The sequence below is a fragment of the Vibrio sp. RE88 genome, from assembly GCF_013113835.1.
Lineage (GTDB): Bacteria > Pseudomonadota > Gammaproteobacteria > Enterobacterales > Vibrionaceae > Vibrio.
Genome location: NZ_VTYQ01000004.1, coordinates 115343 through 346028, shown reverse-complemented (window position 1 = coordinate 346028; position 230686 = coordinate 115343). Strand labels below are relative to the sequence as shown.

Below are 230686 nucleotides of genomic sequence, written 5' to 3'. Positions count from 1 at the left end.
AGATGGCCACGGATACTGCCATCAGGGTTCATGTTTGGCACAACATAAAGTACCGCTTTATCCAGTAACGCACGTGCACCTGTGTCTTCATCATCAATCAGGCGCTGAATCATCCCTTCCATAAACCATTCGGCCATGGTTTCACCTGGGTGCTGCCTGGCGATAACCCAGATTTTCTTCTTACCTTCTTCCGGTTCACCAAACGTCAGTAGGCTCATGTCATTACCATCAAGGGTATGCCCTAGAGTTTCCAGTTTGCAGTGATGAGCGCTTTGCGCTGCATGCAACAGATCTTGGTGTCGGTCATAGCTATAAGGCGCGAAATAGGCAAAGTAAACTGAGCCATGTTCTGGAATGACGGTAAAACTGAGCGTATCTCCGTCAAATTCGGCAGGAATTCGGAACCACTCTTCTCGGTCATAAGAGGCCACCACGTCATAATCCTTCCAACCCTCTGGGTACGCAGAGTTTTTCAGGTCAACTATCTGAATAGAATGTGACTGCTCGGCTTCTGTCTCCAGTCGAAAGTGGAACCACTGATAAAATTCAGATTGGTTGTCATTAGGAATCTTAAGTTGAATTGCATCTTTGTCATCTGCATTGACGACTTCAATACTGCCACTTTCGAAATTGCTGAAGATCTTCATTGAATTACTTTCCTTATCAATAAGAGCGAGATTGCCAGACAGGCTAACACAAAGGTTAGTGCACCAAAATGAAAATGCAGACTCCTGACAAAAGGTTTGCAAGTGATATTTATCCAACGCAAACGTTTTGGATCAACTTCATTATAAAAAGTTATGCGAGATTTAGAAAAACTCGTGCATCGAATGCGTTTTCTGCGATAATTGTTTCAATTTATAACATGCCACAGATGATATTATTATCAGATGTTAATTCTGTGTTATACCAACTATATGAGACTATTATGTGGAATAAACTCAACAAATCAATGATGTTCTGCCAAGCGATGTTTGGCTTATCATTCTACGGTGTGATGGTTATCCTGACCCGCTTCTTCTTAGAAGATCTGGGGTATAGTGAAGCGGACACCATGATGGTTGTCGGAGCTTTCTCTTCTATCGGTCCACTGTTCGCTATCGCGGGTGGCTTTATAGCAGATAAATTCCTTGGAGCCTACCGTTCACTTACCATTGCTTACGGCACTTTTGCAACTGGTTACACGCTACTCGTGCTAGGTGCATCAACAACGAACGTGCCAATGAGCCTTGTCGGTATCGCACTGGCGAGTTACGCGCGTGGTTTGATGTCTCCTTCTTATCCAAGTCTATACAAACGCACTTTTTCTACTGAAGAAGACTTCGAAAACGGCTATCCCGTCAACTACTCGGTCAACAATGTCGGTGCACTTCTCGGTCAGTACCTGTTCCCAATGTTTGTTCTGGCAATCGGGTTCCATGGCAGCTTTATGCTATCTGCGGTAATGGCTGGTTTCGCTTTTGTTACTCTGGTCATCTTCAACAAACAGTTGGTTGGTGTTGGCGCAGATATCGACAAGAACTCAGTGAGCATGAAAAACTGGCTATCGTTCTTTGCCCTTTCGGCAGCAATGGTTGGCTTAGTGTTCTTCATGTTCTCAAACATGGATATTGGCCAGAACATTGTCTACGCCATCGGTGCTGCAGCTATCCTGTATTTCATCACCTTAATGATCAAGTCAGGTAAGTCAGACGCGTTGAAAATGGGCACAATCCTTATCATGACTGTACTCACGACCTGCTTCTTCGTGTACTACGGACAAATGATGACCTCGATGACCATGGTGACCATCAACACCATGCGTGGTGATCTGTTCAACATCATCCCTATCGCTCCGGAAGCATCAATGGCAATGAACCCACTTTGGTGTATTGTTGCGGGCCCTGTGATTGCGATGACGTTTTCTTCTCTGGAGAAAAAAGGCATTAACTTCTCCACTGCAACAAAGATCGGCTTTGCATTTATCTTCACTGCCATTGCCTTTGGCATTCTGACAATGGCTGTAATGAACGTTGGTGAAGATGTTGTGATTCGTCCTGAAGTCTTCTTAGCGATTCACTTCTTCCAAGCATTTGCCGAAGTTATCGTTGGTAGCTTGGTAGTAGCCTTTATCCTTTCAGTCGCTCCAAAACACATTGAAGGCTTCTCCGTGTCGCTCTTCTCAGTAGCGATGGCACTGAGTGGTATCGTAGGCGCGGTATTCTCAACCTCAATCGCACTCGAAAAAGGCCAGGAAATCACGCAAGAGATCGTACAAAACGTTTACGGCGATTACTTCCAATTGCTGACTGTACTCGCCGTAGTCATGGTCGCAATTGCTCTGATTTCTTCTGTCATCATTCGTAAGATGCTAGATGCAGCTCGTGCAGATGAACAGCCTGAGTTAGTTGAAGCAGAAAGCTAATAGACTCAAGGAACAGAAAGCCCCGGTTTAAGTCCGGGGCTTTTTATTAGGTGCTAGCGAAAACCAAAAAATATTCAAAAAGAGGTGTTAGAAACGATTTCCATCTCTATCAAATGAGCGGTAGTTGTAATCAACGTGAACAACTGGTTGATAAGTAATCTGACCATCCGCACCCATTTTTTCTGTCAAAGTGACTGTTGAATCTTTGATTTCAAGTGAGCGTGTTACTTCTGGCTGCCAAAGACCAATGCTTAAATGCCCTGTAAGCTCTTCTGCGGACATAGAATCAATCTTGTTGATGATATCTCGGCCTTGGGCATACGCCGCTTCTTTCGAAGTTGCTGCCTCACCGTTAACCACTTTTGTATCTGAATACATACGGTAGCCACCAGCGGTTGCTGCAGTTGAGGCGATCATTAAGATGGTTGCAATACTTACTACTTTAATCATAACTGACTCCTTAGTTACCTTAAAATCGAGCCTTGTGCTTCGCTCGAATACCTAAATGGTACGTAAAAGAAGACCGATAGGGATTAGAAAATCTTGCACTTGTTATTCAACAAATTCGACGATCGCCTAGATATCGTTCTTGTATAAAAATTAGGGATTTAGTGGTCTAAGATATGCTAGTAATAAAAATTTATGTGACTTCAATCACTTATTATTTCGAGTCTAGAACGAAGAAAGCTGATGTTTTTTAACCTTTATAATTATTTCTCATAAAATAAGTAATAAATGTCATAATAAAAGCTGACAGATTTACTCAACTATTGAGAACAAACCACCCAATACATGAGTTGTAGCCCGTCAAAGCACGGTCAAAACTAAGCCACCTAAGATCAACATCGTTCCTGTTAGGCGGGTAACTAAAAACTTTTCAGATAGCCAAATAATTCCAAATATCATCCCAAACACAATGCTAAGCTGACGCAACGCGACCACATAACTCACATTTTCCGTCATCGTCATTGCGTAAAGCACCAACCCATAAGTGGTTGACATCATTGTACCAGCGATAGCGGAAGGCTTCTTGATAGCCCAAGCTTCTTTAAAGTCATCAAATCGCTTAGCAAAAACTAAATAACTCGCGATACACAACGCAATTGACCAAAACTGTATCCCTAGATAGAAAACCGCAGAGGCTTTATCGCTCACTACTTGTTGAAAGGCAATACCCAAAATCAATAAGGCTTCTTTATCAAGAATCGAATAGCCCGTGGTTCCAAGTGCAGCGATAAACGCACATAACACACCTGCATTGAGGTAACCCTGCAAGTTGAACTGCCTGAACGATTCTAAAGGAACAAAAAGACAACCGAGCGTGATCAGCGTGAAGCCAACCCAACTAAGCGTTGCTAACTCGTAACCAAGAGCAACCGTACCTGCGCCGACCATCAAAACAGGTAGTGCCCGCGCAATAGGATAAATCACGCCAATATCCGCCTGCTTATAAGCGAACCCGAGCCCCAACATGTAAACCATCTGGGCAATACCACTAACCAGAAGAATCCACCAGAAAGCCTGAGGGAACGCACTAACGCCAACTTGATTGATGTACCAGATGATATAGGGAGTGAGCAACAACGCCGCTGCTGAGCTACTGGCGAGAAAAAACGCAGGTCCCGAAGCTTTATTGCTTTTGCTGAGCAAGTTCCATCCTGCATGGAGAAAAGCAGAAATAACAACCAGAAACATAGCCCAAACAGACATAGAAAATCCTTGTAAAAAAGGGCTTCCACAAACGGAAGCCCAGCAAATTAAGAGAAGAGATTAGTGGTTTAGTGCAGCGATAGATTCGATACTGATCGCATCGTGGCGCCAATACTCGATATCACAATCGATAAGTTCACCATGCTGGTTGTAGTTAATACGCTCGACGACCATAGCTGGAGTGCCAGAGGTGGCTCTTAACGCCTGAGCGGTGTCTCCGAGCAAACTACTGGTGCTGATGCGATACCGAATTTTCTGATACACCATGCCGAAGTGGTCACGATAGATATCGGTAAGCGATTTAGATAAATCGAAGTCCAAAAGATTAGGAAACAGTTCCGGACGAATATAGTTAGTGACAAACACCACAGGGCGATCTTCCAGATACCTCACCCTATCCACTTTATACACATCTGAGAATGGTTGAAGCCCAAGCAGGCTAGCAGCCTGCTTATTGGCGAGAATGCCCTTCGCTGCAATCAGTTCAGTCTGTGGAGAACGGTTTTGTGCCAGCGCCATATTGGTAAAGTTCAGCGTTTGCGTAGGGTCATACTTCAAAGGCTCTGGAGAAATGAACCAGCCACGGCGGTCTTCACGATAGATACGACCTTCCGCTTCCAACAATGACAAGGCTTCACGTAATGTCACACGAGTGGTATCAAACGATTCTGCCAGTTTACGCTCCGCTGGCAATTTTTGCCGCGGTGAAAGTAACCCTGATTCAATCTGCTCGACAATAGAATCTTTAATTTTTACGTACTGCACCCGTTGTCCTTATCTTTTACGCCACGCCTGTGTTCTGTTTTCCAACCATTTCCCTAGCGTCATGTGCACCAGCTTTGCGACTGCTGCTGAAATCATGATCATCACCGCCATCGCGGCTGCAGCGCCCGTTTGACCTGCATCGTCCATATTCAATACAGAAACAGAAGCCGGAATGGTTTCAGTTGAATAGATGAATACTACCGCAGAAGTGGTGGTTAATGCATTAATAAACAGATACGTAGCGATATCCAATGTCGCAGGGACACAGACGGGCAAAGTCACTTTAAAGAACAGCTTATATTGAGGTAGCTTAACGGAAGCCGCTGTTGCCTCGATTTCTGCTGGAATCTGCTTCAGCGCCGTCACCGCTGTCATATGACCGACGGTGTAATAGTGAACCACCGTATTGATTACCAGAAAGGCCATCGTGCCATAGAGGAAGCTCAGCGGGTTATTGGCATCGTTAAAGTAGAAAATATAGCCCAAGCCTAGCACCATGCCCGGCACGGCCATGGGTACCACACTCAGCATTTGCATTGCCTGCCTTACAGGAGCAAAAGCGCGCCCTTTCTCGATGCAGTATGCTCCGACAAAAATTAGTGCGGTACCAATAATGGCAGTCCATGTCGCCAGCGATAATGAGTTGAAGTAAGGTTGCCAACCATAAGTGCTCATCTCGGCAAAATTATAGTTGTTCAGCGTTAGTGCTTTATTCCAAGGCCAGAAGGTCACCAGAGAACCATAAACTGCCATACCCAATACCGTAATGACCGCTAATGAGATCAATGAACAATACAGGAAACACGCGCCATCTCGAACTTTGTTCGGTTCAGGTTGATAAGGTACGGAACGCGTATCAAACAAGCTCTTTTGCTTTTTCTGCACCCAGCGGTCTGCCACAAATGCTAACAACGCGGGAATCAACAGCAGAATACTGGTCACAGCGCCCATAGAGAAGTTTTGCTGCCCTACGACCTGCTTGAAGATATCCGTGGCAAGAACGTTGTAGCTGCCACCGATAACTTTTGGCACACCAAAATCACACACAACCAGAGTGAAGACAACGATCAACGTACTGATCAAACCGTACTTCGCCGCAGGCAAAGTCACCATAAAGAACGTTTTCAGTGGAGATGTTTTCAACGCACGAGCGGCTTCATACAAACGCGCGTCAGATGTGCGAAGCGAGGTAGTCAATATCATCAACGCATGGGGGAAGGTCCAGAAGATCAAGCCTAACGAAATACCAATTAAACCATACACCGAATGGCCACCCAGCACTTCTTTCGCTATACCCTGATTACCAAACAAAAAAATCAGGCTAATTGCTGGTAGCAGCGAAGGTGCAAGAATAGGCGCAGCGCCCAAGACATGAAACAAGCCCTTCATCGGCATACAAGAGCGAGTCAGTGCGTAAGCATAGCCAAACGCCAATACACCAACCACAGCGGTTACCAACAAACCCACTGTCAATGTATTACCGAGAGACTGCCATAGGCTCGCCTGTGAAAAGTAGCTGGCAAAATTGGCTAAACCAACAAATTCACCTTCCGCGCCTTGCACGCTCTTCGCTAACATCGCCCATAGAGGCATGACTATAAAAATCACTAGCAACGAAAATAGAAGCGCAAGTAAGCCAAACAAGACGATGTTATCGCGGCTGATACGTTTTAAGTGGCTGGTAGAGTGATTCTTCAGAGCAATCAGCGTCGAATTATTCATTGTATTACTGTCCATTGCATTCATCCTAAGCCGCAATCGCTTTGTCGCCATTTGCACTTAACACTGGGTAGGCTCTGGCTCCGCGCTCAGCAAACTGAATGTAGCGAATGTCGCCAACACGCAGCTTCATGTTTTGCACTTGTTCACCGGAAACGTCAACAAAGATAGGAGCGGCGAGCTTGTCGTGCTGTAACTCACATTCATATCGGCAGAAGGACCCTAGAAACTCATAGGTACGAATACGGACTGGCAACGCATCTTTTATTTCTTCGGAAAAGCGAATGTTCTCTGGACGGATTGCTAAGTCAAAACGATCACCACGGACCAGATTTCTGTTTTCCAACACCGGGGCTTGAATGAGGGATTCTGCAATGCGTAGCTGACTGTCAGTTGCCACCGAAGCACCAATAAAATTCATGCTGCCGACAAATTCCGCCACAAATCGAGTAGCAGGCTGTTGATAGATTTCCTGCGGCGTGCCAACTTGCTCAATTACGCCGTGATTCATCACCACAATGCGATCTGCCATTGACAGCGCTTCATCCTGATCATGAGTCACCATAATGGTGGTAATACCCAGCTTACGTTGTAGTTTACAAATCTCATCACGCAAGTGAACGCGTACTTTGGCGTCCAGCGCAGATAAAGGCTCATCAAGCAGTAACAAACCAGGCGAGAGCGCCAATGCGCGAGCAAGTGCAACACGCTGCTGCTGGCCACCAGATAACTGATTTGGATACTTTTGCCCAGATGTCGGCAACCCAATCATCTCCAGCCAGTAATCGACTTTCTCCAGTGCTTCTTGATTCGACATGCCTTGGTTCTTCAGGCCAATAGCAATGTTTTCCTGCACAGTCAGATTGGGGAACAGAGCATACGATTGGAATACAATGCCAAAATCGCGCTTTTCAGGTGGTAGGAAAGTAGTCTCTTCACCGTGTTGTGAAATTGAACCTGAAGTTGGAAGATCGAGCCCAGCAATGGCTCTCAGTAGCGTCGTTTTACCGCAGCCAGATGGCCCAAGGAAACAAACAAACTCGCCTTTTTCAATAGCAAGCGAGATATTCTTAAGCGCTGTAAATTGTCCGAATTGCTTCACAACGTTTTCAATCTGTAGATAAGGTTGGTTAGTTGGCATGACACACTCTCCAAATGGTATATACCAACTCTAAATCTGGTTTATTTCAGACGCATTACAAATTTATAGACCAAAGATGACAAAAGCATGAAGGCAGGGTGATTTGACCACCAAGACTGACTCAGATTAATCCCAAGCGACAGACATTTTGTAATATGGGATATCCCCCTTGTAAAAGCGCTCACCCTGTTCTGTCATACCAAATCTTTTATACAGCGATAATGCGCTTTCACGAGCATCACACCAAAAAACGATAACGCCCATATTTTGCAATTCACTAATTATAACCTTGAGTACGTTTGAACCTATCCCCTGCCCTTGATACTCCGGAGAGGTAGCAAACTTTCTCAATCGAGCGACATTGTCAGAGACGAATACAGAAGCGACACAGACTAACTCTCCAGCGGCAAACGCACCAAAATGTAAACCCACGTCATCTTCTTCCACACGGCAAAAATCGATACTCTTTTCTGGCCAGAGTACCCGATGCCGTAAAGCAAGCGTATCTTCTGCTGATATTTTTATAACGTCCATGACTTCTTCTACCTCGAATAACCTTTGAACAAATTTGCCTGTGATGAAGCCAAAATGCAAAAGGGAGAGCCTATGCTCTCCCTCAAATACTCAGTCGTAAGAAACCAGTAAGGTTATCTAGACCTTATGATTTTGGCTCTGATTTAGCGTCAAATTTCGCCGACCAGGTTGCAAGAATATCTGCGCGCTTGCTACCCATTTGAGCAAAATCCATCTCTGCCATGTTCTCTTGTACATTAGGGAAGTTAGAGACGCTTGCTTTGACATCTTTATGCGCAACAACCGGGTACATTTCTACATACAGCTCGTTCGCTGCTTTAGAAATAGACCAATCAACAACACGTTTCGCCGCTTCGGACTCTTTGACCAGACCTACAGCTTCTGACTCCCAACCAATGCCCTTAGGTGTGATCACAGCCAGAGGTGCGCCCTGAGTCTTCAGCTTAGCACCACGGCTAGCCATAGAAATACCAATCGCTACTTCGCCCATACCCGCTTGTACACATGGCTTAGAACCTGAGTGCGTATAATGTGCGATGTTTTTATCCAGCGCCTTCATATAGTTCCAACCTTTGTCTTCACCCATGTTTTGTAGCCATGCAGAAACCTGCATGTAACCTGTACCTGAAGACGCAGGGTTCGGCATCGCAATGTGACCTTTGTAAACCGGATCTGTCAGGTCTTCCCATGATGTAGGTTTAGGTAGGTTCAACTGCTTCGCCACAGCTTCATTGAAACAAACAGCATTGAAATACGCGTCATTACCAAACCAAGCTTGATTCGATTGCGGGTCGTTAAGATTCGCATGTAGAGACTCCGCACCTTTTGGCGTGTAAGGCTTAAGTAACCCTTGCTCCTTCAACAGCGCCATTGAAGAACCTGCTAGACCCCAAACAACTTCTGCACGTGGATTGTTTTTCTCTGCCAATAACTTTGCAGTCATGATACCCGTAGAATCGCGAACCCACTTGATCTTGATGTCTGGGTTTTCTTTCTCAAACGCAGACTTGTACTTTGCAAGAATGTCCGTTTCGAAAGCGGTGTAAACCGTTACTTCCTGAGACGCCATTGCATTCGTTGCTAGCAGAGAGACAAGTGCAGCCAGCGATCCTTCCATCAAACGGTTTTTCATCATTTTCTCCAATTAAGACTATTTGTTTGAGACCGATTGACATTGCATCCTCTTTGCAAAAATCGATTGGTCTGTACCAGTTGACGATATACACCCTAAAATGGCTTTGTGACGATTCTATGAATAAAAAATGGCACTTTTTAGAAACCTATCCAAAAATTTGACCAAGTTAAAATCCCACAACAACGCGATATGAAAGTTTTATGAATTTGAGTTTTTGTCTATTTACTCATCGTTTTCTGCCCTGTTAGAGTGAGCTCTAATTCTGGTGTATACCAAAACAAACAATCATGGATATTGGAATGAAAAACGAATACTTACTGCTAACTCCTGGGCCACTCTCAACATCAGAAACGGTCCGTGAAGCTATGTTAAAAGACTGGTGTACTTGGGATGATGAATACAACAAAGACATCGTAGAAGTAATTCGTACTAAATTGACAAAGCTGGCGACTCAACACCAAGGCTATACGAGTGTACTTATGCAAGGCAGTGGAACAGCGTCAGTTGAAGCAACCATTGGCAGTGCGATAGCAAAAGAAGGCAAACTCCTTGTTGTTGACAACGGTGCCTACGGCGCTCGAATTGCACAAATCGCGCAATACCTGAATATCCCTTGCCATGTAGTTTCCCCGGGCGAAACATCACAGCCACACTTGAACGAGGTGGAAACTGCATTGGCAACGGATCCAAGTATTACTCACGTTGCCATTGTTCATTGCGAAACAACCACTGGCATGCTGAATCCAATTGAGGCTATTACTCAATTGGCAAAACAGCACGGTAAAGTTGTCATCCTAGATGCGATGTCTAGCTTTGGCGGTATTCCGATGGACATTGGCGAAATGGGCGTCGATTTTATGATCAGCTCTGCCAACAAATGTATTCAAGGTGTACCAGGGTTTGGTTTTGTCATAGCAAAGCAAAGCGAGCTGGAAAGATGCCAAGGACAAGCCCGTTCATTGAGCCTAGATCTGTATGATCAGTGGAAGTGTATGGAAGTGAACCATGGCAAATGGCGTTTCACGTCTCCAACGCACACTGTACGCGCTTTCTACCAAGCTCTATTAGAACTTGAACAGGAAGGTGGGGTTCAGGCACGTCACACTCGTTATCAGGCTAACCAGACAACCTTAGTCGCAGGCATGCGTTCATTAGGCTTCGAACCATTGTTAAGCGATGACCTTCACTCACCAATTATTACTTCTTTCTACTCCCCGACTCATCCGGACTACCAATTTAAGGCGTTTTATGACCGCCTCAAAGAGCAAGGGTTTGTCATCTATCCGGGCAAGGTATCCAACGCAGATTGTTTCCGAATTGGCAATATTGGCGAAGTATACCCGCAGGATATTGAGCGTTTGATCGGTGCAATCAAGAACGCCATGTACTGGAAAGAAGCGCAAACGGTAGCTTAATCATGACTCAGTCGATAAAACTAACCCACTTTCGCAGTGAAGGAGACGTGAATACCACGCCTGCTCGACAAGCTTGGAACGCATCCTTAAACGACGAACGAACGCAAGAACTGCTACAACGCGATAGCGACGTCTTTCTGCATCAGGCCATGTCTACACCGTGTCTGGACGCACTTGAAGCAGCCGAAGGAATCTATATTCAAGATGCCACAGGCAAAAAGTACATGGATTTTCATGGCAACAACGTTCACCAGCTTGGCTACAGTCATCCACATGTGATTAAGCGAGTCACTGAACAGATTGCGAATCTACCATTTTCGCCTCGCCGTTTCACCAACGATACCGCGATTCAATGTGCTGAAAAACTCACGCAGATCTGTGGTGGAGAGCTCAACAGGGTCTTGTTTGCCCCGGGCGGCACATCGGCAATAGGCATGGCACTCAAGTTAGCTCGCCATGTCACTGGCAACTTTAAAGTGGTCTCTTTGTGGGATTCTTTTCACGGTGCCTCTCTGGACGCGATCTCTGTCGGCGGTGAAGCCTGTTTCCGTGAAGGTATGGGCCCTTTAATGGCAGGAGTAGAACGTATTCCGCCAGCTGTATCCTACCGCGGTGCTTTCCAAAATGTCTCTTCTGAAGGTAGCGATGTTCACTATGCCGATTATTTGGAATATGTGATTGAAAAAGAAGGTGGCATTGGCGCTTTTATTGCCGAAGCTGTGCGTAATACCGATGTACAAGTCCCCAGCAAAGCCTACTGGAAACGTATTCGTGAGATATGCGATAAGCACAATGTCATGCTCATTATTGACGACATTCCTAACGGCATGGGGCGCAGCGGAGAATGGTTCACGTATCAAGCCTATGACATCGAGCCTGATATATTGTGTATTGGTAAAGGTTTTGGTGGTGGATTAGTTCCCATTGCCGCGATGGTAACCAAAGACAAATACAACACTGCAGAGCAAATTTCTATGGGTCATTACACCCATGAGAAGAGTCCAATAGGTTGCGCCGCTGCACTCGCAACTATGGAAGCCATTGAGCAAGAAGGTTTACTGGAAAAAGTAAAAGACGATAGCGAATTTGTACGTGAAAAATTGCTTGAAATGAAAGAGAAATACCCAGTAATCGGAGACGTTCGCGGCATCGGTTTACTTTGGGGCGTAGAACTCGTGACAGACAGGCAAACCAAACAAAGAGCGTTTGATGAAGCGGAAGCCGTGCTTTATCAATGTCTGAATAATGGCCTGAGCTTTAAAGTTTCTCAAGGCAATGTTATTCAGCTCAGCCCACCATTAATTATTTCACGTCAACAACTTACCGAAGCATTGGCTATCTTTGAAGAAGCGATTGCCAATGTATGTAATGAACACAACTACTGATAACAGGATATCAATTATGACTCACTCTCACTCACCGATTCAGGCTGTCATCTTTGACTGGGCTGGCACCATTGTAGATTTTGGTTCATTCGCACCAACCAGCATCTTTGTTGAAGCGTTCAAACAAGGTTTCGACTTTGATATCAACTTAGCAGAAGCACGCGAGCCAATGGGCCTTGGAAAATGGGACCACATTCAGGCGGTAGGTCGTCTTCCTGCTGTAGACAAGCGTTGGAATGAGCAGTTTGGTCGTTCCATGAATAGCGATGACATTGACCGCATTTACGCGACCTTTATGCCCCTGCAAAAAGCAAAAGTCGCTGACCACGCAGAACCCATCCTGAACGCGATTCAAGTCGTCGATGATTTAAAAGCTCAAGGCATCAAGATTGGTTCTTGCTCTGGTTACCCTCGTGAAGTCATGGATGTGTTAATCCCTGTCGCTGCTGACTATGGTTATAAACCTGATTACGTGGTTGCTACTGACGACCTCCCTCAAGGCGGTCGCCCTGCACCTTATATGGCGCTAAAAAACGTCATCGAGCTGAACGTAACGGATGTAAAGGCATGCATTAAAGTGGATGACGCGGCACCGGGCATCGACGAAGGACACAATGCAGGTATGTGGACGGTAGGTTTGCTTCTGTCTGGCAATGAAGCTGGTTTAACGTATGAAGAATATCAGAAAGCTGATGAAGCAACATTGAATGCTGCTCGAGAAAAAGCGAAAGTAAAACTGATGAAGAGCGCGCCACATTACTTGATTGACACAATCTCTGAGCTACCTGACGTGGTTAAAGATATTGAACGTCGTCTGGAAGCGGGTGAGCGTCCTTAACCCAGCAGATCGTTCATAGCAGAAAAGCCAGTAGTCCTTTGCTACTGGCTTTTGTTTTTAAAAAGACAACAGTCGTTGCATTTCAGCAAGGAATTCAACCATCACAACAGTACCTTCCTCGGTGAGTGTCCAGCAAAACAGGCCAAAGTTGGCAAACAGCGTTAACCAGAACAAACTCTTAAAGCCAATGTCATTGTACTTATGGTGCAATACAGATTGAGCAAGCAGAGCGCCCGGCCAGCCTCCGACAATATTCAAAACGTGAAAAGTCAACGAAGGAACACGCCACCCACCAGTATGAAGTGCATGTTTGTCCAGTGCATAAACCATATAAGCAATTGTACTTAACGCGATGTAAAGGACAAACGAGAGCGGTGGGTAATCGAGAAGAAACACACTCGCTACTAAGGTGGTAAAAAACCAGATCGCAATGGACAAAGAAAAATTAAACACAACCTGTCTTTCAATGTTCACAGCACGAATACCGCCTTGGGCATCTTTCGCCAATCGAAACTGAACTCGCTCACTGATTCTTGGGGGATGACCGTATGCTTCTAGGTCACAAAGATGAAACTTGATTTGTGCTTCCTGATCATCAACCGAAATATACCCGTAGCCCTTAGTATCGTGCCACTCACTAATGGTTCCTTGAATCGCCATTATGGTCCCTCACTCTCTCAGGCTCCCTGCCTAAGATTCCTTAGCCAAACACAACGTATTCTCGTTTTACTTCTTAGTTCTAGTTTAGTTGCATAATCAACAAGTCACCTAATAAAATACTCGATAATACATATCCCACTTAATATTCAGATCAAAAATCAATACTGACAGGTTCTGACACTCCCCTGCCATAAACTCAGTTTCGAACTCAACACTAATAGAAAAGGAGTAATACAATGGAAAACGTTATTGAAATGGTTAGCTTTACGCTACTGGCAGGAACAACATCTGAAGACTTTATCGAAGCGGCTAATCAAAGCCAAAAATTCGTTGCGACATTAAAAGGCTTCCAATATCGTTCTTTAAGCCATGATGCAGAAAACGATACATGGACCGATGTGGTTTACTGGGACTCAATGGAAGACGCTAAGTCGGCGGGCGAACAGTTTGTAAACTGTGCAGAGTGTCAGCCGTTAATGGCATTGATTGATTCTGAATCGGTCAACATGCAACATCAAGTTCTACGTATGAGCGATCTGGCCGCTAAGTACCAGTAGGATTGACTTAACGCTAGCTTAAGGAGGGTGCATAATGTGCCCTCCTGTAAGGAGAAAGGAACAAGATGAGTAAATCTGAACGACTGTTTGAGCTGCTGACTTTGCTACGCTCAAAACGTTATGCAGTCACTGCTTCTGAGCTAGCCCAAACTATGGAAGTGAGCGAACGAACTATCTACCGAGATATTCAATCACTCATGAATTCCGGGGTTCCAATTCAGGGCGAAGCAGGCGTTGGTTATATCTTGCAGGCAGGCGCGCATTTGCCACCATTGATGTTCTCAGAACGAGAAATGATGGCTCTGGAACTCGGAATGAGGATGGTTCGGGCTTGGTCAGACAGTGATCTAGCTGATGCGTCCATCAGCGCTTCAAACAAAATCCTCTCCGTATTGCCAGACAAACTCAAACAGCAGGTTGAGAGCTTTCCGATATTGGTGCCTGACTTTTATACGCAGACAGAATCTGCTCGCCACGGGCAAATGCTCAGGCATGCGATTGATGCAAAGTTGAAAATAGACATTGATTACGTCGCAGAAAGTGGGTCTAGAACGCACCGTACTCTGCAACCTCTCGGACAAATGTTCTGGGGAAAAGTCTGGACGCTAGTCGCATGGTGCGAACTAAGAGACGATTATCGTCATTTCAGATTGGATCGAATTGAAAAGCTGAGCATCCTAGACCAGCAGTTTGAGACCAATAAAACTAAGTCTCTAGAGCACTTTATTACGCTTTACTCACCAAAAGATTAACCAGCAAGCTTAAATATTACAGGAGTTATATTTACCGCCATCATACACCCGTTAAAGTCATTAACCACGTCAAACTCAACGTATTCCATTATGTACGGGGGCCCGTTCTCTCTACTCATATCTCTGACGTGAAAGAAGACCGTCTGATGTGAGTTTCTCTTGAAAGAGATTAAACCGTAGCCACGTTTGGCATCATACTTTACGATTATTCCCTGCATATTCGTGCTACATATCTGCCGCCTATATTGACAATAGATACTCACTGCAGGGAATAATGGATCACACAGTAATTAAGCGCGTAGAATACTCTTCAGTTCAAGTAGTGATTCAACCGTGTAGTTTGGTTCAATCCCTTCCACTTCATCTTCTTGGGTTGTATTTAACCAGCACGTCTCAATCCCAAAGTTAATTCCACCTAAGATGTCAGAATGAGGGTTATCTCCAACCATCAACACTTTACTCTTACAAGGGTTACCCATCTTTTCTAGTGCGTGAGAAAAAATCCCCGCATCAGGCTTAGCAATACCGACTTCTTCAGAAATGATCACGTGCTCGAAGTAATCTGTCATTCCTGTTCGTTCTAATCGAATCGCCTGAAGTTCGGTAAAGCCATTGGTAATGATCCCTAGCTTGGCTTTGCCTTGTAATGCCTCCATGAGCTCTTTCGCTCCAGGTAGCAAGGTACAAATGTCAGCCATTGCATCAAGGAAAGCACTGTTCAGTTCAGAGGTCGTTGTCTCAAGCTTCTCAGCCCAGCCTTTAAATCGGGTGTGCTTTAATTCATGTGCAGTGATGGTGCCATTCTGGTAATCGACCCAAAGTGGTTTGTTTACTGTTTGGTAATGGCTGTAGTCTTCTTGGGTAAATTCAATCCCTTTGCGAGAGAACATCAGCTGCATCCCTTTAAAGGCATCAAAATGGAACAGGGTTTCGTCAGCATCGAATAAGATCCAATCGTATTTCATTTTTCTCTCCTCAATTTTCGTCGCTAGTGTAGATTGTTTTCCTCAAGATGATAATCTACTAATCAAGAAACTGATTGTTTACTATTACTCAACCAATGCAAGCCTATTCATCGATACCTGTTTTTGTCGCCGTGGTAGAAAGTGGCAGCTTCTCCACTGCAGCTGAGAAGCTTCATATCACCAAGTCTGCGATCAGTAAGCGCATTAACCAACTAGAAGATGAGCTGGGTATTCGCCTTCTCAATCGTACCACTCGCAAATTAAGCCTCACCGAAGCCGGACAACGCTATTACGATTACGTCGCTCAATCACTTAGCCTTGCACAACAAGGTATTGATGCCGTTACTGAGCTGCAAGGAAAGCCAAGGGGTAAGCTCAAGATTACGGCACCGATGTCCTTCGGTGTTCTACACGTTGCACCTTTGGTCGCAGAGTTTCTGACTCTATACCAAGATCTAGAAATTGACCTGCAACTGGAAGATCAAATGGTAGACTTGGTCCAAGACGGATTTGATTTAGGCATTCGCATTGGTCATCTACCACTTTCTAACCTGGTTGCTAAGAGGCTAGCCACTTGTCGTAGTATTCTGTGCGCCTCTCAATCTTACTTAGACGAGCATGGAGAGCCAGAAAAACCCAGCGATCTGAGCCTTCACAATTGTCTACGTTACGCCTATTTTCGTGGCGGTAGCGAATGGACTTTTGAAAGCCCTACAGGACCATTTAGTGTGGTGCCTAAAGGTAAACTGGTCGTAAACAACAGTGAAGCAATCCGCAGAGCTCTGTTGGAAGGCTTGGGGATTGGTCAATTGCCCACATTCATCGTGGCAAAAGATATTGTCGCAGGTAAGCTCAAACCCATTATGACGGCATACGCACTTCCTTCTCACTCTGTTTATGCTGTTTTTCCAGAAAGAAAACACCTACCACTAAAAGTCCGCGTGTTTGTGGATTTTATCGCCGAGAAATTTGGGTCAGATGTCCCCTATTGGGATTTGACTCCACCAGTACATAAACCTTGAACAATGAGTCAATCAAGATGTGACTCTGTCCTCATATAGCTGTGAATTACTCGACTCTAACTCGATTTCATGACCTAAAACAAAGGCGAGAACACCATAAAGGCACACAATTGAGCGACTCATTGTTCCGCTGTATCCGAGGTCTTTATGAAACGATTTTTTCCTTCCAGTGTGATGCTCACCCCATTCGTGGTAAAACATTATTCTCAGCCAGAACAAGACGATATAGATATTGAACCCAGTGATGACTTTGACGAATGCAGCGAATCGGAAGAGAAAGAATGAGACCCACTTCCGGTCCAAGTAGCATATTTTCATCTAACCTATTGGCGTCAGTTCGATAAGGAAACAATAATGAAAAAAATTGCAGTTATCCTCAGCGGCTCAGGCGTATTTGATGGCGCTGAAATTCATGAATCCGTACTTGCGCTACATGCCATCGAAAAACAAGGAGCAAGCTGGCATTGCTTCGCGCCAAACATTGAGCAGCTTCATGTGATAAACCATATTACTGGGGAAGAAATGGCGGAGACACGCAATGTCTTGACTGAAGCTGCTCGTATAGCACGGGGCAACATTGAAGATGTGGCGAAACTCAATACTGAAGAATTTGACGCACTCCTTCTGCCTGGTGGATTTGGGGCGGCAAAAAACCTAACTGATTTTGCAGTCAATGGAGCCGAGTGCAGCATCAATACTCACGTCGCTTCTGCTTGTCGAGCTTTCGCCCAAGCCAGAAAACCAGCCGGCTATCTGTGCATTGCACCGGCTATCATTCCGATGATTTACGACAATGGCGTCAAAGGGACGATCGGCAATGATGAGGTCACTGCTTCTGCATTCAATGCATTGGGAGGCGAACACATCACTTGCGAGGTGGACGACATCGTCTTCGATGAAGAACACAAAGTGCTTTCAACACCTGCATATATGTTAGCGGGCAATATTTCTCAGGCAGCCAGTGGCATCGAAAAACTAGTAAGCAAACTTGTAGAAGTTGCTTAATTTCTCCATTCAACACTACAGCCCTCTGCTCAATCAGAGGGCTTTTTTTCATTTTTCATACAAAGCCATCACTGAAAAACATTACGACAATCACGGTTCCTGTTGAACAAACGGTTGCGGTAACCCACTAATATTTAACATTTTTATCATTATCGGAATGCTCATCTGACCAAGCTCACAAATCCAGAGCATACCTACCACTTTTGGGTAGGCAAATTGTTTGAGATCAAAATTGCTACGACCTTGGATATGCCAATCTATCTGCAGTTTTTATTCTAAATATATTCGGAGCAAGTCGATGACAAGTGCATTTTTTATCCCTACTGTAAACTTAATGGGTGCTGGCTGTTTAAAGGACGCAGCAGACAGCGTGCAGTCTCAGGGCTTCAAAAAAGGTCTGATCGTTACAGACAAGATTCTTAACCAAATCGGTGTAGTAAAACAGGTTCAAGATCTACTGACAGAACGTGACGTCCAAACTGTAGTTTTTGACGGGAGTCAGCCTAATCCAACCATCAGCAATGTAAACGACGGCCTGGCTTTATTGGCAGACAATGACTGTGATTTCGTTATCTCTCTAGGTGGTGGTTCACCGCATGATTGCGCTAAAGGAATTGCATTAGTGGCTTCAAACGGTGGCAAGATCGGTGACTATGAAGGTGTTGATCAATCTGCAAAACCAATGCTGCCACTCATTGCCATCAACACAACTGCTGGTACTGCGTCTGAAATGACTCGCTTCTGCATCATTACTGATGAAGAACGTCACATTAAGATGGCCATTGTTGATAAGCACACAACCCCACTGATTTCAGTGAATGATCCAGAGCTGATGCTGGCGAAACCTGCTTCATTAACAGCAGCAACAGGTATGGATGCCCTAACCCACGCCATTGAAGCGTATGTTTCTATCGCTGCAACACCAATCACTGACGCCGTCGCCATCAAAGCAATAGAACTTATTCAGGCGCATCTACGCGCCGCTGTAGAAAATGGTGAAGATATCGAAGCTCGCGAACAAATGGCTTACGCGCAATTCATGGCGGGTATGGCATTCAATAATGCGTCTCTTGGCTACGTTCACGCAATGGCTCACCAGTTAGGGGGCTTTTACGATCTGCCACACGGCGTATGTAATGCGATTCTTCTACCACATGTGCAGCGCTACAACGCGCAAGTGTGTCCTGAGCGTCTATGTGATGTGGCTAAAGCAATGGGTGTTGATGTTGAAAGCATGACAGCAGAGCAAGGGGCTGAAGCGGCAATCGATGCGATCGTAGCGCTTGCGAAAGACGTGGGCATTCCAGCAGGCATCAAGGAACTGGGTGCGAAATCTGAAGACATCCCAACGCTAGCAGACAATGCGCTAAAAGACGCGTGTGGCTTCACTAACCCGAAACAGGCGACCCACGAAGAAATCTCATCAATCTTCGAAGCCGCCATGTAATACCATTTTCTTTTCCTAACTCAAGCCTCCTTCGGGAGGCTTTTTTGGTCAGCGAAAAGCTCAGTATGCGCGGGTGAGAAGCCCCAGTATTGAAGCGTCAGTTTCACCAAAATACAAAGTCACCGACTTGGTCTCGCCTTGTGCAAAACTGCCATCTTGATCGATACGCGTTGGCGACACATAGTGCTCGTTACCAAAATACGCTTTGATTTGTTTAGGCTTTAAAGTGATCCCGCCACCAGAGTTATTGGTCACCATAGCTTGTACCATACGCTTCCCACCCTGACTGCTATAGATGTCGTAAGATTCTAAACTGAAGTAGCTGTGTGCAGGTTTATCGCGATTGTGTTTCGGTTCAGGAACATAAACCGAGCCATCTATTGTTCGAACGTAGTGCATCGTGTCCTGAGACTTTTCGATGCTGTTTTTAATATCTCCCAGACCAATATCATCACTATTATCTGTAGCGTATGCAGAAAAAGAGCCTATTGAGACGATTACCATGAGTAAATAGCGAGCTAGCATTACGTATCCTAATTGCGTTGTTGAAGTTCAACGGCGCACAAGTTTAAGAAACACCTAGTCGCATTTGTCAATCAGACGTTAAATTGCCTTCATTAACAAGTTAAGATCTCATAAAAGCAACCCAAAGCAATTCATCGAAAAATACGCCAAATATATAAGATAGAAACACATCAAAGAACGTAATCATTTCACGCAATTATTGATAATTATTTCATTAAAACCAAGCTGTTACCAAAAACTCTTAAGCGATGTAGAATGTTGTTATCCATTCAATCAAGGAGTGTGGCACGATGAAAGTGAGTATTATTGGTTTAGGCAGTCTTGGAGGGTTTCTCGCCGCTCGATTGTCTTCTTTTCCCGATATTCAAATCCAATGGGTCTATAGAGAGAGTTCCATCAGGCAAGACGAACAGGTGTTGCTTACCTATCCGGAAACCGATGAGCCACTGATTGGTCAAGCACACGCCACCAGCCACGGGGTAGAACAGGTGACAGGTGATGTCGTCTTTATCACCACCAAAGCACACGATAACAGCGCCTTATTCGAGCAAGCCAAAGCCTGGACAAACAAAACTATCGTTTTACTCCAAAATGGCATCGGGGAAGATGACAAACTCGCTCAAGCCCTAGACTCGAGTAACGCTATCATCAGCGCGATCACTCATTTAAAAGCCAGTTACACTACCGCACCTTATCAGGTCACTTTGCATAATCAGTTACTGGATTGTGTTTACGCTGTCCATCAAGGCCAAGCGAACCCGTATCTGGATTCCATATTGAGTCACGCCTTTGACGAGGTAAAACGCGAAACAAGCACTTACCATGCGAGGCTGCCAAAACTTATGATTAGCTTCGCTGCTAACGCTGCGTCGTTTATCTTTGATTCGGACATGTATGGCCTAGCCAATAACGCCAAGTGTCGTGAGTTAATGCTAGATATTGAACAAGAGTTCTTGGCACTGTTTGATGCGTTGTCTGTTCCGCATCCCAAACTCACTATTTCTGAGCTGCTCTCTTTGTTAGATGCCCCCAGCTACCAGAATGCCTATTTCAGCATGAAAGAAGATTTCGACAATGGAAAACAAGTCGAGTTTGAGACCATTTTTGACGCGAGCATCCAATTAGCAAACAAGTACCAATTACCTTTCAAATACTGCTCGGACGTACGTGACAGAGTAAAAGCGCTGCTTGAGACTCAACGTCAGCACATAACAACATAATGCTAGATGAGCTGGATAAAGAAGCCACACTTATTCATTGCGAAACGCCCCTGTGCCCCCACATGGCGATAAGCAGTACCAGCAAGTGTGGCTTCCTATCCGCTCATATGCATACGTGCTCAAGGCACCCTAAACAAATATAGAGTGCCAGTGCTGCAGCAAAACAATTATGTCTAAGCGTTAACTAGAAGGATTGACGCCTAAAGGTTAGATACTCAAATCTTCCAGTAGATCAGACTTGGTACGTAATTTGGCGGGAAGTTCGATATTCGGCTCTTTAAGCACTTCTTGGTTGGTGACCTTGAAAACAAAATGAGCAACCCGCTGTGCTATCCCCTCTAAGTCCTGAGCCGATGTAGCAATAAAAGATTTCGACGTTTGCAGCGCTTCCAATGCAGGGTCGGTTCCGTCTATTCCCACCACTTTGATGCGGCCAGAGTAGCCCAGTTCGTCTATCGCCTTGGCAGCAACCAATGCCGGCCTATCCCACGCTGACCAAACTCCTCGGATTTTTCCTTCACTATCAGCGGTAAGAACTTTCGCCAGTTTCTGTTTGAAAGCTTGATAATCAGATTTAGCAACATCTGGCTCTATAGTGCTGTGCACACGAATTTGGTAATGGTTTTCAAACTCTTGCTTTGCTGCTAATTCGCGCTCGTAAACAGGTGGGTAGGCTCGATAACTCACCATCACTACCTCCCCTTGAAAATTCATATCCTTCGCAAGGTAGGCTGCCGTTTCACGTGCCATCGCGGTATTGTCACTGGTGACGTTCGCCACAAAATGTCGTGAATGTAACGAATCCATACCGACGACAGGAACGCCTTGCTCTTTAGCGATCATTAAATACTCTTCAATAGAGCTAGGGTCTGCATTAACGACAATGGCCGATGGTTTGGACTTAGCATAAAGACTTTCGCCCAGTTCAACGGGATCAGAGACCAGATTGATGTTCCAGTGTTTATCCCATGAGACTTCCTTAAGCTTGTCTACCATGATTCTAGTACCAGGCTCCTCAAGCCATGGGGTATAAAGAAGGATATCTTTGGTATCACTAGCATACGCGATATTGCTCAGTTGCAGCATAGGTGCGAGCAAGGCAGATAACTTGAGTAGCTTCATTTTCTTCCATTCAATTTTAATGACTAAGGTTTAGAACATATCAAGCCCACCACTCGGTTCAATAAACTCAAGTTTAATCAAGTCATTTAAACTTAATTAATCTTATGTAAATTGTCTTAACTGTCTAAAACTAAAACAATATCCACCCAATCTAAGATAAGGAGTAGTCATGATTTTTTGGGTGTTGTACTTGGTGGCAATTTACGCAGGAGTGTCTTTATTTGTTCCCGAGGTTCGAGAGCTGGTGCTAACCGCAGCAATCCTTTTCAGCCCGTTGTGCTTGGGGTTGCTTCTGCTGTTTAGCAGAGAAAATGAATATCGCTTTATGGTAGTGATATCCTTATTAGGTTCTATCATTCTACTAGCCCTGATTCTCGCTCAGCAGCATCTATCGCCGTCAACTCGTGGGGTCGCCTTCTTAGCCTTTGTGATGCCGATTGCGTTCTTTGCCGACAGGATCATCATTGGTTTGAAAAATAAGTACACAAAGCGAACTCAGGAATTCTAAAGGGCGGCCATCATTACGACAGCGTAACTGATAGTCGAATTGAATTTGGTTCAGAAGGAGTGAAACGGAAAGGATAAGCTCTCATCAATTTACGCAGCGCGCTCTGGGCATAGTGCCCAGAGCCTAGTCTTTAATCTACTTTTTTGTAGAGATACGCGGCTCTTTCAGTAAAGAGTACAAACCCGCTGTTTGCTCTTTTAATCGGTACAACCATCATATCTTCTCTTCCCATGGTTCCTGGGCCAATGATCACCTTTTCTGTAAATGGAATGTCTCTATCCGAAGGCTGGAACGAGACATGCTCCTGCTCATATAGGGACAGTCGATAGTCATCGTAGACATAGACGCCTTTAGTAAAGGAGCCGCTCTTTCTTCGAGTATATAAGTTGAGCTCATACACATTTTTTGAGTTGAGCTCCAATTCAGTGCGTAGACTGAGGAACAAAGCCCCGTTCGAGTTCTTCGTTTCAACATGAGACTGAGTATCGGAGTAATAGACACCCGAAGAAAGACCATAATTTTCTGAATGGTAATACCAACCCGTCATGAACGGCAAAGTCGACACTAAGACAAACCCCGTTTTATTCACAGATGACCTCTGCGATCTTCGACGGAAAGCTCAGTGATTCTAACTGTTCATTGATGATAATAGAGATACCATCATTGGTAATTACAGCTGACCGGCCGAAATCTTTCCTGTTTCCGCTGGACTTTGACACATACGAGCAAGACTCATAAATGCGATAGGAATAGTCCTTAGCAGCATCTGGGCCAGTAAAACCCTTAAACACAACACTGGAGTATATACCTGCAGCAAAAAACAACGTGGCAGAAGACAAGTAGAACACAGCCTTCTTAGTGCTCCACTTCTCCAGCAACTTATGCTTTTTGGCTTCTACGTGTTCGCCAGCATCTTCGACAAGCGCTGATGCTTCCTGAGCACTGTTGATTTCGCCGACGAAACGATAGCCTCTGCCCCGCTCGGTCTTAATCACTTTGCCATATTTATCGTCAAAAGCCTTTCTGCAATAAGACAATGCATTCATTAAACTGCTTTCTTCCACAAAAATGCCTTTGCGTGTCCATACGTGGTCCAACAAATCCTTTTTGGACAGCAAAGTATTAGAGTTATCTATAAAGTAAGTTAACAGTTCAATTTCGTTAACACCTAAACTAATGATGTAATTAGTCTTTGTGTTTTTGACGATTCCTTTTTCAAGATCAACCTCGAAAGATCCATTAATTGTAATCATTATCCTTGCCAGTTTTATATCTATATTTTATTTATAATTTCGAAACTAATTGTAAATTTCGATAAAGGGCAATTTATATATAATGCCTCTACTACTGTACTCAGGAGGGGATAAAAACTTTGTTTCTACTACCTATTCTACACTTTAAACGTTTATTGATGCCGACAGCATGGCAATCGCAACAAAGAGTACAGCAACTGAACAGAATACTAAAAATGTGACCAAAATCCGACAGTTAATAATCTAATTAAGGTTTATATATCTTTAATACTCGTAAATTCTTCTGATATCCGCATAAAAATACATCAAACATACATAAAAAACATGCAAGATAAATAAATATCAAAACAACCAATAGGCATGACCACATTAGAATTAATGTTAATCTGAGAGCTAAGCATTCAACATTTGGACGATAAATATTCTGTTCTATTAGGTTTTGAATAACGCCTTCTGACCTCAAAATAGACACCAGATATATGGTTAATTTTAATCCCTACTTCTTTATGGTTATTATTGGCTCCCAATATTGATAGATTAGAAATTACAAAAAGTAGGTTAAGTACTACACTCTCTAAACCAACGGAGGTGGTTATGAAAATACAATTGACCGTTATTCTCGCGCTTGTTAGCGTATTTGCTACAGCTGGCGAAAATAAAATTTACAATGTAAATGGTAATGAATATGAAGGGTATTGGGCAAAAGTCAGCGATGACGCCCCACTCATATTACTGGTTCATGATTGGGACGGGTTAACCGATTATGAAATGAAACGCGCGCAAATGCTTAACGACCTAGGTTACAACGTTTTTGCCGCCGATTTATTTGGTAAAGGCGTTCGACCAACTGAAGTAAAGGATAAAAAGCAACACACTGGCGAACTGTATAAAGACAGAGATAAGCTTAGAGCTTTAATGCAAGGGAGTTTAGATTACGCTGCCACTCTTGGTGGTAATGCGAGTAATACCGTTGTTATGGGTTATTGCTTCGGTGGAGCTGCAGTATTGGAATCCGCACGAGCTGGAATGAAGGCCAAAGGCTTTGTTACCTTCCATGGCGGATTGCAGACACCTCAAGGCCAATCTTACCAAGAGACCACAGCTCCCATACTGGTTTTGCATGGCACAGCTGACAGTGCGATCCCAATGGAACAGTTCGCAGCATTAGCAAGCGAGTTAGAAGCACAGAACGTAGCCCATGAGATGATCACCTACAGCGGTGCCCCTCATGCCTTTACTGTATTTGGCAGCGAGCGCTATCGAAAGGAAGCCGATGAAAAATCCTGGCAGCGTTTTACGGAGTTCCTCGCCTCTTCGACAAACTAGCATCGATTAAACCAGAGCCTCAACACCTCGAATCCATCTAGGTAGATTCGCATTGAACCAATCTAGATACTTTTGAAGTTGAGGCTTTTGTCGTTCATATAGCAAATTAGTGACCTCTACCACTATCCAAGCTTTAGCAATCATCACATGGCGGAACAATTCCTCTCTTGGCATCGCTTTATGTACATCCATGTAGCTATCTACAATGCGCAGCATGGCTTCTTCATCCCCTAACCCTTTGATTAAGGGAACAAGATCAATCGCCGGGCTACCTGTGCTAAAACGTTCCCAGTCAAACAATACCAATTCCCCATTCTCTCTGCGCCCCCAGTTACCATCGTTGGTATCACCAGACAAGAGCGTTGGGTAATCAAAAATGATATGACTTTGCGACTGCAACTTTTTCAGCACGCTCTGTTCTTGAGAGTTGAGAGATAGGAGCTGAAAGGCTGTACGTAGAGCATCGTCACTCCAGCAATGCTGTTTGAACTTCCAGTCAGGATCTATTGGTGTTTGGTGTATAGCCGCGATCTGGCTAAACACTTGGCTTGAACGGGTTAGCTCCTCGAGTGTCACCGAATGAGGGATATACTCGATAACGATGGAATCAGCGTCAGCTTGGATAAAACGAGGTGACTGCACTCCTCGTTCCTTCAACGCTTTAGCAGCAGTGAGATAGAAATCCCGCTCTATCTCATTCACGCCTTGCTTCTGAATGTACCTCTGCCCTTGCCTTTCAATCAAACGTACTTTCGCGCTGCCCATTTGTGACAATTCGTTGTCTGTACCCATACTCTCAATCGCCGAGAACGTTATTAATCTATGTTCATACACTACCTGACTTTCAGTAGTGACCAAACAAAAACGCCCCATAACTTTGTTACAGGGCGTGTAAGTTTCACTTTAACGAATGTTAAGGCGCTGAATCCACTTCGACTGGAAGGTAATGCTTAGGTTCCAGCTTAAGCCACTCTGGCAGTACGGTACCAATGGAGATAGAAGACCAAGTGCCCGACAGAATGCCAATAAACATCGCGATCGCAAACCCTTCAAGAGCATTACCTCCCATAATCCACAAAGCGGAAACCGTTAGCAAGGTTGTGCCTGACGTCACCATGGTTCGAGAGAACGTCGCGATTACCGCTTGGTCGTTAATTTCGTCTATAGGCGTCTTCTGTTTGGCTACCAGTAACTCTCGAATTCGGTCTGCGATAATGATGGAGTCATTCAGCGAGTAGCCCAGTATCGCCAAAATCGCGGCAAACACGGTCAAATTGAATTCCATTTGTGTCGCAGCAAAGAAACCTAACACCAATACGACATCATGCAGTAGCGCAAGCAATGAGCCACTCGCTAGTCTCCATTCAAATCGGAAACACAAATAGCCCAGAATACACAACATCGAAATCAGCAAAGCCAGTCCGCCTTGGTCAACCAAGTCCTGTCCGACTTGCGAGCCCACCATGCTATTGCTGACTACATCAACCTGATGAGAGACCCCAGCTAGTACAGAGGTGATGTCTGGTGCCGTCGCTTCATCTTCTGGAATTGGGTAGCGTATGATCCAACGACCATCCTGATCAGAATGCGTCACTGAAGTAAACTCACCTAATGAAGGCTGAAGTGCTTCAAGTAAATCGTTGTTATTCAGGTTTTTGTCCACCTGCACTTCTGTCACCATGCCTCCGGTAAAGTCCAACCCCATATTGAGGCCTTTTACCGCGAATGCACCAAGAGAGATAACCATGAGTGCAACCGAAACAAAGCTGGTGATGTAACGGATACGACGGATATTTTGTTTTAGATATTCAACCATAATTAAACCCTTACATCACGACGGCTATCGCGTCCCCAAACTAAATTGATAATTGCACGAGAGGCAAACACGCCACTGAACATACTGGTTAGCAATCCAAGCCCTAACGTCAGAGCGAAGCCTTGAATTGGGCCGTTACCGATTGAATACAGAACAACCGCGGTGATCATAGTTGTGATGTTGGCATCGAGAATGGTGCTCAGCGCACTCCCAAAGCCCAAATCGATGGATTGAGCAAAGGTTCTCCCCTCCGCCAATTTGTCTTTGATCCGTTCGAATATCAGAACGTTAGTATCCACCGCCATACCCACGGTTAACACCAAACCAGCGATACCCGGTAGTGTTAATACCGCGCCCGGCAGTAAAGCAATTAAACCCAGCAGACTGACCATATTGACTACAAGTGCAACATTAGCCACCCAGCCCAAACGTCGGTACCACAACGCCATGAACGTCAGTGTCATCGCCATGCCCAAGGCTAACGCAGCAAAACCATTTTCAATGTTTTCTGCACCAAGTGATGCGCCGATGGTGCGCTCCTCAACGATCGTGACAGGCGCAGTTAGTGAACCTGCACGAAGCAGCAATGCTAAGTTCTGTGCTTCATCCAGAGAGCCGGCTCCTGTGATTCGGAACTGACTACCCAACTGGGATTGAATGGTTGCAACACTGATGACCTTCTCGCTACGTTCTGTCTCGCCATTAGCATTGGTGGTGTACTCACGGTACACGGTCGCCATTGGCTTACCAATATGCTTGCCGGAGAAGTCACTCATGGTTTTACCACCCGAGTGATCCAGCGAAATGTTAACTTCTGAGAAGCCCATTTTGTCCACGCCAGCACGTGCATTCACGATGTGTTCACCGGTTAACACAGGGCGTTTTGACAGCACTACATCACGGCCATCATTATCCTTAAGCACAATGTCCCCATAAGACACGCCTTCGGATGGCGATTTCGCTTCATGGAAGGCCAACGTCGCCGTTGCGCCAATGACGTTCTTCGCCTGAGAAGGATCTTGCACACCCGGCAGTTCAATGCGAATACTGTGCTCGCCCTGGCGTTGTACCAAAGCTTCCGTGATCCCAAGCTCTTCAATACGATCACGCATAATTTTCAGGTTTTGCTTGATGGTGACAGTTTGAAACTCAGATTTGTTCTGCACTGTCGGCTTAACCGCTAGGTAATCTGAATGACGTTTAATGTCCCAACCCGGATAGTTTTGACGAATATAGTTCGCAGACTTAGTTAAAGCCTCGCCTGAATTACTTTTCAGATCAAAACCATCCACGCCGACTTGGGCAAACTTAACGCCTCGAATGTGCTCTTGACGCAGCATGTCACGCATTTCATCGACGATAGTGTTGCGTTGCTCTTCAAACGCTTTATCCACGTCCACATTCAATAAGAATTGCACACCACCACGTAAATCCAAACCAAGCTTGATTGGGCTGAAACCCATATCACTTAGCCATTTTGGTGCGACAGACACGTAAGAGAAGCTAATGGCGTCTTGCTTACCCAATAAACCATTCAGTGCTTCGCGTGCATGGGTTTGATCGGTTTCGTTATCGAACACCAATGTGGTTGAGTTCTCTTGCTGAGTAATCTCGTTAGCGTGAATGTTTCGTTGTTCCAAGTAGCGGTTTAGTTCCACTGGATTGTCGATAACTTTATTTTTTTGTGACGCTGTCACCTGAATGGATGGTTGCTCACCGTACCATGTGGGGATCGCACTGAGTGCAAGCACAATAACTGTCACGATCAGCACTGCGTATTTCCATGCCGAGTAGCGGTTCATCACTCTCGCATGTTTCGTTTTAGGCGTATTTTTCTTCATAGTTATATCTTTACATGCAGTACCCAATCAAAGTCTTAGCTGAGATAGGTACAGAAAGTCATCTGACTCTTAAGTTTGGTCAGTCGTAAAACAATGGATTGAATCTGCAAGAGGGTGACGACTTTGTGCCAATGCGTAAGATGGCTACACATCAGAGGTGATAAGTGAGGAGCCAAAGGGCTTAAAGCGAGCCGATAAAACTAACCACACCTGTCTTACAGATTTGATAGAAGTAGTTAGACGAATTGAGCGTTCAGGGCTACATACAGCGCGTTGGATTCTTTCCAACCCGAGATGCGATGATTTGAAGTGAACGAATTAGCGACCCAGTAGTCGTTGTGAACCAGTGGGTAAAAGTAAAGATAATTTAGAGGCAGAGACGCCTGACTGGAATAATGGCCATCGCTGGTTCCCGGTGCTTCTCCTTCCTCTGAATGACGATCAGATAAGCTCCAGCGGTTAAACTGAACAATGGCCAAAACATCGGTGTCAATTTCAGACTGTGACACCGGGCTCTGAGATGTTTCTTCTTGTTGTGACTCTTCAAATAGAGTCTGATAATCCGCTTGGGATTGAGGTAAAGCATGGGCCGTATGGCGATTTAAGCGTGCGCTGGCTTCATTTTCGGCTTGCGCAAAATACGCCAATGCTTGCGTTGGTAACACCATCGTAAGCAAAGTAAGCCAGAAAAATTTGATTAAACGTTGAGCCATTCACGACACCAATACTAGAAGACAACTGGATGGTAAGTCCAAGTCTGTCTATAAACAACTAAAATGTTCTAAAACCTAATATTGCACATTTAACCGCTAAACCAAATTGATTAAAATCCGTAAAACACCTGAGTTGTCTGTCGCTAGCGATAGAATATCTCTCCGGTTTGCACGTCCAGATAGATCTTGTTTGCCTGCTTAAGCCCACCGCAGTATACAAAGTAGACATCTCTTTCTTCAAACGTCAAAGAGCGAACCCAACCACTGGTTTCTTCAAAGTCTTCTGGTTCACACGTTTTTTCTTTGAGCAGTTGATCCGTCTTTTTCACAAACATCTCAAAGTACTGTTTGAAATCATCAGACTTTTCTATGTAACTGCTGACAGTCTCAACCCGCTCCTCTTTGGTAATGGTTGGCGCGACTTCCAACAGTGCTTCCATTGGCACCCATTCTGCGACTTCTTCCCCACCCTCTTCGTAGACATAGTAGGGAGAAATTCTTCCCCAGCCGTCTTTTTTCTCAAGAATATGCAGTTTGTCTCCGCGATAGGCCACACTTTCGACGAACGCGTCATACCTCGGGTATTCTCTAATCCCGAGTTTAGGTGGGCTAACGTAAAAATCTGTCACTTCAGGTTTCGGTGGTGGCGGCGCTTCTTCTTTCATCGGCGCTGGCGGTGGTTCTTTGTTTTCTTCCATCAACGCAGCCGCAGCGGCCGCATCTTGTTGCGGTTTTAAGTAGAAGATGTAATAACCACCACCCGCACACGCAATGCCGAGCAACAGAAGAACAACCATGAGTATCTTTTTCATATTGAGTTAGCGTCTTATCTATACTTAAGCCATCTTTCATGAACAATATAGCTAATATGAAATGGCACGGGCTATATCTCACTGTAGCGGCATTCTGGCTGATCACTTTACCAATAAAAAGTTTTGGTGAGCATTGTCGTGAAGATACGTGGAATCAAGCCCTCAAATCTCAGGCGGAAGTCGAACATTGGTATAATAAAAAAGCACTGAGTTTCAATCAATTACTCGAGGCTCATCGCCAGCAGGTATTTTTGCATCAGGAATTTTCTGAACAAGAGATTGCAAGTTTCTGGCAACCGGGCAAACAAGCCCTCCACGACAAAATGAATCGCCAGATAGAAGCCGCGAACATCGTAATTCAAACGCTGAACCAGGAGATAAACACGCTCAACAGTGAATCTGCCATCATAGATAATGCCATCATGATGTGGGAGAGCATTCATCACCACTGCAAAATCGCAGGACATAAACTTAATAGCTCTTCTAGCCTGACCTACATACAGCTTAATCAGGCGTTAATGCACGACTCTAATACATTACTAAGAAAGGTTGATTTGATTCGAAGCATCTACCAACAAGAGATCGTTACTTTGGCAGATGCTAAAGAGCACAGCCGTCATTGACTTGGATTCAAGCACAACTCACCAACTTATTGTAGTGGGCAGCACGGCCATGCTTAAGTTGAGGTTTTACAAACTCCCTGAGTTGATTAATCGAGAAAGGTTTATCCAGACACTCTAAACCAAAGACCTCTCCTAGTTTCCTGTCGTTACCCAGCAGTACCAGTCGCCCACCCTTTTCGAATAAAGAGCCCGTATGAAGCTGAGAGCAAAGCATTTCGATATCGCGTTCTGAACTAAGTTTGCTATCAGTATCCAACAATATTAAGTCTGGCGCTCCTTGGCTCCAAAAATGCTTTATTTGATGGCGCCTGTGAAGTTTCAATGCTTGAGGGTGGGAACATGCCAAGATCTTTGGATCTTCGCAAATCGATACTATCGTGTTTCGTATCGTCGTACATATCAGTGGGTATTCACTGATGATTAATACATCCAACGCTCGTTGCCTCTACTTCCTACCAATTAAAATGCCACAGTTAGCGTGGCAAGGGCGACGAGATTCCACAAACTTCAATAGGAATGCAAATGATTAATTAACATAGAATATCAACAACAAGCCAAAAACCAATAAACTATATACATATCAATATATTATTATAATTTATAATGATAATTCCTGAGCATTATGAAGTTTTCTGAACACAGGTTTTAAGGAAAGTCATACCTGCTTATTGATTTGTAATTGGCCAGCACTGTTGACTCCATTTCTTTAACCACAACCTTTGTTCAGGCATTAAAGGCATCAGCACTATACTTCTCTATGTTTTCATAAACTTACTCAGCCAAATTACAGACTTGATATGAAAGTAATAGGTGTTGGAAGGTACTTGAGTCGATAAGCATTACCGGATCAATGAACTTCAATTACTACCTCTTTTGTAAAACGCCACTATCATCACCAACAATAGGAACAACACCTGAGTGTTCAGTAAGGTCAATCCGCGTCTTACCCCACTTCAAACACAACACTTAGCACCGTTCAACAAACAACACCTCATCAGTGACGCTCTGGTAACAGGCCTTTTATAATGCAAGCTATAATTCACACTCATACACAAAGAACTCACTGTTGATCATGGTAGGGGTTGTCACCGCCTCTCTATTACACATAAACACGATCACTGAGCCAGTAGTTCAAATCACTGCCGTCATCCTAATTACGTATTTGATGGGGAACACGCTAAAGCGCAGCCTAGCTAGAAATATGCGTTTATCTATCCAGCGAGCAATAAAACGAAATGAGTTTCTCCCTTATTATCAGCCAGTGATGGATGTATCCACACATCGTGTCGTCGATATGGAAGTCCTTCTTCGCTGGAAGAAATCTCAGGAGATTGTCCCGCCGTCTGAATTCATTCCGTTTTTGGAGCAATCAAAGTTGCTCCACACGGTGACATTGCAACTTATCCATCAGGTCCTGCAGGATATCGATTGCAAACAGGTGGCGTCAGTTAGTATCAACCTGCCACCTATGTTGCTTGAAGACGTCAGCTTTACCAGCCAGTTGATTGAAAGGTTAAAGCAAGAGCCCTTGCCCCCAAAGTGGCTCAATCTAGAAATAACGGAAAGACAGCCCATTGCCGATCTGTCGGTTGCCAAAAGGCATATGGAAGCGCTAAAGGCTGTTGGAGTCGGTTTTAAACTCGATGATGCTGGAACCGGATACGGAGGCTTCAGCTATCTGCAAGAACTTCCGTTTGATGTGATGAAAATCGATCGGCTATTTGTCGCGAATATCGGCAAAAACAAAGCGAATCGTTGCGTCATTGACGAAATTATTCGCTTCGGAACCAATATTGGTATGACTCTCATAGCGGAAGGTGTCGAAACTGCCGAACAATCGGCGTACTTGCTGTCGAAAAATGTACATCAACAGCAAGGTTTTCTGTTTGCTAAACCTATGCCCTATGAACAACTCACGGATTGGCTTAACCAATACAAACATTCTTCATGTTAAACGTCTCTAGAAGTATGACTGGCAGGCTCTGAACAAGCCGAATGACGGCCTCAACCTATCGTGCAATTAACAATGAAGTTGTTGTTCCACTGCAACTGCTAATGCAACGGTTGCTCCCACCATAGGGTTATTACCCATTCCGATAAAACCCATCATCGCGACGTGGGCAGGTACTGAAGAACTGCCAGCGAACTGGGCGTCTGCGTGCATTTTACCCATGGTGTCTGTCATACCATATGACGCAGGGCCTGCTGCAACGTTGTCTGGGTGAAGGGTTCGACCTGTGCCACCACCTGACGCAACTGAAAAATAGTGCCGACCTAGTGCATTGCATTCCGATTTATAGATACCAGCGACGGGATGCTGGAAGCGTGTCGGGTTGGTTGAATTACCAGTGATACTGACATCTACCGATTCTCGATGCATGATGGCAACGCCTTCACGTACCTCGTCGGCACCGTAACACAAGATATCCCCTCGTGTGCCTTCAGAGAATCGCTTGCGTTCAACTTCGATGAGTTGATTAGTTTGGTAATCAAACTCTGTTCGAACATAGGTAAATCCGTTGATGCGGGAGATAAGATAAGCGGCATCTTTGCCTAAACCGTTCAGGATAACCTTAAGTGGCGTTTGTCGAGATTTATTGGCATTGAGCGCAATTTTAATAGCCCCTTCTGCAGCAGCAAATGACTCATGCCCTGCCAAAAATGCAAAGCACTGGGTTTCTTCACTGAGCAGGCGAGCAGCTAACGCTCCATGCCCTAGCCCAACTTCTCGCTGCGCCGCAACACTGCCCGGTTTGCAATATGCCTGCAAACCTTCTCCTATGATATTTGCTGCGTCTACCGCTGTCTGGGCTTTTCGGCTAATAGCGAGTGCGGAACCTAGTGTATAAGCGTCGCATGCATTATCAAAGGCTATGGGCTGGGTCTCCAGCACGACTTTTTTAGGGTCAATACCAAAGCTCATACAGTAATCATGAGCTTGCTCGATGGAAGATAAGTTCATCTCTTGAAGTAATTGAGTCATTGAAACGTTCATAACGACAGGCTCCTATTAAGCGGTACGTGGATTGATGACTTTGCTGGCTTCGTCAAATCGGCCATAACTGCCCGTCGCCAGTATCATGGCTTCTTGCGCATCCACACCCTGTTCAATGTCTGCCATCATCTTGCCCAAATTTAGATACTGGTACCCAATTACCTCATTTCCTTCATCTAGTGCCAGTTTAGTGACATAACCTTCCGCCAGTTCCATGTAACGCACTCCCTTAGCAATCGTTGAGTAACTAGTGCCTACTTGGCTGCACTGTGATTTACCTAAGTCTTCAAGAGCCGCCCCGACTTCTAACCCGCCTTCAGAAAAAGCCGACTGTGTTCGCCCATAAACAAACTGAAGAAAAATTTCTCGCATTGCAACGTTAATGGCATCGCACACCAAGTCAGTATTCAGTGCTTCCAGAATGGTTTTACCTGTGAGAATTTCCGCCGCCATAGAAGCAGAATGCGTCATGCCTGAACAGCCGATCGTTTCGATTAACGCTTCTTCAATAATGCCTTGCTTCACATTAAGCGTCAGCTTTGCAGCCCCTTGTTGCGGGGCGCAAGTACCGACGCCGTGGCTTAAGCCCGAGATGGCTATGACTTCTTTTGGACGAATCATTCGCCCTTCTATCGGAATAGGAGCAGACGGATGTAATTCCCCGCGTTGAATCGGGCACATGGATTGAATTTCAGAAGAGTATTGCATGGCGTTTTCCTTTGATTTCGGAAAACAAGCGAAAATTGGCTGCGTATTTAACTGCTACAGAACCGACGACCTGTGTATAAACAGAGTGTCTATCGACGAATCACTTGTTTTCGTATTCTGTAGGAGTCATCAGCCAGATTGGCGGTTAAGTAGGTGGAACCCCATCACCTTGCGTAATTAGAATAGATCTCTATGACATTTGATGACAAGCGCTCTCTTAGAACGATTATGTATTAAAAATGACCGCGTTAGATTGCGAAAAAAAGAAAGGCTGCTTCGAAAGCAGCCTCACCTTATTACACGCATCGCTTACTAGGCGTTGTAACGATCTGGTCTTTAGTGCCCGCATAAAATACGATGATTTCAGCTGGCTCATCACCCTCATTGCGGCCGTAGTGACAGGTGTTCACGACTTCAATAAGTGAATCACCCGCTTTCATTTTCAGTACTTTCTTGCCTGCAACCTTGTCTTGAGTAATGACCGTCAATTGACCTTTGGTTAAAACACCAGCGTTGATTGCTGGGTGCTCATGTAAAGGAAGCTGCGCTTTGGCTGGGATAGTAATCTTCAAGACTGTGATTTCAGGCGTTCCTTGGCCATAAGCTGGCAGTTCAGTGCCTTCCCAACTCAGCGTAGATTTTGCTAGCTGTTCAACTTTAGGCGCTAGTTTGTCACTTAAGCTTGGCTCTTCGTTCGCCAAAGCCTGACCAGAAAAAGTGGCTGCAAGACACGCTGCTACAAGTAGTTTTTTCATCATTTCATCCTGAGAATTGGTTGTTTGTTATTTGGTTTTCTATTGATTGCGATCAACCGTATTTAATACCATTTATCCGCAACGGCGAAAGAATATATTTTCAAACAGGAAACCTGTCAAACAAATACATATCCAATCATTAAAATTTAACTTTAATAGTTAAATCAGTCAGTTAAATTACAAAAATACATAAAGATACATTACCATCCACCTATCAAAAAAGCCGCCTCTTTATAAACCAAAGCAACGACAACATAGTGAAAAGCTTCAATAAAAATCGCTAAGACAATATTATAAACCAGACGAAATTATTGGTTCATTTAAATAAATCAAAATCTAATTAACACTTAATTAAGGTTTAATTCAATGATCTGGTATGAATATACATTTAACAAAGAGAGATAAGGATGCATAGTGAGGGGAATGATGCAAAAAATGGCCTGAAACACGAAAGAGGAAGGGAGTAGCTTCAGGCCTGTTCAGAATTAGTCTGCTAATTTGTCACACTTAGCTGCACAAATGAAATCATTGCGGTGCAAGCCTTTAATAGAATGACTCCACCACGTTACGGTCACCTTCCCCCACTCCAATAAAATGGAAGGGTGATGAAACTCGTCCTCAGCCAACTCAGCAATTTTGTCAGCGAATGCCCACGCAAGCTTAAAATTCTTGAACGTGTATTCTTTTTCCAACTGAGGAATACCATCACGTTCTAAAAGCTGCCAGTCGTTAAGCTCGGTGAGCAGGAGTCTTTGTTCTTCTTTATTTAGTGCTACAGCGTCACTGCTGCAAGCTTCACAACGTAGTTCATTAAGCATGTGTTATTTCCTTAGGTTCAAACAATGGAGGTAGCAACCCCTCTTTCATCGCTTGGTGTACATGAAACATTAAGTCTGTCTTACTCAGCTTGTACAACTGCTTGATATCTTCGAGAAGAAAATACGCTGGCTGCATTATATCGATACGATAAGGGGTACGTAGCACCGTCAAGATATCAAACCCTTCTCTCAATGGACGCTCATCGTCCAACGCATACAGCGTTTCACCAGGCGAGGACAAGATACCGCCACCGTAAATCTTGCTCTCAGAGCCTTCTTTAACCAAACCAAATTCAACGGTAAACCAGTAGAGCCGTGCGAGATAAACGCGCTCTTTACTGCTGGCCTTTTGTCCGAGTTGACCATAAGTGTGAGTGAACTCGGCAAACTCAGGGTTGGTGAGCATGGCGCAATGACCGAAAATTTCGTGGAAAAAGTCAGGCTCCTGCAGATAATCAAACTCATCACGGGAACGTAAAAAGGTCGCTACCGGGAATTTTTTATCCGCCAACAGAGCAAAAAAACGGTCGAAATTTATCAACGCAGGGACAGGTTCAACTTGCCACCCCGTTTCCTTTAACAAAACTTTATTAATTTCAGGCAATTGTGGAACGCGGTCTATCGGTAGATCAAGCAACTCCAAACCGCGCAAATATTCCTTACAGGCACGTTCATTCACTAAGTCCAACTGACGAGAAACCAAATCGTGCCAGATCTGATCTTCCTCGCTACTCCAGTCGACAAATCCTTGTTTATTAATAGGTTTAGATACGTACTGAGTCATCACTTTTCCCTTTAACAACTCCTTTACATTAAGCCTATCGCCTCACGAAATCGGTGACAATTCACCTAGGGACATCCTCGCCCAAACGCCTGTAACATAAATTTTACATTTAACTGTTTTTTGCTTATTTATCAGCGATATGTTTCTTCGCTGATTGTTTGACTTTGGCTGTATTTGCAACAAAACTTAGCCATAGTTAGGGAAAAGTGTGTAAGACGAGGAAGTCATGTCCACTCAAGAGTCAGTTGAGCTGGTCCCTCTTTGGGATCCCAGCGAAGAAAGAATGGCGTCATCTAATCTGTATCAGTTTATTCAGCATATCAACATGCAGGGTGAAGCTATCGAAAACTACAGCGAATTGCATCAGTGGTCTGTGGATAACAAAAAGCACTTCTGGTTGGAAATCTGGCAATTTTGCGATGTTATCGGCTTCAAAGGCGACTGCATTCACGGCGAAGGCGTGGCTCGTTGGGGGCAATTCTCCTCCAGCCGTGACACCATCTGGTTTCCTCAGTCTCAACTGAATTACGCTGAAAACTTGCTCTCGTATGCGTTTCAGGAGCCTGAAGGTATCGCTATCTGGTTCAAAAACGAGAGAGGTCAGAACCGTAAACTGACTTGGCAACAGCTGTGCGATCAAGTCTCTATCCTACAACAGTGGCTAAAACAAAACGGGGTTGAAAAAGGCGATGTCGTCGCGGGTTATCTGCCACACATGCCTGAGACAGTCGTCGCGATGCTGGCGACCACCAGCCTAGGTGCGATATGGACATCGACCTCTCCGGATTTTGGCGTCGAAAGCGTGAAGGAGCGCTTTGGTCAGGTTCAGCCTAAGATTCTGTTTTGCTGTAATGGCTATAGCTTCAATGGCAAAACGTTCAAAATGGATGAAAAAAACGACCAGATTGTAAAAGCGATATCTAGCATCCAGAACACCTGCCACATTGATTATCTGCAAATTGGTCAAGAGAGCCCATTTGGCAATGAACAGTTTTCAGACTGGGAGTCCATTCTAGCCAGTTACATCCCTCGCGGTCTTAGATATCAGCGGGTCGGTTTCAACGATCCGCTGTTCGTTCTTTATTCATCAGGAACAACCGGCAAGCCGAAGTGCATCGTACATTCAGTTGGTGGCACCACACTTAACCATTTAAAAGAGCATCAGCTCCATTGTGATATCCAACCACGTGACCGAGTGTTTTACTACACTACCTGCGGTTGGATGATGTGGAATTGGCACGTTTCAACCCTTGCCAGCGGTGCGACCCTTGTTATTTTTGATGGCAGTCCAATGTATCCAATGCCAAGCGTGCTTTGGGAGCTCGCCGAAGAAGCTCGAGTCAGTTTATTCGGTACATCAGCCAAATACCTTGAGGCACTGCAAAAAGCCGAATTCAATCCTAGTCGCTACTATAATCTGGATAATCTTAAAACGCTCTGCTCCACTGGCTCAGTTCTGTACCCTCAACAATTTGATTACGTCTACAGCCGCATCAAAGCGGACGTGCATCTGGCTTCAATCTCGGGTGGCACGGATATCTGTGGCTGCTTCGTGATTGGTAACCCGATTTCTCCTGTCTATCGTGGCGAATGTCAGGCCCCCGGTCTTGGGCTGGATGTACGCGTATTTGATGAACAGGGGCAGTCAGTTGTCAACCAGCGTGGTGAGTTGGTCTGTTTGAACAGTTTTCCAAATCAACCTGTTGGCTTTTGGCACGATGATGGCGAGCGCTATCACAACGCCTATTGGGATAAGTTTAACAACACTTGGCACCATGGCGACGATGTCGAAATGACCGACAATGGTGGCATGGTTTTCTATGGGCGGAGTGATGCAACACTCAATCCAGGCGGTGTAAGAATCGGAACCGCAGAGATTTATCAGCAAGTAAATCAGCTCTCTGAGATTAAAGATTCCATTGCTGTAGGCCGTGTGCACAATGGCGATGAAAAAGTCGTTCTGTTTGTCCAACTCGATAGCGATAAGACGCTCAGTGACGAGTTGATTTCAACCATAAAGCTGCAACTGAAAACTCACTGTTCCCCAAGGCATGTTCCCGCAGAAGTTTACGCTATCAGCGAAGTCCCGAAGACCAAGTCGGGTAAGCTTGTTGAGTTGGCGGTCAAACAGGTGCTGCATGGTAAAGATGTACAGAATAAAGGCGCTATCGCCAACCCTCAGGTTCTGGACGAAATCGCTCAGTATGCAACACAAGCGGTTTCCTAACGCAAAAAGCCCGAACGGTTATGTTCGGGCTTTCAAAATCTGCTAAACCAGTATTACTTTTTGGCCACTGCCATCAATACGGTTAATTTTCCTTGAGGTGTATCGATACTGAATGGTGTCGTCACTTCAACCTCATCAAACCCAACACTACTGAGTACTTGTAATACATGGGTTGGTGTCATTCCACCTTCTTCATCCTTCTCCGATAACCAGTCCCAATGAACAAAGTGGTTTCCTTTGTTGAGCAGGCTGTAAACGATATCGACGACATCAGAATAGTTTGGCAGAAAGCTGCATACTGACGATGCGACCACCAAGTCAAATTGATTTCGGAATGCGGGGTGCATTGCGACCAAGCCACGTGACAGCAGGTCAACGACTGGCTCTACGTTATCGAGCTCTTTCTTATCTAACTGCTCAATCATAGCCTCTGAGCTATCTAACGCTACGATATCTTTCGCGAAAGGAGAAAGCTTCTGGCTCAGTAGTCCTGTACCACAACCAAAATCGAGAATGCGCTTCCCTTGGACACCGACAATTTCCTGTAGAGAGTCAAACGCTTTCTGTGCATACAATACTGCTGAAGGCTCGTTTTCCCACTCTGCTGCGTAATCATCCCAATTAGTAGCCATCATGATCTCCCTGTTACCTCATTCATTTGGCGTCAAACAAGAGTATCAAAACTACATGAAATTCATAGCTTTTGGCGCCAGAAAACAGACAAGCGTAGTGTATTCTTATAACATTAGCTTATATAAGCACCAAATACGCGAATACCCCAGATGAACCTATCGCAGATTGAAGCCTTCTGTACCATTGCTGACACTGGGTCAGTCTCTGAAGCTGCCAGACAACTCGAATGCAACCGCACAAAGCTGAGCATGTCGATAAAAGCCCTAGAAAAGGACTTAAATATCGAGCTTTTTGTCCGAACAGGCAATCATGTTTCTCTCTCTGAAGCGGGCAAAGCCATCTATAAAGACTGCCAGAATTTGTTGGTTACCGTTTCACGCATTCGTCAGACTTGTGCTCAAGTCTCTGGTGAATTCAACGCTGAAGTCTGGATCGCTCGCGATGATTCATTGCCAGATGACATGTGGCAAGATCTATCGCATCGGCTCAATAATAAGTTTCCTGCTACTTCGTTTAACATCGTCCTTGCGTCCAGTGGCGATCTGGCGAATTTGGTTGCTACTCAACAAGTCGACTTTGCTTTTGGCGTCGATTATGAGCGCATTGATGACCCCCATATTAGCTATCACCCTTTAGGCAAAATCCGACTCATGTCAGTATGTAAAGCTGATCATCGTCTCAGCCAACTTCGACGCGTTTCGGATGATGAGCTACGTAACGCAATGCAGGCAGTCATGGTTTATCTCAACGAAAAAGACAACCCTGAGCTACAGCCGTTCTCACTGCGTCATATTGGTTTCTCCAGCTTTGATTATATGCTCAGTACCATTCTCACAGAGGATGCTTGGGGCGTGTTGCCTGAACCTCTCATCCGCCATCATTTACGTAAGCAGGAACTAGCGGTCATCAAGCATACTTACGGCTTAACGCAGGAAGACTACTGTATGTTCACTTCAGCAGGCATGGCAGAGCACCCTGGCATGTCATGGCTGGCGGATAAACTCAACGAATATTTGTTTGATTTCTAACTGTTTCGCCATCGTTTTCTCGGGCTACGGTGGCACTATACTCCTTTCAGCTTTACAACACGACAGTCAGTGTCAACTTTAATGACACCAAAATAACAACCCATTTTATTGATTTTAAAAGACAAAGTGTAACACGCCACTATTTTCGTCTATTTTTAACACAGATCAAGTTTGTCAAATACGCTCAGTGTGAGAAGAATAAGAGTATGTATAGCGAAGAGAATACTCTATGTGTGACAGGACAAGCTTAAATGAAAAACGAATACTGATTTTCTCAGCCCTTTTGGCTTCTGGCTTTGCGGGCGGCGGATTGGTACTCGGGATGCTTGTTGGATCACTGGTTATTGTTTTTGACGGTGTTTATTCATCGATCAGCCTGCTGCTAACTTTATTGTCGCTCGCCGCTTCTAAATACATTCAAAGCCCTTCAAAAAACCATTTCCCATTTGGTAAAGCCGTACTTGAGCCAGTCGTCATTGCCATTAAAGGCACGGTTATTCTCGCGGTAGTCGGCTACTCACTCTATTCTGCCATTATTGCCGTCTTCAACGGTGGACGTGAGGTAGATGCGTCAATCGCAACGTTATTTGGAGTGGTCAACGTATTGGGCTGTGGTTACGCTTGGTGGTACATCGCCCGTAAATCAAAGCGCTTTTCCTCTGGCTTGATCGAAGCGGAAGCCAAGCAATGGCAGATGGATACCCTACTCAGTGTTGCGGTCACATTAGGCTTTATTGTGGCGTGGGGCGTCGCCCTATCACCGTTGGCTGAATATTCTGTCTATGCCGACCCTATGATGATGATCCTTATGTCGTTTTACTTCATAAAAGTACCTTTTGACATGCTGAAAGAAGCCGTTAGAGAGTTGCTGATGATGTCGCCGAGTGATGAAATTTGCGATGTCGTTGATCAGGAAGTCCTAGCATTGGATCAAGAAGTGAAACAACACATCGAGCTTACCGCCGTCACTAAGGTAGGTCGTGAACTTAGAGTAAATCTAGATGTTCATTCCACCGGAAAGCAGGTGGCCGTGGCCGATCTCGAACGAACTCGTCGTATTTTGAAAAGTAAGCTGGCTAAGCTACCACTGGATTTAAGGCTTAATTTGAATATTGCCAGCTAATCAAACAGTTGTTTGTACACCGTAAACTCCCTCTTTAGAGGGAGTTTTTGTATATAACCCTACAAAAAGCGTCAGTTAGTTCTATTATTATGTGTATGATTTCATAATAAACATCTCCAGACCAAAATGGAGAGACAGTAACACGAGATACATCAAGGTTGGCGCCTATGAAGAACCCGTTTACGTCACTACTGGCAGACAAACAATCAAAGAAGACAACACCTCAGCAAGATGACAGTATAAAAACCAGTGTCTTAGACTTATTGTCTCACGGCATGGTGATATTCGATGGACAAGTCGGTTCCAACGCCATTTTCTACGCTAACCCTGCTTTCCTTAAATACTATGGTCTTCCATCCAATCAAGTGATTGGCCGCAACATCATCGAGTTCTATTCGCACTATCTTAACGATGATCATATTGCTGAACTGCACAGTGCCGTTCACGAGGCCATTTCACACACCTCAGAAATTTGTGTCAATCAAGAAACCAAAAAAGGCTGGCTGCGCATCAACTTAGAAGCCATGAAGAAGCAAGGTGGCGGCAACCATTATCTTATACTCAGTCAGGCCGACATCAACCAAATGAAGCAGGTTCGCCAAGAGCTGAAAACGTCTAACCAAAAACTTCAACAGTTAGTCTCCAACCAAAATCAGCGTATTAATGAGCAAGAAGTGCAAATGGGGGTCATGTTTGAGCAGGCCGTCGACAATATGCTGCTTCTCAACGCCGAATTGAAGGTTCTCGACGTTAATGACTCGGCACTTTCTCTTTTTGAGCACAGCAAAACTGACTTACTTGGATTGGACCTGACCTCACTCCTTTACGACTTTAAAGAAAATAATATTGAAGACAAGCTCTCAAGTGTTGAAATGTATCAAGAAGTCGCACTGGACGAAGTCATCAAGGTCAGCCGAACCAACGATGTGTTGAGCCTACTCGGCTCTGTCCGATACATCACGATGAAAACGCAAAAATACATTGTCTTAACCTTACGCGATATCAGCAAAGAACAAATCGCTCAGAACGAGCTGAGAAGGAGCCAAAGTGAGCTTGAAGAAGTCGTACGAAGTCTGAACTTGGCCACCCAAGCAGGCGGCATTGGTATCTGGAGTTGGGACTTTAGCACCAATGAAGTGTCATGGGACGACCGTATGTTTGAAATATACGGTATTGAGCGCTCAGACTGTGGCAATAATTATGAGATGTGGCAGAAATGTGTCCTAGAGGAAGATCTTTTTGACGCTGAAGAATCACTCAACAAGGCTCGAGAACAGCTCACGCAGTTTAATTCTGAATTTCGAATCAACCTACCAGATGGCAACATCCGCTGGATAAAAGCCGCGGCTGACGTGTTCTTCGATCAAGATGGCACAACGCCTATTGGTATGGGCGGTATCAACATCGATGTCACCAAAGAAAAAAATGCCCAAGCGAACTTAAGGCATGAAAGTGAAATCGCCTTAGCAGCCAGTGAAGCGAAGTCCATGTTCTTGGCCAATATGAGCCATGAAATACGGACACCAATGAATGGCGTGGTCGGTATGTTGAGCCTTCTCAGCGAGTCGGAGCTCAATGGTGAACAGAAAAGCATGGTGACAACCATCAAAGACTCTGCCCTTACCTTACTGCACATCATTAACGACATCTTAGACTTTTCAAAAATTGAAGCCGGTCAAATGTCGCTGGAAAGTGTCCCCGTTGAACTACAAAAGCTTATCGAAAGAACATTAGATGTACTCTGCTTGCAAGCCAACAACAAAGGCATCGAGCTCTATTTAACTTATGATGCTAGCCTGCCTAAAGTCATAATGAGTGACAGTGTCAGGCTCAGCCAAGTGTTATTGAATCTCGTCGGTAATGCGGTCAAATTCACAGACAGCACCGATGAGATGAAAGGCAAAGTGTGGGTTTCTGCCACATTAAACCAACACGACATCGCTCCCTATGTCGAGATCATCATTGAAGATAATGGTATCGGCATGACCGAAGAGCAAACTGAAAAGCTGTTCAAAGCATTCAGCCAAGCGGATACCAGTACCACCAGACTTTATGGCGGGACAGGTTTAGGGCTCTCCATCACTCGCTCTTTGCTTGAAATGATGGGGGGCGATATTCATGTCGATAGCCGCTTTGGCGTAGGCAGTCGCTTCTCCGTCGAGCTTCCTTTCATTGAGGTGGAAGAAGCACCTCAAGATCCAACCCCCAACTACGTTAACGGCTCCAGAATTCTGTTCGTCACTAATGACCAGAACATTTCAACTTTCTGCGATATCAACTTGGCTAACTTCCGCTGTAAAACCAACTGTGTGGCTAACATGCAAAGAGCCATTTCTGTGCTGGATTACGCGAGCAACGCTGGCGCAACGATCGACCTAATTATTGTTGGCCCTGATTTATATCACCACTATGACGAAAAGCCGCTTTCCCAGTTCAAATCCGCACTGCTTGAAGAGCAAAAATTCATCTTTCTCTCTCGAGACCCTAGCATTGAGTCTGGCCTGAAAAAGCCCAACTATTATGTGATGCCATGTAGCCCTTTCAAGCCCAGTGAACTGACCACCGCAATAGGCGTCATGCGCGGGCTTATCAGTTGCGAGAAAAACATAAAACCTATCGAGGGTGAGTCAAATCAAGGCGTTCGTGAAAGCAAAGCAGGATTAATCTTGGTAGTCGATGACCAACCCACTAACCGTGACGTAATACAGAGGCAATTGAATCACTTGGGCTATCAATGTGAAATGGCAGTCCATGGTCAGGAAGCCTTGCACAAATGGAAAAAAGGTTCGTTTGATTTGATCCTCACCGACTGCCACATGCCCGTCATGGATGGGTATGAGCTTGCGAAACAAATCAGAGACATCGAAAGGAAAAATAAACACTTAGGCCACACTCCCATCGTTGCGATTACCGCCAATGCCATGGTTGAAGCCTCTGAGCAATGTATCGCCTCAGGGATGGATGACTATTTGACCAAACCCGTGGAACTCAAAACCCTCGATCAATCGATCGAAAAATGGATGCAGCTCTCCCCTATTCCTTTGGAAGAAAAAACGACAACAGAGCCTATCTCAGAACCCGAAGACGTTGAAGTACCAGCAGAGGAGCCTCTGCAAGATCCGATCTGCATGTCCACGCTCGAACAGATTTTAGGCACAAGAGAATTGTCTATCGTGGCACCTTTGCTTGAAGGGTATTGGGAATCGGTTAACGAAGACATTGAAAAAGTAGAGCTTGCTCTTACCGATAAAAGTGATGGTGAGCTCCAACAGATCGCGCATGCGGCTAAGGGTGCAGCTCGATCAGCGGGGGCTGAAGATCTCGCGGACAAATTTGAAGCGCTGCAAAACACAGCACACCTGAAAAACTGGCCAGAACTGTCTGACACACTAAGCAGCGCCAAAGTAGAACTAAAACGCTTACACAGCTACCTTGTTGAGCACTCAATTATCGAAGACACGGAAGTAATATATGAGTAACTATGACCCGACCAATTTTACGATTTTAGTCGTAGAAGATCACAAATTCTCCCGCCAAGCACTCGTCGGAATGCTAGTGAGAGGTGGTTACGAAAATTTGCTTTGCGCGAAAGATGGTATGGAAGCCCTGACAAAATGCGCTGAAAACAAAATAGATTTGATCATCACCGACATTAACATGCCTAACATCAACGGGCTGGAGCTCATCAAAACCATTAGAACAGAAGAAGCTGAAATTGCCTGTGACACAAGGATCATAGCGGTGACGACTCTTTCCGATACCGCGACAATTTCCGCTTGCATGACATTAGAAGTCGACGCGTTCCTCGTAAAACCGATTAACATCAAATCGGCCAAAGAAAAAATCCAGAGCGCGATTACTGAGCCCAAATGTCTGTACCAACAACACTTTTATAACGATGTGAATACCAGTATTGATTTAGCTCCCCAGGAGAGCGAGCCTGACGACACCAAACGCATTCGCTCAATTGATAGTCGTGTGCACGAGCTATCTCAGCTTTCTGAGCTCAAAGAAGGAATGACTCTGGTTTACGACATCAACGCGATATCAGGGGGCTGTTTACTCAGAGCAGGAACCATACTCAATAAAAAGCTAATTTTGCGTTTGTTTGAACTGAGTAAAATTGTCGACACAAATAGTATTGTCGTACGAGAAGATAAGACTCAAATGGCTGTCTAGGCATGTTTTCTAAAATTGAGAATCAAAATGAGAACTTGAAAATGTTTCCAACTCTGAGAGAAAAATGACAACTTTCTAGTAACGAAAACGCTGCACAATAAAACCATAAGACATTGATTTAAAATAACAATCACTTAATCATCATCCAAAAACAATAATTGGTTCGATATTTGCTATTCTATTGTTAGACAACACTATTCTCAGCTTAATCTCGTTATGAAGGAGAGCTTTATGGCAACATTCGAACCTAGCAAATTTACGATTCTGGTTGTGGAAGACAACAACTTGTCTCGCAAAGCGTTAATAGGCATGTTGTTCAAAAGTGGCTATGAAAACATCCTGAGTGCACCAGATGGTCGAAGCGCGATAGAGAAGATTGAACATAATCATATTGATTTAATTATTACAGACATCAATATGCCTCACATTAATGGCCTGGAGCTGATTAAGTCCGTGCGCATGGGACAAACCAAAGCAGTACCCGAAACAAGCGTTATCGCGGTTACCGCCCTGTCAGACACAGAAACTATTTCTACTTGTATGCGCTTTGAGATTGACGCCTTTTTGCCTAAACCAATCACGGTGAAAGATGCTCGCGAACAAATAGAGCAAGCTGTCACTGGTCACACTGAGTTGTATCAGCAGCACTTATACAATGACGTCGATACTGAACTGAACAGTGGCGATGAAACAGACGCACAGGCGAAGCCGCTCCCAGATGCCAGCCAAATCACCACTCTGCAAAACTTGTATGAGCTACAATCGGGTATGATTCTGGTCGGCGATATCTTCGCGAATAATGGGGGCTGTCTGTTAAAAGCAGGGACTCTTCTCGATAACCGTTTAGTGAAAAGGTTAAGAGAGCTCAGCTCAATCATTGACGATCACCCAATACAGGTTCACCTAGAAGAAAACCAAGCGGAAGAAGCCTGATACCTCAGGCTTCTAGTATTTTTATCTCTTTTCTGGCTTAGGTGTCAGGGTGTACTTGCTTCTTATCACCTTATGACCAAATGCCTCACCTAATCGTCTCTGCACTTCCTCCAGTGTGATGGATTCCGTCATCGTTTCTGCATCCAGTAACGACTCGACGCCATAGTCATGCACCAAATAACGAGCATAGAACCAAGTGCGATCCACAGGTTGATTTTCCAATGCTTGAAGTGCCACGGCTAGCTGACGTGCAGCTGCGTCAACATCTGACTGCTTAACATCCGTCAGCAGGTCATTTAGTACTTTATCAATGGCCTGCTCGATGCGCTCAATGTCCTGTGGGGCTACTTGCGCTTCAACAAACCAATCGGTAACTGGCTCCTGATCTTGTTGAGCAGAGTACGCTTCTGGCGCATAGTCCAACCCCAGCTCTTCACGAACATACGCCGTTAGACGCTTCGACAATATTCGTTGAATCATATCGTCAATGTAGGCTGTGCGAAAACTTGATTGAGAGGCAGAAGGGTTAGTAAGCCTAATCAGGTAGAAACTGTTCTGTTCATTGTAAATATCAAGATCAATCTCATGTTGAGCGTTCTTATTGTAGTCAACTTCGAAGTCTATCGGCAGAGCCGTTTCAAGATTGATGGAAGCTAGATATTGGCGCAAAACGTCATCGAGTTCATTAGGCTCCAAGTCCGCTATGATCACGACCTTATTACCACGGAACTTACCGAACAGTTCTTCGTGTACGGAGCGAATTTGGACTTCAGAGACAGACTGATACCCAGAAGCGGAGGACATATAGTGTCGGCTCGACGGCAAATAACTGTTGTGATTAATGGCCTGATTCCATTGACCTAATGGCGTTGAAAGGTAGGTCTTGAGTTCTTGTTGATACTCTTGTTTTACCGTTTTAAGGTGGCGAGGTTCGACATTCACATCACTGGCTAAGTTAAACAACACTTTGAAGCCTTGCTGCAGTTTGTTTTTGGGTACACCCACTTCCACACCGTGATGGCTGAAGCTAATAAATGGGTAAACCTCAATGCTGTTGCGCTGCAAGAATGTGTCCAATTGAGGTCCAGAGAATTCCCCTAGCCCGCTGCGGCTGATGACAGGTATAGTGAGTTCAACGGCTGGGTAAAGTGAAGGGTCAAGGGCCGCTTTTCCTCCCTGACTACCATAAACGACGTTTACCCAATCACCAGCGTTCGGATCTTGCTGAAACCAGACTTCAATGCCATTTGACAAAGTCCAGACCTCAAACCCTAACTCATTGCTTTCCTGTGATAAAATCGCACCACTTTGACTAGGCTCCGCCAGCTCGCTTTCTGCCACCGACAATATCATCGGTTGCGTGCCCGGTTTCGCATATTGCGCTCGGATTTCAGGTATCTTCGCCTGCCACGCGGCAATAGAGTCACCTTGTTCAACACCGATAACGACCGAGTACGTCGCCGATAACAAGTCGTGCAACTGTTCGTTAACCGCTTTGAGCGTCGCCAGATTCAAAAAACGTTCTAAGCTTTGTCGATAATCTTCACGCGATTGTATCGGTTGCTGCAAAGACAAACTCATTACCTTAGATTCAGCAAAATCCAGCGCTTCTTTGTGTCGCCAGTGGTAGTCCACATCGTTGAGCAACTGCTGATAGTAGGCAAGTGAAACATCCACTTCCTCCTGAGTGACACCGTAATCTCGCATTGACGCAAGTGTGCCAAGAAATAGCCCTTGCGCATCAACACGCTCAGCAGCAGGAAATGAAGCCGACAAGATTCCATAGCGACGGTAGTTAATGTAGTAATTTGAGATATACAGGTCATGCAGTGGAATCGCTGCATCACTGTATGTACGCTCCATACGCTGATTAATCAGATGCAATGCGACTTCATCCAACCAGCTTTCCATCAGCTCGCCTTGCGTTGTAATCGCAGTTTTGCCTCGCTGAGTCATAAAAGTGATGCTTGGCGCTTCATACTCTCCAATTTCATCGGCTAAATCACTCAATTCGATGGGTACATAGTCGATGCGGGTTTTACTCATACCGTCGCGGCCTTTCCAAGAGGAAAATTGCGATTCGATCAGAGCTTCAATCGTTGTCGTATCGATATTCCCTGTGATGATCAACTCAGCATTTTCTGGGTGATACCACTTTTGATAAAAGGCAGAAATAGACTCCGGAGTCGCGTTTTTAACCGACAATGCATCACCAACCGGGTCCAAATTTTCTAGAGCAGTTCCTTCTAGCAAATAATCATAATATTTATCGGCCAGGCTTTTGTGCTCTGGTCGTGTCCGACGTATTTCGCCCTGTATGACCCCTTTCTCTTTTTTAACTTCTGCTGAGGCGATTGTTAAGCCATCGCCAATATCTCGCATCCATAACAGCGCATTGTTTAACTGTGTATTGTCGGGAAGATCGAGTTGATAGACTGTCTCATAGTAGGCCGTATAGGCATTGATATCGGCACCAAAAGTGAGCCCCGCTTGTTCAAACAGGCTGACCATTTCATTTGAAGAGAAATGACGGCTGCCATTAAACGCCATGTGCTCAAGAAAATGTGCATAGCCTCGTTGCTGATCCGTTTCTTGTGATGATCCAACTCGCACAAACAAACGAATAGAAACAGAGGCACCGGAAACGGGATATATGTGATATTTCAACCCGTTATCCAGTGTCCCTTCAATCCAACCACTGTCCTCCTCAATCGGTGGGTCATGAGGAAAAGAGGCACAGCCAGAAATAACAACGGCAATGAAGAGCAGAACAATTCGCATACTCAGGCTACTTATTTCTATTAAACCTAATAAAACTATACTTCAAAGCTATGTTTTATATATAAAACCATGCACATTTTCTTCTATTTGTACTTTTTAGTTGCGCCGATAAAATCGCAGGCGTATAGTTAATCGCAATTCGACGATTAACTATAAATAGACATATCATGACAAACCAATGTAGCCTCGCAAACCAGCAGGCGTTCTCGACGACAGACGCTGAAATCGCATTAGAAACGGCCTTCGCTTTAAAGGCAAAAGCGCTTTCACACCCAGCCCGAGTCAGAATTCTTAAGATTTTGGTGACATTGGATAACCTTGGCGGCTGTCTGAACAGTGATTTGGTGTCCCAGTTAGGCCTTGCTCAGTCAACAGTGTCTGAGCACTTGCGTATCCTAAAGCAGGCTGAGTTCATCATCGCGGAACCAAACCCACCTAAGGTTTGCTACAAGGTTAACCGAGAAGCCATTTCCGAGTTTAGCCAAGCATTTAATACCATTTTTAACTGAACTGACATCTGAGTATGTAACGCTACTACTCAGATTTTTTACACCTTCATTAATCGCCTTTCGACGATAAACGAAAGAGAGAAACACAATGAAAACTGAAACTGCAGTAAACAACGCCGCAAACAACATGAGCTTCCTTGATCGCTACCTTACCGTGTGGATCTTTGTTGCCATGGCCGTTGGGGTCGCCATAGGCGCCCTATTCCCTCAGGTAGCCGATTGGAATGAAGCCATGTCTGTTGGCAGCACCAATATTCCTCTAGCCATTGGCCTGATACTGATGATGTATCCGCCTTTAGCGAAGGTGAATTACAGCCTATTGGGTAAAGTTCGTCAGGATAAGAAAGCCATCACATTATCATTGGTCATGAACTGGGTTATCGGCCCTATTCTGATGTTCGTTCTGGCACTGACGTTTCTTGGTGATCACCCAGGCTATATGGTTGGCATCATTCTGATTGGTTTGGCCCGTTGTATTGCGATGGTTTTAGTCTGGAATGATATTGGTGGCGGTAACAAAGAATACGGTGCCGCTCTGGTTGCATTAAACAGCGCTTTCCAGATCGTAACCTATAGCTTCATGGCTTGGCTGTTTATCTCTGTACTGCCCCCAGTATTTGGCTACCAAGGTTTTGAAGTGGATATTTCAATGCTGGATATTGCAGAAAGCGTGATGATTTACCTTGGCATTCCATTTCTAGCAGGTTACCTCAGCCGTAAATGGTTAGTCGCGGCTAAAGGCGAACAATGGTACAACGAAGTGTTTATTCCTCGCATTTCACCTATCACTCTGATTGCCCTACTGGCGACGATTGTACTGATGTTCAGTTTAAAGGGGGAGATGATTCTGGAGCTGCCGATGGACGTGGTTCGTGTCGCTATTCCACTGGCAATCTATTTTGTCCTGATGTTCTTTGTCAGTTTCTTCATTGGTAAGAAAATGGGCATCGAATATGATAAAAACGCCTCGATTGCCTTTACCGCTACAGGCAACAACTTTGAGCTGGCGATTGCAGTATCGATTGCGGTATTTGGCCTGAATTCAGACCAAGCATTTGCTGGTGTTATTGGCCCACTGATTGAAGTCCCTGTACTGATTGCTTTGGTTAATGTCGCCCTAAAGATGAAACAGAAATACAAACTAAGAGCGCAACACGCATAACTTTGCCTCGCCCGCCAACCATGGCGGGCACTATTGCCCTCTCTCTTTTCTACGCTGTTCACAACGTATCAGCACCGCCTGTTTTTCCTCATCAGTGTAAGAGCGCCATTCGAGGATTTCATTGAGGGTACGAAAGCACCCCAAACAAATATCCTCACCATCCAAACAGCAGTTTCTCACACACGGAACGGGCACCTTTTCCACATCTGTTGTCATCATCATCCTCTTACTTTAAAGCTAGCGCTAGAGGCTCAAACTGTCGACTTCACACATACCCATGCAAAGGCACAAAAAAGAGAGCCTCAGCTCTCTTTCGTTTCTTCTTTCTCAGACTGGAACCTCTCTTCGTAGAGCTCCATAAAGTCTTTCCTGATTTCCTGCTCTAGGTGCGTCGCCTTATCGGTCGGACAGAAAATCATAAAGTGCACGACCTGTTCACCTGTTGAACCGCTGGTAATGTGAATATGCGGCTCTGCACCGGGTAAATCGACGCCTGCGTGCTTCTCGATCATTGCATTATATCGTGTCGCAACGTCACTAAAGTAGTGGCAATGCCCCTCAATTTTCTCAATCATCACAGGAACCAAAGGGTATAAATTGACAAATTCGCTCACGACAATCGAGAAGTTGTGGTAGACGTAGCGCTTCATAAAGTTAAGGTTTTTCACTGGGTAGGTAAAAAACATACTGTTTGGCAACGTCGCTGTTTTTCCTGTGTAGTGATACTGGCCGTGATGAAGGTCAATTTCCTGAATCACGGTTGCCATCATATTGTGCTCAATCACCTCACCACACAGTTTGCCGACTTCAATCCAGTCACCAATTCGAAACGAACGTGAACTCGCTCTTTGGATAGAACCTGTAAAACAAAGGATGATCTCTTTTGACGCCACAACAATGGCAACCGCAATCGCCGTCACCGACAGGGCAAATTCATTGATCTCAGACTTCCATAGAATGAAAAGTAACAGAACGGTAATAGCAAATGCGCCGTTCTTCGTACGCGACATCCAGTTACGTTGCTCTTCAGAAACAAAAGCAACATCACCACGAATTTTAGATAAAACAATACGGCGAACTATCGCTATCAGAACGATAATCAGCGCCGTAAAGATAAATTTATGAGTCAGAAGAAAATCGATGACAGCTTGTACTTTCTCCATTCCCGGCTCCTGTTGTTATGACAAAGAAAAGGGGCCGATGCCCCTTTTAAGAAATCCGTTTTAAACGAGAATAACTTCCCATACTTATCGAGAAGGATCTAGTTTACATTTCTATTAATGCAGACTAGATAGCGTTCATATGCTACTTGAAGCGCGCAGACGTAATAAACTCTCCGAACGTTTCACACCAGACAATGACGGTATTGTATTCACCCAAATCGACGTCTGTTGGCAAGTTGAGAGCGAATCGATCAAACGTCTTCACCTCTCCCACTTTTACCATGGTATGTTTCTGCTGATTAAAGTCTGCTTCAGTTTCAATAAACTGAGGCGATAGGTAAAGTTTATAATCAGGCCCCGGGGCCAATTCACCGACAAAAGCGATTTGGTCATTGCTGATAGAGACAGAGCCCTCTCCCCAATGGAGAAAATCACTGTCTTTTCGGTCACGCTGGAACGTTGCAGTATATACCGCGTTGTTTGTCACACTCTCGACAGAGCTCATTGAGGGAGAATCTGGTTGGATAAGAATGGGCAATGCATAGATACCAACAGCAAAGCCGATTGCACCACAAATAAGGTGTGTAAACAGTAAAAAAATCCTTTTCATCCCCGAAACCTCTGTTTATCAAGCATACATAGTAAATGTACACGATAATCAATGAGATAACAGGGACATATCGAAATTTTATCTGTAGTTAAGTGCAGTTTTCTCAGACAAGGTCACAATAACCTTCACTGCCTGCTCCATACCTTCAATGCTAATAAACTCATGAATACCATGGAAATTATAGCCACCAGTGAAGATATTCGGACAAGGTAAGCCCATAAATGACAACCTTGCTCCATCCGTACCACCGCGAATAGGTTTAATTTTAGGCTCAACATCGCAAGCAATCATCGCTTGTTTTGCGAGCTCAATAATATGCGGATGAGGCTCAACCATCTCTTTCATATTGAAATAGCTGTCTGACAGTTTCAGTTCAACTCGCCCTTTGGTTAACTTATCATTGAGCTCGTCCACTTTACTCTGCATAAAGACCTTTCGTTGCTCAAGCCCGTCGCGCTCAAAGTCACGAATGATATAACCTAGCTCACAACGTGCTACAGCCATTTCTGCGGACTTCAAATGATAGAAGCCCTGATAGCCTTCCGTCGCCTCAGGTGTTTCATCTGCAGGCATCATCATTTGGAACTGGGCAGCAATGTTCATGGCATTCACCATTTTGTTTTTGGCGGTTCCAGGGTGAACATTCACCCCATGGCAGGTCACATCGGCACTGGTCGCATTAAAGTTCTCATATTCCAGTTCACCAACTGGTCCGCCATCAATGGTGTACGCCCATTTCGCACCAAACTTCTCCACATCAAACAAATCTGCACCACGACCAATTTCTTCATCCGGAGTAAATCCGATACAAATATCGCCATGTGGAATGTCTGGGTTCGCTTTCAATTCAGCAATGGCGGAAATGATCTCTGCAATACCGGCTTTGTTATCCGCTCCGAGAAGCGTTGTACCGTCTGTCGTAATGAGGTTGTGGCCAAGAAGCCTACGCAGATCAGGATACTGAATTGGAGACAGTACTTCGTCCCCTTTGCCCAATGCAATATCACCGCCCTGATAATCTTCAACAATCTGAGGTTTGACATTTTTCCCTGACGCATCAGGTGCCGTATCCATATGAGCCACAAAGCCAATAGCCGGGACATCGTAGTCAACATTGCTCGGCAGCTTTGCCATCAGATAACCATTATCATCGAGTGACACCTCACTCAGACTAAGCTCCAGCAATTCTTGTTTTAGAAATTGGGCAAAAGTGAGCTGCCCTTCACTACTTGGGCAGGCGGGATTGGAAGGGTTGGACTGCGTGTTAAATGTCACGTAGCGCAAAAAACGTTGAACCAGTTCATTCATAGCGGTATCTCTTATAATTTTTGGAAGGCTCCCAGACGGGATGAGTAGAACTATCCTACGCCTACGCCAAATCGAAACGTTGCTATAAATCAGTTTTGGTGAAAATAGATAAATAAAACCCGGCAATGTCTAAGCCGGGCTTTAAATTTAACTGAGATAATTTTCGTTACAGCAGGATAAAAATACCTGCCAAACAAGCACTCATAAGGTTCGCTAACGTACCTGCGAGAACAGCCTTGATGCCAAGATTGGCAACTTCAGAGCGGCGTTCTGGCGCAATCACGCCGATAGAGCCAAGCTGAATAGCGATTGAGCCGATGTTTGCGAAACCACACAGTGCAAACGTGACGATCACTTGAGTGTGTTCAGATAGCAGCGCTTTGTGCTCAACAAAGTCGATGAAAGCAACAAACTCATTCATCACAATTTTCTGGCCAATGTAAGAGCCCGCCATCAGCATTTCATTTGCCGGTACACCAATCACCCATGCCAGAGGAGAAAATAGGTAGCCGAACAGAGTTTGCAGAGTAATTCCGCTAAAACCTGCCACGTCACCCAAACTCTCCAGGCCCGTGTTGACCATGGCGATAACACTCACGAATGCAATCAACATTGTACCGACGGCAACGGCGACCTTCATGCCGTTCATCGCGCCGCTTGCCAGAGCGTCAATTACATTGCTGTCTTGCGCTTTGTCCATTTCAATATCAGATTGGTCGATTGGCGTTTCACGCTCAGGCACAATGATCTTTGCCATCATCAGACTGCCCGGTGCTGCCATAAAGCTCGCGGCAATTAAGTATTTCAGCTCAACGCCTAATCCAGCATAACCACCCAGCACACTACCGGCGACAGAGGCCATACCACCAGCCATCACAGCGAACAGTTCAGAGCGAGTCATGCGCGAAAGGAAAGGTCGAACAAGAAGTGGAGACTCACCTTGAGATAGGAAGATATTACCTGTGGCAACCAGAGATTCGGCTTTACTGGTCCCTAGGAACTTTTGAATACCACCACCGATAAACTCGATAACCTTTTGCATAATGCCAAGGTAATAAAGTGCAGAAATAAGCGCACTAAAGAAAATGATGATAGGAAGAACACGAACCGCAAAGATAAACCCTGTATTGGCTAGATCACCAAACAAGAACCCAATGCCTTCATCAGCAAAGCCTAACAGGCTAGAAACACCATTACTTAAACTGGTTAGTGCGGTTTGTCCCCAAGGGAAATACAACACTAAGGCTGCAAAACCAACCTGAAGTAACAACGCGCGAGATACTGTTTTCCAGTTGATCGCTTTGCGACTTTCTGACAGCAACACAGCACACAATAACAGTGCAGCAACACCGATTAATCCGAATAGGACATTCATTAAAGATAACCTCTACAAGCATTGGAAAATAGCTGGTCCGGTCCGTGGGGTCATTCACCATTCCATGTGACGGCTTGTATTGGCAGAGCGAGGGCTCTTAACCGGGCGGAGAGTATAGCGTACAGAGTGAGATATTCATCACATATTTTCACGCAAACGTTCAAACGTTCACTCTATGAACAGTTTCTTCTGAAACTGACATAATTGAGCAGACAAAATCTGATTACAGAAATCACAAAATATGCACTTCATTGCTATAAAACCATGAACCAAGATCACATTTTTAAATGTGTAACCAAATTCATTTACTGAAAAAGTTTGGCAACTTACCATTTGGCATCTAGGTTTATAAAAGTGTCAACTAACGTACTAGTGACAAAGACAGATTCTCTAACAACGTCAGCAGCTAACAACGCAAACACAACTACATATTGCCCCACCATTTGGTGGGGCTGTTTTATTTATTCACCTACCAAAAGAAGCATCGTAGAAGCGCGCAGTAAAACCTGTGTTATTTTGAGCTAGATTTATGTCACTAGCGGTATAGAATAACCCGCCCTTAAACAGATGCCAGAGATCACCATGCAACGCGATTACACCCTCTCATCCTTACAAAGTATTCCTAGAGAAGAGCGGGAAGAACTGAGTCTACGAATGATCCACCGATTGATCGCAGAAGAGTCGATGACTGAGCTTTTTACTTTCGATGCAGATGAGACTGAATCTGAAGACAAACTACAAGAAGCACAGTTTGACGCCATGTTGAGGATGAGTGCTATCGCACTGAGCGAACTGCCTGCCCTTTTCAGCGAGTCAGACAATCAACAGCAAAACACGCTACGCATGCAACGCTTACTCCTATGGCATTTCTATTCCGTTTCATTCCACCTCGAGCAGGCAATACCACTTGAAGTCCATTGCCAGCATGTGGAAGTGCTTCTTAAACAGGCACCAACTAACGCACTTGAATGGGTCACAACCTTAACGGATTTACTTCGCCAATATGCGAAAATTAGCCAAAGTAGCTAATTCAATCTCCAGAGATAAAGTTAAATGCCAGAGTTGTCTGGCATTTTTCATTTTTGAGAGTGATTTATTGGCAACATTTATCGATTCAAGACATACTCAAAGTTATATTAATTAAATTATAAATTAAGTCTATTTGCGTTATTACCTTCTGCTTGTTTGCACCATTTCATCAAGTGTTTTAGCCGAAGATGAAATTGATTACTCGTCCTGCCATAGTCAGCCAGACAGCGCAGGCATCCTCGACTCAGCATTCAGCTATGTGAATGCCCGCTTATGCGAGCCCGCAGTTTGGTTTGATAACTTCTTTGTCGATGACCGTACTGAGGATGATGCTACGGCCGGCAGTATCGTTCGCTGGACCAATGACTTTGCCTATGTCGAAGCCAAAGGTTATGAGTTCAAAACACGTTTCAAGGCGCGCTTTCATCTGCCTAAAGTCACGAAACGTCTTAAGGTAGTGTTTGAATCTGATGATGAAGATGATCTACGCGATCTCTTTCCACAAAACTCAAGTGATACGGAAAGCAAGCTCGCGATGCGATATGACTGGCTCAGTAATGCCAGAACCAGCTTTAATATAAAGCTTACGGCTAAGCCGGGGATTGAAGGTCGCTTTCGCTACACTTATCCAATCAATGAAGATGTGGTCCTTAGGGCAACTCAAAAGATATATCAGAGAAAGCGCGTCACGGGCGAATCGACAGAGGCCGATTTAGACTATTCCATTAACCCAGACTTTTTGTTTCGCTGGAGTTCATTCGCAAGTTATGAAGACGATATCAAAGGTTGGGAATTAGGCACTGGATTTACCTTATACCAACATATTTCAGACCATCAGGCACTGAGTTATCAAATCAGCACGACCGGAACCAATCGCCCCTTTCGTTACATCCCAAATACCCATGTTTCCATCACTTATCGTCAGAGCTTCTGGCGACCGTGGTTATTCTATGAAGTGATACCAGAGTACAACTGGAATCGAGAAGAAGATACTCAGCGTGAAGGCGAAGCAAAAGCCACATTGAGATTAGAAGTGTTGTTCCACAACATCTGAAAAGGCCGGGATACCCCGGCCTTGTTATTTAATCGTTGGTCAAAACGACACGAGCGTTCTGTTTCTGAATTGGGCGGTTGTTATTACCCATCACCATCTGCATTTGTTTTGCCTGTTCCGTCGTTAGCGTTTGAGCGGATTTAAGTACAAACCAGCGTACTCCCTCAGAGCAAGGCGGCGTCGTCAGAGAGCCGTTAAAGCGATAGTACTCTCCCGTTGCAGGCAGCATATCTTTTACAGCAAAAGGCGTTTGTAGCCGCACCGTCTCACCCGGCTCAGGCACCGTCGCTGTCAACTGTGTTATCTGGTTGTTTTCCCCCGGTGCTGCATTGTACATCACCGCAACAACAGCAAGATTGCCATCTTGATCAGCATTCACAAAGTGCGCTTCCAATGGAAAATTTTGACCACGGATGTGGTTTTCTGAAGGAGTATGGAAGTGGAACTGTGCTAAATTAAACCCTACGCCATCCACTGTCACAGCGTTATTGCCTTCAACAACCGCTTGAAGTGTGTGCCCGTTATTAGTGAGCCCAGTTACCATTCCCTGATATTCAATGTTCAGTGGCATTAACTCTGCATCAACCACATCCTTGATATCAATCGGGCTTTGGTTTTTGCCAGTAGCACACTCTTTGGCAACGTCTCCCCAATGTTCAGGCCCCTTATCACCTTTGTAACCCCATTCAGCTGCCTGAACCGTACCCGCCATCGCAATCATCAAACTTGCGGCAGTAAATGTTTTTTTCATGTTATTCCTTATTATCGTCACCAACTGGTCGGCCACCATCATAAGTCCATGAACAAATCCATGAGTAGTACGAAAACTTTTGTTACCTACGAATTTTGGAACAGGATACAAAAGCAGTGAAAATTATGGTTTTATCAATTTCAGCCAAATTTGGTCAGATTAAGCTTAATCATTCTTTTCAACCTCACGAATGTTAACCCCATTATTGACCAACCAATCAACCGACACTGCAAATGGTCAACATAGAGATGTTTCATCCAGAATCATTTGTATCAAGCCCGCCTTCAACAGAAACTTAGAACATATCAATACACTACGTATTCACTATTCAATTTTGATAGGAAAACATCGGAGCACGTCATGCAAAGAATACCAATGTTGCTCACCGTGGCTTTATTGTCTGGATGCAGTCAACACCTCAACACCAGCTCTTCAACCCAAGTGCCAGACTACTACCATTACTATCCTTATTGGTACGACGATCAAGGCAGTACCATCGTCTACTACCCCGGCTGCTGCGGAGAAATAGACAATAACGAGGCGCATAAAAAAGTCGAGTTATGGTGGAATAGCCTTGAGGAAGAGGAGCAACAACAGGTCATAGACAAAGTTAAAAACTGGAAGGAGAACCGACCGGAACCGAAAGTCACGGAGAAACCAGTCCCTAGCATAGAAAAGCAATGGAATACTTTGCCAAAACATAAAAAAGCGACTATTAAACAACGAATTAAGATGAAAGCGAAACCTATCGTCCCTGTCGTACCAAAAGCGAAGAATGACTAACACAAAGCCTAGGGGCTCCCCTCTTTTTACGTTATCTAAAATATTCTAAAAATTTGGATTGGCCTGCCTAAACTATAGATTCCTCTGATTTCAATCATTAGCCTCTTGTTACAATTGCACCCCACTACTCAATAAAGTGCATAAGGATTAATGAGATGAACCTTGCTAGGGGAACATTTTTGCTGCTGATGATAACGAGCCTTCCAAACGCTCTTGCAGCCACCAACAATATCACCATTCCGGTTGAACTATCACAAAACGCATTTGATTTTGTCTCTAAAGGCAAACTCGACGATACGGTAGTAAGTCGCCAACAAATTAAATCAATGAACCGCGAGTTTGAGGAGCAGTATTACTACCAGTGGTCTGAACAAGCGACTCAACAAGATTTTTACTATGTACCGGGAGAGCAAAGCACCAAAAATAGCGTTCTGCAATTGGAGTGGGAAACGATTGAGTACTACCAAGATCGCGTCGGCTATGGCCGTAACTACATCCCCCACTCCAGTGACTGGGTGTCAGACATAGCTGAAAACATGGATCTTGCGAACTTTCCCAATGTTTCATGCGAGGAGTCTTGCCTAGGGATTACCACCGATAATGTTCTGGTTCGTTCTTTGCCTACTCAAGAAGAGTTCTATAACGATTTCACAACACCTGGCGAAGGTTATCCTTTCGATTACATTCAGCTGTCCAACCTGAGAATCGGCGCGCCGATCATGCTTATTCAAACAACCAAAGACAAACAATGGACGCTGATCAAATCACAGGGCACCATGGGTTGGGTTCCTACAGTGCAAGTGGCTAAAACGGATCGTGAGTTCCGTAATAAATGGCAGCGTTCTCAATTTGTCACCCCAACCGTTCGAAAACAGACCGTGACGCTGAAGGACACTGACACCAGCCTAACGATTGAATCGGGCGCCATTCTCCCCATTAAAGGCTCTAAAGTGAGAGTCCCAATTAAAAAGCACGACGGCTATGCAAATTTAGCTAAGGTGGAAAAGCAGCCTTTTGCTGTCGCTTCTTGGCCACTTAAACCAACGTATGAAAACTTTGCTAAGCAAGTCAGCAGCTTAACGACTATGCCTTACGGCTGGGGCGGAAAGGACTACAATGACGATTGCTCTGGTTTGTTGGTGCGAATGTTCTCCGCATTTGGCGTTTGGCTACCACGTGCCTCTTACTGGCAAGCCAACTACAGTGGCGCCCGCTATAGCCTTTACGAAACCTCTCAGGAAGAAAGGAAAAATTGGTTGGTTGAACAACAAGGCCCCGCTGAGCTTATTCCGTTTATGACCTTGGTCAGCTTTGGTAACAGTGAAGACTCAACTAGCCATATCGGGCTTTACTTAGGCACCACTCGCTATAATGGTGAAGAAACCGCCGTTATGTTCAACACTGCATGGGGCGTTGGTATGGTCAACTCTCTAACCCAAGTATCAGGAAGAGCACTCATCAGCCAAACACTTATCACGCCTATAGGTATGGGTGATGCTTTCGCACCGAGTTTGTCTCTTCAGAATTGGCAGCTGTCATCCATGTGGGACAAAGTCGGCTTTAATGTCACTTTGCTAACCGAGGAGCCTGCACCTATCACTGCGCGCAAGGCGATGAGTTACTCTCCACAAGCTACACCCTCCATCGAGCAATATCTTGTCTGGAAATAAGCGAACACTCTAAAACAAAAAACCAGTGTTGTATCACCAACACTGGTTTTTGAGCAACACTAGAGATCAGAGATCAATCAACGAAGTAAGGTAGTTGCTCTTGTGTTAAAGCACTGTCAACAGCAAACTCAGCGTGCTCTGTCACATTGATCACATTCCAATCAGTCAGATCTTGGGAAAATGCCTTTGCCGACTTAAACATCCATTTCATATTGGCGACTTTGGACGTAACCCAATTGCTTATATCTTGATTGAAGCTTTTGGCATCATAAAACATAAAAGACATATCAATTACATTTGATGTATCCCAGTTGCTTATATCCTGATTAAATGCATAAGCACTTCTAAACATATTAGACATATTAGTTGCACTTGAGGTATCCCAGTAACTGATGTTCTGATCAAAGACTTTCGTCAGTGCGAACATGTATGCCATATTGGTTACACTTGATGTATCCCACCGACCAATATCCTGATTGAAGCTCTCTGCTTCATTAAACATCCATTCCATCTTGGTGACCTTGGAGGTATCCCAATTACCGATATCCTGATTGAAATTTTCGGCCAAATAAAACATATAGGACATATCGATTACATTTGACGTATCCCAATCGGCTATACTTTGATTAAACAGGAGTGCCCTTGAAAACATCCAAGACATATCTGTTACTTGGGAGGTATCCCACCGAGAAATATCATGATTAAAAGCTTTTGCCGCATCAAACATACCGCGCATATCACGTACCTTCGACGTGTCCCACCGGCCAATATCTTGGTTAAACATATAGGCCTCTTTAAACATCCCACCCATACTGCGCACATTAGATGTATTCCAGTGGCCAATATATTGATCAAAAGCATAGGCGCGATGGAACACCAGCGACATATTCGTGACATTTGAGACATCCCAATAACCAATATTTTGGTTAAATTTACTTGCTCCCCAAAACATGCCTGACATATCCGTTACATTGGACACATCCCAATAGCCAACATCTTGATTGAACTCTTCCGCTAAGTTAAACATGTGGTGTATATTTGTTAAATTAGAAGTATTCCAATAGCCAATATCTTGGTTAAATTTTTTTGCGCGGAAAAACATTAAGTTCATATCCGTTACATTCGATACATCCCAATCACTGATATCGGCATTAAAGGATTCTCGATCATAAAAAACCCTACTCATGTCCGTGACTTGCGTGGTACAAAAGCGGATCTGGCCACGCTCAAGATAATCCAACATGGTCTTGTCTCTGATAAGTGTGTTGTCGACCACAACATAAACCTGCCCGTTCTCAAGTATCACAGAGTTGACAGCTTGGTCTGGGCATTTTACTGAGATATCGGCGGCAAAAGCGGAATTGCCAGCGAGCGCTAACGCGCCGACGAAAAGTGACGTAAGTGTACGTTTCATTTATTTTCCTAGAATTGAATAGACGTTATTGAGGAAACTGTGGAAGGTCGTCTTGAGACAGACCGCTGTTTTTAGAAAAGTCTGAATGTCGTTTGACTTTACTAACATCCCAAACGGTTAAATCTTGGTCAAAGCGCTTAGCACCTAAAAACATGCCGTCCATATTGGTGACGCGGCGCGTATCCCATCGGCTGATGTCTTGGTTAAAGAATTCGTCTTTAGCAAATAAATGGCTCATATCCGTGACATGGCTAGTGCAAAGTTGGATATTGCCATCAAGGAAGTTTTGCCAGTAATCAGAGTTGCGGATAAGTTGGTCATTCACAACCACAAACAACTCTTCTTCTTCAATCAGCACAGTTCCCGGGGTGTTCGATTCACAGGTGATACTTTGTGTAGCAAAGGAAGAGGCGCTGCTAAGTAACGCACACGCAAGCACGATAAGTTTTAATTGCATTTGAGATATTTTTCTTATCAATGAATAGTGCGTGCGATTATATTTATAAATTGATTGTTATATAAGTCGGGGTTGTTTTATTATTTATACCAATAATTTTAATTGAGACATTCAATATAATATTCTTCAATATTATTGATTTAAATAATTATTAGTGACAACTATTGTTTTTATTATCATTTATTTAATTTAAAACCTTCCCGCTATATGTTCATTACCTAACCAGACAGTTCACTGATATAGCTTGAACATTGACTAAGAAGTAGTAGGCGGCTCAAATAACAAAAAAGGCGACAGTTTAACCTATCGCCTTTTACTATTCAGAATCTAGATTCCATTATTCCCAGTCAAGAATCACTTTACCTGATTGGCCGCTACGCATTGCGTCAAAGCCTTTTTGGAAATCGTCAACCTTGAAGTGGTGAGTGATGATTGGCGTCAAATCCAAGCCCGATTGAATCAATGATGCCATCTTGTACCAAGTTTCGAACATCTCGCGGCCGTAGATACCTTTAATTACCAGACCTTTGAAGATCACTTGGTTCCAGTCGATACCCATGTCTGAAGGCGGAATGCCCAGCAGTGCAATTCGGCCGCCGTGGTTCATTGTCTTCAGCATGGTGCTGAATGCTGCCTGAACACCTGACATTTCAAGGCCCACATCAAAGCCTTCCGTCATGCCCAGCTCTTCCATTACGTCTTCAAGCTTTTCTTCCGCAACGTTGACTGCGCGCGTCACACCCATTTTACGTGCAAGCTCAAGACGGTATTCATTCACGTCTGTAATCACAACATGACGAGCACCTACGTGCTTAGCGACTGCCGCCGCCATGATACCGATTGGGCCAGCACCTGTGATCAGTACGTCTTCACCCACAAGGTCGAAAGACAGAGCCGTGTGTACAGCATTGCCGAACGGGTCAAAGATTGATGCTAGATCGTCTGAGATACCTTCAGGGATTTTGAATGCATTGAATGCTGGAATCACTAGGTATTCAGCGAATGCCCCTTCACGGTTTACACCCACACCAATAGTATTACGACATAGGTGAGTACGGCCGCCGCGACAGTTGCGACAGTGACCACAAGTGATATGGCCTTCGCCAGAGACACGGTCACCGATTTCGAATCCGCGGACTTCTTGACCAATAGCAACCACTTCACCCACGTATTCATGACCAACGACCATAGGAACAGGAATCGTGTTCTGAGACCACTCATCCCAGTTGTAGATATGAACGTCTGTACCACAAATTGCGGTTTTCTTAATTTTGATCAGAATGTCGTTATGGCCAACTTTCGGTTTTTCAACCTCAGTCATCCAGATGCCTTCTTCAGGCTTTAGCTTAGATAGCGCTTTAATTTTCATTACTTAATGATCTCCATGTCACGACCCACTTCGATGAAGGCATCGATGGCGCGATCAAGTTGCTCACGCGAGTGTGCCGCAGACATTTGTGTACGAATACGTGCTTGGCCTTTTGGTACTACTGGGAAAGAGAAGCCAATAACGTAAATACCTTTTTCTAGGGCGCGCTCTGCGAACTCAGCCGCAACTTTCGCATCGCCAAGCATGATTGGAATGATCGCGTGGTCAGCGCCACCCATAGTGAAACCAGCGGCTTCCATACGAGTGCGGAAATGTGCTGCGTTTTCCCATAGACGGTCACGTAGGTCACCACTTTGCTCTAGAAGATCAAGAACTCGGATAGAAGCATTAACGATGGCTGGTGCTACCGAGTTTGAGAACAGATATGGACGAGAACGCTGACGTAGCCAGTCAATCACTTCTGCTTTACCTGAAGTATAGCCGCCTGATGCGCCGCCCATGGCTTTACCTAGCGTGCCTGTGATGATGTCGATACGGTCAACCACATCGTGGTACTCGTGAGTACCTGCGCCTGTTTTACCCATGAAACCCACCGCGTGAGAGTCATCGACCATAGTCAGTGCGCCGTACTTATCAGCAAGGTCACAGATAGCTGGCAGGTTAGCGACTACGCCGTCCATTGAGAATACGCCGTCTGTAACGATAAGGATGTTACGAGCGCCTGCTTCTTTAGCCGCGATTAGCTGCTGCTCAAGCTCTTCCATATTGTTGTTTGAGTAACGGAAGCGCATTGCTTTACACAGGCGAACACCATCGATGATTGAAGCGTGGTTAAGTGCATCAGAGATGATCGCGTCTTCTTTACCCAGAATCGTTTCGAACAAACCAGCGTTAGCATCAAAACAAGAGGTGTATAGGATTGTGTCTTCTTTACCAAGGAACGTAGAAAGCTTTTGCTCCAGCTCTTTGTGAATATCTTGAGTACCACAAATGAAACGAACAGACGCCATACCAAAGCCGTGCTTATCCATGCCTGCTTTACCCGCTTCAATTAGCTCAGGGTGGTTAGCTAGGCCAAGGTAGTTGTTAGCACAGAAGTTAAGCACTTCTTCACCTGTAGAGATTTTTACAGCCGCTTGCTGTTGAGAAGTGATGACGCGCTCTGACTTGTAAAGACCTTCAGCCTTTACTTCTTCAATCTGTTGTTTGATCTGTTCGTAGAATGCAGAAGACATTTCAAATTCCTTCCTAGTTATTATGTTAAGTACATTGCTTATTCATCACCTTCGTTTTCAAATTCGAAGGCGTCAAAAGTTGCCCTAAGTGTAATTCAAGCACGCTATTTTCATTATCCCACCAGATGGAAAAACATTAGTGAATTTCAGGCACAAATAAAGAATTTTTATGATAGCAATCACAATCCATGTTTTGTGTGATGAAATTTCGCGCTTCATATCAAATAGAAAATTTCTGTCTGAAAACGATATGGAGCCTTAAATCACAAGCCCTCACAATGCCCGCCCTTAACTTTTAACTAACGAGCATTGCACATGACCTTATCTGATCAGCTAATCCGTGACGCTTTTTCGAACGGTTGGCATACATGCGTTTATCAACCAAAAGTGGAACCGAGCTTCGAAAAGATTCAAGGCGTGGAAGCACTGTTCAGGCTAGACATTCCGGGCCAAGGCATCTATCTGCCTTCGCGCTTCATTGAGAGAGCTTTTGAGCTTGGTTATGAAGAAGCTATATTTTTCATCGTCTTGGAGCAATCTCTGAAAGACGTTAAAGGCATTGGTGCCAATATTGGCTTAGCGATCAATATCAGCCATCAGGTGCTCGTTAACCCAGAAAACATCGAACGCGTCCGAGAACTGCTTTGGGAATTTTCATTCCCAGCCTCACGCCTGACTTTTGAACTGAGTGAGAGTGAAGAGTTGGATGAGCAAGTTTCGCCACAAGTGAAAGCATTCCAGAACATGGGGATTAAAATCTCTATCGATGACTTTGGTGCTGGCTATTCAAACTTTAATAAAGTGCTCAGCCTGAACATCGATGAGATAAAATTTGATCGTTCCATTATCAACAACAATGAGATGCGCAGTGCGGCACTCATCAAAAACATTCTTCAATTTTGCCGTGACTTTGGTATCACCTCTGTTGCTGAAGGCGTGGAAGATTCTGACACTCGAATTTACATTCGCAATCTGGGGTTTGATACCTATCAGGGCTTTCATTTCTCAAAACCAGTACGAATCCACGAACTAAGGCAGATTGCAGCATGATCATTCGCGCATCCACCCCTGCCCCATTACCGCATCAAGAATCGATTAAGCAGTTTCGAGTATTGATTGTTGACGACAGCACCCTATTCATTCAAAGCATCCGAAAAATGCTCAGTCAGCTCAAAGTCGAAGACAAGAACATAAGCCATGCGTCTGATACGCGCTTGGCTTCTTGGTATCTGCGTGATCGCAAAGACTCTAACGCGATGTACGATATCATCATCTGTTCTTACACCTTCAAAGGTAAGCCGATGGGAAGAGAATTCCTACGCTATCTGGAAAAAGAAAAAGTAAGAGAAAAGCTGACCGCCTTGATCATGACGGACAACGCCATGGATCTTGAAACGTTACGAGAGGTTGATACCTTTCTGCCCGATGGCTTTATCACTAAACCATTTAACCACAATCAGTTCTTGAAAAAGTTCAGCCAGATTACAGATAAAGGCATACGTATCAAGGCGGTAAAGACGGCCTACTACCAGCAACAGTATGAAGATGTTCTGCGCTTAACTCAGAAAGGGACTAGCGTAAAACCGTCAATTTCAAACGAGTTACTCAGGCTACGTTGCATGTCTCTCAGTAAGCTTAAACGCTATGATGAAGCCATAACGTTGTGCACTTCTTTGCTCGATTCAAAGCGTGAGTGGCCGTTGGTGACCCTGATCGAACTGTACAGTTTGAAAGGCCAAAACCAACACGTTTCTGAGTTATTGGCGAGCACTCCCGCCATTAAGGAACACCCACGAGTGAACTGGATGCTTCGCGAAAGTGAAGTCACAGCGGACAACTTTCAAAAGCTGATTGGAGATTACAAGAAAGCCCCGAGTGATCATGAAAAGACCATTAAGGCTGCGATGCTGCATTTGTATTCGCTTGACTATCAGGCTGCCATCGATACCTTGACCATGTTTATCAGACACAATCGCTCTAACCCTTTACTCGATAAGCGTACTATCTTTTTTCTCAAAGGGCTGAAAGCGCTCAATCACGTTTTTGTGGGCGGAAACACTCAAGCCGAATCCAAGGAGCTCAGCAAACTCACGGATACCAAAGACCCGCAGTATAAGCTTTACTATCTGTTCCTCTACATTTTGAAGCACTACGATAAGAAAAACTTGTTTGCCACTGGGCAGCGAATTGAAGCGTTTCGCAATCGCGCCATTTATGCCAAAGACAATATGGTTTTGCTGTTGCTAGCGCTGGCATGTCATCACTTGGGTCTGCACTCAAAGGTGACCACACTGTTTGAACAGCGCTTAACGTTCGTCGAAAACGACTACTTATCCATTGTCACGAACAAGGTATTGTCCAGCCTAGTGCAACTAAACGATGACAAAGAACTGCATTTTGATACTAAGCGGGACGCCGACCTCTCCACACTGGTATCAATGACGCACTCATCACCTTTAAATCGTCAATACCATGAAGGGTTTATTTCCCAACTGGCAGACATCGTAAAGAGACGTAAGGTGAAAAAGAGTAAGGAAATGATTGCTCATATCGAGTCAAGTATCGCGTATCTGAAAGACTCATACGAAGAACTGGGACAAATCAGTGAGCTAGTTAGACTCAAATCCGAATATGAGCTGATCAAAGTTAACTTGTAACAAACTCAACACTTTTCTTCTTTTGCTTCAGATCATGGTAGCGAATGTACTTAAAGTAGACATCGTGTCTATTTTGTATCGTTTGAGAGAAAGGATTCTCAATGACTTTCCTAATATCTGCACGATAAAAGATAAAACCGTGCTGATGGCAACAGGGCTCAAAATACAAGTCATATAGAAACTGGCTCATTGCAGGGTCTATGGTCGGGAAGCTGACGTATGTATCTTCAAGGTTTCTAGAGAGATAGTCGAAAATTTGCCGACGTATAACGATGCTCGAAGCCCCTAAGCTGAGAAACATATTGGAGGTTTTATCGTAAGCAAAATGCCCGACTAAAAGGCCTTCACTTCGAAAACAGATCACTACGATATTGTCCTGAGAAAAACCCAGTTGTTGAGTGGTCGCGAGAAAATCATAGCCATAGAGCTTAGTGTGTAATGAGCGTATCAGCCCCAGTTCCTTCGTAGGTAAAGACGAGAAGCTATACGTATCAACGTGAGTGACTTCATAATCATAAGCGACATCCGAGTTAAATGGCCGATTCATCAACTTAATCGCCGCCTTAACTTGAGTCATTTCATCGACAGAAAAGTCATACTCAACTTGAAAGAAACTCGCTAAGCCGACGCGACGAACGAAACTCGGTGTGGTTTTCCCCCTCTCCCACTGACTGATCATCACCTGATTTACCCCAGAAAAGGCGCGATGGGAGTTGGAAAGTAGATCTGCTAATTCTTCTTGAGACAATTGTCGCTCTTCGCGTAACTGCTTCAAACGCTCGCTGAAATTTTCTTTATTCATCGCCAACTTACCGAAGTTTATTTTTAGTGTAGTTTATACTGGAAATGAATTGGAGACATCGTAGAAACACAAAATAGGCGCTGGTTAATCTAACCTATCCGCCTGTTTTGGTGACATAAAAGAATGCGCGTGTTACTTTTCTAACACTAAGGTGACTATAGTGAGCAATACGACAGCGAGTGCGGCCAGCAAGATATCTTGCATCATTGAGCCCAAGTCAAGAAGAAAGCCTGGTTCTTGCATTTTGAGTACCTCTTGCTGTTTAACATTTCGCCACCTTATCGATTCAACAATTCATTAACAACCGATTTAATTCTCAATTTAAAGACATATCACGGTTTCAATTTGGTTAATTCAAAACTTATCGCTTTGCTCCCAGATCTTGCATCCTTCATTTTGATCGTTGATGAAGGTAGCTTTACTGCCGCTGCAAAAAAGCTCGATGTGACCCCTTCCGCACTGAGTAAATTGATCACTCGGCTTGAGTCAGCCCTGTCCGTAAAGCTGTTTGAGCGCACGACACGAAAACTCGTTATCACGCCCACTGGGCAGCAGGTTTATGATCAGGCAATTGTGATGGTAAACGCCGCCCAGCAAGCTTGGGAGCTATCAACAACCGATCACAAACAAGCGACAGGCTCTCTTACCATTGCAGCACCGGAAGCTTTCCTCAACTCAGTTTTGCAGCCTTTTGTTGTGCCGTTTTTACAGCAGTATCCGGATATTCAGTTGAAGCTACGTGTCGCTGATGGCGAGATCGATCTACTCAGAGACGGGATCGATGTTGCGTTCAAACTCACCGATAAACCCGATGAAAACTTGGTACTTAAGGAAATCGGAAAAACGAACCTTGTCCTTTGTGCCAGCCCTGAATACATAGATAAACGTGGTATGCCATCCCACCCGACTGATCTACAGCATCATGACTGCTTGTATTTGGCCGAAACTGAGCGAGACAACATCTGGGACTTTTTCAAAGGCGACGAATTCCATTCAATGAATGTAGCTGGCCGCTATGCAGTGAACCACTCTCAAATGCGCCTCACTGGAGTGAAAAATGCACTCGGCATTGGCATCTTCCATGATTTTGTTATCGCGGAAGCCATCGAAAAGCAACAAGTTGTCCCTGTTCTCTCCGACTGGACAATCAAAAGTAACTACCATGGCGCAGTCGCTATGCAGTACCCGCAAACCAAATACATGCCCGCTCGCCTACGTGTCTTTATTGATTACATCAGTCAAGTATTAGGCGATAAACTCGCCAGCAAATAACGAGAACCCTATGTTTAATAAAATTCATCACGTTGCGATTATTTGCTCTGATTACCCAGTATCTAAGCAGTTTTATACCCAAGTATTGGGGTTAAAAATCCTAGCCGAAAACTTCCGAGAGGCGAGAAGTTCTTACAAGCTCGATTTAGAGCTCCCAGATGGCTCGCAAATTGAACTGTTCAGCTTTCCCAGCGCTCCAGAAAGGCCAAGTTTCCCAGAAGCGCAAGGCCTTCGCCATCTAGCCTTTGAAGTCGATAGTGTTGAAGAGGTCAAAAGCTATCTCGAAAGCAAAGGGGTTGAGGTGGAGCCTGTGCGCATCGATGAATTCACCGGAAAAGCCTTTACGTTTTTCCAAGACCCAGACGGCTTACCGCTGGAGATTTATCAGGCACAAACTAAATAGGGTGGTAGTCATTGCCGATTGGCGATTGGCGACAACCTACTCACGATGCCCTTGCTTACGAAACCATATAGACACTTTCTCAAGCAAACTGCGCCGGACTCGCTTTTTGATGATCCGGCGAGGTTTAGGATGATTCATCAACTTTCCCTCGTTTCACGTCTGATGATAGAGCGCCACTTCTGTAGAACAATCCGCTCTCCAAAATCACACAAAGAACGCCTCCCACGCTATACGCAAACAAGTCCTTCCAGTCAAAAGTCGCTCCCAGAACAACGTAAAGCGGAGAAGTAGGGGCAATCCCCAACCATTGTGCCAACTGAAAGTACTGGCTAAGCTCAACCAAGGTTGCAATCCCGACCACCAGCATTGCCAAAACCTTAGGATTAATTCGAATCACTGACGCTATGGTGTAGTAGAGCCACATCACAACCAGAACATCTCCAAACGTCGGCCTGATGAAACTGTCCCGAACATGACCAGCAATAAAAATCAGCACGACAAGCATCATCAAACTCACCAGAGCATGATATTTCGAAAAACGGACATTAATGCGGGAAGAAGAGCCGCAATTACGGCTCTGACTAATTTCATGCGACTTCGTGTTATGCATCTGTACTACCCGCTTGTTCGTCGTTCGCTCTCTCTACGGCTTTTTTACTGCGTTCATACCAATCTACGTTTCTGGTTATCACCATCACGAAACTGAGAATCACGAAGCACAATAACGTCCCCATCAGGAGTGCGTAGCTTTCAGCCTGAAGTAGCCCGAAGAGTAGTCCGTATAGACACAATAAACTCACACCAAATACTGTACCGTGCTTGGTATTGTCCAACATACCGCCTACATAGACACTGAGGAGACAGGTAGAAGCCAACACAGAAATAACATATGCCCAGTTAAACCCGGTATGTTCACTGAGTGAAATCAGCAATAGATAGAACAGCGCCAGAGCGAGACCCACAAAACCGTATTGAACAGGGTGAACGGGGCGAGCCTGAAATAACTCGAGCAAAAAGAAGCTGGCAAACACGAGCGTAATAACTAAAAGCGAGTAGTTAATGGCACGATGCGATTTGAGGTAATGGTCGACCGGATCAATTAGGTCAACACCCATTTGACGTTGTTCCAACTCATAGCAGGACGATTCTTCTTCCATGCAGTTTTTAAACAGCTGCGTGATATTGGATGAAAAGTTGTTGCTCGCCCATTGAGCGTTGAACCCAGATTCAGACACGGTTGATTCTATCGGCAGGTAATCACCGATGAAGCTCGGATGCGGCCACTCTGAAGACAATTCCACGGTTGTGGTTTTCCCGATAGGTGTTACCTGAAGCTTCCCCATCCCCTGCAATAAGAAGTTAAGATCAAAATCGAGGGGCTGAGAAAGGTCTAAATGCGCTACATTTAGCTGAGTATGAAACCCTTGAGCCAGTTGCTTGATACCGGTTCCCGGCACAACATCAAACGCCTCGCCTCCCAGCTTCATTTGATCCAATTTCACTAGCCCACGGCTGTCTTTTACGCCAACCACCATTTTAATTTGTTCGATCTTATATCGCTCAAACTCGTGCAATGCCGACAGATCAAAGGATCCTTTGAGCGCACTTTGCGCTTTGTACAAGCGAGCTTTGTAGATACCACGATATTTCTCGAAACTTTCCAGATGAGCAGACATATCAAAAGTGTTTGGCAAAATGTAAGCCTGACGCTCAACGTTGTAAGTTCTGTCTTCACGACGAACGGTTTCCGTGAAATCAATCGCGATAAAGGGGCCAATAATGCGTTGTTCACCACTGCTGCTGCGTGCGATCTCATCTCTAACTTCTTGTTGGCGATAAGAGCGCTCAGAAACAAGGCCACTGACCATAGACACTGGAATCTGTAGCAAGACAAACAAAAACAGCACAAAGCCAAACTTCATGCCGAGTTGATTATTGAGGATTTTCTTCATTTTTCTTCTCCTTAACTGATGTTTTAACTGTAAAACAGCAAGTTGGAGAAAAGATGGAGCGTTTATGGAGTTTTTATGGAGAAGGAAAGCTCAAGGTGACTTTGACGCCTTGTTCTACGTTCTCGATAAGCAATGAGCCTTTGTGTAGCTTCACGACCTGCTCCACAAAATTTAGCCCTAGCCCAGTGCTTTTCACGCCATTTTGACGTGCAAGCGAGTAAAACCGTTCTGTGAGTCGAGGCATTGCGTAATCGGGAATCGGAGGCCCTGCATTAAATATCGACAAAGCGACGTGTTCATTTGACTGTGAGTACTGCCAAAGAATCGAACCGTTGCCTTCAACAAAATCAAGCGCATTGTCCATGAGATTAAACAGTGCCTGCTGGAACATAAAGCTATCACCGACCAGCTCAAAGTCAGAGCTAATTGACGCTTCACATGCCACTCCTTTGGCATTAAGCCGTGCATCTGAAGCCGATACGATCTCGTCGAGCATAACCTTGATGCTGATTGATTCCTGCTTATCTAAATGTGGTTGCTTCTCTAGTCGAGCCAGCTCCAGTAGCTTATCGATCAAAGACTGCATCCGATCGCTTTCACGCTCTATGTTAGTCGCAAATCGTGCCACTTTTTCGCCAGATAAAGGCATCTGCAATATTTCGCTGGCTCCCTTAATGGCAGAAAGCGGGCTCTTGAGTTCATGGGTTAAGGTTTGCACATACTCTTCGACATACTGCTTGCCATCGAGTTGATTACGCATGTTTTCTAATGCATCACTCAAGGTGCCGTATTCATAAAACATGCGAAATGTTGGCTTGGTGACCTTCTCACCCTGACCCATTTTCACCGCGTAGTTTTCCAACTGATTCAGTGCTGAGTGAATGCGCCAAGCGAATAAAGCACCAGCCAGTAGCACTAGGCCACTCATCCAAACCATCCAGAACAAAACGTTGCGCTTTGAGAGGTCAATAAATGGCTGAACCGAACGGTTGGACTTTGCGACTGTCACACTGCCAATGATTTCGCCTTTGTGATAGATGGGAGCCGCGACATGCATCACCGTTGATAGAGGATCATCTGGGTCTTCAGCGGTGCTTCGCGCGCCGTATTGGCCGCGCAGCGTCAGATAAACATCATTCCATCTCGAATAATCTTCTCCGACATCTTGTTGCCATGAGTCCGCAATCACAATCCCATTTTTGTCTGTAATGTAGATACGATGATTGATCGCCTTTTTGCCGATTTCCCAGATGCGTGCTTCTGGTTCTCTTAAGCCATACGCAGTAAGCAGTTTAGAGAATCGACTTTCTGAAATCTGACCATTCGCCACGTCTTCTTCTGCAAGCACAGCCAAGAGATTGGCCATGTCCACCAGCGTTTCTTCAGTCGTTTGACGAACCGTCGGTTTAAGCTCCTGAATCACAGTGGTACTCACGGTGTAGGCCGTCATACCGACAAGAACGAAATACAGAAAAAACAGTCTTAATCCGAGTGGAATTTTAGGCCATTGCATCGTTACTCACCCGCTTTATCGAAGTAGTAACCGAAGCCGCGCTTGGTGCATATACGATCAGCCATCGAGAAAGGCTTCAGCTTGTTGCGTATCGCTTTAATGTGGGAGTCGATATTACGCTCGTAAGATGCATGCGGTGTCATGTCAGCGGCGAGCATCAACTGCTCACGACTTAAAACACAGCTGGATACGGAGATGAGTTTGCTTAGGATCTTAAATTCGACAGCGGTCAAACCCAGTGGCTGGCCATCAACGCTGTAATCAAAGTTGTCTGCCTTTAGGCCACCATCAAACTCTTGTTCATTCGAAGATTGGGTTGTCGTCGGGCGTGATTTGATGCGCAGTTTGATTCGCGCCAACATTTCCCTTGGGCTAAAAGGCTTAGTGACATAGTCATCGGCGCCAATCTCCAAGCCCACAACGCGATCGATTTCGTCATTTCTCGCCGTCAGGAAAATGATGGGTACATCAGAAAACTCACGAATGGTTTTGCAGAGTTCGAATCCATTGCCATCGGGTAAGCCGACATCAAGTACCAGCAGCGCCGGCTCACTCTGTTTAATGAACGCCAGCCCTTCACCTGCCGTTGAAAACCACGCCGGCTGATAGCCATCCATTTCGAGAACATGAATTAAGTTGTCTGCAATGGCAGGCTCATCCTCAATAATGACAATCGTTGTTTTGTCGTTCAATGCTTCAACTCCGCGCGGCCACGTTTCCGTACTATGACTGATACATGATTACAGACAATCATTTGCATGAATAGTTTAGAAACCAAAGAAGCGCATAGGCCAGGTTACTTCGCCCATTTCGATCAAATCATAAATGGTGAAAAACACGGCACAGATAACCGCCAATTTGAGAAGACGATAAACGATGAACATAAAAACTTCCTTAAGCATGAAAAAAGCCGCTAGCGCGGCTTTTAAACGACATTTTTAAGTCATTATATTGAGTTCAACACCAGCGTCGACTGATATTTTTGTTTCAGGCCAAGAGCCTTGATTTAAACATCTGAGGCAACCTGCTCTGGCTTGTTGGGACGAAGTTTGAAAAGCGATTTCGGAGCCTTCGTCAACAAGATTCCGCACAACAAAGGGAGCATCAGAGCCAGTGATTGGTAAGACAACATCTCGCCATTGATGTACGCAGAAATAAACAGAGCAACAACAGGGAAAATCAGAAAGCAGATTGACGCCTGAAACGGTGTAGATACTTGGCCAAGCTTAAAGTAAGCCACAATCCCGCCAACGCTGGCTATTAAACCTAGATAAACGACAGCAGAAATAGAATCCCACGTAAAAGACTGCACATCGACTTGTTCTCCCATTGAAGACACGACGAACAAAAATATGGAAGCCACCAAACACGGCAATGCGTTATAGGTGAGTACTTGAATGTCCTTACAATGTTTCTGAACAAGCACGTACATAACCGCATGAATCGCAACAGCCAACCCTAGAGATGCCGTACCAATCAGGTAGTCGGAGCCGCCCATCTGCATTTCATTACCCAGAATTAAACACAAGCTGATCACCGCCGCGATAAGCCCAAACACCTGATGCTTTGCAAGTCGAAGCCCAAGGAACAAACCAGACATCAACATCACAGCTACGGGCATGTTAGCAAAGATGATGGAAGCCAAACCGGAGGAGATATATTGCTCACCGTAGATCATCAAAGTGAAAGGAATCGCAAAATACATTAGCGCTACAATGATAACCCACTGCCCTTTTCCTTTCGGAAACAGTAATGGTTGACCAAACACTTTAGCCAGTACAGCTAGAAGCGGTGCAGCAAGTAGAAAGCGCAATGCGGTAGCAAAAATCGGCGGAATAGAATGCAACGCCACTTCCATAGCGAACCAGGTGGTTCCCCAGATTAAGCAAACAGAAACAAAAAGCAGAAAAGTTAGAGACTTCGAATTCATGGTGACTACTACTCATTTAATAATTGTTGTAAATCATCAGCTTGTAGAGCAATAATGACGTAGCACAGTATACGGGGTTCACCAGAGAAAATTTTTGCCTTTGAATCTATAAATCATTCAAAATGGGGAAATTAATTCTTTTATAAGACATATTTTAGAAAAATATACCACCAAAGGACTCTTTAAAAATATCATTATATTCAGAATGGATATAAATTATTTTCATTACTTTAGGTGTTAACCAAGAGACATAACCCAGAACAATGCAAACTTCAAAGTACTGTGTGAAAAACAATGTAGCGCATTTTTGTGTGCCCTATACCCAGACACGCAGGAATGCATGTGATTGAATATGCTTTAAGCTTCAACAATTATTTATAAACTTATGGCTAAACGAAATGACGGCATCCTAATTCACTTGTGCAGTGCACCTTGGTGGGTCAGCGTCACAGTGTCTCTTATCACCTACTTTGGGCTTGCCAGCGTCTTACCAAGAATCTTTGCATCCTCAGACAATTTTATTCTGAATGCGATTGGGCCCAACTTGCCAAATCTAGCGCCTTTGTTTGGTTTTTTGTTTCTAATTCCCGCTCCAATCTCGTTAATTGCTCAACGTAACAAAAAGCAGAGGTACAGCCGAACCACCGCACAACTTAAAACTCAACAATCCACCGCTGCATTAAATGACCTGATCTGGATTGAGTTTGAGAGTTACATAGGAGAGTTTTTTAAGAACAAGGGTTACCACGTAAAACAAGCTTTCTCTTCGGCTCCCGACGGCGGGGTCGATATATGGCTTACCAAAGATGGAGACGTAAGCTTAGTACAGTGCAAACACTGGAAAAGCAGAAAGGTTGGCGTTCAGGTATTGAGAGAAATGTACGGTGTTATGCTGGCTAATCAGGCCAAACAGATGATCATCGTAACCTCCGGCCACTTCACTTCGGAAGCAGCCCGATTCGCCGCAGACAAACGCTTTTGGTTAATTTGCGGCGATGAGCTGGTGAACATGGTGGAAGACGGACGCTACTTCATTGACAGGTCGTCATCCGAACCATCAAAACACGACGAAAATAGCGTCCAGTGTCCTAAATGCCAGTCAGAATTAGTACTCCGGACTGCGAGGAAAGGCAAGAATTCAGGCAAGCAATTTTATGGCTGCTCCTCTTTTCCTAAATGTCGATTTACTTTAAACACCTAACGATTAAAAACGTGGCTGTTAGCAGCAAGAGTAGCGTTACGCATTCACTCCTTTCATACCTTCAGCGGTATAACGATCACCGACAGGCTTAAAATGGTTGATGGCTCGTTCCAGCATTTTATGGTCCTGAGTCGTCAGCTCAATATTTACCGCTCCAAGGTTATCTTCCAAGTATTTAAGTCGCTTCGTACCCGGAATCGGTACTATGTCTTTACCTTCGGCAAGCAACCAAGCTAAAGCGATTTGGGCCGAAGAACATTCTTTCTCAACCGCCAACTTCTTTACCGCGTCGGATAGCGGTTGATTAGCCTTTAAATTTTCAGTGGTGAAGCGTGGAAGTGCTTTGCGAGCATCGTTCTGGGAAAAGTCCTTTTCTGACTGAATATTGCCAGTCAGAAATCCGCGCCCTAACGGCGAATATGGCACGAACCCAATCCCAAGTTCGCGACAAGTGGGCAAAACTTCAGCTTCGACATCTCGAGTCCAAAGTGAATATTCCGTCTGAACCGCCGTTATCGGATGTATTACATGTGCTCGTCTCAGCGTGTTTGCGCTCACTTCAGAGAGTCCAATATGTGCGATTTTCCCAGCAGAAACCAAATCACTTAGCGTCTCCATTGTAGTTTCAATTGAGGCATTAGGGTCCAAGCGGTGAATGTAGTAGAGATCTATACACTCAACGCCGAGCCGACGCAGTGAGCCTTCACAAGCCTTTTTTATATACTCTGGGCTGTTATCAATACGTCGCTTGTATTCTCCCGGTTCACGTATAATGCCACACTTGGTTGCCACTTTTACGTTGTTGGGATGAGCCCTTAAGAATCTGCCAATCAGTTCCTCGTTATGATGGTCACCATATGTATCCGCTGTGTCCAAAAGCGTACACCCTAGATCAACAGCTTTGTTCAATACCTCTAATGATTCTTGGTCATTTCTGGGCCCATAGAATTCGCTCATTCCCATGCAACCTAGACCGATCGCAGATACTTCTAAGCCATTTCCCAAGATACGTTTTTCCATCATCTAAATTTCCTTGGTTTGTTGTGTTGTTCACAGTATGCTCTCCCCAAAAGGAGGTTCATATGGCCAATAAACGCAATCAACTTTCCGAATTCGGAAACCATAAACACAGTAGACTTAACTGGGATGATGCGCGAGTCTTCTTGGCCATAGCGAGAGCAGGAACACTAAGTGGCGCATCCAAAACACTAAGAATTGGTATCGCGACTGCGACTCGTCGTCTCGAACGCTTAGAAAATGCACTTGAACTGCGGTTGTTTGTGCGTGACCAGCTAGGTTACAAACTTACCGATGAAGGGCTGTCACTTATTCCTCAAGCGGAAGCTCTTGAACAAGCCGGATATGCATTTGGCTCTGCGGCACAAGGTACTGATGATGGGGTTTCAGGCCACGTTCGTTTAGCAACCGCACAAGGACTGGCTGATCACTTGATCATCCCAGCCTTACCAAATCTACTAAGCAAGCATGATGGACTCAATGTAGAAGTGGAAACCAGTGTTTCAACCGTCAACTTGCATCGCAGAGATGCAGATATGGCTATACGTATGGTTAGGCCAGAGAGAGGAAATGTAACTATCCGCCGCTTAGGAGAGTTAGGTTTTGGGCTTTACGGATCTGAAAGTTATATAAACAGAAGGCCTCGTTCAAAGCAGACAAATCCCTATGTGAATGATGACTTCATTGGCTGGACGGAAACTCAACAACACCTTCCTGCTGCGCAATGGATACAAAAAACACTACGTGGCAGAACTTGCAAGCTCACTACGTCCAGCTTGTCCGCGCAGTTCAGTGCCGTTCATGCTGGCCTTGGGCTCTCAATTCTTCCTCACTTCATCGCTAAACAACAAGGTCTCATCTGCATTGAAAATGAAGTAGGCTGTAATCAACCTATCTGGCTAGCTATTCACGCAGATTTAGCACACTCAAGACGAATAAGAGTGGTCGCTGATTTCTTAAGCGAGCTAATTTATGAGAATCGTGAATCACTGGAGTTTGGGAAATGAAACTAGGTTGCCGAAAAGCCCATGAGTACCTGTTGTAACTTGCAAGCCCATCGAATACTAAAAAAGCCGCTTAAAGCGGCTTTTATTTAACAATTAGGTTCTAGTGCACTGGCTTGTCGGTTTTTGAGTAAAACTTGCCGAAGTACTGTTCTAGGATTTCTGGCGTTAGCTCGCCTGCTTCTTCAAGCTTTTTCAGCTCTGCCGCGATAGCTTTTTGCTCTTCAAGTGATGGAAGCGCTACCTCAGGCTCATCACTCATTTCCTGAGACATTTGCTCTAGCTCTTTTTCAAAATCACTCATGATATTACTTACCTAATCAATATAAAAACTGGGGCTAAGTTTACCCACTTAGCCCCAGTTATTCTAGCTTACGAATGGTTTTATAGCTTAAAGCTGCCCACCATACGGTCCAGACGTTCTGACAACTCTTTCAAGTCAGAACTCGCGGCTGCCAGCTCTTCTGCCGTACTGGTTGTCACTTCGTTGATGGCGTTAATCTCTTCAATGTTTTGGTTGATGGTATGCACAACCGTGGATTGCTCTTCTGTCGCCGTTGCAACCTGAGTATTGCGATCAGAAATATCATGGATTCGCTCAGAGATATTCACCAGCACTTCTACTGCTTCATCCGATGACGACACACCTTCATGCGTGACAGATTTGCCTGCTTCCATCGCGGTTACCGCATCTTTGGCGTCGCTTTGAAGCTGGTTGATCATCTTCTGGATCTCTTCTGTCGAATCTGCGGTTCGGCTTGCCAGATTGCGAACTTCATCCGCAACCACAGCGAAGCCACGCCCTTGCTCACCCGCTCGTGCCGCTTCGATTGCCGCGTTCAGTGCCAACAAGTTGGTTTGATCAGAGATATCACGGATAACATCCAGAATTGAGCCAATCTCCTGCGTTGTTGATGCCAACTGTTCAACCACTTGACCGGTGTTTTCGATGTCCATCGCTAAGCGGCTGATGGCATCCTTGGCCTTGTTAACAACATTTTGTCCGACTTGAGTGTTATCTGACGCTTGGTTCGCGGTTTCTGCAGCGGTTGCCGCATTCGATGCAATCTCACTAATCGTTGCGCCCATTTCATTAATCGCCGTGACTACCTGAATGGTTTGGTCGCGCTGAATCTGGCTGTTATCGTGAGTCGTGTTAGCTTTGTGAGAAACACTATCAGCGGCGGTTTGTAGCGCACCACTGGTTGACGCCACTTCTTTCATCGACTCGTGTATCTTCTCGATAAAGCCGTTAAAGCCTTCAGATAGCTGACCAATCTCGTCGCTGCTCTGAACTTCGATACGCTGTGATAGATCACCATCACCACGGCCAAGGTCGGTAAAACGAGCGGCAATGGATTTGATTGGGCGTGTGATGCTGTTGGCTAAGAATAAACCCATGAAGATAAACAGAGCAGCAACCACAATCGTCGTAAAGGTCATCTGCTTAGCAACATAGTTAAGGTCAGCAAACACTTCATCAACAGGGGCTACACCAATTACAAACCAGTCCATTGAAGGAATATACAGGCTTGAAACGAACACTTGCTCGCCTTCGTAGCTCGCTTCAATCAGGTTAAAGCCAGATTTATTGAGAAGCGTAGAAGCTTCGCTTCCATACAATTGAGATAAAGTCGAACTAGCTTTGTCCTTCTGACGATGAATTTGTACCTGCCCCTGTGAATCCGTCAGGAACACAAACCCCGTGTCTTCGATTTGGAAACCGTTAAGCAACCTAACCATGTCATCCATTGACTTAGACAAGCCAGACATGCTGAATCCGTTTACAAACTGGAAGTTAGCGAACATTTTCACTTCACCAGTCGATTCCTGAAACATGCTGACCATGGTTGGCTGGCCCGATTGTGTGAAGCCAAAGAACCAGCCATCCTGCTGTTGGTTTAACTGACGCAAGAAGCCATTTTGGTTCCAATAGTAAGCCGTTTCACGGTTCGCAACAGAGGCATCATTCAAACTGTATTGGTTGCGAACGTTGTTGAGCTCTTTAACCAGCATCGCTTCCACTTGAGGGTCGATATTGGTCGTACTGACCGCTTGTTTAATAAATTCATTGTTTGCTATTTGCTCGGCGGCACGCAGTAGCTGAGTCACATCGTAGTCGATTTGTCCTTTGATCTGGTCCAGCATAGAAGGCAGTTCGATATCTACCAACCTATGTTCGAGGACTTCACGTGCCTGACGCTGTGCCATCACTCCGACAATAATTGTCGATGCGAGAACAGCAAAAGTGATACCCGCAACAACCTTTTGCTTAATACTGATCGCGTTTAGTTTCATCATTCGAGTTGCCCTATAGCGCTTTATGATTGTATGAAAGTGGAAATCACGATGAATTTTTGGCTTAGGAGGAGAGCAAGCCCAACTAAATCGTGACGCACTTGTTTATATCGGACAAAAAATACATTCCTTTACTGAATAAGTCATCAATTTCACACTAATTTGCAAACCAATTTTTCGATATTGAACACTTGCATGAAGAGTGAAAATCCCCATATTGTAAGCAACTGAAATTATAGAACTTATGTTGCACGACTAAGTTGGCTAGTTATTAACCACCCAGTGCGCGACATCAGTCAATGGATGAACTTTTTCACTTCAAAATCCACTAAGTGAAAAAGCGAGGAGATAGACATCGATGAACTCTCAGTCATTTCATAATCTACAGCAATACTTGGAAAGCCAAGTTATTGGTCAGACTGAACTTGTTAAACAACTTTTAGTCGCTCTACTGGCCGATGGCCACATTCTGGTTGAAGGCCCTCCTGGGTTAGCGAAAACACGCGCCGTAAAGTCATTAGCTGACTGCATTGAAGGCGACTTCCACCGGATTCAGTTTACTCCCGATCTGCTTCCTGCCGATTTAACCGGCACTGATATTTTCCGTCCAGAAACGGGCGAATTTACATTCCAAGCAGGGCCGATCTTCAACTCACTGATTTTGGCTGACGAAATCAACCGTGCCCCCGCGAAAGTTCAGGCCGCGATGCTTGAAGCCATGGCAGAAAAACAAATCACCGCTGGTCGTCAAACATACCCACTGCCAGAGCTATTTCTGGTGATGGCGACACAAAACCCAATTGAGCAAGAAGGCACCTACCCGCTTCCTGAAGCGCAATTGGATCGCTTTTTACTGCATCTCAATGTGGACTACCCGAATGCAGAAAGTGAGCTGGAAATACTTCGCCTGAATCGCGGTGAAGCAAAAGGCGAGGAAAAAGTCGCTCCGCCTGTCCTTTCTCAACAAGATATTTTCTCTGCGCGTCAGAAAGTGTTGAACATCCACATGGCGGAAGGGGTCGAGAACTATATTATTCGTCTCGTTATGGCGACACGCCAACCAACACAATACGACGATACACTGAGTAACTGGATAGAAATGGGAGTCAGCCCTCGCGCAACCATCGCGTTAGATCGCTGTGCCCGTGCTCACGCTTGGCTCTCTGGTCGTGACTATGTATCGCCAGAAGATGTGCAGGCAATGGCTTTTCCAGTTCTCAGACACCGTATTCTGCTCAGCTATCAGGCTCAAGCCGAAGGCATTAGTGCCAATCAGGTGGTTAACCGCCTTCTGTCTCTGGTGGGCAGTGCATAAGGGTTACAGATGGATAAACAATTATCCCCATACTCTGACGGCGTAAACTTGTGTCTTGACGAACTGCTTTACTACAAGCAGCAAGCGATCAAGTGGTTACCTCCTGCTAAGAGTTTATGGTCTCAAATGCTGGGGCAACATCAGAGTAAGCAACTAGGCCGAGGCATGGACTTCGCTGAAGTCCGCCAGTACCAACCTGGTGATGATGTGCGCAGCATTGATTGGCGCGTAACCGCTCGAACTGGCAAACCTCATACCAAGCTTTTCACAGAGGAACGAGAGAAGCCCATCATTGTGTATGTGGACTTCAGTGCCAGCATGATGTTTGGTTCTCAGCTGATGTTCAAATCGGTCTTGGCATCCCATATGGCAAGCCTGATTGCGTGGTTGTCTGTTGCTCAGCGAGATCGTATAGGTGCAATGATTGATACCGGCGACCAGCTGACTGAGCTAAAGCCGACCAGTCGTAACCAAGGGCCGCTCGCGTTAATTCAGCATCTGGTGAAGCTTCATCGGGACAAACTGCATCAATCGACTACGCCCCACTCCTCAGATATGGGCCATGGTTTACAGGCGCTGAACCGCCTTTGTCCCAAGGGGAGTGAAGTGGTCATCATCAGTGACTTCCTGCGTTTCTCAGAGTCAAACCAGCCATTACTCACTCGGCTGCGTGCCCACAACCGCGTACGATTGGTTCATATTTCCGATCCTTTGGAAGCGGGTATCACCAGTTATCGTGGAGTCGAGCAAGTTTCCGACAAACGTCAAACGCTGTGGATGGACTTTTCTTCACGAAAAGCACGCGATCAGATTAAGTCTGTTTTTGAACAAAAACAGCAAGACCTGAAAGATTTATCTATTAACCATGGCTTGAGTTTTACCCGTATCTCTACCCAAGAATCATTACTACAACAATTATCTGGACGTAATCAATGAGCACCAATAACAAGGATTCACTATTACCACTTAATCCAATGCATTTACCGGAGGTGCCCTCGTGGTTTCCACTGGCATGGGGATGGTGGGCGACCGCAGGAGCGATTGTCTTTGGCACATTGATAATTTGGCTGACCTATCGCTGGAATAAAAAGCGCATGGCACCAAAGAAAACCGCGCTGAAGCTTATTCAGGCAGGTGACAAACCTGCTGAAGCCATTGAATTATTACGTCAGGCCGCGCTGTGTTACTACCCAAGAGAAGAAGTAGCGCAGTTAACGGGCAAAGAGTGGTATGCCTTTCTTGATACTCAGGTGAAATCACCCGTGTTCCTTGAGAACTATGAACTCTGGCAAGAGGCTTTGTATTCAAAAGAGCCCGTAGGAAACGCTTCTGAACTGATTACCCATTGCTCCCTGTGGGTCGATGAGGCGCTTCCGCCAAAAAGAAGGAGAGCCAAAGTTGGCTAACATCGAATTCGTATGGTGGTGGGCATTTCTGCTGCTACCACTCCCCATACTGATTTATTTTTTACTGCCGCCAGTTAAACAGTCATCTCCCGTTTATATGCCCTACCTGCCCGACTCAGCGGTAGGCAGCGCGCCGAGGAACTTATTGGCTAAAGTTTTGGCAGGTCTGGTTTGGGTTTGTCTGGTTACCGCGGTTGCAAGACCTGTCTGGTATGGCGACCCTGTCACGACACAACCGAAGCATAGAGACATGATGCTGGTTGTTGATCTGTCTTACTCGATGAGTAAAGAAGACATGCAATTTAACGGTGACTACATCGACCGTTTAAGCGCAGTCAAACAGGTCTTATCTGACTTCATTTCCAAACGTCAGGGAGACCGATTGGGCCTAGTGCTGTTTGCCGATCACGCTTATCTGCAAACACCATTAACGCTTGATAGACATACCGTTGCCGAGCAGCTCAATCAAACCGTATTACGCCTTATTGGGACTAAAACCGCGATTGGTGAAGGCATAGGGCTAGCGACCAAAACGTTCGTCGATAGCGATGCACCGCAGCGTGTGATGATACTACTCAGCGATGGCAGTAACACTGCGGGCGTACTTGACCCAATCGAAGCGGCCAAAATTGCCAAGAAGTACAACGCCACGATATACACTGTTGGCGTCGGCGCCGGAGAGATGATGGTTAAAGAGTTTTTCATGACACGTAAAGTCAACACAGCTCAAGACCTAGACGAAAAATCTCTGATGGAAATCGCCAAGCTCACAGGTGGGCAATATTTCCGTGCCCGTGACAGCAAAGAACTGGCGACTATCTATGACACCATCAATAACCTAGAACCTGTTAGCCAAGCCACACAAACCTGGCGACCACAACAAGAGTGGTTCGGGTTTCCACTTGCAATCGCACTGGCGGGCTTCTTCGCACTTATTATCATCAGGAGGAATCATGTCTGATTTTCGCTTCCTCTATCCAGAGTGGCTGCTGGTACTCCTTCCATTATGTGGGTTAGTTTTTTGGCTCTCAAAACGCAGCCGTAACCAGACGTTAATTGCCCCCCATCTTGCCAAGGCAATGGGTATACAACACAAATCGGCACGCAATGCTGTCACTAGTGCAATCGCCATCTGCGGTTTAATCGCCACAATTGCTCTCTCTGGGCCAAGCTTTACCAGCTCTGAAAGGCCTAGTTTCAGCAACGACAGTGCTCGTGTGCTAATCATGGACATGTCGATGTCTATGTATGCCACCGATATCAAACCTAACCGGCTGACTCAGACTAAATACAAGGCCAGTGATCTACTCAAAAAATGGAGTGAAGGTACCACGGGTCTCGTCGCTTACGCTGGCGATGCGTACACCGTTAGTCCGATGACTTCAGATACGCGCACCATTCAAAACCTGATCCCCAACCTCAGCCCCGAATTGATGCCCTACCCCGGTGCCGACGCAGTAAAAGCCGTCCGTTTAGCTATTGATATGATGAAGAACGCCGGCTTGTCTCGTGGTGACATCATACTCTTCAGTGATGATTTGGATAATGCGGAAACCCAAGGAATTAAAGATCTTCTTGAGGGTACGCACTGGCGACTGTCCATTCTGGGTGTAGGTACCCGCTCAGGAGCCCCGATACGACTCAGTGATGGCACTCTGCTCAAAACCGATGCTGGGCAAACCGTGGTGGCGAAATCCAACTTCAGTAACATGAATAGCGTATCCAAATCCCTTAGTGGTTTCTTTACACCTATTCAGCTCAATAACAGCGACATAGACGCCATAGCCAATCGCACAAGTAGCATTGAAAGCACGAGCAAGCTAAACCAAGCACAACAAATCAGTGATCGGGTCAACAGTGGTATCTGGTTAGTACCCTTGCTTATCATCCCGGCGCTTCTTATGTTCCGTCGTGGTTTTTTGTTTTCGATGATCATCTTGGCTTACCCACTACTATCACCTAAACCAGCGATGGCTTCAGCTTGGCTTAACAGTAATCAACAAGCCAAACAGCTCTACGATGCCGAGCAGTATCAAGAAGCGGCGGATCTGTTCGAGAACAAAGAGTGGCAAGGTATAGCGCAGTATCAGGCGGGCAACTTCCCTGCCGCCATCAATGCACTTAAAGATTCGCAGACGCTAAACGGAAAATACAACCTCGCTAACGCCTACGCTCAAAACCGAGAGTTTGATCAAGCCATTAGCCTTTATAAGGACGTGCTCAAACAAGATCCGAGCAACGAAGATGCAAAGAAAAATCTGGAAATTGTCAGACAACAGCAACAGCAACAGCAACAGCAACAGCAACAGCAACAGCAACAGCAACAGCAACAGCAACAGCAACAGCAACAGCAACAGCAACAAAAGTCTGGCGATGACTCCTCATCAGAGCAAGAGAATTCCTCTCAATCTGGGCAAGATTCATCTTCAAATGAGAAATCCTCTGACAAGCAATCTCAAAAACCTCAGCAAAACCAAGAAGAGACAAGCGAACAGCAGAAGCAACAGGAATCAAGTTCCGAAACTTCTCAGCAGCAACAAGAGCAGGACAAGCAACAGCAAGGTGCTTCAAAATCGGAACAAGAGCCCGATCCGCAAGATAAAAGCGCGACTCAACCACAAAGCGCAGCTGAGCAGGAGCAAAATTTAGAACAGATTGACCCTGCACTTCGCAAACTGGAACAGGTCGAAAGCGCGCGTGACCCTAGCCGTTTACTCAGAGCTCAGATGATGTTGCAAGCTCAGCAAAAACAACCACCGCAGAATACAGGTAAGAAGTGGTAACTATGAATCGACAAATAATGAAACTGATTAGCTTATTGGCGCTGGCTTTAGCCTTTGCAAGCCCTGCCGCTATGGCGGCTAATGTCTGGGCGACCGTCAGCAAGAATAAAGTCGTCAAGAACGAAGTGTTCCAACTTCGCGTTGTGGTCGACGAAAAAGTCTCTTCCGATGATATTGATTTCAGCGCACTGGAAAAAGATTTTTATGTCGGACGGCCTAGTTTTGGCTCTTCGATCAACATAGTCAATGGTGACCGTAGTACACGCAGTGAATGGAACCTAACACTGGCCGCTCAAACACTTGGTGTCGCCAATATTCCCGCCTTCACAGTTAATGGGGCAAGTTCAAAACCTATTGCTATTCAGGTGACTATGGATACCGATGAGCCTAAAGTATCCGATTTAGTTGAGCTGCGTAGTTCACTTGATAAGACGACGCTTTACCCAAATGAAAGTGCCTCATTACGTACTCGCCTGATCATTAAAGCAGATCCAAGACGCCTGCAAAGCCCTAATGTCATCCCTCCTCAAGTCGACGGATTGACCTTAGCTCAAATCGGTGAACCAAAGCAGTATCAAAGCGTTCTCGGTGGTGTGGAAGTCACCGTACTTGACCAAGCCTATCGCGTAACGGCAAACCAGCCCGGTGAATACACACTGCAAAGTGCCGCATTCAAAGGTTCCGTTGTTTATGGCAATGACCGAACAGGAACCACCAAACTTATCTCGGTTGATACGCCAGCAAAAACCTTTGCTATCAAAGTCGAAGATAAACCCGCTGGCTACAGTGGCGTATGGCTGCCGACATCAGAACTAAAGCTAACCCAAACATGGGTTGCGGCGAACGGGGAACCGATTCCTTCATCAACCACGCATCAGGCTAAAGTGGGCGATTCGATTACACGACAAGTCACCTTGGACATTGAAGGGCTCTCTTCTGACCGTTTCCCGAATCTGAAGATCAGCTATCCGCAAGGCATTCGTGTCTACGAAGAAAAGCCTCAGTTCACCCAGCTAAAGAATGGTTTCACGCGCATGACATTGAAGCAGGTACTCATTCCTCAGCAAACTGGTGATGTTCAACTTTCAGAGATCAATCTCAATTGGTGGGATAGCCAGAACAAACAGCAAAAGACCGCTCATCTAGATGGCATAGCGTTAGCTGTTAGCCCGGGAGAAAGCCTAAATATTCCTGTGCCCGCTTCTCAAATTTCAGCACCAGCCGAAGTAAAAACGGTTACTGTCAAAGATCCCGGTTTTTGGCCTTATCTCACTGCGCTGTTCGCCCTGCTTTGGGTTATCACAACCGCTTTATTGTTGAGAAAACGAAACACTACAGTGGAAAACCAGCAGAGGCCAATCGCACCACTCGATGCAAGTGGCCGCTTAGCTTCAGCGCTTGAAGAACAAGATCACTTTAAAGCACAACACTGCGCATCTGAATGGCTTCAAGAAGCCCAGATTAGCGATAAGGCGCTTCTTGCCGATATCCAAAATGAATTGGATGAAATGCAAAAATCACGTTTTTCTCAGCAAGAAACTGGCTGGAATGCTTCAAAACTGCTTAAACTAATTAAAAAGGTGGACAAAATGCCTCGAGCAAAAGGGAAGCCTGAGGAAACATTAGCGAAGCTTTAATACCGCGAAGGCACTGGTAGAGGCATTGTTCAGGTCCAAGTTCATTGTATCAATGAATAGCTGGAGGAATGATGTCGGCAATTGAAAAGCCAGATCCCAGTACTCATTATGTGATCCTATATTTTGATGGGTCCCAAATGACTTCGTTTGAAGTTGATGCGCATAGTCGGAATGAAGCGATAGAAGCGTTTAAAGACTTGGGATTTGCGGAGCGTGATATTTTCTCGATTTCTCCCTGATGACATCACGTAAACTCGAAAGGTAGCTTCACGGCTACCTTTCTGTTTTTTGGAAGAATAGTAAGACAATGAATGGCACTGCATTAAGGACGATAGTGACATTAGGGGCGCTACTTTTTACCTGTGCCTCATCCGCAATGGTCGACTTAGTTAAAGTCGACAAGTCCAAACGTCGCATGTATCTGATTGACAATGGTCAAGTAGTGAAAGAGTTTCGCATCGCGTTAGGTAAACACCCTAAAGGGCATAAAACTCAGGAAGGGGATCATCGAACGCCTGAGGGCCGCTACTACCTCGACTTCGTGATTGATAATTCAGAGTTCTATCGCTCAATCCACATCAGCTACCCTAACCCACGAGACATTGCTTATGCCGCAAAACTTCGCGTCGATCCGGGTGGTGACATTAAGATTCATGGATTAAGAAACGGGGAAAAGCGGCCCGCCAAGTTCGTACAAAGTTTTGACTGGACCAATGGCTGCATAGCCATTACCAACGAAGAAATGGATGAACTGCTCACTCTCGTGAAAACAGGAACACCCATTGAGATCCGCTGGTAATACTCAATCTTTACACACTTCTGGTTCAGCCGATTCCGCTTTTTTCTCTCTTGTGACCCACCAGCACAGCAGTGAACCGATTGTCACTAGAGCGACGCCTTGCAAAAAGGTATCCGTAAGAACCAAACCAAGGATCACCGAAGAAATAACGGTTGAAAGAACGGGCGTAAAGTAAGATAGCGTCGCTAAAAGCACCATGTTGCCGCCGATAATTGCGTAGTTCCAAAGCGCGTAGCCACTCCCCATCGCAATACCTGTAATCAGCAATAAGCCACCGGATTCAAGGTTAACGCTCATCCCTGTTTCGTTGCTGAGCGCGTATTTAATCCATAAGGTCACGGCCGTCATGATAAAAAACAGCGTAATCGGATTTTGCCCTTTGGAAATACGCTTAGTCAGATTGCAGTAGATTGCCCACAAAAACGCGCCTACAAATGCCATGGCGTAGGTTACAGGGTTAGTCGCCACATTGGCCGCAATCTGGGTGAAAGATAGCCCCTGATCGCCTGTGATACTCCAAGCCACACCAAAAAACGCAAGTGCAATAGCAGGATAAACGAGGATATTGGTTTTCTTCGGGCTGAACGTGACAGCCAATAAAACGGTCAGAGCTGGCCATAGGTAGTTAATCACCAGCATTTCTATGGCTTGTTGGCGAGAATTGGCCATAGCCAATGCAAGAGCCAAACATATTTCATAGGCGACAAACAGCCCACCACCAATCAATACATAGGTCAGAGAATAGCTTCTGATTTTTGGCAGACCCATTACCATCACTAAAAACAGAGAAGCGACAGTATAGATTGAAGCAGCGCCACCAATAGGCCCTAAAAACTCAGTGACCGTTCGCGCCAACCCCATCACACTGCTCCAAAGCAGGATGGCTAACACACCGCACAAAGTAAATTTATGTTGGCTCACTCTATTCTCTCAGATTAACAGCAAAGGAGCTTAACCTAGCGTTAACTGTCATTCTCTGTCAAATGTCTTATTAATTTTGCCGGAGTTCCACCATACAGGCTGTCAGGTGGCACATCACGCGTTACCACTGAATTAGCAGCGATGACACTGCGCGCACCAATAGTCACGCCTTGGTTGATTACCACATTGCCACCGATCCAGACATCATCTTCCACAATAATAGGCAAACAGGTGGTTTCCCAACCTCTTCGGCTTCGATAGTCCAAAGAATGACCCGCGGTATAGAACTGAGTGTTTGGGCCGATAAGTACATGGTCGCCAATCGTAATCTCAGACCCATCCAACATGGTCACATTCATATTGATGAAGGTGTTATCGCCAATTGATATGGTTTGGCCAAACTCACAGAGAAAAGGTGAGCGGATCATACTCGACTCACCAAAACGCTTCAGCAACTGGCGACAGGTTTCAGTACGCTGACTATCACTGGTATTGTGATTTAACTCTTGCAAGAGGCGTGTTGCTTGCTCACGAATGTTATTAACGCTGGGATCGGCCCCGTTAAACAACTGACCTGTGACCATTTTTTCAAACTCTGTCATAACGTTTTCCAATTAACTGCTTGAATGGGAAAGGTAAAATAGCGCGAATAAAAGATTGGAAAAAGAGAAAACCTAACCCGTGAACATTTCCGTAATTTACAAAAAAGCCGGGCTGTAAACCCGGCTTTCCATCTAAATAGAACAGGTTAAACTATTTCCCAACTGTGGGTCATTTCTACGCCAGCACCTAGCATCAGACACACTGAACAGTACTTTTCCAGAGAGTCTGCTGTTACTTTTGCGACAACGTCTGTATCCAGATTGTCACCCGACACTTCAAAGTGGATATTTACTTTGGTGAAAATACGAGGAGCTGCTTCACGACGCTCTGTCGTCAGTTTCGCAGTGCAGCTAGTCACCTTCTGCGAAGCTTCTTTAAGCCCATCAACCACGTCAACGGAGCTACAACCGCCTGCCGCCATCAGCACCATTTCCATTGGGCTTGGTGCTGTTGCACCACCATTGCCATCCATTACAACTGAATGACCAGATTGAGAGTGACCTAGAAACTTAAAATCTTCGATCCATTTAACTTCGGCTTGCATATCTTTCTCTCTTATACGTCTGTCGGGAATGTTACACCCGTTTGCTTGCGAATCTCTGTCAGCAATTTAGCCACAATCAGCGAGCGCTTCATACACTCTTCGTCAATTTTTTTCGTTTCAAATTGCTTAGCAAAAGCCAGTGCTTCGTAATACATAGGATTTGGATCTTGTTTAACACTCAAATCGACGCCTACACCACCTCTAGCAATCTTAGTCAGCTTTTTGCCCGTTGAAATCATCTCCATAAGCAACGCCCCTTCTTCACCTTGAATTTCACTCGGTAAATAAGAGTCACTGGTCTTGGAATGTTGCAGCACCACTTCAAAGCCATCGTAACCTAAGATAACGCTCCCGCTGCCATCGACACCACTGTCCAGCATCTGAGCCTGTGCTTTCACACTGAGAGGTTCGCCAAACAATTCAACTGCTGAGCCAACACAGTAGTAGCCAATGTCCATGATCGAACCGTTTGCAAAAGCAGGATTAAAGGTGTTTGGGTTTTCACCAGCCAGATACTTAGGGTAGCGTGACGAATACTGGCAATAAATGATCAACGCTTTTCGAATCTTACCAATGTTCTTACTATGCTCTTTCATTAGCTTGAAGTTCGGTGTGTGTGGCGACATGAACGCCTCAAAAAGAACCACATCATTCGCTAACGCAGTCTGATACATCTGTTGTGCTAACTTGTCATTCGCAGCCAGTGGCTTTTCACAGATGACGTGCTTACCTGCTTCAAGTAATTTCAATGCTTGTGGAGCGTGTAATGAGTTTGGGCTAGCAATGTAAATCACGTCAATCGACTTTGAAGTCGCTAACTTATCAAAATCATCAAAAAGAGTTGGTGATGCGTATTTCTCAGCAAACTCTTTCGCTTTCTCGATAGAGCGAGAATACACGCCAGCCAAAAGATATTGCTCTGTCTTCAACGCAGCTTCAATGAACTGATCGGTGATCCAGTTCGTCCCGATAACAGCAAGTCTAATCATCATTCCGTCTCCAATCATGACAAAAGGAGCCGATGGCTCCTTTGTTATTTATTTTTGTTCGTGTTGGCTATCTTACACTGTCATCACAACTCGTACCGCTAAAAATATCAGCACGGCGCCAGACAGGCGATCAATCAGTTGTGCTTTTGAGCGAATTTTGTCTAAAAGGCGTGGGCTCGATAGCAAGAAAGTAATCAGGGTATACCACAGACCGTCGATCACTAGCGGGGTCAGAACAATTAATGCTTTGGCCGTTAGACTGTCCCCAACCGCAACAAACTGGCTGAACAACGCGATAAAGAACAGCGCAATCTTAGGGCTGAGAATGGAGATAAGAAACCCTTCTTTTGCAGACTGCCAAGCCGATGTGTGCTCACCCGACTCCAGCTTCGCTGCCACACCACCTTTTGAGCGCAACGCATTGTAGCCAAGGTACGCCAGATACGCCGCACCAGAGTAACTGATCGCTTTAAAAAGCAGCGGTGACTGTTGCAGGACAACGGCAAGGCCAATCAGAGTAATGAAGGCGTAAATACCAATACCAAATGCATGTGCCCAAGCAGCTGCTAAGCCATTTTTTCGCCCCCCTGCGAGGCTATGTTTTGCGACCATAGCGAGACTCGGGCCGGGCGACATCGCCCCTAAAATACAAACCGTAAAAAGTGATAGCCAGATTGTGAGTGTCATTGTTTTTTCCTGAGGCTGAATCCATGTCGTTAAACTATCGCAGCGAATTAATGATTTGAAATCAAAGTTTATTATATCGGCTATGATTTAAAATCATACCTACAGAATAACTTGACGTGCGCATCGCGCGCAGAACCATCTCACGCATCCATTGATGCGCTTTGTCCTGATCGTATTTGGGGTGCCACATGAGCCAATACTGGTGTGCTTCTGTCTCAAATGGCAGAGGACGATATTCAAGGTTGTAATTCGCCGACAAGTTCAAAGCAATGTGCTCAGGTACCACCATCAGATAATCACTGGAAACCAAGGCATTGACCGCAGCGGAAAAGAACGGGACTTTTAAAGCAATTCGCCTTTCATACCCAAGAGATTTGAGGACAATATCGGTACTTGAATCCTTATCTCCTCCCCCAGTCACCTTCAAATGAGGGTAGCCCACCAGCTCTTCTTCTGTCAGAGTCTGCTTGGCCGACAACGGGTGAGATTTACGCATCAGGCAGACTGATTTGTCCTCACCGATTTTCACACTCGTCACATTAGCGGGCTTTTCTGGCTGCATGGTCGAGGCTAAGTGAATACCGGTTTCACCAAATTGTTGAAGATATTCTGGCTGCCATAAGCGATAGGCGAGATTGACGTTCGGCGATTGCTCCACCATAACGGCAACCACATCGGGCACTATGTATTGAGCAACATAGTCACTGGAAGATAGAACAAATTCTTGCTTCCAGGTTTGCGGATCGAAAGGTTTGTCATGCAGTAGTTGTTCAAACTCTCCTAATAAAAGATTGAGTTTTTCCTGCATGGCCAGTGCTCTTGGTGTCGGCACTAAGGCATTGCCTTCGCGCACCAATAAAGGGTCGCCACACAAGTCTCGAAGCTGAGCGAGCTGGCGACTCACGGCTGATTGAGTAATGTTGAGTCTATCTGCAGCTCTACTCACGTGGCACTCTTCAAGCAACACCTGCAATGAACGTAACAAGTTGAGGTTGATATGATTAAGAGACATGGCGTGTATTAAAGAATTCCGTGAGTACAGTGTGAGTCATCAGATGGCGTAGCTCGGGGATCGCCTGCAGTTCATCACGAATCTCATTGAGCCTTGCCATGGTAGGCACTTCGACAAACAACATCATGTCGGTCTCCCCTGTTATCGCATGACACCATTTCACACCATCAATCTTATAGATTGTCTCAGCATAGGACTCACAATAATGAGAGGAGGCTGACATGTCGAACTTTAATGCCATGTATGCCTGTATAAGATCCGGTTCGTCTTGAGCGATATTCGCATGGTAGCCAAGAATGACTTTTTCCTGTTCCAGCTTCTGAATTCTTGCCGTCACGGCTGAGCGTGACAAATTGACCTGTCGAGCAATATCACTGACCGAAGCTCTGGCGTGGTGTCTTAAAATATCGAGAATTTGATTGTCGAACTTATCCATATTACTTCCTGTCATACCTCAACTTATCCTGTTGATTTCAGGTAATGTGACACAAAAAGCCATTGGGCGAAAGAGTGCAAATTGTCTATTCACTCACCTGACTTCCGCCAAAGTGACATATAACTACGACAAATTGCTTGCTGTGTTTTTCCATATGTTTGAGTAAGCTATCAAAAAAAATATCAGGAAAGGAAACCATGAGTCAGCTAAAACAAGAAATCACATTACTCTCAGGCGTTGGGCAGCTCTCAACGACCTTGCTGGGAACTGGCCTTTTCATGGTACCAGCCATTGCCGCTGGTATTGCAGGTTCACTCTCACTTTGGGCATGGCTAATTCTATTTATTGCGATATGTCCGATAGCGTTGACCTTTGCTCAACTGGGAAAGCGCTATCCGAATGCAGGTGGCACGGCGCACTTCGTTCGCCAGGCATTTGATAAACGCCTAGAAAAAAGCGTTGCTTGGTTGTTTGTCAGTGTCATTCCGGTCGGTGTCCCTGCCGCGGTGGCGCTAGCCGCTGGCTTTTTACAGCAATTACTGCCTGAAGCGCTGAACTCCTCTATTTTCGCCCAACTGCTGACGGTGTTTCTGTTAATCGCTGTTAATCTGGCAGGCACAAAGTCATCGGGACGCCTTCAGACGCTTATTGCGCTCAGTATCTTCATCTTGGTCGCGGCATTTTGGTGGAAAGGTGATATTGGCGCGCAAGATCTGACGATGCCAGCGCTCTCCTCCGAATCAACTTGGAGTATTGGGGCTGCACTGGCCGTTATGTTTTGGTGCTTTGTCGGAATTGAAGCATTCGCCCACATGGGGGAAGAGTTTAAGAATCCACAACGGGATTTCCCTATTGCGATCATCATAGGCTGTTTTGTGGCGGGTGCAGCCTATTGGGCATGCTCTGTCGTCATACTCAAATACGGGGCTTACGGAAGCAGCGAATTTGACAGTACTTCCATACCTTGGCTGTCAGAGATGCTATTCGGTGAACAGTTTAAGCTTCTTATCAGCGTTCTCGGTTTTGCAGCCTGCTTTGCCAGCGTCAATCTATATACACAAAGCTTATCTAGGATGGTTTGGGCGCAGGCGCGCGAGTATAAGCCTCAAAGTGCGCTAGCTAGAGTCTCAATTCGAGGCGTCCCTGCAAACGCCACGTTGGCCGTTGGTGTAGTGTTGGTATTGTCATGCCTAGTGGGCGAAATTTCAGGGCTGGACTTAGAGTTCTTCCTTAAGCTGGCAAATGGTATTTTCGTTCTGGTGTATTTATTAGCGATGTTATCTGCCTACAAGCTCCTGACCGGCATCAGCAAATGGCTTGCGGGCGTGTCATTACTTATCTGCACAGGCGTGTTTGTCTGCTTAGGTTGGTCAATGCTATACGCTGTTGCTGTCTTTGTTTTATTGTCCCTACCATGGGGAAAGCGACAAACGCTGGACCAAAGTCAGGCTAAATAGCATAAGAGGTGACGGCGTCACCTTTAATTTCCAAAATGCTTTGAGGAAGCACCGCCTTCCAGTCTGAGCTTTTCTCCAGCGGCTCTGAGGCCAAAGCGATGTTCGCGCCCTCTTGTCGTATGAAGACGGTTGGCGCGTCATCATCAGAGCTATAACGAACCGCCCAAAACTGTTCTCCATCTGAAATACAAATCGACGCTTTTAACGGCTCTTCAATACCTTTCGATTTCATCATTTGGCTAATATCAATAATGGTTTTACGAATCGCTTCAACAGGCTGTTCACACAGGCCATTGTGGAGCATCAAAAGAAAAATCAGTTCACTGTCGGTCGTACCCATGCGTTTAAGGAACAATGATTCCGGTAACTGACTTTGCAGCTCATATTTAACGCGCTCAAATTCACCAATCTGACCATTGTGCAGAAACATCCAGTTGTCGATGATAAACGGATGGCAATTAGAGCGGGATACCTGTGTACCCGTAGATGAGCGAACATGCGCCATAAACCGATGAGAACGAATGTGATGTGCCAGAGAACGCAGGTTTTCATCTCCCCATGCCGGTAAGACTTCGTGGAACTGCCCAGGGGTGTCTCGCTCAGTGTACCAGCCTAACCCAAAGCCATCGGCGTTGACCCTTGTCACAGCTTTTCTTGCATCAAGGCTTTGATGCACCAGCGAGTGCTCAGGTTCATACACCAATTCGTCTAAGTAAATTGACTCTCCCTGATAGGCTAACCAACGGCACATATTCTCCCCTCAATTGATGACATTTTGTTCAATACAATCACGATTCAAATAATCGGGCAAGTGCTTGTATCCCGGGTTCGAGCTCTTGCAATGGCGTATTACCAAAACCGAGCACGACCGCTCGCCACTCTCGATGACTCTCCTTGTTATGTTCATAATAGCTCAGTGGCCGCAGCACGATCCCTTGCTTCTCTGCCCTAGTGACCCACTCTTGCTCATCTATTCCACCGTTCCATTTGAGCGTGACATGCAAACCTGCCGCCTGGCTGATGATCGTAACCCGTCCACCGAATGCTTGCTCTATTGCTTGGCTGACAACTTCATGCTTTTGTTTGTACAGTCGGCGCATTTTTCGTATATGACGCAGTAAATGGCCTTCAGCAATAAAGTCAGCTAACGCTTCCTGAGTATGCGATGGGGAGTCACCGCTCATGGCATCTTTTATTTCAAGACAGCGCTGAATTAAATTATCCGGCACCACCATATAACCTAACCTTAAGCCGTTAAACATCACTTTACTTAGTGAGCCGATATATATCACGTGCTCATCTAGCCCCATTTGGCCCGCTAATCCCTGTAAGCTGGTATAAGGCCGGTGTGCAAACTGAAACTCACTGTCATAATCATCTTCGATAATCCACCCTTGATTACTCGCCGCCCATTCAATCAACTTCAGACGATTTTCAGTGTTGATGGTCGTTCCCATCGGATATTGGTTACTCGGGGTGATGTATAGCGCTCGTGCTGTACTTTTCAGGACATCGCTCAACTCAAAGCCTGTTTCTTGGTACACCGTCAAAGGTTCCAGCTGATATTGGTTAAGTTCAAGCACCTTGGTCATTTGGGCATACCCGGGCTGCTCCATCAGAACTTTTTCACCTTGTGCCAGAGTCGCCGCCATCGCAATGGTCAAAGCCTGCTGAGCACCTGAAGTCACAATAACCCTTTGCGCTGAACAGTGAACGGAGCGGCTGGAAGACAAGTAATCAGACAGCGCCGCTCTAAGCGCTTCACTGCCCTGAATGTTTTGATTCCCGAGCAGCACTGGGCGTAGAACATGCCTTTGCAACAATCGTTGCCATTTACCAAGCGGAAACTGTGAAAGATCTGGAACGCCAGGTGCAAATGACGAATTGATATCAAAACAGTTGGACTCGACTGAAGAGGTACCCTGAGTCACGGTCGCTGGCACATATTTATCCGGTAGCTCAACCGCAACGTAGAACCCCGAGCCTTGCTTGCTTTCTATGTAGCCTTCCGCCAACAGCTGCTCATAAGCCGCCGTCACTGTATTACGACTCACATTGAGCTCACTGGCGAGCTTGCGCGTCGAAGGCAACTTACCCTGCAATGGCCACAAACTTTTCACTATTTTGGCTCGAATCGCATGAAATAACTGCTGTTGTAAGGTGTTCGCCCCACCTGAGAGGGTCAGATCTCCAATATCAATCAACGCCATTAACTGGACCTATAACTTTGTCAAAACTGGCTCTAAATAACATACCAGTTAAACATTAGATTGGAACCATAAATTACAAGCCAATGGAGAAACGCAATGCTATCAAACACAGAAAGGACCCAAATAAAAAAAGGCGCTCACAAAGCCGTGTTCGAAGACAAACATCTTGAACAAATTATTGATGAATCATTAATCGCCCATATCGCGATTAATGACGCTAACGGCCCTATTGTGATTCCTATATTGGCATGGCGTGTCGATGAACATGTGTATATCCATGGTGCGAACAACAGCCGATTACTACGCTCGTTAAAACAAGGCCACCAGACCTGCCTGACATTCACACTTTTTGATGGCTGGGTTTTAGCAAGATCGGCTTTTCACCACAGCGCCCACTATCGTTCAGCTGTGGTGTTTGGCCAATTTGAAGTAGTTGAAGAGAAGCAGGAGAAAGATCGTCTGCTCAATCATTTTATTGAGCAGATTGCCCCCGGAAGAACGGAGCAGGTCAGATTAAGTAGTGACAGAGAACTCGCCGCGACCATGGTGCTAAAGATGCAGTTAAGCGAAGCGTCGGTCAAGATCAGTCGTTTTGGTGTCAACGATGATGAATCCGATTTGGACCTTCCTGTGTGGGCTGGCGTCTTACCTTATCGGACGACAGTTGGCCCACTTGAGCCAGTAGAAGCATCCACACACCTGGAAGAGCCCGATTACAGCAGTGCTTATGGTGAGCGTTGGCACAACCCAGAGAACTAGCACTCAATCAAAACCGTAAAACGAGCCCCGCCTAGTTCGCTCTCACCTAAAGAAATACGCCAGTTGAGTCGCTTGGCGGCTTCTGAAGCAATGGTCAGCCCCAACCCAAAGCCGTCACTATGGCGGCTTTCATCAAGTCTGGAGAATGCCAGAAAGATCTCATCATACTTATCTTTTGGGATACCAGCCCCGTCATCTTCAATATCAATCACTAATGTGTTGTCAAAACCGATTAAAGTGATCGCGACCGCAGCATCTGCATAACGGAATGCGTTTTGAAGCAGATTATCAATCACCAAATTAGCTAAGGTTTCCAATACATCCATAGCTGGGGCGGGCTCAGTCAAAGAGGCATGAAAGTTGATTTGTTTGTTGTGATGCTCTTGCCTGTCAATACGCTGTTTAAGCCAGTGTTCAGGGAGAAGGTTTTGTGTATCAAGCAATTCGCGCTCCGTCAAACCTCCGACTCGGGAGATTTGTACCACGCTGGCAGTCAGCGAGGAAATATCGTCAACATATCGGTCAATATCATCAAAAAACGGTTCTTGCTCATGAACGGCATTGCGCCTAGCCATATCACTGGCTAGCTGAATTCGGCTGAGCGGCGTTCTGACTTCATGAGGAATAGCCTGCGTGTAGATCTGACTCTGCCTCACATGGCCTTCAATATCATCCGCCATATGGTTGAAACTCTCGGCCAGTTCCTTGAGGGGAAGTCGGAAGTTGCCACTGTCAATACGTGCACTAAACTCACCACACCCAAAGCGACGAGACGCACGGTTAAGCTGATTAATTTGGTTGTGTAGATGGCGAATAGGGACATAAACAAATACGCCTAAGCTGACAAATATCCAGGCAATAAGGCCAATGACGAACATCACTTCGGAGTCTTCATACCATTCAAATTGAGGTTCGAAAAAATCTCGATTCTCACTGAACATGAGACTTTTCGCCGAGTTGGGCAACGGAAATACCGCCGCATACAAGTTATCTTCGACTAGATAAATGGGAATCGATTTCAATCGGTACAGCTCACGACAATCTGAGCATGGCAGCGCCTCAGGTTTTACATTAACCAATGACAGATTAAAGATGTAAAACTGCTGCTGCCCCGTGTTGGTCAACTCTTTATAAAGGGAGTTGGGCTGACCACGTTGTTCGATGTATTGATTAACGAAAAACTGCCCATCATTGAGGAATATCTCGACTTCACTTCTGCGCATGAAGTCAGAGCCCAAAATAAGAAACGCAACAACAGTGATCACAAGTCCAGTTGCCAGACTAATGTACGCTTTGGTAAAAGTGGAACGAACCATATTCGATTACGCCGCTGTGAGCATATAGCCCTGATTGCGAATGGTTTTGATCTGAGCGTTATTTACATCTGCTCGGGCTAATTTTCTCCGTAAGCCAGAAATACGCATATCAATGGAGCGATCATTGAAGGTGTATTCTATCCCACGGGATGACTGACAACAGAGATCTCGTGATACCGCTTTGTCGGGTGATTGAACCAGCAAAAGAAGAATGTCGAACTCCGCCTGAGTCAGGTCAATGTTTTTGCTGCGATAAAAAGCCACTTTACGTAAAGGGCACAACTTAAACCCATAAGCTTCGTAGTTATGCGTCGATGGCTCCTGCCCCGCTGCCGCATAACGACGTAAATGAGCTTCAAGACGCGCAACCAAGACATGGCCACGAATTGGTTTAGTCAAATAATCATCGGCGCCCAATTTTAGTAAACTGACTTCACTCAACTCCTCTTGAACCGCTGTCTGTACAATCACGACGCCCTGATAGAAGGTTCGTAGCTTTTTAAGAACCGTCGCACCGTCTTCTCCCGGTAACATGAGATCCAATAACACAACGTCAGGCTGGTAGCGCGTCACCGCATCTACCGCTTTATCACCTGAATACACCACCTCAACACCATATCCTTCGGCTTCAAGGTACATTTGAGTCAGTCTTGCGATTTCCTTATCGTCTTCAACAAGAAGCACTCTGTAATTCACAATCTACTTTCGCAACCATTTATAAATTGACGCAAATTATATATTAGACGATTACCTGCTCAAGCGAGGAAATTGAGATTGCGCCCTCTGCCACACTGGATTTTGTAAGAGCTCACTTACAATCGATTACATTATTCGCTTTTTCCACTCGAATTCGATGTTACTCACAGCCCCACTCTAGGCTTCATATCGTGCCCACACCGAATTCAGAAGGCGCTGTCTTTTGAACTGAATGTTTATGCTCTTACAAATCGCAGTGGATCTATTCGACAATCTAGTCACTCTCTTTATCATTCACCGAAATTATCATTTAATCAGTAAATAATGAAATGAACCCTAGCCGCTCTCTTCTTCTCTCGACACTAACCGTCGCCTTGTTATCTGGCTGTAACAGTGATGATACGAATCCAACATCAACAACAGCCAGTGCCGTTAATGTCTACAGCTCAGCAACCAACTGTAGTGTTCAGACTGGCGCAAATGCTTGTCAGTTCGATAAAGGCATTTATGTCCTGAGTATTGGGCCAAATGTCTCTGAAACGCAGCGTGCTCGGGTACAAACCCAAATTAACAATCTAGCTAGCTGGGCACACAGTGATGTGCAAAAGCAGTTCGCCCAGAAAACCTTGGTCATTGGCGTCATAGAAAAAGAGCCTGCGGGAAGTGCTGACTATGAAACCTTCGTCCTTAATTTGGCAAAGCAGGTAAACACATCCTCAGGTATTGACGGCATTGAGCTTGTTTACACCAATAACGGCGGTGGTGACGAAACACTAAAAAACACCTCTTACCAAAAGATGTTGCAGCTTTACGATTACTATGTCGATGAAGACGCGTTAACCACACAAGGCGCCGAAGTCGCCAGTGCATATCAAGAGTTCCAGCGCCTTCTGTCATTGCAAACTGGCGCGACTAAGCTCGAATACGACCCATGTAACTACGGAAACGGTCAGCTCGCCGCCAATACATGCCCTGCCCCAGATGACAAAGGGGACGAAGACCCGATCCACACGGTCAGCAAGGATCTCAACCCAGGCGCTCTATTGGGTTCGATGTATGAATACAAAGTTGACCCAAGCCTAGGCACCTATCCCGGTGAGCTAAAACCTTCATTTACAGCAACCGGGGATGTGGCTAGCCAAGACTCAAACGCAACAGATAACCCTCTTAACTGGACGCATAGAGCGTTTGCGCCACTGAACAACTTCCTTAATAGCTGGTTTTTCGTCAATAAGAAGTAAATAGATATGAACAAACACCTACTCGTTAGCGCTATGGCGCTTGCCCTTACCGCTTGTGGTAGCACCGCTATCATGGATAAATCGGCCGCTGTCAAAGCTCAGCCAGAGATCAACATAAAGACCGACAATAATTTATGGAAGCTCGGCCGAGAAGGCACTTTTGATATCGCTGGTATTTATAAAGGTAAGTACTCTCGCAGCGCCTCTTCATCAACGTGGTTCAACAAACTGTCTTTTAAAGATGGAGAAATGGCCGCAGAAGTCACTCGTAACAGTGATGGAAAAACATGGGTGCTGACCTGCACAGGTGGCGGTGTCTCGTACAACTACATGGGCGTAGAATTCGGTGGCAACGATCCTTATACCTGCGATATCAGCTCAGATGAGAAAAACGTTGGTGAATACAAAATTGAGCCAGACGCTGGGGTACTGGATATCGGCTTCGATAAAACAGAGAAAGGCTTAGTAAGAATTGGCACCACCCACTTTAACGTGAAGACCATTCATACTGGTGAAGGCTTACTTGTGCCAGTCGACACACCACTTGGCTACAGCTTTGAGCGTGGAACACAAGAAGTCGCAGCAGTGCAAACTAATGGCGCACTCACAATCCAGATGCTTGACTCGCTGAACGATGACGAGCGAGACACTTTGGTGGTCGGCGCGATTGCTAGTGCGCTCGGTTGGCGCCCGCAAGAATAAGCTAATTGATAAGCGCCATTGCGGCGCTTTTTTGTTCTCTGCGCTTAAAGGTAATAACGCTGTACGTACTGGTTTGGTGTCAAACCCCGATGTTTTTTAAACATACGATTAAAGCTAGCGATGTTTTGATACCCTAAGCGCTGAGCAATATCGTCAATCTCGATACCATGACGCAGCATTTCTACCGCAATGTTACTCAATACATAACCACTCACCGTGGTGAAGTTCATTCCTAAATTACGCAACCGACGTTGAAATTGCTGCACTGACAGCCCGAGTAAGCTCGAAACATTTTCCACCGTTGGCAGCCCATAATGACGGCTGTAGTTTAGGATTTCATAAATCACTTTCACTTCGTCTTCTGGGTCAGGCATATTAAGCAGCTCGTCCAAGTCGGCAAAATTCATCGCTAGGCGCCCTTTCTGCAGCCTCGCCTGCTGCTTGGTGGCTAAACGCAGTTCCGAATGAAACCATATCTCCGTGGACGAATGACTCCATTCCACCTCACAGCCAAAATACGCTTCATATTTAGCTGTATTCTTGCGAGAACCAGACAGTTGTACTCTGAGTGGAGAAAAATCCTGACCAAGATACGTACGTAAGATCTTGGTGAGTGCCATCACCATACGGACACTGTCGTGTACTTTACATTCAGGTTCGATCATTGGGTTCCGATACGCCCACTTGATCAGTGAACCACTCAGGGATGCAGATAGAAATGCTCCGCTTTGCAGACTACTAAATCCATAATTCACACGTCGAATGGTCGACGCGAGATCGCTGCCAGAAAGAAGCCAGTGAGAAATAACACCTATCTGCCCAACATCAACATCACGGTTGATATCAAGAATCACATCGGGGTTGCCTGTAACCCGCTCTAACTTTTCAAACCAGCGATTCACTTCTGCCATTGGGATCAACGTCATCGGATTACGAAACGCCGACTCCGGAATCGCCAGTTCGTCTTCATCGATTTGGTAGCGTAACCTCGCTTCCTGATGAATGTGCCGAATTCCTAGCACACGCATAAAGCGTACTTTATCCATATACAGATCACATCAATTAGGCATTCAATATGAATCAATCTGTCATATCCAAAGCTAATTTTCAAATCCGAAACACAATACAGATCCTTATTAATAAAGGAGCCTTGAATGAGTTTATTAAGTGTCCCGTTCGTGGGAACCGGTGCAGACACCGCATTACACATCGTCGCAACTGTTGTCTTGATTGCGACTGTCGGTGCGGCTCTGTTTGGATTCTGGAAGTTTCACGAACTACCAATCAACAAAGCCCATAGCAAAGATCATCATCAAATAGGACTGATAACGGCGCTGACATGGATTGGTTTCATCTGGCACTGGGTTTGGGTAGTCGCAGTCATTGTTGCTTTCGTCGATATGGACAAAGCCATTGTGAACCTACGCGACACTTGGCGTCACGCCCCCAACACAAAAGATAAACAGGAGGAGGCTTAATGTTAGAAGGTTTAGCTGTCTGGGCACTTTTTATTTACCTGCTAAGACTGGTGGGTATGCCGTGGAATACCGCGACCAAGTCATTCGCCTATTTAGGTGGCGTTTCTTGGTTGATGTTTGTTTGGGTCGGATTGATCAACTATACACCAATGGATTTATCTGGCGGTTCGGTGGTGCAATCCCCCCATATCCAGTTACGCCCGGATTCTCCTAACGTAACAGGCAAAGTCGACAAGATTTACATTGAACCCAACCAAAAGGTAAAGAAAGGCCAACTGATTTACGAGATTGACTCGACTCAATACCAAATCGCCTATAACCAGGCAAAAGTAGAAGAAGAGTCGGCGATGGTGGAGCTTGAAGTGGCATTTGAGGATATTTCAATCTCACAAGCAACGTACGAGTCAATGGTTCAAGATTTAGAGACTACAGAAAGCCAACTTGCTGCTGCCAAAGCCGACTACAGTCTGCAAAACAAAATGTTAAAGCGTTACAGAGAGCAAAACCGTGTAGTGAATAACACCATCACCGCGAGCGATATTGATAAGCAGGAAACAGCCGTCACTAAGGCGCGACACAACGTCTCAACCATAGAATCAAAGCTGAAAACGAAACAGGTCGACACTGAAAAAGCCAAACTCGCGATCGCGAAATCGGAATTAGCGGTTAAATCCAAGCACGCCGATTGGAAAAAGTCACAAGAGAAACTCGCAAAAGCAAAATGGGAGCTGGACAGCACCAAAGTTCACGCCCCTGCCGACGGCTTTGTTACTAACTTCATCTTACGTGAAGGGCAACGTGTCTCAATGTTGCCAAGGTTACAGATGTACACAGATGAAAAATACGTGCTAATGCGTGTGAATCATCAGGCGATTCGCAACGTTAAGCCGGGGCAAAATGCAGAATTTTCTTCCTCAGTTTATCCAGGTAAGATCTTTTCTGCTCAAGTCGAGGGCATCGTGGAGGCCACTGGCGAGTCACAAAGCAACTTGCTTGGCCTGGATGACTCGGTGCGTGTGACGACGGGCAAGAACTTGCAAAACAAGCATCACTTCGTCCGTTTAAAAATAGAAGAAACCGATGGCTATGACATTCCCGTTGGTTCTGTCGGGCTCGCTTGGGTAAGTGGCGAAAAACCCGTTGGCTTTATGGCATTCCTTGATGTCATTCGAGGTATCATCATTCGTATGAAGTCTCAGCTTTACTACTTCTACTCTATTTAACACTCCCCTGTAAAAAGCTCGGTTGACCCGAGCTTTTCTTTTGCGTCCAGTATTACGCCAATCAATAGACTTTGTTACTGCTTTTAAGTGTAATATTGCATATGCACCTTAGCTCGCCTGTTTCACTCTATTCTACAAGTTCAACTTTCACGAAATTATGCCAATCTACTCAATCTGAGAGCCTCCATCTGCCCCTATTCTTTTGTATCGATTAAACATGGCCTCATTCTCAGTGATAAGAATGGCAAGCGTTACAAGAAACATTCTAAACAAAAAACGAGACTAATAGGGCTTGAATGCCCGCATAAACTGTGTGATATGTCATTAGCAATATTGAGGTTATTTGCAAAATGCAATTTCATATTGCAACCGTTTGCTTCCAAAATGGCGTTTAGTGGTCAAATAGTGGGCAATTACGCTCTATAAAAGTTGGCACATATACTGCAAATACTAAAGTGACCCTTCTTAAGCCGAGGGTCACCTAGCCAACTGACGTTGTTAGTGAACCGAATTTGTTCACACTTATTTAAGCCAATCTTACTTATTGAGGTTGGCTTTTTTTCTACCTGCTGCCAATAAACTTATCATCTACTTTGATTGCTACATTGATGTGTCAGTTCGATGATCGTCACATGGCACTGACTCGCTCAATAATTGCACGCTTTATCTTTTATCTTCGGTCGATTCATCGAATTTCTGACGTTTTAATGTGATAAATAACCGCTATAGACCTTATTTCCCTCCAATGACTAAAAATCAGATATTAATTGGCACATCCACACAAGAAACGTTCAAAATCACATCAGAAGACGATTGGAAAAGAAAAATGTGAAGCCAATATATGATGGCACTCTTACAGATACGCATTCACAACGAACTTGTTCAAATCTATCAAGCTTTCCTCCAAAAAGATCATTTAGAAACCGATTACATCATCTTTAATATTTTTTTTATTAAATTCACAATAAAACTATCTATTTGTTTTATATAAATTTAATTAGACCAACAAACCGAGCAAACGTTAAACCTTATAGATTTAGATTGACCACGTGACATTTATCACCATAATAGCGGCCGTTTATCTAGAATTTGCTCACTAAAGTTTATTTTATCTATTTGTGGAGGTGATAGATGTCCGGAGATAACAACTACAGTCTGGGACCCGTTCCAACAACGGCCAGAAAAGGCGTCGTTTCACTCACTATGGTGATGTTAGGCCTGACCTTTTTCTCTGCAAGCATGTGGACGGGAGGCTCACTCGGTACTGGTCTTTCATTTAATGACTTTATTCTCGCAGTCCTCATTGGCAACCTCATCCTCGGTATTTACACTTCTTTCCTCGGCTACATCGGCTCTTCTACTGGCCTCTCAACTCATCTTCTCGCTCGATTCTCATTTGGAACTAAAGGCTCATGGCTTCCTTCAGCTTTACTTGGTGGAACACAAGTTGGTTGGTTTGGCGTGGGTGTTGCGATGTTCGCCATACCTGTTCAAAAAGCGACAGGCATTGATACTAATACATTGATCATTGTGTCCGGCCTGCTAATGACAGCGACGGTTTACTTTGGCATTAAAGCGCTGATGGTACTTTCAGCGATTGCTGTTCCTGCTATTGCGATACTAGGCAGCTATTCAGTATCCATGGCCGTCGATAGCGTGGGCGGATTTGAACAACTAAAGCTTATTCAGCCAGAAACGCCTATGGATTTCTCTGTCGCATTAGCAATGGTCGTAGGCTCGTTTGTTAGTGCAGGGACACTCACCGCAGATTTTGTTCGCTTTGGTAAAAAGCCAGCGGGTGCCGTGCTGGTCACCATGATCGCTTTCTTTATCGGTAACTCACTCATGTTTGTCTTTGGCGCAGCAGGAGCAGCAGCAACGGGTATGGCAGATATTTCGGACGTCATGATTGCCCAAGGCCTGCTGCTACCAGCAATCATCGTACTTGGGCTTAATATCTGGACTACCAATGAAAATGCTTTATACGCTTCGGGGTTAGGCTTTTCTAACATCACCGGACGCTCAAGTACTATGATGTCTATTATCAACGGTATCGTGGGCACCATCTTCGCATTGTGGCTGTATAACAACTTTGTTGGCTGGCTAACATTCCTATCGACAGCCATTCCACCGATTGGCGGCGTCATCATCGCGGATTTCTTGATGAATAGAAAACGCTACCAGAATTTCGCTACGACAGAATTCAAAGACGTGAATTGGGCTGGTATCGTGGCGGTGGCAGTAGGTGTTGCTGCAGGTAAGTTTATCCCTGGAGTCGTGCCAATCAATGCCGTATTGGGAGGCGCATTGTGTTACGTCGTACTCAACCCACTTTTAAACAAGAAAACACTCAACGCGCAATCCGCGTAAGGACGCATAATGACTAAGTTATTGATCAAAAATGCAAAACTACAAAATCAAGAAGGATTGAAACAGATCCTGATTGAAAATGGTCAATTTCAACAGATCCTCGATAACGACATCGCTGTTAACCACTCTGGTGACATTTTAGATGCAGAAGGTGGACTCGCCGTTGCGCCATTTTGTGAGCCACATATTCACTTAGATACAACTCAAACGGCCGGAGAGCCGAGCTGGAATATTTCCGGTACGCTTTTCGAAGGCATTGAACGCTGGGCTGAGCGCAAAGAAATGCTGTCTGTGGAAGACGTTAAAGCTCGTGCAAAGCAGACTCTTAAATGGCAAATTGCCAACGGTGTTCAACATGTTCGCACTCACGTTGACGTATCGGACCCGACACTTGTCGCTTTAAAGGCGATGGTTGAAGTGCGCGAAGAGATGAAAGAGTGGGTAGACATTCAAATCGTCGCTTTCCCTCAGGAAGGCATCCTCTCCTACCCAAATGGCAAAGAACTGCTTGAAGAAGCAGTGAAGATCGGCGCCGACGTGATCGGGGCGATTCCTCATTTTGAGTTCACTCGCGAGTATGGCGTTGAGTCTCTCCACTATGTCTTCGAGCTGGCAAGAAAGTATGACCGTTTGATCGATGTTCACTGTGATGAAATTGACGACGAGCAATCGCGCTTTGTCGAGACCTTAGCCGCTCTTGCCCATAAGTATGAGATGGGAGATAAGGTTACGGCCAGTCACACTACAGCGATGGGGTCCTACAACGGCGCTTATGCGTCGCGACTGTTCCGCTTGTTGAGAATGTCGGGTATTAACTTTGTTGCCAATCCTCTGGTCAACATCCACCTACAGGGCCGCTTCGATGATTATCCGAAACGCCGCGGCGTCACTAGAGTCAAAGAGATGCTCAAAGCCAACATCAACGTGTGTTTTGGTCATGATGATGTATTTGACCCGTGGTATCCCCTAGGGACAGCGAACATGCTTCAAGTGCTCCATATGGGCTTACATGTTTGTCAGGTGATGGGCTACGACCAAATCAACAACTCACTGGATCTCATCAGCACGAATTCGGCACGTTCGCTGAATATCCAAGACAAGTATGGGTTAGAAGAAGGTAAGCCCGGCAGTTTGCTGATCCTGCCTGCCGAAAATGGATTTGATGCAGTGCGACGCCAAGTGCCCGTTCGTTACTCGGTACGCCATGGTAAGGTAATCGCGCAAACTCAACCAGCGGTAACCTCTATTCACCTTGATAGTGAAGAAACCATCACGTTTCAGCGATAACGCTAGTTAGAATCAAAAAAGGGAAGCTTGAGCTTCCCTTTTTCATTTACGACGTTGTTGTGCCTGCTTTCAGCTTAAATGGTCGAATTCGCTTGATTTGGATAGCATGCTTTTTCTTAATCCGGATATGACACAGTTCAAGAACTAAGCCAAATGCCATCGCAAAATAGACGTATCCTTTGTTGATGTGGATAGCGAAACCTTCTGCCATCAACAATCCTCCAAGCAACACTAAAAACAGCAATGCTAAGGTTTTAAAACCAGGGTAGCGGCTCACTAAGTTATTAATCTTCTCAGCGGTTAGAACCATAACCACTGCTGAAGATAGAATAGCAGCAACCATAATGGGCACTTCACTTGTCAATCCAACCGCAGTAATCACAGAATCCATCGAGAAAACGGCGTCCACAGACACTATCTGTAGTAAGACCACAGCAAGTCCGGTTCGTACATGAGTTGAATGTCCAGCTTCTTGGTGTGCTAGCCACGCCCAAAGTTCCTTGAGACTTTTCAGCAATAAGAAGGCACCGCCCGTGATCATTATCAAGTCACGCCCGGTAAAGCTCGATGACATGATTTCCAACACAGGTTGTGTGAGCGACATTACCCATGAAATCGAGAAGACTAGGACAATGCGGGCAATAACAGCCAACGAAATACCCAAGTTACGGGCTAGTTTTCTCTGATGAGCGGGTAAGCGTTCGCAAAGCACAGATATAAACACAACATTATCGACACCAAGTACAATTTCCAGTGCAAAAAGTGTGGCGAAGATAACCCAAGTTTCGGGCTGCATGAAAAGTTCTAACATAGAGTTGCCTCCTCGGATGAAGAAGCCAGAGGTGTGTTCAGTCGACTAAAGGGGTCGTCCATTTAAGTTTATTACCTTTATTGCTTAGGGATCGTCAGTAAACCATTCGGCAAGGTAATTCACAATAGCGCTATTTGTAACAATTCGTAAAAGAAAACCCCACTAAGCTCTCGCCTAGTGGGGTTCTATTCTTACTCGCAGCAATCCGGCTACTAATAGGTGCTCCCTGCATCTATTCCTTGATAGTACGCTGATTCCTTCAGCACTTTCCTTATCATCGCCATCCTAGCGGTGTCCTTGGCAATCCAGCCCGTTAGCTATCCTCGCTAACTCTCATCGCTTTATCCTTAAGCGGTGTCCCTGACTCTATCATCCTGATAGAAATTGCCTTAGTCCGTTAAGCGTCCATTGTCTTTCCTTGTGTAACCATCCTAGTTACTAGCGTCCAGCCAATGTCCTTCGCTTTCCATGCCAATTATTCATCCTGAATAATCGAATCTTCGTCCTGAAGATGACCTATCCTTGGGTCTTTCCTGTTCCGTGTCTGCTTCCTGCTGACAACTTAAGATTAAGTCAGTAGCGCTTTTTAACAATGGTCGATTTCGCGCAGCATGATAACGCCCCAAACTTAGAAAAACAAAACAATTATTATTAATCAATCACTTAAGTAAAAGCAATGACGGTTTCCTAGCTTTTTACCATCATTAAACTTACGCATTTGTAAGAGATCTCGCACAAGAGTCATGGTCGTTTACTCCTCTCTCAGAGCCCCTCGCGAGCAAGAAATCGGGATGTAAATCACATTTGTAACGCGTTATCATTTTCTGAAATCGCTAAGGTACTGAATTTTACTGGACTAACTCAGCCGAAATTAGGATATTATTACCTGATCTCCATCACATTACGTTTGTTTATCTCCCTACACAGGGTTTTCTTTCCTAGAGGAATGACTGAATGATTTCTAAATGGGCACAACGCTTTTATCAGATGGCTGTCCTTGTGGGCTCTTGGAGTAAGGACCCTTCGACTCAAGTTGGAGCTGTCATCACCAAGCAAAATCGTATCGTTTCTGTTGGGTTCAACGGCTACCCACATGGAATCTCCGATAGTGCGATGACCGATGAGAGAGAGATGAAATATCTCAAGACGCTCCATGCAGAAGAGAATGCCATTCTTTTCGCTAAGCGGGATTTAGACGGATGTGAAATTTGGGTCACGCATTTCCCGTGCCCTAACTGCGCAGCAAAAATTATCCAAACAGGCATTTCAGCAGTGCATTGCCCTGAGCAAACCGAAGACTTTCTATCTCGCTGGGGTGAGAAAATCAAAATCAGCCAAGATATGTTCCTTCAAGCAGGCGTCAAGGTAAACTGGCTACCGCTAGAAGACTTACAAGGTAACGTGTAGCCTTTCAAACGTGTCAAACAGTTGCTGAGACTTATACGGCTTAGGTAAATAGGCATCCATACCCGCTTCAAAACAGCTATCAATCTCTTCAGGCAGGACGCTCGCCGTTAGAGCGATAATAGGCGTTCTGCCCCGCCCTTGTTCCGTTTCCCATTTTCTGATGCTACGCGTTGCTGTCAGGCCATCCATAACTGGCATCATGCAATCCATGAGGATCGCCGTATACGGCTGCCCCGACTGAAACATATTCACTGCTTCTGCACCGTTACTGGCAATCTGGTAATTCATTCCGACTTTACTGAGAAAGAAGCTGGCGATCTTCTGATTCATCAAGTTATCTTCGACAATCAGCACGCAGCGGCTTTCATTTATTGGGTAAGACTGAGGCTGTTCATTATCAGAGTAACTGGTATTGATCTGGATAGAGTTGAGGGCCTTTATAATGGCCGCTTCAAATCGGCTTCCCAAGAAGGGTAACGTCAGGTTGGACGATACAAGCGCTTCGGCATCCGGCAACATAAACAAGTGGTGCTGAAGGCCGATGATTTCCGAAAAATTAAAGCGGGCTCTCAGAGACGCAAGATCACGACGCGAGCTGTGGTGTGGATGGTAGCAATAGAAAATCAAATCATACTGTTCATCAAGCATCGTCGCTTCACTGGTGCTTTCAGCGGCTGTCACCGACAAACCAAAGCGCTCCGCTTCACTCTTTATTAACGATTCATACTTACTGTCATTTACAATAAACAACGCTTTGCCCTTTGTTTTATCCTTGCTCGTTTCAACAACAGAATGCGCAGGAATGACAAAGCTAAATCGGCTACCCAGACCGGGCGTGGAGCTTGCGGTAATACTGCCTCCCATTAACTCGGCAATCTGACGACAAATCGCTAGCCCCAAGCCAGTGCCTCCATAGCGACGAGTAATACTGCCATCTTCTTGGGTAAATGGTTGGAAAATCTCTTCCAATTTTTCTTCATTTATCCCTACTCCGGTATCCACCACACTACAGTGTAGATGTGCCCTTTCATTTTCGTTCATGAGCTTGACCACCACAGACACCGTTCCATCCTGTGTAAACTTCACTGCGTTACTAAGCAGGTTCATCAAGATCTGTTTAAAACGAAACTCGTCAATGTACAGGCTATCCGGAATATCTGGAGACAATGTTGCTTTAAGCTCAACTTGCTGTTTAAGGGCTTTGGTACTGACCATGTTCATCGCTTCAAAAACCGCTTCGCGAACATCGGCGTGACTGGGTGATAACGTCAGGTTGCCGGATTCGATTTTCGACAGGTCTAGAATGTCATTGATAAGCACCAATAGCGCATGAGAGGAGACATCAATATCGTTGAGAATGTCTTTTTGCGAGGAATTGAGGCGGCTGTCTGACAAGATCTCGGTCATGCCGATGATGCCATTGAGCGGGGTTCTGATCTCATGAGACATGTTAGCCAAAAATACGCTTTTTGCTTGGTTGGCAGCCTCCGCATTTTCTTTTGCAACGACGAGCTCCCGCTCATAGTCTTTCTGAGCCTGAATAACATAGTTGATGCCATGAGCAAACTTAGAAAACTCATCCTTGCCATCCACAGACACTAACTCTGTGCTACCGCTATTACGCATACTGCCCATTACAGAAAGGATTTTTGCCAGCTTGGAGTTAATACGATACAGCGTACTCGTTGCCCAAAAAAACATCACTGCAAAAACGATGAAGCCACCAATGGCGATGGCGAGAAGCGTATGTTCACCGCGCTGAATACTGCTCTGCAGTTCTTCATGCAACTTGGATGAAAACAAACCAAGTTGCTTTTCTACCAAGGCATTACGTTGTTCAATCGCTAGCGCAAAATCTCCTAGCCGCCCTCGGCTCCCTGCATTGAGCAACATATGTTGTTTGTAATAACTGCCACGCTGGAAATCGCGACTCGCAAAAATGTTAAGTAGCGTGTTTATCTGATCGGAGTCCGCACCTAAGTTGATGAACTTATCGAGGTAAAACTGCTGCCTCTCACTGATCTTGAAATACTCGGTGGCGTACTCCGCATAGGAAAGGCGAATACCTTTGATTTCCTGGGCCAGCCACGCCTCTTGCTCCATCCAAAAGTACAGCCAGCTAAGATCACTCAACACAAGATCCAGCTTATGTACTTTTAACTCGGTGCTGTGGCTTTCGACAGACTGAACGTCACTGTACAAGTCATACAAAACCGCATAAATGAGTCGACCTAGCTCTAGGCTTCCATGGGAGCTGACTGTAGCCAGTTCAGGTAGAAGTTCGTTGAGCTCCTTAATGTAGCTCATGGTGTGATTCGATTGGGGTATGCCGCTTACGTGTTCTTCCGTATGTGCGACGTTAGCGATTGAATTCAACGATTGCTGTGCCATCCCAAGCGCAATGGCTGCACTTTGCCCTTCGATTCGGAATGCCAGCGCTTCATAGACGTAACGAGAGAAAGCAGACAAATGCCTTAGTGTCTGATTTTTTTCATTAATAACAGCATAGCTGTGAAGCCTGTCCTGAATACGTACCACCGTATTGGCGGTGAACAAAATAATAACTAATGTAGGAATAAGGCATAAAATCAACAACCGACTTTTTATTGATATGTTAGTGAGGAGCATTGAGACTCGTTCCTTCGAATCATTTTTTGAACCACTAGACCTATAATATTAGTTCATATTAAATTTGCTTCTTATTAACAAGAGTAGAATTAAGGTGGTTTTTTCGAGCTACAAGGGATATTTTTGTTTAAGTATTTGACAGCATTAACATTACAATTTTTCTGTTTTCAGTCTCTGGCATGCAATTTTGCCATCGTCACCCTGAACCCAGAGATTGATGTGCTGCGTTCCAATCAAGTCAAAATGCTTTATCGAGGCCGCACCTCCAGCATTGGCGGCCAACCTGTGAGGCTGATGGATCTCCCTAAACACTCCAAGCAACGCCGAGAATTTTACCACTCGTTGTTAAACAAAAGCCCAGCCCAGATGAACGCTATCTGGGCGCGCCAAAGCTTTTCAGGCAAGGCGCCAGCACCCAACGAAATCGCTCACACTTCAATGAAAACTATTACCCGATGGCTGAGCGAGCACCCCAACGGCATAGCCTATGTTCCCGTCGATATGATTCCGGAGCACGCTAATGTCCTCTTTAAACTCTGTAATAAAGGCTAGGATTATGGAGAATCGAAGAAGATCATTACTGATAGTCGCACTGTTAAGTCCCCCAGCACTGGCGCAGATACCTCTGAGCGATGAGCTGAGCCTGAGTGGCTTTGGCACCTTTTCAGCCGCTAAGAGTGATAACAACACACCAGTATTTTTTGGCCGAGATATAACCGACGATTGGTGCTTTGACTGTGATAGCACGCTAGGCCTACAACTAGACTGGAGAATAACCCCAGAGCTTCGCTCCGTGCTGCAAGTACTCAAACGGCCTCAGGACACCTTCTCTTCACCGACACTGGAGAGAGCCTTCTTAGAATACTCTGTTTCAGACCATAGAATAAAGGCTGGGCGACTTCGCTCTCCCATGTTCATCATGTCCGAGTATTACTATGTTTCAAGCGCTTATCCGTGGTTACGTCTGCCTGTCGATGTGTATGGCGGAAATCTCGGCATCACCCATTTTGAAGGCGCTTCTGCCGAACTCAATTACGAACTTCTCGGTCAGTTTCAACTCAGTCTCACACCCTTTTATGCCTTAGCCGATGAAGAGCAGTACGAACTGTATGGCCGACCTTTCACATTAGATATCAAAAATTATTACGGCCTTAGCGCCGATATCTACCTTGAAGACAGCCAGCTTCATTTGTCCTATACCGATGTTGAAGCACGACAGATATATACAGGTCAGCCTGATGTTTGCTTCAACCTTCATCTCTTTAGCCTTGGGATCAGCCATACGATAGACGATTGGCACTTTCAGGCTGAAACCCTTCTGTCCAACGACCTACATGCCAGCTGGTATGCTGGGATGGATTACCGGGTCGCCAATTGGACCCCATATATTCAATATGGTCAGACTCGAAAAACCAAGACGAGTGACAGCTACTTGCTCGGTATCAGATACGATTTTACCCCTCAATTTAATGCTGTAATGGAGTGGCAACGAATAGAAGGTCAAAAAAACGTGATCAGCGGCCAGTTCACATTGCCCCAAGACCCGAGTGAAACGTTTGCTTCTAAGGTCGATCTAGTATCGGTAGGCTTGTCGTTTACCTTTTAAGTAGTTAGCGTGCTGAAGATCAAATTATGAAACATAGTTACATCGCATATTTCATAGATTTTGAGGCGCAAGTATTTTTTATCGAAAAAAAAGTGTGGCACATAGAAAATGTCAATAGGCCATATTGGCAATAACCTTCCTATTCTGAGCATGATATCAGCAAATTACTCTGCAATTATTTTTTCTAGCAGAATAAGATGTTAGGTATTACAATCCTGCCGCATAAAAATTACATAATTAAAACACTTTTTATCTCTACTCACTCCCCCTACACAGTGAAGTAGAGTCAGTCCCCAAAACGTGAAAGGTCCAAACAAACAATGAGTCCAGAGAAACACCTCCTTGACTGGCAAACGAGCCAAACGATTGCGGAAACTATCTCTCCCCTACTAGGTCAACTTTATCGCGAAAAAGGCGTCGAAGTTCTACTGTTCGGTAAAACTCTGGTGAATGCAGCGACCATCGATATTATCAAGACACACCGTCTTGCTCGTCGCTATACAGGAACTCCACTATCTGCAGATCAAACGCTTCCTCTGATTAAAGCACTATCAGAAATGGAATTGTCACCATGTCGTATTGATGTCGGCCAACTGGCTCACCAATTCTGGCAAGGTCGCGACGATGAGCATGGTGTCAAAGACTTCCTACATTCTTCTCTAATGGGCGCGATGAACGGTGAAACCGTTACTGAGCCTCGTGATGTTGTTCTATATGGCTTTGGCCGTATCGGCCGTCTACTGACTCGCCTATTGGTTGAGAAAAGTGGCCCAGGCTATCCGCTACGTTTGCGTGCGGTTGTCGTTCGCGGTGGTAAGAAAGGTGATCTTGAAAAGCGTGCTAGCCTACTACGTCGTGACTCAGTTCATGGCCAGTTCAACGGCAGCATCATTGTCGATGAAGAGCGTAAAGCAATCATTGCAAACGGTAACTACATTCAGTTCATTTACGCTAACAAGCCTGAAGAAATTGACTACACCACGTACGGCATCAACAACGCTTTGGTTGTCGACAACACGGGTGTTTGGCGCGACGCTGAAGGCCTAGGCCAGCACGTAGCCTGTAACGGCGCTGAAAAAGTGCTACTTACAGCACCAGGTAAGGGCGATATTAAGAACGTTGTGTTTGGCGTTAACGAAGAAGTTATCCAAGCTGAAGATACCATCATCTCTGCGGCGAGCTGTACCACTAACGCAATCACGCCAGTACTTAAAGCCATCAACGACAAGTATGGTGTACTATCAGGCCACATTGAGACTGTTCACTCGTTCACTAACGACCAGAACCTGATTGACAACTTCCATTCAGGCGAGCGTCGTGGCCGAAGTGCATCACTCAATATGGTTTTGACCGAAACAGGTGCAGCGAAGGCAGTGGCTAAGGCGCTACCAGAACTTGCTGGTAAGCTGACTGGTAATGCTATTCGCGTTCCTACTCCTAATGTTTCAATGGCGGTTGCTAACCTGAACCTAGAAAAAGGCACCGACAAAGAAGAGCTAAACGAGTATCTTCGTGAGATGGCGCTAACTTCTAAGCTGTCTGCGCAAATTGACTACACAGACTCGACAGAAATCGTTTCAAGTGACCTTGTTGGTTCTCGCCACGCGGGCGTAGTAGATGGCGCGGCAACAATCGCTCAAGACAGCCGCTGTGTATTGTACATCTGGTATGACAACGAGTTTGGCTACAGCTGTCAGGTTGTTCACTGTATGGAACAAATGATGGGTGTACGTTACAAGACTTACCCGAGTAAGTAATCGAATATCGCCCCTGAAAGATTCAGGGGCAAAACTCCACAACACTATTATAAAGATATACCCCCCGTACTTGCCGTTTTCTTGATGAAAGCGGCTTTTTTGTTACTGACGAATTTATTCATCTTTCATTCATTTCGATTTGTTTAATATTGAGGATAAAAGAGAGGTGTAAATTATGAATAGAGTGATTTCGAGCGTATTAGCGCTGTTTATTGGATTCTTTACCATCATTTTTGGCCTGATCCTAGCAATTCCCTTAACTATCGCGGCTCTGATTACAGGTAAAAAGATCGAAAAAGCGATTAAGAAAAACGCATCAGCATTTAACAACCAGCCATCGAAAGGATCTGTGTTGGAGGGAGAGTATGAAGAAGTGTCAAAGTAAAAAGGAAAAGCTGGAATACATCATGCGTAAAAAAACCGCTCTGGCATTTTACTTTGCTGCAGCCGTCACCGCAGGCCTTGTGGGCTGCAGCACGCCTTCTAAAGATCCAGCTTATGACAAAGCTGACACTTTACCTGAATATCAGCAGAGTAGCTTTCAGGAATATATCGCTGACACCAAAACTTGGCTGACGGAAAATCGCTTGTTTCTAACGGGAAATCAGCAGCAAGAGCTAGCACAGGTTTCACCCCGTGAATATGTGCCTTCAGAGCCAAACGGACAAGGTGTACTACTGGTACACGGTTTGGGCGATTCCCCCTACTCTTTCACGGATGTCGCCACACACCTAGCTGAGCAAGGTTACTTGGTGAGAACGGTTTTGCTGCCCGGTCATGGCAGTAAAGCTGGCGATCTGCTGTTACCCAGTTTAGAAGACTGGCAAGGCGTCGTTCACCATCATATTAAGCTTCTTAAGCAAGACACCGATTCAATTTGGGTTGGCGGTTACTCTACCGGCGCAAACCTTGTCACCTCTGAAGCATTGTCTGATGAAGACATCAACGGCGTATTATTGTTTTCACCCGCCTTTGAGCCGGGTTCAACGACCGTCCAGTTTGCCGAGCTCGCGAGCTACTTCATTACGTGGGCCGATCAAGATCCAGAGGACAACCCACTGCGCTATAACTCGTTACCAATGAACGCAGCAGCCGTTTATTATCAAACATCGGCACAAGTGAGAGATAAGCTGGCAACAGCCAATTACGACAAGCCCGTGTTTATGCTAATGAGCGAAGCAGACAGTGTCATCAATACCCAGTTTTCGATTGATACCTTTACGCAAAAAATGCAGAACCCGAACAGCCGTATCGTCTGGCAAGGGGAGCACGATCTCACAGAGCCGCGTTCAACCCGATTCTCAATGAATCTGCCTGAACAGCGTATTTCTAACGGTTCTCATATGGGGCTGCTCTTTTCGCCAAATAATCCTAATTACGGCATCAATGGTACGAACATAATTTGTTCCAACGGTCAGGAAGAAACCGATGCGGCAAAATGCGCTCAAGGTGAACAAGTCTGGTATTCGGCTTGGGGTTACACCGAACCCGGTAAGATTCATGCTCGCCTGACGTACAACCCTTACTTTGACGAAAGCATGCAAATCATGGATTCCGTCATGTCATCTCGAATCTAATCACTCTCCACCATGCCCTGAATTACTAGGGCATGGTGAACACCACTCCATTTCTGGGGCTCCTGCGTTTTTTCGACTAAGCTGGAATTATTGATTGCAGTTTATTGAAGTGTTTGTTAATAAGTTTAACAAACACATAAAAACAAAGGATTGACAGATGAGTAATGGTCAACGCGATATAACGCTACGATTTCTAGCTGAACCCGGAGATGTCAACTTTGGTGGTAAAGTTCATGGCGGCGCCGTCATGAAATGGATCGACTTGGCAGCCTATGCTAACGCCGCAGCATGGAGTGGAAAGTACTGCATAACGGCATACGCAGGTGGTATCCGCTTTGTTGCCCCCATACACGTCGGTAATTTGGTCGAGGTTAGCGCCAAGGTCATTTACACCGGTAAAACGTCAATGCACATTGCCATTGATGTTCAAGCCAGTGATCCAAAAGAGCTGAAAAATCGCCTGACAACGCACTGTATTGTCATCATGGTTGCGGTGGATGGAGAAGGCAAACCTTCACCTGTCCCAGAGTGGATTCCAGAAACCAAAGACGATATTGAATTAAGAGATTCCGCGATTCGCTTAATGAACATGCGTAAACAAATCGGTGAAGAGATGGAAGCGCATGTAAAGTACCTGAAATAACATTCCTATCAAGAAAAGAGGCCTAAAGGCCTCTTTTTCGCTTTTTTATGTCAGATTAATGTCATCGCAACACATCTGTCATTTTTCCTTCATCTTGATTTGATTAAATCCGCAATCGATTGAGTAGAATGAAGGAACTGGCGTGAACCTTAGCCATACAACACTGAGCGAAACCACCTTAGCCAACCCAAAGGCTGTTGAATACCAATGGGTGCGCACTATGTATGTTGAAGGCTACGCTGATGCTGAAATCAACCACTATATTCAAACCTGTTTTGGTGGTGACGATACCTTTGCCGACCTGTTCCGCCGAGTCGCGCTTTCGCAAGAAAGTATTTACGTGCTACTGCAATATTTAGGATGCGCTCCCTCCAACCGAGAGTTCTAAACTCCTTTTCACCACTTCCCGCAAAAGTATGTAAGCACCTTCTGTGTTACATTTAGTTATGATTACCGTCTCGCAATCGGTATAAGTCATTCTATCTATTGGTTATTTCATCAATATACTGCTTGAGCAAAACGGATATACCACAGGTATAAAAAAACCCGAGTAAGCTCGGGTTTTGGTTACAAAAACTGTTAGTAGTGAAATAGTAAGGAATCTAAGCTAACAGCCAGCTATGCGTAACGCCAGTTTTGCCCTCTTCTTAACTGATCGGCGGCCAAACCAAAAGTGTTAAGTCGAGAAACAAAATGGGCGACCTCGCGGTCGCCCTTATCGTTCTTATTAACCTTTCACACCACCGGCGGTTAATCCTCCGACCAACCAGCGCTGCGCAAGTAAGAATACGATGGTAATTGGTAGTGCAGACAATACTGCTGCTGCTGCGAAATCACCCCATAGATAGTTCTGAGGGTAAAGATACTGCTGCATACCAACCGCTAATGTGTATGAGTTTACATCAGAAAGTAGCAAAGATGCCACCGGAACTTCACCGACCACCATAATGAATGACAAAATAAATACTACCGCAAGAATTGGCACCGACAGAGGAAGTAGAACCAATCGGAATGCCTGCCAAGGTGTTGCGCCGTCCAATGCTGCTGCTTCTTCGAGCGAATTATCAATCGTCTCGAAGTACCCCTTAATCGTCCACACATGAAGCGCGATACCACCGAGGTATGAGAAGATCAAACCGCCATGCGTGTTCAGACCTAGGAATGGAATATACTGGCCTAGCTTGTCAAATAGCGCATAAATCGCCACCAATGCCAGTACAGCTGGGAACATCTGAAAGATCATCATCGCCTTAAGGATGGTGTTCTTACCTTTGAACCTCATACGTGCAAACGCGTATGCCGAGGTTGTAGACAGTGTCACGATAAGAATCGAGCTAATGCCTGCGACTTTTACCGAGTTCCATAGCCATGTTAGAACAGGGAATGGCGGTGGAGTAACCGAACCGTCAGCATTAGTCACGGAGAAACCTAATGCCAGCTTCCAGTGCTCTAAAGATGGGTTTTCTGGAATAATGCTCCCCGTTGCGAAGTTACCTTCACGGAAGGAAATCGCGATGATCATCAACAGCGGGAAGATAATCAGTGCTAGGAACGCCCACATTGCGATGTGAGTAGCCCAAACACGGTATTTTAATGACTTGCCTTGTACCATTGCCATTGTGTCTCTCCTTAGTCCTGAGCTACTTTTGTTACGCGAAGGTTCAATAGCGCGAGTGCACCAACCAACAAGAAGATAAGCGTAGCGATTGCACTTGCCAGGCCAAAGTCCTGACCACCAGCACCTTCAAATGCGATGCGGTACGTGTAGTTTACTAGTAGGTCTGTGTAGCCAGCAGGCTCCGACGTACCAATCATGTTCGGACCACCTTGAGTCAGAAGCTGAATCAATACAAAGTTGTTGAAGTTAAACGCAAAGCTCGCAATTAGTAGTGGCGTCAGTGGTTTGATCATCAGTGGCAGCGTAATACGACGGAAGTTGTCGATAAAGTTTGCTCCGTCAATCGCCGATGCTTCATACAAATCTTCTGGAATCGCTTTGAGTAGACCCATACACAGAATCATCATGTAAGGGAAACCTAACCAAGTGTTCACGATAATGATCATCAATTTTGCCAAAAACGGGTCAGAGAACCACGTTGGGCTGATACCAAACATCGCCTCCAAGACCATGTTCACTTCACCAAAGCTCTGGTTGAACAAACCTTTGAAGATAAGAATCGAGATAAATGCCGGAACAGCATAAGGCAGAATCAGCAGTACGCGATAAATAGCTCGCCCTTTCAGCTCTTCCCACTGAACAACACTTGCCAAAACCAAACCAATCAGAACCGTCAGAGCGACACTGACTGCCGAAAACACAATCGTCCAGATGAAAATACTGATGAAGGGTTCTTTGATGCCGTCATCTTTCCAGACACGCTCAAAGTTATCAGTACCAATCGTTACAATGAAGCCTGGTGAGACGGTTGAGCCATAGAATTGACCATTCTCATCCACTGATTGGTAGAAACCGACATCGTTGTTTGGACGTAAATATTCACCGTTTTCATTGTTATGAAGCGTTTCTCCGTCCGCTTGCAGCGTATACAGAGGCACCACAGCGGCAAACTTGCGTAAACCACTCATACGGATGTCTTCACCTGACGGCATGTGCAGGTCTACAGAGCCAAGAACAGATTTGTTCTTGATGATGGCTTTAATTTTCTCTTTTTCACCCTCTACCTGCTCAACGGGAGACAACGACATATCACCAGACAAAGTAGCGAGGTTAAATTCTTCCGTTGCCAGCAGCTGGTCACCTTTCTTCACAGAGATGCGGTGACCATTCTCTGTCTTGATCAGAGAGAACGGGTAGCTATCACCACTTTGATAAGTACGATCAAGCAAAACAGACTGAGCACGTTCAAAGGAAAGCTGGTTTTTCGCACTGTAGTTAGTGAAGGCAAGACCAACGGTATACGCCAGCGGGAACAGGATGAATAAAATCATGCCTGCGATACCTGGGTAAATGTAGCGATGTGCGTAAGTCTTTTTACTACCAAAGATATAAAGAGCAAGTGCGGTTACGATAAGGGTAAGAAGTGCGAACGCAATCTCACCACGTGAATACATTAGAATCGTCGCGTAGCCATTAAGAATACCGACTGAGCCAAGAAGCGCCCACTTTATGAATACATTTTTACTTGAAGGCAAGCTCGTTGTTGGTGATGTCATAGCATCTGTACCTTGAACTGACTGCATAAAAGAACCTGCTAGCGATAATAAAACAAAGAAATGAAGGAGGGGTTACCCCCTCCTTAAAAAGGTCGACAATTATTTTGTCATTTGTTTTTCTGCGTCAGCCAGTGCTGCATCTACAGACTGACGACCATCAACGATGTTGATGATGGCGTTCTTAGCACTGCCCCAGAACGCGTTCATTTGTGGGATGTTTGGCATGATTTCGCCATTCATCGCGTTGTCCATTGTCGCTGCAATACGTTTATCTGAGTCTAGCTCACGTTGGAAAGAGTTCAGAGCAACCGCACCCAATGGCTTGTCATTGTTCACTTTACGCAGGCCATCGTTTGTCAGCAGGTAGTTTTCAATGAACTCAACCGCTAGGTCTTTGTTTGGAGACGCAGTGCTGATACCCGCAGTCAGAACACCAACGAACGGCTTAGAAGATTGGCCATTGAATTTAGGCAGAGTTGTAACACCGTAGTTGATACCTGATTTCTCGATGTTACCCCAAGCCCAAGGGCCGTTGATGGTCATCGCTGTGTTGCCCTGGTTAAACGCAGACTCAGAAACTGAGTAATCCATATCAGAAGAGATCACGCCTTTGTCTACCAGACCTTTTACAAAGTTCATTGCGTCTTTTACGCCATCGTTCGCGATACCCGCATCTTTGATGTCGTAGCCTTCAGCGCCGTATTTGAACGCGTAACCACCGTCAGCCGCCATTAGTGGCCATGTGAAGTACGGTTCTTTCAGGTTCCACATGATGGCAGACTTGCCTTCTTTCTTCAGCTTGGTGTCGAGTGCTTCAACTTCTTCCCAGCTCTTAGGTGGGTTTGGCACTAGGTCTTTGTTGTAGATAAGAGACAGAGATTCAACCGCAACTGGGTAACCGATGATTTTGCCGTTGTATTTAACCGCATCCCACGCGAAGTCTACGATGCCTTCTTTCACTTCTTTAGACGGCTTAATTTCACTTAGAAGACCTGCTTCAGCGTAACCACCAAAACGGTCGTGAGCCCAGAACACAATATCAGGACCATCACCGGTCGCCGCAGTTTGAGGGAACTTGTCTTGAAGTGCATCTGGGTGAGCAACTGTTACTTTGATCCCCGTTTCTTCTTCGAACTGTTTTCCTACTTCAGCAAGTCCGTTGTAACCTTTATCGCCGTTGATCCAGATAGTTAATTGACCTTCTTCGATAGCAGCATTTGCACCAAATGAGCCAAGAGCAACTAGGGTACCTAGTGCCACTGTGCTTAGGGCATTTTTCATGATCATATCCTTTTTATATTTGTGTTGTAGGGCTCCACCGTTCAGAGGTTTCACCGTATTTCGACATATATTCTTAGCTAAACTGTCAATTAGCTCATCCTCCTACTCCCTACGCCCTCGGTATTATGGCCTATTTTCGTGATCGTCATCCTTCGACGAAGGCGACAAGAATCACAAAAATGATGCTTAACGTGATCGATTTCACTATCAAACCCAAGATTTCTTTGAACTCGATCTAACTCCGTGCGATCAGCCCTCCTCTCCCTACTCCCCGCCTACTACCCCTATAAAAAAAAGCATCAGGAGGATGCAGTAACAGGGCAATAAAGCCAAACTACAGTCATCCAAGAGTGGATGGTAAGAACCCTTTCCAGTGCGTTTATGATTGCTTTGCAATCGAACTAAAGCTGGTTTGCAATGCCGTGGGGTTCGCTGTTATGAAGTAGATGTTCGTAGTAATTCTGGTGTCATTACCAGTTTGGATTCAACGGGGGAGACAGTTACTTTCATACGGGGGAAGCGAACTTTATTTTGGCTTTGACGGGTGATGCGATTGAATCCATCACCCTTATTTTCTTACACTTCAATTCACCTTACCGAATTCCTACACTTACTGCTCGCGCGATAATTCATATAATGATGGGCAGTAAAATAAAAATATTGATCGAGGGCGAGCTAGATGGCGAGTGTCACGTTAAAAAATGTATGTAAAGCTTATGGCGACGTTTTAATCTCAAAGAACGTTGATCTGGACATTCAAGAAGGCGAGTTTGTTGTCTTCGTAGGTCCGTCGGGCTGTGGTAAATCAACTCTGCTACGTTGTATTGCTGGTCTAGAAGACATCACTTCAGGTGATCTTTACATTGGTCAAGAGCGTATGAATGACGTTGAGCCTTCTCAGCGCGGCGTAGGCATGGTATTCCAATCTTACGCGTTATACCCACACCTGAACTTGTACGACAACATGTCGTTTGGCCTCAAACTGGCGAAAGCCGATAAAGGTGAAATCGACAAGCGCGTTGAACACGCAGCGGAAATTCTTCAACTTAGTCACCTTCTGGATCGCCAGCCAAAAGCCCTTTCAGGTGGTCAGCGTCAGCGTGTGGCAATTGGTCGTACTCTGGTTTCTCAACCTAATGTTTTCCTTCTGGATGAACCACTATCAAACCTAGATGCTGCTTTGCGTGTTCAGATGCGTTCTGAAATCACTAAACTTCAGCGCAAGCTAGGTTGTACAATGATTTACGTAACTCACGATCAGGTAGAAGCTATGACTATGGCCGATAAGATCGTGGTATTGGACGCAGGCTATGTGGCTCAGGTTGGTAAACCACTTGAGCTGTACCATTACCCTCAAAATCGCTTTGTAGCAGGCTTCATCGGCTCACCTAAGATGAACTTCATGAGTGTCTTCATTGAAGCGGTAGAAGACGATCGCGTCATGGTTCAGTTGGCTAACGGCACCGCGTTCTGGATTCCGGTTGATGGCCGCACGGTAACACGTGGCGAGCGTATGTCGTTGGGTGTGCGCCCAGAACACTTGCTTCCAGCCGATCAAGGTGACGCCGCTATCGAAGGTGAAGTCAACATCGTAGAGAAGTTGGGTAACGAAACTCAGGTGTACATGCACATTGATGCGGCCGACGCAGATATGATCTATCGCCAACCAGACACGCTTGCGGTAGAAGCTGGCGACAAACTGATGGTAGGTATTCCAGCACACCGTTGTCACTTGTTCCACAGTGACGGTAAAGCGTGTCGCCGCCTGTACAAAGAAGCAGGTGTCGATTTCGAAGCGTAATCGACAACCGATTAAAACAACGCCCGGCTCAATGCCGGGCGTTTTCATTTCCGTTACCCCATACTATTTTGGCATTGGATAACTTTTGCTAACGAATTCCGTTTCAACGACTTGGTGCATGCGGTTGGTATAAGAAGCCAGCGTATACATGACATTCGCTAGCAGATTAGCATATCGAAACAAAATAGGATCAGGCGATTTTTTACCCGCATGTTCGACCGCTACAAGAGCACGGACAACTTTCTTCGCTTGTGTCCTGCACAAATGCAACTCTGCTGAAATAGGATGCCCTCCGGGCAATACAAAGCCTTTAAAACCTCCGTCTAGCTTTTCACGCAGTGTATTGTAATCATGATAAAGCTCCTGCAGGTTATCCTCAAAAATTGCCAGTTTTCCTCGCACCGAACCATTCAAGTGATAAACATAAGGCTGGACTCGTTGCAGCACATCTCGGCTATAGTCATCCAGCTCCATCGTCAGGACCAGACCAATCCTTGTACACAGCTCATCCGCCGCAATCTCAAAGTCACACACTGGGCTGTCTTCATAAATAAAGGGATAACAAATTTCCCCATGATCCTTGCTTACAGGTTTCACGCTTTTCCCTTTCAGATACAACAAAGGGAGCCAGTATAGCTCCCTTATCAGACAGTTTTCGACTTAATTGGACAGCTTAAGCGTTTTCTACCTGCTTATGTCCTTCTTCAAGGTGGACAAAATCAACCAGATCATCACCTGATACCTGATAAGCTTGACCAAAGCCTTTTACAAACAGACCTTTCTCCGCTTTCAGGTTGAAAAGAACAAAGTCTTGCAGTTGGCTCAGACCATCAATGATTTCACCGAAGCGCTCTTTCATCTGGCCCACAATTTGTTGCCACTGCTCAGACTCTCGGTCAACGACGGTTGCTACCGCATCAAATGTCAGACGCTTACGCGCAAACAGCTGCTTTGACGTATCTTCGTCTTCGATCATCATGATAGAAACATTTGGGTTAACCTGAAGGTTGCGAGCGTGGCGCGCAATTTCCGAGATCAGAATGAAATAACCTTCCTGGTTTTGAACAAATGGCGCGTAGCTCACGTTCGGTTGACCATCAGCATCAACGGTGGCTAGCTGAAGCGTGCGGCGCTCTTGGCGAAACTCTTTGATTTCCGGACCAAGACGACCTTGAAGACGCTCTTGTTTTACTTGTGGATCCATTTTGAACTCCTGACTTTTCAATACTTTTTATTTCTAATAATGTTGGCTTCCGGCATAACCTGTCATGCCGGAGCTCCTATTTATTTGCGTAGCTCTTGCTGCCACTGCTTGAATGTTTCTACCTGTTCAGCGATCAGCTCACGCTTTTCGTTGCGTCCTAGATAGATTTTAAAAATGTTATTACCTTGTTCACAGAAAAAGCCAAAGTAGTGACTCTCACGCCCCATGAACGGCTTGCTAACTAACGCAATATTTTTCACGTTGTCTAACTTAAGATGACCATGAATCTCGCCTTCTTTACCCATCAGGTTGTAGTAGCCTCGAGCAACTTTGCCTTTCGGGAATGGGGCCTTCACTTCAAAGATTGAACCGAACGAATGAACAATGGTTGTCACTGGGCCAAAACCGACCAAGTTTTCCAAGAAAGACTGAGCCTGCTCTCCCGGAGCCAAAGCAATCATCTCTTCTGGTAGAGCCGCTACCGCTTCGAATTCAGACACCTCTAAACGCTCTGCAATTGCAGCAGGTAGAAGTGTCGGTTCTTGCTCGATCAGTTGAGCGACTTGTTGTTTTAGTGCTTCCATAATAATTCCACTTAGAGTGCCACTTTGTGTGACGCGGTTACTTCAGAATGTGTTTTTTGCAATACTTGAATGCAGGCTTGCGCCAGACTGACTGCCCAGAAGCTGCCAGCTAAAGTCAACGCTAGGTAATCTCCTTCAATGCGGGCTAAGCCTTTGTTCTGCCATACTTCAAACAGCGGCATAAAGAAATCAAACGTATCTTCACCTGCTAATAAAGGTAGTTGATGACGGCTAACGACACCTTTATCGAAACCAGACTTGATGGCAGCAAACAAAGGTTCCAGCGTATGCTGCTTGGTCATCATCGCGACGACTGAATCACCAGACTTCATCGCGTTCATGTAAGTTTCTAATGTACGGTGGTTCATCATTCCATAACCACCAATGTTGCCACCAGCGCCACAACCGATAGGTAATACTTCAGCGTATGTCTTAGCGAGGCTGTTGTACTGGCTGCGCTCTCGATTGTCTCTTGCCCAGTGGTTAACACTTAGCTGGCTCATATAATGTTTGTCCATAAAAGCGACGCCAAGTTCATACATTGATGCTTTATCTGGTGTCGTTGCTGGTGGTGGCATCTTGCCTTTTTCAACCAAATTCAGCATCGGCGCGGTTCCACCGACCACAAGCTGATAGAGATCTAACCCGTGAGCGCCTGTCGACATGAAATCATTCAAGTCCTGCTCAAACACATCTAGCGTCTGATACGGAAGACCATATAGAAGGTCGAGAATGATTGGCGCTTCTTCGGTAGCAGAGAGCTGCGCGACACGCTCCAAGACGACTTCACGATCATCCAGACGTTTTGCGCTACGGCGGACTTTGGTATCAAAACTCTGAATACCAAAGGAGAAACGGTTAAAGCCGCCTTCCAGAGCTCTTTCAAACATTTCGTCGCTGAATCGATTGATTCGCCCTTCTAAGGTGATCTCACAATCTGTAGAAAGCGGGAAGTACTGACGAATGGCTTTACCCAGGAGTTCCACCTGCTCAGCCGAGAGATCGGTCGGCGTTCCACCACCAATATAAACGGCGTGGAAAACACCGGTCTGTATCCAAGGCAAAGCGCTCTTCAGTTTGATTTCATTAATCAGTGCTTCGAAGTAGTCATCGACCAGTTTTCGACTCGCAGCATTTTGGAAGAAATTGCAGAAAGTACATCGAACCCGACAGAAAGGAATATGAATGTATAGGCAACGCTTTTTGTTACGTTGACCTTGTTGTTCATACAAGGTGTTGAGAAGTGGCACTTTTTGCTCAGGCATGATGGGAGATGCCATACCGCCCGCATGAGCAGAATGCTTTTTGGGGAACGCAAATCGCAGTGGATCTGGCGTATCCTCTCCCAAAATCGATTCATCAAATTTATAAATATCTAACATCACATAACATCTCTTAACGCTTATGCTACAAGGGCTGGCGCTAAATCTTTCAAAACTGCCAACGATCATAAAATGGCATAAATGATAATGCAATTGATAATTGATCTTATTTCGATTGTAAGTAATAATCTCATTCCATGTTGTAAAAAATGATTCATTCGTGAGGCTGGTAGTGAACCTAAAAAGATATGCGATAGCAGGAGGCGTTTCCCTTGCTCTTCATACCGCAATTCTCTTTGTCGCTGATGAACCAAAGCTTCATGCGATGCCTGCTGGTGCACAATCTTCCACGGTCTCTATCAATTTCAAAGCCGTACCCACTCCACAACCACCAGCAGAACCGGAGCCTGTCGCTGAACAACCCGTAGAAGCACCTGAGCCTCCTAAACCAGCTGAGCCGGCGAAAGTCGAACCGCCAGTGAAAAAGCCGGTGGTGAAAGAGAAGCCGGTAGTAAAGAAAGAGGCACCTAAACAACAGAAAAAGGTGGTTGAGAAAAAGGCCGACAAACCCGTTAAGAAAACAGCGCAGAAGAAACCACAAGAACAGCCTGTTGCTAAAAAACCTGTAGAAAAGCCAGAAAAGAAAAAAGAGGTTGTCGAACAAGCGAAACCTCAACCTGCTGAGGTAAACCAAGGCGTTAGCCAAGAACCGGTGCTGGTAAACAGACCTAGCTTCTTATCTAAACCGACTCGACCTGTCTATCCAAGACTCGCACAGAAAAGAAAGCTTGAAGGCGTAGCTATGTATGAAGTCTGGCTGGATGAGAACGGTGATCAGGTCAGACAAATCTTAATTTCTTCTTCCGGAGCAACCATCTTGGATAACTCTGCTCTGAAAGCCATCAAAAAGTGGAAATTTTCCCCGCACATCGTTAACGGACAAAAAATGGCCCACCGCGTCAGATTACCCGTTCGCTTTAAATTGGATTAACAATGGAACAACTACATCAATTACAAGAACAGCTTGGCCTGATGACATGGCCACTGATCATTTGTTCAGCATTAACCGTTATGATCATCACCGAACGTTTGTTTCAAGTCATGATCAGTCTGGGCGTGGGTAAGCGCGCTATCCGCAATGAGCTCAACCAAATTTCCCCTTCCGACAAGCAGCAACTAGAAGCCCTAGCAGAGAAACTCTCTCCACGCCGCCCACTGCTATATAAAGGCGTAGCGATGCTGTTAGCCCACCATTCGTTTTCCAAAGTTTTGCGTGAAGATGCCGCGGGTATGTGGCTTCAGGAAAAGCGTCATCAACTCAATTCTGGCCTTCGTTTGCTGACTCTCATCGGTGTGATCAGCCCATTAATTGGCCTGCTGGGGACGGTACTTGGCCTTATTGAAATGTTCAAAGGTGTTGCTGCATCAACGGGCAGTATCACGCCCAACGATCTCGCTGATGGTCTTGGTTTGGCAATGCGCACAACCGCTGCTGGCCTGCTGATCGCTCTACCAGCCATTGCTGGCGCTCAGTTACTTGGCCTGTGGGCGGATAAAGTCATGGCGAAGCTAGAACACACACTCAACTACGTTAACTTGTGGTTGGAAGGCATCAGTCTCCAACACGTTTCACCTCAAGTATCAACGAAAGCCCCAATACCAGTGACCGAGGCGTCATCATGATTAAAGTATCACAAGAGAAGAGTAACTTCGGTCTAACTCCTGATCTCACTCCTCTACTGGATATTATTTTTATCGTCATGGTGTTCCTGATGCTCACCGCAGCCGTCAAGCTCGATTCACTGGAAGTCGATCTTCCAACGACTGACTCACAAGCGGTCGCGGAAGTGGATACTAAGTCTATTACCGTCAATATTCTCGAAAATGAGCCTTACTGGGCAATCAACGGCAAAGAATACATTGATTGGGAAAACTTCAAACTTGCTCTGCTGGAAGAGCATAAATCAAACAATCATCCGATAGTGATTGGTGCAGAGAAAACCGCTGACGTGCAATACCTCGTCAAGCTACTCGCCTTCTTACAAGAAAACGGTATTCAGGCGACACAACTACTTACGGAAGAATTAAAACAATAGAGTCTATTATGCTTAAGAAAACATTGATCAAAGGAATTGCCGCCCTATCCCTTTCTGCAGTTGCTGCAACAGCAATGGCAAATGAACGTATCATCAGTGCGGGTAGTGCGGTGACAGAACTTATCCTCGCCTTAGAGCAGCAAAACCAGCTGGTTGCCGTAGATGTCACCAGCGAACTGCCACAAGATCTAAAGCTTCCAAAGATTGGTTACCATCGCCGTTTATCCTCTGAGGGCTTAATGGCACTCAACCCAACACGATTGATTGGTTCCGATGAAATGGGGCCAGAAACGAGCCTGAGCCAACTAAAAACCGCTGGTGTTGAAGTCGATATCGTCAATACCCTACCGACTCCTGAAGGCTTGCTGGAACGCATTGATGAAATCGCGGCGCTAACCGATAGCCAGAAGAACGCTGAAGCGCTCAAAGCGGAAGTAAACCAGCAGATTTCGAGCCTTGAGAAAAACAAAGCTAAAACCAAAGAAGCCAAAAAAGTCCTGTTTCTGCTGATTCATGAAGGACGCCCGGCCAATGTAGCGGGAGCAAGCACAACGCCAAACGCGATCATCGAGCTGGCGGGAGGCATTAACCCAGCGGCAAGTAAGCTGGATTCATACAAGCCACTGTCTACCGAAGCCATGGTAGAGATGCAACCTGATGTCATCCTGGTTAGTGGTCGTAGCTATGAGAAGATGGGTGGCGCTGATGCCATTCTGGCTAAAATGCCACTATTGGCGGCCACACCTGCTGGTCAATCAAAGAACATTATTACTGTTGACGGTCATGCACTTGTCGGCGGCCTTGGTCTGAAGAGTCTTTCTGAAGCTGAGCGCCTAAGCCAGATCCTGACTACCGTAGAATAAACGCCCGTATTTATGTTGTTACGTCGTATTCCTCTATCCGCAATTTTAACGCTGTTCGGCTCCATACTGGCGCTGACAGCGTTAACCTCTGTGACCGTCGGTCCCATGAACATCAGTTTTATGGACAGCGTATACAGTCTGATTATTCGCTCTAACGATCTCGCGCCTCACATCAATATGGTCATTCACGAGATTCGCTTCCCTAGAACCGTGCTTTGCATGCTGGTAGGTGCCATATTGGCGATTTGCGGCACAGTGATGCAAGGGCTGTTTCGTAACCCACTCGCAGAGCCGGGCATCATTGGTGTTTCTGCCGGTGCTTCTTTGGGGGCCGCTTTCGCGATCGTGATGTTTGCAAAATTCAGTATTGATTATCCTCAATTAATGAACTTTGCCGCCGTACCTCTTTTCGCTTTCTTTGGTGGCGCTCTGACAACCATCATGGTGTATAAGCTCGGGACCAGCAAAATGGGAACCTCAGTGACCATTATGCTTCTTGCGGGTGTAGCGATCAGTGCTTTGTCTGGCGCTGGTATCGGCTTTATGAGTTTTGTCGCCAATGATCAGATGCTTCGGGACTTATCGCTGTGGCAAATGGGCTCTCTGGCTGGTGCTAACTGGACCAGCATTACGCTTTGTGCCGTCACTCTATTGATACTGATGGTTATTTTTATGCGCAAATCTATGCCACTCAACGCCTTATTGCTGGGTGAGGCAGAGGCCAACCACCTTGGTATCCCCGTACAGAAGCTCAAACGCCAACTCATACTGCTTACTGCCATTGGTGTCGGCGTGACCGTCAGCGTATCTGGCATGATCGGTTTCATTGGTTTGGTTATTCCGCATTTAGGTCGGATGTTGTCTGGCCCAGATCACCGTACCCTACTACCAATTTCTGCGTTGATGGGAGCTTTGCTATTGACCTTCGCTGATATGTTCTCCCGAGTGGCTTTAGCGCCCGCAGAACTCCCTGTTGGTATCGTCACCGCTATCATTGGCGCGCCATTCTTTATCTATCTGCTGTTCAAGCAAAAAGGGAAGATCTTGTAATGGGAAAAGTTGTACTGTCCGGTGAAGGTATCTCAATGCGTTTTGGCAAACGCAAAGTTTTGGACGATGTAGATATCAAGATTAAAGCAGGAGAAGTGACCGCGTTACTTGGTCCCAATGGAGCAGGAAAGAGTACGTTGCTCAAGTTGCTCTGTGGTGAAATCCCATCCAACAATAACATTCAGTATTTTGGTAAGCATCGAGAAGAGTGGCAAGCAGGCACACTAGCCAAACATCTTGGAATGCTGCCTCAACACAGCACCTTGAGCTTCCCGTTTCTGGCGCATGAGGTGGTTGAGCTCGGTGCTATTCCACTTAACCTGCCTAACAAAGAGACTCAAACGTTAGCAAAACAATACATGGAGATGACGGATGTTGGGCACCTTGCCGAGCGCCTCTACCCTTCTCTATCCGGTGGTGAAAAACAGCGCCTGCACCTCGCACGCGTATTAGTTCAATTGTCTCACTCAGGCGATGAGAAAATTTTGATGCTTGATGAGCCAACATCTGCGCTGGATCTGGCCCATCAACACAATACGTTGAAGATTGCTCGCCAACTCGCAGACGAGCAGAACACCGCCGTAGTCGTGGTCTTGCATGACCTCAATTTGGCTGCTCAATATTCTGATCGCCTTGTGGTACTGCACGACGGAGGGCTGGTGTGTGACGCAACACCTTGGGAAGCTCTGACATCCGAAATGATTGAATCCGTCTACGGTTATAAGTCTTTGGTAGACAAACATCCATCACTGGATTTCCCCATGGTTTACCCAGCAGCATAAAAGTAAGGAGCGCATCAAGCGCTCCTTTTCATTGGTTGATTAAGCCGTCGCTGGACACGGTACTTGGCGTTGCTTTTTGTTTAACTTGTAAGCGAATAGAGATAGCAGCAGATACGCTAGCACTATCGCGAACAAGCAGACATAAAAAGCACTGTAGTAACTGAAGAGCTCTCCAACAATGCCAACGGCTAAACTGGCGGCTAACATACTAACGTTGAGTAAATTTGAAAACAGCGTTGATGCAGTTCCCAACCTGTCACGCATCATGTCCTGTAGCGCAACCATTCCCAACGTTGCACAACTACCAATGAAAATGCCATTGAAGATCTGGGCAGCAATCAACATGGCTTTGTCTGTTGCGATCAACATAGTCACAAAGAACAAACAACCACTCACCAAACCGACCGACATAACACGTACGGTACCGAACCTAGCAGCCAGCTTTCCGGCGTAGAACATGACTGGGATCTCGCACAACGCTGCCACTCCAAACAGCACTCCAAGCCAGTTTGCTTCCACTTTTAACTCCTGAGACAAATAGAGCGGCATACTGACGATGTATAAGTTGTTTGCCGCAAAGGCGAACACCACAACAAAGGCATACAACACAATCAGAAAGTTTATTGAACTAGGAGCTGTCACTTTATCTTTTGCTTCGATATCAGGCTTTACAACACTATCTGGCAGGTAGCATGCAATAACGACAATCGCTGTACAGACAATAAAGGCAGACGCAGCAAAAGAAGCATTGAAACCAAACTGTGCTTTAAGGATAAACGCCACCGGAGGGCCAAATACCCAAGCAATCGCAATCCCTGCCCGCATTATCGACAAAAAGCTGGTGCTATCTTCAAACCGACTGTCGCCATACTCTCTGCCTAGCGCAAACAATTGACCAAAAGAAGCACCACTGATACTGCCAAATAGCGTCACAACCACTATCGCCAACCAAAATTCGCGAATAAAGATAAAGCTCACCACGGTCACCAAATAGCAGCTCAACGATACCATCAGTATTCGCTTTCTTTGCCAACCCTGATCGGAGTAGCAGGCTATGACCTGCGAGACAATCACTGAGCTAACAACCGCTGTCACCATGTAAACAGACAGCATCATTGGAGAAGCCCCTAAAGCTTCCACTATAAACAGGCTCGAGAGCGGGTAAAAAAAGGCACCACAAAGCCCAGAAATGAAGGCTGTGATTATAAAAAGTATCGCGGTTCTGTCTTTATGCATATTCTGCTCTTTATGCTATCTGGAGATAGAGATTCACTTTAGAAAACCGCTTAAGTTTAAATAGTATCGTACGACCAAATTAATAGTATTCGACCTACATCTGATACTTTTCCACCAATAGATGTATTTTCATTGACAGTTTTCGCGCAGTTTCATTAGCCTAATAAGGTGTCAGGGGAGAACTTCGAATTGAAACCGTTTATAGAAAACATCAGCAATCACCCTAGCTTTAACTGGTTGGTCAAACACTATTGTTGCGATGTTATCAAGCAAGAGTATGCCTGTGCCTGGCACTACCATTCTGAATATGAACTGGTGCTCTACCTAGATCCGCACGACGCCTTTGAAGGTAATTACTTTGCGGGTGATGCGGTGGGTAAGATCGATCACAACACACTGCTGTTATACGGGCCGGGGTTACCGCACATGCTGAGTGGTCGTTTGTCACGAGAGGAACACGGCACACATCACACCGTTGTCATCTGGTTTAAACACCAATGGCTAGAGAAACTGCAAGACCTGATTCCAGAAGCCCATCACTTTAAACGCATATTGACAGAAGCCGCCTACGGAGTCAGGTTTAGTAAGGAAACCGCCCAGAGAGTCAACGTCATTACTCAAGACTTAGAGCAACAACCCCTGCCAATACAGGCCGTCAGAATCATGGAGATTGTTTTGCTCCTAGTGGAAGATCAAAGCCGGCAAACCCTCTCAGTGACTCCCTACCATTTACACCGCTTTGAAGATGATAAAGAGTCCTATCAAAGAATTCAGCAAGCTAGGTTGTATATAGAGGAGCACTACGCCCGCCCTATAAAGGTTTCCGATCTTTGCCAACTTCTTCATATGAGTGAGAGCTCTTTGTATCGCATGTATGAAAAGCATTTTGGGGTAAGTTTTTCCGAACATTTAAAGCAGTATCGAATAGGCAAAGCGTGTGAAGTGCTCGCAAGTTCAGTAAAACCAATCGCGCTAGTTGCCGAACTGACAGGTTTTCAGAATCTTTCTAACTTCAATCGCCAGTTTAAAACCATGAAAGGCATAACGCCTTCAGCATTTCGTAAGCAATTTCTGTAATACTGCCCAACTTAGGCCATCACCTTAATCAATACGGCGCACTGCCATTGACACAACAACACTACACACACCTCAAATGTTATGTTATAACATTTCTATAATTTCATAGATAACACCTGCTATGCTTTCAAAACGATCTCTACTAGCACTCATCGCTGTTACTTGCTTTTCCATCGCTGCATTCATTCAAGTTGAAGCAACCAAAGAGACACTCTCTCCTGAAATTAAAATCCCCATAGTGCCCTACCAATCTCTTCCCGATGCGGTGGCTCCAAAGTTTCAACCGATGAAAGTCCACTACATCGTGAAAGTGGGTGACACATTAAGTTCGATTTTCTCAGCTTGGCATCTGCCTTATCAGACGCTACAACACATTCTAGAAGCAGATCTGGTTTCACTTAAGCTGGATACGATCAAACCCGGCGATCATTTAGAGTTCGTTATTGATAATGAAACACGCAAACTCAACGCACTGGTCTTCCATGAGAGTTTGGTAGAGCAAGCAACTTACGAAAAAGACGACAGTGGGCAATTTAGCTATCGTTTTGATGAACAGCCCGGTAGCTGGCGTTCAAAGCTCTACTCTGGTGAGGTCAATGGCAGCTTCTCAGTGGCGGCGCATCGCCTAGGATTAAGCACAACACAAATCGCAAACATCACACGAGTGTTAAGGGACAAGGTAAATTTCGCTCGTGATCTGCGCGCGGGTGATTCGTTCAACATTCTAATTAAAGAACAGTACCTCGATGATCATAAAACTGGGAATGCCGAAATTGAGGGGATTTCCTTGTCGATGCGAAGTCACGAAATAGCCGCTTTTCTCGCTGACGATGGACGCTTTTATGACAGAGAAGGTAATAGCTTAGAGCAAGCCTTTGATCGATACCCGATAACCAAAGCCTATCGCCGTATCACCTCGCCTTTTAACCCTAAAAGGAGGCACCCGGTCACAGGCAGAATTTCACCTCATAACGGCACCGATTTCGCTACGCCGGTCGGCACTCCTATCTACTCTACGGGAGATGGAAAAGTGATTGCTGTACGAAACCACCCCTACGCAGGCAAATATCTGGTTATCGAACATAACAGCGTATACAAAACCCGTTACCTACACCTCAGCCGTTTTCTGGTTAAGAAAGGGCAGCACGTGAAGAGGGGACAGAAGATCGCCCTGTCTGGAGCAACAGGTCGTTTGACGGGGCCACACCTTCACTTTGAAGTCTTGGTGAGAAACCGTGCCGTTGACCCAATGAAAGCCAATCTACCGTTAGCGACTTCTATTCCTAAAAGCATGTCAGCGGCATTCACAGATCGAGTTGCCAGCTTTGACGCAAGTGTTGCCGCGCGGCAAAAGAGCCTAAAGAAAGAGGCTTAGAAAAGCAGAAGGACAAAGAGCTAGTCTCACCCTATGGGTCCAGACGGGCTAAGCTCAGACTTAATAGACCAGATACGAAAAAACCGCTGTATAAACAGCGGTTTTTTATCGAAAGTGGCGGAGAGATAGGGATTTGAACCCTAGATACGCTATTAACGTATGCCGGTTTTCAAGACCGGTGCTTTCAACCACTCAGCCATCTCTCCGTTGCGGGACGTATACTAGGTATTGGCATGAGTTTTGTAAAGGATTAATTTGCAGTTATCTGTTTAAGTGACGACAAACTAACCATCTGGTTTTTGGGACAAATATGGTCAAAAGAAATCAAATACACGGGTAAATACTCTAAACTGCATTTTCTAATAAAATAATGTTTTATTAGAAAACCTTTGATTTATATAAGAAATAGCACTTTGAGATAACACATGTACGCCCGAAAGTCATTGCACATAATTGTGAAGTATTTCAAAATTAACGGGTTGACCTTTATCAATATAAGATTTCTGAGGTTTATATGAAAGTCGCAGACCTATTTAAACATCGTGGTGATAAGCAGCACTCAGAGCTCATGCAATGGGTTTCTCCTGCTGTACGTGAATATTGGGGTGAGTTTTTGCACAAGACAAACAACCGCCACCTGTTTACTCGCCTCAGAGATCTGCAACGCCCAGCAGTCAACGATGAAGTGCAGGCACCTGCACCAAAACCTATTGAGCTAAAGCCAGAAGCACAAAAGCTCTTTGATGAACTACAAGGCAAGCTCGGTGAAGTTATTCACACAGGTGACTGGCTCGACATGTCTCAGGAGCGCATTAACCAGTTTGGCCAGGTAACGGAAGATATGCAATGGATCCACACCGATCCTGAGCGTGCTGAAAGCGAATCTCCATTCAAAACGACCATCGCGCATGGCTTTTTGACACTGGCAATGCTGCCAAAATTAACTGACAGTGTCGATCCAGACCACACGTTATTCCCAACTGCAAAAATGGTGGTGAATATTGGTCTTAATCAGGTTCGCTTCCCATATCCGGTTAAAGCCGACAGCCGAGTTCGTGCAGTAAGCCGACTATCGAAAATCACGCCAATTCGCAAAGGCTTAGAAATAGAGCGCGAAATTAAAGTAGAAATCGAAGGGGTTCGTCGCCCTGGTGCCGTGGTGGTATCCGTGATTCAATTGCACTTTTAAAGATTGACAGTTTAAAAAAAGGAGAGCCGATGCTCTCCTTTTTTGTATCTATTACTTACTGATTGGTGTGTAGCCATACTCGCTTATTAGAGCTTTGGCTTCTTTACCTTTCAGATACTGAATAAACGACTGAGCATCTTTGCCTAAGTTTGCTTTTTTGTATAAAACAAGAAACGGACGTGACAGCTCATACTTGCGGTTGGCAATCGTCTGGCTGCTCGCTTCAACCCCTTCAAATTGAATCGCCTTGATTGAGCTATCAACAGAACCAGTCGAAATGAAGCCAATTGCCTGCTTATTGTGGTTCACTATGGTTTTCACCATGCTATTGCTATTTACCACCAAGTTGTCTGGGTTGATATCAGAGACCTGACGGCCGTTGACGATCTTAGTTAATCCAAGCAGGCTCTCGAAGCTGTAACGTGAGCCTGAAGACGCTTCACGCGTTACCACGGCAATTTTCTGATCGGCACCGCCAATCTCTTTCCAGTTTGTGATTTTGCCTTTATAGATATCAAATAGCTGCTCACGGCTGACATTCTGAACCGGATTCGACTTGTTCACAACAACCGCCAAACCATCAAATGCCAATGGAGTTACCGTGAGCGTTTCATCCTGCTCGCTCTCCGTTAGGTATCTTGAACTCATGCCGATGTCAGCCACGCCCTTTTTAAGCAACGTGATACCTGCTGAAGAGCCGATGCCTTGAACAGCAATATAAGTATCAGGGTGAGTGGTGTTGAAATCTTCTGCCAAAACGTCCATTACGCGTGCCACGGACGTTGAACCAGACACATTGACTTCACTCGCTAGCGCAGGAAAAGTAAGTAAAGAAGAGGACAATATTGCCGCCAGCGCAACACGAATCATAATAATCTCCAATCTGATGCGGATAAGTTAACTGGCGCTATCATATTTCGATTAGATGACATTTTTGTGAAAACCTATGCAGACTCTTCATATTCTTGTACATACTATGAATAGGTTAGCGAAAATAATGGAGCCGGTATGGGACTGGTCAGTTTGCTGCAAAAACAAGTAGAGAGCCGCGCACAAGTCATTTGTGAACAGCGTAATAAAAGCTTGCCTGCCGAGTTAGGTAAAGCGAGTTATGAAGTGACGGATAACGGAGTCGTGTTCATTAAACAGCACTTTTTGCTAGATTCCGCCCATTGTGACTACATGTTGCCTGTGGCTAAAGTGCAATGGAACGATGAACACAGTACGTGGCTGCTATTTATGGCTGACGAATTGAAAGAAGAGAATTGGTTGCCCTACCCTTATCTAGCACAAAGCCATGATCTTACAGCCATTATGCGTGAAGTGGACAAAGATCCTAAATCAGTATTCTGGGAAGATTAATCTAGACTTAGTCTAATTTACTCATGAAATCACGATCAAAAAAGGGCGCTTTGAGCGCCCTTTTATTTATCAAGAATCGAATTATTCCGCTGGTGTTTCTGCTGCTTCAGGTGCCTTTACATCTTCAAAGACTTGAGTTGGCTTCGCGACAATACTGCGTGTTTCTTGGTTGACATCATTCAATACCAATTCAACCACGTCACCCAAACGGTAGATAACTTCCTTATCGATAGATACAGTACCCGCTTCACCATTGCATTCTAGACGTTCTTTGTTTGCCAGAATCAAGGAGCCTGGAACAAACGCCGCAGCACCATTTTCAATCAGGCGAACGCGAATGCCTGCACGAGACACGTCAAAGATTTCGCCATTAAATACCGTCTCTTTTGCCGGTTCTTCAGCTAACGTGCGAGCATACAACCAATCACCAACATTGCGCTCTGCAATCTTATGGTGTTTACGATGCAGTGCGAGTTCTTCGCCAACACTTTCATCCGCTGTTTGTACCGGCGCTTTACCTAGAATGTGTGCTTTCAGCATACGGTGGTTAATCATGTCACCGTACTTACGAATTGGAGAGGTCCATGTTGCGTACAGCTCTAAGCCCATTGCATAGTGAGGCAAAGGTTGGTTACCAATTTCGCTGTAAGCTTGGTATTTACGAATACGGTTATCGAGGTAGCTCGTCTCTTGTTTTGCTAACCAGCGACGAAGTTCCGCAAACCCTTCCAGAGTCACCACACTCTCAGCGGTAAATGGCAGCTCACCTTCTGGGTTAACCAGCTCAATCACGTCAGCGATCTTTTCTGGTTTGAAACCTGCGTGAGTATTAAATACACCTGAATCAAAGCTCGCCTTCAGCGCTTTACCTGCACAGATGTTTGCCGTAATCATAGATTCTTCAACCAAGCGATTCGCTGAGCGGCGCATATCTGCATGAATAGCCACGACGTCGTTATCTTCACTTAGCTCGAATCGGTAATCAGGGCGATCTGGGAACACTACCGCGTGCGTTTCACGCCACTCAGCGCGAGCTTTAGAAAACTCATACAAGTCACGAACAATTTCAGCAATCTCTTCCGTTGGCTGCCACGCTTCAGATTGACCTGTTTCAAGCCAATCAGACACATGATCATAAGCCAGACGTGCGTGGGATTTGATGTTCGCAGCGAAGAACTTAACGTCATCGCCAATAACACCATCTTTGCTGATTGTTACTGTACAGCACAGTGCCGGACGTTCTTCGTTTTCAATCAGAGAACACAGCTCATCAGCCAAATCACGAGGTAGCATAGGGATGTTGCGACCCGGAAGATAAATGGTAAAGCCGCGCTCTCGGGCGACCTTGTCCATATCGCTGTCCGGCGTGATATAAGCCGTTGGATCTGCAATCGCAATTGTCAGCTCAAAATCACCAGATTCAGTCTTCTTCGCGTACAGTGCATCGTCCATATCTTTGGTTGATTCACCATCGATAGTTACAAACGGCACATGCGTCATGTCGACACGTTCTAATTCCGCGTCATCTTTGATTTCCCAGTTGTCGATACCTGCAGGTTCACTGTTTGGTAGATCATTTTGCGCTAACGTTACCCACCAAGGTGCGATTTTGTCGTCCGCATCAGTGATCTTCTCTGAGATTTCGACAAAAAAGCCGTTATCGCCTTTCAATGGGTGGCGAATTAAATGCGCAACAACCCAATCACCTTCTTTAAAATCGTCACTTTTCAGGCCTTTTTTAACCCTAGCTTTCAAAGAGAGTTTTTTAAGCTGCGGGTGATCAGGCGCAACATTCAGTTTGCCTTTAAACAATTTAACGCGGCCGATAAAGCGAGTAACGCCTTGTTCCAACAGCTCTTCTGGCTCCGCCACTTCGCGCTCTTTTTCCGTACGGATGATGGCTTTTACTTTGTCACCATGCATACATTTTTTCATGTATGGCGGCGGAATAAAGAAGCTGGTCTTGCTGTCGACTTCTAAGAAACCAAAGCCTTTTTCAGTCGCTTTGATCGTGCCTTCCTTCTTCGGAAGGGTTTCCTGGATTTGCTGCTTAAGTTGAGCCAGTAGAGGGTTATCTTGGAACATTTTAACTTCTAACTAATTCGTTCTTTATTCCGAATGCCAAACGCATGCGGCGCTATGTTGTTCCCAAGTCAATAAGCTTTCGTCACGAGGTAGTGACGAGCCCATTTTTGGGAGTCAATCTATTGCGCCACATGGTACTAGGTAATGTGCTGAATGTATATTGCAGAAGCGTTTTATCATCGATTGTTCATACTAAAACCACAATGACAACGCTTTGAGGTATCGCCACAGAAAACACCATTATTCAAACTTGTGATTAGTGATCATCTCGACCACATTTCGCGCCGCCCGCGCAGCATTGTGTACCCCACCCCAATCCTCTTCATCAGTGTGGTAGGCTTCCCCGGCAAAGAACACTTTACCCTTCACAGGTTTAAACAATTTAGACGGCCAGCGATACGATGCGCTGTCAGCAAGGTACGCCCCCATCGCGAAAGGCTCATCATTCCAATTTTGTACGGCATGCTTCACGTAACTATGACGAACTTGCCCACCAAAAACAGGGGTCAGGTCGGCAAAGATTTGATTGATCAGGTCAGCGTCATTAAGGCTTTGATAGCGACGAGCCTGCTTTCCAACGGCAAACAAACCCATCACGTGTTTAGAGCTATTGTGTCCGTAAGCAGCATCGTAATAAAGATACTGGCCGTCATCAGTCTCGCTATCGGGAAAGGCTAAAAACGTCGGATAGAAGTGGTTCTCAAATTCAATAAACACCTTAATTCCTCCCCAAAACGAAGCCTGATTTATCGCATCTCGTTTGTAGTCTGGAAGTGAGGGTGAAAAGCGAAGGCGCTCATTGCGAAGGATTGGCAGTGGAACAGTGACGACAACAACATCAAACTTGTGCTGCCTCTGTCGGCTATCGGTCAGCACTACGCCCGCGTCAGCATAATTTACTTGAGTAATCTCAGTATCGAAATGCAGATTGGATTTTACTTCTGGCAATATATATTGCTCAAAGAAGCCAAGCCAACTGCTGTTGGTAAATCTTGCATCCTGATAGTCTCCGATTTCGTCCTCATAGAGGCTTCCATCTTCAAAATAGGCAACTTTGGCCGTTTTTGGATATGGGCTAAGCCGAACATTAACTGACTTTTGAGCGATACGATCGAGCTCACTCGGCGCGACATGTAACCATTCTGCGCCCATTGATAAGGGAAAGTCAGCGAATGTGTTTTCTTCTTTGATTCGCCCACCAACTCTCGATGATGCTTCAAACAAGGTATATTCAACACCAAGTGCCTTGAGCAGATAACCAGTACACATTCCAGCAGCACCAGCCCCAATAATGCCAACTCTTGTGTTTTTCAGTTGTGACCTGAGCGCAGCACTTATCGGAAAGGCAGCACTAATGCCGAGCAAGCCGCAAAGTTTAGTAAAACTTCTCCTGTCCATTGATATTACCTATCCGTTTCGAAAGTTGATAACGACTATTTTGCGCGCTAATAGATTCATATATTCACTATTTTTGGTCATTGAATACTCGCTTTAATCAATAGTGAGAAAAATATGTGATGTATTTCAATTTTTTCTGGCTTTTTTTGTGCATTTAGGGAATAATTCCGCCCCCTTAGATATGTCCCTAGCGGCTTGATGCGATTTACGACTTATCCGCATCTGAACGGATTCAGCAAAGAACTGGATTGGTAATGGAATTGGTAGAGCTCGTGGGACCTTTTGTTGACATTAATTTAGTAGGATCCCAATGACAGATTCTGTAATTCAGTTTAGCGACTTAGCGCTTAACGACTCTATCCTTTCTGCACTTGACGGAATGGGTTTCGTTTCACCAACTCCAATTCAGGCTGCGGCTATCCCACACCTGATGGAAGGTACTGACGCACTAGGTAAAGCTCAAACTGGTACTGGTAAAACTGCAGCTTTCTCTCTACCACTTCTGAACAAGCTTGATCTTTCTCAGCGTAAACCACAAGCCATCGTTCTAGCGCCGACTCGTGAGCTAGCGATTCAGGTTGCTGCTGAAATAAAGAACCTTGGTCAAAACATTTCTGGCCTTAAAGTGCTTGAAATCTACGGTGGTGCTTCAATCGTTGATCAAATGCGTGCACTTAAGAGCGGTGCTCACATTGTGGTTGGTACACCAGGCCGTGTTCAAGACCTTATCAACCGTGAACGTCTACACCTAGATGAAGTACACACATTCGTTCTTGATGAAGCGGATGAAATGCTAAACATGGGCTTCGTTGATGACGTAACTGAAATCATGGAGCACGCTCCTGAATCAGCACAACGAGTACTCTTCTCTGCAACTATGCCTCCAATGCTGAAAAACATTGTTGAGCGCTTCCTACGTGACCCTATCACTATCGACGTTGCAGGTAAAAACCACACTGTAGACAAAGTAGAGCAGCAGTTCTGGGTTGTTAAAGGTGTAGAGAAAGACGAAGCAATGTCTCGTCTTCTAGAAACAGAAGAGACTGACGCGTCAATCGTATTCGTGCGTACTCGTCAAGATACTGAGCGTCTTGCTGATTGGCTATGTGCTCGCGGCTTCAAAGCATCTGCACTACACGGTGACATTCCTCAGTCTCTACGTGAGCGTACTGTTGATCACATCAAACAAGGTGTTATCGACATCTTAGTTGCAACTGACGTTGTAGCACGTGGCCTTGATGTTCCACGTATCACTCATGTATTTAACTACGACATCCCATTCGATGTTGAGTCTTACATCCACCGTATCGGCCGTACAGGTCGTGCTGGACGTAAAGGTAAAGCGATCCTTCTAGTTCGCACTAACCAAATTCGCATGCTTCGCACTATCGAGCGCGTGACTAAGTCTTCAATGGAAGAGATCCAACTTCCACTACGTGACAAGGTTGCAGAAGCTCGTCTAGTTAAACTTGGTGCTGAGCTAGAGCAAGAGAAAGAACACAAATCTCTTGAGAAATTCGGTGAGCTTGTAGAGAAGCTACAAGACACACTAGAGATTGATGCAGCAACGCTTGCAGCAATCCTACTGAAACGCCAGCAAGGCAAGCGTCCTCTATTCTACATTGGCGAAGATCCAATGATTGAAGCGATTGAGCGTGACAAGCAACGTCGTAAAGAGCGCCGTGAAGGTGGCCGTGACGGTCGTGGTCGTGACCGCAACTTCAACAACCAAGACTGGGATACTTACCAGCTTCAGGTTGGTCGTGAGCAAGGCGTTCAGGTTAAAGACATTGTTGGTGCACTTGCAAACGAACTGGGCCTAACGAAAGGTTCTATCGGTGCAATCAAACTTGCTCAAGGCGAAACTTACGTTCAGCTACCAAAAGCAATGTCTTCTGAGACTGCTGGTAAGCTACGCAAACTACGCATCCGCCAGAAGCAAGTAGATGCAGTAGTATGTGACTTCAACGATTTCCGTGAACCACGTCGTGGCGGCGGCCGTGATGGTGGTCGTGGTGGTCGCGATGGCGGTGGTCGTCGTGACGGTGGTTACCGTGGTAACCGTGACGGCAACCGCGAAGGTGGCTACCGTGGTAACCGCGAAGGCGGTCGTGGTGGACGCGAAGGTGGCCGTCGTGATGGCGAACGTCGCTTCGATCGTAACCGTGGTGGTGACCACCGCGGTAACTACCGTGGCGAACGTGGTCATGGCCGTGACCGTCGCAGCGAAGCTTAATTAGCTAGCATTAAAAAAGCCCCACCAGCGCAAGCTTGTGGGGCTTTTTGTTATCTGTTTTAATCAATAGGCTGCCAATGAGAGGGTGGCTTTAACCCCCAACGCTGCATTTCCGCCGTCGAGTAAATGGCTCTGCCCTGCTCACCAATGGCGATTGGGATTTGATCAGCTATCTCGCCAGCCAGTATCCGATTGACCAGAGTGCCCGCCTGTTGCCCTTGACTTTCTCCAAATAAAACAACACCACCACTTGTCTTCCCGGCACCAACAGCAAAATCCCAGAAAGAAAACAGTGGAATCGTCGAGTTTTCATTGGTCCACTGCAGCACTTGCTCAGAAGGCACACTCTCACCCGCTTCATCAATCAAGGTATGATACAAACCGATAATGATGAAGGCCACGTCGTCAGCTTCAGCCCCCATAATCGCTGCTTCCCATTCACTCTGAGTTGACAACAGTAATATCTCTGTTTCGATACCAAGATTATCTTTTATCATCTCGTATTGCCGTTGAATGTGCTTAGCTGCAATTTTAGAAGTCACCCCTGAGTCAAACATCACACGAACTTTAAAATGTCGCTCGGGATGGATGAGGCTAAGATCACCAAGATTTTTAATATAAAGGGGGAGCTCTAACACGCCAGTAATCTTGGCTTCGCCCCTATATTGGTACAGCAGATAACGTGGATTGGAGTTGACACCTAAAAACACAATGGAAATAGGCTCCTTATACAACCTTGGTAACATATAGCTCAACGCATTATCGTCCCCCAATATCACAATGTCGGGCTGCAAATCATAATAGTAGGCCAATGCTTTATCGGCACGTGATTCAAAATCTTGTTTAGGTAAGCGTTTGGTGTCCATTTGGAATCGATACAACTGTGCAGAGCTGGTCAATACTTCCTCAATCCCTTTCACGTAGCTCGCATCCCAAGGATACTCAGCATGATAGCTCTCTATAAGTAGCACTTTCTCCGCTTGAGCAAAGCTGCAATGCAGTAACAACAAAAACGTCAGTACTCTCATAGATCCCCCTCAAAAACCACAAGTCATACTTTAGTTTAGGATTGAAAACTATCTTTGGTATCAATAGGTCGTTATAAAAGTTAATCAGTGCAGGCTATACTCAAGTTAAAACACGACTTTAGAGCCCTATGAGCCGCAGCAGAAAAGTAGAAGAAAGCATCAATAACCCTTTATATAGCCGAATTGGTCGTCGCATCATCCTACTTATGGTGACATTAAGTAGTGTGGTAACACTGCTCACCACTTTGTTGCAGCTATCTTGGGATTATGAGAAAGAGTTTAATGACGTCGACCAAAGACACATTGAGATACGCGACGTGCACGCCAGCTTGTTGGCCTCATCTCTATGGTCTTTCGACTTAGTCGTTCTTCAAGAAAGACTTGATGGATTAGTCAACCTGCCCAAAATTGACTACCTTGAAGTTCACTCAGGGAACTACACCTTCAACTCCGGTAAAGAGGTAGAAGGCAATGTCGTCAAAGCCACTTATTTACTTACCTACCGCGACCCTGAGGATGGCCATACTGAAGATATCGGTTCAATTTATGTTGAATCAAACGCGCAGGAAATCTATGACTATCTGATTCAACAGTTTATTTCCACACTTCTACTCAACGCTTTCAAAACGCTACTCGTTTGTTCAGTAATGCTGTTTATTTTTCATGCCAGCGTAAATCGTCGTGTGTTCCAAATTGCTCAGTATTTACGAGCGTTTAATCCACGCCATCCAAGCGCTCCATTGGTTTTGGAACATACTCGCTGGATTACAGAAAAAAATGACGAGCTGGATTGGCTAGGAGAAGGCGCAAATAAAATCAGCAGCAATATTACTTTGCTCTACAACAATATAAAGAGCGAACAGGAACGCCTAGCCGACTTTACGCATGTCTCTTCGGATTGGTTATGGGAAACCAATGATCTAGGCCAGCTCACTTACTGCTCGGAACCAATGAAAGAGACACTAGGACTGACTGCGGTAAATGGCCTCAGCTTCTCTGATATCGAAGATTTACATGACGCAACAGGGCTGCATCAGGCCATTTCTAGGCGTAATGACTTCACACAAGTTGAAGAAAGTGTCACCATCAATAGCATCACTCTACATCTTTTGTTCCAAGCCAAAGCGCGTTATGAAAATAGTCAGTTCTTGGGCTTTAGAGGCACGGCCATCAATATCACTGAGCTGAAACTGACTCAGATTGAATTAGAAGAGCTTAACCAAAACCTTGAGCGTATGGTCGCTTCAAGGACACTCGACCTCAAACAAAGTATGGAACAACTGCAAGAGACTCAGGACAAGTTGGTTGAGTCAGAAAAACTCGCAGCCTTAGGTGGTTTGGTAGCAGGTGTGGCTCATGAAGTGAACACCCCGCTAGGCATCGCGGTCACCGCGACCTCAGTAATTAGAGACGTAACCAGCGAACTCAACGCCGCCTTTGCTGCCCAGACTCTAACCAGCACGCAGTTTGAGAAGCTGATGGAACGTATGTCTGACAGCAGCCAAATGCTTGAGCACAACCTCAGCCGCGCGGCAAAACTGGTGAAGGACTTCAAACAAACCGCCGTCGATCAAGTCTCCGAAGCTCGCTCTCAATTCAACGTCATGCAAGTATTGGAAGCACTGTTAGCTAGTTTGCACCCTGAAACTCGTAAGATCCCCGTTGAACCCAAATTAACGGGTGACCGGACTATTTTGATGAACAGCTTACCGGGCGTGCTGACACAGATTGTCTCAAACCTCGTGATGAACAGTATCAACCACGCCTTTGATCACCAACCCCAAGCGGAGATCAGCATCTCTTTCTACCAAGTAGATGAATCCATAATCGTTGAATACCTCGATAACGGCAGTGGCGTGGATGCCTCATTGCATCAAAAGATTTTTGAGCCTTTCTATACCAGCAAACGCGGTTTGGGTGGTTCAGGGTTGGGGCTTAACTTGGTGTTTAACCTTGTTAAACAAAAACTCCAAGGAGAGCTGGAATTCAACTCTCAACCGGGTGGAGGGGTACATTTTAAGCTTACTCTTCCGGCAAACTTACCTTTGGAAGATGAAAACTAACGCAAGAAAATTAATCTGGTAGGGAATTGCGGATTTCAATAAACTCATCCCAATGTAGGACAAGCAGTTCAACTAATTCTGGTTCGAAGTGCTTGCCTTTTTGGGCAACCAACTCAACCATAATATCTTCGTCACTCCATGGTTCTTTATAACTGCGTTTTGCCCCCAGAGCATCAAACACATCGGCTAACGCGGTAATACGACCTGTCACAGGGATGTCCAAACCAGATAAACCATTCGGGTAACCTGTACCATCCCATTTCTCATGGTGATAGCCAGCAATTTCCTTCGCAACGGTAATCAGGCGACGCTTAGATTTACTCAGAATATCCACGCCATAATCGACATGTTTCTTCATGATCTCCCACTCTTCCGCATTGAGTTTGCCGGGTTTGTGAAGGATCGAATCAGGCACCGCCACCTTACCCACGTCATGCAGCGGTGAAGCGTGCTTGATGACAGACGCCTCCGCTTCGCTTAAACCATACAATAGGGCGAGTTTTTCACAGAATAATGAGACACGCTGAACGTGAGCGCCCGTCTCTTTACTGCGCGCTTCGACTGCATTAGCAAGGTTGTACACCAACTCTTTAGACGTTTCGCGAATATCCAGCATCAAGCTGAGATTTTCAAACGTTAAGCCGATGTTCTGCATGTAGATCTCAAGCAACTGCATGTCTAATTCTGTCAGTTCACGCTTAACATTCACATATAAAATGCAGTCAACCCCTTGCTCGTCATGCGTATACAACACATAGGCATCACCAAATTTCTCTGACTCTTGTGCTTCAAAGACACGTTTACAACGCTCGGACACTTCTGCTGGCAGCTTTTCAAAAGCACACTCACTGTAGAAATCAACAAAATCACCGGTCGCAGCAAGCGTTAAGGCTCGTGACTCTTCGCCATTTGGCCTTGGTTGGACAATACAATATAAAGCAGACTGCTCAAGTTTTAGCAGCGAGGTCAATTGTTCTAGAACGGAAGTAGCGTAGGTCTGAAGCGTGTTGGTGTTTTGAACATACGCCGATGCTTCAATTACTTTACTAAGCCCCTTCTTCTGTTGCTCAATCAGACAAAGGTCGCGATAAGAACGAAGCATAGAATAAAGTAGGGTTTTGAGCTTTTGTGTGGTCAGCTCGGTTTTTTCTTTGTAGTCATCGATTTCATATTCACGAATGACGGTATCTTCTGGCGCCTGCCCCGCCTGCCCTGTTCGCAAAACAAGACGAACCAAGCTGTTGCCTAGCTCTTCACGAACATATTTGACCAGCTCTAAGCCCGCATGCTCCGTTTCCATCACCACATCGACAAGGGCGAGAGCGATGTCATCTGATTTCTCAAATATAGCTTTCGCTTCCGCTCCAGAGTGGGCGGATATCAGCTCCAGATGCCTTCCTTCGAACTCAAAATCGGAAAGAGCCAGCTTAGTGACCTGATGCATTTGTTCGTCGTCATCAATCAACAGTACTTTCCATGGGGGAGCCAACCGCTCTACTGAACCTCGTTCATTGGTAGCAGGTTGTTGTGACTGTCGATGGTCTGCAAACAATTCCATTTCTTGTCTAACCCCTAATACTATTTCTCTAACTTAAGGTTTAGCACAAACTTATGAAAAAGGTGTAAATGGCACTCAATATGCAGTTTTAGTCCACAAATTTTTATTTCAAAATTAGCCCTAAAAAAACTGTGGAAACTGAAAGACTTGCGATGGTTCTAGGAAAGCGCGCGAACCGTTTTACGCTCAATCAGCGTTGGTTCGAGCTGGACAACTTGCGGCTCCGTCTCTCCACCATCCAATTTTTTCAACAACGCTTCCACCGCCGCTTTACCCAAGCGGTATTTTGGCTGATGAATGGTCGTCAGTGAGGGAGTCATAAATTTAGAGATTTGAATATCGTCATAGCCGATGATCGATAAATCTTGAGGTACACGAATACCTTTTTCGTTGGCGGCATTAATCACGCCCATCGACATCATATCGTTACAGACAAAGATGGAGCTTGGCAGAGGCCCTTTCGCATGCATCTTGTTAAAAGCGTCATAGCCGCCTTCACATTCGAAGTCAGACTCGATAATCCAATTTGGGTTGAACTCTAAATCTGCTTCTATTAACGCGCGTTTGTAGCCTTCATAACGCATCTGAGCTTGATGCTTCACTAACGGCCCGGTAATACAGCCGATATCCTTATGGCCAGATTCAATCAGATGCTTGGCGGCAATATAGCCACCACGCAATGAGTTGTCCTGAATCTTGTCACTGGTAAACAACATCGGGCCCCAATCCATCACAACCACTGGAATATCAGGATATTTCTCGAACACGTCTATGCGCTCGCCTTCCAAAGAAGAACACATAAGGATCAAACCGTCTACGCGCTTTTGCAATAAGGTGTTAATTGACTCGCGCATGCGTTCGTTATCCCCCTCGGTGTTACACAAAATGAGGTTATAGCCTTGTTGGTAACAGCTGCGTTCAACCCCCTTAACCACTTCACCAAAGAAGGGGTTTGTAGAGGTCGTCACTAACATGCCAATGGTTTTGGTGCGATTGATTTTGAGGCTACGGGCGAGCGCGGAAGGCGTGTAGTTGAGTTCCTGAGCGGCTTTGTTCACCCGCTCAGAAATTTCTTCACTCACATAACGAGATTTGTTAATAACATGGCTGACAGTAGAAGTGGAAACACCGGCAAGCCGGGCAATATCTTTCATTGTAGCCATGTAATTATCTCCTTATATTTGACTAATTGTGTTGCTCCAGAAAAGCATCGACTTCATCTCGACTAGGGATTGAAGTCTGAGCGCCAAAACGTGTGACGGAAATGGCAGCAGCAGCGTGAGCAAACTTTATCGCAGATTCTAGAGGCAAATCTTCTAATAAACCAGTGACCAAGGCCCCATTAAAGGTATCGCCTGCGGCCGTTGTGTCTGTTGCTTCGACTCTGAAGCCTGAGATTAGTTCACCACGTCCATTCTGACTTAGCCATACCCCTTTAGCCCCAAGCGTAATCAATACGATTTCAATACCTTTACGGTGAAGCGCATTTGCTGCTTCTTGTGCTGACTCGTTATCTGTTACCGTCACACCAGTAAGCACTTCTGCTTCAGTCTCATTTGGTGTAATCACATCAATACAAGCAAGCAGCTCATCCGATAACTCGCGCGCTGGCGCTGGGTTAAGGATAACGTTGGTTCTCGACGCTTTCGCAACTTGGGCGGCTTTTTCAATGCCACACATCGGCGTTTCCAACTGCATAAGCAGATAGTTGGCCTGACGAATTCGCTCTAAATCAACCTCAATCGTGTCTTCCGTCAACTTTGCGTTCGCCTCCGCGGAGATACAAATACTGTTCTCACCGCTTTCAGCTACCTGAATCATGGCAATTCCGGTCGGACAATTTGGCTGCATTTTGACGCCAGCAATGTTGATGTTGTCCATTTTGAAGTTTTCACGAATATTGATACCAAACGCATCATCACCAACGCAGGCGATGAATCCTGTGTCTGCGTTTAATCGGGCCGCCGCTACGGCTTGGTTTGCCCCTTTACCACCTGGGATAACTTGATAGTTGCGACCATGCAACGTCTCGCCTGGGCGAGGAAAAGAAGGCACTTGGAGAACATGGTCAGCGTTAACACTACCTAATACCACTAACTTATTCATACGGTTATCCTCGGTTCAATTGAACCTTACTAATTTGGAACGGGAGTAATAAGTTTGCGCTCTCGCAAAAGCGCAAGCTTATTTGCCCTCCTCCCCGAAACGACAGATTAAAATGGGGAGAAGGGCAAAATTCACATTACTTAGTGATTACTTTCAGAGGCACTGGGATGTACTCTTCAACAGACTCACCTTTCAGTACTTTGTCTGCAGTTTCGATACCTAATGAACCGATAAGATCTGGCTGCTGAGCAACCGTCGCAGCCAGTTTGCCGCGGTTAACTGCAGCGATACCATCATCAGTACCATCGAAGCCAACGATCATCACATCTTTGCCTGATGCTTGAACAGCACGCAGCGCGCCTAGTGCCATTTCATCATTTTGGGCAAATACCGCTTGTACGTTTGGATTTGCAGCTAGCAGGTTTTCCATTACGTTTAGGCCTTTGGTGCGGTCGAAATCAGCAGGCTGACTGGCCAGTAGTTCCATTTTACTGCCTTTCACAGCGTTCATGAAACCTTCGCCACGTTCACGTGCAGCCGACGTGCCCGCAATACCTTCTAGCTGAATAACTTTCGCTTTTTCACCCACTTTTTCCATGATGAAGTGACCCGCCATTTCACCGCCTACTACGTTATCTGAAGCGATGTGGCTTACAACGTCACCACGGCTTGCACCTCGGTCTAGAGTCAGTACAGGAATGTCAGAGCGGTTTGCCATGCGAATCGCATTTGAAACGGCATCAGAATCTGTTGGGTTGATCAGAATCGCCTTTACGCCACGTACCGTCAGGTCTTCAACGTTAGACAGCTCTTTACTTGGGTCATTTTGTGAATCCAGAACAATCAGGTCGTAGCCCAGCTCTTTCGCTTTTGCTTCTGCGCCATCTTTCATCGTAACGAAGAAAGGGTTGTTCAGCGTCGACAGTACGATAGCCACCGTATCTTGCGCCTGTGCTGAAATAGAGACGGTGGATGAAAGAAGTGCAGCAGAGATAAGAGTTGCGAGTTTTTTCATTGTGTTTAGTCCTTGTGTAGGGTGGCTCGGAGTACTTACCTCCAAGCCTTTTTTTGAATTACTTATTCTTGTTGTCGACCAGTACAGCCAGCAGAATAACTACGGCTTTAGCAATCATCTGGTAGTAAGATGAAACGTCGAGCAAGTTCAGAGCGTTGTTTAGGAAGCCGATGATGAGTGCACCGATTAATGTGCCCATGATTCGACCTTTACCGCCCATTAAGCTAGTACCACCGAGTACTACGGCTGCAATGGCATCCAGCTCATAGCCCATACCGGCGGTTGGCTGAGCAGAAGAAAGACGAGATGTGATAATGATGCCAGCCAGTGCCGACAACAGGCCACATATGGCGTAGACACCAATCTTAACGCGATCAACATTGATGCCAGATAGGCGTGTCGCAGATTCGTTACCGCCTAATGCATACACATAGCGACCAAAGCGCGTGTGGTTAAGTAGGTACCAAGCCGCAGCGAAAACGATGACCATCAACCAGACTGGAACCGGAATTCCCAAAGCGTAACCTGTACCAAACCATGCGAAAGCATCAGCGGTATCAGTAAAACCTGTCGAAATTGGGCGACCATCGGTGTAAACCATAGTGACACCACGCAACAAGGTCATGGTTACCAGTGTCGCGATAAACGCTTGCACCTTGCCTTTGGCGATGATGATACCGCTGATAGCACCCAGTGCTGCCCCAGCAAACAAGGCCGTTGGAACCGCCACCAAAACTGGTACTTCCACAGCGATCAAACTGGCAGCAAAGGCACCACATAAAGCCAGAACCGAGCCGACACTCAGATCAATACCTGCGGTCAAGATAACCAAAGTCATACCTACCGCAATAATTGCGTTTACTGAGGTCTGACGCAGAATGTTAAGAATGTTGTCGACCGTAAAAAAGTTGGGGTTAAGGAACGATACAACAACAATCAGGAAGATAAGTGCAATGAGAGACTTTTGTTCAATCAGCCACTCTTTGCTGAACAGCTTCTTGCTGCCCGCTTCATTTGGTTTGCTCATGGTATTAGTACTCATGCTGCTTCCTCATTTATTTCTTTGCCTACTGCACACGCCAACAACTTCTCCTGATCGGCGTCTTTGGCATCAAACTCACCACTAATGCGGCCTTCGTGCATCACAATGATGCGGTCGCTCATTCCCAACACTTCCGGCATTTCTGAAGAGACCAGAATGATACTCATGCCTTCGGCCTTGAATTTGTTGATGAGCTGGTAAATTTCTTTCTTTGCACCGACATCGACACCACGTGTAGGTTCGTCAAGAATCAGTACCTTAGGTTTAGTCATCAGACCTTTCGCTATCGCCACCTTCTGCTGGTTACCACCAGATAGATTGCCAATGATCTGATCGCGAGTTGGAGTCTTGATGTTGAAAAGCTTGATAAAGTCTTCGACAGCAACCACTTCGTCGCCATGCTGAATTCGACCACCTTTGGTTAACTTATCCAGAGAGCAAAGCGACATGTTCTCTTTTACTGACAAGCCTAAGACTAAGCCATCACCCTTACGGTCTTCAGAGATGTAAGCAATACCATTTGCAAGGCCATCTTGTGGGCTCACCGGATTAATCGTCTTGTTATTTAGATTGATTACACCGCGCTCACTAGGTAGAGCGCCATAGATGACTTTCATCAATTCAGTTCGACCAGCACCCATCAAACCCGAGACACCGAGTATCTCACCGCGCTGGAGTTTAAAACTGACGTCGTGAACGCCAGAGCCTGTCAACCCAACCACTTCAAGGCAGGTGTCACCGTGTTGAACGTCAATACGTGGATATTGCTCTTCCAGCTTACGGCCAACCATAATCTCAATCAGTCCATCTTCGTCAGTCGACGCTACAGCGCACTCGCCAATGAACTTTCCGTCACGAAGCACTGTAATGTCATCGCAGATTTCAAAAATCTCTTTCAGACGGTGAGAGATATAAACAATGCCGCAGCCCTGCTCACGTAATTCTCGAATCACGGCAAACAAAGACTCGGTTTCGGTATCCGTCAGTGCATCGGTCGGCTCATCCATAATGATGACTTTCGACTCAAACGACAGTGCTTTAGCAATCTCTACCATCTGCTGTTCACCGAGGCTGAGCTCGCCTAATAGTTGCTTAGCACTGTGCTTTACGTTCAGCCTTGCTAACAATTTGTCCGCTTCAGCGTACATTTTGTCCCACTGAATTCGACCCATCGCGCCTGTAAACTCTCGGCCAAGGAAGATATTTTCTGCAATCGTGAGTTCAGGGATCAGGTTTAGCTCTTGGTGAATAATGCTGATTCCCGCTTCCTGCGAATCACGCGGGCCTTTGAACGCAGCTGGTTGGCCTTGATAATGGATGCTACCCGAATCTTTGCTGTAGATTCCCGTCAACACTTTCATCAACGTTGACTTGCCCGCACCGTTTTCACCCATCAAAGCCATCACTTTACCGGGATAAACGTTCAGGCTCGATTTATCCAAGGCTTTAACGCCGGGGAAAGCTTTCTCAATTTCACTCAGTTGTAGAATAGCTTGAGTCATAATTGGTCCTCAGTCTCAAACGGCTTAAAACACAACACCAGCTTGGAAAATTACATTGGCGTAAGGTGTACACTCACCCGTTCTTACTACGGCACGGCTTTGCTGCGTACGCGTTTTGAATTCTTCATGTGGCACATAGACCACCGAAATGGTTTTTCCTGTCTGCTCTTCTTCAGCACGCAGCTCAGCAATCAGAGTTTCATGATGCGCAGGACTGACGGAAGCAAACTCTTCAGCGATGATCACCCCTTCTATTTGCGACTCTGAAAGAATCACTCGCACTGTTTCCAGAAAGCTCGGCACTCCATGAGTCAACGCGAGATCCACACGCTGCACCTGCTCAGGAATCGGCAAGCCTGCATCACATATCGTGATTTCATCAGTATGGCCTAGTGTCGCCACGAGGTAAGAAAGTTCAGAGTTTATCAGGGTACTTTTTTTCATTTCATCGACCTATCGATTACACGTTCAAACTGCGTTGAGTTTCTATTTCGTACTGGATTCGTTATTAACAGAAAACTCATCGAAACGTTTCGATGAAATCATAATCGTTGACATCAGTTTTGCGAGTCACTCATCTTTAGAGTGTGAAACGGATCCTTAATTGATGATTTTAACAGCGCCAAACAGTGACACAATTCACCAAATTTGATGCATTTCTTAATGCAACAAGCCATCGAATAAGCCGTAAATTACACACTTGAGAAGCAAATTTGGGTATAGTGACGCAAACAAAAAATTGAGAGAAACGATGAAAAGAATAGTTTTCGTTCTTGCTGCAATGATAGCACTGAGCGCATGCCAAGAAGAAGTCGGCACACAGAAATGGTGTGACAACATGCAGGATAAACCAAAGAGCGAGTGGAATGCACAAGGAGCGCTAGACTTTGCTAAGCACTGTGTTTTTCAGAATACGGTCGGTAGCGAGGCTTGGTGTCAGGACCTAGCGGATAAACCGAAAGGCGAGTGGACGGCAAACGAAGCCACCAGCTACGCCAAACATTGCATTCTGTAGGTGCGAAACGACCTAGAAGCGAAATGTCATCCGCTTCTAGGTAACTTGCGTCATGATTTGGTTAGATTCGACGATGAGGGGTCATTTCACTTCCAGCTTCTGATACATTCCCTGTATTACTTATGACTACAAAAACAATCAGACCTAACTATAAATAGGTTCAACAATGGCTAGAAGGTTTAAGAAATGGAAGAAAAATCATTAGAATACGCAGGGTTCTGGGTGCGCCTTGGAGCCTCACTTATTGATACCGTCCTCCTACTACTGCTGACTACCCCACTCATGCACTGGGTATATGGAGAGCTTTACTGGAGTTCAGAGGATTTCTTGTTGGGGGGTTGGGATCTCGTACTTAACTGGGTTTGCCCGCTTATCGCAACCGTCGCATTTTGGATGTATCGCTCAGCCACACCGGGCAAAATCGCACTTAAGCTGGAAGTGCGTGACGCAGATACAGGTGAAAGGCTGACTTTTTCAAAATCTGTTCTCCGTTATGTTGCGTATTACGTCAGTGCAATTCCTCTTTGTTTAGGCTTCATCTGGATAGCTTTTAACAGCAAGAAGCAAGGCTGGCACGATTTGATTGCCAACACAGTCGTGGTCAGAGTCGTGAATCAGCCTGCAAAGCAAGCAGAGTTTCTAGGATAACGATGACAAGGGGCATGGCTCGCCCCTTTCCCTATTGCGACCTTGTAATCCTTACACTTGTCGACCAATGGAGTAGTACTGAATACCTCGATTGGACAAGCGCTCTGGCTCGTATAAGTTGCGTCCATCAAAAATAACCGCTTGTTTCAAAGTCTGCTTGATAAAATCGAAATCTGGCGCTTTGAAATTCTGCCATTCCGTACAGATGATCAATCCATCTGCCTGATTGAGCGCCGCTTCCTTCGTCCCCATTAAACTGAGCTTTGAACAAGAGCCGTATATACGCTGCGCTTCTTCCATTGCTTTGGGATCAAAGGCCTGAACGTTGGCGCCCGCCTCCCACAGCGCTTCAATTAATACACGACTCGGAGCTTCACGCATGTCGTCGGTACGTGGTTTAAATGCCAGCCCCCATAAAGCAAATGTTTTGCCTTTCAGCTCCGCCTGTCCACCAAAGTGTTCTTGAATTAAATCGAATAATTTACGCTTTTGATAATAGTTGACGTTCTCCACCGCCTTTAGAATGTCACTGCTGTAACCAAAACTTTCGGACGTTTTGATCAGAGCTTGGATGTCCTTGGGGAAACATGAACCGCCATAACCGCAACCAGGATAGATAAAGTGATAGCCAATACGCTCATCACTGCCAATGCCTTTGCGCACATCCTCAATATTTGCTCCAACACGTTCCGCAATATTCGCCATTTCATTCATAAAGCTGATCTTAGTTGCCAGCATGCTGTTCGCCGCGTACTTAGTTAATTCCGCTGATTTTACATCCATAAAAATCAGTTTTTCATGATTGCGATTGAACGGCGCATAGAGTTCACGCATCAGTTCTTTGAGTTGCTGATAGCGCCCATGATGTTTGTCTACGCCAACAATGATTCGGTCTGGGCGGGTACAGTCGGTAACTGCGGTGCCCTCTTTAAGAAATTCAGGGTTGGACAACACCGCCACGTCCAACGAGTTCAATCCTCGACGGGCCAGTTGAAGCTTAATTTCACACTCTACAGCTTGAGCGGTTCCCACAGGCACCGTGGATTTATTGATCACCACTTTGTCTTCGTGAATGTACTTACCAATTTCTGACGCGACCGCGAGTACGTAGTTGAGATCAGCAGAACCGTCTTGATCCTGAGGAGTACCAACCGCAATAAATATAACATCTGACCGATCCAGTTCATGCTCTGCACTAACCGTGAAAGTGAGTCGTCCAGCAGAAGCATTCTCGGCAACCAGCTTTTCTAGTCCTGGCTCATAAATGGGGATAACGCCATTTTTCAATTGTTCAACGCGCTCTTCATCCACATCGATGCAGCACACATTATGCCCCGCATCACTCAAAACTGCGGCCTGTACCAGCCCCACATAACCGCTTCCAAAAATTGCTACTCTCATTGTCATACCAGCTTTTAATATCACCAGCACTCAGTGTCTCGGGGAAAAATGACAAGCCGCTTAAGTTTTTGAGGCAATAATTTTACAGGCGTATATGAATCAAACTGAGAAATAGGGATTGGAGTTATTGAGCCGCAGCAGATCCAATAGTATCGAGAGACAGTGCAATGCGAGTACCTTTATTCACCTCACTCTGAACATTAATCGCGCCAGCAAGTTTCTGTGTACAGATGTTGTAAACCATATGTAGACCAAGGCCTGTGCCACCTCTTGCTCGTAGGGTAGTAAAAAATGGCTGAAAGATTTTCTTCTGATTTTCCGGCGCAATGCCGACGCCATTATCCTCAACAATGATGTCGATACGATTGCTGGATTGGTGCACATTCACCATAATCACGCGTTGTTCTTCGTCTTGCCCGCCATTGAAGCCATGCAGTGCACTATTGTTGAGCAGTTCTTCGACCACACACTGCAGCGAAATCGGTGGCAAATATGCCTGCAATGTCTCTTCACAATCAATTTCAACCTCGATCGATTTCTGCAATAGCGTATCTTTAACATGGAGAACCGCATCATTAAGCATGGGTTTAAGAGCAATCAACTTAGGCTCTTCTGTCGTCATTTTCTGATTGATTTGTTTAAGCTTACTGACTAAATCAACCGAGCGTTCGATATTGTTGACTATCATTTCAACACATTCATTGGCGACGTTGAGAAAACGGTTCAAGTCATCAGTGGTGATAGTACGTTCAGCAAACTTCTTCGCCACTTCATCAAGCTGTTCACTGAGAACAGAGAGGCTCGTAACAGAGATACCCAGCGGAGTATTAAGCTCGTGTGCCACCCCAACAACCATCCCAGTCAGCGCAGACATCTTCTCCGCTTCCATAAGTTGATCTTGAGTGCGTTTAAATTTCTCGATGAGCGTTTGAATCGAGTGCTCACTGGTTTCAATTTGCATGGCTTGATTTTCAATTTCATCTTCCACTTCATCAATCAGAGAGCGCAAACTAACGATCATCGAATGAAGTGAGTTCGCCATAACGTCCTTATCACTACTCGGAACAATATCGACATCATCAAGATTGCCTTTTGCGACATGATGTAGCACTTCGATGTTGGCCTCTAACCTATCCATTAGGTGATTAAAGGAAATGGCAACATCACCCGCTTCCGTACCGATTTCTACAGGTACACGCTTAGAGTAATCACCATCCCGGCTGATTTCCTCTATGACTTTGAGTGTCTCTAGCCAACTCATCTTAATGCCATGCTCTGTGACATTCAGACCAAGCTTCTCGTCCTGAAGCGATACCCGGTCGAGATGGAAATACTTCAACAGTTGAAAACACGCATAGGAGTTGGCGCCAGACCAAAACAAAATCACCAGAATACCAATGATTTGCACCATCACATCCCACACCAGATCCCCGTTTTGCGTCAGGCTCAGAGAATAGCCAGTGTAAATGACGCCTAAAACACCACAGAACAAATGCACCGGAGTTGCTCCGACCGGGTCATCTATCTTGAGTGAGATCAGGATTTTTTCGCCGTAGTAGACGGTGAAAGATGCGAGAATACCCAGCAAGACTACTTCATACGTATTAAAGATATTCGCACCAGCCGTCACTATCACCAGCCCCCCAAGCACACTATTCAGAGTGACGAAGACAGGCACATGCTGAGATCGATGAACAAGAAGGATGGTAACGAATCCAGACACGGCGCCGCATAACAAGGTATTGAACAGTACAATGGGTACACGGGCATCAAATTGGTAGAAGCTGCCGCCATTAAAACCTAGCCAAGCAAATACCATTAGAAATACCCCTACCGTAACCAAGGTGTGATTATAGGAAGGGATCTCATTCACTTGTTGTGGGGTCATAAAGCGGTCTTTACGCGGGCCAATAATGATGGTGCCGATTAAACCAATCATGCCTCCAACAACGTGAACGGTCGCACCGCCAGCAAAATCCTGAAAGCCGAGTATGTAGAGCCACGAATTGGGGTTCCAAGTCCAGTAAGACACCACGGGGTAAGTCAAAATACCGATGAAAGCCGACGTATAAATGTAACCACGAAAGCTCATTCTCTCGGCAACACAACCTGAAACAATGGTTGCTGCGGTTGCAACAAACATCAGATTAAACATGACAACGGGCAAGTGTTCATTGGTGAGTGGGAAGGTATCAAATGATAGTAGTGAGCTGCCCTGAGCTAAGTGAAAGCCAACGAAAACATACACAACAGACACCACGAGAAAGTCTGCCATGTTCTTCATCGCAACATTGACAGAGTTTTTCGCGCGAACACAACCTGTTTCAACTAAGGTAAAGCCAGCTTGCATGAAGAAAGCGATACAAGTGCAGACCAGCAACCATAGAAGAGACACAAAGTCCGTCCCAGCCATACTTACCTTTAGAGTTATTATTTCCCTACTTATCAGTAAGCGTAGTCGATGACTACGAACTCTGATACATATCAGTGATAATTGTTAAAACGCATATTTAAGCCGTGGTTGGTCTTTACCAAAAATTGACCAATAAAGTGTGGCAGCCTGTTTAAGAATTCACTAAGATAGTCGGTGTTGTGGGCACGTATCTCATCCCACTGTTCCTATTTCGAAGTGCCTAACTCTGTTTTCTTACCTTTGGAATAGGCTCTCTCATAACTAGAAGCAATTTGTGTATTCATATGGACCAAGATAAGTTTACTCATATCTATCGCTTGCCGACTGCGACGCAGATACGTATTGCCAAATGGCAGCAGACATTCAACGGCACCTCTGATCTGGTCATTCATCAGGCGATTGAAACTCGTAATAAGCAATATCGTAAGCCTAACTTTTTTCCATCTGGTTGGAGCGTAACGCTGTTCGATAAAGAGGATATCTCGATCACCAATCATGGTAAGTACATCCAGACTGCTATGCGCACCATGCTTGATCGAAAAGTGTCTTATAAACGGATCTATTTGACTCGCCTGCCGCTTGAAGAAGCTGAGCCTGCGTTGAACAACTTTAAGTTGGAGTGGATTTCGAAGCACAACCGTGTTGCACGTAAGTACAACCAAATCAAGAAGAAAGAGTTTCTTCGCTACGCCCGTGAAGAAGAAGAAACCTTGTACCCTTCTATCCCAAAAGGCGAATTCGACCGAGCCTTGTGGAACAGACTGGTAATTTCAGAGCTGGGTCCACAAAAGAAATTCGATAATCCTTATTTCGTCAAGAACGCCAAAGTTTAAAAAAAGCAGCCAGATGGCTGCTTTTTTATCACTCATATTTATCCATAATTTCCTGATACAAGGTCTTTCCTGACTGACCTTTGGTGCTCTTCAGCATATCCACACCCTTTTGCAGCTTAGCTCGTACTTCAGGTTTCACCCCGACGTTGAATGCGAAATAGATCAGGCCTTCTCTTACAACATAAACCGCTTCGAACAAATCCGGATCTACTTCAGCTTGCTTGGACCACCACAACGCCGCACGGTGGGCATAAACAAGAAGATCGATACGCTTTTTCATTAGCTGCTCAGCAAGCGTTGTCACATAGTTAGCTTCTTGCATTGAGTTCCTTGGCAACCCCATTGCCAGCAAGGTTTGCTCACCAATGTCATCTCTGATGACCCCGATACGGTAGTTGGCCATGTCCATTGGCCTTTCAATCGTAATGTCCGCATCTTTTCGCGCCAAAACGACGATTTGTATCTCAGCTATGGGGCCAACCCAATTAAACAAGGTTTCTCTATGATCTGACCGTGTCGTCGAAAACAGTACCGAGTCATCATGAGTCAGCACAGTGCGGTATGAGCGGGCCCAAGGTTGTAAAGTCACCTGTGACATATCAATTTCTTCCCCCACCATTTTGCTTGCGGCAAGGAGGATTTCCACGGCATAACCTGTAATTTTATCGCCTTCCATGTAATTGGCAGGAGGATAAGATTCAGTAAAGAATGACAGCTCACGTAGGTCATCGGAGTATCCGGCCACAGATACCGAAGAGAAAGAGGTAGACAATGCAATGAGTAGTGACAGAAGAGAATACATTCGCTTCATGACAAACTCCCAGTTAGTGAGTACTTTATAAAGTTAGCCCACACAACGGGAGTTCTAAAGAAAAATAGCGTATTTAAACCAAGCCATTGCGCTGTAACCCTCTACGAACCCCATTGCACATCTTACCAAAGCGACGAATTTCATCGAATTGAGGCGCAATACCACGCTCCATCGCCGACTCCCAATAGGTCAGTTCAGAATCAACTAGCTCCAGTAGCTTTTTGGGGCAACCCACACAGTTGCCCTTTGAACCGCAAACAAAAGTCTCCGGTGCGTATAAAGGCAGTTCTTGCTTCACTTGCTGAATGATGGATAGCATTGCGCTCTTCCTATCGGGCTTTTTGCTCATCGCTTACTTCGGCGTTCATAAAGAATGCAGGAAGTATAATGCGCCTACAGACAATGCCAATACCCATTAAGAATTAGTGGTTACTAGCTTAGAACCGCGTTTCCTCATGAACGGTCGGCTTGGAGCCTTAACCACCAAGTAGACTGCGGCCGCTGCCAGCACAAACCCTAGCATCCCTAGGCCATCGAAAGACTCACCAAACACGAGCCATGCTTGGATTGCCGTGGTTGGAGGCACAAGATAAAAAACTGAAGCCACTTTCGACGATGCGCCATTTTCCACCATATACAGCAAAAGCAGAATCGCAACGCAAGACAACACAACAACAAGCCAAGTAAGCGTAAGAATGAACTCTGTTGTCCAGTTGACTTCCATTGTCTCAAAACGCATTGCATAAGGCAGGAATAAACAAGCTGCTGCCAGATACTGGACCATAGCACTGCCTACCATATCAGCCCCTTGGCAAAAGCGTTTTTGGTACAAGGTACCCAAAGTGATCCCAATCAGCGACAGCACACACAGCGCGATGGCGGCAAACTTATGAGTTTCCTCCTGCCATTGAGTTTTACCAATCAAGACTAAGCTGATACCGACAAACCCCAGAGCTAATCCTAACCATTGCGACACTTTGAATTGTTCGCGGCTGAAGGCGACTAATAAGATAGCAGTTAATATCGGCTGAATGCCGACCAGAAGAGAGCTCAGCCCCGCCGGCATTCCTAGATCAATCGCAATATAGGTGCCACCTAGGTAGAAGCCATGAATCAAAACCCCGACCACGCAGCTATGCCAAAACAGCTTACCTTGGGGTATGGCGCGACGCAGTAAAGCAATCAGCAATAAAAAGAACCCCACATTAGCCAACATGCGAATAGTGAGTAATGTCGCTGGCTCCGAATATTGTAGGCCCAACCTAGCCCCAACAAAACCCGATGCCCAAAGCACCACAAATATAAATGGGATTAACCTCACCAACATGTCATTTCCTCTGGCTTTTTCTCTCCAATTAGCGCTACTTTAATAAGGGACAGATAAATCAAAAAGACACAGATTGAGTATTTTTAATGGGTACAGATTCATTAGCCGACAATAAGTTTGTTCAAGTAGAGCACTACATTCGTCAGGCGATTCACAATGGTATTTATCAACCTGAAGACAAACTGCCATCGATCCGCCAGCTGGTTGCCGACCTGAACGTCAGCAAAAATACCGTCATTCGCGCCTATCAAGAGATGGAAGCGGAAGAGCTCATTTACGCGGTACCCAAATCAGGCTATCGCGTTAAAGCTACCCAACCAAGGGAATTGCAGCAGCAGCCACCTCAGTCCGTCGATTTACTGTCTGTGTCGAAAGAGATCCTCAGCTACCCGGAGGAGAAAGAGTTGCTACCGACCGGCTCTGCTCACCCAAACATTAAGACTCCAGCCATCAAGTCGCTGTATGCGGAAATTGGTCGTCATAGCAGAATGCAAAGTCACATGCCGAGTCATTATCAACTGCCTCCGGGCAATGACAGGCTCATCAAACAGCTGACAAAAATCAGCCGTGATCTTGGTGTCAAAGCCAATCCGAATGATCTAGCTATCACTCACGGAGCTCAACAGGCAATCAGTCTTGCACTTCGCGCTCTAACCACACCCGGAGACATCGTCGCCGTGGAATCCCCCTGCTACTTTGGTAATTTGCTTTTGATGGAATCACTTGGGCTAAAAGTGGTCGAGATTCCGAGTTGCACCCGCAATGGTATGGACCCTAAAGCGCTCGAAAATGCGATTCAGGAATGGCCTATTGCCGTGATTCTCATAACGCCCAATTTCACTAACCCGACGGGGTCACGAATACCTGAAGAACGGCGCATTGAACTACTCAACGTTTCTAAAGATATTCCAATTATCGAAGACGACGTTTTTGGTGCACTGGCATTTGATCGTGGCGTATTACCACTGAAAACACTCGATAACCAAGATCGGGTTATCTACGTAAATTCATTATCAAAGATGCTCGACTCCAGATTGCGAATCGGTTGGATTCTTTCTGGAAAATATCGTTCAGAGATCGAGAAGTATCTGATTTGTGACAATATGGGCAGCTTGAACCTGATTCAATCCGCCGTAGGCGAATTTCTATCAACAGGAAAATACCGACAGCATATCAATAAGATGCAACGTACCTATCAGCAAAACAACCGCCGTTTCAGCCTACTGCTTACAACCGCGTTAAACCGCTATACTGCGCTCCGTAACAGTTACCACTTATCTCAACCACAAGGGTCTTTTCTGGTTTGGCTTACCTTGCCCGAGACAGTGGACAGCTTCGCCCTCTATAAGGAATGTAATAGGCATAAGATCAGCATCCTACCGGGAACTGTATTTGCAACCGCGGAGCAATTTCGCCACTGCATCCGTTTGAGTACCGCTAACTTTGAAGATACTCCGGAATGGCATCAAGGCATCGAACTGTTGGCCAAACTGATTCACCGACAGGTTATCGAATCTAGACAACACGTAACTAGGGTCTGTTGACCTTAATATAACTCACTGATTAAACGTTTAAATTTTTCCGTCACTCTCGTATATTAAACTCGACGGAAAACCCATCACATACAAGGATGACATCACCATGACTCCCATCACTGCACAAGAAGTACTGTCATTTTGGTTTGAAGAGTTAGAACCTAAAGACTGGTTTGTAAGTAGCGAACAGCTAGACAATACGATCACACAACGTTTTGGTGACCTATTGCAACGTGCGGCGCAATCTGAGCTTTACAGCTGGCGTACCAACGCTCTTGGTCGACTGGCGGAAGTCATTGTGCTCGACCAGTTTTCACGTAATGTCTATCGTAATACGCCCAAAGCTTTTGCTCAGGACCCACTGGCATTGGCGCTGGCACAAGAGGCCATCGCATTAGGTAAAGATGCCGAGCTTTCGCCGACACAGCAGTCTTTTCTCTACATGCCGTTTATGCACAGTGAATCTTTGTTGATTCATGAACGTGCCGTTGAGTTATTCAAAGCACCGGGCATGGAAAACAACTATGAATTCGAGATCAAACATAAGGTCATCATCGATAGGTTTGGTCGCTATCCGCATCGAAACGAGATACTAGGAAGAGAAAGTACTGCAGAAGAAATTGAATTGCTAACTCAGCCAGGCTCTAGCTTCTAGCTTCGATAATGAGTACGTTTCTCGCAGGTTTTACGCTCGGCCTTTCATTAATCTTGGCCATTGGGGCGCAAAATGCGTTTGTCCTTAAGCAAGGAATCAAACAGCACCACGTGTTTTTGGTCTGTTTGATTTGCTCGCTTTCAGACGCCATCCTGATTTCTGCTGGTGTTGCAGGGTTTGGCTTAATCGTTGCGAAATTTCCTTTGATTGAACTGGTCGCCCGTTATGGCGGTGGCCTGTTTTTACTCTGGTACGGTCTGCGCAGCTTGTACTCTGCTTATACGACAAATCACGCCCTCAACCCTGCGGGCGATTCAACACAAAGTGCTTTAAAAACGGCATTGATGTGCCTAGCTTTTACTTGGCTAAATCCGCACGTCTATCTGGATACCGTCGTATTGCTTGGCTCCATTTCTACCCAATACGAGCCGAATAAATTGCAGTTTGCTCTTGGAGCCGTCAGTGCCTCATTTGTATTCTTTTTCAGCCTTGGATATGGCGCTAAACGCCTGATTCCCGCTTTCCGCCATGCTCGGTCATGGAAAATACTCGAAGCGATCATCGGAATCATCATGCTTGTGCTAGCGTATAACTTAGTATTCTGATTTTAGGGAGTCACCAACATGATTGAAGTGACAGGGTTAGATCATATCGTTCTACGCACGAGTAATCTCAAAGGTATGCTTCACTTCTATCGAGATATTCTCCACTGCCCCATCGAACGTGAGCTTCCAGAACTTGGCTTAACACAACTTCGCGCAGGCAGCGCCATCATTGACTTAGTTTGCGTCGATAGTGAGCTGGGTAAACTGGGTGGTAAAGCGCCCAGCCAGAATGGTCGCAATGTCGATCACTTCTGCCTTCAAATCGCGCCACTAGAAGAAAACAATCTGCTTAACTATCTCGACCAATGGGGCCTCACCTATCACCCCTTTGCAGAACGCTACGGTGCTCAAGGCTTTGGTCGCTCAATATATGTTCATGATCCAGAAGGAAATGTGGTCGAGCTCAAAGCGCAAATATTGACTTAACACTATCGCTACATTTCTTCTATCATCTCTTTTAATATATGCACCTCATTGGTTAAAAGGACTGTGCTGTGCGTATTGCAATATTGGATGACTATCAAGATCAAGTTCGTCACTTAGAGTGTTATAAAAAGCTGAATGACCATGAGGTCACTGTTTTTTCCGACATCCCCTCAAACGAGAGTCAACTGATCGAACAGCTACAACCGTTTGAAGTACTAGTGCTGATTCGAGAGCGCACCATCATCACACCGAATCTACTTAAAAACCTGCCAAACCTAAAACTCATCAGCCAGACCGGAAAAATCAGCAATCACCTTAACCTAACGGATTGCGATCAGCATCAAGTGGCCGTTGCCGAAGGCATTGGTTCCCCTATTGCTCCGTCTGAGTTGTGTTGGGCATTAATTATGGCAGCCAGTCGCCATATTCCTGCTTACCTCGAGCAGTTCAAGCAAGGGCACTGGCAACAATCTGGACAGCCTAAATTAGGGCGAACACTAAATGGACAAACCCTTGGCATTTGGGGCTTTGGTAAAATCGGACAACGCATTGCTAAATACGCTGAAGTGTTCGGAATGCAGGTGATGATCTGGGGCAGTGAATCCTCCAGACAAAATGCCGTGGAGATGGGTTACCAAGCCGCAAGCAGTCGAGAAACCTTTTTTGAACAATGCGATGTGATTTCACTGCACCTGAGACTTAACGATGCAACACGACACATTGTCACTCAGAAAGATTTAGACGCAATGAAGTCGGATTCGTTGCTGGTTAACATCAGTCGGGCTGAACTCATTGAGCCAAATGCGCTCTATCAGACACTAGCTACGGCTCCAACCAAACAAGCCGCGGTGGATGTTTTTGAGTACGAACCAGCAACGCAAGACAATGAGCCTCTACTGAGTTTACCCAATGTGGTGGCAACACCCCACTTAGGCTACGTCGAGCAAGGCAGTTATGAGCTCTATTTTCAACACGCCTTTGACAACATCCTCTCCTTCGCTAAAGGTGACTATAGCAACATCGCCAACGCCTATATTCTGGAGTAACGGTCATGATCACGCTCATCAACGGAGATATTACACAAGCTCAAGTAGATGCTATCGTCAATGCGGCTAACCCGAAGATGTTGGGTGGCGGAGGCGTCGATGGTGCAATCCATAGAGCGGCAGGCTCAGAGCTCCTGAAAGCCTGCCAGCAGATAGAAGCCGTTGATGGTGTACGTTGTCCATCAGGCCAAGCAAGAATCACCATCGCAGGTAAACTAAGCGCGAAATATGTTATTCATACTGTCGGCCCGATTTATCACCAAGTTGCTAATCCTGAACAAATATTGCAATCTGCCTATCGTGAATCGCTTAAGCTGGCACTTGCTCATCAGTGCCTAAGCATTGCCTTCCCAGCAATTTCTTGCGGCGTTTATGGTTATCCATTACAGGAAGCCGCCGAGATTGCGCTAACGGTATGCACAGAGAGCCAATTTGCTCAGCTGGATATTCAGTTTTACCTTTTTGGTGAAGAAATGATGACCATCTGGCAACACGTTCAGAACACACTCATTCAGGAACAATCATGATCAGACATATTCTACTTATTCAATTTAAACCGAATGCTTCATCACAGCAGATTGATGAGCTGAAGGCTTCGTTTCTATCCATGCCAGCCAAGGTTGAAGGTGTCGATAGCGTAGAATGGGGGCTCAATGACAGCCCAGAAGGGAAAAACAAACACTACACCCACTGCGTGATGATGACGTTTCCTGACGAAGCAGGTCGAGACCGTTACTTGCCCCACCCAGAGCATGATGCTTTGAAAGAGATCTTCAGACCAATCCTTGAAGACATTGTGGTGTTTGATTATACGGTGTAACGCGATGAACCTTTTACAATCCATCCCTGACGATCTATCAGAAGAAGTGTTTGAAGACCTCCTGTCCGGTCAATCTTTTCGCCTTGAGCGCATCGTCTCAAAGGGGCAAAACTCCGAGCCAGATTTTTGGTATGACCAAGACGAACATGAATGGGTCGTGGTGCTAACAGGCTACGCTCGCCTCCAGTACCCTGGCGGTAAGGAAGTTGAGCTAAGGGCTGGTGACCATATCAAAATACCGGCCCATACTAAGCATAGAGTGAGCTACACCACGCCAGATGAAGAAACGATCTGGCTGGCCATTTTTTATAAGGACTGAGCATGATCTCCTGTAACCAATACGATTACATCGAAATAGCCTGCCTCTATCATATCCCTGTTCGGTTGGTGACGGAGTCGGGCCAGATTGTTGAAGGTAAAGCGATAACAACCAACTACGATGCCCATCGAAGGGAATCCATTGTGATCGCGACAGCAACGGGTGAAATACAGCTACCGACCGAAACCTTGGTTTCTATGACAGCCTTGATAGAAAACCCACATTTCAAAGACATAAAATTCACTCAGGTGAGTTAGTGCTAGTACAACCTTCATTAGCTTGATGTTAGACTGAGCGCCTATTTCATTTAGTGGTCAAAAGGTAATTTGATGAACCCAATTCTAGAGACGTTGAAAGAGAACAACATCAGCGACGAGCAAATCAACGAACTATTTCAGACGTTGACACAGAACCCTCTAGCAGCCATGGCAACCATCAGCCAACTTGGTCTGCCACAAGAGAAGCTACAACTTCTTATGGGCCAAGTAATGCAAAATCCAGCGCTAATCAAAGAAGCAGTTGAAGAGCTTGGTTTAGACTTCTCTAAAGTCGAAGAAGCAAAATCGAAGCTTCAGCAATAAGCAAAAATCTGTTTGGAGAAGCCGCCTATCTTTTGATTGGCGGCTTTTTGATATCAGGAGGACTTTGATAATCAGATTGGTTTCTGGCAACACTACTCAATAATGACATCGAATCTCATCGACTGAAAAATCCATCTACTCTCCCAGATGAATCACTCAACTCTTAATCCAATTTGAGTGTATTTACCTCTCGATTGTCACGCTCTACAAATTTCTAATATTGAACTTTTTCTCTCACCAACAATCATATGTTATAACATAACAAAACCATCATTCTTGCAGTACAAATGAACAAACTCGACGGCTTCCTCAAGCCATGTATACGCCTTATAAAACAAATCTCTGATGCTGGAAATAACTTCTCCTCCGCTTACCGTGGTCGTATTCAAGAAAGTTGGGGCAATAAGAGCTGGCTTTTTATCGCAATGATTATTGCACCCTCAGTGCAGGCTCACCCTCACTCTTGGATCGATTTGAAGACCTATATTCAAGGCAAAAACGGAATGATCACCAGTTTGAAGATGGAATGGACATTTGATGCGATGACATCCGCCTACATGCTAGATGGAAAAGACATGAGCGCTAAAAATGAGCAGTCATCTTTGCAAGAGGTCTCCACCTCTGTGCTAGAGAATATGTTGTATGAACACTACTTTACCTATTTCTACGATGGTGAAACGCCTATCAAATACAAAGTCGCTCAGAATGGCTCTCTAACCCGTGATAGAGCCAAACTCGTACTGAGCTTCGAACTGCCTCTTTCAAAACCACAACCCGTGACACGAGACTCTCTACGCTTACTTATTTTCGAACCCAGTTACTATGTCGATATGGCTTGGAAATCATCCAATGACGTGGTTTTGTCTCCAGAACTGGAACGACAATGTGATTTAGAAGTGATTGAACCCAACCCTACTCCTGAGCAGATGAGCTATGCCATGTCATTACCAGCGGATGCAGACCCAGATAATGCATTAGGTCAACTGTTTACCCAGACCGTCAAAATCCACTGTGCGAGCATCCCTTCAGTCTAAACATGAATCATGAGTACAAATATGAAACCGCTGACGATTAATGCTCCTGCGCGTCAAGAAAGCACTCCTTCACGCCCTTACCAAGCTTGGCTGGTCGCCCTTACAGTCACAGTAATACTCGCCTTAAGCCTTTACCAGCTCTGGCTCGCATGGCCTACACTGGTCGTAAAAACGGCGCACTGGCAAAGAGAGGTCAATAGTCAGCTTGCAGACTTACTCTATGATGCAAAAGAAAACACACTCATAGCAGGTAGCTATCTGATTGGCTTTAGCTTCTTGTATGGCATGCTTCATTCGCTTGGTCCCGGACATGGAAAAGTGATTGTAACCACATACTTGGCTACTCACCCAACTAAAGTAAAAGCAAGCTTAGTGATCACTGTGGTTTCCGCCATGCTTCAAGCTCTGGTCGCTATAACCTTGGTAACAGTCTTAGTCTGGGGGTTTAATGCGTCGATGCGGGTAGTCAACCAGCAAGCTTCGCTTTTCGTCACATTCAGCTTCGGTCTGGTCGCCTTATTCGGTGGGTTGATCATGTACAAAGCCCTGAAAAACATTTATAAGTCGATACGCAAACCAAAAATTCGAGTGAATTCAGTAACACCGCTCGTCGTCACTTCCTCAGGAGAGCTGTCACCGATTGGGAGAAGCCCTGTAAGCAACATCACTCCGCCAATACACCAGCATAGCGATACGTGCGGTTGTGGTCATAACCATGTAGCTGAAGCCGATGCCATCAATCGGGCGTCCACTTGGCGAGAATATCTAGCAATTATTACTACGATTGGCATACGACCTTGTACTGGTGCCATTATGGTGCTGCTTTTTGCCAATGTTGCAGGGCTATATTGGATGGGTGTCGTCAGTGCCATACTCATGGCTGTAGGCACTGCTCTTACTACATCTTTGATTGCTATTATGACATTGACTGGTAAACATGTGGTGAAACGCTATCTGGTCAATAACAGCAGTAAGAATGAAGGATGGAACCTTGCTGGTGCTTATGTCCAACTTATTGGTGGCTTGCTACTGATAACTATTGGCCTTCTATTCATGGCCGGAGAAAATTATGGAATGTCCCCTATTTTCTCCATCTAAAACGTCAAACGGACAGGAGCGATTGGTATCTGCGGCTGTGATCATTGTGTGGAATTACCAACTTAAGATTATTAAATTCAGTAATCCTTAGGCGACGTTTAAAAGTACTTGTTATATATCTGTTGGTACTGGCTTTGCGTGTTCCCACTACCTTTCGCTTTCAACGCCATCAAAGCAGATTGTAGTGTTTCAATTTTACTTAACTGAATTTTTCTATTGAATGAAAAATACAGCTGGCCATCCGCAAGTTTATAAACCGATTTAAACGCTTTCTGCTCATAGCCTGCTTGTGTAATCCACCAGCGGGCGACATTCTCCTCATAAGCAATAAAGTTAAGCTCTCCGGTACTTAACTTTTCAATTAATTTTCGCGCATCATCACTTACATATAAGCTTTCTTTAGGAAAACCCATTTCAAGTAAACTTTCCTCTCCAATATCTTTCCTTACCACACCAATTTTGTACGAGTATAAGTCGGCTAAATAATTCACTTCTATATCATTTGACGACGTCAGGATTACAATACTTGTTGCGACGATAGGCCCGACCCAGTGAAAATCATTTTCTCTACCAATGGTTCGAGTCGTGGAAAACAGCGCAAAATTGGGTTTCTTTTGCGCTGTTTTATACGCACGTTGCCAAGGTAATATCTTGATTTGGGAGGTATCAAGGTCCGTTCCCGCTATTGCATACATAGCTTCAAGCACATCCACGGACATCCCTTTAAGCTTACCGTTATCAGAGTAGTTGTAAGGTGGGTACTCTTCTGTGACATAACGTATGGCGCCATCATCAGCGTTAGCAGTCACCGAAATAAAAAGTATGACCACTAATAGAATTTGTATCTTTTTCATAATCATCGCTTCACTTTAGTACTAAAATCATAGCTGTAATTGATGGTGTTCGTAAGAACAATATCCTGAATGTGCGCTGACGACAGCATTCTTGGCAATTCGCGTTTTACGCATAATTTATGGTGTTTTTATGAGGGCACTTCCTTACATCATCGCTCTACTCTTCATAACCACCCAATGTTATGGCAAACAGATCGTCATCGGATATTCAGACCTAGAATTTCCGCCTTATATAGTCGGAGCCGCTGGCAGCGTTAACGCTAAGTCACCAGGCGTAACGGTTGAAACGTTGCGATTAGTCTCTCGTGAAATAGGGGTGGATATCGTTTTTAAAAGAGCCCCCTGGAGCCGAATTTTAAAAATGGCAAAGCACAACAGAGTCGATGCCATCTTCCATGCCAGCTTTAGTACCGCACGAACAGAGTTTTTAGAATACCCTATGAAAGATGGTTACGTTGATAAACTTAAGTATCTAAAAAGACAACGTTATTTCTTATATAAGCCAAAAGGCGCAACCATATACAGCAAAGGCGGCAAGCTCTATCAAGCCGACGGTAAGATAGGAGCAACAACAAATTACTCTATCATCGCTAAGCTTGAAAAACAGGGCATTGCAGTTAAGGAAGCGACAAGTGCTTACAAAGGGTTAGAACTGTTGAGCAAAGGAAGAATTAATGGGTGGGTAGGGCTGGAATCCATTACTGATAAGATAATTAACGACAATAGTTCGATTACTGGCATTATCAAAGAAAAGCTCCCGCTCAGTGATCAATATTCCTATCTCGCTTTTTCAAAGGACTTTTATTCTGCTCATCCTGATCTGGCTCAAGCGTTATGGGCAAGAATAGAAGCCTTCACAACATCAAAACGCTATTTTGAGCTCTTTGATAAATATCAGTAAATATAGCGTCATGCCTACTCGCAGATGATAGCCACTGCACTGACAAAGCTTGTGTACCATTCGCTTATCGCATGTCTCCAAACCCGCTCCTGGTCTGACCAAAAAATAAAAGAGTGAAACCATAAAGTGGTATGAGATAGCAACGTGATTATTCAAGCAACGACATATTTATATCTTACTCTTTTGATTGACAAAAGCCGCTTATCAAACCATGAGTTTCTAATTATCTGAGCCCAACATTGCTTACTTGTAAGAAATTACTTACGCACGTACAGGCTTGTCAGGAAAAATTACGTGGGTTACTTTTTAGCCAAACCCGCATGTTCAATTTTAGGTTTAGCAGCCAAATTCAAGTCATACGGCTTTTGGTAAGAAGCATCGCTTTAAACTATGTATGTTCTCTAGATTTACTGTATGAGGTATCGCATGCCACTATTCTTCAAACGAAAAAAATACGAAGACCGAAACAAACTTATGGTCGAGTCACATGTGGTGGAAAATTTAACGACCAAATATTTTGCTCGAAGACTCGAATGCAAAAGTCAGATGGCAGGCTGTTGTTTGTACAAAGGGATTGTCTACAGAGCAGACTCTGGATTCGCTCAGAATGGTATGGAGTATTTCTTTAATCAAGGTTTTCGTCAGCGAGATGTTGCTATTGAATGGGATACATTTACGGGAAGAAAAGCTCGGGGACACACAGGAAGTGTCGGTATATCAACGACCTACAACTACACCTTCGCGGAAGAGTGGAGAGCTGAAGACATTTACATTATCGACTTGTCTAACCACCCAATGGCTTTGGATGTCAACTATAGTGCCAAGCGCAAACTGGACGATATGTATCAAGTGGATGCCTACCAATGCGAAATCAATGTCGCCAATAGTATCCATCCTGAAATGATATTCGGGCACTACAACAGCGTCACTAAAGTGCTGACAAAAAACCCCGCATATGAAGGGATGATCGTTCTCTGATCATCCTATATTCGTACGATTAAAGTACGTAACGCGAACTCCCTCTTTGTTATCCCAGTATTGATAACTGAGTCCCCTAGTACGCTCTACATTTTTGAATGGAGGCTTCCATGCAAGTCAAACTACTTAAGCGTCTCATCAAAGACAAAATCTTTGGCAATACTTCTGATACAGCACGGGGGGTACAGGTCGCTCAGATGGCCGATGCTCGAATGGGTGCAATGTATATGCTTGCGAGTACGAAAATCACTAAGGTTGCAAAAATTTCGAACGCACACTTTTTCAGTGCGTTTGTTGTTGGGACTGAGCCGTTTAGCGACTTCAAAACCGCTGCTATGGGCTTGCTCAGCAATACAGAAGCCGCAACCAAACTGAAGAACAGCAAAGCCGCGAAAACTATTTCTAAAGCAGCTTCAAAAGTCGCGGAAGTAACGACTGCGATGAAAGACGGCATAAAAGATTTACTTTCTGATTTCTTTCGTACCTTGCTTAACAAAGTTCGGGATGTTTATGGTGATTTAGCGCATGGACTAGAATGGTTGGCTGAGGTGGGCTCTTGGCTCACAAGTAAATACGCAGGTAATTTAGCGACTCTAATTCCGGTTTGGAGTCACTTCAGAAATGCGTCGAGCTTATACTCTGCCGTTAAAAAATCCATTTTAAAATCTAAAGATCTTATCACGCAAATTTACAAAGGCCGTGGTGTTGAATAGCTAGGAGGGCATCCGAGTATCATTTCCAAAGCGTTGGCTCGTCATTCTGCGATGGGTGTGCTGGGGGGGCTCAAGAGTGTTGCACTAAGCGTCGCTGGAATAGCAGGAGCAACCGCCGCTGGCATTGGTTCTATCATTAGCCTTATCGTCAGTATTCTAGAACGTGTTATTAAACTTGTAGACTTCTTTGTCCAACGAAGCTTACTCGACAAAGTGCTAAAACGTGCAAAGAAAGAATGGCATAACCGCACTGCTAACGGCAGCTTAGTCAGTGATCATAAGATGTTTTCTGAGTGGTTCCAAAGTGCGGTGGTGACCACCCCTATCGTGGCTGCGCTCGTGATGGGCAGTGGCTTTGTCGGGCATCCCATGAAGTTTGCGCAATTGTTAACGCCTAAGTTAGATGCCGTATCTCAGGGCGAATATGATAAAGCCGTGGTTTACATCGATAAACTTAAATCCCTCTCTACTAAATACGTTCAAGAGTACGTCGGTAGTTACAAGATTGATTTCTCCAGCACCGATGGCGTCATTAACGCCCGACTTAATGAACTCAAGAACGGTAAAGGCCTATTAGATGGACACGAATTCGCAGTGAAACCTGCCGCGGTGAAACCGACAGTAGCGTCTCGCAGTTCACTGGCGAAAAGCAACCTCTCGCTATCGCAGCTTGCATCCTTACATGGTATGCCACCATTGGATGTCTAAAAAACAAAGGGCTCCAGATGGAGCCCTTTCACTTACGATGTTGTGTTTTTTTATTAGTCTAATCTTAGTGTCACGCCAGAGTAGCTAGAGTAACCTCTTAGCATCACGTGATAAGTTGTACCTGGTGTTGCTGATAGGCTGCACTGTTCAGTGTTACCGTAACGGTAAGGGCGGCAGTCGTAGCTGCTAGTAGTTGGTTTGCTACCCGCTTTTACGTACAGATCCGCATCTCCAGTGCCGCCGGAGATAGAAACTGCAACGCTAGACGCTGAATCAACAGTGAACGTGTAGAAAGTTTCGGAAGAGCGTGCACCCGCTAGGTCAGTCACTGGCGTACCTTTTACCAGTACATCGCCGGTTGGTGGAGGCGTTGTACCACAAGACGCGTTTACACCTACTGTAGTGAATGCATCTTCAACATCCGATACGTTGTAACCCATATCAGCTGCTGCTTTTGCTACGCCACAAGCACCTGCGCCAAACGTGCTGTTTGCCGTCCAGTAAAGTTGGTTCGCCAACGTAAAGATTTCAAAACCTTTACGTACATCCCAACCCGCTTTGTTAGCCAGCAAGTAGAAGGCACGGTTGTACACACCACTTGAGTAGTGAACGTTCAGGCCATCGTAGTATTGAGAAGCATGGTCGATAGAGCGGCCATCTTTTGATGGAAGATCGAAGTAACGTAGGCCACCTTCAGACTTAAAGATGTCAGCACCAACAACCCAGTCAACAGAACCTTTCATGTAGAATTCCGCTGCTTCACCCGCAATATCAGAGAAGGCTTCGTTCATACCACCTGACATGTTGGAATACACCAACCCTGAGTTTTGCTCGGTAAAACCGTGGCTCACTTCGTGCGCACTCACGTTAATGTCAACCAATGGATAGAATGTGTTCTGACCATCACCAAATGTCATTGATGAACCGTTCCAGAACGCGTTTTCATAGTTGTTGCCGTAGTGAACACGCATGGTTAGCTGGAAGGTTAACGGTGAAGTATTCATCCAGTCTTGGTACATATCAAAAACAACTTTACCAAAGTAATGTGCATCGTTCAGAGGCGAATAAGCGCCATTCACATACTTGTGGTCGTTGAAATTGGTATCGTCATTACACGGATAGCTGAATGCTGTGCTACCTGAAGTACCACCATTCAAATCCACGGTTTTCACCGCTGAGTTGTTCATCGTACAGGTTGTGCCTGATTTATCGACGATAAATCCCGGATAGTCCGTACCGAAGTTGTATTGACCTGTCTTTTGGTTACCACCAGGGCCTGTACCTGTCGCTTGAGCGTGGTTTATGCCTTCCCAATGTTTCAGCACTTCACCTGTTGTAGCATCAACCAAGTAGAATGGGCGTCTTGGTACCTTTGCCGCAACAAAAAAGTCTACCATGTAAACGACTTTTGCAGTTTGAGAGTCATCAAGCCACACCATCAACTTTGATTGGGAGTTTTCGAACGGAGCATCAGAAGCCCCAAGGGAGTGCTTCTTAAATGCATTTTTCGCTGCTGCGATCGCTTGTTTCTCATCCAGAGTGGGAGCAACTGTTGCCAAGTCACCACTGATTCCCTGTGCCATGACACCGTATACTTCATTCTGGCTGCTTTTGGTCTGAGTGGCGACTACAGAGGTGTTAAACACCGGTAGGCCCATGTGTGTCTGTTGATAACGAACTTTGACTTTACCATTAGGTAAAACGACTCGTTTCACTTCAGCGAAGCCGGTTTCCAACGGAACTACGCTGTTTGACTGAGCTTTTAGTGCTTGTTGTAGTAATGCATCGTTTTCAACTTTAACCATCTCTGCGGCTGTAACTGGTAGGCTAACTCCTAATCCAGCAGCAATCAGCCAAAGCATTTGACGTTGTTTCATTTTACTTTCCTGTTATTGGTATAAAATCCTTCTCCCCAACGACTCAATAGGAAGTGTCTCTGCGATAAATCGCACCAATAACATGAGCGATAGCTGCACAATCAAGCAAGTTACATACGAAATTATAATTCTTACAGTGGAAACAAAAAACTACACGAATTACTCATTAAATTTTGAATGCGAGAAAATTTGATCAAGAAGTGATCAACAAAACAATCAGATAGCGACAAATGATAATTTTATGCCACTAAAAACGGACACATTTCTATCATTAGTGACACGTGATATTCAGTCACATTTTTTCTTTTTATTTCATTAATTTACAGAACATCAGATATAATAAAAGCCCCACACAATGTGGAGCTTTTAATGACAGAATCAATTGTAGTTAGATTAGCGACTTAGTGTGTAGCAGCACTCAAGGTCATAGTCGTCACCATTTTTCGCCGTGTACTCTTTTGCTTCAGTACATGCACGTGGTTTGCCTTTCTCATCCCCTTTCACCAAGCTGATCCAATGGCGCATCGCAGAAATTTCACTGCTTTCCTGAGGGAACATAGTGCAGGTCTCTAGTTGGATGTCATCAATTTCAACCAACTCTACACAGCCTGTGCCTTTATGATTGCCGAATGTCAGTTCAACATGGCTTCCTGTGCCATCTCTAAACAAGATAGATTCAGGATCTTCTTTCTCGCCCGTGTAAGCAACAAAGTGTTTAGAGTGCTTCAAACCGCTGTGACTACCATCTTTGAAATAAGCCATTACATGGCGATAGTCGATAACATATGCGGTAACGTCTTTGTGTGATCCACTCTCAAGTGGAAATAGACGATCTAGCAATTGTTTTGCTTTTACTTGCTTCTCGGTGGCTTGATTTGAATTCATCTTTTCTACCGCGAAGACTGCTTCAGCGATAAATGGCTTGTCTTGTTTTTGGATTTCTGTTTTATCGAAAGTAAGCATATTCATAGTGTTTCCCTCGCGGATATTTCACAACTTTTCTGTCCTAGAGCAAATATTTCAAACTTGCGTTTAACTGATTGCAGATTTGTGACTTTGCTTACTTTGTATACTAGTGAAATTTTGACTACAATTTCACAACAAAAATTTTACAATGTGAATTTTACAAAATGATGCTGTCAAAAAGTCTAATTCGTCAGTCCCACTTTTTAGGGACCAAGATTCGAAACCTACGTAAACGCAACCATTTAACCATGGAAGATCTGTCGGCTCGCTGTATACGGGTTAACCCGGAATACGCCCCTTCTGTCTCCTATCTATCAATGATTGAGCGTGGGAAGCGTGTCCCTAGTATTGATATGTTGGAGGTCATCGCTGAAGTCTTCCAAAAAGATCCGACCTGGTTTCTGGATGATGAACCTGAACAGGCCGACATCACACCTGATAAAGGTAATAGAGGTGGCATTAGTGGAATGGCACTTGAGCCAAGCTTCCTCTTCTCTAATGAGATTTTACAAATTGCTATTCCAGAAATGCTCTCTCAAACCGGTATTACCGGGCGCCAGTTTGCTCACTTATTGATCCGTGCCCATCAGGAGAGCAACCAAAACCACTTTCCTGATCTAGAACGAGCTGCAGAAGAAGTCGGATTAAAACGCCTTAATTTGTCTGCTGAAGATCTGATGGATATTGCTCGTAGTATGGGGCTAACCATCCGCTGGGTGTCGCGTCCACCACAAGATATTGTCGATGAACTTGGAGTTAGCGCAAAGCAGGTCGTCACCTCTTTCTTTGAACCGCCTGGTTTTATCTATTTAAACGAGATTCTGAAACAATACCCGACTCGCCTGAAGTACGATTTGGCGGTCTACATCGGCCATTGTGTTCTGCATAGTAAAGAGGGATTAAAGAGCGTCTTGTCTGTTGGTCACGCCAATAGCTGGGAAGAACACAACCAAGCCGCACCAACCTCAGACCTGAACTCTCAGGATATTTTACAAGCATGGCGTGATTTTGAATCGAGCTTTTTTGCTGGTGCTCTGTTATGTCCTAAGGTGCCTTTCCGCCAGTTGCTCGACCGTAGCGGCTATGAGATTGATGTGCACCTCAAAGCAGGGGTCTCCCCTTCTGTAGCAATGCGCCGAATGACGGTGGTATCACCTTATCCACACTGGCATTATTTTGATGCCTATGGCCAGAACAAGCTGAAAGCGGTTTATCGTGGTAATGGCATCCCGCTTCCTTGGGGAAACATGCGCAAGGTTAACGACCCTTGTCAGCACTGGGCGGTATTCAGAAGACTTTCTGAGCCTCAAAACGGCAGCTCAGCGCAAATCTCAATTCTCAATGTTGGTGACGAGCCAAGAATCTACTGTTGTGAATCAGTCAACATGACGGACCCTGCGGGCAACAATCGGGTTCTCTGCGCAGGCATCGATTTGAACCCAGCGATCGATGCCCAAGGTGGTGACTCACGCAGTATCGCCGAAGAGCTGAAGTCATTGTGTGTTGATAACGGAGGCAGTGCTTCAATTCCTCGTCATATCCAAAGAGAGTTCACCACGATTGCCAAGATTCTCAATATTAACTGGATTGAGCGAGGTATTCAGACCGACGCAAGGGTGATCTGCTCCAGAGGCGCCGTGTGCCCTCGAAAACCAAGCTGCTATAACGGATGTCAGGAAAATGTACTGATGTGAGTTGTAAGGGCCTAAAAAGAAAAAAAGCCAATCACAATAATCGTGATTGGCTATATATGAATGTGAACAAAAATAAGGTTCACTAACAACGTCAGTTGGCTAGGTGACCCTCGGCTTAATAAGGGTCATTACTACTAAAGCATGAAGCGTGCCAACTTTAATTATCAATAAAAACCATTGTTTTTGTTCACTTCTGCATCAGATGCATGAAAACCATACGCATAATCCATTTCTAAATTGCATTCAGTTGCAAAATGCAAACTTCAAATAAGTGCATTTTGCGAATTACAGGCTTTCTCCTAGTTCGATTCGATACCCCAAATCAATACTCGCTTCCCAGCCTTCGACACCTTTAAGGCGTTGAATTAACTGCTGCGCAGCGACTTGACCGATCTCTTCACGTGGTGTAATCACTGTCGCTAGTTTTGGCGTCATTGCCTGACTGATGTCATGACCATGAAATCCAACAATCGCCATTTGCTCTGGGATCTTTATTCCACGTCTCTGACATTCAAACAAAGCACCAATAGCCAAATCGTCATTGGTACAAAAAATACCGTCTACCTCAGGGTGCTTTTGCAAAAGCTCACCCAATAGTTTAGCGCCCAAGGTAAAAGACGAAGCTTCCTCCGTCTGGAGGGTAACAGGGGCTTTACCCTGCTCTTCAAGTGCCAACTGATAACCGTCCATCTTTAATCGAGTCCGTTCATCCATCCGCGCAGCAAAATACGCAATGTTCTCTCTTCCTTGCGCTAGCATAGCTTTGGTCATGTCCCGAGCCGCAAGCCTATTGTCAAACCCAACCGCCTGTTCAATACGAGGCGAGAAGGAATCCATGATTTCCACCACAGGGATTGATGCGGTTTCCAGCATCTTACGCGCCTTGTCAGTATGAACATTCTCAGAGAGGATAATGGCATCAACGTTATACGACAGCAGAGAAGCAATGCTCTTTTCTTCAAGCTCTTCACTGTAGCCGTAGTGTGCGATCATCGTTTGGTAACCTGCTGGTGTTGTCACCGATTCAATACCACGTATCACTTCAGCAAAAACCTGGTTGGTTAATGAAGGAACCAGCACACCGATAGCATTCGATTTCGCATTGGACAGAATATCTGGTGCACGGTTAGGAATGTATCCCAGCTCTTCCACCGCCTGATTAACCTTTTCCTGTATTGCTTGAGAGACAAGCGAAGGGTCGCGTAGACAACGACTCACCGTCATTTTTGTCACCCCAACTTTATCAGCAATATCTTGCAAAGTAGGGCGTTTTTTCTTATTGGCCATTGATGATGTTTCTTTCTGCTCTTAATGTTACTGGTAACATTTTACTCATAAAACAAAACGAATTTGTTGGTGTAGATAACAAAAAAGCGCTCGCTTTGCAGCGAACGCTCTGTTTTTACACCGTGAGTTGCGTTTTGTTTGGCTCACTCCAGGTTAAATGAAACTTCTCATCTTCTGGTTTATCCACTCTAGAATAAGTATGCGCTCCAAAGTAATCTCGCTGAGCCTGAAGCAAATTCGCTGGCAGAACACCGCGACGGAGAGAGTCGAAATAACTCAGTGCAGAAGAGATAGCCGGTACTGGAACGCCATGAATAGCCGCATTAGACACACTGCTTCGCCAACCACACGATCTCAGCGCGATTTGCTCAATAAAAACATCAGCGAATAGAAGATGCTCCAACTCAGGTTCGTCTTGATAGGCCTTGGCGATGTCCTGTAAAAAGATGGCGCGGATGATACACCCTGCTCGCCAAATTTTAGCGATATCACCAAAATCTAGATTCCAGCCTTCTTCAACAGAAGTGGTCTTCAGCAGGTCAAAACCCTGTGCGTATACCACGAGTTTGGCGCAGTATAATGCATCATGCAGCTCATCAAGCATAGCTTGTTTGTCAAAACCACCGGCAGGTTTGGTGTGCGTTTTCAGCACTTTTTCCGCATTCACTCTTAGTTGCTTTTGTGCACTTTGTGCTCGGGAAAATACCGCTTGAGCAATGGTGGGCGCAGGAGCGCCCATTTGTAGGCTGTTCACCGCCGTCCATAACCCAGTGCCCTTCTGACCGGCTTTATCAAACACCACATCAACAAACGGTTGTCCTGTTATCGGGTCTTCGGTCTGCAATATCTCTGCGCTGATTTCCATCAAATAGCTATTGAGGACACCCTTGTTCCAACTTGAAAATACTGCACTGATTTCTCTAGCCGACATATCAAGAACATCGGACATGAAATGAAACGCTTCGCAGATAAGCTGCATATCAGCGTATTCGATACCATTGTGAACCATTTTAACGTAGTGCCCAGCTCCCGCAGGCCCTAGGTATGCAGCACATGGATCACCTTGCTCAAATTGCCCGACTGGCAGACCTTTTTCATCCACTTTAGCGGCAATCGCTTCCCACATCGGACGAACATATTCCCAAGCAGCAGGGTCGCCACTGGCCATGAGAGCTGGCCCTGTTCGCGCTCCGACTTCACCACCAGAAACGGCAGTACTAAAGAAACGCAATTTACCTTGGTAGTGAGCTTCTCGGCGCTCAGAGTCCGTCCAAAGGCTGTTACCAGTATCAATCACAATATCTTCGCTATCGATACCAGCGATGAGTAGATCATCAATCACTTTATCAACAATCTCTCCGGCTGGAACAGACAAGGCAATCACACGCGGTTTTTCCAAAGTCTTCAGTAACTCAGAGAGATTGGTCGCCGCAACAAATTGACCTTTGTTGGCCATGCACGAAACTAAAGTCGCTTCGGAAGCCGTTCGCTGAAGGTTAGCTTCATCAATATCAAACCCGGTGACATTAAAACCATGGTCAAGTAGATTCAACGCAAGGCTTTTACCCATCACACCAAGGCCAATCATCGCAATGTTTGACTGGCTCATAGCGCCTGCTCCTTCAACGCAATAAGCGCTGATTCCACTACGGTGTCGACATCCGACGCAATATCGATAAACAACGCTTCATCGATGCTTGGTTCAACTAAGGCTTCAAACTGACTTTTGAGCATCGCTTCGCCATTAAAATAATGGTTAGCACGTTGCTTGTGTCGAGACCAAATAGTATCGAAGTCTCCTTTCAAATAGACGATAGCCAATTGCTGATTGTTACGACGAAGGATGTCTCTGTACGCTGGTTTGAGTGCAGAGCAGGCAATCACCGCCGCATCATTCTCAACGTAAATTCGGTTTAGCGTTTCTAGCCAGCCGAGACGGTCGCAATCATCTAATGGGATTCCTTGTGCCATTTTTTCCACATTGGCTTGTGGATGGTAATCATCGCCATCATAAAAAGGCAGAGACAACTTATCGGCAAGCTCTTTACCAATCAGGCTTTTACCACAACCTGAAACGCCCATTACTAATATTTTTTTTACTTTCATTGGGTAATACTATCCTTAGCCTTCCAGTTATCAGAAGGCTGTGAATACCAATTTCAATACGTTACTAATTCAAAATGCTTTGTGGTTATTTCCACCACATCGCGAGATCCGGGAACATGATCACTAGGCTCAATACGAAGATTTGCAGGCCAATAAATGGCAATAGTGAGCTGAAGATTTCCCCTAAGCTGATGTCTTTTGGTGCGACGGACTTAAGATAGAATGCTGCTGGCCCAAACGGTGGTGACAAGAATGAAACCTGCATATTGAGACAGAACACTACACCAAACCAAACTGGGTCATAACCTAAGCTGGTAATAATCGGCACAAAAATCGGCATCGTCAGCAGTGCAACGCCCACCCAGTCAAGGAACATACCAAGAACCAGTAAAACCACCATCATGATCAACAGTGTCGCGAGAGGGCTACCGCCACTGAGGCCAAGAATGACTTCTTCAACGAAGTCGATACCGCCCATTAAGTTGTAGATTCCAACTAATGCGCTCGCACCAATACCAATCCACATGATCATGCCGCAAGTGCGCATGGTCGCGATGGCACTTTCTTTGAGCATATTGATACTCATTTCGCCGCGAATGATTGCTGAGATCATAATACCCACAACGCCCAGTGCAGAAGCTTCGGTTACAGAGGCGACACCGGTGTAAATGCTCCCAAGGACAACCGCGACAGACAACAGTGGGAAAAACAGAGCCTTGAAGTAACTAACTTGTCTTTCATCTTCTTCATCACCATCACTGGGAATCGGTGCTAATGAAGGATTGAGCTTACAACGAATTAATACATAAGCGATGTAACAGCCAGCGAGAATGAATGCAGGCAAGAACGAAGCCTTGAACAAATCACCAATTGATACGCTCGCCGTCATACCATAGATAATCAGAACAATACTTGGTGGTAGCATGGTGCCCAATGCACCGCCTGCACAGGTGGTACCAATCGCTAACTTTCGATCGTAACCAAGACGTAGCATCTGCGGTAAAGCAAGAATACCAAGCAGGACCGTTTCGCCACCAATCACGCCGGACATAGATGCTAGAAGAACCGCCACCAGCAAGGTTTGTACAGCCACACCACCGCGTACTTTGCGGCCAACTGATTTCATCGCGTCAAACAAGTCTCTGGCAATACCCGAACGATCAAGCAGCGCCGCCATGAGAACAAACATAGGCACAGCAAGGAAGACATAGCCTGAAGCAAAACTGTAAGTGCGGCTTGCGATTAAGGGCAAGGCATCTGGTCCGAACCAGCAAAGAGTGAAGAAAATGGCGACAAAGCCCGTGACAAAAGCCAACTGCATGCCGGTGAGCAGCAAGGCAATCATCATTACCAGCATGAGCACACTACTCCATGCAATGCCAATAGAAGATAAATCAAACATCGTTATTCTTCCTTAGCCCCATAATTTCCTGAATGAGGTGTAAGACAAACTGGATAACAAGAATACAAAGGACGACAAAAATCAGGCCCTTAAGTAGCGCTGGGTAAGGTGCATTCAGCACAGAGCCGGACGTCTCAAGGCGAAGCTCACCCCACGGGGCATACCAAGACTCTTTCGCCATCGCAAAAGACGCGTAAGCCAGCATGCCAGCAAATGCCAGACCCACTAGGTGGTGAACAATATTGAGGTATTTACGAGTCTGTTCAGACACAGAATCGTAAATTAATACCACTCGCACATGCTTATTCGCAGCAAAGGCATAGATGCCCCCAACAATAAACAGTGAACCACCAATGAAAGACGCCGTTTCGTGAACCCACGTCGTTGGCGCGTTAAAGGCATAACGCATCAGAACTTCATAAAACGAGATAAATACAGTGAAGATGAATAACCAGCTGAGCAAATTACTGATTTTTATAATGGCTCTATCGAGAAAGTTTCTCGGTTGCTCATCCTGCTGCTGAGGTGGATGTGGGGCGTTGTCATTCATACCAATCAATTCCAAAAAAGAAGGAGGGCAACGCCCTCCTGAGAGAAGCTAGAACACATGTTCAGCTTAAAGAAGGCCGTTTTCTTCTAGGAAACCTGTTACTGAGTCATACACTTTTTTCGCGTTTGGTGAGCGTTCAGCAAACACTTTCCATTGAGACTTAGCAATTTCACGGAATTTCTTACGCTCTTCGTCAGACCAATTATGGATAGTGATGGATGGGTTCGCTTGCGCTTCTTTCACCGCCGCCTGATCTGCCATTTTCAGTTGCGTTGTCATGTCATAAGAAAAGTCACGGACTGAGGTTTGAAGAATTGTTTGCAAGTCTTCAGGCATCTTGTCCCATTTCTTCTGAGAGACAGAAATATCGATCAGTGGTAAGGAGTGGAAACCCGGTTGAACAGGATGCGTAGCAATGTCGTTCATGCCCGCTTTTTGGTTGGTTGAAAATACCGTATAGTCTGCTGCATCAATAACCCCTTTACTCAAGCCAGTGAAGACTTCAGAGCCAGGCAGGTTGACAGGCGTCGCACCGGCAGCAGCAAACACTTGCTGAACCAAACCTTCTGGCGCACGTAATTTCAAACCTTTCAAATCATCGACACCGTTGAGCGGCTTTTTAGAGATGAAGGATTCAACGCCCGTTGTTGAAGCACCAACAAACTTCACACCATATGGCGCGTAAAGCTCAGTCATCAGTTCATTACCACCACCGTAGTTCATGTACTGCAGTAGCTGAGTCGTATCCGACCACGCACCAACCATGTTACCAATTAGACCAAAAGCAGGATCCTTACCCGAGAAGTAACCAGTTGCAGTCACTTGTCCATCTAGGATACCCATTTTGATCGCGCCTAAAGTCTCAGTGTGTTTCACCACTGCCCCTACCGGTAGAAGGTCGATGTCAATTCGGCCATTCGACATTTTCTCTACGCGCTCTGCCCATTTTTGTTGAACTTTAAAGTTCAAGTCGCCAGATGGGTCAGAAGACTGAATCTTCAGTTTGAAGTCAGCGGCCAAGGCCGAAGTCGCAAAAAGTCCTGTCAACGTGGCAGCAAGCAAAGGTTTTGTCATCGCTTTCATAGTAGGGGTGTCCTTAGATTGTTTCATGTACTCCAATGCAGCCTAGTTTAGCTGCCCGGGATGAGACCGGATTATTATTTTATGTTACCGGTAACTTTGATATAAATGTTACCGGTAACAGGAAAACGTTTTCCATGACAAAAGTCACAAGTTTTAATTTTGTTAATAGCAAGAAAGCTTAACAGCAGAAGAAGTGTGATCTAAAACACATATAAAGCCCCCAACAGTCGGGGGGCTAGCAAAGACAAGCATGTTGTTAAATAGAGACGTGCTATTTCTGGCGAAACACCCAGACAGGGCCAATCAGAAGAAAGAGAAGATCTTCAAAGAATGAAGGCTTCTTACCCTCAATCTTATGGCCAATGAACTGCAACATCCATAATACGGCAAATAAGATCAGTGAAACGAGCAGCACGGGCGCCTGAAGAATTTCCAAAGACCAGATCAAAGAAATACACGCCAGTGTAAAACCAAGCATCATAAGAAACACGCTCAGCGACAGTTTAAAGTAGAAAATCATGACAGGTAGCATCACAATCCAAACCCAGTTCAGAGTAAAACCCAGCAACGAAATCGATGGGATCGACCAGATTAAACCGACAATGGATAGGAAAATCCCCGGCACAGCCACTTTATGGATTTTCTGGTTCACCGGATTTTGATGACTCTCACCGTAATCACTTAACCACTGGGTCAAATCTCGCATCCTTATCCCTCTAAATCATGATCTTATAATATTGTCTATAGCACGAAACTTGAGTAAGTGCCGATCCACAATGAGAGATTCGTGACTACAATCCAGAACGCTTTGCCTGGCGACGCTTTTCCTCATACATTCTGGTATCCGCTAATTTAAGCATGTCGTCCACGTCGTTAAACTCGGGATCAAACATGGCATATCCTACGCTGGCGTGAATGTTGATGAGTTGCTGCTCGTAGATAACTGGGGTATGACAAATTGCTTTCTGCAACTCGATATTAAGAACATCGACATCTTCAGCTTCTGACAACCTCGGAAGCATAATTAAAAATTCATCTCCCCCCATCCGAGCAACAATATCTGAAGCTCTAAGCACACTTTTGATTCGCTCTGCCGTCGCAATCAGAACTTTATCTCCAGCGGCATGACCATAGGTATCATTAATGGATTTAAACTTGTCTAAATCAACATTGAGGATAGCGAACCCATCCCCTTTACCCGAGCGTTTAATAAAATCAAACTGATGTCTAAGCGTATACATAAAGTAACGTCGATTAGGCAAAGAGGTTAACTCGTCATGCAATGCCCGCTGATTGGCATCTTGGTAAAGACGGAAAATCATGCCGAAAGCAGCCATCAAGACCAGCACCATTGGATAACCTAACAAACGAACGGCATGAACCCGATACCACTCGCTCTGCTTTAGTAAGTCATCTTTTGTTGAGGCGGCTATCGTCCAACTTCCATATGGGAAATGAACGGTTTCAATCGCAAATGCCTTATCAAACGTACTCTGAGAACCGTAGAACACCTCCCCTTCCCGACCGGAGCTGTCGATACCACGCATCGCTAGGTTGTACTTAAAAGAGAATGCTTCAACACCGACATCGATAAACAGTGTTTCAAGAGAAATGACGACACTGCATACGCCCCAATAGTGGCGGTTGTATAGTGGGTCAGTAAAAATAGGGATGCGCGCGATAAGTGCCCTGCCGCCCTGAACCAAATTGACGGGACCGGCAATAAAGATCTCTTCGATTTCACGCGCCTTCTTAACCGTTCTCCATTGTCCTGGAACCGTACGGTAATCAAGTCCTAACGCTTTTTCGTTACCTTTCAATGGATAAATGTACTTAATAACGTCATCGGGGGCTAAGCCAATAATCGTCACATGGCTGGCTTTGCGCATAATACTGGAAGCGATTAAGTCCCAACCTGAATACTCGAAACTGGGATTCGAAGCAATAAGGGCTGACAGGCCATTCACCGCGAAGATATCGGAGACAATAGCGGTTTCAAGTTCAGAACGAACAATCGACAACTCTTCTTTAGCTCGCCCCAATAGGCTGTCTCTCAGAAAGTTTTTCTGACTACGGTCAATCGACTCAATCAGTCCTACAGCAATACAAAACAGTGTGATCGCCAGTATGGAAACTGACCATCGGCTGTCAAAGCGATACTTCATTCCACCCCCACAAAAGGCTCATCAGACAATGGAGCAAGTCTCACTTGCTAGCCGATGAGCACTGACACCTCTATATCTAACTCGTTAGAGGTATATAATTATTATTATGGCTATTGTTTTAGCTCTTACATAAAAACTACATTAACTTGAGTGAGTTTTCATCGGTTAAAGATAAAATTATTGATAAGGGAGTGAATTTTGGATCTGTTTGAAGACTTACCTTATGAACAAAGATGGATAGACCTACCTAATGGTCGATTATTGTGGCTAGACAACTTTTTGTCATTCAATGAAGCCGACACACTTATGGCTTCACTCAAAATGGAAACACCTTGGTCTCAGGAACGAATACAGCTTTTTGGACGTAGTGTGCTACAACCGCGTTTGCAAGCTTGGTACGGTGATAAATCCTATACCTACTCTGGCTTGACGATGTCTGCTATGCCAATGACGGAAAGATTACAATCCGTGAAGTCTCGATGCGAAGACGTCGCCAACCAAAGATTCAATTCGGTATTACTTAACTTGTATCGCGATGGCCAGGACTCGATGGGGGCTCATCAGGATAACGAGCCTGAGTTAGGACAAAACCCAACTATTGCTTCTCTCAGTCTTGGCGCGACACGGCGATTTACTCTCAAACACCTACATACAGGGCAAAACCATGATATTGAGCTTAGCCATGGCAGCTTGCTCATCATGGCTGGTGAAATGCAACACTACTGGAAACACGGCTTACCTAAAACGAGCCAAGCGATCGGTGAACGCATCAATCTCACCTTCAGAACCATCTACTAAATCCTTACGCTATTTTTAAGTTTCTGCGCTTCAGCCACTTAGGTAACAATACGCAGGCTACGTTAGCAATGATAATGAGCGAAAGACCTAGCACTTGGTATATATTGTAACTTTCTTTGTAGAACAACACCTGCCATAGCGCGGTAAACAATAAGTTGGTGAAGATGAGCGGAGCTAACTGGGAGCCGGACTCTGCAAGTTTGTAGGCTTTTGAGCGAAATACTTGAGTATTGATGATCAGGAACGCCAACACGCCAAGCACAGTGATTATAAGCCAAGGATTGGTATCAGCTGGCTGATACATAGCTTGATCGTTGGCTAAACTGAACGCTAAAAGCGGAGTAATCACCACGGCAGCATAGAGGAAAGTCCATAAGTTGATTTCAAAAGCATTCAGTCGACTTTTACTGATACGGTATAGACTCAATTGCGAACCCGCGTTAAACACCCCAGCCGCTAGGCCAATCAATAACTCCGGTCGGAAGTTGAAACCACTGACATCGCCCGCCAATAACACAACCCCAGTAAAGGTTGTCACTAGCCCCACAATGTTAATCACACTCAAGTGAACAGAAAATATAAGCTTTTCTAACACTGGAATAAATAGTGGTCCTGTACCAAACAACACTACACTTTCAACGAGAGTCAGATGTTGCAACGAGTAGATAAAACAAACCTGACATGCGCCAATACAGAGCGCTCTGATCCAAAGTGGAACCTGTTCATTGCGATCTGGCCACCTTACTTCTTTGCCAATAAACATCAAAAGAAGCACCATCGCAGGCAAGATAAAACGGAGAAAGCTGAGCAAATTGGCATCAAAATACTCACTTAAAAATTTGGAAAACAATCCAGTTAGTGACAAACTGAATGTTGAAGACAACATGAATAAAACTGGGTACATCTGACTTGGCATAACTCCTCCCTATTTGCTGCTAAGTTTAGGAGTCCGAAGCAGAAATAAAAAACGAGTAATATTTACAGGTTAAGTAAGAAAAACTTACAGATGAAAAAACTAGCACCACTAAAGTCTATCTACTCTTTCATCGCTGTCGCAGAAACAGGCAGTATGACGGATGCGGCCAATGAGTTGAGCGTCAGTCACTCCGCGGTTAGCCAAGCGATTAAATCACTCGAAACGCAAATCGGTCAGGCGTTGTTTCTTCGGGCTGGACGAAAAGTGGTTCTCAACGCTGCTGGCCGCAGGTATTACAAACAAGTGGCACCGGCAATAGAGCAAATTGTTGCGGCCACTCAAAGCTTGATTGACGAACAGCAAAGCCAAAGACTGACACTCAATATGGTCCACTCTCTGGCGATGCACTGGTGGATTCCCCGAGTCAATCGGTTTAATCAGTATGCACCGCAACTGGATATACGCATTTCAAACCTAATCGGTAGCTTTGTTATGGAAAACGAAGGCATTGATGTTGCGATCATCCACGGAAAAACCGACGACTGGCCTGATTACTACTGCGAGCTCTTAGCGAGAGATGAATTAGTGATGGCCGCCAGCCCTGAACTCGTCGATGAAGAAACCACACCAGCATCGTTGTTGGCTCAATACCCCGCCATCGTTGCGGCTAACGACAGGCGAAAATATGACTGGCAGGTATGGTGTGAAAGCCATCAACTCTCCATGCCGAGCTTTGCTAACAATTTGAGTTTTTCTGCTTCAATTCAAGCCGTCCAGGCAACCATTCGCAAACTGGGTGTCTTTGTCACACACCGACAGTTTATCCGGGATGATGTCAGTCACGGCTCGCTGGTCGAAGTGGGCGAACCAGTCCTTAACCCTCATCAGGATTTTTACTTCGCTTGCCAGCCGGAGAAACTCAAAAATGAACACGTTCTGATACTTCGCAATTGGCTTCGTACCGAATTCAGCACTTAACTGGCGCTTATAGATTGTTTTATTATATAGAATGACGCTAAATTGCCACTTTCTCTAAATTAATCATAGAGTTAAAAACGCCAATTTATTAACACTTACTGTATTTGACTTTCAAATACAATAAGTTACCTATGCGCCAAAATTCAGTGTCTTAGATTACCCATAGAATTATAAGCAATGTGACTCATATAATTCATTGATCTCATTAAATTTCCTTTTCTAATACCTTCATTCAGACCCTCGTTTTTCTTCTAGACTTTAATTGCCGGATTGTAAATTTGTGGGCAAGGGTTCAAATGGCGAGTTTTGTAGGACAACACTTAGAAGAAATGGCTGATATGCGCTCTGCTCGCAAGTGCAAAGTCGTGCTTCTCTGCTCCCTAATTGCACTCGTTATACTGACTTATTACGGCTTCACCCATATCGCCAACCAGAACTACCTGTTTGGCACACTCAATATGCTTTGCGTGGGTGTGTTATCTGCCAATCTTTGGTATCTCAAATTTAATCAATCGGCCAATGTTTCAGACTTGATATTGTCGTGCGTTTTACTTTTTGAAGGCGCCATGTTGCTGTTGTTTGGCGACCACATTTCCGATCGCCTTCTCTGGCTTTACCCGATTATGGCGGCCGTTATTTTTGTCTGTGAATTCCGCTATGGATTACTGTTCAGCAGCGGCTTCTACGTTTTTACGGCGATTACCTGCTTGTTTACCGATATCGTATCCGTACCGCTGCAGCTCTCTGTAGATAGGTTCCTGATCAGCTTGTTTGCCCTTGGCTTATTGTGTAACACCTCTTCTTACTTTTACTCTAAAGTCGTCAACTATATTCAATCACTCTACAAGGAAGGGATTGAAGATCTCGCGTATCGCGATCAACTCACCGGGCTTGCGAATCGTTGGAGCTTCGAAAGCTGGGCCATAGAGAAATTGGAAGAAGTACGCAGCGACCCGACGATTACAGCAATGGTGTTTCTCGACATTGATAACTTTAAAACCATCAATGATACCTACGGACATGATGTGGGGGATCGAGTCTTACAACACTTCTCAAAACGGTTAAAAAATAACATTCGTTCTAAAGACAGAAAGACGCAGAAACACGACTATTCAATTGCACGTTTTGCTGGTGATGAGTTTGTCTTACTGCTTTACGATGTGCGAAGCATAAAGGACCTAAACAACATATTGGATCGTATCTGCCACTTGTTTGAAGACAGCTACCAAAGCACAGAAAGAATTAACAAACTGACCGTCAGTGTTGGCGTCGCTATTTATCCGACAGATGCAGACTCACTACCAGAACTGACACGCTGCGCGGACAAAGCGATGTACGCAGCAAAACATGGTGGGAAAAACCAATACCGATATTATCAACGTGATCACTCAGGAGCGATTACCGCAATTGAAAGCGTCAATACAGAGAAGGTGACTCCGATAAATAAGTTTAACGGCTCATGAACATGAGCCATAGACAGATAGCCATCACAACTAACATCCAAGCAGCATAACGAGCAGAGTTGGGTTTATCCTTCTTTGGCACAACAATAGGTTTCATTGCGGTCTCTTTGGCCGCCCTTGCAGCAATCGTCAGTGAGTTATGCTGTGCAATTTGATCACGCCGAGCCTGCGCTTTATTCGCTACTTTACCAAACCGGTGTAACTGATCTGCAGTAAGCTCCTGATTGGGATCGTAACGAGCATGCGGGTCTTTGTGTTTCGGTACTACAGCCATCATCAACCTCCTCTCGAAGCGGTTCCGTCACAAACTAAGTATAGCCAACGATGTAACTGACAAACTTGTTTATTACTTAGCCACATTTCGAAATTTCCGAATAATTAGCCAATTAATACGTTGTATAGCCTTGTATTCACGCCCTTTTACTCATTTATTCAAGCAAAGTCTTTGCCAAGATTTGGAGACATATGAAAATGTTTTTTTGAACAGAAATGTGATCGGAAGGGAAATACACCACTCACCGAAGGCAAGATCATCGTTTGTCGATCGATGTGGTTTTCGCTAAATAGGGACAACACTCGCCGCCTGTATAACAGATACATGCGACGAGCGTGCTGGGTATCCTCTTAGAGGTATTCGCACAAATACGCGGTTGCGACTGCGACTCTAAGATCAAATGACGAGTCCCCTGCTACGTTGAAGGATTCACCTTTGGTGTATGTTTTCCAGTCATCATCGCCAACACGTTTGACTGTTAAACTGCCTTGAACAACCGTCATGCACTCTGGCGCTGCAGTACCGAATGTATACTCGCCCGGAGCCATCACCCCTATGCTCGATTGTGCGCCATCTTGCTCAAACGCCAAAGATTGTACATTCCCTTCAAAATAACGGTTTGCTTTGATCATGCATCCTCCATGAAATTTTCGATAAAAACTAAGCGTTAGAGCTAGGTTTTATCGAAATCATCCGCGCCTAGCAAGCACGTATTCCAACCGCATGCTAGGCGGTGCGTTTACAAAGTGATATAAAAACAGAGAGTTGCCGTATAAATATCCAAAACTAAGGGGAATGCTCGATGTCTAAGGAAGAATCCAAGATCCCAACCAATAGATTATCTCGTTTTGGCCAGATGGCATCATTGGCGACCAAAATAGGCTCCAATGTTGTTGCGGAAGGAACAAAGCAATGGATTAAAGGCAATAAACCCAGTAAACAAGAGTTATTGTTGACCCCGACCAATATCAAACGTCTCACTGATCAATTGGCCCATCTGCGCGGCGCGGCGATGAAAGTCGGCCAAATGCTTTCTATGGATGCGGGTGATCTTCTTTCTCCTGAACTAGCGGATATTTTGGCTCGCTTACGATCTGACGCCAATCCCATGTTGGCAAAACAACTCGCGCAAGTCATGTCGAGCGGGTTAGGTGATGATTGGAAGTCTCAATTCTTGTCATTTAACTTTAAGCCGATAGCCAGCGCTTCAATTGGACAAGTGCACTTTGCTCATACAGATGCAGGCGATCCCGTAGCGGTCAAAGTGCAATATCCTGGCATAAGAAAAAGTATCGACAGCGATGTGGACAATGTAGCGACGCTTCTCAACCTTGTCGGCCTAATTCCCAAAAATGTCGATATCGATGGCCTTCTTCAGCAAGCCAAGGAACAGCTTCATGACGAAGCCAACTATGAAAAAGAAGCCGAGTTTCTCGAAACGTATCGCAGTCATTTGATCGACGATACACGTTTTGAAGTGCCGAGAGTTTACCCTGAAACAAGTTCAGAAACCGTGTTAACCATGTCTTATCTGGAGGGGCAACCCGTTGAAACGCTCTGCGATTGCGACCAAATCACCCGTGATAAGGTAATGACTGCGTTACTATCTCTCCTTTTCCGAGAGCTGTTTGAATATCAACTGGTACAAACCGATCCCAACTTTGCGAATTACCTGTATAACCCGGAGAGTCAAAAAGTCGTTCTACTGGATTTCGGTGCGACCAGAGCATATAGCGACAAAATCAGTCAAGGTTACCAACAAGCGTTCAAAGCAGTGACCAATGAAGATAGCCACGCATTAGATAACGCCCTCTCTCAGATAGGCTTCTTTAGTCAGGATATTGAAAAACAACAGAAAGAAGCCATTTTAAACCTGGTCGAACAGGCTTGTGAGCCCATGCTTCATGATGGGGAGTACGATTTTGGCGTAAGTGATTTATCCATGAGATTGAGGGAAGCAGGGACAGTGTTAAGTATGGAAAAGAACTACTGGCATACTCCTCCAGCAGATGCACTGTTTCTCCATCGTAAGATAGGCGGGCTATACTTATTAGCAGCAAGATTAAAAGCAAAAGTGAATGTTAAGGCGTTGGTGGCACCTTATATTGACTGAAATTAACTGTGCATTTTTTGGGCTGAAGATCAAACTTATTATTGATAATCGATGTCAATGAGAAAACTCTTGCACCACAGCGAACAAATTAAAGGTAAACTTTCGAATTAGTTTCGCTGATCAGAGCAGTTTAATGTGGCGTTAAACAGAACAACCAATGCACCCAGATTTAGAAAGCGCTCTTACATGGAAAAAGAAGCTTTTGTAAAATTATCTTTCGCTACGCTATTTGTCATATTGGCGGTAGCTTTTGCGGCTCTGCTTTTTTTCAGCTATAAAGATTACATTAATCCCAAGCACGTCTACGGCCGTTGGATCGAAATCGGCACTCCTGTATACAATACCGAAATCCTGACGTTTAACGAAATCGGCGTTTATCGAAACGACCGTTTAATCACCACTAACTTCGACTTTGACGGAAAAATAGTGACGGTAACAACGGGCGGTGGTATTTCAATTTATCAAATTGCAGGCACCTTCAAATCGCCACAACTTCGTCGTCTAGAACCAAACAGCCCAACCCAAAAATTTATCAAAGCCGGTTACGAAGACACTGTTGATATGGAAGGTGGCGGCGGCTCTGCCAAGAATCGCCGAGCGGCGTTATCTGAGCATTTCAGTAGCAAGAAGTAAACAAACCTTCGTTTAATACTTAGCCTTTTCCCCATCGACAATGAAGACGAATAAAACCTGTAGGAAAAATGTCGGTAGTTTGCCTACTGACAAGCCTTTATACTTACCCCTATGACGTTAACAATAAGACCTAATAAATGAATGAGTTAGTTGCTTTATTGCCACAGAGCTTGGTAACTATGCTGCAAAGCTGGGATACCAACGTTTTGTTCATCACTGCCGCAAGTTTCTTCGCCTGGATCGCGTGGCGCATCATCTACGGTCGACTAGAGATTCTCGTCAGTAAAACCCAATTCCACTGGGATGATTTGGTTCTACATGCACTCAAAACGCCCGTCAGTACACTGATTTGGTGCTGGCCTGCAACGATTTCGCTTGGATTCATTCTACAAGACTACATGGACTCTAAGCTCAATTGGCTAAGTACTTTAAAACTTCTCTTGGTGATCGCCATCTTTATCTGGATCACCATGCGATTAATTAACAATGTTGAAGAATACGTTTTAAAACAGAAGTCTAGAGACGAGACGACTGTTCAAGCAATAGCCAAAGTATCAAGGCTGTTCTTCATTACCATTGGTATGCTGACCATCATGCAGGCCTTTGGTTTAAGCCTATCTGGTCTACTAACCTTTGGTGGTGTCGGTGGCTTGGTTGTGGGTTTAGCAGCTAAAGACCTCCTCTCTAACTTCTTTGGCGGCATGATGATTTACTTCGATCGCCCATTTAAAGTCGGAGACTGGATCCGCTCTCCGGATCGCCAGATCGAAGGCACCGTCGAGCGCATCGGATGGCGAATGACGATTATCCGCACTTTCGACAAACGACCTCTTTATGTTCCTAACTCAGTATTCAGCAACATAGTGGTGGAGAACCCATCACGAATGCTCAACCGAAGAATCAAAGAGACTATTGGTGTTCGCTACGATGATGGTGAGAAGGTCGCTCAAATCGTAAAAGACATTAAGACAATGCTGAGAAATCACCCTGATATTGATACCAAGCAGACTCTTATCGTCAACTTCAACGCATTTGGCCCGTCATCGCTACAAATGATGGTGTATACCTTTACCAAAACCGTTAACTGGATTCGCTATCATGAAGTCAAAGAAGATGTTCTATTAAAAATCATGTCTATCATTCACAAGCATGACGCTGATATCGCGTACCCAACTCAAACCTTGAAATTTGAGCCGAAATTTTCAGACGAACAAACGCAAGATGGGCTCCAATAGAAGATAAATGCTAACTCACACCAGCGAATTCTGGTTGGCAACAATTCATATCTTTGATAGTCAAACGCTGTATAGCTAAGGGTTTTGATGAGTATAACGACTGACATTAACAAAATGTTAGACCACAACGAGGTCTATATTTCCATACAACTTGAATGTCGCAACAACACTCAAATCTTATCCAATGTCCCTGATACGTATAAGAACACATACTATCAAAACAAGTATGATGAGTTGGACGACACATTTGCCTATACACGTAAACACGCCGGAACAGTTTGTTTCCCAAACAATTTAGGTAATTACAGCTCTGAATACACAAGAGTTATGGCTTCTCACGGCTATCACAACCTGTTCTCATTCTGTATAGAATCTCAAAGTAGCAGCGTGACATTGATAGCATCAGTGCCTTGGCTTCCTACAAACAACACGGTGCATTATCAGAACTATAGAGAGCATGTCGTAAAAAGTGCTAAACAAATAATAAAGTACTTTGCCGACGGGGATTCGCTATCAAAATTGGAAAGCATCGTACACCTTCCTTTTGAATTCGAATAAGAAGGCTTGCGCACATTTAATAGAAGCCCTCATTCGAGGGCTTCTGTTTATGTTTGAGTTACAGGTTCTCTTTCCACTGGGTCTTCGGCGTGTTCGGCATACCAATAGAGCCAGATCATTGATAGACAGACGATAAAGCAGAAACCAAATAACCAGTTGGCGCCTAACCACTCAATCATCATTCCCCCAAGCAATGGACCAATTGCAAAGCCCAATGTATAGAGCGCCGTCGCACCAAAGTAAGAGCCCCTCAGGTGGGCGGGCGCGAGTCGGTCAATTTGAACGTTAATGGTTGGGAAAGTCACCACCTCTCCGAGGCTGATAATAAAGCTGGCTATCGCCCAGCCTATTGCGGCATCTTTTGGTGACAGAATGAATGCCAGTTGCCCAATAGCAATCAGGATCATCCCTATGCGAGTGCGGGTAAAAAGGGGAAGTTTTTCCATCAATTTAAGTAGTGGGAACTGAAAAAGAACAATGGTCGCAGTGTTGATAAACAGCAACATCGCTATCAAAGTGGCCGACTCTTCAATACCACTTCGCACAATAACCTGAGGAACTGACGATTCGAGTTGTGCGTAAACGAACATCAACATTAGGTTAGCCAACATCAACAAGACGAAGATTCGGTCTTTACTAATAACTTTCAACGTCTGGCGGAAATTGGGCAATTGTGAACGATCAGGTTGCTTAAACTTCCCTTTACGTTCAATCCCAAAAAGAATCCAGAAGCAATACACCAAGTGAGTAAAGCCAGTCACCATAAACAAGCTTTGAGGATCCGATAACGCTAGCGTGACACCAATAAGAGGCCCTATTGCTCCACCAATATTAAGCAAAAAGTAACGTGTGTTAAGTGCCAGCTCTCGATCTTTCAAATCATCAAGAGAATCTCCTAACACCGCCTTAGCTGGCCCATCGATAAGAGGATGCATCAAGCCAGTAAAGAGAATGAGAATGTAGAAATGCCAAACTTCACTCGCCAAAGCGATGCCGTTATACGCAAAAAAAGCGATGATACAGCCTGCCGACATCAGCCACTTTCTGCCGAACTTGTCAGATAGATACCCCGAATAGAGCCCAGCAACTGAACCTATCAAGGCAGACGCTGCCAGCATGGAACCGACCTCGATCGCAGAGGTGCCATAATCCTGATAGAGGAAGACGATCAAAAACGGCCAAGCCATGAAATAACTAGTCCGGGCAATGAGTACGCCAATCAGAACTGTCCAAACGGAAAAGTTAAAACGTTTCACCCTTTCCCATTGAAAAAGACTTTGTTCTCTATCCATTGGCTTACTCCTTCATTAACCAGCTTGTTGCATAAGTGTTAACTTAGAGTATATGAGTTTTAAATGTAAAAGATAGCGTTATTTATAATTCCAATAAAAAGGCCCACAATACGCAGGCCTAGTCAAAATATCGCTTATTTTTTAAATAGTTATAGTATCTAATTCTGAAAGCATAAATCGCCTTTTACCCACTTTTCATTCTGGTTTTTCCACCAGAATGACGTATTTATCTCATCATTGAGCTCAAGTGTTTCTCCAACCATAGGTGTCACTAATTTCGCGCCCGTAACTTTGGCTTCTTCGATGAGATCAGTCATGGGCTCATCCCACCTGTGAGCAAACAGCTCGAAAGTGGACCAATGAACTGGGAACAATTGCTCTGCGCCTAGATCCATAAATGCCTGCATCGTATGTCGCGCTTGCATATGCCCCCAGTTTTCGACAGGGAAACCTTTGCCCTCTTTCACATTGGCGGCCACTTCGATGAATGCCATATCAAACGGTCCGAGTTTTTTTCCGATCTCTTTAAAATGTGTGTCGTACGCTGAATCACCGCTGTAAAACAATGAGCCAGATTTGCCATGGATGGCCCAAGAAGCCCAAAGCGTACTATTGGAATCAAAACCAGTACGGCCAGAATTATGGTTTGCTGGGGCTGCAGTCAGCTTAACACCATTGATGGTGGTCGACTCCCACCAATCTAATTCTTGGATCTTAGCAGAGCTTACGCCCCACTTTTCTAAATGGCGCCCTACCGCTAATGGCACCATAAAAACGACATCTTTATCGGCGTAGTAACGAATCGTCGACTCTTCTAAATGGTCATAGTGATCATGTGAAATGACAATGGCGTCTGGTAGAGGTAATTCATCACGTTTCACCGGCGTTTTTACATTGCGAGAAAAAAGCTTCTTCGCCACCCAAGGTGATGCATGCTCAAACACAGGGTCAATAAGGATTCGTGTTCGGTCTATATCGATAAATAGACTGGAGTGTCCTAACCAAGTAACACGCATATCATCACTGCGTTGTGCCAGTTTGACCATATTGACGGGAACATGAGGCAACATGGTTTGAGGCTTGAGGGAGCCTCGTTGGAAAAAGAATTTCCACATCACTGCAGACATACTCTCTGGGCTTGGCACGTTAGGCATTCTAGCCACTACTTTGCCATTTTTAAATTGCTTTGAGTTGACGATTCTTTTCGCTCTCAGCCGCTCGCTCTGTTGACGCTCAACACCGCTTTCGGTGTTAAGAAGCTGGCTGAATCCCATGACACCTAGTGCTGAATTTACCGATGCTTTGATCCTATTGCTCATTTTCATGACCTAGTGGCTACCCAAGAAAGTAAACGATGGTGTATACTTTAGACACTGCAATATTAAAAGTAAACACCATCGTTTACTTTAAGTATCTTGAGATGAGTGCATGATTAAACGAAGCGATATAAAACAAGAAGATATCATCAGATCCGCCATTGAAGTTTTCTCTCAAAAAGGCTTTGAGCAGGCCAGTATGGAAGGTATTTCGAAACATGCTGGGGTTTCAAAACGCACGTTATACAAATACTACCCAAACAAAGATGCTCTATTTGAGGTCATTGTAGATAAGCTAATATGTCGCTTTGATGAACAATGTGAGCTGAAATTTGAACCTTCTTTGTCAGTCGCAGCACAACTTATCGATATCACACTCAAACAGATGTGCTACATCAATACTGACGATTTTCAGATGACCGCACGCTTAGTCATGGCGGAATGTATTCGATGCCCTCACACTTCTCAGTTGCTGATGAAACGTTTTGAGGCTATCGAAGATTCTTACGGTCTTAATCAGTGGGTAAAACAAGGAATTGAGGCTGGGGTGCTTGAAGTCGATGACATATCTATGGCTGTTGAGCAGTTTATCGGCAGCATTAAAGCCGTCGTTTTTTGGCCTCAGCTGCTTGGGCATCAACCTCCAGCAAACTGTGAGCTACTGAAAAGTGCAGTAGAGTGTGCAACTCACACCTTCGTTGCACGTTATCAGACGAAATAACATCTCTTTAGGCAAGAATAGCAAGTCAAGTTCTTGCCTCCCTTTCTGATAATCATTTAATTAGCAATAACTAAATAAAGTCTAACCCTAAAGCAAATTCCAGTTGTAAATAGCTAACACTAATAATTCTTATAAATAAGAATTTTGAACGATTATTATTGTTTCTATTTTGAGAATTCTTAATTATTTTCATCCAAATTAGAAATTGAAATAAATAAGAAATACACGCCCAAATTATTGAGTAAAACATCTAATAATTATCTAACCCACTATTTATTAGTGAGTAATTTAATCTATTTCTCTCAATCTAAAACAATACGCCATCAGTCTTAATATTGAGCCACCCTATATCATTGCAACCTATATAAAGATGTTATAAAAATGCGCCTTGCTATTTTTATTTGTTAAAACCTTACAGGGATTACATGTATTTCAGGAGCTCACAATGAGTGAACGAGGAAGGATACGTATTACCAATTATCACGGTAAAGTCTTTTATCGTCTTATTGACTGCTTGGTAATACTCTGTGCGTTGTATATTGCTATCAAAGCAAATGCCCACATTGTTACCTTAGGCTACATCTCTGCAGGTCTGTTGGGTGTTATCATCTACTCTTTCATCGCTGAAAGTCTGGATATATACAGCCATTGGCGTACTGCTAAACTTCGTTCTCTGGCGCTTTATACTTCTTTTTGTTGGATCTCTACCGTTGGCGGTCTCACGTTACTCAGCTATTTTTCGAAAACTGGCCCAGACTTTTCCCGTCTAATTATTGGTTATTGGATTGTTCTCACTTTCGCAGCTCTTCTTATTTGGCGTACGTTCGCTTTCATGGCGCTTTATTATCTCCACCAGCGAGGCGTTCATACAAAAAAAGCAGCGATTGTAGGTTTAACCCCGCAGGGATTAGAACTATCAAAGAACTTGCGTAATCACCCAGAATTAGGAATTAAACTCACGGGTTTCTATGATGACCGAGAGCCGAAGCGGCTGACCAGTGACTTACCTATATTAGGCACAATAAAAGATGCATTAGCCTTAGCCAAAAATGGCGAAGTGCAAAATATCTATATTGCTTTGCCAATGCAGGCACAAAAACGTATTTCAGATATTTTGGAGGCCTTCTCTGACAGTACTGTAAATACGTATGTCGTGCCCGACTTTTTCACGTTTAACCTATTGCACTCCCGCTGGTATACCATAGGCGAAGTCAACGCATTCAGCATATTCGACACGCCGTTTAATGGGTTATCGACTTGGTTAAAACGCTTAGAAGATTTGGTTTTGAGCAGCTTAATTCTTGTGTTGATCAGCCCAGTTCTTCTTGCCGTCGCGATCGGTGTAAAAATATCTTCTCCGGGCCCCATTATTTTTAAGCAGCTTCGATACGGCCTAGATGGTAAACCGATCAAAGTGTGGAAATTCCGTAGCATGAAGGTCATGGACAATGGCGCTAAGGTCGCTCAGGCAACGAAAAACGACCCGCGAGTGACTAAATTCGGGGCTTTCATTCGTCGTACTTCATTGGACGAGCTCCCTCAGTTTATCAACGTGCTGCAAGGCCGTATGTCTATTGTTGGCCCACGCCCTCACGCTGTCGCGCACAACGAAGAGTATCGCACTATTGTGAACCGCTACATGTTGCGCCATAAAGTGAAACCAGGCATTACAGGTTGGGCTCAGGTAAACGGATGGCGCGGTGAAACCAACACCATCGACAAGATGGAAAAGCGCGTGCAATTCGACCTAGATTACATCCACAGATGGTCTCTATGGTTCGATATTAAGATTGTTTTTCTTACCGTTTTCAAAGGTTTTGTTGGCAAAAATGCCTATTAAGTCATGGACATGATGTTTATTATGAATAGATTCAACAAACTCACATCAATCACAAGCGGGTTTCTGACTCTTGCGGTTTCTCACTCGGTCTATGCGGCGCCAACACCTGTGCCAATTGAAACAGAATCGGGCATCGCAATTGTGCCTTATCTGAACCTCTACAGCGGCTATAACAGTAACGTAGCGAAAGAAGAGTTTGATGAAACCAGCTCTTGGTTCGCTGTCTATGAACCCGGTGTCGGGTTTGAGCTGGAAAGTGACAAACAAAAGCACAATCTCGGCTATCGTATCCAACGTGGTGAATTTTTCAGCTCACAACGCGACAACTATACCGATCATTTTCTTGACCTGACCAGTTACTGGGAAGCGAACTCAAGAAATGCACTCGATCTGCGTTACAGCTTAGCCAAAACACATGAAAACCGTGGTGACAACGATACAACCTCCAACCTCGACTACAACAAATATGTCTCGAACTCTTTCAATCTTGGCTATCGCTATGGCAGCACTGAAGCAAAAGGCCAAATAGAAGCGAATGTTGGCTGGGGTGATTTGTCGTACAAGAACAACCGAAATGTGACTCGATATCAAGATTGGGACGAAGGACGATTCAGTACTGCTTTCTTCTACAAAGCGTTTCCTAAAACATCGCTACTAGCACAGTACATCGTCAATGACCGTAGCTATAACGAAGTGGCGCCGGGCTCCAGTGAACGCGACAGCTTACACCACTTTGTTTACCTAGGTACCTCATGGGATGCCACCGGCAAGCTACGCGGCAGTGTCAAGATTGGTTATCAAAACAAAGAGTTTGACACGCCACAGCGAGAGGATTTTGACTCATTTTCGTGGGACGTTGACGTCGCGTACATGCTGAGAAGCTACTCAGCACTCGAACTGAAATCCAGCCGTAAATCCACTGACCCTAATGGTTTAGGCGGTGCAATTGATACCTCAGTTTACAACGCAAATTGGTCACACAACTGGTCAGAAATTATCTCGACGCACACTGAGCTTTCTTACCTATCTGAAGATTACACAGACAGTAGTCGCAAAGACGATACCTCCAAAGCGAGTGTTTACCTTGATTACGATTTTCGTCGTTGGTTAACGTTCAAAGGCGGAGTGTCATACGAATCTCGCGATTCTAACCTAAGCAACTTTAGCTATGACCAGTCTGTCTATTACGTAGCAGTAGAAGGTGTGATGTAAACTCATGAGATCTCTATTTTCAATTCTGCTGCTTTGTATTTCGTTTCAAGCGCTTGCTAACGATGAGCTTTATCACCTTGGTGTTGGCGACCTGATTAAGGTGCAGGTTTATGACGAACCTGAACTGTCACTGGAAACCCGCGTTAGTGATAGTGGATCTATCGATTATCCTTTCCTTGGCAGCATCGCCCTCAAAGGTCGCACGCTAAGAGAAGTCAAACAATCCATTCACGATGGATTGCTTGACGGCTATCTGGTCAATCCGAACGTTTATGTCAGTGTCGTGGAATATCGTCCTTACTTTATCAACGGCGAAGTCATCACGTCCGGCGGTTACCCGTTTCATCCCGGCCTAACCGTTAATAAAGCCATTACTATTGCGGGTGGATTTACTGAGCGAGCTTCAAAGTCAAAAATCTTCGTTTCGTCCAGCGACGAGCCAGATTCAACACCGACTCGCGTCTCCCTACTTCACCGAATCCAACCTGGTGACATCATCACCGTTGAAGAAAGCTTCTTTTAATTGAATATTATGGAAAACACCCAGAATTCTCCGATGAGCAAAGAAGAGCTCATTGATATCCGCCAGTACTTTAAGGTGCTACTTAACTATAAGTGGCGCATCATCATCTTCTCAATACTGGTCACTGCTCTGGCGATATTGGTAGTACTTTCACTGCCTTCAAAGTACACCGCTAGAGCAACACTTCTTATCGAGTCTAAGCAAGCCAACATCATCTCTATTGAAGAGTTTTATGGCTTAGACACCAAGAGTCAGGAATACTACCTTACTCAAATAGAGATTTTAAAATCAGACCGAGTCTCCGAAGAAGTCATTCGCCGTCTCAATCTGACCAATCACCCTGAGTTTGATCCGCGCGCACAGGAAGAATCCAAAGTCTCTTTAAAAGATCGCTTGATGGAATGGTTTCCAGTCCTACAAGCTTTTAGAAAATCTCTACCTAGCGAAGAGCTTGAGCAGTCAGACTACGCGAGAAACAAGCTGGTACTTTACAAGTTCAAACGCGGATTAGCGATCAACCCGATCCGTAAAACACAGCTTGTACAGGTTTCATATACCAGTAGAGACCCAGAACTATCCGCGCAGATTGCCAATGAAATCGGACGCGTTTTCATGGACAGCAATATTGAAGCGAAAATAGAAGTCACTCAACAAGCGTCGAGCTGGCTAAATGAACGTATTGGTGATTTACGCGAAAAACTGCGTCAATCGGAAGCACAGCTACAGGCGTTCTTGCAACAAGAAGGTCTGGTCGATATCCAAGGGGTGGAAAGCCTAGCCTCACAAGAACTGGCCGAGCTCACTTCTCAACTAAACAAAGCTCGCGATCGTCGCGTTGCTGCTGAAACGCTGTATCAAGTAGCGAGAAACTACAAGTCTGACTCTAATCAGTTGTCAGCGCTTGCTTCGGTACCAGAGATTTCTAACCATCCAACCATTCGTGATGTCAAAGTCGCGGAAGTTCAGGCGGAACGAAAAGTCTCGGAACTCTCTAAGCGTTACGGCCCTAAACACCCTAAGCTCAAGGCAGCAATTGCAGAGCTGGAATCCGTTAAGAAGAACCTTCGCTCAGAGCTAAACCAGCTGCTCAATGGCATCAACAACGAGCTTAAAGCCGCAAGACAAGCCGAACAAACCATTCGTGGTGAACTAGAGAAGCGCAAAGTAGAGTTTCAGGATCTGACCGTCAAGAACGCGAGATACTCAGAGCTGAAGCGCGAAGTACAAACAAACCGCGAGCTGTTTGATTTGTTCCTTAGCCGCCAGAAAGAGACCAATGCATCGAGCGACTTCAACGCCAATATTGCACGTTTTACCGACTATGCGAGCCCTCCGCTTGCCCCGAGTAAGCCAAACCGCAAGATGATCGTCATTCTGGCATTTCTGGCTTCTTTGAGTTTCGGTTGCGTGATGGCCTTTGTTGCCGATGCAGTAAATGACACCTTTACCGATATCAAACAAGTATCAAAACAATTGTCACTCGAAATTCTGGGAATCGTTCCGGCATTGAAAACCAAACGCCCGCTGGATGGCAAAGCTTACTTCGACGAGCGTAACCGCCAGTTGACGGAAGCGGTTCGAACAGTGCGAACTGGATATTTGCTGGCCAACTCAAACAAGTCCAATTCAGTGGTGATGGTGACCTCTTCACAACCCGATGAAGGGAAAACCACATCAGCCCTCAACCTAGCGCTGTCATTAGCACAAATGGAAAAAACCTTGCTGATCGACTGCGATTTGAGAAAGCCGACTGTCGCGCGACGATTTGGCCTACCTTCTGCTCAACCAGGTGTGACTAACATCCTAACCAAAACTCACGCTATCGAAGATTGCATTTATCACGATGAGGAATCTGAGCTGGATATTCTCGCCGCTGGGACATACACCAACAACCCACTTGAGCTTATCTCTTCAACAGGTTTTGGTGATTTCGTTGAGCACCTGAGAACTAAATACGATCGCATCATCATCGATACGCCACCTTGTCTGGCCGTCAGTGATGCCTTCATGCTATCGCGATATGTTGATTCAGCGGTCATCGTCATCAATGCTTCGCATACTCGAACCAAAACAGTACGTGATGTAGTTGGGAAGCTCGCTCAGCAAGGCACAAGGATTGACGGTGTGATCCTTAACAAGCTGAACGTTAAAAAAGCATCCGCTTACAGCGGCTACAAACAGTATCAGTCTTATTACGGAGTCGAAAACGCGTAATGAAAGGCAAGGTTTCCGCTTTGATGTTTAAGCTGGGGCTAGCTGCCTCAGCCATGTTTGTTCTGTTTCTTTCGTATCACTTTGGTGTGGCCTCGCTCTACGCCAAAGCGGTTTCAAATAAAATAGAGCACTGGAATGTCTCTGAGCAGAAGCCGCCATTAGACGAAATAGAAAACGCTGAGAAACTGATCGACGCTAGCCTTAATCACCATTCTTCTCACCCACACTACTTTGACTTACAAGGAAAAGTGTACGAGTGGAAGGCGTACATCAGCGACGATTCAGAGAAGGGAAAATATCTGAGTTTGGCTAAGCAAGCGTACATCAATAGTGCAGAGCTTAGGCCTAACTGGCCGAACACCTGGGCGAATCTGGCCGCTTTGGAAACGCAGCTCAGTGGGAAAAATCGAAGCCAATACCTGATCCAAGCGGATACTCACGGTCCTTTCATTCCCGAGGTGAACCTAAAAATTGCAACGCTGGCACTCTCCAACTGGCAGACATTCACACCTCAGGAAAGGAAGCTGGCGATGCCACATATCTATCGTGCCATCAAACACAAAGACGTTCGCCAGACATTTCGCGATTACCTAACGCAAAGTAACAAGTTTCGCTTTGCTTGTATCGTGATGAAGCAGATGCAGGATGTCGACTATGCGTCGATTGGTTCATGCCGCTATCTCAAAGTATGAGTGTTTCATAATTGAACAAGCGAACGAATCATTTTTAAGAAAAACAGAATGTTAAATCAATATTTGTCGATTAATCAGTATAAGACCATATACTGGCCTTATTAACGCTCACATAGAGTATTCAGGACTTATCACCATGAAAAACAGAATATGGATGTTGATTGCCAGCCTTGCGTTTTCAGCACAAACAATGGCAGAAGAAACACCAAATGTGGCCTGTTCCGATCTCGACGCAGTCCAATCGTCTTTAGATAGCGCAACGGACCTGACTTCAACTCTCGCCAGTTTGTTAGCCAGCTGTCCTGACCAAACAACCGATATTCTCTCTCTTGCTGCTCAAAACCATTCCGATGACAGTCTGGCTGTACTCGAAGCGGCAACCCAATCTCTGGCACCTGAACAAATCGCCAAAGCAACAGCGATTGTAGTTAGCCATGCCAATCCAGATGCGTACGAACAGCTTATTCAACAAGCGGTGTTCTCTGCTCCTGACTATGCTCAGGATATCGTCGACGCTGTCGCCGAACTCAATTTGCTCGACCCAACAGACATTCTGATTGCCGCGATTTCTGGCGGTGCTGACCCGGCATTAATCAGTGAACCAACCGCTGCGGGTATTGCAACCGCTCCACCTTTAGCGGTTAACCCAGGCGCAACTACCGCATTGGGTACTGGCAATGGTAGCGGTGGCGGTACTGCCTCGCCAAATTGAGTTTTGATATGTCTATTCAAGGCAGGCCATGAGCCTGCCTCTTTTTTGTGCTGTTTTTATGACCAATTATCTTGAACGTCTGATCTACCCACTGTTTCTTTTATTTGTATTTTGGCTACCGATCCCACTCGGAGGAAACAGACCTTGGGCGTGGTCGATCAATGAATTCTTCGTAGCGGGATTACTGCTGTTTTGTATTGTGTGTTACTCCAGTGATCACTGGATTCATCATTTAAAACGAACTCGGTGGGTATTGATCCCACTTGCAATATTTACCCTCTGGGCTTTTGTCCAACCCGTTCTGCCCTTTGGTTTGTTTGAGGACACCGGGCTAGCACTCGTTTCCTCGGTTAAAACCCTGCATTATTTGCAGATCTGCCTGATCGCTTCCGTCGTTATCACCAATATGCCGCGCCTCAAAGCGCTAATTCTTGTCATGGTCAGCAGCGGTGTGTGTCAGGGGTTTTATGCCGGTGTCATTCAGTTGATTGATCTTCCCTTATCACCCGTTTTTGATTTGCCCAATGGGCATCGAGCGTCTGGCAGCTTCGTTTACCACAATCATTTAGCCAACTTTCTGATGATTAACCTATGCATTGGCTTTGGGCTGCTCATCTCCCAATTGCAAGACAGTCAAAAGCAAAGCATCACCCTATCGGCACAGCGCTTCTTCGCTGTATTCCTATCCGATAAGGCTTTTATCCGCCTGGGTTTGATTATCATGGTGATTGCCTTAGTGCTGACGCGTTCAAGAATGGGGAATGTGGCGTTTTTCATCGCCTTAACCACAGGCAGTTTGCTTCTGTTACTCCTGTATAAGAACAAGCCTAAGAGTATGTACGTTTTGATTGCCAGCCTGTTTGTGATCGATACGGTCATCGTCAGCACTTGGTTTGGCTTAGAAAAAGTCAAACAACGTTTGGTGGAAACCAGCCTGAGCAATGAATCGCGTGACGACGTGGTTTACGCCGCATTGGAGGCAATTCAACATCAACCTTTGCTTGGCTTGGGGGGAGGCAGTTTTTACTCGTCGTTTCAGGCCTACAACAACGGAAAGATTCAACTCTTTTACGATCACGCCCACAACGACTATATCCAATTTGTCTTCGAGTATGGTCTGATTGGTACATCAATACTGGCAGTGGCTGTTGTCGCCGCTCTGCTTAAGTCGATGCAAGCTTTTCGAAATCGACGCAGCCGTCAGATGAAAGGGGCGGGGCTTGGGGCTTTTATGGCTATATTGGGGATGCTCATCCACATGAGTGTTGATTTCCCACTGCAAGCACCAGCAACGACTATCTATTTCTTACTTTGTCTACTCATCGCTCACTGGGCTTTTGCCATCCCTGCCGTAAAACGTAAACGCTCAGATGACTAGCGAGTAAGCGAACACTCCCTCGCAATGAGGGAGTGTTCCTTTTTCATTACAATTGCTTTTCTACGATTTCTTCCAGTTTATCGTAAGGTACATAACCTGGTATCACGCTCTCGCCGACAATCAAAGCAGGCGTTCCACGCAAACCGAAGCCATTGAACAACGCGTAATTGTTTTCCAACTGCTTTTCAATATCTTCAGGGTTGTTCAGGTACTGTTCTGTACCTGTTTTCTTGGCAATTTTAGCCAGAGAAATTGCATCGTGGGTACCTGGTTTCGCCACTAGCAACTCGTGAACTTGAGGATACTTGTCACGTGCGTTTTGCCACACATTCAAAGCATAACCCGCCGAGTTAACACTCGAAGAACCTTCTTTCAGCGGAACATACAAGTTAACGACTTTGATCTGCGGGTAGTCCTTTACCAGCTTCTGCAATTCAAGATCTAGCTTCTTACAATAAGGGCAGCTGTAATCCGTCACGTTAACCAAGGTTAATTCCGCATTTTCTGCACCTATAGAGGTGTGCTTAGGGTCATTGATGTACGCTTGGCTGCTCGACAGCAACTGATCAAATTGTTGCTGCTGTTTAACGTACATGCCCAGACTCTCATGAAGCCCTTCGACGACACTTGGATTGGCTTTGAGCATCTCGACAATTTCGTTGATTTTCTCGTCCTGATTTTGAGCTTGAGCCAGAGGCGATAGCGCCATAACGCCCATCGCCAGTGCTATTGTTAATTTCTTAATCACTTTATTGTTCCTATTGATTTAACCAAAGTCTGGCTAACATACCTGGTGGTGTAATGATGCCTGTTGTAATGCTTTCCACCTTGCCATCTTTGATTATGAAAATGGTTGGGGTTACGGAGATATTCCAACGATTGAATATCTCCCCTCTTTCATCATTAATATTGCTAAATTGATACTCTTGAGCCTGTATAAACTGGCGAACTCGAGCGGAGGTTCCTGACGAACCAGCGACACCGATGACTGGATAATACTGACTCAACCAGTCAACCGTTGGGCTGACAAACTTACACGCAGGACACCAAGTCGCCCAGAAATAGACCATCACTGGCTGCTCATAGCTCATGGCAATCACATCGACCGACTCTCCATCCAGAGTGACACCCGTGATCGGCGGCGCCGATTCAGTCGGTAGGCTCTGGCTACGAAACCAGTCCATTGCCGCAGAAATCGCAATGGCCAATACCACCAGAATCAAAATCTCTTTAAGCCAGTAACGCAGAGAACGTTTCACTAACTGTTCCCTCCCCCAGCGGATGCAATGGCTTCCATCACAGCCTCGCTTGATAAGATGACAGGTAATGGGATACCTTCGGGAGCACTTGGCCCATAGACAATGTTAAACGGCACACCAAATCGGCCATTGGCACGCAGGTAATCCGTCACTAATCCATCTGGATGCGTCCAATCCCCTTCAATCAGAGTGACCGATGGGTGCTTCAGTGCCGAATAGACAGGATCTTGTAGAATGACGCCAATTTTGTTCGCTTTACAAGTGACACACCAATCTGCCGTCACGTTAACAAATACGGTTTGGCCTTGACTCACGGCTTGCTCAATCCGCTCATTAGATAAGCGCTCCCAAACCAAATCATCTGGCAAGGGTGTTGCCCAGTGATCAGTGGTCATGCTCGCTAGAACAAAACCGCCCGCTATCAAGAGCACAGCACCACCTCCTGAAATCGCCATGGCTTTGTCGCCATACACCTTTTTCACGCGAATCAGTACAACCACAAATGCCACCAAGGCAATAAGCAGCGTCCAGAACGGAGGAATGTGGTTATTGAGTAATGTGAGTAGCCAAATACTGGTCGCCAGCATCATGACGCCGAACAAGAGTTTGAGCTTATTCATCCATGCGCCTGGTTTCGGCAGCAGTTTTGCAATACCTGGGAAAAGCGCAACACCAATCCAAGGAAGCGCCATCCCTACGGCTAAGGCAGTAAAGATCGTAAACAGCTCCAGTGAGCTAGCGGCTAATGCAAAAGCTACCGCTGTTCCTAAGAACGGGGCAGAACACGGAGTGGCAAGCAAGGTAGCAAACATACCTTGGGTAAAGTGTCCGGCATAGGAATTATCGCCTTTTGATGCAGCCCAAGTATTGGTTTTCGAAGACAGGCGGATCTCGAACAGTCCCAACATGTTGGCACCAAACAGACTGGTGACCAGCACCATAATGGCAATAAACCAACCGCTTTGGAACTGAATCCCCCAACCCACTGCATTTCCAGTCAACTTAAGTATCAACAGGAAACCAGCCAGCAACCAAAATGAGGTAAGAATACCGGCCGAAGACGCGAGAAATTGCCAGCGGATCTGGCGTCGTTCAACACCTTGAACTGCCACAATACTGCTGAGTTTCATACCCAAGACAGGTAGAACACATGGCATGACGTTAAGAATCAAACCGCCGAACAGAGCAAAGCCAATCATCTGCAATAGAGAGATATCGGTCTTGGTCACTACCCCATTTGAGACGGTGACGTCCTGTTCAGCCAGAAAGTTGTTGTCTTGAACCGTGACAAAAATACTCTGATCAATAAAACTGATGTCGCCTAGCCAACTCGACACATCAAACGTTGCCGTAACTGTATCTCCATCAACACTATAGCCGGTCAGTTTGTAGCTGTACTCCTTTGCATCATCCGAATGCCCGTCGACAATAAAGTTTGGGTCCTCCCAACCAAGCGCTTTGGTCATCTGAACTTGAAGAAATTTGGCATTCGCATCCCAGGTTGCTTTTGCATTCGACAACAAAGGCGAAGACTTAGGCACCTGGCTGATGGCTTGGGCATGCGTATAAAGTGCGTCTTGATTGATAATCAGCTCACTTGGAGTGAAAGTGAGTGAAAATGGGTAATCCGTAAGCACACAAATCGTGGTACACGACGACATCGTTAGCTTAGCATCCAATACCACTGGTTGAGTAAAATCCTTGACTGCTAGCGTCATAGGAATCACGGTTTTATCTTTATAGCCCAGAGTATTAATGCCAAGCAAACTGAACTGTTCCGGGTAAGGCCAATGCCACTCTACGTTTTCAAGATTGGTCGACTCTCCCCAATCAATAGAAGGAGCAACACCACCTTCTCCCGGGCTGCGCCAGTAGGTCTTCCAGTCGTCATCCAGTTCAACTTCTAGAAAGCCTTCTACGGTTTTACTCGCAGCGTCAGCCTGCCCCGTAAGAACAAAGCGAGTTTTGAGCGGCGGATGCTCCTGTTTGATCATCCAGCCGGTATCGACTTCTGCAAAGGCTTGGGTGGTGAATAGCAAGGTACTCAGTGCAAACAACAGAGAGATTGCACTCATGACCATGTCTTTTAATAAACTTCTCATGTGTATTTCCAAAATAGTCACCATTTTTTGTAAATGGTTGATATAACAGACGTATTAAATCCTCTGACCGAAGTCAGAAACACATGGCTGAATTTATTCTCTGAAAACACACAATGTGAGGTGAATCCTAGATTTGGGGATAATAGGTTCGGTAAAGGACGGGACTTCTGGTCGAATCCGAACCAGCCAGGCAACGATGACTACAATGAACAAAAACATCGGTACCATCATGTTATCAAGATTAACCTTGGCACTGCTGAGCAGCTTTTCTGTCAGGTCACACTGTTTTTGAATGCCATCACCGTTATCGGTGAGCTGAATTGTGTCGGTAAGAGCAGACTGCTTAAACGAGCACATGCTAATGATGCTGGTATTCTGCATAAAGCAGATAGCAAAAACCCACCCAACCAGAAGTAAGGTAATTCTCGCCATCACTGCAGATTTCAAACGCTTGATCATTAACTCTGTAAAACCCGAGGATTAAAACCGCCCCATTATGGGTATGCGGCTAAAGTGAATGTTAGTGTAGTGTCAGAACTTCACTATACAATTTTCTTTTGTAAAAAAATCTTATCAACGCCTGCCGTTGGGAAACCTTCGTAGCGCCCAACTTCTTTAAAACCAAGCTTGAGATAAAAATCCGCTGCCTGAAACGAGTAGGTATCCAAGTAAATATCCGTTACGCCATGGGCTTTAGCTTCTTGCTCGACTCTAGCCATTAAGCTAGAACCCGTGCCTGCAGAGCGTTTGACTTCATCTACCCATAAAAATTCAACAAAAAGTGTATTTGTAAAAATCTCACCCGTTAATCCGCCGACAAAATCACCTTGTTCATTTTCAGCAATGCACGCCAACGACACAATGTCTTCATCAGGAAAATGCTTGAGGTTAAATGATTTCAGCCCATTGTAGATAGCATCTTTAATATTCTTTGGCGGGTTCAACATGAAACTGATGTGCATAGGCTTCCTTTCCTCTTAACAAATAAGGCCAGCAATTGCTGGCCTTACATTACAACTCTGCGATAAACGAGCTTAGCATCCAAAATGCCAGAATGGCAAAAATCAGCCCCATGAACTTATGTTGGTATGTTCGGAACTTGGCATTTTCAAGCAGTGGTTTACCTAAAGTACCCACCAATGCAACCAACAGGAAGTTGAAAGCCAGCCCTAGCACATTGAGCAGTAACCCCAATGCCAACATCTGTTCTCCAGATGATGCCTCTATATTGACCGAGACAAACTGAGGTAAGAACATGACAAAAAAGACTAAAGCTTTAGGGTTAAGCAGATTACTGACCAATGCTCTCTGATAGAAAGTCCCAGCCACTTTACTTGACGGGTCCAAATCAGGATTCCCACTGTCACTCGCTCGTAGACAATCCCAGCCCATTTTTAACAAATAAGCGCCGCCTAGAAGATGAAGCGCCTTAAGCGCTACAGGGCTCATAGCCACTAAGGCGGAGACGCCTGCCGCAGCAAGCAGCGTTAAGATCACACCTGATGTCGCGTTACCCAAACTGGCAAAAACACCTACTCGACGGCCATAACTCATACTTGAGCTGGCGATCAGAAGCATATCCGGGCCAGGCAACAATAAAAGTGCCACCACTGCAGTTAAATAAACTGGAAGCACCGATATATCAATCATAGTTATTATATTAATTAGACAAGAAAGTGCGGGATTTTATAGCAAAAAAAGATCAATAACTAGATATAAAACTCAAATGCTGAGCAAAAAAGCAACACATAAAACCATTACAGATTATTAACTTTTTCTTAAAAGGAAAGCAATTTTGTACAAAAATAAGCGAAACTTATAAGCTAGACTGGTGAGAGTTTTAAGTGTGGAGTTTCTAGGAATGGCTGATAATAAAAAGAAGGAGTCGGCACGTTTTCAACTTGCTTCTGAACTTGGCGGGCTAGAGTTACTCGATGCGAAATACACTCATCAAAACTTTTCACGCCACAGCCACGAAGGCTATACCGTTGGTGTTATAGAGAAAGGCGCTCAAAAGTTCTATCGAACCGGAGGCAATCATATTGCGCCTCAAGACAGCATTATTTTAGTCAATGCGGATGAAGTGCATAACGGCCAGACGGCGACTGAAGGAGGATGGGAATACAAAGCTATGTACCCTCTTCCTGAACAATTCTCTCAGATAACCTCAGGTTTAACCCCAGCATTATCTGCCCCTTACTTCCCAGAGCCAGTCGTATACGACCCTGAAATGGCACAACAGTTAAGGCTGGTATTTGATGTACTAGAAAAGTCAGACAATAAACTACTTAGAGAAACGTTGGTTTACGGCACACTGGTTAAACTCATCGCTCGCCATAGCAAAAGCCGTCAATCAAGCGATTTAATAACGTCTGGCTCTAAACAGATTGGTATCGTTAAGGAATTTCTCGATGACTTTCCACAGGCGAATGTGTCGTTGGAAGATCTGGCCAAACTCGCAGGATTAAGCCCATTTCATCTTGTGAGGAGCTTTCAGAAATCGTATGGGTTGCCACCACACTCCTACCAAATCCAAGCACGACTTCGATTCGCGAAGCGCCTGATGCGGCAGGGAATGAAAATCTCAGATGTTGCTCAAGAATCCGGATTTCACGATCAAAGCCATTTTCATCGCCACTTCAAACAAGCGATGGGGGTCACACCCAAGCAATACGCCAACAGCATTTAGCAGCGCAATTTTATACAAGGCACGCGGTTTTACGTGTGTATTAATGATTACAAGTCTAACAACCAAATAAATTTTTATGAGTAGTACGACATTGAATTCGCCTTACACACCTAGTAAACAACGATTATTCATGCAAGGAGCATTCGCTATGATGCCTCTCAGCATTGCCGTTATTCCTTGGGGGCTGCTGGCAGGATCTTTTGCAATTGATGCCGGACTGACTGTGATAGAAAGCCAAGCTTTGTCGGCGATTCTTTTTGCAGGTTCAGCTCAGCTTGTGGCAACAGGTATGTTAAAGGCCGGAGCTGGGCTCGCCACAATGCTGCTGGCGACCTTCTTTATTACTTCACGCCACTTGTTATACAGCGTTTCTATGCGTAGTAAAGTCAGCCCATTACCACTCAAATGGCGTTTAGGACTTGGATTCCTACTCACTGATGAGTTATTTGCATTGTGTGGGCAACAATCAGAACAGCAGTTCAATCGCTGGTATGCATTCGGCGCGGGGCTCAGCTTTTACCTTTTCTGGAACCTAGCGACCTTGGCGGGCATCATTGCTGGCAGTCAGATCCCAGCAATGAATGAGCTCGGGTTGGAATTTGCGGTCGCTGCAACATTCATAGCAATTGTCACGCCAAACATCAAAAGCTTGCCTATATTAATGGCGGTGTTAACTTCGCTTCTCGTCTCGGTGGTCTGCAGCTATTTGAAAATTGAATCAGGGCTAATGATTGCCAGCGTATGCGGAATGGTGGCGGGCTATATGTGCGAAACAATAAGAGGGGCGAAGTAATGGTTATGCTCTCTATTCTAGCGATGACCGCACTGGTTTTCCTAAGCCGTTATGTATTTCTTGAGCCTAGACTACCATTGCGATTAAGCCCTAAAACGCATCGCCTTCTCAGCTATTCAAGCCCTGCGGTTCTGACTGCAATCTGGGCTCCCATTGTATTCATGCCTGAGAAACAGCTTTGGCTTACGCCAGACAACCCATACCTACTTTCTGCAATATTGGCGGCAATCTTGGCTTGGAAAACTAACAATGTGTTACTGACGACCTTAGCCAGTATGCTGGTGTTTGTTGGACTACAGCTGTTTTAACCGAATATCAAAGCCAACAACAAAACACCACATCCTAGTATCGTCACCCACTTGACCAGTACACCTAGCTGAGTAGTGCCACCTTTTGGTGCTTGATTACAACATCCCATAATAATGACCTCTGAGTTAACCAGAATTCAGAGGTTACTCCTTCCACTAGGGGAAAGGTAAAGGGTTATTGCGCTAACCATTCAATTTCGATCAGCGTTTTACCTTCAGCTTTTAATCGCCCAAGGAACACATCGCCAGTATGAACTTCACCAACGCCTTGCGGGGTGCCAGTCATTACGATATCACCATCATTTAAAGTGGTGTATGTTCTGAGCTCTTCGAGAATGGTTTGGGGCGGATACATCATTTGGGTGACGGCACCCTTTTGAACACGAACACAGTTAATAAACAGCTCAATCTCCAGAGATTCAATTGCAATACCGTCCAAAGAAATAAAGCGGCTAAATACGGCGGAACCGTCAAAAGCTTTCGCGCGCTCCCACGGTAACCCTTTATTCTTAAGTTTGGATTGCAACTCGCGTTTGGTCAGGTCTAATCCAAGCCCAACCGCGCTCAATTGACCTTCACGTACAATAAAGCAGATTTCACCCTCGTAGTGTAAGGTTTCACCGTGGTGCGATATTAACTGAGAAGAGATAGAAGAAGACGGTTTGTTGAACACAACCATTTCATCCGGTACTGCATTATTTAGCTCTTTGATGTGTTCAAGATAATTGCGTCCTACGCAAACCACTTTGCTAGGATAGATACTTTTATCGCCAAATTTTACCGAATTCATGCTGCTTCCCTGATCGTTCTACTCCGAACGCCAATATTAATTCAACAAATTAATGAATTAACCCATCGTGTTTCGAAACTAAGATCCAATCCCCATAATTGGTACACCCAGCCCAGAAAATAGAAAAACGCCTATCCAACACTGGATAGGCGCTAACACAATTACGTGTTGAGGCAGTAGATCTTATTGATTTATAGGAAGTAACGAGCACCAATGGTCCAATTGTCTTCCTCTTTCACGTTGATGTCATTACCTAGGTCAAACTGATAGCCTGCAAAGCCAATGAACTTAGGTGTAAAGGTGTACTCTGCTTGTAGAGCCGACTGGCTGTATTGAGTTTTGCTAGTTTTATCGTTAATTTCAGCTTCGTAGTTAACGCTGAAATTCCAGCCATTACCAAGTGCATAAGCCAAGAGGATTTCATACTGGTCACTTTCAGCCATAGCACCGCTAGCAGTAACATCATTGTTCATATTTTCATTCATCGCATAAACAACCGCTGAATAGAGGCCGTCACCGTATGAACCTGAGCTGAAAGCAAACGCGTGAGAATGCGCATCCACATTGTCAACGTCACCACCATTGTATGAGTAGCCTAGGTTAAAGCCATAGACATTCATCGACAGGGCAATTTGACCACGAGCATCATACTCACTGCTTGTACGGGTCGTTGTAACAGTGCTTCCGACAGCTGATTGAGTATCCGTGGTTGCAGTATGCTTACCTTGCCATGCTAAGCCTAGGTTTAGACTTCCCATGTCTCCCAGTTCGATCGCTTTACGGTAGCTGACCATATCTTCACCGCGAGCTGTACCGAGATTGTTGTGATCGTCATATAAGAAATCATTCGCAAACGCGATAGGGTAGTCTGCTGCGCTCGCTACGTCGTAGTATGGAGACCACTGCGTACCGACAACAAATCGACCGAACTGCTCATGAGTCGCACCAATGTAACCCAGACGAGTAGTGAAAGAGGTATCACCACCATCAAGGTAGTTCAGAGCCCATTCGCCTTTCGCATCGACAGTAAAGCCATTGCCAATATCTTGTGTTCCTGCGATGTTGATTCGAGGAGACACATCATGCACCTCAACTTCATCTGCTGAGTCATACTCACCGATACCTACATCTACGTAGCCACCGATAGAAATTGTTGAACCTTCGCTGTTGTAGATTTCTGCAGCGAAAGCGTTAGTACCACATGCTGTTGCCGCAATTGCAGCGGCTAATAATTTAATTTTCATAACTTAACGTCCGTTTAGGGTTGTAACTTCTGTCCGTGTCTGACCTGTAGGGCCAAAGCATCACGAACAATTAAAACGTAGTACGAAATATTTAAAAATGAAGTGCAACCAAGTGCTTAGCATGAAGATTTATTAGAAATTGCTCAAATAACAAAAATGTGAACAATTTTTAACCACATGAAAATATTAAAGTTTTTAGTGAGAGCAGAGGTCTTTTTTTACCTCTCGATCAAGTTCACACTTTTTGAAATTTAAACGGAACTTTTTTGAAAAAAGTAAAAAGCCCTCTATCAATAGAGGGCTTTTGAAGCTAAATCCAGTCAAATTAACAGGATAGCAATTAGACAAAGTGCAACGGTGGAACAACCTAGTTGGTTGCCCTACATCGGCTATCTGAAAATCGTATTTGCCCAGCGCGCAAGTCCTGCCGTTACCGAACCAAAATAGTTTCCGCTTATCACAGGTATGTCTGGAAGTACGGATTTCACTGCCCCAGTCAAGATAGGTGAACGGGCTGAGCCCCCTGTCATGTAGATCACATCAGGCTTGATGCTGCTTTGCTTAATGGCTTCAACCACCAGCGCTTTGATTTTCTCGGTTGGATTGACAATGGCTTCTTCCATTTGTTGACGCGTTACAGAAAGTGAAACCACTTCAGAAAGTAGATCCAAATTTGCGTTGTAAACAGCCGAGTCAGCCAATGCTATCTTAGTTTGCTCGGCTTCTCGAATCACCGAGTAACCAAGGGTTTCTTGATGCAGCTGCACCAGTCGAGCCAGTTTTTCTGGTTCACGAGCTTCCTTTAGCAACAGTCGTAGCTGCTTGAGGTTTTCATGTGCGTAGAACTTGCGCTGCGCCTGAACATCGTTGATTGCAATGGGGTTCCAAAATTGAGTGGTTGGGATGTCTAGGCCCGACTGGCTGGTTGACCCCATACCAAACTCCTGCATAAAGCATTTAAAGGCAGTGAAAATATCTAGGTCATTACCGCCAATTCGCTGCCCAGAATGAGCAATCAAAGACCCACTTCTGTCTTGCTTTCCGCACCAGCTTGGGCCCATCTGAACAAATGAGCAATCTGTTGTACCACCACCAATATCAACAACCAGCACATTTTTATTCTGTTCAAGGCTCGCTTCATAATCTAAACCTGCCGCCAGAGGCTCAAACTGAAACTCGATATCTTTAAAGCCGGCTCGGCGGGCAGCGCGGCGCAAAATACCTTCTGCCTGTAGGTTAGAATCATTTCCCCCTCGGCCGAGGAAGTTCACCGGGCGACCAATGACTGTCTGAGAAATCTCTTTTTGGAGTGAACGTTCTGCCTGAGTTTTGATATTGGCCATCATGGCGCAGACCAAGTCCTCAAAGAAGGCCAGCTGCATATCACGTAAGCCTGTCACCCCAAGGAACGATTTGGGGGATTTTACGTAATAAACGTCCTTGGGGTCTTCCAGATAGAGCTCTAAGGCTTGTTGACCAAATCGAATATCGTCAGAGCGTACTTCCAGCCCTTCCTCACGATTAAGCTTAATTGCTCGACGCAGTACGCTTTCACTGATTTCACTACCCGGTTCAATATCTAGGCAACGAAACAAATATTCAGAGACAACTTCTGCTGTTGGCGCACATAAAGTAGATGGAATATAGTAGCTATCTCCAACCAGAGGGATCTGCCTGATCTCATCATTGACCAATTCCGCTACCGAACAGTTAGCCGTTCCATAATCGAATCCAATCGCCATCAATCACCTCTTTATCATCTACCAAAAATTGGGCCGCACAGTAAAGCCTACACTTATAGACAGGTCAACCCAGTTAGGTTAATTCTTTTTAACTTCATCCATTTGTTTTAAAGTGGCCGCTATCCGTTCATGTACTTAGGGAAGCAAGGAAGTGAATCTACGCCAGATAGAAGTGTTTTATGCCGTCATGCAGGCAGGCACAGTGTCAGGGGCAGCCAAGCAGCTTCATGTTTCACAGCCCAATATCACCCGAGTACTGGCTCATACTGAGCAGCAATTGGGTTTCACGCTGTTTGATCGAATAAAAGGTCGGCTGGTTCCAACTCAGGAGGCCCAGTCTCTGATTACGGAAGCGGAAAAGATCTACCAACAGCTTGGCCAATTCCGAAGTTTAACCAGCAAACTCAAGCATGGTCAGCATCACCTCCGCATTGGTTCACCGCCAATACTTGCCTCTGGTTTCCTCACACCGGTCATAGCGCAGGTGTGTAACAACACTGACTATACCTTAGAAGTGTGCACTGCAAATCGAGATGAACTGATTGATGGTCTAGTCAAAAACGAATTAGATCTTGCCGTTTGCTTTGGGGAAGAGAGCGCTTCTTCCATTGTTCAAGACACTTTACTCAATACTGAGATGAAGGCACTGCTCCCCGCAGAGACGACCTCTCAGCACTCGGTCACGCTTCAGGAACTACTAGAGAGTTCGTTGCCACTGGTTGGACTCGACACGCGAGATCCACTTGGGTTTCAGCTACACCAATCAATTCATTCCGTCTCCCCCAGCTTTCACCCAAAGGTCAGCGTTAGAAGTTATAATGTTGCCGCGGAAATGGTCTTGCATGGTGCGGCAAACGCCATTATCGATCCTTGGACCGCCAAGCATTATCAATCGTATCCGCAGATCCAATGTGCTTCATTAATGCCGGCGATACCAGTAAATGTCTCCTTAATTTATTGCCAGCATTACCCGCTTTCTGTTTCAGCCAAGTGGTTCGCTGAACGTCTCCAAGAAGCCGCGCGACAAGGCGTATAGCTTAACGTTATACCCTAGCAACAAATAGGTATTCGGCATCGAGCATTGAGTTCAATAGAGTGTATGCATCTGCTTACTCTGTTAATCAAGGATGCTTTATGTCTATTGCTCAACCTTACTTACTCTTTCTTGGCAACGTTACCGACCCGATTTCAGCGAAAACGGCACGAGGTATTGCACTTTGGCGACCTGAACAATGTGTTGGTGAGTTACGCCTAACGAGTGACACTGTCACCCTGGGTTTACCCAATCTAACGCTAGCAGAAGCAAAAAATGAGGGAGCAAAGACACTCGTCATTGGAACAGCCAATGCAGGTGGCTTCATACCTGAAAGCTGGCAAGAGTGTTTAATTCAAGCGGCGGAGCTAGGTTTTGAAATTGCCTCCGGCATGCATCAACGCTTGAAAGATATCCCTAGGCTGGCCGAACTGGAAAAACAAGGCATCACTAAACTGCACGATGTTCGCCATTTTGACCAGAGCCTAGAAGTTGGCAATGGCATCCCACGCAAAGGTAAACGTATCTTAACTGTCGGTACGGATTGCTCTGTCGGTAAAATGTTTACAGCATTGGCATTAGAAAAAGCACTGCACAATATTGATGTCTCGGCACAATTTAAAGCCACAGGCCAAACGGGCATCTTGATTGACGGACAAGGCATATCGATTGATGCGGTTGTTGCGGATTTCATTTCGGGCGCTGTAGAAAAAATCAGCCCTGAATTTACCGATCACGAATGGGATATCATCGAAGGTCAGGGCTCACTGTTCAATCCTTCTTTTGCAGGCGTGAGTCTCGGCTTACTACACGGCGCGCAGGCAGATGCTTTGGTACTATGCCACGAAATTGGGCGCCCTCACATTCGCCATCTACCGCATTGTGAATTACCGACGATTGAAGCAACGATAAACGCTAACCTCGCAGCTGCACAACTGACGAATCCTAATGCTCAACTGGCAGGTATCAGTCTGAATACCTCTGCTATTAGTGAAGAAGATGCCATGGCGCTTTGTGCCGATTGGCAAGAGCAGTATCAGGTTCCGGTCACCGATCCAGTTAGATTCGGCATCGATGCAATTGCCGCACATATTAAAACTCTGTGAGGCCAGACATGGACATTACAGCATTCAGTGAATCGATTCCTCTAGCTCGGCCTTTTGCCATCTCGCGAGGAGTAAGAACGCATTGTGATGTGGTTCGAGTGGAGATCCACCATCTATCTCATGTTGCGATGGGAGAATGTACGCCTTACCCGAGGTATGGCGAAAGCGTTGAATCAGTATTGGCGCAAATTCATCAAATGATTCCAAAATTGAAAGCGCTTTCTGCTGCTGACGCAAAAGTTGCGCTGCAGAAAATGCCGGCTGGAGCCGCAAGAAACGCGCTCGACTGTGCATTATGGGATTTGATCGCAAAGACGGACGGATTACACTTTCCATCTCCCTACTTTGATATTCGCTCACAAATCGAGACGGCGATGACGGTTTCGATCGATACACCCGAAAAAATGGCGCAGCAAGCCAGTGATTATGTTGAGCAAGGCGCTACTCTGCTCAAGGTCAAACTGGACGACAAAGATATTGTACCGCGAGTCACTGCCGTTAGGCGTGCAGCGCCTGAATGCAAAATTATCCTTGATGCCAACGAAGCCTGGCAGAATGAAGATCTCGATGAGCTTTTTTCAGCGTTAGATCAGCTTAATGTCGCTATGATCGAGCAACCTGTTCCTAAAGGCCAAGATGGTTTATTGAAGGAGATTTCACATCCGATTCCTATCTGCGCTGATGAAAGTTGCCATGTGCGTAGCGACCTCTCCCACTTAGAGGGATGCTACGAGATGATCAACATTAAGCTCGATAAATCGGGCGGCCTGACAGAAGCACTGGCGTTGGAACAAGAGGCCAGAGCGAAAGGGTTTTCTATCATGGTAGGTTGCATGCTTGGTACCTCGTTAGCAATGAAGGCAGCTTTGCCCATCGCAACCCGAGCGGAGATAGTTGACTTAGATGGGCCAGTGCTACTCGGCACGGATATCCCAGATGGCTTAACTTACCAATCTGGAACTTTAGATTTAAACAATACTCAAAGATAATATATTCCTGCCTGATTTATAGCCCCGCCTTAAATAGAAACCGTTTAAGGCGGGGTTTCTTGTTTATTTATTAATCAAACTAGTTCTAATTAACTAGCATTTTCTAGTAATAAAGTACCAGCCCAAAATAATCATAAATATATCGATAATGTTCCTCACTTAAATCGCACCATAAATTAACAAAATATTGTTCTAAAGTTCATAAAACAGCTGTCGATAACAGTGAAAAAGTCATTACTTATTTAATAGATATACCTAAAAACTCAGAATCTAAAAATTCCTTAGTAATATATCTAATACTATAAGGTTAAAATGACTCTGCTTTGATAGTGGAGGTACTCACTGCATGACCAGCCCATTACCTAAAAGGCTAAGAGACATAAGAAAGAAAAGAGGTATCACTCAGGAAGAACTGGGGCAAAAACTAGGGATGGAGTCAGGAAGCGCTAGCGCTAGAATTAGTCAATACGAGACTGGTAAACATGCTCCTGATTACACGACCGTAAAACGCATATCTGCGGTACTAGAGATAACCGTCGCTTACTTCTACTGTGATGACGACACATTGGCAAATATCATAATAGAAGCCTCCAGCCACAGTGAAACAACAAAGCTTGATATTCTTAAAATACTAGAAGGAATTCAAAAACAATAAGTTAGCATCTTTGCTGTTTTGGATAGACACGACAATGATTTCTGAACTCGACCTCGCCATACAACTGACAAAAATAATAATTCTTCTCTACATATCCTACCTTTTATTGCGCCATCAGGTGAGCAATAAAATACTGTATGGATGTTTATTAGCTATGATTTCGATGATCATTGAGCTATTCATCAACTATTGTCAGTTGTCGTGGCCAGTTATTAGTTCTGCTCACAAAGATGAAGTTTTGCTAATTTCGTCGACAACGCTGCTAATTGCGCACATTTTGATGCTATCTGGCGTATCCTCGTTATATTTCAAACTCAAAGAGGAATCAGAAAAAGATCACCTGACCCAACTTAATAATCGAAAGTTCATGCGCAAGATCCCAGAAAAAGATTACGACGTCATCTATCTGGATATTGATAATTTTAAATCTATCAACGATACGCTTGGCCATGATTACGGTGACGCCTTACTCGTGTTATTTGCTCGATACTTATCTCACTGCATCCTCAAAAATGAATATTTGGTTCGATATGGCGGAGATGAGTTTATTGCTTATGTTCAACCTGGGCGTAGCAGTGACTTTATTGAGCAATTACTAGGATACGTAGCAAATTCTGAAATTGAATTTAGCTATGGTGTTTCAGGTAGTGCTAAAGGCGAACTGTTTTCAGCAATCACCCGAGCCGACAAGAATATGTATCTGATGAAGCGACGCAGAGCAACCTCTAGAGGACGTAAACCCGCTCAGGCTAATGAAGCCTAAGCTGGCTTGGCATCGCTTTACTTAACCTGCTTTGCAAGCGATGGAATCGCACGCACGCCCCTGACCACGCTTTACTAAATGCGCTTTTTAAACTTTTATTAATAGAATGTGAGAAAGGATTCTCAAGGTAGCTTATGGTGGCATCGATTGGGCGTATCGTGAAACATGTATTCGCGGCATCTGTTTTGCTGCTCACGACCAGTTGCCTTCCGCAGCAGCCCAATATCAAGCTCGGTGTTGTCCTACCTTTGACAGGGACCTTTGCTATATATGGTCAACAGGCACTCAAAGGCGCTCAGCTCGCCGTTGACCAAATTAATGCTAATGGTGGGGTGCTTGACAGACAACTTGAGCTCATCATCCGTGATAACCAGACTGACCCTGCAAAAACAGTAAAGTACAGCCGTGAGTTAGTACAACAAAGCCAAGTATTTGCCTTATTTGGCCCTGTTAGCAGCGCTGCTCGTTATGCCATGTCCGAAGTCGCGGAAACATTCCAAACCCCTTTGTTTTACGGGATCGATTATGAAGGCCGACATTTTAATCGCTACCTGTTTTGCTACAGCGCCATCCCGGAGCATTACATTGAACCTATCGTTCCTTACTTGATCGACAACGTAGGTAAGAATTTTTATATCTTCGGCTATGACTATATCTGGCCACATCGAATGGCTAAAAGTATCGTTAACTCTGTCAATGAGCACCAGGGTCGCGTCGTTGATATAGAATTCACCCCATTTGGCGTAAAAGACTTCACTTCTGTATTCGAGCACATCAAAACCTCTGGTGCCGAAACACTGATGCTTATCTTACCCGGTGTCGATGGCTTTACCTTCCTATCTCAGCTGAAGTCCTTTGAATTTGGCCGACCTCTTCAAATCGTTGCGTTTGCCGCCGATGAAACCTATCTGTCCAATCTTGATGATGACTCTTTGGAAGGCGTGCTCACTGCCCTACACTTTTTTAGTCAGAACGATGAACCTGTGTTACAGAAATTCGTCAGCGATTATAAAACCTACCATGGCTCCGAGTCGGTGGTGACCTATTCGAGCAAAGCCCATTACGATCTGATTTACTTACTCAAAGCGGCGATAGAAAAAGCGGGCTTGGTTGATAAAGAAGCTGTCATCAACCAACTCCCGGGGCTAACTCTATACGAAAGGGAATTGGCGATTAAACTCAGAGATGATCATCACTTTGAATTGCCCATGTACTTGGGCCAGTTTACCAGCGGTAATCTAAGCGTGATCGAACGGTTAGGGACCATCAAGCCAGAGGATCAAAGACCTGTAGGAAATGAATAAGCTTAGCGTAAAGATTTTTATCATACTTCTACCTTTAGCAGTGTCATTGCTGATCTTCAGCTACGCCTATTACAAAGCTCGCGAAAAGCTCACTATCGACCATATTTTCCAATCTATTCAACTCTCTTCGTCCCTCGGCGCCAATGAAATTAGCCACTATGTTGAAGGGCGATTTACCGAGTTTGACCGCCTAAGTAGCGAGATAACAACTTGCAAGAAAGGGCAAAACTCCTTGTCTATCTCTTCTGCTGACGCTTTGAGCTTCACCAGTGGTTTCTCCGCACTCGCAATTTCAGACTTATCTGGACAGGTCACTACGTTTAGTTTGTCGTCCAACAAGAGTAACCGTTACGTACTGCGCAAAAACATCAGAGGTCTCATTCTTCTGCCGGAACACGTTCTTGCCCTACTACACACTTCCTACCAAGAATGGCAAACCACTTATCCAGAGAATCTAAAGTTAGAAAAGGAAACGCTCCGCCAATTGCTTGAGCTTAACCGGCGTGGTGAAGTGAATTCTCAAGCAAGTCGGGACTTGAGTAACTTGCTGGTTAAAATTCGCGAGGGAAGACGGCTTCCTCGCCAAGTCATTAGCCTTGCCAGCGCAGAGACCATCTCAAAACTCGGCCTAATATTCGACACCGAAAGTTATCTATATTCGCGACCTCTCATTGGATGCGATAAGCAAATCGTCGGCTTTTACACCGCCGTATTGGATCGCACCATTGTTGAAGACCATCTTTACCAGATAAAAAGCACCTTAATTCAGAGTAACCTCCAACATGTAGATGTGCTGATGGTACGAAACCAAGGTCTTCGCTCACTGTCTGCCGCTAATCATCTATCGTTGGATGCACTCTCCAAGGCAGGCCTTAATCAGACCAATAAACCGCAGATGAGGGACGATCTAAATGGGATACTGATAAACCAACCCATAGAGTTAAATATTCAGAATCATCTTATCTCTGTGGACAATACCCACCCATCCATTCCCGATAATCAAAAAGGCGTAAACTTGGTGGTGTATGTATCAATGGAGGAACTCAAGTCGAGCAACTTGATGCTGATGCGCGAGGTGTTCCTCTATCTGTGTATTGCTCTGTTCTTGTTTGCTTCTTTAACTCTTTATCTTTCCCATTACATTGCCTCGCCGATCGTCGATCTGCGCCGACGAATCTCGGTACTCTCAAAAACGGGCCGGGCTAAAACCGATTTCTCTGTCAGAGATGATGAAATTGGCCAGCTCTTTAGTGCCTTCTCTGACATGGCTTACAGCATCAAGACCAAAGAATCTCAACTGGTTAAGTTGGTGCGCGAAGACCCATTAACAGGCATTCTCAACCGTCGCGCATTGGTCAATCATGCCGAGGATATTCGACGACTCAATGCCGTATCATGCATATGTATGATGGACCTCGATCACTTCAAACAGATTAACGATAACTACGGCCATGCGATTGGAGATTCGGTGCTGAAAACCTTCTGTACGTTAGTGGCCAGTGAGATCCGCGATACCGATATCTTTGGTCGACTGGGTGGTGAAGAATTTGCGTTAATCTTGCCGGAAACCCAACTGGAAGATGCCGCCAGTTTGGCGGAGAGAATTCGCAGCCGAGTAGAAGTTCAGCTGGTCGCCAGTTTGAGATCGGTCGTCTGTTCCAAAGTAACTGTCAGCATCGGTGTAGTGGAATGGTTGGACGATGACTTTGCCAAAGCACTGTCTAGTGCAGATAAACACCTGTATATGGCAAAAGAAAACGGGCGTAATCAGGTTAAAGTACAGGAATCAAAAAGCCCGCTATAGTGCGGGCTGATGTTGAATAACTGTTTCTACTGACTCAAATCTTCATTCGAGCGACATTCCTACCTGACCAATTCGAGTTTTGAACTCTTCAATACTGTCAGCCTGATAGGTGGGCGAGCCGTTAAAATATCTTGGTTTTTCAGGCAGCATGGCATTTTTCAACGCGTTTTCCTGATCAATGTCATCGTGGTAGACAGTAACGCGATGTGGAATGTCCTGTTTAAATGTCGCCATTTTCTCTTCTCCTTTTCATCTTACGTATACACGAATCTAAGCGTAGAAAAGGATCCCAGACTGTCAAAGCATCCCATTAAGCGTGGGTTGCAGATTAGCAAAGCGTTAAGCCAGACACTTCCTTGTTTGCGCCCCTTTTTTCGCCTAAGCCAAATCATTTAACAGGAATTCTGATTTTGTGAGCTTACATCCACATCCTAATTTGAAGCTAAATTAAACGGAACTTTGGCAAGGTGATGATAAACGCCAAACCCGGCTCTTGAGATCTCACATCAATTTTTCCCTGATGGAGCGCAATAACACGCTCAACTATCGCCATCCCTAGACCTGCTCCTTGAGCTTTGTTC

The 230686-nt window shown here is 45.3% G+C and carries 224 protein-coding genes, 1 tRNA gene and 1 riboswitch (2 of these 226 cut by a window edge); of the genes, 113 read left to right on the top strand and 112 right to left on the bottom strand.

Features of this window, described 5'->3' with window-relative positions; translation table 11 throughout:
• Window positions 1-647, bottom strand: the 5' portion of a protein-coding gene (locus F0265_RS11690) for a carboxypeptidase family protein (protein WP_171749011.1). It extends 478 nt beyond the left edge of the window; 647 of the gene's 1125 nt are visible here — the first part of the coding sequence; its start codon is at window positions 645-647; its stop codon lies beyond the left edge, outside the window.
• 281 nt (window positions 648-928) lie between these two features.
• Here F0265_RS11690 and F0265_RS11685 point away from each other — a divergent pair, with 281 nt between their 5' ends.
• Window positions 929-2404 carry a peptide MFS transporter gene (locus tag F0265_RS11685; RefSeq protein WP_171749010.1) on the top strand — a complete coding sequence of 492 codons (1476 nt, stop codon included), beginning with the start codon at window positions 929-931 and terminating at the stop codon, window positions 2402-2404.
• An 87-nt stretch (window positions 2405-2491) separates the two neighbouring features.
• Here the strand turns inward: F0265_RS11685 and F0265_RS11680 are convergent, their stop codons facing one another.
• The 7 genes from F0265_RS11680 to F0265_RS11650 all read right to left on the bottom strand — a co-directional run bounded on the left by F0265_RS11680 (window position 2492) and on the right by F0265_RS11650 (window position 9408).
• A complete protein-coding gene (locus tag F0265_RS11680) occupies window positions 2492-2854 on the bottom strand; it encodes a DUF3316 domain-containing protein (RefSeq protein ID WP_171749009.1) in 363 nt (120 codons plus the stop codon).
• A 357-nt stretch (window positions 2855-3211) separates the two neighbouring features.
• Complete coding sequence (locus F0265_RS11675) at window positions 3212-4114, bottom strand: multidrug transporter (RefSeq protein ID WP_171749008.1); 903 nt, start codon at window positions 4112-4114, stop codon at window positions 3212-3214.
• A 60-nt stretch (window positions 4115-4174) separates the two neighbouring features.
• Window positions 4175-4879 carry a phosphonate utilization transcriptional regulator PhnR gene (gene phnR / locus F0265_RS11670; RefSeq protein WP_045985867.1) on the bottom strand — a complete coding sequence of 235 codons (705 nt, stop codon included), beginning with the start codon at window positions 4877-4879 and terminating at the stop codon, window positions 4175-4177.
• A gap of 9 nt (window positions 4880-4888) precedes the next feature.
• The gene (locus tag F0265_RS11665) at window positions 4889-6616 is read right to left on the bottom strand and encodes a putative 2-aminoethylphosphonate ABC transporter permease subunit (protein WP_171749007.1); all 1728 of its coding nucleotides are present in this window, start codon (window positions 6614-6616) and stop codon (window positions 4889-4891) included.
• A gap of 10 nt (window positions 6617-6626) precedes the next feature.
• The gene (locus F0265_RS11660) at window positions 6627-7739 is read right to left on the bottom strand and encodes a putative 2-aminoethylphosphonate ABC transporter ATP-binding protein (protein ID WP_171749006.1); all 1113 of its coding nucleotides are present in this window, start codon (window positions 7737-7739) and stop codon (window positions 6627-6629) included.
• A 126-nt stretch (window positions 7740-7865) separates the two neighbouring features.
• Window positions 7866-8273, bottom strand: coding sequence for a GNAT family N-acetyltransferase (locus F0265_RS11655; protein ID WP_171749005.1), 408 nt, complete (start codon window positions 8271-8273; stop codon window positions 7866-7868).
• Window positions 8274-8397: 124 nt separating this feature from the next.
• The gene (locus tag F0265_RS11650) at window positions 8398-9408 is read right to left on the bottom strand and encodes a putative 2-aminoethylphosphonate ABC transporter substrate-binding protein (RefSeq protein WP_171749004.1); all 1011 of its coding nucleotides are present in this window, start codon (window positions 9406-9408) and stop codon (window positions 8398-8400) included.
• Window positions 9409-9707: 299 nt separating this feature from the next.
• Here F0265_RS11650 and phnW point away from each other — a divergent pair, with 299 nt between their 5' ends.
• From phnW to phnX, 3 genes are read left to right on the top strand one after another with little or no spacing between them, the layout of a single operon-like run.
• Window positions 9708-10823: a 2-aminoethylphosphonate--pyruvate transaminase gene (gene phnW, locus F0265_RS11645; RefSeq protein ID WP_171749003.1), complete on the top strand. Its 1116-nt coding sequence runs from the start codon at window positions 9708-9710 to the stop codon at window positions 10821-10823.
• 2 nt (window positions 10824-10825) lie between these two features.
• Complete coding sequence (locus F0265_RS11640; RefSeq protein WP_171749002.1) at window positions 10826-12208, top strand: aspartate aminotransferase family protein; 1383 nt, start codon at window positions 10826-10828, stop codon at window positions 12206-12208.
• 16 nt (window positions 12209-12224) lie between these two features.
• Entirely contained in the window at window positions 12225-13046 is an 822-nt protein-coding gene (gene phnX / locus F0265_RS11635; protein WP_171749001.1) for a phosphonoacetaldehyde hydrolase, read from the top strand.
• A gap of 57 nt (window positions 13047-13103) precedes the next feature.
• Here the strand turns inward: phnX and F0265_RS11630 are convergent, their stop codons facing one another.
• Window positions 13104-13706 (bottom strand): DUF1294 domain-containing protein, encoded by a 603-nt coding sequence (locus tag F0265_RS11630; RefSeq protein ID WP_043010528.1) that lies wholly within the window; start codon window positions 13704-13706, stop codon window positions 13104-13106.
• A gap of 236 nt (window positions 13707-13942) precedes the next feature.
• On the opposite strand from F0265_RS11630, the gene F0265_RS11625 reads away from it, so the two are divergent.
• Entirely contained in the window at window positions 13943-14263 is a 321-nt protein-coding gene (locus tag F0265_RS11625) for a hypothetical protein (protein ID WP_171339686.1), read from the top strand.
• Between the two features lie 65 nt (window positions 14264-14328).
• Window positions 14329-15015 (top strand): YafY family protein, encoded by a 687-nt coding sequence (locus tag F0265_RS11620; RefSeq protein ID WP_171749000.1) that lies wholly within the window; start codon window positions 14329-14331, stop codon window positions 15013-15015.
• A 290-nt stretch (window positions 15016-15305) separates the two neighbouring features.
• Here F0265_RS11620 and yjjG read toward each other — a convergent pair whose 3' ends face one another.
• The gene (gene yjjG, locus F0265_RS11610) at window positions 15306-15980 is read right to left on the bottom strand and encodes a pyrimidine 5'-nucleotidase (RefSeq protein WP_171748998.1); all 675 of its coding nucleotides are present in this window, start codon (window positions 15978-15980) and stop codon (window positions 15306-15308) included.
• A gap of 95 nt (window positions 15981-16075) precedes the next feature.
• Between yjjG and F0265_RS11605 the strand changes: the two genes are divergently transcribed.
• From F0265_RS11605 to yiaY, 4 genes are all read left to right on the top strand, one after another.
• Window positions 16076-17002 carry a LysR family transcriptional regulator gene (locus tag F0265_RS11605; protein WP_171749146.1) on the top strand — a complete coding sequence of 309 codons (927 nt, stop codon included), beginning with the start codon at window positions 16076-16078 and terminating at the stop codon, window positions 17000-17002.
• A 147-nt stretch (window positions 17003-17149) separates the two neighbouring features.
• Window positions 17150-17287 (top strand): hypothetical protein, encoded by a 138-nt coding sequence (locus tag F0265_RS11600; RefSeq protein ID WP_171748997.1) that lies wholly within the window; start codon window positions 17150-17152, stop codon window positions 17285-17287.
• A 69-nt stretch (window positions 17288-17356) separates the two neighbouring features.
• Window positions 17357-18007 carry an isoprenoid biosynthesis glyoxalase ElbB gene (gene elbB / locus F0265_RS11595; protein WP_171748996.1) on the top strand — a complete coding sequence of 217 codons (651 nt, stop codon included), beginning with the start codon at window positions 17357-17359 and terminating at the stop codon, window positions 18005-18007.
• A 298-nt stretch (window positions 18008-18305) separates the two neighbouring features.
• A complete protein-coding gene (gene yiaY, locus F0265_RS11590) occupies window positions 18306-19454 on the top strand; it encodes an L-threonine dehydrogenase (RefSeq protein ID WP_171748995.1) in 1149 nt (382 codons plus the stop codon).
• Between the two features lie 60 nt (window positions 19455-19514).
• Here the strand turns inward: yiaY and F0265_RS11585 are convergent, their stop codons facing one another.
• Window positions 19515-19979, bottom strand: coding sequence for a hypothetical protein (locus tag F0265_RS11585; RefSeq protein ID WP_171748994.1), 465 nt, complete (start codon window positions 19977-19979; stop codon window positions 19515-19517).
• Between the two features lie 290 nt (window positions 19980-20269).
• On the opposite strand from F0265_RS11585, the gene F0265_RS11580 reads away from it, so the two are divergent.
• On the top strand, window positions 20270-21199 hold the full coding sequence (locus F0265_RS11580; RefSeq protein WP_171748993.1) for a ketopantoate reductase family protein: 930 nt from the start codon (window positions 20270-20272) through the stop codon (window positions 21197-21199).
• 207 nt (window positions 21200-21406) lie between these two features.
• Here the strand turns inward: F0265_RS11580 and F0265_RS11575 are convergent, their stop codons facing one another.
• Window positions 21407-22321 carry a substrate-binding domain-containing protein gene (locus F0265_RS11575; RefSeq protein WP_171748992.1) on the bottom strand — a complete coding sequence of 305 codons (915 nt, stop codon included), beginning with the start codon at window positions 22319-22321 and terminating at the stop codon, window positions 21407-21409.
• 169 nt (window positions 22322-22490) lie between these two features.
• Between F0265_RS11575 and F0265_RS11570 the strand changes: the two genes are divergently transcribed.
• On the top strand, window positions 22491-22829 hold the full coding sequence (locus F0265_RS11570; protein WP_171748991.1) for a hypothetical protein: 339 nt from the start codon (window positions 22491-22493) through the stop codon (window positions 22827-22829).
• A gap of 130 nt (window positions 22830-22959) precedes the next feature.
• On the opposite strand, the gene F0265_RS11565 is transcribed toward F0265_RS11570, so the two are convergent.
• Both F0265_RS11565 and F0265_RS11560 read right to left on the bottom strand, forming a co-directional pair.
• Window positions 22960-23418 (bottom strand): hypothetical protein, encoded by a 459-nt coding sequence (locus tag F0265_RS11565; protein WP_345775866.1) that lies wholly within the window; start codon window positions 23416-23418, stop codon window positions 22960-22962.
• Window positions 23411-24082 carry a winged helix-turn-helix domain-containing protein gene (locus F0265_RS11560; RefSeq protein ID WP_171748990.1) on the bottom strand — a complete coding sequence of 224 codons (672 nt, stop codon included), beginning with the start codon at window positions 24080-24082 and terminating at the stop codon, window positions 23411-23413. The genes F0265_RS11565 and F0265_RS11560 overlap by 8 nt, the downstream gene beginning before the upstream one ends.
• Window positions 24083-24676: 594 nt before the next feature.
• Here F0265_RS11560 and F0265_RS11555 point away from each other — a divergent pair.
• Window positions 24677-25408: a dienelactone hydrolase family protein gene (locus F0265_RS11555; RefSeq protein WP_171748989.1), complete on the top strand. Its 732-nt coding sequence runs from the start codon at window positions 24677-24679 to the stop codon at window positions 25406-25408.
• A gap of 6 nt (window positions 25409-25414) precedes the next feature.
• On the opposite strand, the gene F0265_RS11550 is transcribed toward F0265_RS11555, so the two are convergent.
• The 5 genes from F0265_RS11550 to F0265_RS11530 all read right to left on the bottom strand — a co-directional run bounded on the left by F0265_RS11550 (window position 25415) and on the right by F0265_RS11530 (window position 30590).
• Window positions 25415-26200 carry a hypothetical protein gene (locus F0265_RS11550; protein WP_171748988.1) on the bottom strand — a complete coding sequence of 262 codons (786 nt, stop codon included), beginning with the start codon at window positions 26198-26200 and terminating at the stop codon, window positions 25415-25417.
• A 121-nt stretch (window positions 26201-26321) separates the two neighbouring features.
• Window positions 26322-27224, bottom strand: a complete 903-nt coding sequence (gene secF / locus F0265_RS11545; protein ID WP_171748987.1) for a protein translocase subunit SecF — start codon at window positions 27222-27224, stop codon at window positions 26322-26324.
• Window positions 27225-27226: 2 nt separating this feature from the next.
• Entirely contained in the window at window positions 27227-29065 is a 1839-nt protein-coding gene (gene secD, locus F0265_RS11540) for a protein translocase subunit SecD (protein WP_171748986.1), read from the bottom strand.
• Between the two features lie 236 nt (window positions 29066-29301).
• Window positions 29302-29778 (bottom strand): hypothetical protein, encoded by a 477-nt coding sequence (locus F0265_RS11535; protein ID WP_171748985.1) that lies wholly within the window; start codon window positions 29776-29778, stop codon window positions 29302-29304.
• Between the two features lie 143 nt (window positions 29779-29921).
• Window positions 29922-30590: a hypothetical protein gene (locus tag F0265_RS11530; protein ID WP_171748984.1), complete on the bottom strand. Its 669-nt coding sequence runs from the start codon at window positions 30588-30590 to the stop codon at window positions 29922-29924.
• A gap of 38 nt (window positions 30591-30628) precedes the next feature.
• On the opposite strand from F0265_RS11530, the gene F0265_RS11525 reads away from it, so the two are divergent.
• Entirely contained in the window at window positions 30629-31213 is a 585-nt protein-coding gene (locus F0265_RS11525) for a hypothetical protein (protein WP_253809434.1), read from the top strand.
• 7 nt (window positions 31214-31220) lie between these two features.
• Here F0265_RS11525 and F0265_RS11520 read toward each other — a convergent pair whose 3' ends face one another.
• Window positions 31221-31472: a hypothetical protein gene (locus F0265_RS11520; protein ID WP_171748983.1), complete on the bottom strand. Its 252-nt coding sequence runs from the start codon at window positions 31470-31472 to the stop codon at window positions 31221-31223.
• A 942-nt stretch (window positions 31473-32414) separates the two neighbouring features.
• Here F0265_RS11520 and F0265_RS11515 point away from each other — a divergent pair.
• Complete coding sequence (locus tag F0265_RS11515) at window positions 32415-33167, top strand: EAL domain-containing protein (RefSeq protein ID WP_171748982.1); 753 nt, start codon at window positions 32415-32417, stop codon at window positions 33165-33167.
• Window positions 33168-33233: 66 nt separating this feature from the next.
• Here F0265_RS11515 and F0265_RS11510 read toward each other — a convergent pair whose 3' ends face one another.
• The 5 genes from F0265_RS11510 to phhA all read right to left on the bottom strand — a co-directional run bounded on the left by F0265_RS11510 (window position 33234) and on the right by phhA (window position 37273).
• Window positions 33234-34208 (bottom strand): GGGtGRT protein, encoded by a 975-nt coding sequence (locus F0265_RS11510; RefSeq protein ID WP_171748981.1) that lies wholly within the window; start codon window positions 34206-34208, stop codon window positions 33234-33236.
• Between the two features lie 15 nt (window positions 34209-34223).
• The gene (locus F0265_RS11505; protein WP_171748980.1) at window positions 34224-34916 is read right to left on the bottom strand and encodes an iron-sulfur cluster assembly scaffold protein; all 693 of its coding nucleotides are present in this window, start codon (window positions 34914-34916) and stop codon (window positions 34224-34226) included.
• A gap of 113 nt (window positions 34917-35029) precedes the next feature.
• Window positions 35030-35094, bottom strand: a riboswitch (Fluoride riboswitch).
• Window positions 35095-35212: 118 nt separating this feature from the next.
• Window positions 35213-35674 (bottom strand): cupin domain-containing protein, encoded by a 462-nt coding sequence (locus tag F0265_RS11500; protein WP_216607859.1) that lies wholly within the window; start codon window positions 35672-35674, stop codon window positions 35213-35215.
• A 482-nt stretch (window positions 35675-36156) separates the two neighbouring features.
• Window positions 36157-36489: a 4a-hydroxytetrahydrobiopterin dehydratase gene (locus tag F0265_RS11495; protein WP_171748979.1), complete on the bottom strand. Its 333-nt coding sequence runs from the start codon at window positions 36487-36489 to the stop codon at window positions 36157-36159.
• A complete protein-coding gene (phhA, locus tag F0265_RS11490; RefSeq protein WP_171748978.1) occupies window positions 36482-37273 on the bottom strand; it encodes a phenylalanine 4-monooxygenase in 792 nt (263 codons plus the stop codon). The genes F0265_RS11495 and phhA overlap by 8 nt, the downstream gene beginning before the upstream one ends.
• Window positions 37274-37499: 226 nt before the next feature.
• Between phhA and F0265_RS11485 the strand changes: the two genes are divergently transcribed.
• Window positions 37500-39500 carry an acetoacetate--CoA ligase gene (locus F0265_RS11485; protein ID WP_171748977.1) on the top strand — a complete coding sequence of 667 codons (2001 nt, stop codon included), beginning with the start codon at window positions 37500-37502 and terminating at the stop codon, window positions 39498-39500.
• A gap of 53 nt (window positions 39501-39553) precedes the next feature.
• Here the strand turns inward: F0265_RS11485 and F0265_RS11480 are convergent, their stop codons facing one another.
• Window positions 39554-40132, bottom strand: coding sequence for a methyltransferase domain-containing protein (locus tag F0265_RS11480; protein ID WP_171749142.1), 579 nt, complete (start codon window positions 40130-40132; stop codon window positions 39554-39556).
• A gap of 150 nt (window positions 40133-40282) precedes the next feature.
• On the opposite strand from F0265_RS11480, the gene F0265_RS11475 reads away from it, so the two are divergent.
• The 5 genes from F0265_RS11475 to F0265_RS11455 all read left to right on the top strand — a co-directional run bounded on the left by F0265_RS11475 (window position 40283) and on the right by F0265_RS11455 (window position 47396).
• Window positions 40283-41161 (top strand): LysR family transcriptional regulator, encoded by an 879-nt coding sequence (locus F0265_RS11475; protein ID WP_171748976.1) that lies wholly within the window; start codon window positions 40283-40285, stop codon window positions 41159-41161.
• 229 nt (window positions 41162-41390) lie between these two features.
• Window positions 41391-42284: a cation diffusion facilitator family transporter gene (locus F0265_RS11470; RefSeq protein WP_171748975.1), complete on the top strand. Its 894-nt coding sequence runs from the start codon at window positions 41391-41393 to the stop codon at window positions 42282-42284.
• Between the two features lie 167 nt (window positions 42285-42451).
• Complete coding sequence (locus F0265_RS11465) at window positions 42452-45763, top strand: response regulator (protein ID WP_171748974.1); 3312 nt, start codon at window positions 42452-42454, stop codon at window positions 45761-45763.
• The gene (locus F0265_RS11460) at window positions 45756-46463 is read left to right on the top strand and encodes a response regulator (protein WP_171748973.1); all 708 of its coding nucleotides are present in this window, start codon (window positions 45756-45758) and stop codon (window positions 46461-46463) included. Before F0265_RS11465 ends, F0265_RS11460 begins: the two co-directional genes overlap by 8 nt.
• Before the next feature lie 231 nt (window positions 46464-46694).
• Entirely contained in the window at window positions 46695-47396 is a 702-nt protein-coding gene (locus F0265_RS11455; protein WP_171748972.1) for a response regulator, read from the top strand.
• A gap of 21 nt (window positions 47397-47417) precedes the next feature.
• On the opposite strand, the gene F0265_RS11450 is transcribed toward F0265_RS11455, so the two are convergent.
• Entirely contained in the window at window positions 47418-50177 is a 2760-nt protein-coding gene (locus F0265_RS11450) for a M16 family metallopeptidase (RefSeq protein WP_171748971.1), read from the bottom strand.
• Between the two features lie 167 nt (window positions 50178-50344).
• Here F0265_RS11450 and F0265_RS11445 point away from each other — a divergent pair, with 167 nt between their 5' ends.
• Together F0265_RS11445 and arsB are read left to right on the top strand one after the other, a co-directional pair.
• A complete protein-coding gene (locus F0265_RS11445) occupies window positions 50345-50686 on the top strand; it encodes a winged helix-turn-helix domain-containing protein (protein WP_082314649.1) in 342 nt (113 codons plus the stop codon).
• A gap of 88 nt (window positions 50687-50774) precedes the next feature.
• The gene (arsB, locus tag F0265_RS11440; RefSeq protein WP_040121447.1) at window positions 50775-51848 is read left to right on the top strand and encodes an ACR3 family arsenite efflux transporter; all 1074 of its coding nucleotides are present in this window, start codon (window positions 50775-50777) and stop codon (window positions 51846-51848) included.
• 30 nt (window positions 51849-51878) lie between these two features.
• On the opposite strand, the gene F0265_RS11435 is transcribed toward arsB, so the two are convergent.
• The 5 genes from F0265_RS11435 to F0265_RS11415 form a co-directional block, all read right to left on the bottom strand.
• Window positions 51879-52064: a DUF1289 domain-containing protein gene (locus tag F0265_RS11435; protein WP_171749141.1), complete on the bottom strand. Its 186-nt coding sequence runs from the start codon at window positions 52062-52064 to the stop codon at window positions 51879-51881.
• Window positions 52065-52150: 86 nt separating this feature from the next.
• Entirely contained in the window at window positions 52151-53011 is an 861-nt protein-coding gene (locus F0265_RS11430; protein WP_171748970.1) for a mechanosensitive ion channel family protein, read from the bottom strand.
• A 142-nt stretch (window positions 53012-53153) separates the two neighbouring features.
• Window positions 53154-53621: a DM13 domain-containing protein gene (locus tag F0265_RS11425; protein WP_099608514.1), complete on the bottom strand. Its 468-nt coding sequence runs from the start codon at window positions 53619-53621 to the stop codon at window positions 53154-53156.
• 78 nt (window positions 53622-53699) lie between these two features.
• Complete coding sequence (pepT, locus tag F0265_RS11420) at window positions 53700-54929, bottom strand: peptidase T (RefSeq protein WP_171748969.1); 1230 nt, start codon at window positions 54927-54929, stop codon at window positions 53700-53702.
• Window positions 54930-55095: 166 nt separating this feature from the next.
• A complete protein-coding gene (locus F0265_RS11415) occupies window positions 55096-56304 on the bottom strand; it encodes a NupC/NupG family nucleoside CNT transporter (protein WP_171748968.1) in 1209 nt (402 codons plus the stop codon).
• 582 nt (window positions 56305-56886) lie between these two features.
• On the opposite strand from F0265_RS11415, the gene F0265_RS11410 reads away from it, so the two are divergent.
• Both F0265_RS11410 and F0265_RS11405 read left to right on the top strand, forming a co-directional pair.
• Window positions 56887-57333 carry an exoribonuclease R gene (locus F0265_RS11410; protein WP_171748967.1) on the top strand — a complete coding sequence of 149 codons (447 nt, stop codon included), beginning with the start codon at window positions 56887-56889 and terminating at the stop codon, window positions 57331-57333.
• A 133-nt stretch (window positions 57334-57466) separates the two neighbouring features.
• A complete protein-coding gene (locus F0265_RS11405; RefSeq protein ID WP_171748966.1) occupies window positions 57467-58387 on the top strand; it encodes a hypothetical protein in 921 nt (306 codons plus the stop codon).
• Between the two features lie 28 nt (window positions 58388-58415).
• Here F0265_RS11405 and F0265_RS11400 read toward each other — a convergent pair whose 3' ends face one another.
• Window positions 58416-59138: a carbonic anhydrase family protein gene (locus tag F0265_RS11400; RefSeq protein ID WP_171748965.1), complete on the bottom strand. Its 723-nt coding sequence runs from the start codon at window positions 59136-59138 to the stop codon at window positions 58416-58418.
• 360 nt (window positions 59139-59498) lie between these two features.
• Between F0265_RS11400 and F0265_RS11395 the strand changes: the two genes are divergently transcribed.
• Both F0265_RS11395 and F0265_RS11390 read left to right on the top strand, forming a co-directional pair.
• Window positions 59499-59921: a hypothetical protein gene (locus F0265_RS11395; protein ID WP_171748964.1), complete on the top strand. Its 423-nt coding sequence runs from the start codon at window positions 59499-59501 to the stop codon at window positions 59919-59921.
• 155 nt (window positions 59922-60076) lie between these two features.
• Window positions 60077-61591 (top strand): SH3 domain-containing protein, encoded by a 1515-nt coding sequence (locus tag F0265_RS11390; RefSeq protein WP_171748963.1) that lies wholly within the window; start codon window positions 60077-60079, stop codon window positions 61589-61591.
• Window positions 61592-61664: 73 nt separating this feature from the next.
• On the opposite strand, the gene F0265_RS11385 is transcribed toward F0265_RS11390, so the two are convergent.
• The 4 genes from F0265_RS11385 to F0265_RS11370 form a co-directional block, all read right to left on the bottom strand.
• Window positions 61665-63005: a BspA family leucine-rich repeat surface protein gene (locus F0265_RS11385; protein WP_171748962.1), complete on the bottom strand. Its 1341-nt coding sequence runs from the start codon at window positions 63003-63005 to the stop codon at window positions 61665-61667.
• 25 nt (window positions 63006-63030) lie between these two features.
• Entirely contained in the window at window positions 63031-63462 is a 432-nt protein-coding gene (locus F0265_RS11380; RefSeq protein ID WP_171748961.1) for a BspA family leucine-rich repeat surface protein, read from the bottom strand.
• Window positions 63463-63799: 337 nt separating this feature from the next.
• The gene (tdh, locus tag F0265_RS11375; protein ID WP_006960706.1) at window positions 63800-64831 is read right to left on the bottom strand and encodes an L-threonine 3-dehydrogenase; all 1032 of its coding nucleotides are present in this window, start codon (window positions 64829-64831) and stop codon (window positions 63800-63802) included.
• On the bottom strand, window positions 64831-66027 hold the full coding sequence (locus tag F0265_RS11370) for a glycine C-acetyltransferase (RefSeq protein ID WP_006960704.1): 1197 nt from the start codon (window positions 66025-66027) through the stop codon (window positions 64831-64833). Before F0265_RS11370 ends, tdh begins: the two co-directional genes overlap by 1 nt.
• Window positions 66028-66342: 315 nt before the next feature.
• Here F0265_RS11370 and F0265_RS11365 point away from each other — a divergent pair, with 315 nt between their 5' ends.
• Window positions 66343-67077: an EAL domain-containing protein gene (locus tag F0265_RS11365; protein WP_171748960.1), complete on the top strand. Its 735-nt coding sequence runs from the start codon at window positions 66343-66345 to the stop codon at window positions 67075-67077.
• Window positions 67074-68684, top strand: a complete 1611-nt coding sequence (locus F0265_RS11360; RefSeq protein WP_171748959.1) for a response regulator — start codon at window positions 67074-67076, stop codon at window positions 68682-68684. Before F0265_RS11365 ends, F0265_RS11360 begins: the two co-directional genes overlap by 4 nt.
• Here F0265_RS11360 and F0265_RS11355 read toward each other — a convergent pair.
• Window positions 68674-69486: a helix-turn-helix transcriptional regulator gene (locus F0265_RS11355; protein WP_171748958.1), complete on the bottom strand. Its 813-nt coding sequence runs from the start codon at window positions 69484-69486 to the stop codon at window positions 68674-68676. The two genes, F0265_RS11360 and F0265_RS11355, sit on opposite strands and share 11 nt — an antisense overlap.
• 345 nt (window positions 69487-69831) lie before the next feature.
• Here F0265_RS11355 and F0265_RS11350 point away from each other — a divergent pair, with 345 nt between their 5' ends.
• Both F0265_RS11350 and F0265_RS11345 read left to right on the top strand, forming a co-directional pair.
• Window positions 69832-70758: a LysR family transcriptional regulator gene (locus tag F0265_RS11350; RefSeq protein ID WP_171748957.1), complete on the top strand. Its 927-nt coding sequence runs from the start codon at window positions 69832-69834 to the stop codon at window positions 70756-70758.
• Window positions 70759-70768: 10 nt separating this feature from the next.
• Window positions 70769-71161: a VOC family protein gene (locus tag F0265_RS11345; protein WP_171748956.1), complete on the top strand. Its 393-nt coding sequence runs from the start codon at window positions 70769-70771 to the stop codon at window positions 71159-71161.
• Window positions 71162-71285: 124 nt separating this feature from the next.
• Here the strand turns inward: F0265_RS11345 and F0265_RS11340 are convergent, their stop codons facing one another.
• The 5 genes from F0265_RS11340 to F0265_RS11320 all read right to left on the bottom strand — a co-directional run bounded on the left by F0265_RS11340 (window position 71286) and on the right by F0265_RS11320 (window position 76556).
• Window positions 71286-71771: a DUF2809 domain-containing protein gene (locus tag F0265_RS11340; RefSeq protein ID WP_253809432.1), complete on the bottom strand. Its 486-nt coding sequence runs from the start codon at window positions 71769-71771 to the stop codon at window positions 71286-71288.
• The gene (gene creD / locus F0265_RS11335) at window positions 71764-73113 is read right to left on the bottom strand and encodes a cell envelope integrity protein CreD (RefSeq protein ID WP_171748955.1); all 1350 of its coding nucleotides are present in this window, start codon (window positions 73111-73113) and stop codon (window positions 71764-71766) included. Before creD ends, F0265_RS11340 begins: the two co-directional genes overlap by 8 nt.
• A 73-nt stretch (window positions 73114-73186) precedes the next feature.
• Entirely contained in the window at window positions 73187-74626 is a 1440-nt protein-coding gene (creC, locus tag F0265_RS11330) for a two-component system sensor histidine kinase CreC (protein WP_171748954.1), read from the bottom strand.
• A gap of 2 nt (window positions 74627-74628) precedes the next feature.
• Window positions 74629-75318 (bottom strand): response regulator, encoded by a 690-nt coding sequence (locus F0265_RS11325; RefSeq protein ID WP_171748953.1) that lies wholly within the window; start codon window positions 75316-75318, stop codon window positions 74629-74631.
• Between the two features lie 314 nt (window positions 75319-75632).
• Window positions 75633-76556 (bottom strand): DMT family transporter, encoded by a 924-nt coding sequence (locus F0265_RS11320; RefSeq protein ID WP_171748952.1) that lies wholly within the window; start codon window positions 76554-76556, stop codon window positions 75633-75635.
• Window positions 76557-76941: 385 nt separating this feature from the next.
• Here F0265_RS11320 and F0265_RS11315 point away from each other — a divergent pair, with 385 nt between their 5' ends.
• Window positions 76942-77757: a restriction endonuclease gene (locus F0265_RS11315; protein WP_171748951.1), complete on the top strand. Its 816-nt coding sequence runs from the start codon at window positions 76942-76944 to the stop codon at window positions 77755-77757.
• Between the two features lie 36 nt (window positions 77758-77793).
• Here the strand turns inward: F0265_RS11315 and F0265_RS11310 are convergent, their stop codons facing one another.
• Complete coding sequence (locus F0265_RS11310) at window positions 77794-78780, bottom strand: aldo/keto reductase (protein WP_216607858.1); 987 nt, start codon at window positions 78778-78780, stop codon at window positions 77794-77796.
• A gap of 59 nt (window positions 78781-78839) precedes the next feature.
• Here F0265_RS11310 and F0265_RS11305 point away from each other — a divergent pair, with 59 nt between their 5' ends.
• Entirely contained in the window at window positions 78840-79781 is a 942-nt protein-coding gene (locus tag F0265_RS11305) for a LysR family transcriptional regulator (RefSeq protein ID WP_171748950.1), read from the top strand.
• Between the two features lie 100 nt (window positions 79782-79881).
• Here F0265_RS11305 and F0265_RS11300 read toward each other — a convergent pair whose 3' ends face one another.
• Together F0265_RS11300 and F0265_RS11295 are read right to left on the bottom strand one after the other, a co-directional pair.
• The gene (locus F0265_RS11300) at window positions 79882-80082 is read right to left on the bottom strand and encodes a chromosome segregation ATPase (RefSeq protein ID WP_006960686.1); all 201 of its coding nucleotides are present in this window, start codon (window positions 80080-80082) and stop codon (window positions 79882-79884) included.
• 80 nt (window positions 80083-80162) lie between these two features.
• A complete protein-coding gene (locus F0265_RS11295; protein ID WP_171748949.1) occupies window positions 80163-82079 on the bottom strand; it encodes a methyl-accepting chemotaxis protein in 1917 nt (638 codons plus the stop codon).
• Window positions 82080-82434: 355 nt separating this feature from the next.
• On the opposite strand from F0265_RS11295, the gene F0265_RS11290 reads away from it, so the two are divergent.
• From F0265_RS11290 to F0265_RS11260, 7 genes are all read left to right on the top strand, one after another.
• Window positions 82435-83391, top strand: coding sequence for a MoxR family ATPase (locus F0265_RS11290; RefSeq protein WP_171748948.1), 957 nt, complete (start codon window positions 82435-82437; stop codon window positions 83389-83391).
• Between the two features lie 9 nt (window positions 83392-83400).
• Entirely contained in the window at window positions 83401-84327 is a 927-nt protein-coding gene (locus tag F0265_RS11285; RefSeq protein ID WP_171748947.1) for a DUF58 domain-containing protein, read from the top strand.
• The gene (locus F0265_RS11280) at window positions 84324-84797 is read left to right on the top strand and encodes a DUF4381 domain-containing protein (protein WP_171748946.1); all 474 of its coding nucleotides are present in this window, start codon (window positions 84324-84326) and stop codon (window positions 84795-84797) included. The genes F0265_RS11285 and F0265_RS11280 overlap by 4 nt, the downstream gene beginning before the upstream one ends.
• Complete coding sequence (locus F0265_RS11275; protein ID WP_171748945.1) at window positions 84790-85758, top strand: VWA domain-containing protein; 969 nt, start codon at window positions 84790-84792, stop codon at window positions 85756-85758. The genes F0265_RS11280 and F0265_RS11275 overlap by 8 nt, the downstream gene beginning before the upstream one ends.
• On the top strand, window positions 85751-87580 hold the full coding sequence (locus F0265_RS11270; protein WP_171748944.1) for a VWA domain-containing protein: 1830 nt from the start codon (window positions 85751-85753) through the stop codon (window positions 87578-87580). The genes F0265_RS11275 and F0265_RS11270 overlap by 8 nt, the downstream gene beginning before the upstream one ends.
• 2 nt (window positions 87581-87582) lie before the next feature.
• Complete coding sequence (locus tag F0265_RS11265) at window positions 87583-89217, top strand: BatD family protein (RefSeq protein WP_253809430.1); 1635 nt, start codon at window positions 87583-87585, stop codon at window positions 89215-89217.
• Between the two features lie 307 nt (window positions 89218-89524).
• The gene (locus F0265_RS11260) at window positions 89525-90016 is read left to right on the top strand and encodes a L,D-transpeptidase family protein (RefSeq protein ID WP_045985803.1); all 492 of its coding nucleotides are present in this window, start codon (window positions 89525-89527) and stop codon (window positions 90014-90016) included.
• Window positions 90017-90019: 3 nt separating this feature from the next.
• Here the strand turns inward: F0265_RS11260 and yddG are convergent, their stop codons facing one another.
• The 7 genes from yddG to F0265_RS11225 all read right to left on the bottom strand — a co-directional run bounded on the left by yddG (window position 90020) and on the right by F0265_RS11225 (window position 95208).
• Complete coding sequence (gene yddG, locus F0265_RS11255) at window positions 90020-90937, bottom strand: aromatic amino acid DMT transporter YddG (protein ID WP_171748943.1); 918 nt, start codon at window positions 90935-90937, stop codon at window positions 90020-90022.
• Window positions 90938-90978: 41 nt separating this feature from the next.
• Window positions 90979-91539, bottom strand: a complete 561-nt coding sequence (locus F0265_RS11250; RefSeq protein WP_171748942.1) for a sugar O-acetyltransferase — start codon at window positions 91537-91539, stop codon at window positions 90979-90981.
• A gap of 146 nt (window positions 91540-91685) precedes the next feature.
• Window positions 91686-92084 (bottom strand): OsmC family protein, encoded by a 399-nt coding sequence (locus F0265_RS11245; protein ID WP_171748941.1) that lies wholly within the window; start codon window positions 92082-92084, stop codon window positions 91686-91688.
• An 11-nt stretch (window positions 92085-92095) separates the two neighbouring features.
• Window positions 92096-93073: a Gfo/Idh/MocA family oxidoreductase gene (locus tag F0265_RS11240; protein WP_171749137.1), complete on the bottom strand. Its 978-nt coding sequence runs from the start codon at window positions 93071-93073 to the stop codon at window positions 92096-92098.
• A 72-nt stretch (window positions 93074-93145) separates the two neighbouring features.
• On the bottom strand, window positions 93146-93760 hold the full coding sequence (locus tag F0265_RS11235; RefSeq protein WP_171748940.1) for a LysE family translocator: 615 nt from the start codon (window positions 93758-93760) through the stop codon (window positions 93146-93148).
• Between the two features lie 61 nt (window positions 93761-93821).
• Window positions 93822-94772 carry a LysR family transcriptional regulator gene (locus F0265_RS11230; protein WP_171748939.1) on the bottom strand — a complete coding sequence of 317 codons (951 nt, stop codon included), beginning with the start codon at window positions 94770-94772 and terminating at the stop codon, window positions 93822-93824.
• Window positions 94762-95208: an Lrp/AsnC family transcriptional regulator gene (locus F0265_RS11225; RefSeq protein WP_019275623.1), complete on the bottom strand. Its 447-nt coding sequence runs from the start codon at window positions 95206-95208 to the stop codon at window positions 94762-94764. The genes F0265_RS11230 and F0265_RS11225 overlap by 11 nt, the downstream gene beginning before the upstream one ends.
• Window positions 95209-95405: 197 nt before the next feature.
• Here F0265_RS11225 and yjeH point away from each other — a divergent pair, with 197 nt between their 5' ends.
• Window positions 95406-96665: an L-methionine/branched-chain amino acid transporter gene (gene yjeH / locus F0265_RS11220; RefSeq protein ID WP_171748938.1), complete on the top strand. Its 1260-nt coding sequence runs from the start codon at window positions 95406-95408 to the stop codon at window positions 96663-96665.
• Here yjeH and F0265_RS11215 read toward each other — a convergent pair.
• Together F0265_RS11215 and F0265_RS11210 are read right to left on the bottom strand one after the other, a co-directional pair.
• Window positions 96658-97416 carry a class II glutamine amidotransferase gene (locus F0265_RS11215; RefSeq protein ID WP_171748937.1) on the bottom strand — a complete coding sequence of 253 codons (759 nt, stop codon included), beginning with the start codon at window positions 97414-97416 and terminating at the stop codon, window positions 96658-96660. The genes yjeH and F0265_RS11215 overlap by 8 nt on opposite strands.
• Before the next feature lie 37 nt (window positions 97417-97453).
• A complete protein-coding gene (locus tag F0265_RS11210; protein ID WP_171748936.1) occupies window positions 97454-98875 on the bottom strand; it encodes a PLP-dependent aminotransferase family protein in 1422 nt (473 codons plus the stop codon).
• A 96-nt stretch (window positions 98876-98971) separates the two neighbouring features.
• Between F0265_RS11210 and F0265_RS11205 the strand changes: the two genes are divergently transcribed.
• Window positions 98972-99634 carry a pyridoxamine 5'-phosphate oxidase family protein gene (locus tag F0265_RS11205; protein WP_171748935.1) on the top strand — a complete coding sequence of 221 codons (663 nt, stop codon included), beginning with the start codon at window positions 98972-98974 and terminating at the stop codon, window positions 99632-99634.
• On the opposite strand, the gene F0265_RS11200 is transcribed toward F0265_RS11205, so the two are convergent.
• Window positions 99631-100950, bottom strand: coding sequence for an ATP-binding protein (locus F0265_RS11200; RefSeq protein ID WP_171748934.1), 1320 nt, complete (start codon window positions 100948-100950; stop codon window positions 99631-99633). The genes F0265_RS11205 and F0265_RS11200 overlap by 4 nt on opposite strands.
• A gap of 6 nt (window positions 100951-100956) precedes the next feature.
• Window positions 100957-101649 carry a response regulator transcription factor gene (locus tag F0265_RS11195; protein WP_345775867.1) on the bottom strand — a complete coding sequence of 231 codons (693 nt, stop codon included), beginning with the start codon at window positions 101647-101649 and terminating at the stop codon, window positions 100957-100959.
• Between the two features lie 326 nt (window positions 101650-101975).
• Between F0265_RS11195 and F0265_RS11190 the strand changes: the two genes are divergently transcribed.
• Both F0265_RS11190 and F0265_RS11185 read left to right on the top strand, forming a co-directional pair.
• Window positions 101976-102887 (top strand): histidine ammonia-lyase, encoded by a 912-nt coding sequence (locus F0265_RS11190; protein WP_171748933.1) that lies wholly within the window; start codon window positions 101976-101978, stop codon window positions 102885-102887.
• Window positions 102888-102893: 6 nt separating this feature from the next.
• Window positions 102894-103589 carry a hypothetical protein gene (locus tag F0265_RS11185; RefSeq protein WP_171748932.1) on the top strand — a complete coding sequence of 232 codons (696 nt, stop codon included), beginning with the start codon at window positions 102894-102896 and terminating at the stop codon, window positions 103587-103589.
• Between the two features lie 44 nt (window positions 103590-103633).
• Here the strand turns inward: F0265_RS11185 and F0265_RS11180 are convergent, their stop codons facing one another.
• Window positions 103634-104635 carry an AraC family transcriptional regulator gene (locus F0265_RS11180; protein ID WP_253809428.1) on the bottom strand — a complete coding sequence of 334 codons (1002 nt, stop codon included), beginning with the start codon at window positions 104633-104635 and terminating at the stop codon, window positions 103634-103636.
• Between the two features lie 108 nt (window positions 104636-104743).
• Here F0265_RS11180 and F0265_RS11175 point away from each other — a divergent pair, with 108 nt between their 5' ends.
• The 4 genes from F0265_RS11175 (at window position 104744) to F0265_RS11160 (ending at window position 109947) form a co-directional block, all read left to right on the top strand.
• Window positions 104744-105067 carry a hypothetical protein gene (locus tag F0265_RS11175; RefSeq protein ID WP_021455416.1) on the top strand — a complete coding sequence of 108 codons (324 nt, stop codon included), beginning with the start codon at window positions 104744-104746 and terminating at the stop codon, window positions 105065-105067.
• The gene (locus F0265_RS11170; protein ID WP_171748931.1) at window positions 105067-106290 is read left to right on the top strand and encodes an efflux RND transporter periplasmic adaptor subunit; all 1224 of its coding nucleotides are present in this window, start codon (window positions 105067-105069) and stop codon (window positions 106288-106290) included. Before F0265_RS11175 ends, F0265_RS11170 begins: the two co-directional genes overlap by 1 nt.
• 1131 nt (window positions 106291-107421) lie before the next feature.
• On the top strand, window positions 107422-108660 hold the full coding sequence (codB, locus tag F0265_RS11165) for a cytosine permease (protein ID WP_171748930.1): 1239 nt from the start codon (window positions 107422-107424) through the stop codon (window positions 108658-108660).
• A gap of 9 nt (window positions 108661-108669) precedes the next feature.
• Window positions 108670-109947, top strand: a complete 1278-nt coding sequence (locus F0265_RS11160; RefSeq protein ID WP_171748929.1) for a cytosine deaminase — start codon at window positions 108670-108672, stop codon at window positions 109945-109947.
• A gap of 46 nt (window positions 109948-109993) precedes the next feature.
• Here the strand turns inward: F0265_RS11160 and F0265_RS11155 are convergent, their stop codons facing one another.
• Window positions 109994-110758: a TerC family protein gene (locus F0265_RS11155; protein WP_171748928.1), complete on the bottom strand. Its 765-nt coding sequence runs from the start codon at window positions 110756-110758 to the stop codon at window positions 109994-109996.
• Window positions 110759-111712: 954 nt separating this feature from the next.
• Between F0265_RS11155 and F0265_RS11150 the strand changes: the two genes are divergently transcribed.
• Entirely contained in the window at window positions 111713-112165 is a 453-nt protein-coding gene (locus F0265_RS11150) for a cytidine/deoxycytidylate deaminase family protein (RefSeq protein WP_045985782.1), read from the top strand.
• Here the strand turns inward: F0265_RS11150 and F0265_RS11145 are convergent.
• Window positions 112148-114793 carry an ATP-binding protein gene (locus tag F0265_RS11145; RefSeq protein ID WP_171748927.1) on the bottom strand — a complete coding sequence of 882 codons (2646 nt, stop codon included), beginning with the start codon at window positions 114791-114793 and terminating at the stop codon, window positions 112148-112150. The genes F0265_RS11150 and F0265_RS11145 overlap by 18 nt on opposite strands.
• A 123-nt stretch (window positions 114794-114916) precedes the next feature.
• Here F0265_RS11145 and F0265_RS11140 point away from each other — a divergent pair, with 123 nt between their 5' ends.
• The 7 genes from F0265_RS11140 (at window position 114917) to F0265_RS11110 (ending at window position 120764) form a co-directional block, all read left to right on the top strand.
• Window positions 114917-115345 carry a hypothetical protein gene (locus tag F0265_RS11140; RefSeq protein WP_052705516.1) on the top strand — a complete coding sequence of 143 codons (429 nt, stop codon included), beginning with the start codon at window positions 114917-114919 and terminating at the stop codon, window positions 115343-115345.
• A gap of 4 nt (window positions 115346-115349) precedes the next feature.
• Window positions 115350-116399 carry a sulfate ABC transporter permease gene (locus F0265_RS11135; RefSeq protein ID WP_253809426.1) on the top strand — a complete coding sequence of 350 codons (1050 nt, stop codon included), beginning with the start codon at window positions 115350-115352 and terminating at the stop codon, window positions 116397-116399.
• A 320-nt stretch (window positions 116400-116719) separates the two neighbouring features.
• Window positions 116720-118156: a glyceraldehyde-3-phosphate dehydrogenase gene (locus F0265_RS11130; protein ID WP_006960652.1), complete on the top strand. Its 1437-nt coding sequence runs from the start codon at window positions 116720-116722 to the stop codon at window positions 118154-118156.
• A 175-nt stretch (window positions 118157-118331) separates the two neighbouring features.
• Complete coding sequence (locus F0265_RS11125; RefSeq protein WP_171748925.1) at window positions 118332-118541, top strand: hypothetical protein; 210 nt, start codon at window positions 118332-118334, stop codon at window positions 118539-118541.
• Between the two features lie 22 nt (window positions 118542-118563).
• The gene (locus F0265_RS11120) at window positions 118564-119733 is read left to right on the top strand and encodes an alpha/beta fold hydrolase (RefSeq protein ID WP_065742931.1); all 1170 of its coding nucleotides are present in this window, start codon (window positions 118564-118566) and stop codon (window positions 119731-119733) included.
• Between the two features lie 157 nt (window positions 119734-119890).
• On the top strand, window positions 119891-120376 hold the full coding sequence (locus F0265_RS11115; RefSeq protein ID WP_006960649.1) for an acyl-CoA thioesterase: 486 nt from the start codon (window positions 119891-119893) through the stop codon (window positions 120374-120376).
• 142 nt (window positions 120377-120518) lie between these two features.
• Window positions 120519-120764: a hypothetical protein gene (locus F0265_RS11110; protein ID WP_040121402.1), complete on the top strand. Its 246-nt coding sequence runs from the start codon at window positions 120519-120521 to the stop codon at window positions 120762-120764.
• A gap of 339 nt (window positions 120765-121103) precedes the next feature.
• Here the strand turns inward: F0265_RS11110 and malG are convergent, their stop codons facing one another.
• The 3 genes from malG to malE form a co-directional block, all read right to left on the bottom strand.
• Window positions 121104-121994, bottom strand: a complete 891-nt coding sequence (malG, locus tag F0265_RS11105) for a maltose ABC transporter permease MalG (RefSeq protein ID WP_006960645.1) — start codon at window positions 121992-121994, stop codon at window positions 121104-121106.
• 11 nt (window positions 121995-122005) lie between these two features.
• Window positions 122006-123577, bottom strand: coding sequence for a maltose ABC transporter permease MalF (malF, locus tag F0265_RS11100; RefSeq protein WP_045985778.1), 1572 nt, complete (start codon window positions 123575-123577; stop codon window positions 122006-122008).
• A 72-nt stretch (window positions 123578-123649) separates the two neighbouring features.
• Window positions 123650-124831, bottom strand: coding sequence for a maltose/maltodextrin ABC transporter substrate-binding protein MalE (gene malE, locus F0265_RS11095; protein WP_045985777.1), 1182 nt, complete (start codon window positions 124829-124831; stop codon window positions 123650-123652).
• A 679-nt stretch (window positions 124832-125510) separates the two neighbouring features.
• On the opposite strand from malE, the gene malK reads away from it, so the two are divergent.
• Window positions 125511-126632 carry a maltose/maltodextrin ABC transporter ATP-binding protein MalK gene (gene malK / locus F0265_RS11090; protein ID WP_045985776.1) on the top strand — a complete coding sequence of 374 codons (1122 nt, stop codon included), beginning with the start codon at window positions 125511-125513 and terminating at the stop codon, window positions 126630-126632.
• A 63-nt stretch (window positions 126633-126695) separates the two neighbouring features.
• Here the strand turns inward: malK and F0265_RS11085 are convergent, their stop codons facing one another.
• The 4 genes from F0265_RS11085 to hutW all read right to left on the bottom strand — a co-directional run bounded on the left by F0265_RS11085 (window position 126696) and on the right by hutW (window position 129805).
• Complete coding sequence (locus tag F0265_RS11085; protein ID WP_045985775.1) at window positions 126696-127229, bottom strand: ATP:cob(I)alamin adenosyltransferase; 534 nt, start codon at window positions 127227-127229, stop codon at window positions 126696-126698.
• Between the two features lie 76 nt (window positions 127230-127305).
• The gene (hutZ, locus tag F0265_RS11080; protein ID WP_006960636.1) at window positions 127306-127836 is read right to left on the bottom strand and encodes a heme utilization protein HutZ; all 531 of its coding nucleotides are present in this window, start codon (window positions 127834-127836) and stop codon (window positions 127306-127308) included.
• 80 nt (window positions 127837-127916) lie between these two features.
• Entirely contained in the window at window positions 127917-128420 is a 504-nt protein-coding gene (gene hutX / locus F0265_RS11075; protein ID WP_171748924.1) for a heme utilization cystosolic carrier protein HutX, read from the bottom strand.
• 11 nt (window positions 128421-128431) lie between these two features.
• Window positions 128432-129805, bottom strand: a complete 1374-nt coding sequence (hutW, locus tag F0265_RS11070; RefSeq protein ID WP_171748923.1) for a heme anaerobic degradation radical SAM methyltransferase ChuW/HutW — start codon at window positions 129803-129805, stop codon at window positions 128432-128434.
• A gap of 163 nt (window positions 129806-129968) precedes the next feature.
• Between hutW and F0265_RS11065 the strand changes: the two genes are divergently transcribed.
• Genes F0265_RS11065 through F0265_RS11040 form a run of 6 tightly spaced genes read left to right on the top strand, consistent with a single transcriptional unit; the run spans window position 129969 to window position 134533 of the window.
• Complete coding sequence (locus F0265_RS11065; protein ID WP_171749134.1) at window positions 129969-130733, top strand: energy transducer TonB; 765 nt, start codon at window positions 129969-129971, stop codon at window positions 130731-130733.
• Window positions 130734-130735: 2 nt separating this feature from the next.
• Window positions 130736-131425, top strand: coding sequence for a MotA/TolQ/ExbB proton channel family protein (locus F0265_RS11060; protein WP_095664260.1), 690 nt, complete (start codon window positions 130736-130738; stop codon window positions 131423-131425).
• Complete coding sequence (locus tag F0265_RS11055; protein WP_040121398.1) at window positions 131422-131838, top strand: biopolymer transporter ExbD; 417 nt, start codon at window positions 131422-131424, stop codon at window positions 131836-131838. The genes F0265_RS11060 and F0265_RS11055 overlap by 4 nt, the downstream gene beginning before the upstream one ends.
• 8 nt (window positions 131839-131846) lie before the next feature.
• Window positions 131847-132701, top strand: a complete 855-nt coding sequence (locus F0265_RS11050; protein ID WP_064486100.1) for a hemin ABC transporter substrate-binding protein — start codon at window positions 131847-131849, stop codon at window positions 132699-132701.
• A 12-nt stretch (window positions 132702-132713) separates the two neighbouring features.
• A complete protein-coding gene (locus tag F0265_RS11045) occupies window positions 132714-133751 on the top strand; it encodes an iron ABC transporter permease (RefSeq protein ID WP_171748922.1) in 1038 nt (345 codons plus the stop codon).
• The gene (locus F0265_RS11040) at window positions 133751-134533 is read left to right on the top strand and encodes a heme ABC transporter ATP-binding protein (protein ID WP_038158284.1); all 783 of its coding nucleotides are present in this window, start codon (window positions 133751-133753) and stop codon (window positions 134531-134533) included. Before F0265_RS11045 ends, F0265_RS11040 begins: the two co-directional genes overlap by 1 nt.
• 39 nt (window positions 134534-134572) lie before the next feature.
• Here the strand turns inward: F0265_RS11040 and F0265_RS11035 are convergent, their stop codons facing one another.
• Window positions 134573-135769 carry a sugar efflux transporter gene (locus F0265_RS11035; protein ID WP_171748921.1) on the bottom strand — a complete coding sequence of 399 codons (1197 nt, stop codon included), beginning with the start codon at window positions 135767-135769 and terminating at the stop codon, window positions 134573-134575.
• Between the two features lie 189 nt (window positions 135770-135958).
• On the opposite strand from F0265_RS11035, the gene F0265_RS11030 reads away from it, so the two are divergent.
• Window positions 135959-136846, top strand: a complete 888-nt coding sequence (locus F0265_RS11030; protein WP_171748920.1) for an AraC family transcriptional regulator — start codon at window positions 135959-135961, stop codon at window positions 136844-136846.
• A gap of 121 nt (window positions 136847-136967) precedes the next feature.
• Window positions 136968-138221 carry a peptidoglycan DD-metalloendopeptidase family protein gene (locus F0265_RS11025; RefSeq protein ID WP_171748919.1) on the top strand — a complete coding sequence of 418 codons (1254 nt, stop codon included), beginning with the start codon at window positions 136968-136970 and terminating at the stop codon, window positions 138219-138221.
• 115 nt (window positions 138222-138336) lie between these two features.
• On the opposite strand, the gene F0265_RS11020 is transcribed toward F0265_RS11025, so the two are convergent.
• A tRNA-Ser gene (locus F0265_RS11020) sits at window positions 138337-138427 on the bottom strand.
• Window positions 138428-138735: 308 nt separating this feature from the next.
• On the opposite strand from F0265_RS11020, the gene F0265_RS11015 reads away from it, so the two are divergent.
• Window positions 138736-139410 carry a MaoC family dehydratase gene (locus F0265_RS11015; RefSeq protein ID WP_171748918.1) on the top strand — a complete coding sequence of 225 codons (675 nt, stop codon included), beginning with the start codon at window positions 138736-138738 and terminating at the stop codon, window positions 139408-139410.
• 51 nt (window positions 139411-139461) lie between these two features.
• Here F0265_RS11015 and F0265_RS11010 read toward each other — a convergent pair whose 3' ends face one another.
• Window positions 139462-140280, bottom strand: coding sequence for a phosphate ABC transporter substrate-binding protein (locus tag F0265_RS11010; RefSeq protein WP_006960614.1), 819 nt, complete (start codon window positions 140278-140280; stop codon window positions 139462-139464).
• A gap of 138 nt (window positions 140281-140418) precedes the next feature.
• Between F0265_RS11010 and F0265_RS11005 the strand changes: the two genes are divergently transcribed.
• A complete protein-coding gene (locus F0265_RS11005; RefSeq protein ID WP_019277729.1) occupies window positions 140419-140772 on the top strand; it encodes a DUF3024 domain-containing protein in 354 nt (117 codons plus the stop codon).
• An 81-nt stretch (window positions 140773-140853) separates the two neighbouring features.
• On the opposite strand, the gene rnb is transcribed toward F0265_RS11005, so the two are convergent.
• Entirely contained in the window at window positions 140854-142857 is a 2004-nt protein-coding gene (gene rnb / locus F0265_RS11000; RefSeq protein WP_171748917.1) for an exoribonuclease II, read from the bottom strand.
• A 240-nt stretch (window positions 142858-143097) separates the two neighbouring features.
• On the bottom strand, window positions 143098-144255 hold the full coding sequence (locus F0265_RS10995) for an FAD-dependent oxidoreductase (protein ID WP_171748916.1): 1158 nt from the start codon (window positions 144253-144255) through the stop codon (window positions 143098-143100).
• 310 nt (window positions 144256-144565) lie between these two features.
• Here F0265_RS10995 and F0265_RS10990 point away from each other — a divergent pair, with 310 nt between their 5' ends.
• Window positions 144566-146491, top strand: a complete 1926-nt coding sequence (locus F0265_RS10990; protein WP_171748915.1) for a DEAD/DEAH box helicase — start codon at window positions 144566-144568, stop codon at window positions 146489-146491.
• A gap of 59 nt (window positions 146492-146550) precedes the next feature.
• On the opposite strand, the gene F0265_RS10985 is transcribed toward F0265_RS10990, so the two are convergent.
• Complete coding sequence (locus tag F0265_RS10985; protein ID WP_171748914.1) at window positions 146551-147519, bottom strand: hypothetical protein; 969 nt, start codon at window positions 147517-147519, stop codon at window positions 146551-146553.
• A 128-nt stretch (window positions 147520-147647) separates the two neighbouring features.
• Here F0265_RS10985 and F0265_RS10980 point away from each other — a divergent pair, with 128 nt between their 5' ends.
• Window positions 147648-149582 carry an ATP-binding protein gene (locus tag F0265_RS10980; RefSeq protein WP_171748913.1) on the top strand — a complete coding sequence of 645 codons (1935 nt, stop codon included), beginning with the start codon at window positions 147648-147650 and terminating at the stop codon, window positions 149580-149582.
• 10 nt (window positions 149583-149592) lie between these two features.
• Here the strand turns inward: F0265_RS10980 and F0265_RS10975 are convergent, their stop codons facing one another.
• From F0265_RS10975 to rbsD, 7 genes are all read right to left on the bottom strand, one after another.
• Entirely contained in the window at window positions 149593-151140 is a 1548-nt protein-coding gene (locus tag F0265_RS10975; RefSeq protein ID WP_171748912.1) for a DUF3369 domain-containing protein, read from the bottom strand.
• Window positions 151141-151298: 158 nt separating this feature from the next.
• Window positions 151299-152303, bottom strand: a complete 1005-nt coding sequence (locus F0265_RS10970; protein ID WP_171748911.1) for a substrate-binding domain-containing protein — start codon at window positions 152301-152303, stop codon at window positions 151299-151301.
• A 22-nt stretch (window positions 152304-152325) separates the two neighbouring features.
• Window positions 152326-153246, bottom strand: a complete 921-nt coding sequence (gene rbsK, locus F0265_RS10965; RefSeq protein WP_171748910.1) for a ribokinase — start codon at window positions 153244-153246, stop codon at window positions 152326-152328.
• Window positions 153247-153382: 136 nt separating this feature from the next.
• Window positions 153383-154261 carry a ribose ABC transporter substrate-binding protein RbsB gene (gene rbsB / locus F0265_RS10960; RefSeq protein ID WP_171748909.1) on the bottom strand — a complete coding sequence of 293 codons (879 nt, stop codon included), beginning with the start codon at window positions 154259-154261 and terminating at the stop codon, window positions 153383-153385.
• A gap of 58 nt (window positions 154262-154319) precedes the next feature.
• Window positions 154320-155303, bottom strand: a complete 984-nt coding sequence (rbsC, locus tag F0265_RS10955; protein WP_171748908.1) for a ribose ABC transporter permease — start codon at window positions 155301-155303, stop codon at window positions 154320-154322.
• Window positions 155300-156805, bottom strand: a complete 1506-nt coding sequence (gene rbsA / locus F0265_RS10950; protein WP_171748907.1) for a ribose ABC transporter ATP-binding protein RbsA — start codon at window positions 156803-156805, stop codon at window positions 155300-155302. Before rbsA ends, rbsC begins: the two co-directional genes overlap by 4 nt.
• A 24-nt stretch (window positions 156806-156829) precedes the next feature.
• The gene (gene rbsD / locus F0265_RS10945) at window positions 156830-157249 is read right to left on the bottom strand and encodes a D-ribose pyranase (RefSeq protein WP_095571478.1); all 420 of its coding nucleotides are present in this window, start codon (window positions 157247-157249) and stop codon (window positions 156830-156832) included.
• Window positions 157250-157556: 307 nt separating this feature from the next.
• Between rbsD and F0265_RS10940 the strand changes: the two genes are divergently transcribed.
• Both F0265_RS10940 and F0265_RS10935 read left to right on the top strand, forming a co-directional pair.
• The gene (locus F0265_RS10940) at window positions 157557-157820 is read left to right on the top strand and encodes a DUF3012 domain-containing protein (protein WP_171748906.1); all 264 of its coding nucleotides are present in this window, start codon (window positions 157557-157559) and stop codon (window positions 157818-157820) included.
• A 186-nt stretch (window positions 157821-158006) separates the two neighbouring features.
• Complete coding sequence (locus F0265_RS10935) at window positions 158007-158468, top strand: RDD family protein (RefSeq protein ID WP_171748905.1); 462 nt, start codon at window positions 158007-158009, stop codon at window positions 158466-158468.
• 51 nt (window positions 158469-158519) lie between these two features.
• Here the strand turns inward: F0265_RS10935 and F0265_RS10930 are convergent, their stop codons facing one another.
• Window positions 158520-159869, bottom strand: a complete 1350-nt coding sequence (locus F0265_RS10930; protein WP_171748904.1) for a UDP-glucose/GDP-mannose dehydrogenase family protein — start codon at window positions 159867-159869, stop codon at window positions 158520-158522.
• Window positions 159870-159993: 124 nt separating this feature from the next.
• On the bottom strand, window positions 159994-162282 hold the full coding sequence (locus F0265_RS10925) for an ATP-binding protein (RefSeq protein WP_171748903.1): 2289 nt from the start codon (window positions 162280-162282) through the stop codon (window positions 159994-159996).
• 284 nt (window positions 162283-162566) lie between these two features.
• Here F0265_RS10925 and F0265_RS10920 point away from each other — a divergent pair, with 284 nt between their 5' ends.
• On the top strand, window positions 162567-163115 hold the full coding sequence (locus F0265_RS10920; protein WP_171748902.1) for a hypothetical protein: 549 nt from the start codon (window positions 162567-162569) through the stop codon (window positions 163113-163115).
• Window positions 163116-163143: 28 nt separating this feature from the next.
• On the opposite strand, the gene F0265_RS10915 is transcribed toward F0265_RS10920, so the two are convergent.
• The 3 genes from F0265_RS10915 to F0265_RS10905 all read right to left on the bottom strand — a co-directional run bounded on the left by F0265_RS10915 (window position 163144) and on the right by F0265_RS10905 (window position 165253).
• Window positions 163144-163926 carry an ABC transporter substrate-binding protein gene (locus F0265_RS10915; protein ID WP_171748901.1) on the bottom strand — a complete coding sequence of 261 codons (783 nt, stop codon included), beginning with the start codon at window positions 163924-163926 and terminating at the stop codon, window positions 163144-163146.
• Window positions 163927-163999: 73 nt separating this feature from the next.
• On the bottom strand, window positions 164000-164275 hold the full coding sequence (locus tag F0265_RS10910; protein WP_155759913.1) for a hypothetical protein: 276 nt from the start codon (window positions 164273-164275) through the stop codon (window positions 164000-164002).
• Between the two features lie 66 nt (window positions 164276-164341).
• Window positions 164342-165253 (bottom strand): DMT family transporter, encoded by a 912-nt coding sequence (locus F0265_RS10905; protein ID WP_171748900.1) that lies wholly within the window; start codon window positions 165251-165253, stop codon window positions 164342-164344.
• Window positions 165254-165339: 86 nt separating this feature from the next.
• On the opposite strand from F0265_RS10905, the gene F0265_RS10900 reads away from it, so the two are divergent.
• The 12 genes from F0265_RS10900 (at window position 165340) to F0265_RS10845 (ending at window position 173372) form a co-directional block, all read left to right on the top strand.
• Complete coding sequence (locus F0265_RS10900; protein WP_171748899.1) at window positions 165340-166797, top strand: PLP-dependent aminotransferase family protein; 1458 nt, start codon at window positions 165340-165342, stop codon at window positions 166795-166797.
• Between the two features lie 97 nt (window positions 166798-166894).
• Complete coding sequence (locus F0265_RS10895) at window positions 166895-167443, top strand: DUF924 family protein (RefSeq protein ID WP_171748898.1); 549 nt, start codon at window positions 166895-166897, stop codon at window positions 167441-167443.
• 8 nt (window positions 167444-167451) lie between these two features.
• On the top strand, window positions 167452-168048 hold the full coding sequence (locus F0265_RS10890) for a LysE/ArgO family amino acid transporter (protein WP_171748897.1): 597 nt from the start codon (window positions 167452-167454) through the stop codon (window positions 168046-168048).
• Window positions 168049-168066: 18 nt separating this feature from the next.
• Window positions 168067-168474 carry a VOC family protein gene (locus F0265_RS10885; protein ID WP_171748896.1) on the top strand — a complete coding sequence of 136 codons (408 nt, stop codon included), beginning with the start codon at window positions 168067-168069 and terminating at the stop codon, window positions 168472-168474.
• A gap of 68 nt (window positions 168475-168542) precedes the next feature.
• Window positions 168543-169520 carry an NAD(P)-dependent oxidoreductase gene (locus F0265_RS10880; protein ID WP_171748895.1) on the top strand — a complete coding sequence of 326 codons (978 nt, stop codon included), beginning with the start codon at window positions 168543-168545 and terminating at the stop codon, window positions 169518-169520.
• Between the two features lie 5 nt (window positions 169521-169525).
• The gene (locus tag F0265_RS10875) at window positions 169526-170047 is read left to right on the top strand and encodes an O-acetyl-ADP-ribose deacetylase (protein ID WP_171748894.1); all 522 of its coding nucleotides are present in this window, start codon (window positions 169526-169528) and stop codon (window positions 170045-170047) included.
• Window positions 170044-170340 (top strand): Dabb family protein, encoded by a 297-nt coding sequence (locus F0265_RS10870; protein ID WP_171748893.1) that lies wholly within the window; start codon window positions 170044-170046, stop codon window positions 170338-170340. The genes F0265_RS10875 and F0265_RS10870 overlap by 4 nt, the downstream gene beginning before the upstream one ends.
• Window positions 170341-170344: 4 nt before the next feature.
• Window positions 170345-170659, top strand: coding sequence for a cupin domain-containing protein (locus tag F0265_RS10865; protein ID WP_171748892.1), 315 nt, complete (start codon window positions 170345-170347; stop codon window positions 170657-170659).
• A 2-nt stretch (window positions 170660-170661) separates the two neighbouring features.
• Window positions 170662-170916 (top strand): Rho-binding antiterminator, encoded by a 255-nt coding sequence (locus F0265_RS10860; protein ID WP_021455364.1) that lies wholly within the window; start codon window positions 170662-170664, stop codon window positions 170914-170916.
• Window positions 170917-170988: 72 nt separating this feature from the next.
• Window positions 170989-171240: a DUF2999 family protein gene (locus F0265_RS10855; RefSeq protein ID WP_006960580.1), complete on the top strand. Its 252-nt coding sequence runs from the start codon at window positions 170989-170991 to the stop codon at window positions 171238-171240.
• 425 nt (window positions 171241-171665) lie between these two features.
• Window positions 171666-172274 (top strand): DUF1007 family protein, encoded by a 609-nt coding sequence (locus tag F0265_RS10850; protein WP_253809450.1) that lies wholly within the window; start codon window positions 171666-171668, stop codon window positions 172272-172274.
• 21 nt (window positions 172275-172295) lie between these two features.
• A complete protein-coding gene (locus F0265_RS10845; RefSeq protein ID WP_253809448.1) occupies window positions 172296-173372 on the top strand; it encodes a nickel/cobalt transporter in 1077 nt (358 codons plus the stop codon).
• Between the two features lie 98 nt (window positions 173373-173470).
• Here the strand turns inward: F0265_RS10845 and F0265_RS10840 are convergent, their stop codons facing one another.
• A complete protein-coding gene (locus F0265_RS10840) occupies window positions 173471-174226 on the bottom strand; it encodes a transporter substrate-binding domain-containing protein (protein WP_171748890.1) in 756 nt (251 codons plus the stop codon).
• Window positions 174227-174356: 130 nt separating this feature from the next.
• Between F0265_RS10840 and F0265_RS10835 the strand changes: the two genes are divergently transcribed.
• The 4 genes from F0265_RS10835 to F0265_RS24625 all read left to right on the top strand — a co-directional run bounded on the left by F0265_RS10835 (window position 174357) and on the right by F0265_RS24625 (window position 177526).
• On the top strand, window positions 174357-175127 hold the full coding sequence (locus tag F0265_RS10835; RefSeq protein ID WP_171748889.1) for a transporter substrate-binding domain-containing protein: 771 nt from the start codon (window positions 174357-174359) through the stop codon (window positions 175125-175127).
• Between the two features lie 426 nt (window positions 175128-175553).
• Window positions 175554-176105: a hypothetical protein gene (locus F0265_RS10830; RefSeq protein ID WP_038158325.1), complete on the top strand. Its 552-nt coding sequence runs from the start codon at window positions 175554-175556 to the stop codon at window positions 176103-176105.
• A gap of 110 nt (window positions 176106-176215) precedes the next feature.
• The gene (locus F0265_RS24630) at window positions 176216-176818 is read left to right on the top strand and encodes a hypothetical protein (protein WP_253809424.1); all 603 of its coding nucleotides are present in this window, start codon (window positions 176216-176218) and stop codon (window positions 176816-176818) included.
• A 33-nt stretch (window positions 176819-176851) separates the two neighbouring features.
• Complete coding sequence (locus tag F0265_RS24625) at window positions 176852-177526, top strand: hypothetical protein (RefSeq protein ID WP_253809422.1); 675 nt, start codon at window positions 176852-176854, stop codon at window positions 177524-177526.
• Between the two features lie 53 nt (window positions 177527-177579).
• Here the strand turns inward: F0265_RS24625 and F0265_RS10820 are convergent, their stop codons facing one another.
• Window positions 177580-179403: a M4 family metallopeptidase gene (locus tag F0265_RS10820; protein WP_171748888.1), complete on the bottom strand. Its 1824-nt coding sequence runs from the start codon at window positions 179401-179403 to the stop codon at window positions 177580-177582.
• Window positions 179404-179796: 393 nt separating this feature from the next.
• The gene (locus tag F0265_RS10815) at window positions 179797-180372 is read right to left on the bottom strand and encodes a hypothetical protein (RefSeq protein WP_171748887.1); all 576 of its coding nucleotides are present in this window, start codon (window positions 180370-180372) and stop codon (window positions 179797-179799) included.
• Between the two features lie 161 nt (window positions 180373-180533).
• Between F0265_RS10815 and F0265_RS10810 the strand changes: the two genes are divergently transcribed.
• On the top strand, window positions 180534-182063 hold the full coding sequence (locus F0265_RS10810) for a DUF3612 domain-containing protein (protein WP_038158333.1): 1530 nt from the start codon (window positions 180534-180536) through the stop codon (window positions 182061-182063).
• A gap of 285 nt (window positions 182064-182348) precedes the next feature.
• On the opposite strand, the gene gntR is transcribed toward F0265_RS10810, so the two are convergent.
• From gntR to F0265_RS10770, 8 genes are all read right to left on the bottom strand, one after another.
• Window positions 182349-183350, bottom strand: coding sequence for a gluconate operon transcriptional repressor GntR (gene gntR / locus F0265_RS10805; RefSeq protein ID WP_171748886.1), 1002 nt, complete (start codon window positions 183348-183350; stop codon window positions 182349-182351).
• A gap of 115 nt (window positions 183351-183465) precedes the next feature.
• Window positions 183466-184959, bottom strand: a complete 1494-nt coding sequence (gndA, locus tag F0265_RS10800) for an NADP-dependent phosphogluconate dehydrogenase (RefSeq protein ID WP_171748885.1) — start codon at window positions 184957-184959, stop codon at window positions 183466-183468.
• The gene (locus F0265_RS10795) at window positions 184956-185456 is read right to left on the bottom strand and encodes a gluconokinase (protein WP_171748884.1); all 501 of its coding nucleotides are present in this window, start codon (window positions 185454-185456) and stop codon (window positions 184956-184958) included. Before F0265_RS10795 ends, gndA begins: the two co-directional genes overlap by 4 nt.
• A gap of 85 nt (window positions 185457-185541) precedes the next feature.
• On the bottom strand, window positions 185542-186858 hold the full coding sequence (locus tag F0265_RS10790) for a TRAP transporter large permease subunit (RefSeq protein ID WP_171748883.1): 1317 nt from the start codon (window positions 186856-186858) through the stop codon (window positions 185542-185544).
• Window positions 186851-187408 (bottom strand): TRAP transporter small permease subunit, encoded by a 558-nt coding sequence (locus F0265_RS10785; protein WP_171748882.1) that lies wholly within the window; start codon window positions 187406-187408, stop codon window positions 186851-186853. The genes F0265_RS10790 and F0265_RS10785 overlap by 8 nt, the downstream gene beginning before the upstream one ends.
• 66 nt (window positions 187409-187474) lie before the next feature.
• Window positions 187475-188491, bottom strand: coding sequence for a TRAP transporter substrate-binding protein (locus F0265_RS10780; RefSeq protein ID WP_006960566.1), 1017 nt, complete (start codon window positions 188489-188491; stop codon window positions 187475-187477).
• 271 nt (window positions 188492-188762) lie between these two features.
• The gene (locus F0265_RS10775; RefSeq protein ID WP_171748881.1) at window positions 188763-189197 is read right to left on the bottom strand and encodes an Mpo1-like protein; all 435 of its coding nucleotides are present in this window, start codon (window positions 189195-189197) and stop codon (window positions 188763-188765) included.
• An 85-nt stretch (window positions 189198-189282) separates the two neighbouring features.
• Window positions 189283-190656 carry a diguanylate cyclase gene (locus tag F0265_RS10770; RefSeq protein WP_171748880.1) on the bottom strand — a complete coding sequence of 458 codons (1374 nt, stop codon included), beginning with the start codon at window positions 190654-190656 and terminating at the stop codon, window positions 189283-189285.
• A 198-nt stretch (window positions 190657-190854) separates the two neighbouring features.
• Here F0265_RS10770 and F0265_RS10765 point away from each other — a divergent pair, with 198 nt between their 5' ends.
• Window positions 190855-191454, top strand: coding sequence for an alpha-ketoglutarate-dependent dioxygenase AlkB (locus F0265_RS10765; protein ID WP_171748879.1), 600 nt, complete (start codon window positions 190855-190857; stop codon window positions 191452-191454).
• 4 nt (window positions 191455-191458) lie between these two features.
• Here F0265_RS10765 and F0265_RS10760 read toward each other — a convergent pair whose 3' ends face one another.
• Window positions 191459-192370 carry a DMT family transporter gene (locus F0265_RS10760; protein ID WP_171748878.1) on the bottom strand — a complete coding sequence of 304 codons (912 nt, stop codon included), beginning with the start codon at window positions 192368-192370 and terminating at the stop codon, window positions 191459-191461.
• Between the two features lie 90 nt (window positions 192371-192460).
• Here F0265_RS10760 and F0265_RS10755 point away from each other — a divergent pair, with 90 nt between their 5' ends.
• Window positions 192461-193348, top strand: a complete 888-nt coding sequence (locus tag F0265_RS10755; protein WP_171748877.1) for a LysR substrate-binding domain-containing protein — start codon at window positions 192461-192463, stop codon at window positions 193346-193348.
• Window positions 193349-193644: 296 nt separating this feature from the next.
• Complete coding sequence (locus F0265_RS10750) at window positions 193645-194811, top strand: GGDEF domain-containing protein (protein ID WP_171748876.1); 1167 nt, start codon at window positions 193645-193647, stop codon at window positions 194809-194811.
• Here the strand turns inward: F0265_RS10750 and F0265_RS10745 are convergent.
• Together F0265_RS10745 and F0265_RS10740 are read right to left on the bottom strand one after the other, a co-directional pair.
• Window positions 194798-195085, bottom strand: a complete 288-nt coding sequence (locus tag F0265_RS10745; RefSeq protein ID WP_171749132.1) for a hypothetical protein — start codon at window positions 195083-195085, stop codon at window positions 194798-194800. The two genes, F0265_RS10750 and F0265_RS10745, sit on opposite strands and share 14 nt — an antisense overlap.
• A gap of 350 nt (window positions 195086-195435) precedes the next feature.
• A complete protein-coding gene (locus tag F0265_RS10740; RefSeq protein ID WP_171748875.1) occupies window positions 195436-195717 on the bottom strand; it encodes a pyrimidine/purine nucleoside phosphorylase in 282 nt (93 codons plus the stop codon).
• A 170-nt stretch (window positions 195718-195887) separates the two neighbouring features.
• Here F0265_RS10740 and F0265_RS10735 point away from each other — a divergent pair, with 170 nt between their 5' ends.
• The 3 genes from F0265_RS10735 (at window position 195888) to F0265_RS10725 (ending at window position 199066) form a co-directional block, all read left to right on the top strand.
• A complete protein-coding gene (locus F0265_RS10735; RefSeq protein ID WP_171748874.1) occupies window positions 195888-197198 on the top strand; it encodes an AarF/ABC1/UbiB kinase family protein in 1311 nt (436 codons plus the stop codon).
• Window positions 197199-197384: 186 nt separating this feature from the next.
• Window positions 197385-197831 (top strand): DUF2850 domain-containing protein, encoded by a 447-nt coding sequence (locus F0265_RS10730; protein WP_171748873.1) that lies wholly within the window; start codon window positions 197385-197387, stop codon window positions 197829-197831.
• 137 nt (window positions 197832-197968) lie between these two features.
• On the top strand, window positions 197969-199066 hold the full coding sequence (locus F0265_RS10725) for a mechanosensitive ion channel family protein (RefSeq protein ID WP_171748872.1): 1098 nt from the start codon (window positions 197969-197971) through the stop codon (window positions 199064-199066).
• A 605-nt stretch (window positions 199067-199671) separates the two neighbouring features.
• On the opposite strand, the gene F0265_RS10720 is transcribed toward F0265_RS10725, so the two are convergent.
• Complete coding sequence (locus F0265_RS10720; protein ID WP_171748871.1) at window positions 199672-200916, bottom strand: MFS transporter; 1245 nt, start codon at window positions 200914-200916, stop codon at window positions 199672-199674.
• A 158-nt stretch (window positions 200917-201074) separates the two neighbouring features.
• Window positions 201075-202235, bottom strand: coding sequence for an MBL fold metallo-hydrolase (locus F0265_RS10715; protein WP_171748870.1), 1161 nt, complete (start codon window positions 202233-202235; stop codon window positions 201075-201077).
• A gap of 109 nt (window positions 202236-202344) precedes the next feature.
• Between F0265_RS10715 and F0265_RS10710 the strand changes: the two genes are divergently transcribed.
• The 8 genes from F0265_RS10710 to F0265_RS10675 all read left to right on the top strand — a co-directional run bounded on the left by F0265_RS10710 (window position 202345) and on the right by F0265_RS10675 (window position 211524).
• On the top strand, window positions 202345-202953 hold the full coding sequence (locus F0265_RS10710; protein WP_171748869.1) for a TetR/AcrR family transcriptional regulator: 609 nt from the start codon (window positions 202345-202347) through the stop codon (window positions 202951-202953).
• Between the two features lie 445 nt (window positions 202954-203398).
• On the top strand, window positions 203399-204793 hold the full coding sequence (vpsL, locus tag F0265_RS10705) for an exopolysaccharide biosynthesis glycosyltransferase VpsL (protein ID WP_171748868.1): 1395 nt from the start codon (window positions 203399-203401) through the stop codon (window positions 204791-204793).
• 12 nt (window positions 204794-204805) lie between these two features.
• On the top strand, window positions 204806-206005 hold the full coding sequence (locus F0265_RS10700; RefSeq protein ID WP_171749131.1) for an outer membrane beta-barrel protein: 1200 nt from the start codon (window positions 204806-204808) through the stop codon (window positions 206003-206005).
• Between the two features lie 4 nt (window positions 206006-206009).
• Window positions 206010-206528, top strand: a complete 519-nt coding sequence (gene vpsN / locus F0265_RS10695) for an exopolysaccharide export protein VpsN (protein WP_171748867.1) — start codon at window positions 206010-206012, stop codon at window positions 206526-206528.
• Between the two features lie 9 nt (window positions 206529-206537).
• Window positions 206538-208742: an exopolysaccharide regulatory tyrosine autokinase VpsO gene (gene vpsO / locus F0265_RS10690; protein WP_171748866.1), complete on the top strand. Its 2205-nt coding sequence runs from the start codon at window positions 206538-206540 to the stop codon at window positions 208740-208742.
• Complete coding sequence (locus F0265_RS10685; RefSeq protein WP_171748865.1) at window positions 208742-209434, top strand: VpsP family polysaccharide biosynthesis protein; 693 nt, start codon at window positions 208742-208744, stop codon at window positions 209432-209434. The genes vpsO and F0265_RS10685 overlap by 1 nt, the downstream gene beginning before the upstream one ends.
• Window positions 209435-209570: 136 nt before the next feature.
• On the top strand, window positions 209571-210146 hold the full coding sequence (locus tag F0265_RS10680; protein ID WP_253809420.1) for a hypothetical protein: 576 nt from the start codon (window positions 209571-209573) through the stop codon (window positions 210144-210146).
• 58 nt (window positions 210147-210204) lie between these two features.
• The gene (locus tag F0265_RS10675; protein WP_171748864.1) at window positions 210205-211524 is read left to right on the top strand and encodes an O-antigen ligase; all 1320 of its coding nucleotides are present in this window, start codon (window positions 210205-210207) and stop codon (window positions 211522-211524) included.
• A 46-nt stretch (window positions 211525-211570) separates the two neighbouring features.
• Here F0265_RS10675 and F0265_RS10670 read toward each other — a convergent pair whose 3' ends face one another.
• From F0265_RS10670 to F0265_RS10645, 6 genes are all read right to left on the bottom strand, one after another.
• Window positions 211571-212272 carry a thioredoxin domain-containing protein gene (locus F0265_RS10670; RefSeq protein ID WP_171748863.1) on the bottom strand — a complete coding sequence of 234 codons (702 nt, stop codon included), beginning with the start codon at window positions 212270-212272 and terminating at the stop codon, window positions 211571-211573.
• A gap of 10 nt (window positions 212273-212282) precedes the next feature.
• A complete protein-coding gene (locus F0265_RS10665; RefSeq protein WP_171748862.1) occupies window positions 212283-212783 on the bottom strand; it encodes a thioredoxin domain-containing protein in 501 nt (166 codons plus the stop codon).
• Window positions 212783-214885: a protein-disulfide reductase DsbD domain-containing protein gene (locus F0265_RS10660; protein ID WP_171748861.1), complete on the bottom strand. Its 2103-nt coding sequence runs from the start codon at window positions 214883-214885 to the stop codon at window positions 212783-212785. The genes F0265_RS10665 and F0265_RS10660 overlap by 1 nt, the downstream gene beginning before the upstream one ends.
• 93 nt (window positions 214886-214978) lie before the next feature.
• Window positions 214979-215344: a hypothetical protein gene (locus F0265_RS10655; RefSeq protein WP_171748860.1), complete on the bottom strand. Its 366-nt coding sequence runs from the start codon at window positions 215342-215344 to the stop codon at window positions 214979-214981.
• 83 nt (window positions 215345-215427) lie between these two features.
• Window positions 215428-215847, bottom strand: coding sequence for a GNAT family N-acetyltransferase (locus tag F0265_RS10650; RefSeq protein WP_171748859.1), 420 nt, complete (start codon window positions 215845-215847; stop codon window positions 215428-215430).
• Window positions 215848-215896: 49 nt separating this feature from the next.
• On the bottom strand, window positions 215897-216535 hold the full coding sequence (locus F0265_RS10645; protein WP_065742114.1) for a LysE family translocator: 639 nt from the start codon (window positions 216533-216535) through the stop codon (window positions 215897-215899).
• 211 nt (window positions 216536-216746) lie between these two features.
• Between F0265_RS10645 and F0265_RS10640 the strand changes: the two genes are divergently transcribed.
• From F0265_RS10640 to F0265_RS10630, 3 genes are all read left to right on the top strand, one after another.
• Window positions 216747-217574, top strand: a complete 828-nt coding sequence (locus tag F0265_RS10640) for an AraC family transcriptional regulator (protein ID WP_171748858.1) — start codon at window positions 216747-216749, stop codon at window positions 217572-217574.
• Window positions 217575-217650: 76 nt separating this feature from the next.
• Window positions 217651-218367 (top strand): AzlC family ABC transporter permease, encoded by a 717-nt coding sequence (locus F0265_RS10635; RefSeq protein ID WP_171748857.1) that lies wholly within the window; start codon window positions 217651-217653, stop codon window positions 218365-218367.
• Entirely contained in the window at window positions 218367-218675 is a 309-nt protein-coding gene (locus tag F0265_RS10630; protein ID WP_064486054.1) for an AzlD domain-containing protein, read from the top strand. The genes F0265_RS10635 and F0265_RS10630 overlap by 1 nt, the downstream gene beginning before the upstream one ends.
• A 175-nt stretch (window positions 218676-218850) precedes the next feature.
• Here F0265_RS10630 and F0265_RS10625 read toward each other — a convergent pair whose 3' ends face one another.
• The 3 genes from F0265_RS10625 to yegD form a co-directional block, all read right to left on the bottom strand.
• Entirely contained in the window at window positions 218851-219465 is a 615-nt protein-coding gene (locus tag F0265_RS10625) for a fumarylacetoacetate hydrolase family protein (protein WP_171748856.1), read from the bottom strand.
• A gap of 191 nt (window positions 219466-219656) precedes the next feature.
• Window positions 219657-220709 carry a porin gene (locus F0265_RS10620; protein ID WP_171748855.1) on the bottom strand — a complete coding sequence of 351 codons (1053 nt, stop codon included), beginning with the start codon at window positions 220707-220709 and terminating at the stop codon, window positions 219657-219659.
• Between the two features lie 389 nt (window positions 220710-221098).
• Window positions 221099-222451, bottom strand: a complete 1353-nt coding sequence (gene yegD, locus F0265_RS10615; protein WP_171748854.1) for a molecular chaperone — start codon at window positions 222449-222451, stop codon at window positions 221099-221101.
• 151 nt (window positions 222452-222602) lie between these two features.
• On the opposite strand from yegD, the gene F0265_RS10610 reads away from it, so the two are divergent.
• The 7 genes from F0265_RS10610 (at window position 222603) to F0265_RS10580 (ending at window position 230105) form a co-directional block, all read left to right on the top strand.
• Window positions 222603-223487, top strand: coding sequence for a LysR substrate-binding domain-containing protein (locus F0265_RS10610; RefSeq protein WP_171748853.1), 885 nt, complete (start codon window positions 222603-222605; stop codon window positions 223485-223487).
• Between the two features lie 98 nt (window positions 223488-223585).
• Window positions 223586-224590, top strand: coding sequence for an N-acetyltransferase DgcN (dgcN, locus tag F0265_RS10605; RefSeq protein ID WP_171748852.1), 1005 nt, complete (start codon window positions 223586-223588; stop codon window positions 224588-224590).
• Window positions 224591-224598: 8 nt separating this feature from the next.
• Window positions 224599-225579 (top strand): N-acetyl-D-Glu racemase DgcA, encoded by a 981-nt coding sequence (gene dgcA, locus F0265_RS10600; RefSeq protein ID WP_171748851.1) that lies wholly within the window; start codon window positions 224599-224601, stop codon window positions 225577-225579.
• A gap of 346 nt (window positions 225580-225925) precedes the next feature.
• On the top strand, window positions 225926-226234 hold the full coding sequence (locus F0265_RS10595; protein ID WP_171748850.1) for a helix-turn-helix transcriptional regulator: 309 nt from the start codon (window positions 225926-225928) through the stop codon (window positions 226232-226234).
• A 154-nt stretch (window positions 226235-226388) separates the two neighbouring features.
• Complete coding sequence (locus tag F0265_RS10590; RefSeq protein ID WP_253809418.1) at window positions 226389-226997, top strand: GGDEF domain-containing protein; 609 nt, start codon at window positions 226389-226391, stop codon at window positions 226995-226997.
• A gap of 134 nt (window positions 226998-227131) precedes the next feature.
• A complete protein-coding gene (locus F0265_RS10585; RefSeq protein WP_171748848.1) occupies window positions 227132-228301 on the top strand; it encodes a substrate-binding protein in 1170 nt (389 codons plus the stop codon).
• A complete protein-coding gene (locus tag F0265_RS10580) occupies window positions 228294-230105 on the top strand; it encodes a GGDEF domain-containing protein (protein WP_171748847.1) in 1812 nt (603 codons plus the stop codon). The genes F0265_RS10585 and F0265_RS10580 overlap by 8 nt, the downstream gene beginning before the upstream one ends.
• Window positions 230106-230147: 42 nt before the next feature.
• On the opposite strand, the gene F0265_RS10575 is transcribed toward F0265_RS10580, so the two are convergent.
• A complete protein-coding gene (locus tag F0265_RS10575; RefSeq protein ID WP_006960494.1) occupies window positions 230148-230339 on the bottom strand; it encodes a hypothetical protein in 192 nt (63 codons plus the stop codon).
• A gap of 208 nt (window positions 230340-230547) precedes the next feature.
• Window positions 230548-230686, bottom strand: the 3' end of a protein-coding gene (locus F0265_RS10570) for an ATP-binding protein (RefSeq protein WP_171748846.1). The gene runs 1301 nt beyond the window's last position; the window shows 139 of its 1440 coding nt (coding positions 1302-1440); the start codon falls outside the window, past its right edge — the gene reads right to left on this strand; it ends in the stop codon at window positions 230548-230550.

Coding starts and splice junctions, on each gene's coding strand:
- F0265_RS11600 (WP_171748997.1), top strand. CDS start 17,150: ATGAAACGATTTTTTCCTTCCAGTGTGATGCTCACCCCATTCGTGGTA.
- F0265_RS11130 (WP_006960652.1), top strand. CDS start 116,720: ATGAGTCCAGAGAAACACCTCCTTGACTGGCAAACGAGCCAAACGATT.
- F0265_RS11650 (WP_171749004.1), bottom strand. CDS start 9,408: ATGATGAAAAACCGTTTGATGGAAGGATCGCTGGCTGCACTTGTCTCT.
- F0265_RS10640 (WP_171748858.1), top strand. CDS start 216,747: ATGGCTGATAATAAAAAGAAGGAGTCGGCACGTTTTCAACTTGCTTCT.
- F0265_RS10720 (WP_171748871.1), bottom strand. CDS start 200,916: ATGGATAGAGAACAAAGTCTTTTTCAATGGGAAAGGGTGAAACGTTTT.
- F0265_RS11660 (WP_171749006.1), bottom strand. CDS start 7,739: ATGCCAACTAACCAACCTTATCTACAGATTGAAAACGTTGTGAAGCAA.
- gndA (WP_171748885.1), bottom strand. CDS start 184,959: ATGAGCCAGTCAAACATTGCGATGATTGGCCTTGGTGTGATGGGTAAA.
- F0265_RS10925 (WP_171748903.1), bottom strand. CDS start 162,282: ATGGCTGGGACGGACTTTGTGTCTCTTCTATGGTTGCTGGTCTGCACT.
- F0265_RS10730 (WP_171748873.1), top strand. CDS start 197,385: ATGGAAAAAGAAGCTTTTGTAAAATTATCTTTCGCTACGCTATTTGTC.
- tdh (WP_006960706.1), bottom strand. CDS start 64,831: ATGAAAATTAAAGCGCTATCTAAGCTAAAGCCTGAAGAAGGCATCTGG.
- F0265_RS10625 (WP_171748856.1), bottom strand. CDS start 219,465: ATGAATTCGGTAAAATTTGGCGATAAAAGTATCTATCCTAGCAAAGTG.
- F0265_RS11160 (WP_171748929.1), top strand. CDS start 108,670: ATGACTAAGTTATTGATCAAAAATGCAAAACTACAAAATCAAGAAGGA.
- F0265_RS11430 (WP_171748970.1), bottom strand. CDS start 53,011: ATGGAGAAAGTACAAGCTGTCATCGATTTTCTTCTGACTCATAAATTT.
- F0265_RS11230 (WP_171748939.1), bottom strand. CDS start 94,772: ATGTCTCTTAATCATATCAACCTCAACTTGTTACGTTCATTGCAGGTG.
- F0265_RS10725 (WP_171748872.1), top strand. CDS start 197,969: ATGAATGAGTTAGTTGCTTTATTGCCACAGAGCTTGGTAACTATGCTG.
- F0265_RS10750 (WP_171748876.1), top strand. CDS start 193,645: ATGGCGAGTTTTGTAGGACAACACTTAGAAGAAATGGCTGATATGCGC.
- rbsK (WP_171748910.1), bottom strand. CDS start 153,246: ATGAATAAGTTAGTGGTATTAGGTAGTGTTAACGCTGACCATGTTCTC.
- F0265_RS11185 (WP_171748932.1), top strand. CDS start 102,894: ATGAACAAACACCTACTCGTTAGCGCTATGGCGCTTGCCCTTACCGCT.
- F0265_RS10855 (WP_006960580.1), top strand. CDS start 170,989: ATGAACCCAATTCTAGAGACGTTGAAAGAGAACAACATCAGCGACGAG.
- F0265_RS11015 (WP_171748918.1), top strand. CDS start 138,736: ATGAAAGTCGCAGACCTATTTAAACATCGTGGTGATAAGCAGCACTCA.
- F0265_RS10620 (WP_171748855.1), bottom strand. CDS start 220,709: ATGAAAATTAAATTATTAGCCGCTGCAATTGCGGCAACAGCATGTGGT.
- secD (WP_171748986.1), bottom strand. CDS start 29,065: ATGAAGAAAAATACGCCTAAAACGAAACATGCGAGAGTGATGAACCGC.
- F0265_RS11245 (WP_171748941.1), bottom strand. CDS start 92,084: ATGCAAGCCGAAGTTAAATGGATCGAAGATTTTAAGTTTCTAGGTCAC.
- vpsL (WP_171748868.1), top strand. CDS start 203,399: ATGAGTGAACGAGGAAGGATACGTATTACCAATTATCACGGTAAAGTC.
- F0265_RS11605 (WP_171749146.1), top strand. CDS start 16,076: ATGCAAGCCTATTCATCGATACCTGTTTTTGTCGCCGTGGTAGAAAGT.
- F0265_RS10655 (WP_171748860.1), bottom strand. CDS start 215,344: ATGATCAAGCGTTTGAAATCTGCAGTGATGGCGAGAATTACCTTACTT.
- F0265_RS11585 (WP_171748994.1), bottom strand. CDS start 19,979: ATGCTAGCTCGCTATTTACTCATGGTAATCGTCTCAATAGGCTCTTTT.
- F0265_RS10905 (WP_171748900.1), bottom strand. CDS start 165,253: ATGTTGGTGAGGTTAATCCCATTTATATTTGTGGTGCTTTGGGCATCG.
- F0265_RS10760 (WP_171748878.1), bottom strand. CDS start 192,370: ATGCCAAGTCAGATGTACCCAGTTTTATTCATGTTGTCTTCAACATTC.
- creC (WP_171748954.1), bottom strand. CDS start 74,626: ATGCAATGGCCTAAAATTCCACTCGGATTAAGACTGTTTTTTCTGTAT.
- F0265_RS11055 (WP_040121398.1), top strand. CDS start 131,422: ATGATTAAAGTATCACAAGAGAAGAGTAACTTCGGTCTAACTCCTGAT.
- F0265_RS11175 (WP_021455416.1), top strand. CDS start 104,744: ATGAGTTTATTAAGTGTCCCGTTCGTGGGAACCGGTGCAGACACCGCA.
- dgcN (WP_171748852.1), top strand. CDS start 223,586: ATGTCTATTGCTCAACCTTACTTACTCTTTCTTGGCAACGTTACCGAC.
- F0265_RS11370 (WP_006960704.1), bottom strand. CDS start 66,027: ATGTCTTCTGCATTCTACGAACAGATCAAACAACAGATTGAAGAAGTA.
- F0265_RS11300 (WP_006960686.1), bottom strand. CDS start 80,082: ATGAGTGATTTTGAAAAAGAGCTAGAGCAAATGTCTCAGGAAATGAGT.
- malG (WP_006960645.1), bottom strand. CDS start 121,994: ATGGCAATGGTACAAGGCAAGTCATTAAAATACCGTGTTTGGGCTACT.
- yjeH (WP_171748938.1), top strand. CDS start 95,406: ATGAGTCAGCTAAAACAAGAAATCACATTACTCTCAGGCGTTGGGCAG.
- rbsB (WP_171748909.1), bottom strand. CDS start 154,261: ATGAAAAAACTCGCAACTCTTATCTCTGCTGCACTTCTTTCATCCACC.
- elbB (WP_171748996.1), top strand. CDS start 17,357: ATGAAAAAAATTGCAGTTATCCTCAGCGGCTCAGGCGTATTTGATGGC.
- pepT (WP_171748969.1), bottom strand. CDS start 54,929: ATGAATGAACTGGTTCAACGTTTTTTGCGCTACGTGACATTTAACACG.
- F0265_RS11150 (WP_045985782.1), top strand. CDS start 111,713: ATGATTTCTAAATGGGCACAACGCTTTTATCAGATGGCTGTCCTTGTG.
- F0265_RS11460 (WP_171748973.1), top strand. CDS start 45,756: ATGAGTAACTATGACCCGACCAATTTTACGATTTTAGTCGTAGAAGAT.
- F0265_RS11045 (WP_171748922.1), top strand. CDS start 132,714: ATGTTGTTACGTCGTATTCCTCTATCCGCAATTTTAACGCTGTTCGGC.
- F0265_RS11510 (WP_171748981.1), bottom strand. CDS start 34,208: ATGAACGTTTCAATGACTCAATTACTTCAAGAGATGAACTTATCTTCC.
- F0265_RS10770 (WP_171748880.1), bottom strand. CDS start 190,656: ATGAAGTATCGCTTTGACAGCCGATGGTCAGTTTCCATACTGGCGATC.
- F0265_RS10755 (WP_171748877.1), top strand. CDS start 192,461: ATGAAAAAACTAGCACCACTAAAGTCTATCTACTCTTTCATCGCTGTC.
- F0265_RS11435 (WP_171749141.1), bottom strand. CDS start 52,064: ATGACAACAGATGTGGAAAAGGTGCCCGTTCCGTGTGTGAGAAACTGC.
- F0265_RS11625 (WP_171339686.1), top strand. CDS start 13,943: ATGGAAAACGTTATTGAAATGGTTAGCTTTACGCTACTGGCAGGAACA.
- F0265_RS10595 (WP_171748850.1), top strand. CDS start 225,926: ATGACCAGCCCATTACCTAAAAGGCTAAGAGACATAAGAAAGAAAAGA.
- F0265_RS10885 (WP_171748896.1), top strand. CDS start 168,067: ATGATTGAAGTGACAGGGTTAGATCATATCGTTCTACGCACGAGTAAT.
- F0265_RS11235 (WP_171748940.1), bottom strand. CDS start 93,760: ATGACACTCACAATCTGGCTATCACTTTTTACGGTTTGTATTTTAGGG.
- F0265_RS11415 (WP_171748968.1), bottom strand. CDS start 56,304: ATGAATGTCCTATTCGGATTAATCGGTGTTGCTGCACTGTTATTGTGT.
- F0265_RS10575 (WP_006960494.1), bottom strand. CDS start 230,339: ATGGCGACATTTAAACAGGACATTCCACATCGCGTTACTGTCTACCAC.
- F0265_RS10590 (WP_253809418.1), top strand. CDS start 226,389: ATGATTTCGATGATCATTGAGCTATTCATCAACTATTGTCAGTTGTCG.
- F0265_RS10650 (WP_171748859.1), bottom strand. CDS start 215,847: ATGCACATCAGTTTCATGTTGAACCCGCCAAAGAATATTAAAGATGCT.
- malE (WP_045985777.1), bottom strand. CDS start 124,831: ATGAAAAATGCCCTAAGCACAGTGGCACTAGGTACCCTAGTTGCTCTT.
- F0265_RS11285 (WP_171748947.1), top strand. CDS start 83,401: ATGGATAAACAATTATCCCCATACTCTGACGGCGTAAACTTGTGTCTT.
- F0265_RS11260 (WP_045985803.1), top strand. CDS start 89,525: ATGAATGGCACTGCATTAAGGACGATAGTGACATTAGGGGCGCTACTT.
- F0265_RS11555 (WP_171748989.1), top strand. CDS start 24,677: ATGAAAATACAATTGACCGTTATTCTCGCGCTTGTTAGCGTATTTGCT.
- F0265_RS11680 (WP_171749009.1), bottom strand. CDS start 2,854: ATGATTAAAGTAGTAAGTATTGCAACCATCTTAATGATCGCCTCAACT.
- F0265_RS10890 (WP_171748897.1), top strand. CDS start 167,452: ATGAGTACGTTTCTCGCAGGTTTTACGCTCGGCCTTTCATTAATCTTG.
- F0265_RS24630 (WP_253809424.1), top strand. CDS start 176,216: ATGCAAGTCAAACTACTTAAGCGTCTCATCAAAGACAAAATCTTTGGC.
- F0265_RS10680 (WP_253809420.1), top strand. CDS start 209,571: ATGAAAAACAGAATATGGATGTTGATTGCCAGCCTTGCGTTTTCAGCA.
- F0265_RS11200 (WP_171748934.1), bottom strand. CDS start 100,950: ATGGTTCGTTCCACTTTTACCAAAGCGTACATTAGTCTGGCAACTGGA.
- F0265_RS10840 (WP_171748890.1), bottom strand. CDS start 174,226: ATGAAAAAGATACAAATTCTATTAGTGGTCATACTTTTTATTTCGGTG.
- F0265_RS11455 (WP_171748972.1), top strand. CDS start 46,695: ATGGCAACATTCGAACCTAGCAAATTTACGATTCTGGTTGTGGAAGAC.
- arsB (WP_040121447.1), top strand. CDS start 50,775: ATGAAAACTGAAACTGCAGTAAACAACGCCGCAAACAACATGAGCTTC.
- hutX (WP_171748924.1), bottom strand. CDS start 128,420: ATGGAAGCACTAAAACAACAAGTCGCTCAACTGATCGAGCAAGAACCG.
- F0265_RS11385 (WP_171748962.1), bottom strand. CDS start 63,005: ATGAAACGTACACTTACGTCACTTTTCGTCGGCGCGTTAGCGCTCGCT.
- F0265_RS10710 (WP_171748869.1), top strand. CDS start 202,345: ATGATTAAACGAAGCGATATAAAACAAGAAGATATCATCAGATCCGCC.
- F0265_RS10990 (WP_171748915.1), top strand. CDS start 144,566: ATGACAGATTCTGTAATTCAGTTTAGCGACTTAGCGCTTAACGACTCT.
- F0265_RS11135 (WP_253809426.1), top strand. CDS start 115,350: ATGGAGAATCGAAGAAGATCATTACTGATAGTCGCACTGTTAAGTCCC.
- F0265_RS11530 (WP_171748984.1), bottom strand. CDS start 30,590: ATGAAAAAGATACTCATGGTTGTTCTTCTGTTGCTCGGCATTGCGTGT.
- secF (WP_171748987.1), bottom strand. CDS start 27,224: ATGGTTGAATATCTAAAACAAAATATCCGTCGTATCCGTTACATCACC.
- F0265_RS11170 (WP_171748931.1), top strand. CDS start 105,067: ATGTTAGAAGGTTTAGCTGTCTGGGCACTTTTTATTTACCTGCTAAGA.
- F0265_RS11180 (WP_253809428.1), bottom strand. CDS start 104,635: ATGGATAAAGTACGCTTTATGCGTGTGCTAGGAATTCGGCACATTCAT.
- F0265_RS11035 (WP_171748921.1), bottom strand. CDS start 135,769: ATGCATAAAGACAGAACCGCGATACTTTTTATAATCACAGCCTTCATT.
- F0265_RS11395 (WP_171748964.1), top strand. CDS start 59,499: ATGCAAAGAATACCAATGTTGCTCACCGTGGCTTTATTGTCTGGATGC.
- F0265_RS11525 (WP_253809434.1), top strand. CDS start 30,629: ATGAACAATATAGCTAATATGAAATGGCACGGGCTATATCTCACTGTA.
- F0265_RS11445 (WP_082314649.1), top strand. CDS start 50,345: ATGACAAACCAATGTAGCCTCGCAAACCAGCAGGCGTTCTCGACGACA.
- F0265_RS11515 (WP_171748982.1), top strand. CDS start 32,415: ATGCGTTTATCTATCCAGCGAGCAATAAAACGAAATGAGTTTCTCCCT.
- yiaY (WP_171748995.1), top strand. CDS start 18,306: ATGACAAGTGCATTTTTTATCCCTACTGTAAACTTAATGGGTGCTGGC.
- F0265_RS11675 (WP_171749008.1), bottom strand. CDS start 4,114: ATGTCTGTTTGGGCTATGTTTCTGGTTGTTATTTCTGCTTTTCTCCAT.
- F0265_RS11410 (WP_171748967.1), top strand. CDS start 56,887: ATGCAACGCGATTACACCCTCTCATCCTTACAAAGTATTCCTAGAGAA.
- F0265_RS10910 (WP_155759913.1), bottom strand. CDS start 164,275: ATGAGCAAAAAGCCCGATAGGAAGAGCGCAATGCTATCCATCATTCAG.
- F0265_RS10970 (WP_171748911.1), bottom strand. CDS start 152,303: ATGGCTACAATGAAAGATATTGCCCGGCTTGCCGGTGTTTCCACTTCT.
- F0265_RS10675 (WP_171748864.1), top strand. CDS start 210,205: ATGACCAATTATCTTGAACGTCTGATCTACCCACTGTTTCTTTTATTT.
- F0265_RS10835 (WP_171748889.1), top strand. CDS start 174,357: ATGAGGGCACTTCCTTACATCATCGCTCTACTCTTCATAACCACCCAA.
- F0265_RS11475 (WP_171748976.1), top strand. CDS start 40,283: ATGAACCTATCGCAGATTGAAGCCTTCTGTACCATTGCTGACACTGGG.
- F0265_RS11355 (WP_171748958.1), bottom strand. CDS start 69,486: ATGAATAAAGAAAATTTCAGCGAGCGTTTGAAGCAGTTACGCGAAGAG.
- F0265_RS10895 (WP_171748898.1), top strand. CDS start 166,895: ATGACTCCCATCACTGCACAAGAAGTACTGTCATTTTGGTTTGAAGAG.
- F0265_RS10915 (WP_171748901.1), bottom strand. CDS start 163,926: ATGAAGCGAATGTATTCTCTTCTGTCACTACTCATTGCATTGTCTACC.
- F0265_RS10740 (WP_171748875.1), bottom strand. CDS start 195,717: ATGATCAAAGCAAACCGTTATTTTGAAGGGAATGTACAATCTTTGGCG.
- F0265_RS10635 (WP_171748857.1), top strand. CDS start 217,651: ATGAGTAGTACGACATTGAATTCGCCTTACACACCTAGTAAACAACGA.
- F0265_RS10630 (WP_064486054.1), top strand. CDS start 218,367: ATGGTTATGCTCTCTATTCTAGCGATGACCGCACTGGTTTTCCTAAGC.
- F0265_RS11450 (WP_171748971.1), bottom strand. CDS start 50,177: ATGCGAATTGTTCTGCTCTTCATTGCCGTTGTTATTTCTGGCTGTGCC.
- F0265_RS10775 (WP_171748881.1), bottom strand. CDS start 189,197: ATGCGAGATTTGACCCAGTGGTTAAGTGATTACGGTGAGAGTCATCAA.
- F0265_RS11380 (WP_171748961.1), bottom strand. CDS start 63,462: ATGCAATTAAAACTTATCGTGCTTGCGTGTGCGTTACTTAGCAGCGCC.
- F0265_RS10580 (WP_171748847.1), top strand. CDS start 228,294: ATGAATAAGCTTAGCGTAAAGATTTTTATCATACTTCTACCTTTAGCA.
- F0265_RS10980 (WP_171748913.1), top strand. CDS start 147,648: ATGAGCCGCAGCAGAAAAGTAGAAGAAAGCATCAATAACCCTTTATAT.
- F0265_RS11320 (WP_171748952.1), bottom strand. CDS start 76,556: ATGAATTCGAAGTCTCTAACTTTTCTGCTTTTTGTTTCTGTTTGCTTA.
- dgcA (WP_171748851.1), top strand. CDS start 224,599: ATGGACATTACAGCATTCAGTGAATCGATTCCTCTAGCTCGGCCTTTT.
- F0265_RS10780 (WP_006960566.1), bottom strand. CDS start 188,491: ATGAAAGCGATGACAAAACCTTTGCTTGCTGCCACGTTGACAGGACTT.
- F0265_RS11360 (WP_171748959.1), top strand. CDS start 67,074: ATGATCATTCGCGCATCCACCCCTGCCCCATTACCGCATCAAGAATCG.
- F0265_RS11655 (WP_171749005.1), bottom strand. CDS start 8,273: ATGGACGTTATAAAAATATCAGCAGAAGATACGCTTGCTTTACGGCAT.
- F0265_RS10935 (WP_171748905.1), top strand. CDS start 158,007: ATGGAAGAAAAATCATTAGAATACGCAGGGTTCTGGGTGCGCCTTGGA.
- rbsC (WP_171748908.1), bottom strand. CDS start 155,303: ATGAGTACTAATACCATGAGCAAACCAAATGAAGCGGGCAGCAAGAAG.
- F0265_RS11640 (WP_171749002.1), top strand. CDS start 10,826: ATGACTCAGTCGATAAAACTAACCCACTTTCGCAGTGAAGGAGACGTG.
- F0265_RS10645 (WP_065742114.1), bottom strand. CDS start 216,535: ATGATTGATATATCGGTGCTTCCAGTTTATTTAACTGCAGTGGTGGCA.
- F0265_RS10810 (WP_038158333.1), top strand. CDS start 180,534: ATGATGCTGTCAAAAAGTCTAATTCGTCAGTCCCACTTTTTAGGGACC.
- F0265_RS10900 (WP_171748899.1), top strand. CDS start 165,340: ATGGGTACAGATTCATTAGCCGACAATAAGTTTGTTCAAGTAGAGCAC.
- F0265_RS11550 (WP_171748988.1), bottom strand. CDS start 26,200: ATGGGTACAGACAACGAATTGTCACAAATGGGCAGCGCGAAAGTACGT.
- F0265_RS11345 (WP_171748956.1), top strand. CDS start 70,769: ATGTTTAATAAAATTCATCACGTTGCGATTATTTGCTCTGATTACCCA.
- F0265_RS11480 (WP_171749142.1), bottom strand. CDS start 40,132: ATGGCTACTAATTGGGATGATTACGCAGCAGAGTGGGAAAACGAGCCT.
- F0265_RS10995 (WP_171748916.1), bottom strand. CDS start 144,255: ATGGACAGGAGAAGTTTTACTAAACTTTGCGGCTTGCTCGGCATTAGT.
- F0265_RS10700 (WP_171749131.1), top strand. CDS start 204,806: ATGTTTATTATGAATAGATTCAACAAACTCACATCAATCACAAGCGGG.
- F0265_RS11280 (WP_171748946.1), top strand. CDS start 84,324: ATGAGCACCAATAACAAGGATTCACTATTACCACTTAATCCAATGCAT.
- F0265_RS10745 (WP_171749132.1), bottom strand. CDS start 195,085: ATGGCTGTAGTACCGAAACACAAAGACCCGCATGCTCGTTACGATCCC.
- rbsA (WP_171748907.1), bottom strand. CDS start 156,805: ATGACTCAAGCTATTCTACAACTGAGTGAAATTGAGAAAGCTTTCCCC.
- F0265_RS10875 (WP_171748894.1), top strand. CDS start 169,526: ATGATCACGCTCATCAACGGAGATATTACACAAGCTCAAGTAGATGCT.
- F0265_RS11685 (WP_171749010.1), top strand. CDS start 929: ATGTGGAATAAACTCAACAAATCAATGATGTTCTGCCAAGCGATGTTT.
- F0265_RS11310 (WP_216607858.1), bottom strand. CDS start 78,780: ATGATGGAAAAACGTATCTTGGGAAATGGCTTAGAAGTATCTGCGATC.
- F0265_RS11295 (WP_171748949.1), bottom strand. CDS start 82,079: ATGATGAAACTAAACGCGATCAGTATTAAGCAAAAGGTTGTTGCGGGT.
- F0265_RS11500 (WP_216607859.1), bottom strand. CDS start 35,674: ATGATGAAAAAACTACTTGTAGCAGCGTGTCTTGCAGCCACTTTTTCT.
- F0265_RS11470 (WP_171748975.1), top strand. CDS start 41,391: ATGTGTGACAGGACAAGCTTAAATGAAAAACGAATACTGATTTTCTCA.
- rbsD (WP_095571478.1), bottom strand. CDS start 157,249: ATGAAAAAAAGTACCCTGATAAACTCTGAACTTTCTTACCTCGTGGCG.
- F0265_RS10865 (WP_171748892.1), top strand. CDS start 170,345: ATGAACCTTTTACAATCCATCCCTGACGATCTATCAGAAGAAGTGTTT.
- F0265_RS11630 (WP_043010528.1), bottom strand. CDS start 13,706: ATGGCGATTCAAGGAACCATTAGTGAGTGGCACGATACTAAGGGCTAC.
- F0265_RS11575 (WP_171748992.1), bottom strand. CDS start 22,321: ATGAAGCTACTCAAGTTATCTGCCTTGCTCGCACCTATGCTGCAACTG.
- F0265_RS11210 (WP_171748936.1), bottom strand. CDS start 98,875: ATGGCGTTGATTGATATTGGAGATCTGACCCTCTCAGGTGGGGCGAAC.
- F0265_RS11120 (WP_065742931.1), top strand. CDS start 118,564: ATGCGTAAAAAAACCGCTCTGGCATTTTACTTTGCTGCAGCCGTCACC.
- F0265_RS11495 (WP_171748979.1), bottom strand. CDS start 36,489: ATGCTTAATGAACTACGTTGTGAAGCTTGCAGCAGTGACGCTGTAGCA.
- F0265_RS11535 (WP_171748985.1), bottom strand. CDS start 29,778: ATGGCTCAACGTTTAATCAAATTTTTCTGGCTTACTTTGCTTACGATG.
- F0265_RS11010 (WP_006960614.1), bottom strand. CDS start 140,280: ATGATTCGTGTTGCGCTGGCGGCAATATTGTCCTCTTCTTTACTTACT.
- F0265_RS10985 (WP_171748914.1), bottom strand. CDS start 147,519: ATGAGAGTACTGACGTTTTTGTTGTTACTGCATTGCAGCTTTGCTCAA.
- F0265_RS11315 (WP_171748951.1), top strand. CDS start 76,942: ATGGCTAAACGAAATGACGGCATCCTAATTCACTTGTGCAGTGCACCT.
- F0265_RS11425 (WP_099608514.1), bottom strand. CDS start 53,621: ATGAAAAGGATTTTTTTACTGTTTACACACCTTATTTGTGGTGCAATC.
- F0265_RS10785 (WP_171748882.1), bottom strand. CDS start 187,408: ATGAATGACAACGCCCCACATCCACCTCAGCAGCAGGATGAGCAACCG.
- F0265_RS10860 (WP_021455364.1), top strand. CDS start 170,662: ATGATCTCCTGTAACCAATACGATTACATCGAAATAGCCTGCCTCTAT.
- F0265_RS11240 (WP_171749137.1), bottom strand. CDS start 93,073: ATGATTAGACTTGCTGTTATCGGGACGAACTGGATCACCGATCAGTTC.
- vpsO (WP_171748866.1), top strand. CDS start 206,538: ATGGAAAACACCCAGAATTCTCCGATGAGCAAAGAAGAGCTCATTGAT.
- F0265_RS10585 (WP_171748848.1), top strand. CDS start 227,132: ATGGTGGCATCGATTGGGCGTATCGTGAAACATGTATTCGCGGCATCT.
- yegD (WP_171748854.1), bottom strand. CDS start 222,451: ATGGCGATTGGATTCGATTATGGAACGGCTAACTGTTCGGTAGCGGAA.
- F0265_RS11665 (WP_171749007.1), bottom strand. CDS start 6,616: ATGGACAGTAATACAATGAATAATTCGACGCTGATTGCTCTGAAGAAT.
- F0265_RS11505 (WP_171748980.1), bottom strand. CDS start 34,916: ATGCAATACTCTTCTGAAATTCAATCCATGTGCCCGATTCAACGCGGG.
- yjjG (WP_171748998.1), bottom strand. CDS start 15,980: ATGAAATACGATTGGATCTTATTCGATGCTGACGAAACCCTGTTCCAT.
- F0265_RS11620 (WP_171749000.1), top strand. CDS start 14,329: ATGAGTAAATCTGAACGACTGTTTGAGCTGCTGACTTTGCTACGCTCA.
- F0265_RS11155 (WP_171748928.1), bottom strand. CDS start 110,758: ATGTTAGAACTTTTCATGCAGCCCGAAACTTGGGTTATCTTCGCCACA.
- F0265_RS10870 (WP_171748893.1), top strand. CDS start 170,044: ATGATCAGACATATTCTACTTATTCAATTTAAACCGAATGCTTCATCA.
- F0265_RS11025 (WP_171748919.1), top strand. CDS start 136,968: ATGCTTTCAAAACGATCTCTACTAGCACTCATCGCTGTTACTTGCTTT.
- F0265_RS10685 (WP_171748865.1), top strand. CDS start 208,742: ATGAAAGGCAAGGTTTCCGCTTTGATGTTTAAGCTGGGGCTAGCTGCC.
- F0265_RS11005 (WP_019277729.1), top strand. CDS start 140,419: ATGGGACTGGTCAGTTTGCTGCAAAAACAAGTAGAGAGCCGCGCACAA.
- F0265_RS11040 (WP_038158284.1), top strand. CDS start 133,751: ATGGGAAAAGTTGTACTGTCCGGTGAAGGTATCTCAATGCGTTTTGGC.
- F0265_RS11340 (WP_253809432.1), bottom strand. CDS start 71,771: ATGCATAACACGAAGTCGCATGAAATTAGTCAGAGCCGTAATTGCGGC.
- rnb (WP_171748917.1), bottom strand. CDS start 142,857: ATGTTCCAAGATAACCCTCTACTGGCTCAACTTAAGCAGCAAATCCAG.
- F0265_RS10930 (WP_171748904.1), bottom strand. CDS start 159,869: ATGAGAGTAGCAATTTTTGGAAGCGGTTATGTGGGGCTGGTACAGGCC.
- F0265_RS10975 (WP_171748912.1), bottom strand. CDS start 151,140: ATGGAATTGTTTGCAGACCATCGACAGTCACAACAACCTGCTACCAAT.
- F0265_RS11190 (WP_171748933.1), top strand. CDS start 101,976: ATGAACCCTAGCCGCTCTCTTCTTCTCTCGACACTAACCGTCGCCTTG.
- codB (WP_171748930.1), top strand. CDS start 107,422: ATGTCCGGAGATAACAACTACAGTCTGGGACCCGTTCCAACAACGGCC.
- F0265_RS11125 (WP_171748925.1), top strand. CDS start 118,332: ATGAATAGAGTGATTTCGAGCGTATTAGCGCTGTTTATTGGATTCTTT.
- F0265_RS11580 (WP_171748993.1), top strand. CDS start 20,270: ATGAAAGTGAGTATTATTGGTTTAGGCAGTCTTGGAGGGTTTCTCGCC.
- F0265_RS11270 (WP_171748944.1), top strand. CDS start 85,751: ATGTCTGATTTTCGCTTCCTCTATCCAGAGTGGCTGCTGGTACTCCTT.
- F0265_RS11465 (WP_171748974.1), top strand. CDS start 42,452: ATGAAGAACCCGTTTACGTCACTACTGGCAGACAAACAATCAAAGAAG.
- gntR (WP_171748886.1), bottom strand. CDS start 183,350: ATGGCCAATAAGAAAAAACGCCCTACTTTGCAAGATATTGCTGATAAA.
- F0265_RS10830 (WP_038158325.1), top strand. CDS start 175,554: ATGCCACTATTCTTCAAACGAAAAAAATACGAAGACCGAAACAAACTT.
- F0265_RS11400 (WP_171748965.1), bottom strand. CDS start 59,138: ATGAAAAAAACATTTACTGCCGCAAGTTTGATGATTGCGATGGCGGGT.
- F0265_RS10820 (WP_171748888.1), bottom strand. CDS start 179,403: ATGAAACAACGTCAAATGCTTTGGCTGATTGCTGCTGGATTAGGAGTT.
- F0265_RS11050 (WP_064486100.1), top strand. CDS start 131,847: ATGCTTAAGAAAACATTGATCAAAGGAATTGCCGCCCTATCCCTTTCT.
- malF (WP_045985778.1), bottom strand. CDS start 123,577: ATGCAGTCAGTTCAAGGTACAGATGCTATGACATCACCAACAACGAGC.
- vpsN (WP_171748867.1), top strand. CDS start 206,010: ATGAGATCTCTATTTTCAATTCTGCTGCTTTGTATTTCGTTTCAAGCG.
- F0265_RS10815 (WP_171748887.1), bottom strand. CDS start 180,372: ATGAATATGCTTACTTTCGATAAAACAGAAATCCAAAAACAAGACAAG.
- F0265_RS11560 (WP_171748990.1), bottom strand. CDS start 24,082: ATGATTACAATTAATGGATCTTTCGAGGTTGATCTTGAAAAAGGAATC.
- F0265_RS11290 (WP_171748948.1), top strand. CDS start 82,435: ATGAACTCTCAGTCATTTCATAATCTACAGCAATACTTGGAAAGCCAA.
- F0265_RS11205 (WP_171748935.1), top strand. CDS start 98,972: ATGCTATCAAACACAGAAAGGACCCAAATAAAAAAAGGCGCTCACAAA.
- F0265_RS10845 (WP_253809448.1), top strand. CDS start 172,296: ATGAAACCGCTGACGATTAATGCTCCTGCGCGTCAAGAAAGCACTCCT.
- F0265_RS11115 (WP_006960649.1), top strand. CDS start 119,891: ATGAGTAATGGTCAACGCGATATAACGCTACGATTTCTAGCTGAACCC.
- F0265_RS11250 (WP_171748942.1), bottom strand. CDS start 91,539: ATGACAGAGTTTGAAAAAATGGTCACAGGTCAGTTGTTTAACGGGGCC.
- F0265_RS10790 (WP_171748883.1), bottom strand. CDS start 186,858: ATGTTTGATTTATCTTCTATTGGCATTGCATGGAGTAGTGTGCTCATG.
- F0265_RS11060 (WP_095664260.1), top strand. CDS start 130,736: ATGGAACAACTACATCAATTACAAGAACAGCTTGGCCTGATGACATGG.
- phhA (WP_171748978.1), bottom strand. CDS start 37,273: ATGACTCAGTACGTATCTAAACCTATTAATAAACAAGGATTTGTCGAC.
- F0265_RS11365 (WP_171748960.1), top strand. CDS start 66,343: ATGACCTTATCTGATCAGCTAATCCGTGACGCTTTTTCGAACGGTTGG.
- F0265_RS11390 (WP_171748963.1), top strand. CDS start 60,077: ATGAACCTTGCTAGGGGAACATTTTTGCTGCTGATGATAACGAGCCTT.
- creD (WP_171748955.1), bottom strand. CDS start 73,113: ATGAAGAAAATCCTCAATAATCAACTCGGCATGAAGTTTGGCTTTGTG.
- F0265_RS10850 (WP_253809450.1), top strand. CDS start 171,666: ATGATTATTGCACCCTCAGTGCAGGCTCACCCTCACTCTTGGATCGAT.
- F0265_RS11265 (WP_253809430.1), top strand. CDS start 87,583: ATGAATCGACAAATAATGAAACTGATTAGCTTATTGGCGCTGGCTTTA.
- F0265_RS10715 (WP_171748870.1), bottom strand. CDS start 202,235: ATGAGCAATAGGATCAAAGCATCGGTAAATTCAGCACTAGGTGTCATG.
- F0265_RS10735 (WP_171748874.1), top strand. CDS start 195,888: ATGTCTAAGGAAGAATCCAAGATCCCAACCAATAGATTATCTCGTTTT.
- malK (WP_045985776.1), top strand. CDS start 125,511: ATGGCGAGTGTCACGTTAAAAAATGTATGTAAAGCTTATGGCGACGTT.
- F0265_RS11485 (WP_171748977.1), top strand. CDS start 37,500: ATGTCCACTCAAGAGTCAGTTGAGCTGGTCCCTCTTTGGGATCCCAGC.
- phnW (WP_171749003.1), top strand. CDS start 9,708: ATGAAAAACGAATACTTACTGCTAACTCCTGGGCCACTCTCAACATCA.
- F0265_RS11215 (WP_171748937.1), bottom strand. CDS start 97,416: ATGTGCCGTTGGTTAGCCTATCAGGGAGAGTCAATTTACTTAGACGAA.
- F0265_RS10940 (WP_171748906.1), top strand. CDS start 157,557: ATGAAAAGAATAGTTTTCGTTCTTGCTGCAATGATAGCACTGAGCGCA.
- F0265_RS10660 (WP_171748861.1), bottom strand. CDS start 214,885: ATGAGAAGTTTATTAAAAGACATGGTCATGAGTGCAATCTCTCTGTTG.
- F0265_RS11570 (WP_171748991.1), top strand. CDS start 22,491: ATGATTTTTTGGGTGTTGTACTTGGTGGCAATTTACGCAGGAGTGTCT.
- F0265_RS11145 (WP_171748927.1), bottom strand. CDS start 114,793: ATGCTCCTCACTAACATATCAATAAAAAGTCGGTTGTTGATTTTATGC.
- F0265_RS10795 (WP_171748884.1), bottom strand. CDS start 185,456: ATGAAAGTAAAAAAAATATTAGTAATGGGCGTTTCAGGTTGTGGTAAA.
- hutZ (WP_006960636.1), bottom strand. CDS start 127,836: ATGGATCCACAAGTAAAACAAGAGCGTCTTCAAGGTCGTCTTGGTCCG.
- F0265_RS11225 (WP_019275623.1), bottom strand. CDS start 95,208: ATGGATAAGTTCGACAATCAAATTCTCGATATTTTAAGACACCACGCC.
- F0265_RS10920 (WP_171748902.1), top strand. CDS start 162,567: ATGGACCAAGATAAGTTTACTCATATCTATCGCTTGCCGACTGCGACG.
- F0265_RS11305 (WP_171748950.1), top strand. CDS start 78,840: ATGGCCAATAAACGCAATCAACTTTCCGAATTCGGAAACCATAAACAC.
- phnX (WP_171749001.1), top strand. CDS start 12,225: ATGACTCACTCTCACTCACCGATTCAGGCTGTCATCTTTGACTGGGCT.